Origin of the sequence: Proteus sp. G3927 (assembly GCF_963894685.1) — a bacterium.
GTDB lineage: Bacteria > Pseudomonadota > Gammaproteobacteria > Enterobacterales > Enterobacteriaceae > Proteus > Proteus mirabilis.
Genome location: NZ_CAWQGX010000030.1, coordinates 173,015 through 356,856 on the forward strand (window position 1 = coordinate 173,015; position 183,842 = coordinate 356,856).

At 38.1% G+C, this 183,842-nt stretch carries 143 protein-coding genes, 1 tRNA gene, 1 other RNA gene and 1 pseudogene (1 of these 146 cut by a window edge); 83 read left to right on the forward strand and 63 right to left on the reverse strand.

Features of this window, described 5'->3' with window-relative positions:
• The 4 genes from bcsB to bcsR all read right to left on the reverse strand — a co-directional run.
• Window positions 1–219 carry the start of a cellulose biosynthesis cyclic di-GMP-binding regulatory protein BcsB gene (bcsB, locus tag AACV00_RS13945; protein WP_161680381.1) on the reverse strand. 2,073 nt of this gene lie to the left of the window's left edge, so the window shows 219 of its 2,292 coding nt (coding positions 1–219); its start codon is at window positions 217–219; its stop codon lies beyond the left edge, outside the window.
• Window positions 220–285: 66 nt separating this feature from the next.
• Window positions 286–2,883 carry a UDP-forming cellulose synthase catalytic subunit gene (gene bcsA, locus AACV00_RS13950; RefSeq protein ID WP_049220940.1) on the reverse strand — a complete coding sequence of 866 codons (2,598 nt, stop codon included), beginning with the start codon at window positions 2,881–2,883 and terminating at the stop codon, window positions 286–288.
• A gap of 5 nt (window positions 2,884–2,888) precedes the next feature.
• Window positions 2,889–3,620, reverse strand: coding sequence for a cellulose synthase operon protein YhjQ/BcsQ (locus AACV00_RS13955; protein WP_161680382.1), 732 nt, complete (start codon window positions 3,618–3,620; stop codon window positions 2,889–2,891).
• 8 nt (window positions 3,621–3,628) lie between these two features.
• The gene (bcsR, locus tag AACV00_RS13960; RefSeq protein WP_049199718.1) at window positions 3,629–3,820 is read right to left on the reverse strand and encodes a BcsR/BcsP family cellulose biosynthesis protein; all 192 of its coding nucleotides are present in this window, start codon (window positions 3,818–3,820) and stop codon (window positions 3,629–3,631) included.
• 827 nt (window positions 3,821–4,647) lie between these two features.
• Here bcsR and bcsG point away from each other — a divergent pair.
• Entirely contained in the window at window positions 4,648–6,357 is a 1,710-nt protein-coding gene (bcsG, locus tag AACV00_RS13965) for a cellulose biosynthesis protein BcsG (RefSeq protein ID WP_126656517.1), read from the forward strand.
• A gap of 160 nt (window positions 6,358–6,517) precedes the next feature.
• On the opposite strand, the gene metK is transcribed toward bcsG, so the two are convergent.
• Window positions 6,518–7,672 carry a methionine adenosyltransferase gene (metK, locus tag AACV00_RS13970; protein WP_004244148.1) on the reverse strand — a complete coding sequence of 385 codons (1,155 nt, stop codon included), beginning with the start codon at window positions 7,670–7,672 and terminating at the stop codon, window positions 6,518–6,520.
• Window positions 7,673–8,363: 691 nt separating this feature from the next.
• Between metK and speA the strand changes: the two genes are divergently transcribed.
• The 5 genes from speA to AACV00_RS13995 all read left to right on the forward strand — a co-directional run bounded on the left by speA (window position 8,364) and on the right by AACV00_RS13995 (window position 13,256).
• Window positions 8,364–10,271 carry a biosynthetic arginine decarboxylase gene (gene speA / locus AACV00_RS13975; RefSeq protein ID WP_004244147.1) on the forward strand — a complete coding sequence of 636 codons (1,908 nt, stop codon included), beginning with the start codon at window positions 8,364–8,366 and terminating at the stop codon, window positions 10,269–10,271.
• 98 nt (window positions 10,272–10,369) lie between these two features.
• Window positions 10,370–11,290: an agmatinase gene (gene speB, locus AACV00_RS13980; protein ID WP_004248574.1), complete on the forward strand. Its 921-nt coding sequence runs from the start codon at window positions 10,370–10,372 to the stop codon at window positions 11,288–11,290.
• Between the two features lie 330 nt (window positions 11,291–11,620).
• Window positions 11,621–12,400 (forward strand): acetoin reductase, encoded by a 780-nt coding sequence (locus AACV00_RS13985; protein ID WP_004248573.1) that lies wholly within the window; start codon window positions 11,621–11,623, stop codon window positions 12,398–12,400.
• Window positions 12,401–12,580: 180 nt separating this feature from the next.
• Complete coding sequence (locus tag AACV00_RS13990) at window positions 12,581–12,922, forward strand: type II toxin-antitoxin system RelE/ParE family toxin (protein WP_004244144.1); 342 nt, start codon at window positions 12,581–12,583, stop codon at window positions 12,920–12,922.
• Window positions 12,912–13,256: a helix-turn-helix domain-containing transcriptional regulator gene (locus AACV00_RS13995; RefSeq protein ID WP_004244143.1), complete on the forward strand. Its 345-nt coding sequence runs from the start codon at window positions 12,912–12,914 to the stop codon at window positions 13,254–13,256. The genes AACV00_RS13990 and AACV00_RS13995 overlap by 11 nt, the downstream gene beginning before the upstream one ends.
• A 78-nt stretch (window positions 13,257–13,334) precedes the next feature.
• On the opposite strand, the gene mutH is transcribed toward AACV00_RS13995, so the two are convergent.
• The 6 genes from mutH to leuA all read right to left on the reverse strand — a co-directional run bounded on the left by mutH (window position 13,335) and on the right by leuA (window position 21,258).
• Window positions 13,335–14,012 (reverse strand): DNA mismatch repair endonuclease MutH, encoded by a 678-nt coding sequence (gene mutH, locus AACV00_RS14000; protein WP_004248572.1) that lies wholly within the window; start codon window positions 14,010–14,012, stop codon window positions 13,335–13,337.
• 602 nt (window positions 14,013–14,614) lie between these two features.
• On the reverse strand, window positions 14,615–16,294 hold the full coding sequence (gene sgrR, locus AACV00_RS14005) for an HTH-type transcriptional regulator SgrR (protein ID WP_004248571.1): 1,680 nt from the start codon (window positions 16,292–16,294) through the stop codon (window positions 14,615–14,617).
• Window positions 16,295–16,576: 282 nt separating this feature from the next.
• A complete protein-coding gene (gene leuD / locus AACV00_RS14010) occupies window positions 16,577–17,179 on the reverse strand; it encodes a 3-isopropylmalate dehydratase small subunit (protein ID WP_017827192.1) in 603 nt (200 codons plus the stop codon).
• A gap of 11 nt (window positions 17,180–17,190) precedes the next feature.
• Complete coding sequence (gene leuC, locus AACV00_RS14015) at window positions 17,191–18,600, reverse strand: 3-isopropylmalate dehydratase large subunit (protein WP_049203016.1); 1,410 nt, start codon at window positions 18,598–18,600, stop codon at window positions 17,191–17,193.
• A gap of 1 nt (window position 18,601) precedes the next feature.
• Complete coding sequence (gene leuB, locus AACV00_RS14020; protein ID WP_004244138.1) at window positions 18,602–19,693, reverse strand: 3-isopropylmalate dehydrogenase; 1,092 nt, start codon at window positions 19,691–19,693, stop codon at window positions 18,602–18,604.
• A 5-nt stretch (window positions 19,694–19,698) separates the two neighbouring features.
• Window positions 19,699–21,258: a 2-isopropylmalate synthase gene (gene leuA, locus AACV00_RS14025; protein WP_004244137.1), complete on the reverse strand. Its 1,560-nt coding sequence runs from the start codon at window positions 21,256–21,258 to the stop codon at window positions 19,699–19,701.
• 882 nt (window positions 21,259–22,140) lie between these two features.
• Between leuA and leuO the strand changes: the two genes are divergently transcribed.
• From leuO to lpxC, 19 genes are all read left to right on the forward strand, one after another.
• Entirely contained in the window at window positions 22,141–23,085 is a 945-nt protein-coding gene (leuO, locus tag AACV00_RS14030; RefSeq protein ID WP_036918822.1) for a transcriptional regulator LeuO, read from the forward strand.
• A 529-nt stretch (window positions 23,086–23,614) separates the two neighbouring features.
• On the forward strand, window positions 23,615–25,423 hold the full coding sequence (locus AACV00_RS14035; RefSeq protein ID WP_060555646.1) for an AMP-dependent synthetase/ligase: 1,809 nt from the start codon (window positions 23,615–23,617) through the stop codon (window positions 25,421–25,423).
• 221 nt (window positions 25,424–25,644) lie between these two features.
• Window positions 25,645–26,652: a catabolite repressor/activator gene (cra, locus tag AACV00_RS14040; RefSeq protein WP_004244128.1), complete on the forward strand. Its 1,008-nt coding sequence runs from the start codon at window positions 25,645–25,647 to the stop codon at window positions 26,650–26,652.
• Window positions 26,653–27,339: 687 nt separating this feature from the next.
• Complete coding sequence (gene mraZ, locus AACV00_RS14045) at window positions 27,340–27,798, forward strand: division/cell wall cluster transcriptional repressor MraZ (protein ID WP_004248567.1); 459 nt, start codon at window positions 27,340–27,342, stop codon at window positions 27,796–27,798.
• 3 nt (window positions 27,799–27,801) lie between these two features.
• On the forward strand, window positions 27,802–28,749 hold the full coding sequence (rsmH, locus tag AACV00_RS14050; RefSeq protein WP_004248566.1) for a 16S rRNA (cytosine(1402)-N(4))-methyltransferase RsmH: 948 nt from the start codon (window positions 27,802–27,804) through the stop codon (window positions 28,747–28,749).
• Window positions 28,750–29,067: a cell division protein FtsL gene (ftsL, locus tag AACV00_RS14055; protein WP_004244124.1), complete on the forward strand. Its 318-nt coding sequence runs from the start codon at window positions 28,750–28,752 to the stop codon at window positions 29,065–29,067.
• 11 nt (window positions 29,068–29,078) lie between these two features.
• A complete protein-coding gene (gene ftsI, locus AACV00_RS14060) occupies window positions 29,079–30,875 on the forward strand; it encodes a peptidoglycan glycosyltransferase FtsI (protein ID WP_004248565.1) in 1,797 nt (598 codons plus the stop codon).
• Window positions 30,862–32,349 carry a UDP-N-acetylmuramoyl-L-alanyl-D-glutamate--2,6-diaminopimelate ligase gene (gene murE / locus AACV00_RS14065; protein ID WP_004248564.1) on the forward strand — a complete coding sequence of 496 codons (1,488 nt, stop codon included), beginning with the start codon at window positions 30,862–30,864 and terminating at the stop codon, window positions 32,347–32,349. The genes ftsI and murE overlap by 14 nt, the downstream gene beginning before the upstream one ends.
• Window positions 32,346–33,728: a UDP-N-acetylmuramoyl-tripeptide--D-alanyl-D-alanine ligase gene (gene murF / locus AACV00_RS14070; RefSeq protein ID WP_004244120.1), complete on the forward strand. Its 1,383-nt coding sequence runs from the start codon at window positions 32,346–32,348 to the stop codon at window positions 33,726–33,728. Before murE ends, murF begins: the two co-directional genes overlap by 4 nt.
• A complete protein-coding gene (gene mraY, locus AACV00_RS14075; RefSeq protein ID WP_004248563.1) occupies window positions 33,722–34,804 on the forward strand; it encodes a phospho-N-acetylmuramoyl-pentapeptide-transferase in 1,083 nt (360 codons plus the stop codon). Before murF ends, mraY begins: the two co-directional genes overlap by 7 nt.
• Window position 34,805: 1 nt before the next feature.
• A complete protein-coding gene (gene murD / locus AACV00_RS14080; protein ID WP_161680384.1) occupies window positions 34,806–36,116 on the forward strand; it encodes a UDP-N-acetylmuramoyl-L-alanine--D-glutamate ligase in 1,311 nt (436 codons plus the stop codon).
• Window positions 36,116–37,309, forward strand: a complete 1,194-nt coding sequence (ftsW, locus tag AACV00_RS14085; RefSeq protein ID WP_004244117.1) for a cell division protein FtsW — start codon at window positions 36,116–36,118, stop codon at window positions 37,307–37,309. The genes murD and ftsW overlap by 1 nt, the downstream gene beginning before the upstream one ends.
• Complete coding sequence (gene murG, locus AACV00_RS14090) at window positions 37,306–38,388, forward strand: undecaprenyldiphospho-muramoylpentapeptide beta-N-acetylglucosaminyltransferase (protein WP_004244116.1); 1,083 nt, start codon at window positions 37,306–37,308, stop codon at window positions 38,386–38,388. Before ftsW ends, murG begins: the two co-directional genes overlap by 4 nt.
• Window positions 38,389–38,429: 41 nt before the next feature.
• Window positions 38,430–39,893 carry a UDP-N-acetylmuramate--L-alanine ligase gene (murC, locus tag AACV00_RS14095; protein ID WP_004244115.1) on the forward strand — a complete coding sequence of 488 codons (1,464 nt, stop codon included), beginning with the start codon at window positions 38,430–38,432 and terminating at the stop codon, window positions 39,891–39,893.
• Between the two features lie 5 nt (window positions 39,894–39,898).
• Window positions 39,899–40,246, forward strand: a complete 348-nt coding sequence (locus AACV00_RS14100) for a hypothetical protein (RefSeq protein ID WP_004244114.1) — start codon at window positions 39,899–39,901, stop codon at window positions 40,244–40,246.
• Between the two features lie 11 nt (window positions 40,247–40,257).
• A complete protein-coding gene (ftsQ, locus tag AACV00_RS14105) occupies window positions 40,258–41,046 on the forward strand; it encodes a cell division protein FtsQ (protein ID WP_012368234.1) in 789 nt (262 codons plus the stop codon).
• Window positions 41,047–41,091: 45 nt separating this feature from the next.
• Window positions 41,092–42,348 (forward strand): cell division protein FtsA, encoded by a 1,257-nt coding sequence (gene ftsA / locus AACV00_RS14110; RefSeq protein ID WP_004244110.1) that lies wholly within the window; start codon window positions 41,092–41,094, stop codon window positions 42,346–42,348.
• A gap of 69 nt (window positions 42,349–42,417) precedes the next feature.
• On the forward strand, window positions 42,418–43,584 hold the full coding sequence (gene ftsZ, locus AACV00_RS14115) for a cell division protein FtsZ (protein WP_004244108.1): 1,167 nt from the start codon (window positions 42,418–42,420) through the stop codon (window positions 43,582–43,584).
• Window positions 43,585–43,682: 98 nt separating this feature from the next.
• Window positions 43,683–44,600 (forward strand): UDP-3-O-acyl-N-acetylglucosamine deacetylase, encoded by a 918-nt coding sequence (gene lpxC, locus AACV00_RS14120; RefSeq protein WP_012368233.1) that lies wholly within the window; start codon window positions 43,683–43,685, stop codon window positions 44,598–44,600.
• Between the two features lie 30 nt (window positions 44,601–44,630).
• Here lpxC and AACV00_RS14125 read toward each other — a convergent pair whose 3' ends face one another.
• Window positions 44,631–45,149, reverse strand: a complete 519-nt coding sequence (locus tag AACV00_RS14125; protein ID WP_036895466.1) for a DUF721 domain-containing protein — start codon at window positions 45,147–45,149, stop codon at window positions 44,631–44,633.
• A gap of 43 nt (window positions 45,150–45,192) precedes the next feature.
• On the opposite strand from AACV00_RS14125, the gene secM reads away from it, so the two are divergent.
• Both secM and secA read left to right on the forward strand, forming a co-directional pair.
• A complete protein-coding gene (gene secM / locus AACV00_RS14130; RefSeq protein ID WP_004248559.1) occupies window positions 45,193–45,720 on the forward strand; it encodes a secA translation cis-regulator SecM in 528 nt (175 codons plus the stop codon).
• A gap of 107 nt (window positions 45,721–45,827) precedes the next feature.
• The gene (gene secA, locus AACV00_RS14135; protein WP_004244101.1) at window positions 45,828–48,536 is read left to right on the forward strand and encodes a preprotein translocase subunit SecA; all 2,709 of its coding nucleotides are present in this window, start codon (window positions 45,828–45,830) and stop codon (window positions 48,534–48,536) included.
• Window positions 48,537–48,682: 146 nt separating this feature from the next.
• Here secA and cueR read toward each other — a convergent pair whose 3' ends face one another.
• The 4 genes from cueR to hpmB all read right to left on the reverse strand — a co-directional run bounded on the left by cueR (window position 48,683) and on the right by hpmB (window position 58,409).
• Complete coding sequence (gene cueR, locus AACV00_RS14140; RefSeq protein ID WP_108716851.1) at window positions 48,683–49,090, reverse strand: Cu(I)-responsive transcriptional regulator; 408 nt, start codon at window positions 49,088–49,090, stop codon at window positions 48,683–48,685.
• A 108-nt stretch (window positions 49,091–49,198) separates the two neighbouring features.
• Entirely contained in the window at window positions 49,199–51,688 is a 2,490-nt protein-coding gene (locus AACV00_RS14145) for a heavy metal translocating P-type ATPase (RefSeq protein WP_161680386.1), read from the reverse strand.
• 268 nt (window positions 51,689–51,956) lie between these two features.
• Entirely contained in the window at window positions 51,957–56,690 is a 4,734-nt protein-coding gene (gene hpmA / locus AACV00_RS14150; RefSeq protein ID WP_161680388.1) for a calcium-independent hemolysin HpmA, read from the reverse strand.
• Window positions 56,691–56,723: 33 nt separating this feature from the next.
• Window positions 56,724–58,409 (reverse strand): hemolysin secretion/activation protein HpmB, encoded by a 1,686-nt coding sequence (gene hpmB / locus AACV00_RS14155; RefSeq protein WP_017827186.1) that lies wholly within the window; start codon window positions 58,407–58,409, stop codon window positions 56,724–56,726.
• Between the two features lie 696 nt (window positions 58,410–59,105).
• Between hpmB and mutT the strand changes: the two genes are divergently transcribed.
• Entirely contained in the window at window positions 59,106–59,501 is a 396-nt protein-coding gene (gene mutT, locus AACV00_RS14160; protein WP_017627934.1) for an 8-oxo-dGTP diphosphatase MutT, read from the forward strand.
• Window positions 59,502–59,553: 52 nt separating this feature from the next.
• Here the strand turns inward: mutT and yacG are convergent, their stop codons facing one another.
• The 6 genes from yacG to ppdD form a co-directional block, all read right to left on the reverse strand.
• Entirely contained in the window at window positions 59,554–59,769 is a 216-nt protein-coding gene (gene yacG / locus AACV00_RS14165; RefSeq protein ID WP_004244091.1) for a DNA gyrase inhibitor YacG, read from the reverse strand.
• A gap of 52 nt (window positions 59,770–59,821) precedes the next feature.
• Entirely contained in the window at window positions 59,822–60,574 is a 753-nt protein-coding gene (gene zapD / locus AACV00_RS14170; protein WP_004244089.1) for a cell division protein ZapD, read from the reverse strand.
• 2 nt (window positions 60,575–60,576) lie between these two features.
• Window positions 60,577–61,191, reverse strand: a complete 615-nt coding sequence (gene coaE, locus AACV00_RS14175) for a dephospho-CoA kinase (RefSeq protein WP_004244087.1) — start codon at window positions 61,189–61,191, stop codon at window positions 60,577–60,579.
• A 277-nt stretch (window positions 61,192–61,468) separates the two neighbouring features.
• A complete protein-coding gene (locus tag AACV00_RS14180) occupies window positions 61,469–62,668 on the reverse strand; it encodes a type II secretion system F family protein (RefSeq protein WP_161680390.1) in 1,200 nt (399 codons plus the stop codon).
• The gene (locus AACV00_RS14185) at window positions 62,665–63,768 is read right to left on the reverse strand and encodes an ATPase, T2SS/T4P/T4SS family (protein ID WP_161680392.1); all 1,104 of its coding nucleotides are present in this window, start codon (window positions 63,766–63,768) and stop codon (window positions 62,665–62,667) included. The genes AACV00_RS14180 and AACV00_RS14185 overlap by 4 nt, the downstream gene beginning before the upstream one ends.
• 98 nt (window positions 63,769–63,866) lie before the next feature.
• Complete coding sequence (gene ppdD, locus AACV00_RS14190; protein WP_004244084.1) at window positions 63,867–64,310, reverse strand: prepilin peptidase-dependent pilin; 444 nt, start codon at window positions 64,308–64,310, stop codon at window positions 63,867–63,869.
• 210 nt (window positions 64,311–64,520) lie between these two features.
• On the opposite strand from ppdD, the gene ampD reads away from it, so the two are divergent.
• The 5 genes from ampD (at window position 64,521) to lpdA (ending at window position 72,503) form a co-directional block, all read left to right on the forward strand.
• Window positions 64,521–65,063, forward strand: coding sequence for a 1,6-anhydro-N-acetylmuramyl-L-alanine amidase AmpD (gene ampD / locus AACV00_RS14195; RefSeq protein ID WP_161680395.1), 543 nt, complete (start codon window positions 64,521–64,523; stop codon window positions 65,061–65,063).
• A 326-nt stretch (window positions 65,064–65,389) separates the two neighbouring features.
• Window positions 65,390–66,160, forward strand: a complete 771-nt coding sequence (gene pdhR / locus AACV00_RS14200; protein ID WP_012368227.1) for a pyruvate dehydrogenase complex transcriptional repressor PdhR — start codon at window positions 65,390–65,392, stop codon at window positions 66,158–66,160.
• A gap of 163 nt (window positions 66,161–66,323) precedes the next feature.
• The gene (gene aceE / locus AACV00_RS14205) at window positions 66,324–68,990 is read left to right on the forward strand and encodes a pyruvate dehydrogenase (acetyl-transferring), homodimeric type (RefSeq protein ID WP_004244080.1); all 2,667 of its coding nucleotides are present in this window, start codon (window positions 66,324–66,326) and stop codon (window positions 68,988–68,990) included.
• Window positions 68,991–69,002: 12 nt separating this feature from the next.
• On the forward strand, window positions 69,003–70,874 hold the full coding sequence (aceF, locus tag AACV00_RS14210) for a pyruvate dehydrogenase complex dihydrolipoyllysine-residue acetyltransferase (protein WP_060558294.1): 1,872 nt from the start codon (window positions 69,003–69,005) through the stop codon (window positions 70,872–70,874).
• A gap of 201 nt (window positions 70,875–71,075) precedes the next feature.
• Complete coding sequence (gene lpdA, locus AACV00_RS14215) at window positions 71,076–72,503, forward strand: dihydrolipoyl dehydrogenase (RefSeq protein ID WP_004244077.1); 1,428 nt, start codon at window positions 71,076–71,078, stop codon at window positions 72,501–72,503.
• Window positions 72,504–72,715: 212 nt separating this feature from the next.
• Here lpdA and rtxA read toward each other — a convergent pair whose 3' ends face one another.
• From rtxA to AACV00_RS14230, 3 genes are all read right to left on the reverse strand, one after another.
• Window positions 72,716–86,575, reverse strand: a complete 13,860-nt coding sequence (gene rtxA, locus AACV00_RS14220; RefSeq protein WP_161737337.1) for an MARTX multifunctional-autoprocessing repeats-in-toxin holotoxin RtxA — start codon at window positions 86,573–86,575, stop codon at window positions 72,716–72,718.
• 208 nt (window positions 86,576–86,783) lie between these two features.
• A complete protein-coding gene (locus AACV00_RS14225; RefSeq protein WP_223302942.1) occupies window positions 86,784–86,978 on the reverse strand; it encodes a hypothetical protein in 195 nt (64 codons plus the stop codon).
• Window positions 86,979–87,011: 33 nt separating this feature from the next.
• Window positions 87,012–87,158: a hypothetical protein gene (locus tag AACV00_RS14230; RefSeq protein ID WP_004248541.1), complete on the reverse strand. Its 147-nt coding sequence runs from the start codon at window positions 87,156–87,158 to the stop codon at window positions 87,012–87,014.
• Window positions 87,159–87,831: 673 nt separating this feature from the next.
• Here AACV00_RS14230 and acnB point away from each other — a divergent pair.
• The 7 genes from acnB to AACV00_RS14265 all read left to right on the forward strand — a co-directional run bounded on the left by acnB (window position 87,832) and on the right by AACV00_RS14265 (window position 95,453).
• Window positions 87,832–90,429, forward strand: coding sequence for a bifunctional aconitate hydratase 2/2-methylisocitrate dehydratase (acnB, locus tag AACV00_RS14235; protein WP_104459309.1), 2,598 nt, complete (start codon window positions 87,832–87,834; stop codon window positions 90,427–90,429).
• Window positions 90,430–90,599: 170 nt separating this feature from the next.
• The gene (locus AACV00_RS14240) at window positions 90,600–90,971 is read left to right on the forward strand and encodes a YacL family protein (protein ID WP_004244066.1); all 372 of its coding nucleotides are present in this window, start codon (window positions 90,600–90,602) and stop codon (window positions 90,969–90,971) included.
• A 91-nt stretch (window positions 90,972–91,062) separates the two neighbouring features.
• Window positions 91,063–91,923, forward strand: a complete 861-nt coding sequence (mscS, locus tag AACV00_RS14245; RefSeq protein WP_012368224.1) for a small-conductance mechanosensitive channel MscS — start codon at window positions 91,063–91,065, stop codon at window positions 91,921–91,923.
• A gap of 167 nt (window positions 91,924–92,090) precedes the next feature.
• Entirely contained in the window at window positions 92,091–92,714 is a 624-nt protein-coding gene (gene argO / locus AACV00_RS14250; protein WP_161680397.1) for an arginine exporter ArgO, read from the forward strand.
• A 90-nt stretch (window positions 92,715–92,804) separates the two neighbouring features.
• Window positions 92,805–93,539: an oxidative stress defense protein gene (locus tag AACV00_RS14255; RefSeq protein ID WP_104459311.1), complete on the forward strand. Its 735-nt coding sequence runs from the start codon at window positions 92,805–92,807 to the stop codon at window positions 93,537–93,539.
• 223 nt (window positions 93,540–93,762) lie between these two features.
• Window positions 93,763–94,482, forward strand: a complete 720-nt coding sequence (locus AACV00_RS14260; RefSeq protein WP_104459312.1) for a DUF6088 family protein — start codon at window positions 93,763–93,765, stop codon at window positions 94,480–94,482.
• Window positions 94,479–95,453 (forward strand): nucleotidyl transferase AbiEii/AbiGii toxin family protein, encoded by a 975-nt coding sequence (locus AACV00_RS14265; protein WP_064506049.1) that lies wholly within the window; start codon window positions 94,479–94,481, stop codon window positions 95,451–95,453. The genes AACV00_RS14260 and AACV00_RS14265 overlap by 4 nt, the downstream gene beginning before the upstream one ends.
• A gap of 202 nt (window positions 95,454–95,655) precedes the next feature.
• Here the strand turns inward: AACV00_RS14265 and AACV00_RS14270 are convergent, their stop codons facing one another.
• The gene (locus AACV00_RS14270) at window positions 95,656–96,555 is read right to left on the reverse strand and encodes a LysR family transcriptional regulator ArgP (RefSeq protein ID WP_004244059.1); all 900 of its coding nucleotides are present in this window, start codon (window positions 96,553–96,555) and stop codon (window positions 95,656–95,658) included.
• 160 nt (window positions 96,556–96,715) lie between these two features.
• On the opposite strand from AACV00_RS14270, the gene rpiA reads away from it, so the two are divergent.
• Entirely contained in the window at window positions 96,716–97,372 is a 657-nt protein-coding gene (gene rpiA / locus AACV00_RS14275) for a ribose-5-phosphate isomerase RpiA (protein ID WP_004244058.1), read from the forward strand.
• 355 nt (window positions 97,373–97,727) lie between these two features.
• Window positions 97,728–98,978, forward strand: a complete 1,251-nt coding sequence (serA, locus tag AACV00_RS14280) for a phosphoglycerate dehydrogenase (RefSeq protein ID WP_004248535.1) — start codon at window positions 97,728–97,730, stop codon at window positions 98,976–98,978.
• A 76-nt stretch (window positions 98,979–99,054) separates the two neighbouring features.
• On the opposite strand, the pseudogene AACV00_RS17660 reads toward serA, so the two are convergent.
• The 6 genes and pseudogenes from AACV00_RS17660 to zapA all read right to left on the reverse strand — a co-directional run bounded on the left by AACV00_RS17660 (window position 99,055) and on the right by zapA (window position 106,133).
• Window positions 99,055–101,178 (reverse strand): annotated as a pseudogene (locus AACV00_RS17660) (type I secretion system permease/ATPase).
• 13 nt (window positions 101,179–101,191) lie between these two features.
• Complete coding sequence (locus tag AACV00_RS14295; RefSeq protein ID WP_236645519.1) at window positions 101,192–102,553, reverse strand: HlyD family type I secretion periplasmic adaptor subunit; 1,362 nt, start codon at window positions 102,551–102,553, stop codon at window positions 101,192–101,194.
• Window positions 102,554–102,558: 5 nt separating this feature from the next.
• On the reverse strand, window positions 102,559–104,631 hold the full coding sequence (locus AACV00_RS14300) for a peptidase domain-containing ABC transporter (protein WP_110706562.1): 2,073 nt from the start codon (window positions 104,629–104,631) through the stop codon (window positions 102,559–102,561).
• A gap of 89 nt (window positions 104,632–104,720) precedes the next feature.
• Entirely contained in the window at window positions 104,721–105,338 is a 618-nt protein-coding gene (locus tag AACV00_RS14305) for a 5-formyltetrahydrofolate cyclo-ligase (RefSeq protein ID WP_110706563.1), read from the reverse strand.
• A 170-nt stretch (window positions 105,339–105,508) separates the two neighbouring features.
• A non-coding RNA gene (ssrS, locus tag AACV00_RS14310) (6S RNA) lies at window positions 105,509–105,693 on the reverse strand.
• 110 nt (window positions 105,694–105,803) lie between these two features.
• Window positions 105,804–106,133 (reverse strand): cell division protein ZapA, encoded by a 330-nt coding sequence (zapA, locus tag AACV00_RS14315; protein WP_004244048.1) that lies wholly within the window; start codon window positions 106,131–106,133, stop codon window positions 105,804–105,806.
• A 176-nt stretch (window positions 106,134–106,309) separates the two neighbouring features.
• On the opposite strand from zapA, the gene AACV00_RS14320 reads away from it, so the two are divergent.
• The 7 genes from AACV00_RS14320 to gcvP all read left to right on the forward strand — a co-directional run bounded on the left by AACV00_RS14320 (window position 106,310) and on the right by gcvP (window position 115,628).
• Window positions 106,310–106,894 carry a YecA/YgfB family protein gene (locus AACV00_RS14320; RefSeq protein WP_004248530.1) on the forward strand — a complete coding sequence of 195 codons (585 nt, stop codon included), beginning with the start codon at window positions 106,310–106,312 and terminating at the stop codon, window positions 106,892–106,894.
• A 53-nt stretch (window positions 106,895–106,947) separates the two neighbouring features.
• A complete protein-coding gene (gene pepP / locus AACV00_RS14325; RefSeq protein WP_004244046.1) occupies window positions 106,948–108,258 on the forward strand; it encodes a Xaa-Pro aminopeptidase in 1,311 nt (436 codons plus the stop codon).
• A 13-nt stretch (window positions 108,259–108,271) separates the two neighbouring features.
• Window positions 108,272–109,444, forward strand: a complete 1,173-nt coding sequence (gene ubiH, locus AACV00_RS14330) for a 2-octaprenyl-6-methoxyphenyl hydroxylase (protein WP_004244045.1) — start codon at window positions 108,272–108,274, stop codon at window positions 109,442–109,444.
• 29 nt (window positions 109,445–109,473) lie between these two features.
• Window positions 109,474–110,709, forward strand: coding sequence for an FAD-dependent 2-octaprenylphenol hydroxylase (gene ubiI, locus AACV00_RS14335; RefSeq protein ID WP_004248529.1), 1,236 nt, complete (start codon window positions 109,474–109,476; stop codon window positions 110,707–110,709).
• A gap of 414 nt (window positions 110,710–111,123) precedes the next feature.
• Window positions 111,124–112,218 carry a glycine cleavage system aminomethyltransferase GcvT gene (gcvT, locus tag AACV00_RS14340; RefSeq protein ID WP_004244043.1) on the forward strand — a complete coding sequence of 365 codons (1,095 nt, stop codon included), beginning with the start codon at window positions 111,124–111,126 and terminating at the stop codon, window positions 112,216–112,218.
• 32 nt (window positions 112,219–112,250) lie between these two features.
• Window positions 112,251–112,643 carry a glycine cleavage system protein GcvH gene (gene gcvH / locus AACV00_RS14345; protein WP_004248528.1) on the forward strand — a complete coding sequence of 131 codons (393 nt, stop codon included), beginning with the start codon at window positions 112,251–112,253 and terminating at the stop codon, window positions 112,641–112,643.
• Window positions 112,644–112,751: 108 nt separating this feature from the next.
• The gene (gcvP, locus tag AACV00_RS14350) at window positions 112,752–115,628 is read left to right on the forward strand and encodes an aminomethyl-transferring glycine dehydrogenase (RefSeq protein WP_004248527.1); all 2,877 of its coding nucleotides are present in this window, start codon (window positions 112,752–112,754) and stop codon (window positions 115,626–115,628) included.
• Between the two features lie 97 nt (window positions 115,629–115,725).
• Here gcvP and AACV00_RS14355 read toward each other — a convergent pair whose 3' ends face one another.
• Both AACV00_RS14355 and ygfZ read right to left on the reverse strand, forming a co-directional pair.
• Entirely contained in the window at window positions 115,726–116,328 is a 603-nt protein-coding gene (locus AACV00_RS14355; protein ID WP_004248526.1) for an HD domain-containing protein, read from the reverse strand.
• Between the two features lie 26 nt (window positions 116,329–116,354).
• Entirely contained in the window at window positions 116,355–117,341 is a 987-nt protein-coding gene (gene ygfZ, locus AACV00_RS14360; RefSeq protein WP_004248524.1) for a tRNA-modifying protein YgfZ, read from the reverse strand.
• 260 nt (window positions 117,342–117,601) lie between these two features.
• Between ygfZ and sdhE the strand changes: the two genes are divergently transcribed.
• Together sdhE and AACV00_RS14370 are read left to right on the forward strand one after the other, a co-directional pair.
• Window positions 117,602–117,877: an FAD assembly factor SdhE gene (gene sdhE / locus AACV00_RS14365; RefSeq protein WP_026090407.1), complete on the forward strand. Its 276-nt coding sequence runs from the start codon at window positions 117,602–117,604 to the stop codon at window positions 117,875–117,877.
• 307 nt (window positions 117,878–118,184) lie between these two features.
• Window positions 118,185–118,592 carry a protein YgfX gene (locus AACV00_RS14370; RefSeq protein WP_004244035.1) on the forward strand — a complete coding sequence of 136 codons (408 nt, stop codon included), beginning with the start codon at window positions 118,185–118,187 and terminating at the stop codon, window positions 118,590–118,592.
• A 100-nt stretch (window positions 118,593–118,692) separates the two neighbouring features.
• On the opposite strand, the gene fldB is transcribed toward AACV00_RS14370, so the two are convergent.
• Window positions 118,693–119,211: a flavodoxin FldB gene (gene fldB, locus AACV00_RS14375; protein WP_004244033.1), complete on the reverse strand. Its 519-nt coding sequence runs from the start codon at window positions 119,209–119,211 to the stop codon at window positions 118,693–118,695.
• Between the two features lie 107 nt (window positions 119,212–119,318).
• On the opposite strand from fldB, the gene xerD reads away from it, so the two are divergent.
• From xerD to AACV00_RS14405, 6 genes are all read left to right on the forward strand, one after another.
• A complete protein-coding gene (gene xerD / locus AACV00_RS14380) occupies window positions 119,319–120,260 on the forward strand; it encodes a site-specific tyrosine recombinase XerD (RefSeq protein ID WP_004244032.1) in 942 nt (313 codons plus the stop codon).
• A 33-nt stretch (window positions 120,261–120,293) separates the two neighbouring features.
• A complete protein-coding gene (dsbC, locus tag AACV00_RS14385) occupies window positions 120,294–121,001 on the forward strand; it encodes a bifunctional protein-disulfide isomerase/oxidoreductase DsbC (protein ID WP_004244030.1) in 708 nt (235 codons plus the stop codon).
• Between the two features lie 9 nt (window positions 121,002–121,010).
• Window positions 121,011–122,744, forward strand: coding sequence for a single-stranded-DNA-specific exonuclease RecJ (gene recJ / locus AACV00_RS14390; protein ID WP_004244029.1), 1,734 nt, complete (start codon window positions 121,011–121,013; stop codon window positions 122,742–122,744).
• Window positions 122,745–122,915: 171 nt separating this feature from the next.
• Window positions 122,916–124,014, forward strand: a protein-coding gene (prfB, locus tag AACV00_RS14395) for a peptide chain release factor 2 (protein WP_096043105.1) whose coding sequence is annotated in 2 segments (ribosomal slippage) — window positions 122,916–122,990 and window positions 122,992–124,014 — 1,098 coding nt in all. Because the reading frame shifts where the segments join, the coding sequence is not laid out codon by codon here.
• An 8-nt stretch (window positions 124,015–124,022) separates the two neighbouring features.
• Window positions 124,023–125,537: a lysine--tRNA ligase gene (gene lysS, locus AACV00_RS14400; protein WP_004244024.1), complete on the forward strand. Its 1,515-nt coding sequence runs from the start codon at window positions 124,023–124,025 to the stop codon at window positions 125,535–125,537.
• Between the two features lie 164 nt (window positions 125,538–125,701).
• Window positions 125,702–125,775 (forward strand) — tRNA-Gly (locus AACV00_RS14405).
• A 71-nt stretch (window positions 125,776–125,846) separates the two neighbouring features.
• Here the strand turns inward: AACV00_RS14405 and AACV00_RS14410 are convergent.
• The 6 genes from AACV00_RS14410 to AACV00_RS14435 all read right to left on the reverse strand — a co-directional run bounded on the left by AACV00_RS14410 (window position 125,847) and on the right by AACV00_RS14435 (window position 129,767).
• Complete coding sequence (locus tag AACV00_RS14410; RefSeq protein WP_017827173.1) at window positions 125,847–126,206, reverse strand: DUF4156 domain-containing protein; 360 nt, start codon at window positions 126,204–126,206, stop codon at window positions 125,847–125,849.
• Between the two features lie 162 nt (window positions 126,207–126,368).
• Entirely contained in the window at window positions 126,369–126,917 is a 549-nt protein-coding gene (locus AACV00_RS14415) for an Ail/Lom family outer membrane beta-barrel protein (RefSeq protein WP_017827172.1), read from the reverse strand.
• A 209-nt stretch (window positions 126,918–127,126) separates the two neighbouring features.
• A complete protein-coding gene (locus AACV00_RS14420; protein ID WP_004244020.1) occupies window positions 127,127–127,609 on the reverse strand; it encodes a hypothetical protein in 483 nt (160 codons plus the stop codon).
• Window positions 127,582–128,322: a winged helix-turn-helix domain-containing protein gene (locus AACV00_RS14425; protein WP_017827171.1), complete on the reverse strand. Its 741-nt coding sequence runs from the start codon at window positions 128,320–128,322 to the stop codon at window positions 127,582–127,584. Before AACV00_RS14425 ends, AACV00_RS14420 begins: the two co-directional genes overlap by 28 nt.
• A 225-nt stretch (window positions 128,323–128,547) precedes the next feature.
• Window positions 128,548–129,048: a hypothetical protein gene (locus AACV00_RS14430; protein ID WP_004244018.1), complete on the reverse strand. Its 501-nt coding sequence runs from the start codon at window positions 129,046–129,048 to the stop codon at window positions 128,548–128,550.
• Window positions 129,021–129,767 carry a winged helix-turn-helix domain-containing protein gene (locus AACV00_RS14435; protein WP_161680400.1) on the reverse strand — a complete coding sequence of 249 codons (747 nt, stop codon included), beginning with the start codon at window positions 129,765–129,767 and terminating at the stop codon, window positions 129,021–129,023. The genes AACV00_RS14430 and AACV00_RS14435 overlap by 28 nt, the downstream gene beginning before the upstream one ends.
• Before the next feature lie 517 nt (window positions 129,768–130,284).
• Between AACV00_RS14435 and AACV00_RS14440 the strand changes: the two genes are divergently transcribed.
• Genes AACV00_RS14440 through AACV00_RS14460 form a run of 5 tightly spaced genes read left to right on the forward strand, consistent with a single transcriptional unit; the run spans window position 130,285 to window position 136,227 of the window.
• Entirely contained in the window at window positions 130,285–130,821 is a 537-nt protein-coding gene (locus tag AACV00_RS14440) for a fimbrial protein (RefSeq protein ID WP_004244016.1), read from the forward strand.
• Between the two features lie 58 nt (window positions 130,822–130,879).
• Complete coding sequence (locus AACV00_RS14445; RefSeq protein ID WP_017827170.1) at window positions 130,880–131,638, forward strand: fimbria/pilus periplasmic chaperone; 759 nt, start codon at window positions 130,880–130,882, stop codon at window positions 131,636–131,638.
• Window positions 131,622–134,186 (forward strand): fimbrial outer membrane usher protein, encoded by a 2,565-nt coding sequence (locus AACV00_RS14450; protein WP_113976738.1) that lies wholly within the window; start codon window positions 131,622–131,624, stop codon window positions 134,184–134,186. Before AACV00_RS14445 ends, AACV00_RS14450 begins: the two co-directional genes overlap by 17 nt.
• Window positions 134,187–134,189: 3 nt before the next feature.
• Window positions 134,190–135,533, forward strand: a complete 1,344-nt coding sequence (gene stbD / locus AACV00_RS14455; RefSeq protein ID WP_161680402.1) for a fimbrial usher protein StbD — start codon at window positions 134,190–134,192, stop codon at window positions 135,531–135,533.
• Complete coding sequence (locus AACV00_RS14460) at window positions 135,499–136,227, forward strand: fimbrial assembly chaperone (RefSeq protein WP_004244011.1); 729 nt, start codon at window positions 135,499–135,501, stop codon at window positions 136,225–136,227. Before stbD ends, AACV00_RS14460 begins: the two co-directional genes overlap by 35 nt.
• Window positions 136,228–136,495: 268 nt before the next feature.
• Here the strand turns inward: AACV00_RS14460 and AACV00_RS14465 are convergent, their stop codons facing one another.
• From AACV00_RS14465 to AACV00_RS14475, 3 genes are all read right to left on the reverse strand, one after another.
• Window positions 136,496–136,705 carry a sigma-S stabilization anti-adapter protein IraP gene (locus AACV00_RS14465; RefSeq protein WP_004244007.1) on the reverse strand — a complete coding sequence of 70 codons (210 nt, stop codon included), beginning with the start codon at window positions 136,703–136,705 and terminating at the stop codon, window positions 136,496–136,498.
• Between the two features lie 307 nt (window positions 136,706–137,012).
• Window positions 137,013–137,222 (reverse strand): hypothetical protein, encoded by a 210-nt coding sequence (locus AACV00_RS14470; RefSeq protein ID WP_004244005.1) that lies wholly within the window; start codon window positions 137,220–137,222, stop codon window positions 137,013–137,015.
• A 501-nt stretch (window positions 137,223–137,723) separates the two neighbouring features.
• Window positions 137,724–138,272: an NADPH-dependent FMN reductase gene (locus tag AACV00_RS14475; RefSeq protein ID WP_004244004.1), complete on the reverse strand. Its 549-nt coding sequence runs from the start codon at window positions 138,270–138,272 to the stop codon at window positions 137,724–137,726.
• A 462-nt stretch (window positions 138,273–138,734) separates the two neighbouring features.
• On the opposite strand from AACV00_RS14475, the gene AACV00_RS14480 reads away from it, so the two are divergent.
• Both AACV00_RS14480 and AACV00_RS14485 read left to right on the forward strand, forming a co-directional pair.
• A complete protein-coding gene (locus AACV00_RS14480) occupies window positions 138,735–139,187 on the forward strand; it encodes a hypothetical protein (RefSeq protein ID WP_004244003.1) in 453 nt (150 codons plus the stop codon).
• 5 nt (window positions 139,188–139,192) lie between these two features.
• Window positions 139,193–141,808 (forward strand): sugar transporter, encoded by a 2,616-nt coding sequence (locus AACV00_RS14485; RefSeq protein WP_104731737.1) that lies wholly within the window; start codon window positions 139,193–139,195, stop codon window positions 141,806–141,808.
• 57 nt (window positions 141,809–141,865) lie between these two features.
• On the opposite strand, the gene AACV00_RS14490 is transcribed toward AACV00_RS14485, so the two are convergent.
• Together AACV00_RS14490 and AACV00_RS14495 are read right to left on the reverse strand one after the other, a co-directional pair.
• On the reverse strand, window positions 141,866–142,726 hold the full coding sequence (locus AACV00_RS14490; protein ID WP_104731736.1) for a T3SS regulon anti-activator ExsD domain-containing protein: 861 nt from the start codon (window positions 142,724–142,726) through the stop codon (window positions 141,866–141,868).
• A gap of 66 nt (window positions 142,727–142,792) precedes the next feature.
• Complete coding sequence (locus tag AACV00_RS14495) at window positions 142,793–143,629, reverse strand: helix-turn-helix domain-containing protein (RefSeq protein WP_004244000.1); 837 nt, start codon at window positions 143,627–143,629, stop codon at window positions 142,793–142,795.
• 1,261 nt (window positions 143,630–144,890) lie between these two features.
• Between AACV00_RS14495 and AACV00_RS14500 the strand changes: the two genes are divergently transcribed.
• Complete coding sequence (locus tag AACV00_RS14500) at window positions 144,891–145,403, forward strand: bactofilin family protein (protein WP_004248516.1); 513 nt, start codon at window positions 144,891–144,893, stop codon at window positions 145,401–145,403.
• Window positions 145,404–145,477: 74 nt separating this feature from the next.
• Complete coding sequence (locus AACV00_RS14505) at window positions 145,478–146,038, forward strand: GNAT family N-acetyltransferase (RefSeq protein WP_012368174.1); 561 nt, start codon at window positions 145,478–145,480, stop codon at window positions 146,036–146,038.
• Here AACV00_RS14505 and AACV00_RS14510 read toward each other — a convergent pair.
• Window positions 146,016–146,363 (reverse strand): nitrous oxide-stimulated promoter family protein, encoded by a 348-nt coding sequence (locus tag AACV00_RS14510; protein WP_104731735.1) that lies wholly within the window; start codon window positions 146,361–146,363, stop codon window positions 146,016–146,018. The two genes, AACV00_RS14505 and AACV00_RS14510, sit on opposite strands and share 23 nt — an antisense overlap.
• 184 nt (window positions 146,364–146,547) lie before the next feature.
• On the opposite strand from AACV00_RS14510, the gene AACV00_RS14515 reads away from it, so the two are divergent.
• The gene (locus AACV00_RS14515; protein ID WP_012368173.1) at window positions 146,548–146,793 is read left to right on the forward strand and encodes a DinI-like family protein; all 246 of its coding nucleotides are present in this window, start codon (window positions 146,548–146,550) and stop codon (window positions 146,791–146,793) included.
• Window positions 146,794–146,905: 112 nt separating this feature from the next.
• Here the strand turns inward: AACV00_RS14515 and AACV00_RS14520 are convergent, their stop codons facing one another.
• Together AACV00_RS14520 and AACV00_RS14525 are read right to left on the reverse strand one after the other, a co-directional pair.
• Window positions 146,906–147,145: a YecH family metal-binding protein gene (locus tag AACV00_RS14520; RefSeq protein ID WP_004248513.1), complete on the reverse strand. Its 240-nt coding sequence runs from the start codon at window positions 147,143–147,145 to the stop codon at window positions 146,906–146,908.
• A 144-nt stretch (window positions 147,146–147,289) separates the two neighbouring features.
• The gene (locus AACV00_RS14525; RefSeq protein WP_004243991.1) at window positions 147,290–147,505 is read right to left on the reverse strand and encodes a DUF465 domain-containing protein; all 216 of its coding nucleotides are present in this window, start codon (window positions 147,503–147,505) and stop codon (window positions 147,290–147,292) included.
• Window positions 147,506–147,768: 263 nt separating this feature from the next.
• On the opposite strand from AACV00_RS14525, the gene eco reads away from it, so the two are divergent.
• Window positions 147,769–148,248, forward strand: coding sequence for a serine protease inhibitor ecotin (gene eco / locus AACV00_RS14530; RefSeq protein WP_004248511.1), 480 nt, complete (start codon window positions 147,769–147,771; stop codon window positions 148,246–148,248).
• Between the two features lie 62 nt (window positions 148,249–148,310).
• Here the strand turns inward: eco and AACV00_RS14535 are convergent, their stop codons facing one another.
• Window positions 148,311–148,748 carry a universal stress protein gene (locus AACV00_RS14535; protein ID WP_004248510.1) on the reverse strand — a complete coding sequence of 146 codons (438 nt, stop codon included), beginning with the start codon at window positions 148,746–148,748 and terminating at the stop codon, window positions 148,311–148,313.
• A 540-nt stretch (window positions 148,749–149,288) separates the two neighbouring features.
• Here AACV00_RS14535 and AACV00_RS14540 point away from each other — a divergent pair.
• A complete protein-coding gene (locus AACV00_RS14540) occupies window positions 149,289–150,206 on the forward strand; it encodes a cation diffusion facilitator family transporter (protein WP_036918766.1) in 918 nt (305 codons plus the stop codon).
• A 75-nt stretch (window positions 150,207–150,281) separates the two neighbouring features.
• On the opposite strand, the gene ghrB is transcribed toward AACV00_RS14540, so the two are convergent.
• Window positions 150,282–151,241: a glyoxylate/hydroxypyruvate reductase GhrB gene (gene ghrB / locus AACV00_RS14545; RefSeq protein ID WP_017827165.1), complete on the reverse strand. Its 960-nt coding sequence runs from the start codon at window positions 151,239–151,241 to the stop codon at window positions 150,282–150,284.
• Window positions 151,242–151,672: 431 nt separating this feature from the next.
• On the opposite strand from ghrB, the gene galE reads away from it, so the two are divergent.
• The 10 genes from galE to AACV00_RS14595 all read left to right on the forward strand — a co-directional run bounded on the left by galE (window position 151,673) and on the right by AACV00_RS14595 (window position 164,856).
• Window positions 151,673–152,689, forward strand: coding sequence for a UDP-glucose 4-epimerase GalE (galE, locus tag AACV00_RS14550; RefSeq protein ID WP_004248507.1), 1,017 nt, complete (start codon window positions 151,673–151,675; stop codon window positions 152,687–152,689).
• Between the two features lie 48 nt (window positions 152,690–152,737).
• A complete protein-coding gene (locus AACV00_RS14555; RefSeq protein ID WP_004243985.1) occupies window positions 152,738–153,796 on the forward strand; it encodes a UDP-glucose--hexose-1-phosphate uridylyltransferase in 1,059 nt (352 codons plus the stop codon).
• 111 nt (window positions 153,797–153,907) lie between these two features.
• Entirely contained in the window at window positions 153,908–155,080 is a 1,173-nt protein-coding gene (gene galK / locus AACV00_RS14560) for a galactokinase (RefSeq protein WP_036918763.1), read from the forward strand.
• Window positions 155,067–156,137, forward strand: coding sequence for a galactose-1-epimerase (gene galM, locus AACV00_RS14565; RefSeq protein WP_012368169.1), 1,071 nt, complete (start codon window positions 155,067–155,069; stop codon window positions 156,135–156,137). Before galK ends, galM begins: the two co-directional genes overlap by 14 nt.
• Window positions 156,138–156,316: 179 nt before the next feature.
• On the forward strand, window positions 156,317–157,327 hold the full coding sequence (locus tag AACV00_RS14570; RefSeq protein WP_004243980.1) for a substrate-binding domain-containing protein: 1,011 nt from the start codon (window positions 156,317–156,319) through the stop codon (window positions 157,325–157,327).
• Between the two features lie 376 nt (window positions 157,328–157,703).
• A complete protein-coding gene (locus AACV00_RS14575) occupies window positions 157,704–159,338 on the forward strand; it encodes a sodium/sugar symporter (protein ID WP_004243978.1) in 1,635 nt (544 codons plus the stop codon).
• A 237-nt stretch (window positions 159,339–159,575) separates the two neighbouring features.
• On the forward strand, window positions 159,576–161,615 hold the full coding sequence (locus AACV00_RS14580) for an IreA family TonB-dependent siderophore receptor (RefSeq protein WP_004243977.1): 2,040 nt from the start codon (window positions 159,576–159,578) through the stop codon (window positions 161,613–161,615).
• A 110-nt stretch (window positions 161,616–161,725) separates the two neighbouring features.
• The gene (locus tag AACV00_RS14585; RefSeq protein WP_237584951.1) at window positions 161,726–162,553 is read left to right on the forward strand and encodes an alpha/beta hydrolase; all 828 of its coding nucleotides are present in this window, start codon (window positions 161,726–161,728) and stop codon (window positions 162,551–162,553) included.
• Window positions 162,554–162,911: 358 nt separating this feature from the next.
• Window positions 162,912–164,078 carry an MFS transporter gene (locus tag AACV00_RS14590; RefSeq protein ID WP_004248501.1) on the forward strand — a complete coding sequence of 389 codons (1,167 nt, stop codon included), beginning with the start codon at window positions 162,912–162,914 and terminating at the stop codon, window positions 164,076–164,078.
• Window positions 164,079–164,202: 124 nt separating this feature from the next.
• Window positions 164,203–164,856, forward strand: a complete 654-nt coding sequence (locus AACV00_RS14595; RefSeq protein ID WP_017627947.1) for a DUF1287 domain-containing protein — start codon at window positions 164,203–164,205, stop codon at window positions 164,854–164,856.
• Between the two features lie 467 nt (window positions 164,857–165,323).
• Here AACV00_RS14595 and AACV00_RS14600 read toward each other — a convergent pair whose 3' ends face one another.
• A complete protein-coding gene (locus tag AACV00_RS14600; RefSeq protein WP_004243972.1) occupies window positions 165,324–165,707 on the reverse strand; it encodes a YkgJ family cysteine cluster protein in 384 nt (127 codons plus the stop codon).
• 387 nt (window positions 165,708–166,094) lie between these two features.
• Complete coding sequence (locus tag AACV00_RS14605; protein ID WP_004248496.1) at window positions 166,095–166,439, reverse strand: DMT family protein; 345 nt, start codon at window positions 166,437–166,439, stop codon at window positions 166,095–166,097.
• 456 nt (window positions 166,440–166,895) lie between these two features.
• Here AACV00_RS14605 and umoC point away from each other — a divergent pair, with 456 nt between their 5' ends.
• Window positions 166,896–167,309: a flagellar biogenesis regulator UmoC gene (umoC, locus tag AACV00_RS14610; RefSeq protein ID WP_012368164.1), complete on the forward strand. Its 414-nt coding sequence runs from the start codon at window positions 166,896–166,898 to the stop codon at window positions 167,307–167,309.
• Between the two features lie 106 nt (window positions 167,310–167,415).
• Here umoC and AACV00_RS14615 read toward each other — a convergent pair whose 3' ends face one another.
• From AACV00_RS14615 to AACV00_RS14635, 5 genes are all read right to left on the reverse strand, one after another.
• On the reverse strand, window positions 167,416–168,120 hold the full coding sequence (locus tag AACV00_RS14615; RefSeq protein WP_004250409.1) for a LutC/YkgG family protein: 705 nt from the start codon (window positions 168,118–168,120) through the stop codon (window positions 167,416–167,418).
• 1 nt (window position 168,121) lies between these two features.
• Complete coding sequence (locus tag AACV00_RS14620) at window positions 168,122–169,543, reverse strand: LutB/LldF family L-lactate oxidation iron-sulfur protein (protein ID WP_004243964.1); 1,422 nt, start codon at window positions 169,541–169,543, stop codon at window positions 168,122–168,124.
• Window positions 169,544–169,553: 10 nt separating this feature from the next.
• A complete protein-coding gene (locus AACV00_RS14625) occupies window positions 169,554–170,273 on the reverse strand; it encodes a (Fe-S)-binding protein (protein ID WP_110706565.1) in 720 nt (239 codons plus the stop codon).
• Between the two features lie 136 nt (window positions 170,274–170,409).
• Complete coding sequence (locus AACV00_RS14630; RefSeq protein ID WP_004243961.1) at window positions 170,410–171,936, reverse strand: L-lactate permease; 1,527 nt, start codon at window positions 171,934–171,936, stop codon at window positions 170,410–170,412.
• A 1,629-nt stretch (window positions 171,937–173,565) separates the two neighbouring features.
• Window positions 173,566–174,738, reverse strand: coding sequence for an MFS transporter (locus AACV00_RS14635; protein ID WP_110706566.1), 1,173 nt, complete (start codon window positions 174,736–174,738; stop codon window positions 173,566–173,568).
• Between the two features lie 318 nt (window positions 174,739–175,056).
• Between AACV00_RS14635 and AACV00_RS14640 the strand changes: the two genes are divergently transcribed.
• The 3 genes from AACV00_RS14640 (at window position 175,057) to AACV00_RS14650 (ending at window position 177,585) form a co-directional block, all read left to right on the forward strand.
• Complete coding sequence (locus AACV00_RS14640; protein WP_004243958.1) at window positions 175,057–175,635, forward strand: NAD(P)H-dependent oxidoreductase; 579 nt, start codon at window positions 175,057–175,059, stop codon at window positions 175,633–175,635.
• A 28-nt stretch (window positions 175,636–175,663) separates the two neighbouring features.
• Window positions 175,664–176,242 (forward strand): histidine phosphatase family protein, encoded by a 579-nt coding sequence (locus tag AACV00_RS14645; RefSeq protein ID WP_110706567.1) that lies wholly within the window; start codon window positions 175,664–175,666, stop codon window positions 176,240–176,242.
• A gap of 419 nt (window positions 176,243–176,661) precedes the next feature.
• Entirely contained in the window at window positions 176,662–177,585 is a 924-nt protein-coding gene (locus tag AACV00_RS14650) for an AEC family transporter (protein WP_004243956.1), read from the forward strand.
• Between the two features lie 111 nt (window positions 177,586–177,696).
• Here the strand turns inward: AACV00_RS14650 and mqo are convergent, their stop codons facing one another.
• The 5 genes from mqo to AACV00_RS14675 form a co-directional block, all read right to left on the reverse strand.
• A complete protein-coding gene (gene mqo, locus AACV00_RS14655; RefSeq protein WP_004250418.1) occupies window positions 177,697–179,193 on the reverse strand; it encodes a malate dehydrogenase (quinone) in 1,497 nt (498 codons plus the stop codon).
• Window positions 179,194–179,204: 11 nt separating this feature from the next.
• Window positions 179,205–179,600: a cupin domain-containing protein gene (locus tag AACV00_RS14660; RefSeq protein ID WP_004243954.1), complete on the reverse strand. Its 396-nt coding sequence runs from the start codon at window positions 179,598–179,600 to the stop codon at window positions 179,205–179,207.
• 591 nt (window positions 179,601–180,191) lie between these two features.
• A complete protein-coding gene (locus AACV00_RS14665; RefSeq protein WP_036969478.1) occupies window positions 180,192–180,878 on the reverse strand; it encodes a fimbrial protein in 687 nt (228 codons plus the stop codon).
• 833 nt (window positions 180,879–181,711) lie between these two features.
• Window positions 181,712–182,314 (reverse strand): hypothetical protein, encoded by a 603-nt coding sequence (locus tag AACV00_RS14670; protein WP_036895431.1) that lies wholly within the window; start codon window positions 182,312–182,314, stop codon window positions 181,712–181,714.
• A 2-nt stretch (window positions 182,315–182,316) separates the two neighbouring features.
• Window positions 182,317–183,842: VENN motif pre-toxin domain-containing protein (locus AACV00_RS14675; protein ID WP_237612838.1), on the reverse strand; the 1,526-nt coding region annotated here is incomplete at its 5' end.

Here is a 183,842-nt window from a genome sequence, read left to right on the forward strand (position 1 = left end):
TTGTAATTTTAGAGCACCATAAGTAGGTGCTGTTGTTGCAAATAGTCGTGTTTCTTGGCGAGATGGGGTTATCTGATCCGGTGATGTTAAAGTGACTTTCTCTTCTTCAACCGTTATGAAAGGTTGTTCCGTTATAACCGCTGGCACTTCTTTTTCGTCATCACTATAAGCTAAACCGGAAAGCATAAGTAAGGCGAATAGTAGAAAATATTTTTTCATTATTATTACCCATAGATCTTATTGTTCATTAATAAATTCCCAAAAAGCTGAGTTTTACCGTTAAGATTAATGAAATATTTGTGAAACATTGACACGTCGTGGAAGTAGCGATAATAGCCACAATAAACACTGCCCTAATAAACGAAATAAGAGGTAAACAAGATACGGGGCGCGTTTAAGTAAGGTGTTATAGCCCCGCATACTGATATAAATGATATTTCTTAAACTATTCAGTGGATTATCGGCAGGGAGAGCGTGTTGCCAATTAGCCCAAGTGTCGGCTCGTTCAAAAGTACAGGCGGTAAAATCAATGGATTTTTGTGTATCCATATTAAGCAGTTGTAAGCCAATAATGCGATTATCAATCCGTAAAATACGTGCTTCAAAAGCATATTCACGCTGATTTTGTTTGAGAATAACGGTGATCTCTTGGTGACAAGATAAGGGAACTGTAAAATTATCTGGTAATACAATGGCACAGCCATTATCAGAGAAGTCATTGAGCTGACAAGAATAAAGCGAACCGTCTTGGAGTAATAGCATTGCGGGTACTCTTAGACGTACCCGTGGAAACTGGCGCTCTTGCTTTGCTTCTACAGAAACAGCAATGGCAACACCTAGTAATACTAAGTTATAGCATACCCAAACTAAGCACATGAGTACGGCTAACCTTTCATCGGGATCGCCTGTTGCGATACGCCAGAAAGCAAATAGAATTCCTAACAAATTAAGATTAAGAAACAGAATATAGGGGCGATTAATTTGCCAATCGACAAAACTTTTCTTCATAATTGCCCCTTTCTCTGTGACATTAAATTTACCTTTATAAGGTGAGAATAGGGTGCTTAATACGGGGCGAGTGGTGTACCAAGCTAAAATCGTTTCATAAATTTCTCCCCAAAATGAGTGGCGATAAGGACCTTGTAATTTGGTCGCGGCTAACCAAATGTGTAATAAATAAGGCACGACATACAAAGCGATAGCGATGGCGGGTGCGTAAATAATATAGGCATGAAAGATAAGGAACGTTAGTGGTGCTAATAAGAAGATCATCCTTGGTATGCCTGATAAAAAGTGCAACATGGCATTGAGGTAACAAAAGCGCTGTGGCAGTGTCAGCCCTTTGCCAAAGAGTGGATTATCTAAACGAAATATTTGTATCATTCCTTTTGCCCAACGTATGCGCTGGCCAATATGTGCTGAAAGTGATCCTGTTGCTAATCCTGCGGCAAGAGGGATACGAATATAAGCAGAAGTCCAACCATGACGATGTAAGCGTAATGAGGTATGTGCGTCTTCGGTCACAGTTTCAACTGCCAGCCCGCCAATTTCATCTAAAGCACAACGACGTAATACAGCACAGGAGCCGCAGAAAAAAGCTGCATTCCAAGTATCATTACCATCTTGCACTAATCCATAAAAAAGCGTGCCTTCATTCGGTGTTTCGCGGAAATTGCCTAAATTACGTTCAAAGGGATCAGGGGAGAAAAAGTGGTGTGGTGTTTGTACCAATGCCATTTTTTCGTCTTTTAGAAACCAGCCCATAGTAAATTGTAAGAATGAGCGTGTCGGAATATGGTCACAGTCAAAAATAGCCACATATTCTCCGCAGGCTTTGCTCAATGCATGGTTGATATTACCGGCTTTGGCAAAATCATGTTTTTCACGAGTGATATACCGAATACCAATTTCTTTAGCAAAAGCCGCAAACTCAGGGCGAGAGCCATCATCTAATAAATAGATAGTTAATTTATCTTTAGGCCAATCAATGTTTAAACAGGCATAAAGTGTTGGTTTTACAACTTGTAGTGCTTCGTTATATGTGGGAATAAAAATATCGACAGTAGGCCATTGTGTTGTATCTTGAGGCATTGAAATAGGTTGTCGATGGAGTGGCCAAATACATTGCATAAAACTAAGAAATAACACAATCCATGCATAGGTTTCAGCCAGTAATAGTAAGATCCCAAAGAAAAGGCTCAGATTATCCACCCAGTAGAGTGTGTATTGATAGCGCCACCAAATATATCGGCAAGCAATAGTCAGCGATAAAATAATAATGGTAATAGAAGACAGTCGGCCAGGGATATCACGGATAGCTAAGGCTATCAGCCAAATCACGAGAACAAAAACGAATTGTAGTTTTAAATCAAAAGGTTGAGTAATACTTAATAAGATAATAAAAATGGCAAAAACAGCAACGAGCGATAATAGAGCGTATTGCCATAGTGGCGTGTTTGTTTTCTTATGATGGATCATATCTCGCGCAACAGGAGATAAGCGAGCAAAGAGATTTTGATAATACTGTCTAATATAGACAATAAATTGAATCGGTTTTTTCACCAAGGTGAGCATCAAGTAATGGCAAATAAGCCAAATACTTTGTAATAAGTATCGGATCGGATCGCATAATTTAGGGCGACGCGGATTAATATGAGGAAATAGTTGTTGTTGTTTTTGTGCTATTTTCTGCCAAAAAGGGGATTCCATACGCAAAAAGAGCCACATTAATACCCAGAAAAGCTCATTCACGATAGCCGCACTGAATGAAGCCCCATTATGACGATAAAATTTGTAATAACGGGTTAAGATATGCGACTGCATAGTAGCCTGTTGCCTTATCGAGCGGGACGCTTTTTTCTCTGGATAATCGATGGTTGACATTGTGGCTATCCTTTTTTGCTTAACAATAAAGGCAAACACCATTGTAGAAGTTGATTAATTTCTTCAACTAACATGCAATTAGCGCGGTAATCATATAAAGGTAAGCGTGAAGCACAGGCTTCTAATAATGCTTCATCGCGATGAAGTTTTATTGGGCAGAAAGGAAACTGACTGGTTTGCCAAAATTGATAAAAATCTTGATGGATTTGGCTAGTGGCACAAAATTGATTCACCAGAATATACTCATTGGCAGCAAAGGTATGTTGGTTAAGCCGAATATGACAGTTACTTTCAGGTGTGGTAACGGTTAATACGATATTGGCTTTCGCAACCCATGATTTAAAAAGGGTATTGTGCTCTGGTTGTAAATCGAGAAAAATTAAAGTGTCTGGGTATTGTTGAGTAAAAGCGGTAAAAAAATGCTGCAGATGTTGGTTGGCAGTGGCAGATGCTTGCAAATGCAATTTATCTTCTGAATTAACGACTCCAAAAGGTAAAATCTGATAACCGTTTTGATAATCACAAATCGCTTGTTCTATTGGGGTATGCGCGAGTAGTGCTTGTCCTAATGTGGTGACTTGTGATTTTTCTGGAAAATAGAAATGTAAGATATTATTCACACAGTTATCGATAACAATGACATTGTATTTATGGTGATGAAATTGGCGAGCCAGTGCAACGGTTATTGAGGTGGTTCCTACTCCACCTCTGAGCCCTTTTAATACAATTAGTGGCATAGTTTTTCTCATTTAGTTATTGAATTAAATGTGTTGAGTAATGGCCAACGATAAATAAGGCTATGTTGATTTTCTTCGTTATTAATATCTCTATAGTGATAGTTGTTTATTGAAAATAATTTCTTTAATTTATTTATATCTTGGTTTGTACTCTCTTTTTCTCTTTTTATCTCCGAGTGAATAAATTTTTTATTTTCCATTTTTTAACCCTCATATGAAAATAAATTCTTAATCTGTAATTTTATTTTTCTTAGCTAGAGAAGGGGTAAGTGTTAAATAAAATATTAATATTCTTTATTTAAGGATATGCCTTAAAAATAGTTATTTCAATTACGTATAAATACATAAATTAAATATACGAATTTAAACTCCATTGGGAATGAATAATAACCCTCTTTGACAATGATAATATTCTCAATAAATTCATTTAAATAATAACTAAACCATTGTTAGTCAAAAAAATGAAATATAAGATAATTGTAAATTACCTATTTATAACAAATTCTAAGGTAGTCTTTTTTAGATGATCAAAAAAGATTTGATTTTTATCAAGTAAAATACCATTAAATTAGTTAAATCATCTATTTATTCTTGTTTTCATTTTATTTTTTAGCTTTATGTTCTTGTGGTGTTTGTTTTGTAATGCTCATGTTAATTTAATTGATCTATTTGTGATTATTTTGTTTAGTTTCGGATATGGGAAAATAAGATAACTCTGTGTTGCTATTTATTTTTTAAAATAACAACACAAATATAAAATTTATGTCTATTATATAAATATAAAGTGGCGTTTTGTTTATTAATCAACTTAATTGTTTTTAAGTTGATTGCTTATATTTATTTGTCAGTAATTTATTTTTATGTACTCTTTCTTTTACATATAAGTAGTTTTACTAATTGATGGGGGAATATTCTATTAAGAATTAACTTTATAGTTATTTATAAAAATAAGAAGTATAAAAAGGCAAATATGAATATTCATATCAATGTCGGATATTATATAGATACGAATAAGTAGGTAATTAAAATGAACAAGACTAAAACAACCCGGTTAAGTTTTTTACATTACTGGCATGGGTTGGGTGCCTGGAATTTTTATTTTTTGCTAAAGTTTGTTTTGCTTTGGTATGGTTATTTAAAATTTGATGCATTTAGCAATTTACTCTTTCTAGCATTTTTATTATTTCCACTACCGAAAACATTTTGGCATAAATTACGTAATTGGATAGCGATCCCTATAGGGGTTATGCTTTTCTACCACGACACTTGGCTACCTAGTTTTTCAACGGTATTAGAACAAGGAGGGCAGTTAAAAAATTTTTCATTCTCTTACCTCATTGAATTAGCTGTTAATTTTATTAACTTAAAGATGATCGGGGTGGCATTTATTTTACTGGTAGGGTATCTCTTTATTGAACAGTGGGTAAGAGTGTCGGTGTTTATTATCGCGGGTGTAGTGTGGCTTAATATTAGTGGTTTTACCCATTTTTCAGGTGCTATGGCTTCTGCTGTTTCTGCCAATAGCTTTACTCAGCAAACCAACACATCTATCGATCAGCCACAACCGCAAAATACAGAAATATTATCGACAGCGCAGACTAGAGCGCCAAATAATAGCGTACTGAGTTCACCTTACCCACCACAAAAACAGCCGGCTAATAACAAAGTGTTAGATGAATGGCTTGCTCAGTTTTATCGTTACGAAAATAAACGCAGCACACCCGCTCCCGCCCAGCTCTCTTCTTATGCACAACCCTTTGATATTTTAATTATTAATATTTGTTCACTCTCTACCGCTGATGCGGCAGCCGTCGGATTACAGCAACATCCTATTTGGGGTAACTTTGATGTGTTATTTAATCGCTTTAATAGTGTTGCTTCTTATAGTGGCCCCGCTTCATTACGTTTATTAAGAGCCAGTTGTGGCCAAACACAACACGCTGATTTGTATGATCCTGCCGATATGCAATGCTTATTGATGGATAATCTGGCTGCTTTAGGTTTTGAGAAGAAATTGGTGCTCGATCATAATGGCGAGTTTGGTCATTATCTTCAAGAAATTAGAGAGTTAGGTAATCTTAATGTGCCGTTGCAAGATCAACGCGGACTCTCTCATCAAATTACCGCTTTTGATGGCTCTAAAATCTATAACGATAAAGAGACCTTAGAGCGTTGGTTAAAAGCACGAGAAAAATCAGATGAAAAACGGACGGTGACCTTTGTCAATTTAGTGTCACTTCATGATGGTAATAGGTTCGTTGGCGAAAATACAACGGCTGATTATGGTAAAAGAGCCTCAGCGCTACTTGATAACTTAAATGCTTTTATTAATACCCTTGATAAACGTGGCAGAAAAGTGATGGTGGTAATTGTTCCTGAACATGGAGCCGCATTACAAGGTGATATAACTCAGATGTCTGGTTTGCGAGATATTCCAAGCCGAAGTATTACTACGGTTCCTGTCGGTATTCGTTTTACTGGACTTAAAAATCAACGTTTACCTCATACGCCTATGATGATCGATAAACCAAGCAGTTATTTAGCGTTATCCGATTTTATTCTCCGTAATGTGAATGGCGATATCTTTAATCAACCCACCATTGATTGGAATGCTTTAACCCGTGAATTACCACAAACCGCGACGGTATCAGAAAATCAAAATACCATTGTGGTTGATTATCAAGGGAAATCTTATATCAAATTGAATGAAGGAGAGTGGATAGACTACCCTGATTGATTTGTTTATTTCATCATCACTCCCTGTTCTCTTACTGACTTTGAGTTCCCCGTTAATATTGCGGGGGTTTTTTTATGGTTAACAAAGAGATAAATTTCAGGAATAAAAAACCACACCTAAAAGATGTGGTTTAATGAGTTTGCTATGAAACAAGGGAAATTTATTTTAAACCCGCAGCTTCACGTAAAATCTCAGCTTTATCTGTTGCTTCCCAAGGGAATTCAGCACGACCAAAATGACCGTATGCTGCTGTTTTTTGGTAGATCGGATGCAGTAAATCCAGCATTTGAATTAAGCCATAAGGGCGTAAATCAAAGAACTCACGTACTAATAAGATCAGTTGTGAGGTAGGGATTTTTTCAGTACCAAATGTTTCGACCATAATAGATGTTGGTTCTGCAACACCAATAGCGTAAGACACTTGAATTTCACAGCGATCTGCTAAGCCCGCAGCAACAATATTTTTTGCAACATAACGTGCAGCATAAGCCGCAGAACGGTCAACTTTGGAAGGATCTTTACCAGAGAATGCCCCACCGCCGTGGCGTGCCATACCACCATAAGTATCAACAATGATCTTACGACCTGTTAATCCACAGTCGCCCATTGGGCCACCGATAACAAAACGACCTGTTGGGTTAATGAAATATTTGGTTTGTTCATTTAACCATTCTGTTGGCAGAATAGGTTTAATGATCTCTTCCATTACCGCTTCATGTAAGTCTTTTTGTGAAATATCTTCAGCATGCTGAGTTGATAAAACCACGGCATCAATACCAACAATGTTGTTATTGTCGTATTGGAAAGTGATCTGACTTTTGGCATCTGGACGTAACCATGGTAGTGTGCCATTTTTACGTACTTGAGCTTGGCGCTGGACTAAGCGGTGAGCATAAGTAATAGGTGCTGGCATCAGAACGTCAGTTTCATTAGTGGCATAACCAAACATTAAGCCTTGGTCACCGGCACCTTGTTCAAGGGGATCTGCGCGGTCAACACCTTGGTTGATATCTGGGGATTGTTTACCAATCGCACTGATAACGGCGCAGGAATTAGCATCAAAGCCCATATCTGAACTGGTATAACCGATTTCACGTACTGTTTTACGTGTGATCTCTTCGATATCAACCCAAGCTTTGGTGGTAATTTCTCCGCCTACCATCACCATGCCTGTTTTAACGTAAGTTTCACAGGCAACACGTGCTTTTGGATCTTGTTCTAAAATTGCATCCAATACGGCATCAGAAATTTGATCCGCAATTTTGTCTGGATGACCTTCTGATACTGATTCAGAAGTAAAAAGGTGTGTAGTCATTATATCTCGTTACCTTAATACAGATGGTCTAAGGATGGATGTTTTAACATCTAGACGTCCATTTTAGGACTGTTTTCTCTTTAATTCCAGCTTTTTTTAATCAAATATAGGGATAAACTCGCATCCAATAGTTGATATCATTTTTTGTGTGACACAATTTTTCAAGTGAGCAAAAAGAAAAATAATAAAAAAAAGCGATTTATCTATTTTGTTTTTGCATTTTGGTTCAACTACAGGTATAACCTCGCCGTTACTGTGAAAACTGAATCACAGTGTAAACCGCAGGATTGCTGATCCTGTTTCTCTGTTAGGGAAATGGCTTATAAGGTTAAGCCATGTGTGGAGTGAATGGGTAATGATCCATTGTCTACTGGTTATTCTTTTCAAAAACCAAAACAGTACTCGCCAATACTATACCCGTAGTATGTCTAGAGTGATTTCCTCTTTGAGCTCTTTTTCTTTAGAGCGAAGTTGTCTGTTACTTGCCAATAGGTGATTGTGTTAACTATTAGTCGGTTAACTTCATCGCTTTCTACTACTATATCCTGCATTAGGCTGGATAATCATACAAAAATATATAGTGAGTCATTACTTCTAACTGTTATTTATCGGTCATTTCAGCTAGCCATGAAATTATTGACTACTATAGTGACAGGCAAGGTATAAACTCATACTCCCTAAGGAGAATGTCATGAATGATAACATCGCTCGTAAGATGCAACAGACTTATAACATCACATATTGGGGGGGAGGATACTACTGCGCGAATAATCGCGGCAATATTAGTGTTTGCCCAAATCCTGATGTGCCTGAAGCAACGCTGGATTTAACAGAATTAGTTAAGCAAGTACAAGAAGAGCATTCACATTTACGCCTTCCTGCGCTGTTTTGTTTTCCACAAATTTTACAGCACCGTTTGCGCTCAATTAATGCCGCTTTTCATCGTGCACGTGAGTCTTATGGCTACAAAGGGGATTACTTTTTAGTTTATCCAATTAAAGTCAATCAACAGCGTCGTGTGATTGAATCGCTAATTAATGCTGGAGAGCCATTAGGATTAGAAGCTGGCTCTAAAGCTGAATTAATGGCAGTGCTTGCTCATGCCAATATGACCAGTTCGGTGATTGTTTGTAATGGTTACAAAGATCGCGAATATATTCGTTTAGCCCTTACAGGGGAAAAGCTCGGTCATAAAGTGTTCTTGGTCATTGAAAAAATGTCTGAGATAAAAATGGTACTTGAAGAAGCCGAACGTTTAGAAGTGATCCCCCGCTTAGGGGTTCGTGCTCGCCTTGCTTCTCAAGGCTCCGGTAAATGGCAAGCCAGTGGGGGGGAAAAATCTAAATTCGGCCTAGCTGCAACACAAGTACTACAACTTATTGATACGCTACGCCAAGCTGGTCGTTTAGATAGTTTGCAGTTATTGCATTTTCACCTTGGATCACAGATGGCTAATATCCGTGATATTGCGACAGGTGTGCGTGAATCAGCCCGTTTTTATGTTGAGCTACATAAGTTAGGGGTCAATATTCAATATTTTGATGTTGGTGGTGGCTTGGGCGTTGATTATGAAGGTACGCGCTCACAATCTGATTGCTCCGTTAACTATGGCCTGAATGAATACGCTAATAACGTGATTTGGGCGATTGGTGATGCTTGTGATGAAAATGAATTACCTCATCCAACCGTTATTACAGAATCAGGTCGAGCATTAACTGCGCATCATACGGTGCTTATTTCCAATGTTATTGGTGTTGAACGTAACGAATTTACTGCAATCACGCCGCCGGCCGAAGATGCTCCAAGACCTATCGCAAGCCTTTGGGAAACATGGGAAGAGATGCAAACCAAAGGGAATAGCCGTTCATTGCGTGAATGGCTGCATGATAGCCAATTAGATTTACATGATGTCCATACTCAATATGTACACGGTATGTTAAGTCTGACAGAGCGTGCATGGGCGGAAGAGTTATATCTGAATATCTGTCGTCATATTCAATATGATTTAGATCCAAGTAATCGAGCCCATCGCCCGATTATTGATGAACTGCAAGAGCGTATGTCAGATAAGTTCTATGTCAACTTTTCACTGTTCCAGTCATTGCCTGATGCTTGGGGAATTGATCAATTATTCCCTGTATTGCCAATTGAAGGTTTAGATAAACCGCTCGATCGGCGTGCTGTATTGCTAGATATCACTTGTGATTCAGATGGTATTATCGATCATTATGTCGATGGTGATGGGGTCGAAACCACGATGCCAATGCCAGCTTATGATCCTGAATATCCACCAATGATTGGCTTCTTTATGGTGGGGGCGTATCAGGAAATCCTTGGTAATATGCATAACTTATTTGGTGATACAGCAGCCGTTGATGTTTATCTTGATGAGAAAGGCAATCTTACTTATCAGTTGAGTGAAGAGGGTGATACCGTTGCGGATATGCTTCAATATGTAAAACTTAATCCTGCGGTATTGTTGGAGCGCTTCCGTACTCAAGTGAAAAATGCACAGTTAGATAAAGCACTCCAAGAGCAGTTCCTAACTGAATTTGAAAGTGGCTTATACGGTTATACCTATCTGGAAGAAGAGGAGTAATGCTTACTTCCTAATGCAGAGTGGTGTTGATACATCACTCTTTATCTATCATATTGATTTATATGTTGCTTGTTAAAATAAGTAACAGAGGTAATGGCATGAAAAATTGTACGTTAGGTAATGAGACTGATAATTCTTTGATCTCAAATGCATTTGGTTTTTTACGTTTTCCACTGAATTTTCAACCTTATAGCAGTGATGCTGATTGGGTGATCACTGGGGTGCCTTTTGATATGGCAACTTCAGGTCGTGCAGGTACTCGCCATGGGCCCGGCGCTATTCGCCAGATTTCGACTAACTTAGCGTGGGAAGGACATCGCTGGCCTTGGCACTTCGATATGCGTGAACGCCTCAAAGTTGTTGATTGTGGTGATTTAGTATTTAACTTCGGTGATGCACAAGATATGAGTGATAAGCTACAAGCTCATACGGAAAAATTGCTAGCAGCAGGTAAAAGATGTTTAACCTTTGGTGGTGATCACTTTGTGACATTACCTCTATTACGTGCTCACGCTAAACACTTTGGCAAAATGGCCTTGGTGCATTTTGATGCTCATACCGATACTTATGCTAATGGCAGTAAGTTTGATCACGGTACGATGTTCTATCATGCTCCTAATGAAGGTTTGATTGATCCACAGCATTCAGTGCAAATTGGTATTCGTACTGAGCATGACACTAATAACGGCTTTACTGTCTTGGATGCTGCACAAGTTAATGATCGTGGGGTTGATGATTTAGTCGCGCAAATTAAAGAGATTGTGGGTTCACTTCCTGTTTATTTGACTTTTGATATTGATTGCCTTGATCCCGCATTTGCACCGGGTACAGGAACACCGGTTGTGGGTGGATTAACCACGGATAAGGCGCTGAAAATGCTGCGTGCTTTACAGCCGTTAAATATTGTAGGCATGGACTTAGTTGAAGTATCGCCAGCGTATGATCAATCAGATATTACTGCCCTTGCCGGAGCAACCATTGCACTTGATATGCTATATCTGCAAGCGGCTAAAAAATAATTACTTTTTTTGTCATAAATAATGTCAAGGCAATATCTATTTAGATATTGCCTTATTTTTATCCATTAAATGAATGAGTTAAGCATTTTTTGCTAACTATAAAGTTAATGAGTAAAAAAGATCATCTGCTCTTTTGCAACAGATGATGGCCTTTTGGTAACTTGTTATTCTAAATGATAATTATTTTCACTACATTCTATTCTACTTATTGTGTTTACTAGTGAATGATCATTTCTTTGTCACATCGCACTTTAATTGCTACTGTTAAATTATTAATAAAGTTCTTTTTTGGAAGAGCTTTTTCATCTGTAAATATTCAGGAGAAAGACAATGGCTTTGAATGGTAAAGTAATTTTAGTTACAGGTGCTGCTCAGGGAATTGGTCGTGGTATCGCATTACGTCTTGCTAAAGAGGGTGCCGATATTGCTCTGGTTGACTTAAAAGCAGATAAATTATCCGATGTAGCAAAAGAAATTAAAGCGTTAGGGCGTAAAGTAACGACCTTTGCTGCAGATATTAGCAACCGTGATGAAGTCTTTGCGGCTGTTGAACATGCTGAAAAAACCTTAGGCGGTTTTGATGTTATGATCAATAACGCAGGTATTGCACAGGTGAAACCTCTTGCAGATGTGACTCCGGAAGATATGGATCGGATCTTCAAAATTAACGTTAATGGTGTGATGTGGGGTATTCAGGCCGCTTCTGAGAAATTTAAAGCATTAGGCCATAAAGGGAAGATTATTAATGCATCTTCTATTGCTGGGCACGATGGTTTTGCCATGTTAGGGGTTTATTCTGCCACTAAATTTGCAGTACGTGCATTAACACAAGCGGCAGCTAAAGAGTATGCGAGCGCAGGCATCACTGTTAATGCTTATTGCCCGGGCATTGTCGGCACCGATATGTGGGTTGAGATTGACGAGCGTTTCGCTGAAATTACTGGAGCACCAAAAGGTGAGACCTATAAAAAATATGTGGACGGTATTGCTCTAGGACGTGCTCAAACTCCTGATGACGTAGCTGCGTTAGTTTCCTTCTTGGCAAGTGATGATTCCGACTATATTACGGGCCAAGCTATCTTAACCGATGGCGGTATTGTCTATCGTTAATTATTGATTACTTAATCATAATTGTTATTTGTGCCCCGAGTTATTCACTAAGATAACTCGGGGCATTTTTTTATGATATGTGTACGAAAAATATTTCCTATTTGATTTTTGTCTGTTATAAGTTACATTTTTAGTGTGATTTATAAGCAACAATTAGGACTTTGGCAATAAGGAAAGCAAATGCCATATAAAATAGTGCGTTATCAGGACAGAAACCAAAAAGTACCCTATCGAGAGTGGATACAAAAGCTTAGGAAACGAGATCCTCAAGCGGCTGCTAAAATTGAAGTACAAGTAACTCGAGCATGTTATGGTAACTTCGCCGATCATAAATTTGTTCGTGATGGAGTCTGGGCTTTACGAATAAACTTCGGGCAGGGATATCGGGTTTATTATTCAATAGAAAATGAATTTATTATTCTTTTACTTGTTGGAGGGAATAAAAGTACTCAACAAGCAGATATTGATAAAGCAGTGAACTATCTTGAAGATTATCATGTAAGGATGAAAAATGACCAATAAAATAGATGTAGTAAAAAGAAAAACTGTTCCTGCATATCTTGACCATGATTTAGAGATGATAAATGAACTACGAGAAGATCCTGATTATGCTGAGGTGTATTTGCAAACGGCGTTAGAAGGTATTTATGAGCCTGGGGGAATAGGTGCATTTTTAATTGCATTACGGCAAATTATTGAGGCTCATGGTGGAGTGGGCGTGATTGCGAAAAAATCAGGATTATCTCGACAACATATTTATCGAGCATTATCTGAAAATGGTAATCCAACACTGACAACATTGACAGAAATCACCAGAGCAGTAGGCGTTCGATTAGCATCAACTCACTGTGTTTAATAATTTACCAGCAAAAAATACGATGTGCCCCGAGTTATTCACTAAGATAACTCGGGGCATTTTGTTTACTGTAACGCATTAAAGTTGGAAATAACGAGCAATCAGTGGCGCAGTAAAGTTCTTTTTTAAATAAAAACCACGGGGAAGTGTCATGATGCGTTGTCCATTTTCACCAATGGCTTCGGTTAATGCCTTACTGTTAGCAGCCTTAGGGCGAATTTGTAATACTTGTCCGTGACGCGCAGTAATGCTTTCTACTTTTCCTAAGACAATCATATCCATTAACTCTTCCCAATCGTGACGCAGTAGCTCTTCTTCAAGATGATTGGGGCTCCAAAGTAGCGGGGAAGCGACTCTACGCTGTGCTAATGGGATCTCCCGTTCTCCCTCTACAGGCACCCATAATACTTTTGACAGCTTACGTTTTACATGGCTATTCTCCCATGTGATCCCACTGTTTCCTGTAAGTGCGGCTACACAAACAAAGGTCGTTTCTAATGGCATACCAAAACGGTCGATAGGGATGGTTTTTAGCTCAACTCCGATATGAGAAAAATCTTGTTCAGGTTTACTGCCGGCACTGGCACCTAAATAGTATTCCAATAGCATACCGACCCAACCTTTATCACGCTTTAAATTTTCAGGAATAGGAAGCTGTGCAAAAGCGGCGAGTTCACCGAAGGTATAACCAGCCAGCGCTTGTGCTCGTGCGAGTAAAACGGATTCATTTTCAGGTGCTGCTGGTGGCGTAAACATAAATAACTGTCTTCCTGTACAATAAATAAACAGAAAAAAAGGATGATGGAAAATGTTTTTTCACTGATTTAAGTTAAAACATAATAGCATGATATATCATCATTTTTTTATGTGAATCGAGGTTTTAATAATAAATGATATAAGTTGTTCAGGGTTATCCTTAGATCATAAACAGGCTTTTGCACTAGGTTATCCACAGCTTTGTGGGATAACTCCGCAAAAGTGAGATCACTGTTCTGATTTACAGCCTTGACTTTTGCCGATATTCCCCAAAATCTGCCTATTTCGATTAACTAATCGGCACAACCTGTGGATAAAACCGACTATGGTTGTTTTTCGTACAATTTAACCATTGGACTTTATTCATTGGTTTATCCAATCGTTGAAATAGGGATAAAAACTTATCTACTAATTTGAATTATAAGTGATATTTTAAAAAATGTTTCAACAGCCTGTACGCTAATATAAAAACTATACCCTGATTATCTCACTCTTTTTCACATAGATATCCACAGAAAAAGTGAATAAATCCCCTAGGCCTTACTGTTGGTGTTTATAACTTTGCGGGTTTCTGTGAATTAACATAGTTATAAGTGAAAACGCTATTTTAATGGGGGCGTTTCTAAATCAGGTATAAACCATGCCGATTTAAAATCAAACCAACCAAAGGTATTCATTTTTACACCGCGTATCGTACGTTGCCCTTGTAATTCAAGTAAATGGTGAAATAACGGGAAAAGCCAATTATTTTGTGTTAATTGGCGACACCACTCTTCAAGCGGTAATACTTTTTGACGCCATAAGGCTAGGGCATCTTTATAACGTTCACCCATGCACTGGTGAAATAGGGGCAGTTCATAAAGTGCTGCAAAAATAGAAAACTCGAGCGGTTTATAGAAATTGACGGTAGCTAACCAGATATCACTCTTTGCATCACCATAATACCACTGTTCATAATCAAGCACTTGAATGGATAATTCGATATCATAGTTAGATAAGATTTTTTTGATCAGTTCAGCAATAGTGCTGTATTCGTGGTGCTCTTTATACAGTGTAATGGTCAGTTTTGTGAGTGAAGCGGGTTTAGTATGCGGTGGGATCAGTTTGCTATGGTGCCAGTGTAACAATAAACCATAAGCAGGTGACCAATGGCGTTGATAAGAGGGCGCACAATGGGCCAACATATTCACCGGTGTTAATACACTACTAAGCCATTCGCGGATCTCAGGTTGTTGGCATTGTGTTGAGCGGCTATCGTAAAGTAAAAAATAACAGCCTTCCTCTTTGCGGCTTTCCAGTGAGTTGTTATGAGTATCATCATCGGTTAAATGAAGGGTAGAGCAAACCATTTTGTCTTTTAATTCAGGAACCACCCAAATATCGATGTTATCTAATAATGCGCGCAAACCAAAATAGCGATCAAACGCTTTGATTTGCAGTTTATGTTGATCATTGCTCATCACTTGGTATGCCCCTGTGCCAATGGGGTGCTGAGAAAAATTAGCGAGAGTTCGCCATTCTTGGGGTAAGATCGCTGCTTGTGGACTACCTAATAGGGTGGCAAATTGTTTATCCGGTACGGTTAAATAAATATCAATAACATAAGGTTGCGGTGAGGTTATTTTCTCAATATGTGCATAAAGTGGATTGCAGACTTTCATTCTCATTAAAGAGGTGCTGATATCCTCTATGGTTAATTCTCGTCCATGGTGAAAATAGATAGCAGGGCGTAAATAAAAGCGCCAATGTTGCTCGCTGAGCATCTGCCAGTGATGGGCTAATTCCGCTTCGACTTCCCCATTTTCCTCTTTTAAGTGAAGTAATGAATTAAATATTTGGCTCATTAAATGTAATTCAGAGCGCCGAAGCGGCGTACCGGGTAATAAATTACGAAAAGGGCGATAGTAAATTATTCGTAGACGTTGTTGGCTAGGGTGAAAGCTTTTTTCAATCTGTGAAAGCACCATTTGCCGTAACGAGTCTTTATCGCCCATCAGTGCAACGAGCTTTTCTATATCATTTTCTTCCAGTAATCGCTCTGCTCGGCTTTGTTGGATGTCAAAGGCGTTAGAATGAAAAGTCAGGGTGGATTTTTTTCCTCTTCCTACTTCTGCTTGCCAATCTATCCAACCAGTTTGATGCATTTTGTTTAGTAACGAACGCACATGGCGACGAGTGCAATGTAATGTTTCAGCAAGCTCTTGTAATGTGGTTTCAGTCTCTTTTCCCTCAAAAGCTTGCCATAAGCGAATAAATTGCAACTCTAAGCGGGGTGATGTCATAAAAGAGGAAATCCCTTATTAAAGTGATCAATTTTAATTTCCTTATATTAGACCGATAATGCTTGTGTTTAAAGTTAGCTCTTATGTTAGTTATCACAAATTATGAATACTAACAGACTCCCCCTTTGAGCATGCGGTGATTACCGGCCAGTGATAATAGGTCACTGGCTTTTTTTGTTCGTTTTACTGAAAAAAAATGCCGCGAGGTAAATAGCGGCGAGAATGACAAAGTTTAAATTTTTACAGATAACAAACAGTGAAATAAGGTAATTGAGTCAGTGATTAACGCATAAAAGCTGGTTGTTTAGCTTCATAAGCACTTATCTCTGCTTGGTGTTGTAACGTTAATCCGATACTGTCTAATCCTTCAATCATGCAATGACGGCGAAATGCATCGATTTCAAATGAGAAGCATAATTCACCGGCGATCACTTGTTGGGCAACTAAATCAACGGTAATAGGCGTACCAGCATGCTCTGTTACCCAATCAAATAACTGGGTAACTTGCTCATCACTTAATTTGATTGGCAATAACTGGTTATTAAAGGAATTGCCGTAAAAAATATCAGCAAAACTCGGCGCGATCACCGCATGAAAGCCATAATCTGTGAGCGCCCAAGGCGCATGTTCGCGAGAAGATCCACAACCAAAATTCTCGCGCGCCAATAAAATAGAAGCATCTTGATAGATGGGCTGATTTAAAATAAATGATGGGTTAGGCTGGGTGCCTTCATCATCTAAAAATCGCCAATCATGAAATAAGTGTTTACCAAATCCTGTGCGAGTGACTTTTTGTAAAAATTGTTTGGGAATAATCGCATCAGTATCCACGTTGGCAGCATCTAAAGGTACTGGAATTCCAGTGTGTTGTGTGAATTTATTCATTAGGCTCTCCTTTATGATACTGTTGCAAAAGTGCGAATATCAGCAAAATGTCCATGAATGGCGGCGGCAGCGGCCATTGCCGGACTGACTAAATGAGTTCTGCCACCACGACCTTGGCGACCTTCAAAATTACGATTGCTGGTCGATGCGCAACGCTCTCCGGGATTTAATCGGTCATTGTTCATTGCCAAGCACATTGAGCAGCCGGGTAAACGCCATTCAAAACCGGCTTCAATAAAAATTTTATCTAAACCTTCTGCTTCTGCTTGGGCTTTAACAGGGCCTGAGCCGGGAACAACAATTGCCTGTACATGGGAGGCGACTTTATGCCCTTTAGCTATCTTTGCGGCTGCGCGTAAATCTTCAATACGAGAGTTAGTGCAAGAGCCTATAAAAACTTTATCTATTGTAATATCAGTTAAGTTAACACCTTCAGTTAATCCCATATAAGCTAAGGCTTTTTCGGCGCTAGCTCGTTCAACAGGATCGTTAAAACTGTTCAATCGCGGAACAATTTGGTCAATAGCAATCACTTGTCCCGGATTCGTCCCCCAAGTCACTTGTGGTGCAATCTCTGCGGCATTAATCGTCACAGTAGCATCAAAAATAGCATCTTCGTCCGACTTTAACGTTTTCCAATAGGCGACAGCTTCATCCCACAATGGGGCTTGAGGGGCAAATTGACGTCCTTTTAAGTAAGCAAATGTAGTCTCATCAGGAGCAACTAAGCCTGCTTTTGCCCCCATCTCTATCGCCATATTGCATAACGTCATTCGCCCTTCCATACTCAAAGCTTCAATAGCTTCTCCCGTAAATTCAATGATATACCCCGTACCTCCCGCACTACCCAATTTTCCGATAATCGCCAATACGATATCTTTTGCCGTGATGCCATTGGCTGTTTTGCCTTGTACTTCGATTTTTAAGGTTTTAGCACGTGATTGTTTTAAGGTTTGTGTTGCTAATACGTGCTCAACCTCAGAAGTGCCAATACCGAAAGCTAATGCGCCAAAGGCACCATGTGTTGCTGTATGTGAGTCGCCACAAACAATTGTCATGCCTGGTAAAGTTAAGCCTTGTTCAGGCCCCATAACATGAACAATTCCTTGATATGGGTGATTTAAGTCATACAAGGTCACACCAAATTCTTGACAGTTTTTCATTAACTCTTGCATTTGAATACGCGCCATATCACCACAGGCGTTGATATCTTTGGTTTGAGTTGAAACGTTGTGATCCATTGTGGCAAAGGTTTTGTTGGGTTGACGAACGGGACGACCTTTGGTTCTTAAACCATCAAAAGCTTGAGGTGAAGTCACTTCATGCACTAAATGTCTATCGATATATATAATAGGTGTTTCATTCGCTACTTCTCTGACAACATGTGCATCGTAAATTTTTTGATATAATGTTTTACCCATGTTATGCCCCTTCTTGAATAAACTGAGCGATATGATCACCCATTTCTGCGGTTGTTATTGCGTTTCCTTCTCCCGCTAAATCTGCGGTGCGATAGCCTGTTGCTAGTACTCTTGTAATTGCTTCTTCAATGGCTTGGGCTGCTTTATCTTCATTAAAGCTATAACGCAGTAATAGGGCGGTTGATAAAATTTGTGCTATTGGATTGGCGATATTTTTACCGGCAATATCTGGTGCGGAGCCACCTGCGGGTTCATATAAACCAAAATGTGCTTCATTTACGCTTGCAGAGGGCAACATGCCCATTGAACCGGTGATCATGGCGCATTCGTCTGATAAAATATCGCCAAAGATATTGGAGCACAGCAATACATCAAATTGCGCTGGATCTTTAATTAATTGCATTGTCGCATTATCGATATACATATGTTGCAAGGTCACATCAGGGTATTGCTTAGCGACTTCAGTGACGACTTCACGCCATAAAATAGAGCTTTGTAAAACGTTGGCTTTATCAATCGACGTGACTTTATAACGACGTTTTTGCGCTGATTTGAAAGCAAAATGAGCAATACGTTCGATTTCATAGCGATGGTAAACCTCGGTATCAAAAGCACGCTCTTCGCGACCTTCACCATCACGGCCTTTAGGTTGACCGAAATAGATCCCCCCAGTTAATTCACGGACACATAAAATATCAAAACCGCGTTGTGCAATATCAGCACGCAATGGACAATAAGCTTCTAAACCTTTATATAAACGAGCTGGGCGCAGATTGCAGAATAATTTAAAGTGTTTACGTAAAGGTAATAATGCGCCACGTTCCGGTTGTTGATCTGCCGGTAAATGCTCCCATTTAGGCCCCCCCACAGAGCCGAATAAAATCGCATCAGCTTGCTCACATCCAGCTAAGGTGGTTGCCGGTAATGGTGTGCCATGATTATCGATAGCAATACCACCAATATCGTACTCTTTGGTCGTGATATTCAGTGAAAATCGTTTATTTACCGCATCGATCACTTTTTGTGCTTGCGCCATAACTTCAGGGCCAATGCCATCTCCGGGCAATACTGCAATATGATAATGTTTAGACATAATGATTAAACCGCTTCTTGTGTTGTATGGTGTTTGCGTTTTTCTATTTCGACTTGCTCTGAACGCCAAATACTGTTGATAACATGCATCATGGCGTTGGCGGATGAACCGACGATATCAGTTTCTAATCCCATGCCATGAAATTTACGTCCTTGGTACTCAACCACGATATCAACTTGTCCTAATGCATCTCGTCCTTCACCTTTGGCTGTTAATTGATAAGTCACCAGTTTTAAGGGATAACCTGTAGCACGAGAAATAGCTTGATAGACAGCATCAACGGGACCATTTCCTGTTGCTGCTTCAGTGATTTCTTCATTTTTACGACTAATGCTGACACTGGCCGTGGCAACTGTTGAGGAGCCGGATTGAGTATTAAAATAGTTCATTACAAACTCATCAGGCTCTTGTTGTTGTTGCCCCATAAAAGCCAATGCTTCTAAGTCATAGTCAAAAACTTGGCCTTTTTTATCAGCTAAACGTAAGAAAGCGGCATATAAAGAATCTAAGTTATAATCGGTTTCGCGATAGCCCATCTCTTCCATACGGTGTTTTACCGCAGCTCGACCAGAGCGAGACGTTAAGTTCAATTGCACCTCTTTTAAACCAATTGATTCAGGTGTCATAATTTCGTAAGTTTCACGATTTTTCAGTACGCCATCTTGGTGAATACCAGAGGAGTGCGCAAAGGCATTTGAACCAACGATGGATTTATTGGCATGAATAGGGGTATTACATAATTGACTGACTAACTGGCTGGTACGGTAGATCTCTTTGTGATTAATACGCGTTTGTACATTCATCATTTGTTCACGTACTTTTATCGCCATAATCACTTCTTCTAAAGCGCAGTTACCGGCTCGTTCACCTAAACCGTTGATAGTTCCTTCAACTTGTCTTGCACCTGCTTGTACTGCGGTAATAGAGTTTGCAACAGCCATACCTAAATCATCATGGCAATGAACGGAGATCACCGCTTTATCAATATTAGGTACACGTTCAAATAAATTAGTGATAATGCCACCGAATTGATAAGGCGTGGTATAACCTACGGTGTCTGGAATATTAATGGTTGTTGCGCCCGCGTTGATGGCACTTTCCACAATGCGACATAAATTATCAATATGGGTACGCCCCGCATCTTCGCAAGAAAACTCAACATCATCAGTATAGCGTCGGGCGCGTTTAATTGAGCGTGTTCCCATTTCAATAATGTCATCAAAGGATTTTTTTAACTTATGTTCAGCATGCAAAGCGGAGGTGGCTAAAAAAACATGAATACGAAATGCCTCGGCAATGTTTAATGACTCTGCGGCAACGTCAATATCATTATCAACACAGCGAGCTAACGCACAAATGCGACTATTTTTAATTTCTCGAGCGATGGTTTGTACAGATTCAAAATCCCCTGGGGAAGAGACAGGAAAACCCGCTTCAATGATATCTACACCTAAACGTTCTAAGGCATAAGCAATTTGTAACTTCTCTTTTACGCTTAAGCTAGCTTGTAATGCTTGTTCGCCATCTCTTAATGTGGTGTCAAAAATAATCACATTGTTGCTCATAATCTGTTCCTTATACTTTTTTATTTCGTTTTTTGCGCTCTCCCAGGTATAAAAAAACCCGCGATTAGCGCGGGTTTTTCTCTAAGGGTAGGTATGTTTCATTTTTTACCCATCAGCCGACCGCGCATCAATGTTGCGAATAGTAGTAGGCTTGATAGTAAAATTGCGTTTAACATGAAACATCCTTACATTTGTTCTTAATAATGTTTATTTATTGATACCGGATACCAATCATCATGTCAAGCATTGGAATTTTTTAATTTGTTTTGATGTGTGAATTATATTTTATTCTTAGTAATTCTGACTAATATCTAAATTTTTAGTAATGATTATATCTATCAAACAATCATTGATTAGGTTAATGTTTCACATAATCGCTCTCGGGGAGTGAAATAAAAAATTAAACAATTGTTTGCTTTTTTTTTGAACAACTAACTATCAGGGGGATGAGCGGTTGTAGTTAACAACAATATCAATAAATTTGAGCAACATTTTGAATATAAGAATAAAAATTATTACCGTGGTGACTGTAATAGTTCTGAAAGTGTCCTGTAAGGTGATAGATTTTATTATTTTATTATGATTTTTATCATATTTTGTTTTATTATTTGCAAGGCATAAGGTAAAACAGGTTGTAATATATATCGGTATAATCATTTCATTAATATGTAATTTAAATGTCAATTTATTCTCTTTAATATAAAGATGAATTATTTTTTGGTGTTTGTGTTATACATTTTGTGATGTACATGGATGATGAATAATAAGTAGTAATATTTTTATAAAAGTTACAGTCATGGTTAGATATATAATTTATTAATATGCTTTTATATTATTAATAAGTTTTAATTCGCCAATTATAATAACATAGTGGAGTAAAAAATGACGGATTACACATCAGCAACAACGACCAATAAAGAGTCAGCAGATATGCATTTACGTAATGTTGATCTTAATTTATTAACGGTGTTTGATGCTGTTATGCAAATGCAAAATGTCACACGAGCAGCACAGGTGTTAGGTATGTCTCAACCGGCAGTCAGTAATGCAGTTTCTCGTCTTAAGATCATGTTTAATGACGAGTTATTTGTTCGGTATGGCCGAGGTATTCAACCAACATTAAGAGCCAAACAATTATTTGGCCCTGTTCGACAAGCATTACAATTAGTCCATAATGAATTGCCAGGGGCGGGATTTGAACCGGAACACAGTGATCGTGTGTTTAGCTTATCTATTTGCAGTCCATTAGATATCAAGTTAGCGCCAAAAATTGTAGAGAGAATAAAAAATAAAACCCCTAATATTAATGTAAATATTAAGTCTTATTTGAATAGTAATATTGAACACCAATTAAAATATCAGGAAGTTGAGTTCTTTATTAATTATAAACAATTTGATAAACCAGAGTTTCATTCACACCCTTTATTCAATGATGAAGTGGTTTTGGCTGTCTCTAACCAACACCCACGAATTAAAGAGAGCGTTACTGAAGAGATGTTATTAAATGAGCATCATTCTATTGTTTCTTTAGAAGATGTGGGGTCTTTTAGTGCGGCTTATTATAAGAATACAGAGTTAGAAGATTTAATTACTTATGAAGGTACTGATTTAAATAGTGTATTAAATCTAGTCTCAAAAACTTATTCGGTCGCTATTGCGCCTAGATGGTTAGTTGAAAGCTATTCAGAACAATTGAACATTAAGGCGATATCATTACCTTGGGAGAAGGTAGAACGTCCATGCTATTTAATTTGGCATGAGTCAACGGCACGAGATAAAGGCCATTTATGGATGAAAAATTTACTTAGTGAGGTTTGTCAAAACTAAGAGTGATTCACTCATAATTAGCACTCTATGCTAATTATGCAGAAATAGTGGCAGATAACGTTAGCTTACTGCTAATAACCAATAAAAGATATTCTTTAATAGTAAATAGTAAAGATAAGTCTCTTGGGTAGCTGTCACTATTTTTGCCCTAATTGTTATCCTATCCCTATCAGTTGCAACTATTGTCATCTAATCGATTTTTTTCTTTATTTTCTCTGTTATTAATCTTGTAAATGAATAAAATTATATAATTACTTTTTGATTTTATTATATTTTTCTTATTAATGCTTTGTTTGTTCACAAAGTGTTCAGGCTCATTTTTACATTTTCATTAGTATGATGAAATTGACAAAACTTTTCATGACTCACAATTTTACAAATTTATGTAAAATTAGATTCCTTTATTTTTGCGGATCACTTAGACTTTCAGATAAGTCAGCGAACAGGTGTAAGCTGAAATTAGAAGATGACATTATTCTTTATTTCAACTTAATTATTCCTACGCTTTTCCATAAATAACAGGAAAATCATGATAAATAATAATAATCTATATGATTATCATATAATTAGAAGATTGCAGATGCAATTTTCATCTTCTGGGGAAAAAACGGCTTATCGTCAGTGGGATGCTAAGTCTGAAATCGCCATGTCATGGGCGTCAGTAGCAAAGAAAACACGTGCACTCTCAAATGCATTACTCGATATGGGCGTGGCTGTTCAAGAAAATGTGGGGATTTTTTCCCAAAACAGCATTGATTGGTCTATTGCCGATATTGCTACTTTGCAGTTGCGTGCTGTCACAGTTCCTCTTTATGCAACAAGTAGTGTGGAACAAGCCGCTTATATCATCAATGATGCGGATATTCGTATTCTTTTTGTTGGTGACCAAAAGGAATATGACGTTGTTTCTGAGTTAGCGCTATTATGCCCGCAACTTAAACATATTATTGTGTTTAATTCTCAGGTCGTTTTAAATCCAACAATACCTTCTTATCATCTGACAAACTTAATCAGTGACTGTCAATCTCGATATGACTCTCTGCTACAACAACGTATTGATGAATGTTGTTTAGATGATTTGTTTACGCTGATTTATACCTCGGGTACAACAGGTGAGCCTAAAGGTGTTATGCTGGATTACACCAATCTGGCTTCTCAACTTTATCTGCATGATCAGCGCCTTTCATTATCGGATAAAGATGTTTCATTATGCTTTTTACCGTTATCACATGTATTTGAACGGGCATGGAGCTTCTATGTTATGCATACTGGGGCTATTAATGTTTATCTCACAGATACCCATGCTGTAAGGGAAGCGATGGCTGCAGTAAAACCAACGGTTATGTGTGCTGTGCCACGCTTTTACGAAAAAGTATATAGCGCCATTCAAGAGAAAGTTTCTCAAGCACCCCGACTACGCCAATGGATGTTTAAATGGGCTCTTAAACAGGGTGAAAAACAACGTCAGGCACACTTAGCTGGACGTTCATTAGGCATGCTATCTCAATGGAGTTATCGCTTTGCGGATAAAAAAGTTCTTCAACCACTACGTCAAATTTTAGGTGGGCGAGTTCGTTTTTTACCTGCCGCAGGCGCTCGTTTAGATGATGCGGTGATCGGCTTTTTCTTAGCCGCGGGTATTAATATTAAATATGGTTATGGCATGACAGAGACTTGTGCCACGGTATCTTGTTGGGAAGAGAACCATTATAAACTAGGCTCTATTGGTACTCCGTTACCGGGGGTTGAGGTACGTATAGGCGAAGAAAACGAGATCCAAGTGCGTGGTAGTATCGTGATGAAAGGTTATTTTAATAAGCCTGAAGAGACGGTTGCCGCGTTTACTGAAGATGGTTGGTTACGTACCGGTGATGCGGGTGCATTAGATGAAGATGGGATGTTATATATTACCGAACGTTTGAAAGATCTTATGAAAACCTCAAATGGAAAATATATTGCACCGCAAATGATTGAAGGTACATTAGGGCAAGATCGCTTTATTGAGCATATCGCTGTGATTGCAGATACCCGTAAATTTGTTTCTGCACTGATCGTACCTTGCTTTGATGCATTAGAAGAACATGCTCGAGCATTAAATTTAAAATATCACGATCGGATAGAGTTATTACGCCATACTAAGATCAAAGAATTATTTGATGAACGCTTGCGTGAAATGCAACGTAATTTTGCTAGTTTCCATCAAGTTAAACGATTTACCCTATTAGCGGAAGGGTTTACGATGGAGTCTGGAGAATTGACACCTACCTTAAAATTAAGACGTAAAATAATTTCTGAACGCTATCGAAATGAAATTGAGCAGATGTATCAAGAGTCGTGATCACCAGACAAAAAAGCACCGTAAAGGTGCTTTTTTATTGCACTTTAGGTAAGTCATAGGCAGTAACAATGCAAGTAATTGGTAAAAGGTATAAACGGAAACGTTGACGCATACGGTTTTATCAGTAAATTGTGTTAAAATGCAGATTCAGATCAGCATGATGACTGAAAACCATAGCAATAATGTAATAAATACCCTATTAATAATTAGAAGAGGCTAAAGTGAAACTGGATGAAATCGCCCGCTTGGCTGGTGTTTCACGAACAACAGCGAGTTATGTCATTAATGGTAAAGCTAAACAGTACCGTGTAAGTGACAAGACTGTTGAAAAAGTGATGGCGGTGGTCAGAGAGCACAATTACCACCCGAACGCTGTTGCCGCGGGATTACGTGCTGGTCGTACGCGTTCTATAGGTTTGGTTATTCCTGATTTGGAAAATACCAGTTATACCAGAATTGCCAATTATCTTGAACGACAAGCGCGTCAACGTGGTTATCAATTGCTGATTGCCTGCTCAGAAGATCAACCTGACAACGAAATTCGTTGTGTAGAACATCTACTACAACGCCAAGTTGATGCCATTATTGTATCAACGGCATTACCCCCAGAGCACCCATTTTATCAGCGTTGGGCTAATCGTTCGTTGCCTATCATTGCCTTAGATAGGGCGTTAGAGAGTGAACATTTTATTAGCGTCGTCGGTGATGATTTAGAAGACGCAAAAATGTTAGCGAGTGAGCTTAAAGCTTTTCCTTCTCAATCGGTTCTCTATCTAGGCGCATTGCCCGAACTATCAGTCAGTTTTTTACGTGAACAGGGCTTTCGTAGTGTGTGGCAAGATGATCCACGACAAGTGACTTATCTTTATGCGAATAGTTATGAACGAGAAGCGGCGGCGGAGGTATTTTCGGAATGGTTAAATAATAACCCGATGCCTGATGCACTCTTTACGACCTCTTTTGCGCTATTACAAGGTGTGATGGATGTAACGTTGCAAAGAAGTGGACGCTTACCTACGCAGTTAGTGATTGCTACATTTGGTGATCATGAATTATTAGATTTCCTCGAATGTCCAGTATTATCGGTGGCTCAGCGACATCGTGATATTGCACAACGTGTATTAGAGCTGGTTTTAGCAAGTCTTGAAGAAGAGCAAAAACCACAAGCGGGTATTACACGTATTCGACGTGATTTATGTCGCCGAGGTAGTTTAGGACGTACTCGTTAATTAGCGTTCACTTTCTGACTCAGCATTTTTTATAATGACTATCCCTGCTTTATTAAATTAAAGCAGGGATAGTTTATTTGGTTAAATAATGTCGGGTGACTTAAATAAAATAAAATTTGAGATTAATCTTAAACGTTTTTTTACAATTTATCCTGTTTTGTTTAATTCGCGGGTGAAATTTTGATATTTCTATAAGTGATATTACTTAAATAAAATAATTTATTTATTAACTTTGCAGAAAGAAAACTCGACAGTAAAAAATTATCTACATGATATCACATTATTTTTTCAGTAGATTAAGCCAGTTTTTTAATTTAAAGAGGGCTTTGTATTGTTATGTTGGTTAAAGGCAAATGAACGACAATAAATAGGCATTATCTCATTAAATAGGTCATTTTCTTTTTATGACTTCTTTATCTTATTTTTCCCTTTTTCATCTCTATAAATAATCACTATTTGAGAACAAATAAGAAAAATAAAAAATAACCGATAGGAATCATAGTGTTAATATTCTGCTTTTTTAGCCTGCTGATAATTTGTTCATTTCGATGAGATTATAAAATTACTGTAAATATCAATAAAGCGTCCTACAACTGGCTTGACAACGTTTTCATACCATCCGTAAACTCTATTTGTGGGGATTTGTGGGATAATGTGGTGTAAATTATAACGCTGAGGGAAATGAGGATGTTTCGTGGTGCAACACTCGTTAATCTCGACAGCAAAGGGCGAATAACAGTTCCTTCCCGTTATCGAACAACGCTGAACGAGGCTTCTGAAGGTCAAATGGTCTGTACCATTGATCTCAATCAGCCATGTTTATTGCTGTACACCCTTCCTGAATGGGAAAAAATTGAGTTAAAACTGGCGGCGCTTTCTTCCATGAATCCCGCCGAACGAAGAGTGCAGCGTTTATTACTTGGGCATGCCAGTGAATGCCAAATGGATAGCGCAGGACGTCTTTTGTTAGCTAGCACGCTAAGACAGCACGCGGGGCTAACCAAAGAGGTCATGTTAGTCGGTCAATTCAATAAATTTGAATTGTGGGATGAACAGGTCTGGTATCAACAGATCAAAGAAGACATTTTGGCAGAGCAAACCTCACAGGAACCGTTATCGACACGACTATTGGATTTATCACTTTAAATAATGACAACGAATAATTTTAGCCATACCAGTGTATTACTGGATGAAGCAGTAAACGGCCTGAATATTAAACCTTCAGGTATTTATATTGACGGTACTTTTGGCCGTGGCGGGCACTCTCGTCTGATTTTATCGCAACTAGGTGAACAAGGCCGTCTCATTGCGATTGATAGAGATCCACAAGCTATCGCAGTGGCAAATGAAATTGATGATCCACGATTCTCTATTATTCATGGGCCTTTTTCAAATATTGAACACTATATCAATGAGTTAGGTTTAAGTGGTAAAGTTGATGGCGTATTATTAGATTTAGGCGTTTCTTCACCGCAATTAGATGATCCTGAACGAGGATTCTCTTTTATGCGTGATGGGCCACTCGATATGCGTATGGACCCAACCACAGGACAATCAGCTGCACAGTGGTTAATGAATGCCGAAGAAGATGATATTACTTGGGTGCTAAAAACCTTCGGTGAAGAGCGTTTCGCGAAACGCATTGCCCGTGCCATTGTGGCGCGTAATAAAACTGAAGAGCCATTAACACGTACTAAACAGTTAGCGGATTTGATTAGTGAAGCAAGTCCAGTAAAAGAGCGACATAAGCACCCTGCAACACGTAGCTTTCAAGCGATCCGTATCTATATCAATAGTGAGTTAGATGAGGTTGAAAAAGCATTAAAAGGCGCCGTGTCTATTTTAGCGCCAGCAGGACGTTTATCGGTGATTAGTTTCCACTCTTTAGAAGACCGATTAGTTAAACGCTTTATAAGAGATGAAAGTAAAGGGCCTGTTGTTCCAGCGGGGATCCCATTAACAGAAGAACAAATTAAAGCACTAGGAAGTGCTCGCCTGAGTAGTATTCATAAAATGAAACCTACCGGTGTTGAAGTTGAGGAGAATCCACGAGCGCGAAGTTCTGTTTTACGTGTCGCACAGCGTATTGAGGAATAAATGTCTACTGAACGCCATTCATTACCGGGAGTGATAGGACAAGATTTACTGCGTCACGGCAAATTGCCACTTATTCTTTTTTTCGCCGTTATTATCTCCGCGATCTATGTGGTAACGACAGCACATAAAACACGCTTACTGACAGCAGAAAAAGAGCGCTTAGTGTTAGAAAAAAATGTATTGGATATTGAATGGCGCAACTTGATCCTTGAGGAAAATGCATTGGCGGACCATAGCCGAGTTGAACGTTTTGCAAGTGAACAGTTAGGCATGGTTCATGTTGATCCAACTAAAGAGAATATTGTGGTTACTAAATAATTAAGGCAAGTATGAAATTTTCACGTTCGGCAAAAGCGAAGACAAAGACAAAGTCAAATGCCAAACTCCGTAAACCTGAAGAAAAAACAGGATTTGTGAGTTGGCGTTTTGCGTTGCTTTGCGGTGGTATTGGTATTGCTTTAGCGGCGTTATTAATACGAGTTGCCTATTTACAGATTATTAACCCAGATCCCCTGATCCGCGAAGGGGATCTGCGCTCTTTACGTGTGCAAAAAGTCCCCACAGCTCGTGGCATGATAAGCGATCGTATGGGAAGACCATTGGCGGTGAGTGTCCCTGTATATGCTATTTGGGCTGATCCTAAAGTTGTGTTAGAAGCTAACCCTGATATGACCGATTCACGTTGGTTAGCACTTGCTGACGCATTAAAACTTCCCGTTAATCAAATTTCTCAAAAAATTTCTGCAACACCTTCCGCTCGTTTTATCTATCTTGCGCGCCAAGTTAATCCTGAAATTAGTGATTACATAAGTAAGCTGAAAATCAAAGGGATAAACATGCGCCAAGAGTCCAAACGCTATTATCCTTCAGGAGAAGTGACCGCTCACATCATTGGTGTTACAAACATTGATGGCGATGGTATTGAAGGGGTTGAAAAAAGCTTTAACCAATGGCTTACCGGTGCCCCCGGAGAGCGAGTTGTACGCAAAGATGGCTTTAACCGTGTGATTGAAAATATTGCTCAAACAGATAGCCAAGCTGCTCACAACTTAATGTTAAGCATTGATGAGCGTTTACAATCTGTTGTGTATAGAGAGTTAACCAATGCAGTCATTGAAAATAAAGCCGAATCAGGTACGGCGGTTTTGGTTGATGTCAATACAGGCGAAGTGTTAGCGATGGCAAATAGCCCGTCCTATAACCCGAATAATTTAGCGGGAACGCCGAAAGATGCGATGCGTAATCGAGCTATCACCGATATTTTTGAGCCAGGCTCTACGGTAAAGCCGATGGTGGTTATGAGTGCGCTAAACAATAATATTATTAAAGAAAATACCGTTATTAATACTGTTCCTTATCGAATTAGTGGTCATCAGATAAAAGATGTTGCGCTTTATCGTGAGCTTTCGATAACTGGAATTTTACAGAAATCGAGTAACGTAGGGGTATCTCGCCTTGCGTTAGCGATGCCGGCGTCTGAACTGGTAGATGTTTATTCCCGTTTTGGCCTCGGAAAACCAACTAACTTGGGGCTAGTTGGTGAAAGTAGTGGCATATTTCCAATAAAAAAACAACGGTGGTCCGATCTTGAAAGGGCCACCTTCTCATTCGGATATGGGCTAATGGTAACGCCATTACAGTTAGCGCGTGTCTATGCAACTATCGGTAGTTTTGGTATTTATCGACCGCTTTCTATTACTAAAGTTGACCCTCCTGTACCGGGTACTCGCGTTTTTCCTGAAAAAGTCATGAGAACAGTGGTTCATATGATGGAAAGTGTCGCCTTACCGGGCGGTGGTGGCGTTCGTGCTGCGATCAAAGGGTATCGTGTTGCGATTAAGACCGGGACCGCGAAAAAAGTCGGCCCAGATGGAAAGTATATTAATGCCTACATTTCTTATGCAGCCGGTGTTGCACCGGCAAGCCGTCCACGCTTTGCCTTAGTTGTGATCATTAACGAGCCAAAAGCGGGCAAATATTATGGGGGTGCAGTTTCTGCACCAGTGTTTGGCACAATTATGGGCGCGGTTCTACGTACGATGAATGTAGAGCCTGATGCATTAACGCCAGACGATAAAAGTGAAATAGTGATTAATAAAAAAGAGGATACAAGTGGCAGATCCTAATTTAAGTGACCTATTAGGGGCACTCGGGATACAAGCACCGTCTTTAACGCTTAAAGACATGACACTCGACAGCCGAAAAGCCGCGAGTGGTGATCTGTTTGTGGCAATTAAAGGCCATGAAACGGATGGTAGACGCTATATTCCTCAGGCAATTGCACAAGGTGTTTGCGCTGTTTTAGCGGAAGCTGAAGGTATTGCTACTCATGGCGAAATTCGTGAAAGTCATGGTATACCCGTTATTTATATTGAAAACCTAAATTGTCAATTATCAAAACTTGCAGGAATTTTTTATCATCAGCCAGCGGATAAATTAAAGCTGATTGGTGTCACTGGTACTAACGGAAAAACGACAACAACACAATTGTTAGCACAGTGGGCGCAAGGTTTAGGTGAAGTCAGTGCCGTTATGGGAACGGTAGGCAATGGGTTATTAGATCATATTGTTCCGGCAATGAATACAACCGGTTCAGCGGTTGATATCCAATTAGAATTACAGCAATTAGTTAATCAAGGCGCTACCTTTACTGCAATGGAGGTTTCGTCACACGGTTTAGTTCAAGGGCGCGTTAGTGCGCTACCTTTTGTCGCCAGCGTATTTACCAACTTAAGTCGCGATCACCTTGATTATCATGGTGATATGGCCAATTACGAACAGGCTAAATGGTTGTTATTTTCGACCCACCATAGTGGCGAAAAAATCATTAATGCTGATGATGCGGTAGGGCATAAATGGTTGACGCATCTACCCGATGCAGTGGCGGTGACTATGGCGGATAAATTGCCGGCAAATTGGCAAGGACGCTATGTGCAAGCGACACAAATCAATTACCATGATGCGGGTGCCACTATCCATTTTAATTCAAGTTGGGGAGAAGGTGAAATTGAAAGCCCATTAATGGGGGCTTTTAATGTCAGTAACTTACTCTGTGCTTTAGCTACACTTTTGGCACTTGAATACCCTCTTGATGCAGTGATTAAAGCTTCCAGTGCATTAACGCCCGTTTGTGGTCGTATGGAAGTATTTAGTGCGGATAATCGTCCTACGGTGATCGTTGATTATGCCCACACGCCAGATGCCTTAGAAAAAGCGTTACAAGCGGCACGCTTACACTGTACTGGCAAACTGTGGTGTATCTTTGGTTGTGGTGGTGATAGAGATAAAGGTAAGCGCCCACTAATGGGAGCTGTAGCAGAGCAGTTTGCCGATAAAGTGGTTATCACCGATGACAATCCACGTAGTGAAGAGCCACAAGCCATTATTCAAGATATCCTTTCTGGGTTAATGGAACCTGGTCGTGCATTAGCGATTGAAGGTCGAGCAGAAGCCGTGACGAATGTAGTAATGCAAGCCTCTCCCGCTGATATGATCTTAGTGGCAGGAAAAGGGCACGAAGATTATCAAATCGTTGGCACTCGCCGTCTTGATTATTCTGACCGATTAACTGTTGCACGGTTATTGGGGGTGATCGCATGATAGCGCTTTCTCTCGAAACTATTGCACAAGTCACTCAAGGCACGTTGAGTACTATTACTCAAAGCCAAGCCAATCAATTAATGATCAAATCAATTTCTACCGATAGCCGTAAAATTGATGATGCATGTCTGTTTATTGCTTTAGCAGGTGATCGTTTTGATGCTCATGACTTTATTGCTGATGTCAAACAAAAGGGTGCCGTTGCGGTTTTAGTTAATCGGAAAATCGATGTTGAATGTCCACAAATCATCGTAAAAGATACCCGTTTAGCAATGGGGCATATTGCCGCTTATATCCGTTCGCTTAGCAATGCTAAAATTGTGGCGTTAACGGGCTCTTCGGGTAAAACGTCCGTTAAAGAGATGACGGCTTCGATACTGCGTCACTGTGGTGAAACCTTATATACACATGGCAATTTAAATAATGATATTGGTGTTCCCCTGACACTCTTTCGTCTAACCCCTGAACATCGTTTTGCCGTGATTGAACTTGGTGCTAACCATATTGGTGAAATAGCCTATACCGTGGATATGGTTAAACCAGATAGTGCATTGGTCAATAATCTTTTTTCTGCACATATTGAAGGTTTTGGTTCCTTACAAGGGATTGCTCAAGCTAAAGGTGAAATATTCACTGGCTTAAAAGAGCAAGGCACAGCCATTATTAATCAGCAAAGTAATGATGTTGCGCTATGGCAACAGCATTTTAACTCACGTCAAACTCAGTGGTCTTTCTCTTTATCTGCAGACACTCAGGCCGATTTCTACCCAACGGATATCGTTGTTAATCAACTCACCACCGATTTTACATTGCATACGCCAGAAGGGTGTGTAGCAATCACCCTACCTTTACCTGGTCGCCATAATATTGCCAATGCGTTAGCCGCAAGTGCGTTAGCCTTGTCGGTAGGGGCGACATTAACGGATATTCAGCAAGGTTTAGCGGTACTGAAAGCCGTACCTGGCAGACTCTATCCTGTTGAGTTAACAACAGGAAAAATAGTGTTAGATGATACCTATAATGCTAATGATGGGTCGATGATGGCAGGGCTGCAAGTTTTATCTCAATTACCAGGATATAAAATCTTTGTTGCTGGAGATATGGCTGAACTAGGCGAGGATTCAGAAAAATGTCACCGTGATGTGGGACGTTTTGCTCATCAAGTCGGTATCGATCGGGTATTAACCGTGGGTCATTACAGCCAGTTTATTAGTCAAGAAAATGAAGGCGGTGAGCATTTTTCATTTAAAGCTGATTTGCTTACCCAATTAATTCCATTATTACAGCAGCATGATGTTGTTTCAGTTTTAGTAAAAGGTTCACGAAGCTCAGCAATGGAGGATATCGTGAACGCATTAAAGGAGTGCTTTGAATGTTAGTTTGGCTAGCCGAATATTTGGTTAAATATCATACATTTTTTAATGTGTTTTCTTATCTGACATTCAGAGCGATTGTTGGTTTATTGACGGCATTAATTATTGCGTTATGGATGGGACCCCATTTAATTGCATGGTTACAAAAAATGCAAATCGGGCAAGTGGTGCGTAACGAAGGCCCTGAGTCACACTTTAGCAAACGTGGTACGCCGACCATGGGTGGGATCATGATCCTATTTTCTATCGCTGTATCAACCTTATTGTGGGCGCGATTAGATAATCCTTATGTATGGTGTGTACTCTTGGTGCTAATTGGTTATGGCATCATCGGTTTTATCGATGATTATCGCAAAGTAGTGCGTAAAGATACTCGAGGCTTAATAGCGCGTTGGAAATATTTCTGGCAATCGGTATTAGCTTTAGCGGTTGCATTTAGTATGTACGCGATTGGTAAAGATACCCCAGCAACGCAACTTGTCGTGCCTTTCTTTAAAGATGTCATGCCACAACTTGGCATGTTGTATATCTTACTGGCTTATTTTGTCATTGTTGGCACCAGTAACGCGGTAAATTTAACCGATGGTTTAGATGGCTTAGCCATTATGCCTACGGTGTTTGTAGCGGCTGGATTTGCATTAGTTGCATGGGCTACAGGTAATGTCAATTTTGCCAGCTACCTAAAAATTCCTTATTTAATGCATGCCGGCGAATTGGTGATTGTTTGTACCGCCATTGTCGGTGCGGGATTAGGCTTCCTTTGGTTTAATACTTATCCTGCCCAAGTCTTTATGGGTGATGTTGGCTCTTTAGCATTAGGTGGCGCATTAGGTACTATCGCCGTGTTATTACGCCAAGAATTTTTATTAGTGATTATGGGGGGCGTGTTCGTTGTTGAAACGCTCTCGGTTATTTTACAAGTAGGTTCATTTAAACTGCGCGGCCAACGTATTTTCCGTATGGCGCCAATCCATCATCACTATGAATTAAAAGGTTGGCCAGAGCCTCGTGTGATTGTCCGCTTTTGGATCATCTCTCTTATGTTAGTCCTTATTGGTTTAGCGACATTAAAGGTACGTTAACATGGCAAATTATCAGGGGAAAAAAGTTGTTATCGTGGGACTAGGCATTACTGGTCTATCCTGCGTTGACTTTTTTATCCGCCAAGGTGTAACACCTAAAGTGATAGATACTCGCCAGCATCCCGCGGGTTTAGATAAGCTACCTGCTGATGTTGAGTATCATACGGGGAGTTTTCATCAAGTATGGCTTAATGATGCTGATTTAATTGTCTCAAGTCCGGGTATTGCGTTATCAACGCCTGAGTTAGTTGAAGCGCGAGATCATGGAGTGGAAATTGTCGGTGATATTGAGCTATTTTGCCGTGAGGCAAAAGCACCTATTGTTGCGATAACAGGCTCTAATGGCAAAAGTACCGTAACGACGTTGGTGGGGGAAATGGCTAAAGCTGACGGGATCGCTGTCGGTGTCGGTGGCAATATTGGTGTACCTGCTTTAACGTTATTAACACAGCCTTATGACTTATATGTCTTAGAGCTATCGAGCTTTCAATTAGAGACAACCTATAGCTTAACAGCGGCGGCTGCCACGGTATTAAATATTAGCGAAGATCATATGAATCGCTATCCGTTAGGATTAGAACAATACCGTGAAGCTAAATTACGTATTTATGATAATGCTAAAACCTGTGTCTATAACGCAGATGATGTTCTGACATTGCCTTTAGCTGGCAAAGATGCACGTTGTGTGAGTTTTGGTATCGGACAAGGGGATTATCAACTTGATAATACCAATCGTTACTTGAACGTAAATGGTGAAAATATTCTTGCCACTTCACAGATGTTCCTTTCTGGTCAACACAATTACACCAATGCATTAGCCGCATTAGCGTTAGCTGATGCGGTGGGAATTTCTCGTAAAGCATCACTGGCTGTTTTAAACACCTATCATGGCCTTGCTCATCGTTTCCAATTAGTTTACTCCCATAATGGGGTACGTTGGATCAATGATTCTAAAGCGACTAATGTAGGTAGCACAGAAGCAGCTTTAAGAGGGCTTGAAGTAGAAGGGACTTTGCACCTGTTGTTAGGTGGGGACGGTAAGTCTGCTGATTTTAGCGCGCTATTACCTTATCTCAGTGGCGATAATATTCGCTTATATTGCTTCGGACAAGATGGTCAAGCATTGGCAAATTTACGACCACAAGTCTCACAATTAACCACGACTATGGAAGAGGCGATGCGATTACTTGCACCAACAGTGCAAACTGGCGATATGGTGCTACTTTCACCCGCTTGTGCAAGTCTAGATCAGTTTAAAAGTTTCGAACAACGTGGTGATGAGTTTGCCCGTTTAGCGCAGGAGCTTGGCTGATGAGTGTATACGCAATGCGAAGATTAAAACAGTGGCTGGTGGGAAGTTATCAAACAGATAACAGCGCGTTCGTGCCTTATGATCGCACTTTGCTCTGGTTTACATTCGGATTAGCGGTTGTCGGGTTTGTGATGGTAACCTCGGCGTCAATGCCTGTTGGACAACGTTTAGCAGAAGATCCTTTTCTATTTGCTAAACGTGACGGCATTTATATGATTGTTGCCCTTTGCCTTGCATTAGTGACAATGCGAGTGCCAATGGCGGTATGGCAACGCTACAGTAGCTTAATGCTGTTTGGTTCTATCTTGCTATTACTCGTGGTATTGGCAGTGGGCAGTTCAGTAAATGGCGCATCACGTTGGATTGCATTTGGGCCTTTACGTATTCAGCCGGCAGAACTTTCTAAATTGGCACTGTTTTGTTATCTCTCCAGTTATTTGGTGAGAAAAGTAGAAGAAGTGAGAAACAATTTTTGGGGATTCTGTAAACCTATGGGGGTGATGTTAATATTAGCCGTGTTACTGCTATTACAACCCGACTTAGGTACGGTGGTCGTGTTGTTTGTGACCACATTAGCGTTGCTTTTTTTAGCCGGTGCAAAAATTTGGCAATTCCTCGCCATTATTGGTACAGGTATTGCCGCTGTTGTGATGTTAATTATTGTTGAGCCTTACCGTGTACGACGTATCACTTCGTTCTTAGAACCTTGGGAAGATCCTTTTGGTAGTGGTTATCAGTTAACACAATCCTTGATGGCTTTTGGACGAGGTGATCTACTGGGGCAAGGGTTAGGAAATTCAGTACAAAAGTTGGAGTATCTACCTGAAGCTCATACTGACTTTATTTTCTCCATTTTAGCAGAAGAACTTGGTTATATCGGTGTGGTTTTAGTGCTTTTAATGGTATTCTTCATCGCTTTTCGTGCGATGCAAATTGGACGCCGTGCTTTGCTGCTCGATCAACGTTTTTCAGGCTTTTTAGCCTGTTCGATTGGGATCTGGTTTACCTTCCAGACTTTGGTCAACGTCGGTGCGGCAGCAGGTATGTTGCCAACAAAAGGGTTAACGTTACCTCTTATTAGTTACGGTGGTTCGAGTTTGATTATTATGTCAACGGCTATCGTGATGTTGTTACGAATTGATTATGAATCACGCCTAGCACAGGCTCAGGCGTTTGTAAGGAGTCCTAAATGAGCGAACGTAAACGCCGATTAATGGTGATGGCCGGCGGAACAGGAGGGCACGTCTTTCCTGGATTAGCAGTTGCTCATTATCTGCAATCCCAAGGCTGGGATATTCGTTGGTTAGGAACCGCGGATAGAATGGAAGCACAATTAGTGCCTAAGCATGGCATTGAAATCGAGTATATCCGTATTTCGGGTCTGCGAGGTAAAGGGGTAAAAGCGTTAATTGCGGCACCTATTCGTATTATAAAAGCGATTTTTCAAGCCCGTCGGATTATGAAGCGCTATCAGCCTGATGCCGTATTAGGCATGGGAGGCTATGTTTCTGGACCAGGCGGTGTTGCAGCATGGAGCTGTGGTATTCCCGTTGTTTTACATGAACAAAATGGTATTGCAGGCTTAACTAACCGTTGGTTGTCAAAAATAGCCAAACGTGTGTTACAAGCATTCCCCGGTGCGTTTGCTAATGCGCCTGTTGTTGGTAATCCGGTTCGTGACGATGTCTTAGCACTTGAAGCGCCAGCAGAGAGATTAAAAGGCAGAGAAGGTGCTGTCCGAGTGCTGGTTATTGGTGGTAGCCAAGGTGCGCGTATCTTAAATCATACAATGCCCGTGGTGGCTGGATTATTAGGAGAGCGGGTTACAATTTGGCATCAGGCCGGCAAAGGGAGCGAAAGTGATACCAAATTACGCTATCAAAATGAACTTTCTAAAAATTCAGTTAAATCTGAGTATAAAGTTACTGAATTTATTGATGATATAGCGCAAGCTTATCAATGGGCTGATGTTGTTGTATGTCGTTCAGGTGCATTAACAGTTAGCGAGATTGCCGCTGCGGGGTTACCCGCTATTTTTGTTCCTTTTCAACATAAAGATAGACAGCAATATTGGAATGCATTGCCATTAGAAAATGCCGGTGCGGCGCGTATTATTGAACAGAATGATTTAACGCCAGAAGCGATAGCTGACACCCTAGAAAATTGGGATAGACATCAGCTAATGCTAATGGCAGAAAAAGCACAAAGTGTTGCGATTACGGATGCTACTGAGCGAGTCGCTAATGTAATTATCGAAGTGGCTAAAAAATAAACGTAACTTGTAACCATTAACTTAGAGTGAAGAAGTAAATAGTGAATACACAACAGCTGGCGAAATTAAGATCTTTTGTGCCTGAGATGAGAAAAGTTAGGCATATCCACTTTGTTGGCATTGGTGGTGCCGGCATGGGCGGGATCGCCGAAGTGTTGGCTAATGAAGGTTATGCAATCAGTGGTTCTGATTTAGCGCCTAATGTAGTCACACAACAACTCGTTGCATTAGGGGCGACAATCTATTTTAATCATCGCCCTGAAAATATTCGTGATGCTAGTGTTGTGGTGGTTTCTACCGCAATTAGTGCAGATAATCCGGAAATTATTGCAGCAAGAGAAGCGCGTATTCCTGTGATACGTCGTGCAGAAATGTTAGCGGAGTTAATGCGTTATCGTCACGGGGTTGCGATTGCAGGAACCCACGGTAAAACAACAACAACGGCGATGATTTCTAATATTTATGCACAAGCAGGATTAGATCCAACCTTTGTTAATGGCGGTTTAGTGAAATCAGCAGGTACCCATGCTCGTTTAGGTTGTAGCCGCTATTTAATTGCAGAAGCGGATGAGAGTGATGCTTCTTTCTTACATCTTCAACCTATGGTTGCGGTGGTAACGAATATTGAAGCTGACCATATGGACACTTATCACGGTAATTTTGATAATTTAAAAGAGACTTTTATTACTTTTTTACACAACTTACCGTTTTATGGTCGCGCAGTGATGTGTATTGATGACGATGTTATTCGGTCAATTATTCCTAAAGTAGGGCGTTATATTACTACCTATGGTTTTAGTGAAGATGCTGATGTACGCATTACTCATTACGAACAAAAAGGTGCGCAAGGATTTTTCACTATTTCTCGTGAAGATATGCCTGATTTAGATGTGGTATTAAATGCGCCGGGACGTCATAACGCCTTAAATGCAACCGCAGCTGTGGCTGTTGCTACAGAAGAAGGGATTGCGGATGAGCATATTTTAGCCGCACTACTTAATTTCCAAGGCACTGGGCGTCGTTTCGATTTCTTGGGAAATTTCAGTCTTGAGCATGTGAATGGCCAAGAAGGGGAAGTCATGCTGGTGGATGACTATGGACATCACCCAACAGAAGTTGATGCAACGATAAAAGCGGCACGAGCAGGTTGGCCTGATAAACGTTTAGTGATGTTATTTCAACCACATCGTTATACACGTACTCGTGATTTATATGAAGATTTTGCAACGGTGCTTAATCAAGTTGATATTTTATTATTAACCGATGTTTATGCAGCAGGAGAGGCGCCTATTCCCGGTGCAGATAGTCGTTCACTGTGTCGTACTATTCGTCAACGTGGCAAACTAGATCCGATTTGGGTTTCTGATGTTGAGAACATCTCCTCAATATTAGCGGGTGTATTAACAGATAATGATCTTGTTTTAGTTCAAGGTGCTGGAAATATTGGTAAAATAGCGCGTCGCTTAGCAGAAACAAAATTACAACCATCTTTAAGCGAGGATTAAGACGGATGTTTGAGCAAGTGAACATCATTTATGGTGAAATGGTTAAGAAAATGACTGTAATGGTGGGAGATTTTAGTCAAAAAGAGATCTTATTTGCGAAAAATACGATCGGTAATTTGCTTGCTCAAAGAGATGTGGGAAAAATTTATCAGTTAAAAGTAGCGAAATTTAAAGAAAAACTCGCTATTTTGACTTTTAAGGTAAATAATTCTCAACAGATTGAACAATTTAGTGATTTAATTATCAAAGCTAAAGGTATTTATAGAGTATATATATCTAGTGGAAGTATTAATCGTAGGAATATCGTACAAAAGAATAGCCGATTCTCTTATTTGAATGTTGCGCAGGGGTGAATGAATTTACTATGTCACAAGCAGCGCTAAATAATAAAGAGATAAAAGAGAAACGTCATTCTGATAGACCGAGTAATGGTAGCTATTTATCAGGATTAATCTTCTTCTTATGTGTGATTGCCACCATTATTTGGGGCGGAATACAAGTTGTGAATTGGATGAAAGATGCTAATCGTCTGCCGATATCAAAGCTTGTACTTACTGGTGAGCGGCATTACACAACGAATGATGATGTGCGTCAGGCCATTTTATCTTTAGGCCAACCAGGCACTTTTATGACACAGGATGTCAATATCATTCAGCAACAAATTGAACGTATGCCATGGATCAGGCAAGTGACCGTACGTAAACAATGGCCAGACGAATTAAAAATCCATCTGGTGGAGTATGTGCCATTTACCCGTTGGAATGACACACATTTTCTTGATAGAGAAGGCCGAATTTTCAGTCTGCCAACGCGATTGGAAACACAAGGAAATTACCCACTATTATATGGGCCGCAAGGAAGTGAGAAAATGGTATTAGCAGGTTATTTAGCAATGAGAGATCAGCTTCTTGCCAGTAATCTGAAATTAAAAGCAGCATCAATGTCAGCTCGTCAAGGATGGCAATTAGTCTTAGACAATGATGTCCGATTGGAGTTAGGGCGTAAGGATACCGAAAAACGGATTGCTCGCTTTATTGAGCTGTATCCTATCTTGCAACAACAGACTGACAAACGGGTTGATTATGTCGATTTACGTTATGACAGTGGTGGTGCAGTTGGATGGGCTCCTTTATTACTTGATGTGAATGAATAAACAAGACGTGGCAGATGACACGATGAAGGCGAAGGCAGAACAATAATGATCAAAGCGACGGACAGAAAATTAGTAGTTGGTCTTGAGATTGGTACGGCCAAAGTAGCCACCCTTGTCGGTGAGATCCTGCCTGATGGCGTAGTGAATATTATCGGGGTGGGAAGTTGCCCATCTCGGGGTATGGACAAAGGTGGCGTGAACGATCTCGAATCCGTCGTAAAATGTGTACAACGGGCTGTAGATCAGGCTGAATTGATGGCAGATTGCCAAATATCGTCAGTATATTTGGCGTTATCAGGCAAACATATTAGCTGCCAAAATGAAATTGGTATGGTGCCAATTTCAGAAGAAGAAGTAACACAAGATGATGTTGATAGCGTGGTGCATACTGCGAAATCCGTCAAAGTAAAAGATGAACACCGTGTTTTACACGTAATACCGCAAGAGTACGCCATTGATTACCAAGAAGGGATCAAAAACCCTGTTGGGTTATCCGGTGTACGTATGCAGGCTAAAGTGCATCTGATTACCTGCCATAACGATATGGCGAAGAATATAGTAAAAGCAGTTGAGCGCTGTGGTTTAAAAGTGGATCAACTGATTTTTGCAGGACTGGCTTCAAGTTTTGCTGTGCTAACAGAAGATGAGCGCGAATTAGGTGTTTGTGTCGTTGATATGGGTGGCGGAACCATGGATATCGCCATATATACCGGTGGTGCATTAAGACATACTCGTGTCATTCCTTATGCAGGCAACGTTGTGACTAGCGATATTGCTTACGCTTTTGGTACACCACCAAATGATGCCGAAGCAATAAAAGTGCGTCATGGCTGTGCATTAGGCTCTTTAGTTGGCAAAGATGAAAATGTCGAAGTTCCAAGTGTCGGAGGTAGACCACCAAGAAGTCTACAACGGCAAACACTTGCTGAGGTGATTGAACCGCGTTATACCGAGCTTCTAAATCTTGTTAATGAAGAGATTTTGAGTGTTCAGGAACAATTACGTCAGCAAGGAATAAAGCACCATTTAGCGGCAGGTATTGTTTTAACAGGTGGTGCTGCACAGATAGATGGACTTGTTGAATGTGCTCAACGTGTTTTCCACACGCAAGTACGGATCGGTAAACCGTTAAATATTACCGGGCTAACAGATTATGCGCAGGATCCCTTCTATTCTACGGCAGTCGGGCTTTTGCATTACGGTAAAGAATCTCACTTTGGTGAGGAAACTGAAACCGAAAAACGCTCTGCAGTTAGTGGTTGGCTAAAAAAACTCACTGGCTGGTTAAAAAGAGAGTTTTAATCATCAGACAAATTTAAAAAGAGGTCGTTTGAGCAAGCGACCCTAAAAGGCACAAAACGGAGAGAAATTATGTTTGAACCTATGGAATTAACCAACGATGCGGTGATCAAAGTCATCGGCGTTGGTGGCGGCGGCGGTAATGCGGTTGAGCACATGGTTCGTGAACGTATTGAAGGCGTTGATTTCTTCGCGGTCAATACTGATGCTCAAGCATTACGTAAAACAGCAGTTGGACAAACTATCCAAATCGGTAATGCCATTACGAAAGGCTTAGGTGCAGGTGCAAACCCTGAGGTAGGCCGTAATGCTGCCGAAGAAGATCGTGAAGCGTTACGCGCTGCACTAGAAGGTGCGGATATGGTATTTATCGCTGCGGGTATGGGCGGTGGTACTGGTACAGGTGCTGCGCCAGTCGTTGCTGAAGTTGCGAAAGAGTTAGGTATTTTAACGGTTGCTGTTGTGACTAAGCCTTTTAATTTTGAAGGCAAAAAGCGTATGGCATTTGCTGAGCAGGGAATTACTGAGTTATCTAAGCATGTTGACTCATTAATCACTATTCCAAATGACAAGCTGCTAAAAGTACTCGGTCGTGGTATTTCGTTACTTGACGCATTTGGTGCGGCAAATGATGTATTAAAAGGTGCTGTTCAAGGTATCGCAGAACTGATCACTCGCCCAGGTTTGATGAACGTCGACTTTGCTGACGTGAGAACGGTGATGTCAGAGATGGGTTATGCCATGATGGGATCTGGTGCAGCTAAAGGCGAAGATCGTGCTGAAGAAGCCGCTGAAATGGCGATTTCAAGTCCATTACTGGAAGATATCGACCTGTCTGGCGCACGTGGTGTGTTAGTTAATATTACAGCAGGCTTTGATTTACGTCTTGATGAGTTTGAAACCGTCGGTAACACCATTCGTGCATTTGCATCAGATAACGCCACAGTGGTGATTGGTACTTCTCTTGACCCTGAAATGAACGATGAACTGCGTGTTACTGTGGTTGCTACAGGTATCGGCATGGATAAACGTCCAGAAATTACGCTGGTAACTAATAAGCAAAATCAACAAAACGCTATGGAAAATCGTTATCAGCAAATGCAAAATAGCATGTCCTCTTTCTCTACAGTAGAAGAGAGCAAGCCTGCAGCTAAAGCGGTTAATGAACAATCTACTCAAGCTAACAAAGAGCCAGATTATTTAGATATCCCTGCTTTCTTAAGAAAACAGGCTGATTAATCGTCAAAAAGATTGGCATCTCCGCTTTTTGTGCTAAACTGTCCTGCCAATTATAAGTATAATAATTGGTAGGACGGATAATATTGCGAGATAAAATGATGATCAAACAACGGACATTAAAACGAATTGTACAAGCAACTGGTGTGGGGCTCCACACGGGTAAAAAAGTTACGCTTACAATGCGTCCGGCGCCAGCTAATACTGGGGTCATCTACCGTCGTACTGACTTAAATCCACCGGTGGATTTTCCAGCAGACGCAAAATCAGTTCGTGACACTATGTTATGTACTTGCTTAGTGAATGAAGATGATGTGCGTATATCAACCGTTGAGCATTTAAATGCAGCACTGGCTGGTTTAGGCATTGATAATATCGTAATTGAAGTGGATGCACCTGAAATTCCTATTATGGATGGCAGTGCAGCACCTTTTGTTTTCTTATTGCTTGATGCAGGTATTGAAGAACTTCGCACTGCGAAAAAATTCATCCGTATCAAGGAAACAGTACGTGTTGAAGATGGCGATAAATGGGCGGAAATGCGTCCTTATAATGGTTTTAAATTAGATTTTACTATCGATTTTAACCATCCTGCTATCGATGCAAGTACTCAGCGTTATAAATTAGATTTCTCTGCTGAATCCTTTATGAGTCAAATAAGTCGTGCTCGTACATTTGGATTTATGCGTGATATTGAATATTTACAATCGAAAGGATTGTGTTTAGGCGGTAGCTTTGATTGCGCTATCGTGGTTGATGACTATCGTGTCCTCAACGATGATGGTTTACGTTTTGAAGACGAATTTGTTCGTCATAAAATGTTAGATGCAATCGGTGATTTATTTATGTGTGGCTATAACATTATCGGTGAATTTACCGCGTTTAAATCAGGTCATGCACTAAATAATAAATTGCTTCAAGCTGTTTTAGCAAAAGAGTCTGCTTGGGAATTCGTCACCTTTGAAGACGAAGCGAAAATGCCAGTGGCATTTAAAGCGCCATCGACAGTTTTTGCTTAATCGCTCAATTGTAAAGCACGTTAATTATCTCTAATTAGCGTCATCTTTGGCTGTACTTGTACTCTCTCCGGCAAGTGCAGCCAACCGTTCTAATCTTTCTCTTAATTTCTTCGGGCTTTTCTCTGCCAAATATTTCAATGATTGTGCACTCTCTACACTTAAATGGCGTTTTTTTACGGGTGTTGGATCTTTTAATGATGAAGTGACACTCTTTTTTCCCGCTTTTATGCTTAAAGAAGGATTTATTTTGATGTCTATTGAGGATAACGATGGTAAAATTTCCTTTCTTAATGCAGAAAGTAATGATGGAATTTCATAACGTAATCGGGTCATCCAACTTGCGTTTGTGACTTCAATAATTAAAATAGCATTGCGATAATTGGCGACACGGCATTTATCTTGTAACGGTGCTGGTAAAAGTGCCATGACGGTACGATTTAATTTGAGTAAAATTGTTGCACGCTGTTGTATAAGCTGTAATGTGCTTTTATTGGAACCTTCAAGCTCTTTTAGGATGTTTTCCAATGATTGTGGGTAGCTATCCCGCATAGATTTTGACTCCACAAATTATAAAATTAAATAACGAAGGTTAATGAGCATTATAAATTTTTGGCGACAATTTGGCAGACGATATTTTTGGTCGCATCTGCTATTAGGGATGGTAGCAGCAGGTATTGGTATGCCTTCGCTGGTGTCTGCCCATGCTGAAAATCCATCACAAACGGATACACCTTCCTCACAAAATCGTCAAAGCCAAGCATTAATCGCTTTTGATAATTTATTCTTACGCCAGAGTGTACAGAATCCTGCTTCATCCTTCACCTTTAATTACTGGCAACAGCATGCTGTTAAAAATGTGATTAAGCAGCTCTCTTTTGCTTTTACCATTCATTCACCTGAATTGATGGTAAAAGCAAAAGATGAGCCATCACCTGTTGCGAATGTTGCTGAGGTCATGCTTGATACGCTTTATGCGTTACTGACTCAAGCGCCATCTTCTACCCTGGTTAATTTACCGATTTCCCGTAGCGTGTTAACGGAAAATCGTATTTCCTATCATACCGGATTATGGCTTGCTCAGATCCGCGGTATCCGTGCTGGACCTTACCTAACAGCTTAATTGAGTTTGTTAATCTTTGTTAGATTATGCTTATCTCTATGATTTATCGTCGATAAACATAGAGGCTGTATTCGGCGTATTTACGCCATAAATGAGAATAAAGAGTTATGTTAGGTAAAATTGTAACCAAAATTTTTGGTAGTCGTAATGAACGCGCTATTCGTCGTATGCGTAAAGTGGTTGCTCAAATCAATCAACTAGAGCCAGAATTTGAAAAATTAACCGACGATGAATTGAAAGCCAAAACAGATGAATTTCGTGAGCGTTTAAAAAAAGGTGAAAAAGAAGAGGATATTTTACCTGAAGCTTTTGCCACTGTACGTGAAGCGAGTAAACGTGTTTTTGGTATGCGTCACTTTGACGTACAGCTTATTGGCGGTATGGTATTAAATGATCGCTGTATCGCAGAGATGCGTACAGGGGAAGGTAAAACCTTAACTGCAACACTGCCTGCTTATTTAAATGCGCTATCAGGTAAAGGGGTGCACGTTGTTACCGTCAATGACTATTTGGCGCAACGGGATGCGGAAAATAACCGCCCACTATTTGAATTCTTAGGGTTAAGTGTTGGTATCAACCTCCCTAATATGGCACCACCAGCAAAACGTGAAGCTTATAACGCAGATATCACTTACGGTACAAATAACGAATTTGGTTTCGACTATTTGCGTGACAATATGGCGTTTAGCCCTGAAGAGCGTGTCCAACGTAAATTACACTATGCATTAGTGGATGAGGTTGACTCCATTTTAATTGATGAAGCTCGTACTCCACTGATTATTTCAGGGCCTGCTGAGGATAGCTCTGAACTTTATATTAAAATGAATAAAGTTATTCCTCATTTAGTGCCTCAAGAAAAAGAAGATTCAGATACCTTCCAAGGGGAAGGGGATTACTCTGTCGACGAAAAAACGCGTCAAGTGAATATTACTGAGCGTGGCTTAGTTAAAATTGAAGGGTTATTAGCCGAAGCAGGTATGATGAAAGAGGGCGAGTCACTTTACTCACCTGCTAACATCATGCTTATGCACCATGTAACGGCAGCCTTACGTGCCCATGCGTTATTTACAAAAGATGTTGATTACATTGTTAAAGATGGCGAAGTTATCATTGTTGACGAACATACCGGTCGTACCATGCAAGGTCGTCGTTGGTCGGATGGTCTACACCAAGCGGTAGAAGCAAAAGAAGGTGTGAAGATCCAAAATGAGAACCAAACATTAGCGTCCATTACATTCCAGAACTATTTCCGTTTATATGAGAAATTAGCGGGGATGACCGGTACTGCAGATACCGAAGCTTTTGAATTTAACTCTATCTACCGTTTAGAAACTATCGTTATTCCAACTAACCGCCCAATGGTACGTAAAGATTTACCTGATTTAGTTTATATGAATGAAAAAGGTAAATTTGCCGCGATTATTGAAGATATTCGTGAACGTACTAAAAATGGACAACCGGTACTGGTGGGGACCATCTCGATTGAAAAATCTGAAGAGATCTCCCAAGCACTTACAAAAGCGAATATTCATCATAATGTCCTGAATGCCAAATTCCATGCTATGGAAGCAGATATCATTGCTAATGCGGGGTTACCATCAGCGGTGACTATCGCAACTAATATGGCTGGTCGTGGTACCGATATCGTATTAGGGGGAAGTTGGCAAACTGAAGTTGCGAAGCTGGAAAATCCAACAGAAGAGCAAATTGAAGAGATCAAAGCACAATGGCAAAAACGCCATGATGCGGTATTAGCTTCTGGTGGTTTACATATTATTGGTACTGAACGCCATGAATCACGTCGTATCGATAACCAGTTACGTGGTCGTGCGGGGCGTCAAGGGGATGAGGGTTCTTCTCGTTTCTATCTGTCAATGGAAGACTCCTTAATGCGTATTTTTGCCTCTGATAAAGTATCAGGCATGATGCGTAAACTGGGAATGAACGAAACAGAAGCTATTGAGCATCCATGGGTAACTAAAGCGATTGCTAATGCACAACGTAAAGTAGAAAACCGTAACTTCGATATTCGTAAACAATTACTTGAGTATGATGATGTAGCCAATGATCAGCGTCGAGCTATTTATACTCAACGTAATGAGTTGTTAGATGTTGCTGATGTCAGTGAAACTATCGACAGTATTCGCCAAGATGTGTTTACTTCGATGATTGATAACTATATTCCACCTCAATCACTAGAAGAAATGTGGGATATTGAAGGTTTAACGGCCTGTCTGCAAAATGACTTTGATTTAAATTTACCTATCAAAGAGTGGTTAGATAAAGAGCCTGAACTACACGAAGAAACACTGCGCGAACGCATTTTAGAAAAATCAATCGAAGTCTATAAAGCAAAAGAAGAGATTGTCAGTGCTGAAATGATGCGTAACTTTGAAAAAGGTGTCATGTTACAAACACTGGATTCACTGTGGAAAGAGCACTTAGCGGCGATGGATTATCTGCGTCAAGGTATCCATTTACGTGGTTATGCACAAAAAGATCCAAAACAAGAGTACAAACGTGAATCTTTTGCTATGTTCGCTAATATGTTGGAATCACTGAAATATGAAGTGATCAGCACATTAAGTAAAGTACAAGTTCGTTTACCTGAAGAAGTTGAAGAGTTAGAGCGTCGTCGTCGTGAAGAGGCGGAGCGTTTAGCTAAACAGCAACAACTTAGCCATGAAGTGACAAAAGAATCACAAATGTCAGCCGTTGATGGCCAAGTGGCATCAGGCAAAAAAGTGGGTCGTAACGAACCTTGCCCTTGTGGTTCAGGTAAAAAATATAAGCATTGTCACGGTAAATTAGGTTAATTACTTATTGCTTATTATATGGGTAAGAATGTAACACCATTTTAAAAATAGAAAGCCCACCTTCGAATAAAGGTGGGCTTTTTTTATCATGGATAAAAAAACATAAAATAGGAGAGTGGAGGTAATAAAGGTTGTTTTTTTGTTGTTTAATGTTCTGTCCCTGTTTGGGGGTCGACTAGCTTAGCAATAATTGGGCAATCAGGATTATTATCACCTTGGCACTCTTGTGCTAAATGCGATAATGTTTGCGTCATTCGTTGCAATTGCGCTATTTTACGGTTTAATTCATCGATATGAGAAAGGGCAATAGCTTTTACATCAGCACTTGTCCGTTCTCTGTTATTCCATAAAACTAATAATGTTGATATTTGCTCTGTTGAAAAACCAAGAGCACGTGAATGGCGGATAAAGCGAAAACAATCTACATCGCTATCATTGTAATCGCGATAACCTCCGTCAGTACGAATTGCCTTAGGTATTAAACCAATTTGCTCATAATATCGGATCATTTTACTTGAAATACCGGATTTTTTTGCAGCTTGACCAATATTCATCTTATTCTCCTTATCTGATAATAAAGCGCTTTTCTTCTAAGTAGAGATAATTGCTTTATCAGCATAAGCCAGATCTTTTTCGGATCTGGCAATAAAGATAATTTATGTTTAATGTGTTTTCATGGGCGCTTGAAAACGTTTTAGTCGTAGTGCATTTCCTAAAACAAATACACTAGAAAGCGCCATTGCTGCGGCAGCGAATATAGGCGAAAGTAACATGCCATTGATAGGATAAAGCATACCCGCAGCGACAGGGATTAATAATGCGTTATAAGCAAATGCCCAGAATAAGTTTTGTTTGATATTACGAATGGTTGCTTGGCTAAGTGCAATCGCATCAACAACACCGCGTAAATCACCTGACATTAGTACTACGTCAGCAGCTTCAATGGCAACGTCAGTTCCTGTACCAATTGCCAATCCTACATCAGCTTGTGCAAGCGCTGGGGCATCATTGATACCATCTCCGACAAATGCAACTTTATCTCCTTTCTGACTAAGTTGTTTTAATGCCGCAACTTTTCCATCAGGAAGGACTTCTGCAACTATTTCATCAATACCAAGTTGTTTTGCTATTGCTTTTGCTGTTGCTTTGTTATCACCTGTGATCATTGCTACTTTTAAACCTAATGCATGTAATGCTTTAATAGCTTCAGGTGTTGTTTCTTTTATTGGATCTGCAACGGCAATAATCGCAGCAAGACGGCCATCAATGGCGGTATACAGTGGTGTTTTACCTTGCTCACCTAATTTTTGAGCGGATGAAGCGAACTGACTGACATCTAACCCAAGCTGTTTCATAAAGCGGTCGGCACCCACAGAGACAGATCTTCCATCAACTGTTGCACTAACACCAAAACCAGGAATAGCTTCAAAATTATCCACACTAGCAAGCGTTAATTTTGCCTCGTTTGCTGCATTAACAATTGCTTGTGCAATAGGGTGTTCTGAATAAGTTTCAATTGAAGCGACAAGACTTAATATCTCGTTATATTCAAATTTTTCTGCTGGGATCAGATCAGTTAGCTCAGGGCGGCCTTTTGTCAATGTACCAGTTTTGTCGAGTGCGACCACACTAACATCACGTAAGGCTTGCAAAGCTTCACCTTTACGGAAAAGTATTCCTAATTCAGCAGCTCGTCCTGTGCCAACCATAATTGATGTTGGTGTTGCTAATCCCATTGCACACGGACAAGCAATAATGAGTACCGCAACAGCATTGATGAGCGCAAAGGTTAGTGCAGGCTCAGGACCAAATGCGAGCCAAATAAAGAATGTGATCGTTGCACCTATCATTACTGCGGGCACAAACCACATGGTAACTTTATCAACAAGCGCTTGGATTGGTAATTTTGAACCTTGAGCTTCCTCAACTAAGCGAATAATTTGTGCGAGTATCGTATTGGCACCCACTTTGGTCACTTTAAAACTAAAAGCGCCTGTTTTATTGATGGTGCCACCGACAACCTCAGCCCCTATCTCTTTTGCTACAGGAACGGGTTCACCGGTTATCATGCTCTCATCAACATAAGAATGGCCTTCTACAACCTCACCATCAACAGGGATTTTTTCACCAGGACGAACAACAACGATATCGCCCATCATAACTTGATCTAATGGAATTTCTAGTATTTCACCATGACGTGAAACACGTGCTGTTTTGGCTTGAAGACCCACTAAACGCTTAATCGCTTGTGAGGTATTTCCTTTGGCTTTTGCCTCAAGATTTCGCCCTAATAAGATCAAGGTAACAATCACGACAGCAGCCTCAAAATAGATATTTGCCGTACCTGCAGGTAAGACTTGGGGTATAAAGGTTGAAACGATAGAATACCCGTAAGCGGCTACTGTACCGACTGATACTAATGAGTTCATATCAGGAGCACCGCGTAATAATGCGGGTATTCCTTTTTTGAAAAAGCGTAAGCCAGGGCCAAACATCACTATGGTGGCAAGAACAAATTGAATATACCAGTTGAGCTGTTGCCCTAATGTTTGCGTTACCCAATGATGGACTCCGGGGATAAAATGTGAGCCCATCTCAATAACGAACACTGGTAATGTGAAGATAGTGGCAATAAGTAATGCTCGGCGTAACGAGCGGGCTTCTTTTTCACGACGCTCTTCACTTAAATCACGAGTATTGGCTGGATTATCTGATAGCCGCCGTGGTTTATAACCGGCATGGACAACCGCCACTTCTAAATCAGTAATAGATACTACGCCGGATAAATGACGCACACGAGCACGCTCAGTGGCAAGATTCACGGTGGCTTCTAATACACCAGGAATTTGAGCTAATGCTTTCTCAACACGCCCGACACAGGAAGCGCAGGTCATTTCTTCAATAGCTAATTCAGTGATCTCTTCAGGAACTTTATAGCCAGAGCTTTCAATCGCGCTTACAGCAAGTACAGGATTGGGGGTACTGCTAAATGTAATATCAGCACGTTCTGTTGCAAGATTCACGACAGCATCTTTTATTTCAGGTACTGCCTTTAATGCTCGTTCAACACGTCCGACACATGAAGCACATGTCATACCTTCTACAGGTAAGCTCAGCCTATTTGCTGAGGATAATGTTGTAGGTGTATTCATCAAACTTTCCCTCTTAAATATGGTATGGGACAAAGCTTAAGCTTTACCATTAGGGGAAGGTCAAGGATTATATAATTATTTTGTTTGCTTTTATTTTGTTTATATTCAATGGGTTATATTTTCTTGGTTTATTTTAAATATTAAAGAATTGTAAGTTTATCGGGAGCAGATGCCATAAGTACGATAATAAAAAGCCCACTTGTAATAATGACAATCAAGTGGGCTTAGCTTACAAAAAATAGGCAGTTACTCTTTTATGAAGTATCGACTATTTTTCAGAAATAGATGCTTTTGTATTGACGGTTTCATTCGTTTTAACGGGGGATTTAAAAGAAATATCTCCACCTACCAGTTGTTTTGCTAAATCCACCACAGAGGATTTCAGATCAAGATCGGCGCCGGCTTCATAATGATGACCTTCAATATTTTCTAATTTAACGCTACTTCCCCCTAAATCAACTTGGCCTTGTTTACTCGCAATTTCTGCTCCGGTGAGTTTTGTCGAGCCATTCACATTTAATGATAGGTCGTTGTTGCTAGTTAAGGAGGTGGTTTTAGTGACAGCATCATTATCTACATGAGTGACTTTGATATCTGCATTAGCAGTATGACCCTCAGCACCTGTTACGATATTCTTAATACCATTACCGACTTTACCAAAACCTTGATCAATTTTGGCTTTAGTTTCATCACTGATACCTGTTTTATCTGCAATAGTTGAAGAGAGGGAGTTATATTTATCAGAGATAGCATCGGTTGATGATTTAATTCCTGAATCAATCGTATCTTTGATAGTTTTCTCTAATAATGATCCTCCGGCTTTAGCCGTTTTATTCACTTGGCTTGATTTAGGATCATTGGTGTGGTTGTAGCCAACATTGACGCCAACAGTGACATGGCGATCACTCTCTTTTTGGCTAGTAATATTGAGTGAACCACCGACATTACCTGTAATGCTATCAGCAGCCACATTAGCACCAGATAGTGTCAGATCTTTATTACTATTAATCGTTAATGTACCTGTTTCTAAGGTTGCATTTTGGTGGCTCGTTTTTTGTTGATCTTCCACGTTAACCAGTAATTTACCCCCTATGTTATGAATAGAGGTAGCAGGTTTCTCCTCTGTAACTTCTTTTGGGGTGGTATTGGTTTTTTTGCCATTAAAGCCAATATCTGTTCCCCAATTGTTTTTATAATCAGTAGACTGTGCGGATGTGATCTCGATATCACCGGATTGTGATGTTAGCTGAGTATCTTTACTATTAACTTGTGCTCCTTGAAGATGGACGCTATTGCCATTAATTGTTAAGTTTCCTGAGTTATTAATCGTTCCTCCTTCCCGAGATACGCTTTTCTCATCTTGTTTACCAATAGCAAATTGGGCACTGCCTAAACCATTCACAGATGAAGCATCATCGGTCATTTTTTTACCAAAACCTGCTTGTACTCCTCCAGATAAATTATTGCCTTTTTCAGTACGTTCAGAGCTCGCTGATTGTAGGTCGACTTTATTAGTTGCATTTAATGCAATATCTTGTTCGCTACTTAAATGAGTACCTTGTAAAGTCAGGTTATGCCCAGCGTTTAATTCAATACCTTGAGAGCCAGTGATAGCGCCCACTTTTGCGGTAGTCTGCTCTTTGCTGTGATGAGTTGTCCCTGCATTGAAACCTCCACCATAGTCTTTACTCTCTGGCGTGGTGCCTACTTTCAGATTTGCACTACCATTAACATTAGATTGACTTTCGCTATGAGTATCAGTCGCCTGTGCAAGAGTGAGATCACCCCCCGCATTGATAACTATTTTGCCCTTTTGTGCATCAAATTGAGCACCTTCATAATGGGCATTTTCACCTACATTAATTGAAATATCGCCATTTGAGGTAAATTGGCTACCTTTAGCCTTTGTTTCCATTAAGGCGTTATCAGTTGTTTGGCCTTCACCTTTAATAGCAACGGTAATATCACTGCCCGTTTTGGTACTGACACCAACTTGTCCACCGCCTTTTGTTTCATGGAATGTCGTTTGATGTTTATCTTGCGCGACCTCACTTGTGTGGGTGTTTGCTGTGAGAGAAATACCTTCTTGGGTTGATTGATAGTGAGTACCTTGATCATGTAACTTATTATTACTATCAATGTTGATTTTTCCTGCATTGATAGAGGTTGAAACGGCTTGGCTATCGGTTTGTGATTGCTGACTACCACCACCTTTAATACCCACTTCAACACCGACATTGGGGGTCTCTAAATTGCTAAGGTTAGCTAAATTAGCAATTGCATCTCTTGCTGTAACTTTTTTAGTTAAATCGGTATTGTTACCCGGTTTGGTTGTGTTAACACCATCTTCGATTGCTTTCTTAACTGGCTTCGTTACACCGCTATAATCAAGATTAACGCCAACATTGATACCAACATTTAAGCTGTCAGTTTTAGATGTTTCACTATCATTGACGGCAAGATGCTGAATATTTTCACCAGACTCTTGATAACGCCCCTCAACATGGTGAGAAGCTCCTTCGTGAAGCAAATCTTTGTTCGCGGTAATAGTCAAATCACCTGCAACCTCTGTTTGGCTGCCTCTATTTTTTGTTACCTCTGTTTGTGTATGTTGTTTGTCATATTGAAAATCGGCTTTAGAACCGACTTTATCTACACCTCCTGTGTAGCTAAAACCCCCTGAAATAGTGGTATCTGTGTTGTCCGCTTGTTTTTTATTTTCCGTGCTAACAAAGGCAACATTATCACCCGTAATAGAGGCATTCCCTGCGGTAGTCTTTAGATCAGATCCCGCAAAAGTCACATTTTTATTCGCTTGCAGATCAACATTGGCGCCACTAATGGTTGAGTTAGCTTGCTCTGTTTCAGTACTAGTATTTTTATTGGTGGTATGAGTGATATGAAAGCCCGCACTATATTGCTTGTCTTCAACTTCTTTGGCGTGCCCAGTAATGGCTAATGATGTTTTTTCATCATCAATCTTAGTGACTTGTTGTGCTGATTTAACGTTGATATCACCTAAAGAATGAATACCTAATTTATCAGCGCTTTTGATCAAACTACCAATGACATTAACATCATTGCCACTGACAACGGTCAATTGTGCATCGGAAATGAGTTCACTACCTGTAGATGTTTGTTTATTAGTTTCATTTTTATGTGAACTTTTAGTGATATTAAACGCGGTTCCTGTGCGTTCATCGATTTTACTGATGGTTTCACTCAGCGCATTATCAATGACGACATCACCTTGTGTGGTTTTAACAAAAGCACCTTGGTTGCCTTTTACTTGGCTACCGGTAATGTTGACATTGTTATCTGCAGCAAGGAGCAATTGACCATCAGCGGTTAATTGTGTTGCATGACTAACTTGTTGTTGATTATTATTATTTTTATTCTGACCACCACCAATACCTCCCCACATAACATGATTATCGGTGACTGTTTTATCATTATTGGTTTTTTGGACGTTTAAATTAATATTATCTTTGGCATTGACCAGCACATTTTCATTCGCATGCAGTTTAGCACCTTGCGCCGTTATTGAGCCTTGAGCATCTAAACCAAGATCTTTACCTGCCGTTAATTCACTGGCTTTTAACGTCTCAGTTTGGTGGCTATTACTCCAACTACCACTTTCTAAGCGAGAAGTATGATTACGTTTATTGCCATTTTCACTACGACTTTCTTTCTCAACTAATCCATTGATATGGATATCTTTATTGGCATTAATTGCAAGGTTATTCCCCGCATTAATTTTAGCCGCGTCTAAGGTAACATCTCCTTTAGTTGCGGTTAATGTCGCATTATTTTTAGCATCAATTTGGCTACCAATTTGCTGTATTTGTTCTTTCTCTTTAGTCACATCGTATTTCCACGAGTAGAACCAGCGATTATCAATATCGGTCTCTTTTTGCTGTAGCTGTTTACCATCGATAGTTAAATCAGCGCCTTGTAACGTGATATCATCCCCCATTAAATCAGAGGCTTTGATTTGATTATGGCTACTCGCTACTAATGTGATGTTTTTACCTTTTAATTCGGTTTTAGTGAGTGTTTGACTAGAGCCACTATTATTAACCGTGATCCCGCCACGATAGTTTTGGTAATTTTCACTGCCATCTTTATCGTAACTGTCATAACGGACTTGACTATCTGTTTGAATATTATCGGCTTTAACACTTAGGTCGTTATCTGCGGTAAATTTACCTGCTAATTTAACTCCACTACCTTCAGCCGTATTAATAATGCGGATACGACCCGATTGCATACTACCAAAGAAATAGCTATCTAATGCTGAAACGGGTTTTTGTGAAGAGAGAATATCAAAATGTTGTGAGAAGGTGTTTTGTCCAGTAAAGGCTGAAATTTCAGCGGCAGTGATTTTCCCTCTACTATCAATACGAGGAGCAATTAAGTCTAACAACCCTGTTGTATTTAAGCCATTTTTACCAAGCGATAGTAAATTGGTGTTGTTGAGGGTGCTATAGCCTTTTAGCTGACCATTTTCAAAGAGCGGATTACCAACAACTAATGAAGAGCGGCTGGTATTTATAAAACCACAACCATCACATGTGATACCATTTGGGTTAGAAAGCACATATTCAGCAGCGATACCAAAGACCTCTTGCTGACCTAATAAGAATGATGGGTTGCGGCTAACAACTTCATTCAAAATTAAAGAGGCAGCTTGACCATTTAAATTGCTGTTAGCGTTTAAATGACCCGCAAGTTGAGATTGTCCCGCTTCTAATGCGTTATTAAATACAGCCCCAGGCTTGCCAACATTGAAGTCTTGGTATTGGTTATGAGAAATCCCTTCGTTATTTGGCGTGACTATATTAATCACTTGCGTACCACCATTAACAGCAGAGACATCCGGCCCTTGATGGCCTGTATCGGGCACGATGCCATTACCATAAGCATTAAGAGAGACAAAAATTATTGCTAAAGACGCAGCAAGTCGCCCAGAGGGTGAAAGTTTAAAGTTTTTTGATTTCATAGAGTTATCTCCATTTGTTGCTATGAATGTAGATCAAAATAAGTATGAAAATTTAACCAGTAGTTGAGTAGGATCTTTGGTTTTATTGGAATTTGTTTGGTGATACAGTAACTCGCCTTTTGCAACTTCAAGGTCGAGTTGTGCTTGTTGATATTGAATATTTAAGCCGGAGCTTAGGCCGTAACCACCTTGCCATCCTTTGTAGTTGCCATGTTGTTTTACTTGACCGATATCTACCCCTATACGAGGTGTGATAGAGAAGTGGTTAAGTCGATAGGGATAGGAGAGGGTATTGCGTAAATAGCCACCGTTATCACCAGAAAGTGTGCTTTGATCAAAACCACGAATAGCGTTTTTGTCTGTTAAACTTAGCCATTCAACGCCGGGGAGTGTGTCGTGGCTGTATTGGCCTAAAAAAGTACTATTGAATAAAAATGTAGAATGCCATAGAGAAAAGCGTTGATACCAATTGGCAAATAGCTTAACTTTTGTAAAGCGATAGTCGTTACCATTACCGTTAGCGATATAGGGTGTTTCCTCTGCGCCAAACCAGCCGACCGCTTTTTCAACACTTAAATTAGTGCTCAATACGCCATTTGGAATAATCTGCAAATGATTAATCCCTAATTCAATCGTGGTTAATTTAGGGCTACTGAGATCTAAACGAATTTGGCTAAAGTAGTTGCGTATACGTTTATGAGTGACTTGAATATTTAAGGTATCAATTTGTTTTTGGCTACGACTAAAAGCATAATCGCCTCTAATACCTACTTGAGTGGTATCGCCATATAAGCTGACAGTACGTGTTTGTAATTTTTGGTGAAATTGGTACTCCGAATAACTACCAAAAGAGCTAAAAGTAAAACCACCATAAGGAATTGAATAGAGCAAAGTATAAGCGCGATTAAAACGGGTATTCGGGTTATCTGTTGTTATGTTGGCATTTAAGCTTACAAAATCAGATAAACCTAATGGGCTATCTAAACTAGCATTCGTTCGTATTAACCAGCGGCCTGAATTTTTCTGTCCATAATTGTCACTAGCGATATTGAGATGCCAAGGTGATTTTCGTTGATTAGACAACTTAATGACAGATCCTCCCAATTCGGTACCGGGAAGAATATCCACTGTGACTTTATTTGATTGCAAACGGTTAGCTTGATCTAAGCCTTGATCGAGTGTAGCGAGTTTTAATGGTTGCCCTTTGATTCGAGGAAATAGTAGTGTGGTGTTAACACCTCGATCACCTCCTTCAATACGTTCAACAAACCCTTCAATAGCATACAGACCTAATTCGCCATGTTGGTTAGGACGTAAGAATTGGATACGTGCAGTAATATAACCATGTTGAAGATAACGCTGAGTGAGTTCTTTTACGAGGCGATTAATATCAGCACTCTTAATACATTGATCTGGTAATGGAGATAATGAATTGAGATCCTTCTCAGTAAGTAAAGTAATACCTTGAATATAAACGCCTTTTATAGGCAAACAGTGTTCTGACTCAGTAATTAAAGTTGGGGTAGGTGAAATATTTACCGCTTTTTCTTGCAGTTGCTGATAGCGATTTTGTTCTATTAATTGATTAATTTCACGTTGGCTATCTTGCAATGCACGCCTTGATTCACTGATTGAGCCTAAATTTCCTGTTTCATTTGCGCTTAATCCACTGGTAGAAAAACAGCTTAATAGTGTTAATAAAACAACTTTTTTTTTCATTTTACCTCGAGATAAAGGTATTAATTCAAATATAATAATAGGGCTTTAATATATATAGATAATAAATAATGTTTTATTATTATATTGAAATTAAAAATAATAAATACCAGTTACTCTTTAATTGAATATATTTTTAAAATTGATGGATTTAAGTAAAACTTTCCCTTTTTTTAGTATTAACTATCAATAAACGTAAAATAATCAGTATGATTTTGTTAGAGAGAATAAGCGTTATCTACAAATAAAATCATTTGTTTAATTTTTATTGTTATTGTATTTGTTGTGATTTTTGCTATGTAAATTACCAGTTAGAAAAAATCAATTAACCAAAAAATAGGTTTTTTAGAGAAAAAAGAAGAATACTGAGAGCGGTTTTGAAAAAATTTAATTAAGTTAAAAGTGACTTTTCATTTGTTGGCAGTGATTTATTTATTTCATTATATAAAATATTCATTCTGTGAATAATTATTTCATTTTAATAAATAAAATATAAAAGCATTTATACTTTTACTATTTATTTATCTTAATAAATAGTGATGATTGAGTTTAAACGAAAAGAGTCCAACTTTTGCGGGGGCGTTCATCAGGGGGGAGCAGATGCCGAATAGTGAAGAAAGAAAATCAACCTCATACTATTGGATCTACGGTATAATGGTGAAGTTTGTCAGTGAAACGTATGATCTAATAAGGCTGTTTATGATAGATAAAAAAAAACTACATATTGCTGCAGGTGTGATTTGTGATAAGCAAAATAATGTATTTATTACCCAACGTCCTTTGACATCTCATATGGGAGGATATTGGGAGTTTCCTGGTGGAAAACTAGAAGATAAAGAGACGCCAGAGCAGGCATTATACCGTGAGTTGCAAGAAGAAATAGGTATTAATGTGACACAATGCCAGTTGCTTGAAACGGTAGAGCATGATTTTATTGATAGGCATATTACATTATCATTCTTTTTAGTCACAGAGTGGGAAAATAAACCTTACGGTAAAGAGGGGCAACTTTCCCGCTGGGTACCTATTATGTCCTTAAATGCCGAAGATTTTCCGCCAGCTAATCGCTCTATTGTTGCCTTATTGCAAAAATAATCAATACAGCCACTTCATGATTGTTGTGGCTGTATGAGTATGCTGTGGGCGTTTAATTAAACGGCTTAGGATCTTGCTCTGGCATTTCACTCCATTCATCGCTGTCATTGCTTTCGCTTTGACTTGGAATTCGCTTCTCTTCAGCCGCCCATTCGCCTAAATCGATTAACTGGCAACGCTTACAACAAAAAGGACGATAAGGGCTACTTTCATCCCATATTACCTCGGTTCGGCATGTTGGGCATTTCACTATTAATTTTTCGCTCATTATCTCTCCTGAATTTAATTGAGATGATTTCTGTTGTTGATATTAAGCTATATTAACAACATGAAATCTCAAAAGGTAGTTCAGAAGGGATTGTGCCATGCTCACTATCAAGAGGCAAAAAGCGAATAGCATAACGGTTTTTGTGTCCTGAGACTTGAGGGTAAATTTGTTGGCTGGCAAGTAGCTTGATCCGTAATAATTCACCTTCTTCCGTACTGTCTTGATAAAAACCATTATGGCTTAATACCGGTTTAAATGTATCTGATTGACGAATAAGTGTTAATAGGGCATTTAATGCATTTTGTAGAGGATATAACCCTTCCTGCCAACAAGTTAACTTTTCAGTACGCACCGTTTGAGGAAGATTTAACCACAAATGCAAAGTAGGGACATCAAAGCTACAACATCCTCCCGGAATGCTGAGGCGTTGTTTTACTAAGCTGATGATTTTATCTTGTTTTAAATGTTGTCCAATACGTGGTGCTTTACTTAATGCGCAAGCACTTTCTGATAACTCATTAATAATATGACTGACAATCTCTTTATCGACATTAGGAAAGGATAACCACTGTTGCAGTTTTTTTTGTCTTTTTTCTAACTCTTTAAGTAGCTCTGCGCGGATCTCTCCGCGATCTAAAACTTCAATAAATTCTGAAACGGCACGAAAAAAAGATAATGCAGAAGATAATGAATTAATAGATTGAAAACTATTTAATTGAATTAATGAGTTTTCAATTCTAAGCCATGAACGCATTTTCTCATTAAGCGGGTGTTCAAAAATAATTGTTGAGGTTTCTTCACTCATGGCTATTGTCCTGTATTGCTTTTTTGAGCTAATTCTAAGTAATGCTGATGAAGTTGTTTTATTTGTTCATCTTGATTTAAGCTATTATCGTGATTTTCAATAATATCATCAGCAACGGCTAATCGTTGTTCTCTTTTAGCTTGGGCTTGTAAAATTTTGAGTACATGATCTCGGCTTACACCATCACGTTGCATAGTTCTGGTAATTTGTTCTTCTTCAGTCACATCAACCACAAGAATACGATCGGCTAAATGTGTTAGTTTATTTTCAACTAATAAAGGAACAACCCAAATAAAATAAGGGGCGCGAATTTGTTGAATTTGTTTTTGCGTCTCTTGTTGTATAAGTGGATGGAGTAACTGGTTTACCCACGCTTTTTCTTGTTGATTTTGAAAAATAATATGACGTAATTGCGCTCTATTTAACTTGCCATCAGGCAATAAAATTGTGTCACCGAAGTGTTGCTGTAAGGCTTTTAATCCCGGCGAATCTGGCTCTACCACTAATCGTGCAATGACATCCGCATCCACAAGAGGGACGCCGAGTGAGGCAAAACCATTAGCGATGGTCGTTTTACCACTACCAATACCACCTGTAAGAGCAACTGTATAAGTCATTGCGTTCGTCTATTTTTAATTAATCAAAATTTACTGTTGATTGCGATATTCTAAAGCTTAAACTGATTTTTATCACAAGATAATAACCGCAATATTTGGGTTTTATTCAGTTATTATGATAAGCGATTTTCTGCTACCCTGACAGCCTAGCTTACAGTAAGTGGATAAATCTTCGCTTAATCGGCTATTAATATATCAAAATGTAATGATGATGCATTGTATCACTGATGTTTTGATTATTAGATGCATTGTTAATGACTTTAGGATATTGCTAGCATCAATGTATGGTATCACCTAGTTGTAACACCGGAAGATACATCGCAATAATAAGCGTGCCAGTAATCAATGCGATCAGTGTCATTAAAATAGGCTCAAGCCATGTTTTTACACTATCAAGACGTTCTTCTAATTGATGATAAAACCAGTGGGTAAGTTGCTGGCAAAAAAATTGTAGTTGTTCAGAATTTTCTGCTGAAGAGATAAATTGATAACAGATTGGCGGGAATAGAGGATTATGTCGCATAAATGAGCTAAGTGATTTGCCTTGAGTAATATGCGCTACCATATCAGTGAGTGCTCGTTGATACAGTGAATGCGTTAATTGCTCTGTAATAATTTTTAATCCCTGTAATAGTGGTAATCCAGCTTGTTGTGTAATCGTCATTATCTGAAAAATAATATGTAGCTGGTGATATCTTAATAAGATGCCCAAGTAAGGAAGATTAAGCCAACATCGTTGTTCAATGTCGCGAAATTTAGCACTATGGTGTTTAATAGTGTAATAGCTATAAGAAATTATTAATATAAACAGCAGGATAATTAAACTATATTGAGAAAACCATTGAGAACATCTAATTAAGGTTAATGTTAGTGTCGGTAGCTCAGTATTAAATGCACTGTATAAAGATTGATATTCAGGTAAAACATAGATCAACATAGATATTGTAATAACGATTAATGTTAATAATAAGAATAGAGGATACTGAAAAGCTTTTATTATTTTTTTTATTAAATCCCGCTGGTTTTTTAATTGTGTTGTTTGTAATAAGAGAACTTCATCAAGCTTACCACTCTCTTCACCAATATAAATAAAATGGGTTAAATTAGCAGGAAAATAGAGTGGATAACGACTTAACTGTTTAGACAGCGCGCCTCCTTGATTTAGGTGAAAAATAATATCATTTAAAACACATTGCCAATGTAAATAACGACATTCTTCTTTAAGCAGTGTTAATGCGGGCAAAAGTGCTAAGCCTGAATGAAGTAATAACGCTAACTGTTCAAGAAGTTGAATGCGGTATTGTTTATCACTATTTTGAAAGATTATTACCCTATATAGGCGAATTTTTACTGGTAATTTTTGTTGTTGAATAAGTTGATCAATAACTTCATGTTTAGATTGAGCGACAACGTTGCCACTTAGCCATTTTCCTTGATAAGTTAATGCATTATAGCGATAGATAAAATGTAATTTCATTCAATATCTCCGACTACTTGATAAACTTCATCTAAAGACGTGATCCCCTTCTTTATCAGTTCAATACCTGAGTTAAATAGTGCGTAAGGTGAGGGGAGTGATTGCTTGGCAAGTTCAAAACAATCATAAATAGCTGTTCTGCCTTTGTAGCCGGAATAACAAAATTGACAACCTGTTGCTTGCCAATTGGGTAATATAATTTGTTGATTATTAATAATGAAATTTTTCTGCTCAGGTGATGGGTATTTACAGTCGCTACATAAGCAACGAACTAAACGTTGAGAAATAATTAATTTTACACAAGAGTCGATTAAATCTTTTGCGATGCCTAAATTAGCCAAACGGGCGAGTGTTGCTTGGGTAGAGTTAGTATGCAGTGTTGATAAAACTAGGTGGCCTGTTTGTGCTGCTTTTATTGCTATTTCTGCTGTTTGTTGATCACGTATTTCACCTATCATAATAACATCGGGATCTTGGCGTAATAGTGCCCGTAATATTGTTGCAAAAGTAATACCAGCTTTTTCTGTTATTTGTGTTTGATTAATGCCATGGAGAGGTAACTCAATAGGATCTTCAATACTATTAATATTACGATTATCTTTATTTAAATATTGTAAACAACTATAGAGTGTTAAAGTTTTACCACTCCCTGTGGGGCCGGTGACTAAAATCATTCCCTGAGGTTGAGTAAGATATTTTTTTAATAGTGTTAGGTGAATTGTTTGAAAACCTAACTGTGCTAATTGTGGCTGTTGCAGATTATTCATGAGCCGTAAAACTATTTTTTCTCCATATAAAGTAGGAAGTGTCGCAACACGTATTGAATAATTGTTTTTCTGGTAAGACCAATTAAATTGACCATCTTGTGGTAGGCGTTTTTCGGCAATATTAATATTCGCGAGGATTTTTAAACGTGTCAGGATCTCGTTAGCTAATTGATTGTCAGGGGGAGAAAATAACACTAGATGATTATCAATTCTCGCGCGAATTCTCAGGCTATTTTGTTGTGGCTCTAAATGAAGATCAGAAACACGTTGAGCAAGGCTGTGACATAATAATTGCTCAATAAACTCTGTTGCTGTATGGATAGTATTATTCATGAAAGCTCTTTTTTACGATAAATGATTTATGGATGGTAAGGGCTAGAAACAGAGCCTATTGGCTTTTCCACCTTGGTTGAGGTTGTCGTTAGATTGGTTTAATGAGATTTAAAAACCTTATGGCATAGCGTTTGTAACGCGGTGTTAGTTGATGTGCAGTTAATTTGCCAATGGGGAAGTGTCTCTTTACTGTTTGTTGCAGGAGTCATTACGATGGTTAGCCCTTCTAGTTGAGCCTTACCTTTTGCACTAATAACGCCATTGGCAACATGAATATCAGTAAGGTATCGACTACGAAATTGTTGAGGCATAAAACTGGCATCAGCATGGCATTGGTTATATTGATGTTCATAGTGACAAAGTTCCACTGCAGAACGATAAGGCGACAGGGTTTGTAATACATCAGTTAAGGCGGCCTTTTGGATATAACCATGATAAGCAGGGATCGCCACTGAGCTTAAAATTGAGATAATGGCAATCACAATCATCAATTCCATTAGCGTGAATCCATTCTCTGTTGAGTGATAATTTAATGTATTCATTTTTCTCTCCTTGATAAATAACCTGTTGAAGTATGAGAAAAAAGCGTTTTATTGGCGAATAGAGAAGCTAAGAATTGAGTAAAATATCGAAAAGAAAAAGGCATGATACAAAATTAACCACTATTATTGAGAGCAAGTTCGCATTAATTGGCGGATATTATTAATAAAAATAGCTAATATGATTTTAAATGTAGAAAAAAGAGGGGTGTTGTGGAGATTAAACAAGGCTGGCTAACGGGAGTAAAGCTCGTTCCATCGCCAAATTATGACAATAGACCTGAAGGTGAAATCCCTTCATTGTTGATTATCCACAATATCAGTCTTCCTCCTGGGCAATTCGGTGGACCTTATATTGATCAACTGTTTACCAATACGCTTGCTGTTGATGATCATTCTTTTTTTAATGAGATTGCACATCTGCGTGTTTCTGCGCACTGTTTAATTCGCCGTGATGGTGAAATTGTGCAATATGTGCCTTTTACGGCACGAGCGTGGCATGCCGGGGTTTCCTTCTATAAAGGGCGAGAGAAATGCAATGATTTCTCGATTGGTATTGAGCTAGAAGGAACCGATGAGTGTGACTTTACGCCGCAGCAATATCAGCAATTATCGACACTCACTCAGCAACTTATTGAACACTATCCGGGCATTAAAGAAAATATTACCGGACATAGTGATGTCGCACCTGGTCGGAAAACAGATCCAGGACCTCATTTTAATTGGTCATATTACCGAGCACTATTAGCAAAATAACACAACAAAATGCATTAATAATTGATATTTTTGCATTGATAATCAATATATGAATGCTGTCACGCTTCAGTGTGACTGTTTATGTGTTTAATCAATGTTAAAAAATAGTGTTTTTAATCTTTTCTAATAATGCGATCTAGTTATCAAATTTGATGAATTTATCAAATAATTTGTTAAAATTTGCAGGTTTTTATGATTTCGCTCAACAACTGTATGGACAGTTAGTAAATACTTTGTTACTTTATTATCCATTACATTAAATTGGTATTACCAATTGACATTTCAATAACCAAGGTAATAGTTATCCAATAATGGCTTCTAGCAATATGGCTTACACAAAGATCCGCCAACCAAAGCTTTCTGATGTGATAGAACAACAACTTGAGCATCTTATTTTAGAAGGCACCCTACGTCCGGGGGAAAAACTCCTGCCTGAACGTGAGCTGGCAAAGCAATTTGATGTATCGCGTCCTTCATTGCGTGAAGCAATCCAAAAATTGGAAGCAAAAGGTTTTTTATTACGCCGCCAAGGTGGTGGAACCTTTGTGCAAGATAACCTTTGGCAAAGCTTTAGCGATCCTCTCGCTCAACTCCTCAGTGGGCATCCAGAATCTCAATTTGATTTGTTAGAAACACGCCATGCCCTTGAAGGTATTGCGGCTTATTATGCTGCATTACGCGGTACTGATGATGATCTTGAGCGTATTAAAGCCAGTCATGCTCGCATTATTGATGCTCATGATAAAGGGGATATCGCGGCGGAGTCGGATGCGGTATTGCAATACCAATTAATCGTTACGGAAGCTGCTCATAATGTCGTTTTGCTACACTTATTAAGGTGTATGGTGCCAATGCTTGAGCAGAATATCCGACAAAATTTTGAGTTTCTTTATACACGTAAAGAGATGTTAACTGCTGTAAGTGAGCATCGCACACAGATTTATCAGGCGATTATTAATAGAGAGCCAGAAGCCGCCCGTGAAGCTTCACACCGCCATCTGGCCTTTATTGAAGATGTTTTGTTGGATATGAGTCGTGAACATACTCGTCGTGAGCGTTCTTTACGCCGGCTCCAACAACATCCTGATTTATTTTAGTAGCACAGATCCTGACCGCTGAGTCTGTACTACCTATCTCCCTGCAATATTCAGGGGTAGCGGTAATAACAGCAGGGCCTATCTTCCCGTCATATCCCCGTGGTATCACGGGAAGATAGGCTCCTATAACCATTAGAAACAGATAACAGATAAGGAATACACCATGTCAGATATGCTGAAAAATGACGTGGATCCGATCGAAACTCGCGATTGGTTACAAGCGATCGACTCGGTCATCCGTGAAGAAGGTGTTGAGCGTGCACAGTTCCTGATTGATCAGGTATTAAAACAAGCCCGTAATGGCGGTCTTGATATTGCTTTAGGTGGCTCTGTACACAGTGATTATATCAATACTATTCCTGTTGAAGATGAACCCGCTTACCCTGGCAATCTGGAATTGGAACGTCGTATCCGTTCTGCTATTCGCTGGAACGCAGTAATGATGGTTCTGCGCGCGTCCAAAAAAGATTTGGAACTCGGCGGACACATGGCGTCATACCAGTCTTCTGCAACTTTATATGAAGTTTGCTTTAACCACTTCTTCCGTGCTCATAATGACAATGATGGCGGTGACTTAGTTTACTTCCAAGGTCATATCTCTCCGGGGATCTACGCACGAGCATTCTTAGAAGGGCGTCTGACTGAAGAGCAATTAAATAACTTCCGTCAAGAAATTGGTGGTAAAGGTTTATCCTCTTATCCACACCCTAAATTAATGCCTGAATTCTGGCAGTTCCCAACCGTTTCAATGGGCTTGGGGCCACTATCTGCGATTTATCAAGCAAAATTCTTGAAATACTTAGATCACCGTGGCTTAAAAGATACCACTAAGCAACGTGTTTATGCGTTCTTAGGTGATGGTGAAATGGACGAGCCAGAATCTAAAGGTGCTATCACTATCGCTGTACGCGAAAAATTAGATAACCTGTGCTTCGTGGTTAACTGTAACTTACAGCGTCTTGATGGCCCAGTTACAGGTAACGGCAAAATTGTTAACGAATTAGAAGGTATCTTCGCCGGTGCTGGCTGGAACGTGATCAAAGTGATGTGGGGCGACCGTTGGGATGCACTACTACGTAAAGACACTTCCGGTAAACTGATCCAGTTAATGAATGAAACACTGGATGGTGACTACCAGACTTTCAAATCTCGCGACGGTGCTTATGTTCGTGAGCATTTCTTCAATCGTTACCCAGAAACTGCCGCATTAGTTAAAGATATGACTGATGACGAAATTTGGGCGTTAAACCGTGGTGGTCACGATCCGAAGAAAGTTTTTGCGGCATTCCAAAAAGCCAAAGAAACCAAAGATAAACCAACCGTTATTTTAGCTCAGACCATCAAAGGTTATGGTATGGGTGAAACGGCAGAAGGTAAAAACATCGCTCACCAAGTGAAAAAAATGAACATGGACGGTGTGAAACATTTCCGTGATCGTTTCAATATCCCTGTTAGCGATGAGAAAGTAGCAGAACTGCCTTATATCACTTTTGATAAAGATTCAGAAGAGTACAAATATCTGCATGCTCGCCGTCAGGAACTAGAAGGTTACTTACCTGCTCGTCGTACTCGTTTTGATGAAAAATTAGAAATTCCTACACTGGAAGATTTCAGCCAGTTATTAGAAGAGCAATCTAAAGAGATTTCTACTACTATCGCATTCGTTCGTGCGTTGAACGTAATGTTGAAAAACAAATCTATTAAAGATCGTTTAGTCCCTATTATTGCTGATGAAGCACGTACTTTCGGTATGGAAGGTCTGTTCCGTCAAATCGGTATCTACAGTCCGAATGGCCAGCAATATACGCCTCAAGATCGTGAGCAAGTTGCTTACTATAAAGAAGACGTTAAAGGTCAGATCCTGCAAGAAGGTATTAACGAACTGGGTGCGGGTGCATCTTGGTTAGCGGCTGCAACATCTTACAGCACTAACAACTTGCCAATGATCCCATTCTATATCTACTACTCAATGTTTGGTTTCCAACGTATTGGTGACCTATGTTGGGCTGCGGGTGACCAACAAGCACGCGGTTTCTTAATTGGTGGTACTTCAGGTCGTACAACGCTAAACGGTGAAGGTTTACAACACGAAGATGGTCATAGCCATATTCAATCACTGACTATTCCTAACTGTATCTCTTACGATCCGGCCTTCGCGTATGAAGTTGCTGTCATTATGCAAGATGGTTTAGAACGTATGTATGGTGATAAACAAGAAAACGTTTATTACTACATCACAACGTTAAACGAAAACTATCATATGCCAGCAATGCCAGCTGGAGCAGAAGAGGGTATCCGTAAAGGTATCTATAAACTGGAATCTCTGGAAGGCGCGAAAGGTAAAGTTCAGTTACTGGGTTCTGGCTCTATTTTACGTCACGTACGTGAAGCGGCACAAATTCTGTCAACTGAATATGGTATTGGTTCCGATGTGTACAGTGTAACATCATTCACTGAATTGGCTCGTGATGGTCAAGATTGTGAACGTTGGAACATGCTACATCCATCAGAAGAGCCTCGTGTACCATACATTGCTCAAATCATGAATGATGCACCAGCTGTTGCTTCAACAGACTATATGAAACTGTTTGCAGAACAAGTTCGCACTTATGTGCCAGCTGACGACTATCGTGTCTTAGGTACAGATGGTTTCGGTCGTTCAGATAGCCGTGAAAATCTGCGTCACCACTTTGAAGTTGATACTTCTTATGTGATTGTTGCTGCATTAGGCGAATTAGCTAAACGTGGTGAGATTGATGTGAAGGTTGTTGAAGAAGCAATCAAAAAATACAACATCAACCCTGAAAAAGTAAACCCACGTCTGGCGTAAGAGGTAAAGTGAATGTCTATTGAAATTAAAGTCCCTGATATCGGTGCAGATGAAGTTGAAGTCACCGAAGTGATGGTGAAAGTCGGTGATCGTATTGAGGAAGAACAATCCTTGATCACCGTAGAAGGCGATAAAGCGTCTATGGAAGTGCCATCACCACAAGCGGGTATTGTTAAAGAGATCAAAATTGCCGTGGGCGACAAAGTCGAAACTGGCTCTCTTATCATGATCTTTGATACTGAAGAGGGTGCTCAGGCACCCGCTCAAGAAGCCGCTCCTGCGCCTTCTGCTGCCGCACCTGCTGCGAGCGAACTGAAAGAAGTTCATGTACCAGATATCGGTGGTGATGAAGTTGAAGTCACCGAGGTGATGGTCAATGTAGGTGATACCATTTCAGAAGAGCAATCTCTGATCACGGTTGAAGGTGACAAGGCTTCAATGGAAGTCCCAGCACCTTTTGCTGGCGTAGTAAAAGAGATCAAAATTGCTGTCGGTGATAAAGTGAGCACAGGCTCTCTTATCATGGTATTTGAAGTAGCAGGTAGCGCGCCAGCACCTTCTGCATCAGCTCCGGCTCCTGCAGCATCAGCACCAGCAGCCTCTGCTATTAAAGATGTTAATGTGCCAGATATCGGTGGTGATGAAGTTGAAGTCACCGAAGTGATGGTGAAAGTGGGTGATACCATTGCTGAAGAGCAATCTCTGATCACGGTTGAAGGTGATAAAGCTTCTATGGAAGTTCCAGCACCTTTTGCCGGTGTAGTAAAAGAGATCAAAATTGCTGTCGGTGATAAAGTGAAAACAGGCTCACTGATCATGACCTTTGAAGTTGCCGGTGCCGCACCAGCAGCACAAGCGCCAGCAGCGCCTGCAGCCTCTACATCAGCAGCACCAGCACCTTCTGCTCCAGCAAAAGCGCCTGCTTCTGCACCAGCAGCAAAAGAAGAATTTGTTGAAAACGAAGCTTATGTCCATGCAACACCTGTTATCCGCCGTTTAGCACGTGAATTCGGTGTGAACTTAGCGAAAGTTAAAGGAACGGGTCGTAAAGGACGTATCTTACGTGAAGACGTTCAGTCTTATGTGAAAGAGTTAATTAAACGTGCTGAATCTGCACCTGCTAATGCCGGTGGTGGATTACCAGGTATGTTGCCTTGGCCGAAAGTTGACTTCAGTAAATTTGGTGAAATTGAAGAAGTTGAATTAGGCCGTATCCAGAAAATCTCTGGCGCTAACTTAAGCCGTAACTGGGTGGTGATCCCTCATGTTAATCTGTTTGATGAAGCAGATATCACTGAGGTTGAAGAATTCCGTAAACAGCAAAATAAAGAAGCTGAGAAGAAAAAACTGGATGTTAAGATCACGCCATTAGTCTTCGTGATGAAAGCTGCGGCTAAAGCACTGGCTGATATGCCTCGCTTTAACAGCTCAATTTCAGAAGATGGACAGAAACTGATCCTGAAAAAATACATTAACATCGGTATCGCAGTAGATACACCTAATGGTTTAGTTGTACCTGTGTTTAAAGATGTAAACAAAAAAGGCATCTTAGAACTCTCTTATGAATTAGCAGAAGTTTCTAAGAAAGCACGTGCAGGTAAACTGACTGCATCTGATATGCAAGGTGGATGCTTCACTATTTCTAGCCTTGGTGGTATCGGTACTACCGGTTTTGCACCAATCGTTAATGCGCCAGAAGTTGCGATTATGGGACTGTCTCGTTCTTCGATGAAACCAGTCTGGAACGGTAAAGAGTTCGTACCACGCTTAATGTTACCAATGTCATTATCTTTCGATCACCGTGTGATTGATGGTGCTGACGGTGCTCGATTCATCACTCTGATTAATCAGTACATGAGCGATTTACGTCGTTTGGTAATGTAATCATCTAAACCGGTGCTAAGCACCGGTTTCTCTGATTGCCGTGACAGATTTTGCAGTCATACATTCTAGGTTGTGAGATCTGTCATGTTAGAGCGCTTTTCAGTTTATTAACATTTCTGTAAACTGCATGCGGTATGTAAGTCTCGGTGTTAAATATGGATTATCGTCTGACTCGCCGGACAAATAAATAATGAGGTCACGATGAGTACTGAAATTAAAGCACAGGTAGTGGTTCTCGGTGCAGGCCCTGCGGGTTATTCCGCGGCGTTTCGTTGCGCTGACTTAGGTTTAGATACAGTTTTAGTTGAACGTCACTCTACATTAGGTGGTGTTTGTCTGAACGTGGGGTGTATCCCTTCTAAAGCGTTACTCCACGTTGCTAAAGTAATCGAAGAAGCGAAAGCATTATCTGAACACGGTGTCGTTTTTGATGCACCGAAAACAGATATCGACAAAATTCGCATCTGGAAAGACAAAGTTATTTCTCAGTTAACCGGTGGCTTAGCTGGCATGGCTAAAGGCCGTAAAGTAAATGTTGTTAACGGCGAAGCTCGATTCACAGGCTCACATACATTGTCTGTTGAAGGTAGTGAAGGTACAACAACAATCACTTTCGAAAATGCTATCGTTGCCGCAGGCTCTCGTCCAATCGAATTACCTTTTATTCCACATGAAGATCCACGTGTGTGGGATTCAACAGATGCACTACAACTGAAAACAGTACCAGAGCGTTTACTGGTCATGGGTGGTGGGATCATCGGTTTGGAAATGGGTACTGTTTATCATGCGTTGGGTTCACAAATTGACGTGGTTGAAATGTTCGATCAAGTTATCCCAGCGGCAGATAAAGACGTAGTTAAAGTCTTTACTAAACGTATCAGCAAAAAATTCAATCTGATGCTAGAAACCAAAGTGACCGCCGTTGAAGCAAAAGAAGATGGTATCTATGTCACAATGGAAGGCAAAAAAGCACCAGCTGAGCCTCAACGTTATGATGCTGTATTAGTTGCTATCGGTCGTGTACCAAATGGTAAATTATTAGACGCAGGTAAAGCCGGTATTGAAGTTGATGATCGTGGCTTTATCCATGTTGATAAACAAATGCGTACTAATGTACCTCACATCTTTGCTATTGGTGATATTGTTGGTCAACCAATGCTGGCACACAAAGGTGTTCATGAAGGTCACGTTGCTGCTGAAGTTATCTCTGGTAAGAAACATTACTTTGATCCTAAAGTTATTCCATCAATCGCTTATACTGAGCCAGAAGTTGCATGGGTTGGTATGACTGAAAAAGAAGCGAAAGAGAAAGGTGTTAGCTATGAAGTAGCAACTTTCCCTTGGGCAGCATCTGGTCGTGCAATTGCATCAGACTGTGCAGATGGTATGACTAAACTAATTTTTGACAAAGAAACCAACCGTGTTATCGGTGGGGCAATTGTCGGCTCTAACGGTGGTGAACTGTTAGGTGAAATTGGTTTAGCTATTGAAATGGGTTGTGATGCTGAAGATATCGCATTAACCATCCACGCTCACCCAACGCTATACGAATCAATCGGTATGGCTGCGGAAGTATTTGAAGGTAGCATCACTGACCTGCCAAATCCAAAAGCGAAAAAGAAAAAATAAGTTGATTTTATAATCAAGACAAAGTGTAAATGTTAAGAGCCAAGTTCATTATGAGCTTGGCTCTTTTTTCATTATGATGGATTAAACAACATAGGAATTTAATTTGATACGATATTATTTTTCCATTGAGAGTACTCTTAAGATAAAAACCTCTCGCGTCACAGTTCATATCCAACGGAGAGGATTTATTATAGTTATAGAGTATGGTTAAACTACACTAATATGCCTTTTCCTGAAATTGTATCTGTCCAAGCTACGGCTATCATTTGTTTAGCCTCATCACTTATATTATCGAAAAATCCGGATGCGCCTGCCTTCATAGGAAATGTACTCATGGCCTGAATTTGAATAGCGAGTGCATTGCTTGATAAAGCCGTATATTCGCGCTGATCAGAGTGATCTTTATCAGTCATTGCGATAACGATTTTTGCCTGATTACCATTGAAATAATCAGTAAAAGTAGTTGAGCCAATGTGCTCAAATGTGGCTTGTTCCCCTGTATTTTGTGGGAAGCGAATATGTGAGATCTTTAAATCATAGCCACTGCGTTCAAACCATAATTTATTCCAATCAATACCTCCAAGTACAATATTATCTTCTTGGCTAATATCGTCTATATAACAATCAATCACATTATTATTAATCAGGAAGCTATCGATACCGTTTCCACCTTTGAAGTGGTTCTGATATCCACCTAATATGATAATATCATTACCTGTATTACCATTAAGAAGGCTAAATTTCGAGAATGAAGCTGCAATTAGTTGATCATTTCCATCGCCTCCATCAACTACGGCGTGATAACCCATTAGTTGAATTTCGTCATCACCGCCCCCTCCATTCAACCTATTGTAGTTACCAAAAATTTTGGCAAAATCATTGCCTTCTTCTAAGGATATTTGGTTGTGGTTACCAATTGTGACAACAAAATCTTGTTCACTACCACTGAAAATGCGATTGTAGTTACCGGTAGTGACAGCATAGTCATTACCTGCATTAGTGTGAATTTCACCGCCTTCCCCAAAGATAAATGCTTTATCGAGTCCGTCACCTAAATAGACATTATTGATCCGACCGGCGATAATAGCAGTGTCATCTCCATCGCCTCCAAACATCATGTTTGAGCGCCCCATCAAGACGCCGAGATCATTTCCGTAACCCCCAGTAAAAATATTTGAGATCCCCGTTGCATAGAAAGTATCTGAACCACGCCCACCCCAAAAATTATTATTATCTCCTAGGTAAGCGCCGAGATCATTACCATCTCCCCCCCAGTTGAAATTATAGTTGCCAAGAGAGACATGTATGTCACCATCGCCTTTTAAATGACCACTATTACGCAAGAAATCGAGCGTTTTCTTCTCCATGTTCAGTACATCAGCTGCTAAATTTTCTTTGAGGTTTTCTGCGAGATCACGCATATCTGTTTGTTTATCTTTATTAAAGATTGTGGCAAATAGATTGGGGATATTTAGCGAATTGAAGCCGAAAGGGCGATCATTTTCCTCTGTGATCTTGCTATTTTCAGTTTGACTCGTTGTTATTGGTGTTTGGGCATTAATTGAAACTTCAGATTCATTTTGTTGATCTTCTGTCGCTTTTTCTTTTAAACCATGGCTTTCAGCAAATGAAATAATACCATCCTTGCCCAGATTAATAGATGATTGGAGGTTGTCTAATAATTTAGTCGGATCAGTAAATGCGGACAGTTTTTCACCTCCAAACTCAGTCACTACAGCGAGCATATCTTTCAAAATAGCGACAACATCAATGGGCTCACCATTACGAGAGATTATTTTTCCATCTGTGGTAGAGTCTACTCCAAAAATATCCCCCAGAGTCGTGTCTGAACTCACGCTGGCTAACCGACCTAGCAATTTATTTTTTAACTTAGTTGGTAAGTTTTGGGGGGTATAAGTAAAGGTGGTTTCCACCATACCAGTTGCTGTAAATTGCTGCGTCATTAAGCCAAATAATGAGCCAAGATTAGTGTCTATAATAGACTGGATATTATCACCAAACATCAAGTTCCAATTCCCGGCAGTAACTTGAATATCAGCACCTTGACCACCAATGGCGAAATTAAAAGCGATTTTACTATCTAGTTGACGAAGTTGCTCAGCTCGGCTGATTTTTCCCATCTCGTTGTTATTGCCACTACCACCTAACCACTGGTTATATTTTTTGTTTAGTGTGGCTTCTAGATCACTCTTTAATCCACGGCTACTACGCTTATTCTGTGAATTCAGATCAGTCAGTGTTTTATAGTCAACATTGCTCGTTTGGTCTATTCCTGACATATCTATGGCAAATTTTTTAGCGCCAGCGAGTGTCCACTGATCGTTTTGTGCCGACAACCAATCATTATCATTATTTTCACCTGAGCATGCGATTGACTCTAGAACTTTGGTGATTCTAGCAGCACCATCAAAAGGGTTGATCAGTGGAGGGGTTGGAATTGATTTTTCTAACATCACAATAAGATCATTACTACGCCCCAGATTAAAGCTGACGTTACGTGTACCAACAAATAATTGCATACCTTCGAAAGCTTGATAGCCAGCAATATCAACACTATGTTTACTATCACCATTACCAACGTGTACCATCACATTGTTATCACCGAAAACCAGTGATTTAAATCCGCCAGTACCTACTTTGATCCCAAGATTAGAGGTTCCCCAATTAACCGTTGTAAACTCGCCGTCACCCACACTGACTTGGATATTGCCAGAATAGCTTAGTGATGAATTATCACTTCCTGATGAGCTTTGTTTGGTTGATTTTTTACCTTTTTTGGGGGCGGTAAAGACTTCATTATTATCTGCAATTGCGCCACGTACTTTGTTGTCAGCTGAAGCACCTATTTTAGTCAAATCAATATCACCTTCAGCAACACCATTATGTATTTGCTCAAATTCAGTCGTGATTTTGCCTTCTTTATTCCAATCTAACACTACCTTGTTTTGGGTTTGTTTGGCTACCCACTCTCCGTTGTTATCTTTGGTGTATTTGTGACCATTGCTATCAACGGCGACCTCTGTTACTCGAGCAGAAACGCTACTACGAATGCCTTGTTGATCTAATGCATTGATAAACTGGTGGGCAAATCCTGCCTGCTTGTCATTACTTATTAATGAACAACCGACAATACTGATATGTTCAGGAGTTGTATTGATATTATTTTCTTTGCTGAATACGGTATTGAATTTAACCAATTGATTGGAAAGCTCATCAGCATTGTAGTTGCTAAGGCGTAAATGATTATTTTCGGTTGTTTCACGACCATGGCCAACAAGCTGCCAACGTATTTTACCTGAAAGTTGTGCTGGGTCGCCATAAGCTACGCGGTAATGACCATCGGCATCCAATTGTACCACGATACTATTTTTGGCATGTTTAGCGGCAAGTGCCGAAGCTGCTTGAGCGACTATCGGATCATCCTCTGTTTGGATAATAATCTGGCTATCAAAACGACTATCACCCCCATTATCATTGGGTTTTACATATACCATCCCCCAATCAGTCACCTTATTCTTTTTTATCGGGTTTTGTATTGAATCTAACGCATTTCTGTGATTGGTGTTATTTACATACTCTGGGGATAGTAAACTTGATATTATTTGTTTACCGTATTGATTCATCAACTTAAGGCTCTCTAAATGAGAAACATCGGTTCTTTCTCCTTTAACTAGATATCCTTTATCAAGTAATTTAGTGCGCATTTTTTCACCACCAATGCCCAGCTCGCCACAGTCAGTGAGCAATATAATGGGGATATCTTTTGAGAAACCCTGTAGATTTTTTTCTACGGAGAATTGGCCATTGATTTTTTTTGCGAGTTGTCCAGTCAATTTCTTAAGGCTATATTCATCATAAGATTCAATTGCTTTTGACATACTTGGCATTGGTCTATCTAAGAATAGCCCAGCTATATGCTGACCGTTAGCTGAAATATCGCTGGCTAATTTAGCCGCAATTGGTGCCCCCATGGAATAACCATGAATAATAATATTTTTAGGATCGATACCTTTATCATTAACGAGATAACGGAACATGGTTTGTGCATCAGCATACATTCCTTGCTCTGTTGGCGAGCCATCGCTTTCGCCAAACCCTCGCATGTTAATCGCTAACATATCGATGCCTTGTTGGTTATAATAATGATAAAAACTAGAGGATTGTTTTTCGGTAGGGGAATTTGAACCATGTAAAAATAGTACTACTTTCTTATCGGTAGCTTCTGGAATATTGTCGTTTCCTCTGTAATATGATCCTGTAAGACGGCCTGCATCCCCTTTTAATGTTATTTTTTCTTCATTTTTTATTCTCATCACCGTTGTCATGTCTCTACAACGTTCATAGCTGCCGAAAAAATGATCATTAAAAAAACGTGTTAATGGGCTAAGATTTTTTCTCTCGTTTGGTGATGTACCGTCATTATCAATAGCCACTTTATTGTGGTCTGATAATGCTTGTAAATTAGAATGTATAGGTTTGCCTTGTTGTACCGCAATTTGGGCTAAGCGTGCTTCCTGTATCTTTTGAGAAAATTTATACAACTCATTTGGTGTCCATATGCCAAATCGAGGTTTCCAATGATGACCAATCAGTTGATCTGCTCCGCCTGCTTTTAATATTCTAGCAACAATACTAGAACAGTTCTTGGTTAATAATTGGTAACGAGGATCAGACTGGCTATTAATGCGCTTCCACTCTTTTTGCATGGCGGCGGCATCAAGTCCCTCTAGATTAATGCGAAACACCACGCCATCATTTGTATCATCAGCGACACTTGTTTTGAAATTTTCTGTTTTTCGGTCTTCAATTTCTTTAATTTTCTTGATTTCCAATGCAAAGGTTTGGTTAATCATCGCTGTTGGAAAGGCGACTTTTAGCCAGTTTTTCACTGCGATTGAAAAGTTTGTTGATACTTCAAGTAGATTACTATTTGGGCTATTCCACTGTTTAATAAAGGGGTGTGAAATTTCAGGTGGGATATGTGTTTCTGATATCCAATGAGGAACCTTCAACAGTAAGCCTGCGATTTTAGGTGTAATATTTTCGAGACCTCGGGTAAGATTCGTTTTATCTCTAAATTCTTTTAACTGTCTGTCATTTTTCCCTTCATTTTTATTTAATTTGAAATTCGTCTTTTCCTCTTCTTGAATATCAATTTGTAACGTCATGAAATTTGTTGAGCGACTCACTGGTTGGCTTAAATCATACCAGCGTAATTTTAAATCAGGATTTTCTTCTGTTGTAATATTCAGTGGGTTTACGAGCGATTTGCTCCCGGCAGGCCACCAACTGACATAATTATCATCATGGTTATCCTGCACACTATCGCTATCTAATTGTAAGCGCCCAGAACCTATTTGTAGCGCAGCATGCCCCAAGCGACTATGTTTGCTGGGCTTCCAGATATATAGTGTAGAACTGATTGGTGAAACTTGTTGTTCAATTGCTTGGTGAATTTTTTTCAATCCTGACAGGTCAATACCATGGCCATTTTGGGCAAATTCATTTTCTGTAAATTGATTAAATACCTGATTGGTAATTTCACTGCCATACTCTTTTTCGACCAATCTTTTAATGCTTGTGATTGCATTTTTACCACTGATAAGTTTGTCTTGGTTTTGTAAATTATTTTTCCCTTTTGTAACAAAGTTGCCGTTTTCATCAAGATAAATATGTTTGTTGATTTTTAAGTTAGCATTTGAAAAAATCTCATATAAATAACTAAAAGTATTATTTGAATCAACTTGCTGGCTATTACTTAATAAGATAGAAGCATGTTTATAACGTATATCAACTTGGTCGCGTAATTGTTGCAATGCTTCGTTACGTTTTGAATCAGGGTGTTTAAGCAGATAACTATTAATTTGTATACGTAATGTGGATAGTTGCTGAAATATATCTATTGGTGTGTTGTTTGTATTTGTACTTTGTAATTCATAATCTCTAAGCGATTGAATGATCGCTTTATAATTTTCACCGCGTGCTTTTCCTGTCACCTCTGCAGCGGAGGTTAATTCATCAGCAGTCATTAGATTCGAATAGGCAACAGGTTGCCAATTTTCACCGACTTTTTCTGATAATATTCGTGAATGGTTTTTATCGAGTGACACGATTGTATTATCTAAGAAATAAAGTTGCTCAGGGATAGAGTCAAAATCACGATAATGAGTGAGTATAAAATTACTCATTATTTTTTGTTGTTCTTGATTATCTCCATTTTTTATATAAATAAATTTTTCATTCGTTTCATCTGATGCTTGTGTCAGTAGAAAACCCGTTTCCTGTTCACTAAAAACAATATTGAGCTTTTGTTCAGCAGAAATAAGAGGGGAGGTGTTTTCTAGCTCTTGACGGATATTTTCAGAACCTGACAACGCGTGTAAGTTAGGTGGAATCATTCTACTTTGTTGTCGTGCCATTTGCGCTTCTTGTAACTCTTGAGCAAATGCGAACATTTGATTTGGTGTCCAAATATTATATTTAGGTTGCCAGTTATAGCCAATCAGTTCATCTGCGCCACCCGCTTTTAAAACTTTCGCTACGATACTCGAACAATTTTGGGTTAATAAATGATAACGACCATTAGGTGAATTTTTAATTCGTTGCCATTCAGCTTGCATAGCAGCAACGTCTAACCCCTCTAAATTAATACGGAATACTCGTCCTTCATCAGGTAAGCTGGTTTTAAATCTGTCAATACTTTTTTGTTTTTGCTCAGCAAATTCGTTTTCTACTAAAGCAATTCGTTTTTTCGTTAACGTTGGATCCTTACCTTCTTGTATCCAAGTCTTCATCGCTTTTAATAATTGAATAGATATATCTTCTTGTTGTGTTTTTATATTATCCCATTGTTCAATAAAAGGCTGTGCAACAGAAAGTGGGATTTTTCTTTTTGATAGTAACGTGGGCTCTGTCAATAGTATCATGGCACCATTTATAGTTATGGTATTGCCACTAAATTTACCTTGTACAGCTTCTAGAAAATTTGTGGCGATGTTGTTGAGTTTTTTCTGAGTTATTACCCATTCATCAATAAAAGGTTGTCCAATTGTTCGAGGTATATTTGAATTTTCTATATAATTAGGGATCATCAATATATTTTTTGCGTCTGCAAGAGATAAATCATCTGCAGTGCTGACCGTTTCACCTTTCGCAATATTCATGAGTCGGTCATATCTGTTTAGTTGTTTATATTTGTAATTTAAACCAAAGCCATCATTTTCTTCTGCTGCAACATCCGATGCTAACGACTCTTTTAGTTGTGAGGGGACTCCCATCACATCAAAATATGACTTTGCCTTGTTAGGCCACCAACTGATGTAGTTTTCTTTATGATTATTTTGTGCGTCTTCTGTGTTTAACAGTAAGCGACCTTGACCTATTTGTAGTGTGGCGTGTTCCAAATTACTATGATTGCTTGGTTTCCAGATATATAAGGTTGCACTATGAGGAGATAGTTCCCGCTCAATAGCTCTGTGAATTTTTTTTAACCCTGAAACATCAATACCCTCGCCGTTTTCAGCGAATTCATTATTTGCAAATTGACTGAAGACTTTATTGGCAATCGGTGCGCCATATTCTTTTTCTACGGCATTTTTTACTCGCTCAATCACTTCTTTTCCGCTGGTTAGTCTATTTTTCCCTTGCAGATTGTTTTTTCCTTCAGTGACAAAGTGTCCGTTAATATCAATATAAATGTGTTTACTTCTTTTTAAATTGGCATTTGAAAGTGAATCGTATAAGCGACTAAAGCTGCTATCAGCGTTGATGGTGTGACTATCTTGTATTAAAGCCGATGCGTGTTTATAACGTGTATTGACTTGAGTTTGTAACTGTTTCAATCCATCATTGCGTTCAGAGTCGGGGTGTCCTAATAGGTAACTATCAATTTGGTTTCGCAACTGAGCTAGCACTCTCAATTTCTCTATTGGTAAGCAGTTTGTATTCGATTCTTTTTCATGGTATTCCGAGAGAGTTGTAATGATTGATTTATAACTTTCGCCTTGTATTTTGCCTTTAACACTTGCAACTTTATGTAGTTCATCAACTGACATGACTTTTGAATCAGTTAGCATTTGCCATTTATGTTCTACGTATTCTGCAAGTATCCTATCTTTGTTGTTATGACTTGATTTAATTTTGTCATTTTCTAAATGAAGTTCATTAGGCATTGCTTCAAAATTTGAATAATTAGCTAAAATAAAGTGTTCTATTATTTTTTGCTGAGTGGGATCATTGATGTTATCCAAATAAATATTTTTTTGGATACGACCACTATTTTTTTCCAAAATAAAAGTAAAGTAAGTATTTCTATTCTTAATTTTTACATTGAATTTTTGTTTTAGCGTTTCAAAAATGGGGCTTTCGCCTAATCCAGAAAGATTGACCGCGATAGCTCCTATTTTGTGATATTGAAGATTGCCTGAACGAAGAGAAGGTTGTTGATAGGTTGCTACGTCATCTCCATTAAGGTCTGATGTAAAAGAGGGAAGAACGTTTGCCGATTTTTGTCGGATCCCAGCATTGATGCTTAAACGATTAATGGCTTGCTGAGCATCATCAAGTAATTCCTGATTAAATGTTGTCAGTTTATTATTGAAACGACCATCATTTTTTTTAGTTGATATTGGTTTGATATAACTGGATGGATTATTATCAGCCCCCTCTACATAGGCCGCTTCTCCGGATAAACCGCTACCATGCGCCCTGTGACGATTAGGTTTATCACTTTCTTTCAGTTGAACAGATTTAGCTTCTTTTTGTGCTTTATCCGATATGCTAGTCGCTGTTTTTTGCTCCGTATCTCCTCGTGATCTCGCATCTTCCACCATGGTTGATGCTTTTTTCTCTGCCATTTGAGCACTATTTTTTTTATCTATCGCGTCTGAGTATCTTTTATCTGCATCGTTTTTTGCTTTGGAAGTATCGAGTTGCACTTCTTGACAATGTTCTTCACTTTGAATAACGCCATATTCCGATTTTTTTATCGATTTTTTCACCTTTGTAAGGTTTGCAACATACTGAGTTTTAATATTATTAACAGGCACTGAAACAATTTTTTTAGTATTAATTAAGCTCTTCTGTACATCATTTAAAATTCCTTCCGCGAATGGCTCACTCCATTGTTGATCTGAGGGGGGGGCATCTTGTGAATATTCGCTGAGTACTTCCAGTGTTTGACCAACTGTGGTCAAATTGTGTGTTACTGAATTAGCTTCTTCAAGAATGGCATCGCGTTCTCTATGGCCGTTTTTCTCCAGTGCAAGGTGATCGGTCGATTCAAGTTCAGTCTGTGTGGTAGAGATGTGGTCTAATAGGCGTTGTTTTTCATCAGTTAGTTTTTGACGATTGGCATCTGCCTTCTTTTTGTCAGCGAGGGCATTTTTTGTCGCATCAGAATCTGAGATATGCTTGTTTATATTTGCTACAGCTGATTTAGCGACAATATTTCTTAGTCTGTAATTATTTCCTTGCAAGCCATCAGAGCCTGGAATGGTAAAAATAAGACGATTATTTTCTGCATTTGCGGTTAATTTAATTTGTTGTTGTTGCCATGCTATTGACTTATCATCACTTGATGAAGTGAAGACAACCTCACCATTCCAGATAACACTTAATTTATTCTCTGTTGGCGTATTATCTTGTCGTTCATACTCAAAACTTAATTCAATCACCTCATTTTGCATTAAACCACTAATATCTTGATATATAGCGATATTTGGTTCATATTCTTCCTTGTATTCTGCTATAAGTCCACCATCCCAATAATCTTTATTATTAGTATTAGTTGGTGTATCAATAGAGGCTCTATGTCCATATTGGCTAATTGCTGTAATTTTATCCTGAGTATATGCAATATTCCAACTTTCTGTTACAGGGTTAAATCCATGTTTAAAGTCACCATTTATGATCAAATTCGGACTGTTATTGGTTAAGTTGGATTCATCTGTATTAACATCACTTAAACTAGGGGTTTCTACCTCTGTGATATGACCTTTTAAATTTATATCAATGTTACTCTTCACTTCGTCGATTTTGTTCATTTTGAAACCGTCGATTGAAGATTTTTCAATTAAATGAATAGCGCCTTTGCCTTTGCGGGAGCCGGAAGTGGTTACATCATCACCTTGTACTAAATAGTTAATAGCCTGACTCCCGACCACACCAAGTACACTCTGTTTTATATTGCCGAAGAATGTAGCGAGTTTATTACTTTGAGTATTACTAGAAGCAACCGATAAGCTGTAGATATCACCATTGCCAATTTTAACGATGACATTGTTTTTTGCGTAAGAGGCGTTAATACCTAAACCGTTACCAACATGGATATTTGCATTAGCGGTACCTTTCATGACCGAAACATTTAAGCCGTCACCCACTTTGGTACTTACGTTATATTTCCCCCAAGCAACGTTTACAGATACACCATTCCCCACTTTAGTATTGATATTTGCGTTGCCGTATGTAACGGTAACACCTAGGCCATCACCTACGGTTGTTGTAATATTTGCTTGGCCTTTTGCTATGGTGACTTGCGTGCCATTACCTACTTTTGTCGAAATATTGGCTTTACCCCAAACTATGCCATAGTTGTCACCTTTTCCGAGCATAGTGACAATATTTGCATGACCTTTTGCTAAGGTGACCTGACGACCATCACCAATTTGTGTTACAACATTCCCATTGCCCCATGCACCAGTATAATTATTTCCACTACCTACGTGTGTAATAATATTGATATTACCTTTAACAACAGAGGTTTCTTGTCCATTACCTACTTTGGTAATGATGTTGGCATTTCCTTTGGCGAAGTTATATCGTTCACCATCGCCGATATGAGTGAAAATATTGGCTTTACCCCATGCCGCATTAATGCCTAAACCATAGCCTACTTTTGTGATGATATTGGCGTTGCCTTTGGCAAAACCAATCGTGGTGCTATTACCAATATGGGTCATAATATTTCCCACCTTTGAAATCAGCAGACCCACGGTGAGCCCATCACCCACTTTTGTTAAAATATTCGCTTTTCCGCCGAGGATCGCAGCGGTTATTCCATCACCTACATGAGTAACGATATTTCCTTTCGCACCAGCAATGATTCCCGCAATGCCATCACCCACTTTTGTTATGATATTGGCTTGGCCTAATGCAAGTATGCCAGTTATCCCATCACCGATATGGGTCATAATATTGGCTTTGCCAAACATCGCTGATAATGTGGTTCCATTACCCACTTTGGTCATGATATTTGCTTTACCAGAAAACAGCCCAATACCAATGCCATCACCGACATGGGTATAAATATTAGCCACACCTAGCATTAATCCCAACGTTAATCCATTGCCAACTTTGGTAAGGACATTACCTTTACCCACCATTGCAGCAAAGGTTTCTTCATGCCCAATGTGAGTAAAAATATTAGCACTGCCAATCATTGCAGCTAATGTCATGCCATCGCCCACTTTTGTGGCTATATTGCCTATCGCTAACATTAGAGCAACCGACATTCCATCACCCACATGAGTGAACACATTCCCTTTGGCGATCATTAGTGCCAAAGTATTCCCATTGCCTATTTTGGTATAGACGTTGCCTAAACCTCCCATTAGCGCCCAAGCTTCACCATTACCTATATGGGTGAATATATTGCCACCACCGACCATGGCACCTATACTGGTTCCATTACCGACTTTAGTGAAAATATTCCCCACAGCGCCCATTATACCTAGGGTTTGCCCATCGCCAACATGTGTTAGTACATTACCAATACCTAGCATAATGCCTGAAAGATCACCATTACCTACTTTAGTTAAGATATTGGCACCTCCAAGCATAACGCCATGTATGTTACCGTTTCCGATATGTGTTAGGACATTGCCACCTCCCCCCATTATGGCTAAAATATCACCTTGACCTTTTTTTGTTAAAATATTTAATCCACCTAGGGTGATGGTGTAAGTGTTTGATTTTGCTTTGTTATTGCTGATATGTGTAATGATATTAGCACCACCTAACATGATGCTACTTAGGTCGCCTTCACCCATTTTAGTCAGGACATTTCCACCGCCGCCGAGTAAAGATGTAATAGTACCAGCACCGACTTGTGTCATGACATTAAGTCCGCCTAATGCTCGCCATAAAGCCTTATCACGCTGATGACTATCAATCTGGGTATGGGTATTTAATCCTCCTAACATTGTGATATGACTATCACCTTGTCCTTTGTGAATAGAAACATTCCCTAATGCCGTAAGATGTGCTTTATATTCACCGTCACCAATTCGGATTAATACATTCGTGGCACCAGTAGCATTAATGTTCATTCTTCCTTCTTTACTTTGATGTAGTAAGACATTTGCTAATCCTCCTCCATCAAATGTTAGGTCTCCTCTTTGACCTTTTTTTACAATGATGTTGGCTGCGCCTCCACCAGTAAAGTTGGTATTACCATAATTAGAGTTATGTTTTATTACATTTGCTATGCCGCCACCTGTAAAATTGATATCACCTTGTGTAACATCAGATTTAATGACATTACCAGCGCCACCACCTGTGAAATTGATATCACCAGAGCATTCAGCAGAATTATCGTCTTTAAAAAGTTCTTGTGCTACGCCCAACTTGATTGTTTCTAGAGACTTTCTTTGGATTTGTTCTGTATTAATGTGTTGAAATACTTTTAAATTAGATAATTGATAGTGGCTATCAGCATTTATTTTTGTGAAACGTGGTGATTCGATAATTTCTTGTTTTTCTAATGTATTCCAACAATTATTGACCACACTAAGATTATAGGTATCCTCAAAATTTTTTTTATCAAAACGTATGTTCCTAATGTCCCCACTATCAGGCGTTATACGCCAAAGTTCGGAATCGTATTGAAGTTTTCCCGTTTCAGGATCATTGTAAATTTTGACTTTATTAAAGGTATAATCTCGACGACCATAGTCTGATATGAATAAATTGGTATCCCTTGGGCCCGGTGTTTTAAACAAATAAGTATTTGGTTCTCGCAATGATTTAATCGCTTTTACTTCAACAGATTTACCGAATTCGAAATTTTGCTTATTATCACTTGTTAGAAAATTAATACTTTTATCTAAGTCTAGATTTAACATATAAGCACTTGTTAGAAAAATATTTTCAGCTTTCGTATATTCAACTAATAAATCATTATGAGGATGAACTTGAGTTGTACGAATGATCTCATTGTAAGCCCCAGCTCCATAAAATGTGATATTGCCTTGTGCTATATTGGAATAGATATGATTATAACCTCCCCCCCCCGAAAAATAGATATTGCCACTTGTTTCTTTATAGGTATCAGTATTTCGGCTGATACGTGTAAGCCTATTATTGGCTCCTGCTCCATACATAAAGATATCGCCTGATTTACCTTCGCGTATTAAGACGTTTTCTAAGCCACCTCCGGTAAATTTAATATCACCTGTTTCAACGCGAGAGATGATTCCGTTGCCTCCGCCTAATCCTTCAAAATTAATATTTCCTTTTGAATTTTGATAGCTATTAAACCAAGTACGAACCAATTTATTATAGCCTCCCCCCCCTTTAAACGTCATATTGCCAGTATTGGTTTCATGCCAAATTTGATTGTAACCGCCAGCACCTTGGTAGTTGATATTACTAATTGCGCCTTTACGGGTGATGATATTTGCAATAGCAGCTCCTGAATAATTGATATTTCCATATTCATATCCAGTATGATTAATCTTAATCGCGGCAGAAGCACCAACATATTTCAGATCGCCATGACCGGACTTTTCAATTTCTCCCCATGCATTTAATCCTCTGACATCTAAATCACCGTTCTCATCAATAATCTTAAGATAAGCACTTCCCCCTCTGACAAAATCGTGCCCGTCTCCGGTGTAAGCGGTAACTGCTAATGTTCCGACTGTGATTGTATCGTGTCCCTTTCCTGCATAAATGATCCCTCCAAAACCTATGGCATCAATATCGTCATTTCCATCTGTACCATAACGTTTTCCTGTAAAAGTAAACTCTAAATCTTTTAAAATTTTTGACATCATTTTCCCTCAAACTTATTTTTAATAAAAAGTACAGTAATTTTTAAATACAGTAGTTCTAGCATCTCTATATACCCTTCTAGCGTCTGACTTGACTGAATTGTCTTTTTTAAGACAAAAAAACTGAAGAGAGAAGATTATTGTAAATAATCGTTTCCTCTCTTTAATTAGTTGTATTTATTTCAGTTATTAATAAACAGGGTAAGAGTTAATTTATGATGAATAAGTTCTTATATAAAATTATTCTTCTATTATTTGTTTTTTTTATTAAATGAAGGGCAGTAAAATTTTCAGTCATATTAGTTTCATTTTGAAGAATAGGAAGTAGATCTGCTGCAATTAGCTTTTCAAACTCTTTGTTTATGCATGGATTTTCCAGCATGCTTTTAATTATTGAAGCCATATAAATAAAACCAGAAGCAGGAATGTGGATCACTTACTTTAGGGCTAATTCTTCATCTTTTTCTGGCATGATACCTTGTGCTATTTTATGAGGATCTTGACCGACAAAATAGAGTGAAAATATACTATTATTATAATTAATGCTTGATATTTCTTGGACAAATTTTTCGTTAATTGCCATAAAGACTTTCTCCATATAATTAATCATTTTAATGAATAAATCGATAATTTTCTTTTTTTAAATGTAAAGGTTGAACGTAATTGCTAAGTGCTATTTGTAAATGAACTTAATGAAATTATTGTTTAAATAATTAGCATGGTAAAGCTATTTCATATTAATATGTTAGATTTTAAAACTCTATCAAAAAATAATTATTATATGGGGTTTATAGTAGTTTATTGATTAAGTTTTTATTTGTTGGTGATGTTGGGTTTATTTTTATAAGCATTCTATTTAAAATAATTCTAAAGGATGTATGTGTAAGGTTTATTGTTCTAGTTATTTATTACTTAAATCAAATGACTTTAATTTACAAGATAAGTTACGTTTACCGAGTAGCACTGATATCTATTTATTAACTGAGTTTATTGGTAAAAACGAGGCTGGTGAAAAATGCCTATTAGATTGAGTGTCATAATATGAATAAGGTGAGATTTACGTTTGTTGTATGTTGCTTTTATGTGAACGAATTAACATAGTGTTGAAAATTTGCTATGCTGATAGCCCTTAGCTGGGCATAATTTCACAACCATAGATGTTTTATGCGAGCAAAAGATCCTCTGACCTGGCATCCAACTAGATAGGGTGCAGACAGCCGGGTTATACAAAATGACAAAGAAGCGAGGAGAAAGTCGTGCTAGAAGAATACCGTAAGCACGTAGCAGAGCGTGCAGCTGAAGGTGTCGTTCCAAAACCTCTCGATGCCACACAAACAGCCGCACTTGTTGAGCTATTAAAGTCCCCCCCAAAAGGCGAAGAAGAATTCCTTCTTGATTTAATTGTTAACCGTGTTCCACCCGGCGTTGATGAAGCCGCTTATGTTAAAGCCGGTTTTTTAACGGCTCTCGCAAAAGGTGAAACAACATCACCGCTTATCACGCCAGAAAAAGCCGTAGAATTATTAGGTACTATGCAAGGTGGCTATAATATCCATGCATTAATTGAAGCGCTAGATAACGACAAACTGGCTCCTATTGCGGCAAAAGCACTTTCTCATACCTTATTGATGTTTGATAGCTTTTATGACGTTGAAGAAAAAGCGAAAGCTGGCAACGTTTACGCTAAACAAATTATGCAATCTTGGGCTGATGGAGAATGGTTTACTGAACGTCCAGAACTTGCTGAAAAAATCACGGTAACCGTGTTTAAAGTGACGGGTGAAACCAATACAGATGATTTATCACCAGCTCCAGATGCTTGGTCTCGTCCTGATATCCCATTACACGCTCTAGCTATGCTAAAAAATGCCCGCGAAGGCATTGAACCCGACCAACCGGGGAGCGTTGGTCCGATTAAACAAATCGAAGCACTGAGTCAAAAAGGTTTCCCACTGGCTTATGTGGGGGATGTTGTCGGAACAGGCTCTTCACGTAAATCTGCAACCAACTCGGTACTTTGGTTTATGGGGGATGATATCCCTTATGTACCAAATAAACGCGGTGGTGGAGTTGTATTGGGTGGCAAAATTGCCCCTATCTTTTTCAACACGATGGAAGATGCCGGTGCATTACCTATTGAGGTTGATGTTTCTAAATTAAATATGGGTGATGTTATTGATATTTACCCATACAAAGGTGAAATCCGTAACCATGAAACCAATGAGTTATTGGAAACCTTTGCACTAAAAACAGAAGTACTGATTGATGAAGTGCGTGCGGGTGGCCGTATTCCTTTGATCATCGGTCGTGGATTGACCTCAAAAGCTCGTAGCGCCTTAGGTTTACCACCTAGCACTTTATTCCGTCATGCCAAAGCAGTGGAACAGAGCGATCGTGGTTTCTCACTTGCACAAAAAATGGTGGGACGCGCTTGTGGTCGTGATGGTATTCGCCCTGGTGAATATTGCGAACCCAAAATGACCTCCGTTGGCTCTCAAGATACTACAGGGCCAATGACACGTGATGAACTGAAAGATTTAGCATGCTTAGGTTTCTCCGCTGATTTGGTTATGCAATCATTCTGTCATACCGCCGCTTATCCAAAACCTGTTGATGTAACCACCCATCACACGTTACCTGATTTTATTATGAATCGTGGAGGGGTTTCACTGCGTCCGGGTGATGGCATTATTCACTCATGGTTAAACCGCATGTTATTGCCAGATACTGTTGGTACTGGTGGTGACTCACATACACGTTTCCCTATTGGTATTTCATTCCCAGCAGGTTCAGGCTTAGTCGCTTTTGCAGCGGCTACAGGGGTAATGCCATTAGACATGCCAGAATCGGTGTTAGTACGCTTTAAAGGTAAAATGCAACCGGGGGTAACGCTACGTGATCTGGTTCATGCCATCCCACTTTATGCCATTAAAGAAGGGTTATTGACCGTTGAGAAAAAAGGTAAAAAGAATATTTTCTCTGGTCGTATCTTAGAAATTGAAGGTTTACCTGAACTTAAAGTTGAGCAAGCCTTTGAGCTAGCTGATGCATCGGCTGAGCGTTCTGCTGCGGGTTGTACGATTAAATTAGATAAAGCACCGATTATCGAATATCTACAATCTAACATTGTCTTATTAAAATGGATGATAGCAGAAGGTTATGGTGATCGTCGTACACTTGAGCGTCGTATTACGGCAATGGAAAATTGGTTAGCTGATCCGCAATTACTTGAAGCAGATGCGGATGCTGAATATGCGGCTGTAATTGAGATCGACTTAAACGAAATCAAAGAGCCTATTCTTTGCGCGCCAAACGATCCTGATGATGCTCGTCTATTATCAGAAGTTGCAAACAGCAAAATTGATGAAGTCTTTATTGGCTCTTGCATGACCAATATTGGGCATTTCCGTGCAGCGGGTAAATTACTCGATCAACATAAAGGTCAATTACCGACACGCTTGTGGGTTGCACCACCAACAAAAATGGATGCAGCACAACTGACTGAAGAAGGTTATTACAGCGTCTTTGGTAAGAGTGGCGCTCGTATCGAAGTGCCGGGATGTTCATTATGTATGGGTAACCAAGCGCGAGTGGCGGATGGGGCAACGGTTGTTTCAACATCAACACGTAACTTCCCGAATCGTTTAGGTACGGGGGCGAATGTCTACCTTGCATCCGCAGAGCTTGCGGCAGTGGCTTCACTGTTAGGACGTCTACCAGAGCCACAAGAGTATCTTGATTTCATCAATAAAGTCGATGAAACGGCGGAAGATACTTACCGTTATCTCAATTTTGACCAACTAGAGCAATATACAGATAAAGCAACACAAGTGATTTTCCAAACCACGGTATAACTGAGTTTGATTTTTCACTAAAAATTGATTACAACTGCGTTCCAACATATAACGTTGTTCAGCAGTCTGAAACAGGAGGCAATGCCTCCTGTTTTTTTGTTATTTTTGCCATAATAACAATAGATATTTTATATAGAAAAAGGCGACAGCTAATTTAAGGGGCATACACCATGGACTATGAATTTCAGCGTGATCTTACTGGCGGTATATTGGCCCGTTTTTCAATGGATCATGAGGCGATTGGTTATTGGTTAAATGATGAGATCCAAGGTGATATCAGCTTAATCGATCAAATTTTGACTGAGATGGACGAAGTTAAAGGCAGTGAGAAACAGTGGCAATTGATTGGTAAAGAATACAGCTTATCTATTGATGATGAGGAAATTATGGTAAGGGCGAATACTCTCCATTTTGAAACCGATGATTTAGAAGAAGGGATGAGCTACTACGATAATGAAAGCATCGCATTTTGTGGATTAGATGATTTTGCTACTATGCTACAAAAATATCGGTTATTTATTCTGGAAAATAGAAGAAGTTAACAAATCCCATATATTTATTAAATAAATCTGCCACAATATACTATTGGTTGCTATTCTTTTTATTAGGATTATAAGTTTAAAAGGTGGTCTAATGAATGAATTACCTGCGAGTTTAGATGAAGCAACAGGTTGGTTTGTTGCTAATCAAGAACTCTTTATTCAATATGCTGTGAATATCGTTGCTGCATTCTTGATCCTATTTATTGGTCTTTTTGTCGCTAAAATGGTCAGTAAAGGGGTTGCACGAATTTTAACGTTACGCCATATCGACGCAACTGTTGTGACATTCTTGTCTGTCTTGGTGCGTTATACCGTTATTGCATTCACTTTGATTGCAGTATTAGGTCGATTAGGGGTTCAAACAGCTTCTGTTATCGCAGTACTTGGTGCGGCAGGTTTAGCGGTTGGTTTAGCATTACAAGGCTCACTCTCTAACTTTGCAGCGGGTGTTTTAATTGTTATCTTCCGTCCTATTCGTGCTGGTGAATACGTGATGATTGGTGCTGTCGAAGGTACGGTGCGAGATGTACAAATATTCTCGACCACATTACGTTCAGCGGATGACCGGATCATTGTTATTCCAAATAGCAAAATTATCAGTAGTGAGGTTATTAACCTTAGCCGTGAGCCAAATCGTCGTACACAAATTATTGTCGGCGTTGCTTATGATGCTGATATTGATAAAGTCAAACAAGTGCTCGGTGATGTTGTTGCGCAAGATAAACGTATTCAACATAACCAAGGCGTGACAATACGTTTACATGAAATGGCGCCTTCTTCATTAAACTTTGTGGTACGTGTTTGGACCACCAATGATGATGCATGGCCAGTTTATTGGGATCTTATGGAAAACTTTAAACGCGCGCTAGATGCAAATAATATTGGTATTCCATTCCCACAAATGGATGTCTATATGCATCAAGCACAAAATACCGTGATGAAAGCAGAATAAGCACTATTGTTATAAAAACATCTCAAGAGCCACCGATTAAGCGTGGCTCTTTTATTTTTACCGCTATTAGTTTTTCTTATTATCAATAAGAATGATTCATTTCCTCTAATAACAAAATCCTTTTATTATTTTTCTTAATTTAATGAATAATTATTAGGATATTTTGCATGTTAACAACATTTTTTCAGGGGTTTTTATTAAGCGCAGCAATGATATTGCCCATTGGTGCGCAAAATGCCTTTGTTTTGCAACAAGGTAGTAAAAAACAATACCATTTAATGAGTGCATTTTTATGCGCTTTAAGTGACGTGATATTAATTAGCGGGGGAGTCTTTGGTGGAAGTGCATTACTGAGCCAATCAGAACATCTTTTATTACTGATAACTTGGGGCGGTGTGGCTTTTTTATTGTGGTATGGCTGGAATGCGTTTAAAACCGCTTTTACAAAAGAGATTGAATTATCACGGCATAAAAATCAAGTGAAAAGTCGTTGGCGGGTGATTGTAACTTTAGTTGCCGTCACTTGGCTAAATCCCCATGTTTATCTTGATACCTTTGTAGTGCTTGGCAGTATCGGAGGGCAATTATCAGCAGAATTACGTCCTTGGTTTACTTTTGGCGCGGTATTCGCATCGATAAGTTGGTTTTTTGCTTTATCACTACTAGCGGCTTGGTTTTCACCTATTTTAAGCCAAGTGACCGCTCAACGTATCATCAACTTGTTTGTGGGGTGTGTGATGTGGTTTATTGCTCTGCAATTGGCCGCTCAGGGATGGAAAAACCTCTTTTAATCTGAAAGAACTTTACAACAGATATGCTAATGTTGTTATAACCGTAATTTAGTGACAATACCCATACATGATTTTTGTCAGGAGGTTTTTGTGAAAGTAAAAGAAATGGTATTAGCATCCATGTTAGCCCTTGGAGCACCCTCAATCGCTTTAGCCGGGGCGGTACCTGAAGGACCCCATATAACTACATCAGGTAATGCAACAATTAAAGCGACTCCTGATATGGCGACACTTAATATTCAGGTTAGTGAAAAAGCAAAAGATGCAGCTCAAGCTAAAAAACAAGTGGATGAGCGTGTTGCAAAATATTTTGCCTTTTTAAAAGAAAACGGTGTGACGAAAGAAGATATTGATGCTGCCAACATTCGTACACAGCCTAATTATGAGTATGATAAAAAAGCAGAACGTTCGGTGATTAATGGCTATACAGCAACACGAACCGTAGATGTAAAAATCAAAAAACTTGATCAGCTTAATACCTTACTGGATGGGGCATTAGCAGCAGGGCTAAATGAAATTAATAACGTTGAGTTTGGCGTTAATGATCCAGAACAGTACAAAGCCAAAGCACGAGAAGTTGCAATTAAAAATGCCATACAACAGGCAAGTTCAGTGGCAAAAGGGTTTGGTGCTGATTTAGGGGCTGTTTATAGTGTAAGTTATCGCGCACCAGAAGCAACACCTTATCCAATAGCACGAATGAAAATGGATGCTATGGCATTAAGTGCCCCGTCACCGGAAGCAGTAAAAGAGACCTATCAACAACAAAGCATTGAGTTTAAAGATTACGTTGACGTGGTATTTGAATTAAAAACAGCTAAATAATCTTTACCATCAAAGGATAAGATGTATTGGCTCAGCAGTGAGCTGATACATCTATATCAGCGTTGTAGTCTGCTAATAACAGGTTTATTGAAAAAAGAAATATTCTAATTCACTGTAATCACTTGTCAGTGTTATATTCTTATCTAAAAATGTCATGTTTTTCTGCAGAAAAACTTTACCATTTGCTAAGTAGATGTAGAATACTTAACGGGAGGCCAAAAATATGAAGATTAAACCTTTAGTTGAGAAGGAAATAAACCGGTTTGAATTTGGTAAAATTTTCACCTATAGAGATTTAACACCATATCTTTCAAATCCTGAAACAACAGTAAAAGCTGTCAGTCGCCTAGTGAAGAATGGCGATATTAAAAGGTTTGCTAAAGGGCAATTTTACCGCCCGAAAAAAGGGATATTTGGTGAAATGCAATTGAGTGATGCCGAGAAGTTAAAAACATTCATGTATCAGAATGGAAAGCGAAAAGGTTATATTACGGGAATGGGGCTTTATAATCGACTGGGGCTGACTACCCAGATCCCGAAAACAATTACCATTGCTAGTGACAAATCACCACAGCGTAAGGATTTTGGTACCGTCGAGGTAAAATTAGTGAAAGCTAAAGTGCCTGTTTCAGAATCTAACAGGGAGTATCTTGAGATCCTTGATGTTCTTTCCAATATTAAGAAAATACCAGATAGTAACCCATCTGAAGTCATGAAAGTCATAGCAAAAAAACTAAAAAATATCAAAAAAGATGGCCTTTATGAGCTTATTAATTTGGCTAGTTTTTATTCGCCTGTAACGAGGGCTTTGTTAGGATTATTGATAGAGAATATTAATATAAATCTCGCTTTGGAACTTAAAAAACAGCTAAACCCTACTACTCATTATCGGATAGGGTTGGATAGTTATTGGGATAATGCAGAAGAATGGAATATTGAATGAATCTTCACAACAATCCAGATGTATTTCTGGAATTGATTAACCGGACAGCAGAGTATTTTAAGATCCCTGAAGTTTATGTTGAGAAGGATTATTGGGTTACACACGTCCTTCTCCAATTAAGTCTGTCTGAATTCAGGAACGATTTTATTTTCAAAGGTGGCACGGCGCTATCCAAGGTCTTTGGTCTAATCAAAAGATTTTCAGAAGATGTTGATCTTGCTATGTTTAATAACCGAGGACTGAGCAGTAATCAGATTAAAAAGTGCATGAAAGTAGCAGAGGAAACAATTGCTACTGGATTGACATATATTCAAAAACCTGACGAGTCTAAAGGAAGCCAATTCCGAAAAGTCTATTATAAATTCCCGCGAATTGTTAGCGGAGAATTTGGTCACGCTTCTGATGTTATTTTGCTGGAAACAAATAGTTTTACTTCACCAGAACCTTTTTCATTTATGCCTACTGAATCATTGATTGCTGAATTCATCAAGAAAGCACAGATTGAGGGTGGAAATGAAATCATAACACACTATGGACTAGAAAAATTTGAAGTCAACGTTCTTGACATCAAACGAACAGTAGCAGAAAAAATATTAGGATTAGTTAGAGCGTCGAGTGAAGCAGATCCAAAACAGGCTCTAGCTGATAAAATCCGTCATATTTATGATCTTTGCATGATCAAGCGTAATAAGCATTATAGCCAATTTTTTGATTCTGATAGCCTTTGGAAGATGATGGACATTGTTATTCAGGCTGACAGAGATCAGTTCAGAGAAGCAGGACAATGGCTTGACCAACCTCTACATAAGAGTGTGCTTTTCTCCAAGTCTAGTGAAATATGGGAAAGTATCAGGGGGATTTTTCACGGCGAATTTTCTGAATTGGTTTATGACAGTGATCTTCCCTCTGATGATGAAGTTTTCAGCTTACTTTCCTCAGTGGCCAGTCTTTTGCAAAAATGGTCTGATTAATAAAGCTGTGGTGATATATTTTTTGTATGAGTTATACCGTTAAGATGCAGTTTAGAGCCAACTGCCAGTCACTGTCTGAGTGAATATAGATAACAGACTAAAGTAAGGAAAATCAATTCGCCATTTTCCTTACTTATCGTTAAATCCCTTTCTAAGAATAGCGATAATATTGATCAAGAAACAACATCATCAACGTTACTTTTTACTCTTCATCTTGCTTAAGCACTTTACGACCATAATCAAGTAACGCATCCGTTACCTTTCTCATCGTTCTGCTTTCTGGGGCAAAACGGTGCCAATACAACATGCGGCGTTGGCATAATCCTGGCGTTAAATCAATCAATTCACCACTTTTTAGCTCATCGGCAATTTGTAGATGAGGGATCATACAACATGTTGAGCCTTGTTTAGCTAACTGAACAAAGGCTTCAGAAGAATTAACAATATGGCAAGGCACACTACCGGGAGATAAGCCGAAGTTTTGCTGTAAGAAGGCCTGATGCATATCATCAAGATGGTCAAATGCGACGGCGGGGGCTTTTAACAGAGATGATTTAGTGACCCCATTAGCAAAATAACGTTGGGCAAAATCAGGGGATGCCACAAAAAGATAGTCTAATGCGCCTAATTGGTCGACTAGACAGCTAGGCAATGCTTGAGGCTGAATACTGATAGCGCCAACCACTTCACCACGTCTTAATCGCTCTTGGGTACGAGTTTCATCTTCTACTTGAATATTAAGCCGGATAGGAAGTTGTGTTAATACCGGGTGCAAAGCAGGCAATAACCAAGTAGCTAAACTATCCGCGTTGACAGCTAAAGAGAGTAAAAGAGGCGTCGAGCCACTATTTTCATCACCTAACCACTGCTCTTCTAACATTTCGACCTGATGCAGTAATGCGAGTAGCTTTTGCCCTTGCTCTGTGGGTTGGGGCGGAACCGTACGTACTAATAAAGGTTGTCCAAATAGATTCTCAAGTTGTTTTATTCTTTGTGAAACGGCAGATTGCGTAATACATAGTTTTTGTGCGGCTCGTTCAAAACCACGCTCTCGAATAACGGCATCAAGGGCTTGCAGGGCCCGATAATCAGGACGTTTCATTGACAGATTCTCTTTGATTTTATGTTCTACTGTGTACTATGCCATATTTTTAGTTTTTATGAGTTAAAATGTTGTGTCTCAAATTTTGATACACCTTGTGCGGATTTTATGGGCACTATGCTATTCTTATTCGATAAATGTGAAAAATAAGGTTTTGTAAATGACTCAAGATGAATTAAAAAAAGCAGTAGGTTGGGCCGCCCTTGAATATGTAAAACCGGGTACTATCGTGGGCGTTGGAACAGGCTCTACGGCTTCTCATTTTATTGATGCTCTTGCAACAATGAAAGGTCAAATTGAAGGGGCAGTTTCTAGCTCAGAGGCTTCAACGGCAAAACTAAAAAGCTATGGCATTCCCGTTTTTGACTGTAATGAAGTTGATTCGCTCGATATCTACGTAGACGGTGCTGATGAAATTAACCATCAAATGCAGATGATCAAAGGTGGTGGTGCGGCATTAACCCGTGAAAAAATCATTGCAGCGGTGGCAAAAACCTTTGTGTGTATTGTCGATGAATCAAAACAAGTGGATGTTTTGGGTAAATTCCCTCTGCCTGTTGAAGTTATCCCAATGGCTCGCTCTTATGTGGCTCGCGAGCTGGTTAAATTAGGTGGGTTACCTGAATATCGTGAAAACGTCGTGACGGATAATGGTAACGTGATCTTAGACGTTTATAATCTCACTATTTTGAACCCTATCGAGCTAGAAAATAAAATTAATAGTATTGCAGGGGTGGTCACTGTCGGGCTTTTCGCTAATCGCGGAGCAGACATTGTATTAATGGGGACTTCTGAAGGTGTGAAAACCATTAAATAACACGATTAAATTGTATCTCTAGTCAGAGATAACAACATCCTCTTAAAGAGAGTGGGAGAACTATATTGTTTTCCCACTCTCTTTTATCTTTCCCCTTAGATAATCAGAATGATGACTTTTTGCAAATTATTTTGAAAACCATAAATTCAGTGATATATATCACACGATAGAGATATCTCTCTTTAAAATGCTGCCATTTTTATTGTCAAAATCATTTTGCTCGGTAGAAAATCACTTTATCTATCGCTTATTCTGTCAACAGTGCAATCGGTTGTATTGCCTCAAAATCTATTTTTGTTATGTTGGTGAAACAGGATTTCGTTTTTATTCATGTAACACAAATAGGGCAGGGTAAATGGTCAAGGTATCTTTGGAAAAAGAAAAGATAAAGTTCCTACTATTGGAAGGTGTACACCAAAGTGCGGTAGAGAATTTAAGAGCAGCAGGTTATACCAACATCGAATATCATAAAGGTGCATTATCGGGAGAAGAATTAAAACAAGCTATCCGTGATGCACGCTTTGTGGGGATCCGTTCCCGCACTCACTTAACAGAAGAAATTTTTGCAGCCGCTGAAAAATTAGTTGCTGTAGGCTGCTTCTGCATTGGTACTAACCAAGTTGACTTAGATGCGGCTGCCCGTCGTGGGATCCCTGTTTTTAATGCACCTTTTTCAAACACTCGTTCCGTGGCTGAAATGGTGTTAGGGGAATTACTGTTATTACTGCGTCGTATTCCAGAAGCTAATGCTAAAGCCCATCGTGGTATTTGGGATAAACAAGCTAAAGGCTGTTTTGAAGCGCGAGGTAAAAAACTGGGGATTATTGGCTATGGTCATATAGGCACCCAGTTAGGGATTTTGGCGGAAAGTGTTGGTTTAGATGTCTATTTTTATGATATTGAAAACAAACTTCCTTTGGGAAATGCAACCCAAGTTCGCCACTTATCCGAACTGCTGAATATGTGTGACATTGTTAGCTTACACGTGCCAGAAACGCCATCAACAAAAAATATGATTGGTCACGAAGAGCTATTACGAATGAAGCCAGGCGCTATTCTTATTAATGCCTCTCGTGGAACTGTGGTTGATATTCCGGCATTAGCACAAGCGCTAGAGAGTAAACATTTATCAGGTGCAGCGGTGGACGTTTTCCCAACGGAGCCGGGGGCAAATAACGATCCGAACGATCCTTTTGTATCAGAATTAATTAAATTTGATAATGTGATCTTAACCCCACATATTGGTGGTTCAACCCAAGAAGCCCAAGAAAATATTGGTTATGAAGTTGCTGGTAAGTTAGCTAAATATTCTGATAATGGTTCTACATTATCTGCGGTTAATTTCCCTGAAGTATCATTGCCTAGTCATGGTGATGATGTAAACCGTTTACTGCATATTCATGAAAACCGTCCGGGTATTATGAATAGTATCAATAACGTATTTACAGAAGAAAATATTAACGTTGCTGCACAATATCTACGTACAGCTGGTAATGTGGGTTATGTAGTGATTGACGTTACTACACAAACGAAAGCACAAGCTGAGTTAGTATTGCAGAAACTAAAAGGACTACCGGGTACCATTCGTGCTCGTATGTTGTACTAATATCGCTATTTTTATATTAAGTATAAAGGCTCAATAATTAGAGCCTTTATTTTTATGGTTCATTAGTTATCACGGTTTATTGCTGTGTCTGTTGTTGCCACAATTGCTGATAAAGTGTTTTCTTATTTAATAAATCGCTATGTGTACCTTCTTCTAATATACGACCTTTATCAATAACATAAATATAATCTGAAATAGAAATAGCATTAAGTCGGTGAGCAATACAAATTACCGTTCTATTTTTACAAATAGCCGGAAGATTGGCTAAAATTTCCGCTTCTGAGGCATAATCTAACGCCGATGTTGCCTCATCTAAAATAAGAATTCGTGGATCAGGTAAAAGTGCTCTTGCTAGCGCAATACGCTGACGCTGTCCTCCTGACAAATTACTACCTCTTTCACCTACTTGTGTATTAAATCCCTCAGGGAGTTGAGTAATAAAATGAAAAGCGCCGGCTAATTTACTCGCTTCAATAATATCTTCTTCACTACAATCGGGTTTTGATAACCGAATATTTTCCATAATAGTGCCACTAAATAAAAAATTATCTTGTAAAACAACACTAATTGATTGGCGTAAAGTAAGGGGATTGGCAATGGCGAGATCCATACCATCAATATAAATCTGGCCTTGTTGAGGAGTATAAAAACGTTGAATTAAACGTGTGATAGTACTTTTTCCTGAACCAGAGGGGCCTGTAATACCAATAAATTTGCCCGCGGGGATCGAAAAAGAGAGTTGCTCAATCACATCTGGAGTATTGGCTGTATAACGAAAGCGTACATGAGAAAATACTATACTTCCTGCAATATTAGGTACAGTAGCAAGTCCTTGATGTTGATGCTCTGTGGGAGTATTAACGATCTCGCCAATACGACGTATAGAGATGCCTGTTTGTTGAACATCTTGCCAAAGTTGGGCTAAACGTAAAATAGGTTGTGTAATATGGGTGGCAAACATATTAAAAGCCACTAATTCTCCCACACTTAATTGCGCTTTCATAATCAGATTAACACCATGCCACAAGATAATTGCCATAGTAATTTTATGAATAGCCCCAATTAATTGCTGAGCAAATAACGCTTTTTTGGCCGCTGAAAAACGCTTAAGGATATAATTAGTGAGTTTATATTGCCACTTTTCAATAAATTGATGTTCTGTTGCTGTTATTTTTATGGTTTCTATACCATTAATAGCCTCTGTTAATAAGCTCGTATTATCAGCATTTGCTTGATACTCTTGTTCAACCTAATAACGGATCATGGGGCCAAGTATCAGCCAAAATAAAAAGTAAACGACTAATGCTGCTATGGTTATCCAAGTTAATAATACGGAATAAGCAAACATTACTGAAAGAAATACGATAATAAAAATAAAATCCAGTACCATCATCAACGCAGAGCCAGTAATAAACTGGCGAATATGAGCAAGCTCTTGAATACGAGCAATAATTTGGCCAGATTGACGTTGATTAAAAAACTGACTGGGTAGCCGAATGAGGTGTTGATAAATTTTCCCTGAGAATTCGGCACCTAGGGTACAAGAAACAAAAGCATAAAGTTTATCTCGTAATAAAAGATAGATAGGCTCTATAATAGCAAGCAGCACGAGGAGTACCCCTAAAACTTGCAAATTAGAGAGGCTTCTCCCTGTTAATACTTTATCAATAATTTTTTCAAAAATAATTGGATTAACTAAAGCAAATAATTGAATAAAACAAGATAAAATAAAAATTAAATATAATGATTTTTTTTGTTTTAATAGTGATGGAATGCACCACATTAAGCTAAACTTGCTCTGTTTAGGGGTAAATATCTTATTAATAATTAGCAGTGTGGTATAAGTAATTTTTTTATCAATATGATAATGACTCTCTGTGTTAGTGCTTGGGTCAATAATAATTAATTTATCACTTGTTCTATTTTTTAGAATATACCAATAACCATTAATTTCGATAAGTGTATCAATAATTATTTTATCTTTATACTCACTTTCACTATTAAAAAATGAAAATTCGCATTTTAAATTGAGTTGTTGAGCGGCTTCTATGATATTTAATTCAGAGAGATTGTCGTCATTACCTAAAAAATGAATAAGCTGCTCTTTTTTTAATGTTCCTTTATTTTTTTTTGAAAAATAAATAAGCCCATCAATAATTGAAGGATGAAGAGATGGCGTATTTTTAGTTATATAGTTCATAGATATCTCGCTATTATTTTTCTCTTAATGCTTCATGTTGATAAACTTCTATTGGACTGAGTAAATAATCAATCACTCGACGTTTTTCAATTTTTATATCGGCAACTAAAGACATACCTGTAGCCAGTTTATATTGTGCTTCATCTTCACCCATCACTTGCTTATCAAGTTCAATCAGGACGGGATAAACTAAGCCTAATTGTTCATGTTGTATGGAATCTTTTGCTATATTGACAATGGTGCCTTCAATGGTGCCATAACGGGTATAAGGAAAAGCATCAATTTTAATCACCGCTTTTTGACCTGGGTAGATAAAACCAATATCTTTATTGAGAATATTCACCTCAGCAACATTATGCTGAGTATTGGGTACTATCACCATCACCGCTTGTGAAGGTTGCAATACGGCTCCTAGGGTATGAACAGCGAGTTGTTGTACTGTACCTGTAACAGGAGAACGAACAACTTTTAATTGTTGACGTTTCTGAGCATGAAAAAGATTTTGTTGATAAATAAAAACTTCGCTTTCATATTGTTTAAATTTGTCATGCCACTCTAGGTGTTTTTGTTTTTCTAATCTATCGCGATTTTTTATATATTGTTGCTCTTGACTGGATAAAATAATCAGTTCTGATGATTTTCTTTTAATGATTTGATTAATTTCTAATAACTCCTTTTTATTTTCTAAAAACTCCATGGTACTAATGATTTTTTTATCATAGAGTTTTTTCTTTATATTAAAACGTTTTTCAATATTGTTTTTTAATTCATTTAATGAATTGATTTCTTGGTGAGTAAGAAGCTTGTTTTTATTGTTGGTTTCTATTTCAGAATTAATATGATTAATACTAGCATCAATTTCATCCTTTTCTTTTTGATAACTTAGTAGAACCGCTTCTTTTTTTTCTTTATTTAGTAAATTAAAATCATCAATTGTATCAGGTCGGGTGTTTTGACTTAATGCTTGATAACGAATTTTTAGTAATAATAGATTTTCTATCTTATTTTTTAGATTATTAATCTCTTCATCAACACCTAAAATATCAAGTGTTAATAACGCTTCTCCTTTGGTAACTTGTTGGCCATTTTTTACATGAATGGCGCTTAAGCGACTATGTTCATAAATTTGAATTTGTTGCGAATAACCTGAAACCACTAATTTTCCTATAGCTGAAGAAAGCACATCTAATTTACCTATATATGCCCAGAGTAAAAATATAATCACACTTAATGAAATTATTATTGCAATAATACGACTATAAGGTGTCGGCGGTTTCTCAAGTACGGCGATATGATTAGGGTAAAAATCATAGTTTTTAGGCTCTTTTTTAGTTTTAAAGTAGTGAGCAATCATTTGTTTTATTTTTGATTTCATCATTGTTATCCTTGTTGATGTTGCCAAAGTTTCTTATAAGCGCCATCTTTTCTAATCAATTCATTATGTTTGCCTTCTTCAATTATCTGGCCTTTTTCTAATACAATAATGCGGTCACAGTTTTTTATTGTGGAAAGGCGATGAGCAATCATAATGACGGTCTTATCTTGGGTAATAAGGGGAAGATTTTTTTCGATGATGGCTTGAGACTCACCATCCAATGCGCTGGTAGCTTCATCAAAAATTAAAATTTTAGGGGATGAGAGTAAGGCTCTAGCAATTGCAATACGTTGGCATTGTCCCCCAGATAAAGATCTGCCATTTTCAGCAATGAGTGTGTCGTACCCTAAAGGAAGTTTTAAAATAAACTCATGAGCACCTGCTAATTTAGCGACATGAATAACCTCATCTAATGAGGCTGATGGTTGCGTTAAACGGATATTGTCGAGCACGGTTAAATGAAATAAAAAATTCTCTTGTAAGACAAACCCTATTTGTTGACGTAATACTGCGGGGGGAATTTCACAAACCGGAATGCCATCAAGCTTAACTTGACCTAATTGTGGGATATAAAGCCCTGCGATGATGCGCGCTAATGTACTTTTCCCTGATCCAGACGTCCCGACGATACCAATAGTTTCATATTTATTTATTCTAAATGAAATTTGCCTTACAACAGGGGGGGCATCATGTTGATAACTAAAACTGACATTCTCAAAACTCACTTCACCTTGTAAGGTCATTTTCTTATTGGCTTTTTCTTGCTCTATTGGGAGATTAAGAATGTCTTGTAAATTATAAATAGCCGTTTTGGCTCGGATATACTTTCCCCAAACTTCTATTGCAGAACTTAAAGGTTGTAGACAGTGGTTTAATAGCATATTAAAAGCAATGAGTTGACCTATTGTCATTGCAAGTGAAATGACTTCAAAAGCACCTAGACATAAAAGTATCGCTGTCGTTATTTTTTGTAAAAATGAAACAATGTATTGCGATAAGTTATCAATATTTTGTAATTTTAAATTTTCATTAGTCAGTTGATGAATTTGCGTATGCCACTGTTGTGTAAAACGTGGTTCTAATGAAAGGCTTTTTATTGTTTCTATACCTCCTAGGGTTTCTGTTAAAAAAGCACTATTTGTTGCTGAATATTGATAAAGCTGTTGTACGGTTTTTTCTATTTTAGGGGCAATTAATTTAGCTAAGATAAAATAGAGTGGGATGGTGGCAAGAAAGATTAATGTTAACTTTAATGACAAATAAGCCATAACAAATAGGAAAATAAAGATAAATGAGAAATCAACCAATAACATTAATAAGGTTTTTGTTATAAACTCTCGAATGATATCAAGCTCTTTTACTCGTGTAACAATAATACCTGTTTGGCGAGATTTAAAATAACTGATAGGAAGTTTGAATAAATGATTAGTTAATTTCAAACTTAGCAACATATCAATTTTATTTGCTGTATGATGATAAATATACTCTCTTATCCCCTTTAATACAGATTCTGAAACGGCGACAAAAATAAGACCTATTATTAACACATCAAGCGTGGATAGGGCTTGATGGATAATTACCTTATCCATAATTATTTGCGTAATAATCGGGGAGGCAAGTGCTAGCAGTTGAAGAATTAACGAGTAAAATAATACACTTTGAAATAATATACGATATTTCATAAAGGTTGGGACAAACCAAGTGATATCAAAAAAATGCTTTTCTGCAAAGTCCAGATAGTAATAGTGATTTATACTGTTGTTTATTAACCTCTCTTTATTCCATGTCTCCATCTTATCAGTTTGTAGATTATAAATTAGAAATTCAGTGTTGTTATATTTTAAAAGAATAAATATATTTTTAGAACGATCTAAAAAAATTATTGGGTAGTGTAATTGTTTTTTAAAAATATAATTAATATTTTTTTTCTTTAGTTTAAAAGTATGTTTTTTTTCTAATGATGCGATAGTATCATCGCATTTATTAATGTTTGTATTTGTATTATCTGATTGTTTTCCTGAAAGATTAAGAATGATATTAATACTTTTTATAAATTTCGTACTTTCTCTATTTTTCATATTAAACACAATGTAGTTAAAAATAGAGATTTAATCTTATAAAATAAGATAATAATATAAAAAAACAAAGATAGCGTTAAAAGCTCGTCTTAATTTCTCTGTATCAGTTGTTCATCAAAACGCCATACTTTATCAGGTGTAATAATTTCAGGTAACGGTATATCCCAATCTGCGCTCGGTAACGAATGAACTTGTTGGCATGTATGAGCAAGTCCCATAGGATAAAATGACTGCCGTTGCCAATTTTCTAATGTTCTATCATAAAAACCCCCGCCCATACCGAGTCGCTGACCGCTTTTATCGAAGGCAACCAGTGGCGTAAAGATAATATCAATATCAGATATTGGAATAATGTTATTTACATTGAGTGGCGGTTCAAAAATATTAAAACGATTTTTCACTAACTGTGTGGTGGGAGCGTAACGTAAAAAAAGTAAATGATGGCGATGGAAAGGGTGTAATACAGGCAGACAAACCTGTTTATTTAAATCCCATAAATGAGTGATTAGAGGAGCGGTATCAATCTCGCCGTCAAAAGAGAGAAATAAGGCAACTGTTTTAGCTTGCTTGACTTTGGGATGATGGAGTACCCGTTCAGAGAGTTTATGTGCAGCATCTTGTTGCTGTGCCACAGTCAGTTGACGGCGTTTTTGGCGGATAGCTTTACGTATTTGCTCTCTTTGCTGGAAAACAGGGGGTTGTGTCATGATTAATCCATCAGCAAGGAATTAGTGTGAATAAAAATATATCACTTCTATGAATTTATTACACTTTAGAGGTAAAAAAGAGAAAAGCCAAGAAAGATAGAGACAAAAGAAATAAAAAAAGCTCTAAACATTAAATACTTAATCAGTACTCAGTGTTTAGAACTTGAATTGGGGTCTCCAAGATGCCGTTGTAGGCTGTAACCCTTGAACCCGTGGTTCAAGGTGAACATAGTGCTATCACCATTAGGCTGCCTGAACGAATCAGGTATGCTCACAAGTAATAGATCACCACATTCTATTTTTTTTGAAATATCGGCTCAGGGGACTTACCCACTGACGAACATCTCAGAGAAATTAGGTGGGTGCTGTTAAGCACCTTATCTATGAACTATTGTATTATTTTAATTGTAGAAAGCAACCTATTATCTGTTAATTTCGTGGTGTGCGCATGCTTTCTGAACAAATCTACTTTGATGTTGAAAAAGTGCGATCATGGTGCTTGCCTTGATCGTGTAAAGCTTGTTCAATAGATTGTTGTAGCATTTTTATTTTCTCTTCCATATTGTAGGCATAGTCTCTCGTTTTTAACTTTTCTTCTGCCAACTCATGACTCATATTTAATGCCACGATAAAAATTAAGTGCTCAGTATTGGAAACACCACTGCGTTCTTTGAGATCTTGTAATCGTTGTTCAAGTTCAGCAGCAGAAGCCAGTAAAGCATCTTTTTGTTCTGGTGGGCAATTGACACGTAATGAGCGCCCAAAAATTTGAAGATCAACGGGTTGTGCGGACATGATTCCTTCCTGACATAAAATCTGTGCTACGTGTTTAGTAGTGTATACGGTTATAAGGCAGTATTAAACGCTATTACTGCAAAAATTCCAATGTTTAACATAGCTTAACTGGTACAGTGCGTTCTATTGATGGTAGCATATCTTGAACTATTCCCCTAAATGCGACGTTTATTCTTATGTCAATACAAAACACATTACCAGATTACTCAGCAATTGATTCATTATTACAACAACATGCCGTGCCTTTAACTGCCGCAGAGATGCATGGCCTAATTACTGGGTTTATTTGTGGAGCAGTACATGACAATAGTTGGAAAACTTTGTTACATGAACTGACTAATGAGGGCTTAGCGTTCCCTAAATCGTTATCAGAACCCCTTGAATCACTTTATCACGTCACTCATGAGCAACTTGATGACAGCGTATTTAATTTTTCTATGCTGTTACCTGACGATACAGAATCTGTTTTTCCTCGAGCTGATGCCCTTGCAGGGTGGGTTAATCATTTTCTATTAGGATTAGGTGTTGCACAACCTAAGTTATCTGAGCATAAAGAGTTGACGGAAGTTATCACTGATTTGCGTAATATTGGTGCATTAGGCTATGAAGAAGATGAAAATCAACAAGAGCTTGAAGATGCACTCGAAGAAGTTACAGAATATGTCAAAGTCTCTGTTCAGCTGTGCTATATCACTTTTGTCGCCTCAAAAGAGACAACAACAGAAAATGATAAACAAGATGAACAACGGACATTACATTAATAATTGCCTTATTAATTAGATAACCAAAAGATCAATAAAGGATAGGAGTGGGTATGAATAAGCAAGAATTTTTATCCCGTCGTCAGGCATTATTAGCTCAGATGAAACCAGCAAGTGCAGCTATCTTTTTTGCTGCGCCAGAAGCACAACGCAATGCTGATAGTGAATATCCCTATCGCCAACATAGTGACTTCTTGTATCTCACCGGATTTAGTGAGCCAGAAGCTATCCTTGTGTTGATTAAAAGTGATGAAACACATAATCATAGCGTACTGTTTAATCGGGTTAGAGATTTAACCGCGGAAATCTGGTTTGGTCGTCGTCTTGGGCAAGAAGCTGCCCCTGAAAAATTAGGTGTTGATAAAGCGCTACCTTACGAAGATGTAGGTGAGCAACTTTATCAATTACTCAATGGATTGGATATTGTTTATCATGCCCAAGGTGAATATGCGTTTGCCGATGAAATCGTCTTTAATGCTCTGGATACCTTAAGAAAAGGCTCTCGCCGTAATTTAAAAGCGCCACAAACGCTTATTGATTGGCGCCCAATAGTGCACGAACTGCGGTTATTTAAATCTGATGCTGAAATTGAATTACTGCGCAAAGCCGGAAAAATTTCTGCGTTAGCCCATACTCGTGCAATGCAAAAATGTCAGCCAGGTATGTATGAGTATCAATTACAAGGGGAAATTGAACATGAGTTTATCTCTCATGGTGCGCGTTTCCCTTCCTATAACAGTATTGTCGGTAGTGGTGAGAACGGTTGTATCTTACATTATACTGAAAATGAAACTAAAATGCGTGATGGGGATTTAGTCCTTATTGATGCAGGCTGTGAATATGAAGGTTATGCGGGTGATATTACGCGAACTTTCCCTGTTAATGGTAAATTTAGCCGTCAACAACGTGAAATTTACGAAATTGTTTTAAAATCACTCAATGTATCCCTCGAATTGTATAAACCGGGTACAAGCATCAAAGAAGTCACTAAACATGTCGTGTATATCATGGTGGAAGGCTTAGTTAAGCTCGGCATTATGCACGGTGATATCGAACACCTCATTGAGACAAAAGCCTATCAGCGCTTCTTTATGCATAGCTTAAGTCACTGGTTAGGTCTTGATGTTCATGATGTTGGACACTATGGCACCGATCGTGATCGTATCTTAGAGCCGGGTATGGTGTTGACTATTGAACCAGGACTTTACATTGCGCCAGATGCAGATGTACCACAAGAGTATCGTGGTATTGGTATTCGCATTGAAGATGACATTGTTATTACTGAAACAGGTAATGAAAATTTAACGGCTATGGTTGTTAAAGATCCTGATGAAATTGAAGCTCTGATGGCAGGAAAAATTTAAGGCTAAAATCAGCATGAATGTGATTATTGTGGGTGGCGGAATGGCGGGTGCAACGTTAGCACTAGCACTTTCTGCATTAAATAAGGGTAATATTTCCATTTCGCTTATTGAAGCGCGAGAGCCAGATAATGGGCATCCCGGATTCGATGCTAGAGCGATCGCTTTAGCGCATGGCACAGCAAAGCGATTAGCACAAATCGGATTATGGTCGGTCTTAAAACCCTTTGTGACACCTATTAATCACGTTCATGTTTCTGATAGAGGCCATTGCGGTTTTGTGAACATAAATGCGCAGGACTACGATATTGACGCTCTCGGTTATGTTATTGAATTACATGATGCGGGGCGTCAACTGTTTGCACAGTTGAAAAAACAACCCAATATTACGCTATATTGTCCCGCTAAAGTGGAGCATGTTCAGCGCCATCTCGATAACGTTGAAGTGACACTTGATGATGGTACGCAACTTAGCGGTGATTTACTGGTTGCCGCAGATGGTACACATTCACCCATTGGTCATCAATGTCATATTCAATGGCAGAAAACGCCTTATCATCAAGTTGCGGTGATCGCCAATGTAAAAACAGAGATTGATCCCAAAGGTTGTGCATTTGAGCGATTTACACAATTTGGTCCATTAGCAATGTTACCCATGAGTGAAGGGCGTAGTTCATTGGTGTGGTGCCATCCTATTGAAAAATTAGAACAAGTTTCACAATGGGATGATCAAACAACCATTGCACAGTTACAACGGGATTTTGGCTGGCGTTTGGGTAAGATTGAACAAGTAGGGCAGCGTCATTGCTATCCATTAGTTTTGCAAAAAGCACAGCAAATGATCAGCCATCGTTTAGCATTGATAGGTAATGCATCTCAAACCTTGCACCCTATTGCAGGGCAAGGTTTTAATCTTGGTTTACGCGATGTAATGACATTAGCCAATACATTAACCTCGGCCATACAATCAGGTCTTGATATCGGCAGTTATCGCGTATTATCACAATATCAACAGCTTCGCGAACAGGATAGAGAAAGTACTATCACGATCACTGATGGCTTAGTGAAAGTGTTTGCGAATCGTTGTATGCCGTTAATTATCTCCCGTAATCTAGGCTTAATGACGATGGAATTAGTGCCTGCACTTCGTAACAAATTAGCACACCAAACATTAGGTTGGACAAACTGAGCATAATTGCTTTTTAGGATACTTTTATTATGAAATCATTTGATGTTGTTATTGCTGGTGGTGGAATGGTCGGGCTTGCATTAGCCTGCGGATTACATGGCTGTGGATTACGTATAGCGATAATAGAAAATCACCCAGTAACCACGCATTTCCATCCGCAAGATGATTTTGCATTACGGGTATCTGCGATTAATACTGCCAGTGAGTTATTACTCAAGAAATTGGGGGTATGGGAAAACTTAACGGCATTACGTACAGCTCCTTATCAAGGTATGGAAGTATGGGATCAAGATAGTTTTGGACGTATTGCGTTTTCAGCGCAACAAGAAGGGTTATCTCATCTTGGCACTATTATTGAAAATCATCTTATTCGTGAAGTGCTGTGGCAAAAGGTCACCAGTCATAGTGATATTACCTGTTATTCCCCTGCTCAAATTGAACGCATTGTGTGGGGAGAAAATGAAGCCTTTATCAGTTTAAATGACGGCGAAATGTTAACCGCTAGGCTGGTTGTTGGCGCCGATGGTGCGAATTCTTGGTTGCGTAAAAATGCTGATATTCCACTGACTTTTTGGGATTATGAACATCACGCTTTAGTCGCAACCATACGCACAGAACAGCCCCACGATAATGTGGCGCGCCAAGTGTTTCATGGTGAGGGGATTTTAGCCTTTTTACCTCTTGCAGATCCTCATACTTGTTCTATTGTGTGGTCGCTACCTAGCTCATTGGCTGAAGATTATAAGAGTGCAGATAAAACGCGATTTGAACGTACGCTAGGTGTTACTTTTGATATGTGCTTAGGCCAGTGTGAATTAGTCAGTGAACGTATGACAATTCCATTAACGGGTCGCTATGCACGTCAATTTGCCGCTCCACGGTTAGCGCTATTAGGTGATGCCGCGCATACCATCCACCCTTTAGCTGGACAAGGGGTTAACCTTGGCTTTATGGATGTTGCTGAATTAATTGGTGAAATCCGTCGTTTAAAAGCAGAAGGTAAAGATTTTGGTGAGTATCTCTATTTAAGACGTTTTGAGCGCCGCCGTAAACATGCCGCTGCGGTCATGTTAGCGACTATGCAAGGGTTCCGCGAATTATTTGAAGGTAATAACCCTATTAAAAAGTGGGTGCGTGATATCGGTCTTTCGTTAGCAGATAGTTTACCAGGAGTAAAACCAAAGTTACTTGAACAGGCGATGGGACTTTCTGATTTACCAGAATGGCTAAAGCATAAAAATTCTGTTTCAGCTGAAAAAATCTAATTCAACAGCCATTTCACATTACTTTTCTTTATAACAGACTGGAAAAATAACACTAAAAATAGCTATTTTTTCAGTCTATTCTTTGTATTGCTCCCCTTTTTTTAGTCATTATTCACTAAAAATGAGGGCTGATACGCATAATTACAATCATTCATTCTGCATACTTATTTCTCTACATTATGATTGGTAGAGGTAATACCCTATTTTAACTTATGGTTTATTTTTTCTCTTAGTGATAAGTTCAAAGTAAAGGTATCGTTTGCGTTGTACGTTAATTGCTCACATTTGTTAAAATAATGTTTAAAAATAAACTTAAGCTTGTAATTAACACGCTGATTTTTAATCAAGTTTAATTTTATATTTAACAAATTGCGTTCTCTGGATCATCTAAACTAAAAATAGAAAGAGGGAAGAATGGCAAAACAGACTCCGTTATATGATGAGCACGTCGCCTGTGGTGCTCGTATGGTTGATTTTCATGGTTGGATGATGCCACTGCATTATGGCTCTCAAATTGATGAACACCATAATGTGCGTCAAGATGCAGGTATGTTTGATGTATCTCACATGACGATTGTTGATTTACATGGCCCGCAAGTTAAAGACTTTCTACGTTATCTATTAGCGAATGATGTCGCTAAACTCACCGAAAAAGGCAAAGCACTTTATACTGGTATGCTAAATGCGTCTGGTGGTGTGATTGACGATCTGATTGTTTACTACTTTGATGAGACTTTCTATCGTCTGGTGGTTAACTCCGCAACCCGCGAAAAAGATTTAGCGTGGATCACTGAGCATGCCAAAGATTATGTCGTCGATATTCAAGTACGTGATGATTTAGCATTAATTGCAGTACAAGGCCCTCACGCACAAGAAAAAGTACAGCGTTTATTAAGTGAATCGCATCGCCAAATAGTGGCAGCGATGAAGCCTTTCTATGGCGTACAACTTGATGATCTCTTCGTCGCGACGACAGGTTATACCGGTGAAGCAGGTTATGAAATCGCCATGCCAAAAGAGCAAGCCGTTGATTATTGGCAAAAGTTATTAGCAGTGGGGGTTAAGCCCGCAGGGTTAGGTGCTCGAGACACTTTACGTTTAGAAGCGGGTATGGATCTTTATGGTCAAGAGATGGATGAAACTATTAATCCTCTTGAGGCTAATATGGGATGGACGATTGCCTGGTTACCCGAAGATCGTCAATTTATTGGTAGAGAAGCATTAGAAAAATTACGCGCAACAGGCACAGATAAACTGGTTGGTCTGGTGATGCGAGAAAAAGGGGTGTTACGTGCAGGTAGTGCCGTGCACTTTACCGATGATTTAGGTGAATTAAGAGAAGGCGTTATTACTAGTGGCACATTTTCACCGACATTGGGCTTTAGTATTGCATTAGCCAGAGTACCCGCAGGTATTAAAGATAGCGCAATTGTTTTATTGCGTAATCGTGAAATACCGGTAGAGGTGGTAAAACCTGGTTTTGTTCGTTCAGGTAAAGCATTGGTATAAAGCATTATTATTTTAAATGGAGAGTACGGTCAATGAGTCAAATACCTAGTGAATTAAAATATGCGCAATCTCATGAGTGGATCCGTTCTGAAGGCAATGGCGAATACACTATCGGCATCACTGAACATGCTCAAGAGTTGTTAGGTGATATGGTGTTTGTTGATCTTCCTGATGTAGGCAGTGAAGTTGATCTTGGGGATGATTGTGCTGTGGCTGAATCAGTAAAAGCTGCATCAGATATTTATGCCCCATTATCTGGCGAAATTATTGCAGTAAATGAGGAGTTGGATGGTTCACCAGAGCTGGTTAATAGTGATCCTTATGGGGATGGATGGTTATTTCGCATAAAAGCAAAAGATGAAAGCGAATTAAACGATCTCCTTGATGCGGCTGGCTACCAAGAGTTAGTTGAAAACGAAGAGTAAAAATAAACGCCTCGTCATTAAAAAGTCGAGGCGTTTTTATTTATCAGCCTATTTTCAAATCAGTAAAAACAGCTTATCCATTTATTGTGAATTCAGGAATTACCCGCAATGACACAAACTTTAACTCAATTAGAATATCGTGATGAATTTATTCGTCGCCATATTGGCTCATCGCCAGAACAGATTAAAGAGATGCTTGATGTTGTTGGCATCTCCTCATTAAATGAATTAACACAAAAGATTGTTCCCGATAATATCCAATTAGCAACGCCGCCTAATGTCGGAGGGGGGGCTACTGAACAAGAAGCATTAGCAGAACTAAAAGCGATAGCCCGTAAAAATAAACGTTTTACCTCTTATATCGGTATGGGATATGCGCCTTCTGTATTGCCTCCTGTTATTTTACGTAATTTGCTAGAAAATCCAGGTTGGTATACTGCTTATACTCCTTATCAGCCAGAAGTTTCTCAAGGGCGTCTTGAATCATTACTTAACTTTCAACAAGTAACCATTGATTATACTGGCATGGATTTAGCCTCTGCTTCGCTATTAGATGAAGCCACTGCTGCCGCTGAAGCTATGGCAATGGCAAAACGTGTTAGTAAACTAAAAAATGCGGAGCGTTTTTTTGTCGCTGATGATATTCATCCCCAAACACTAGACGTAGTAAAAACCCGAGCTAACACCTTTGGTTTTGAAGTGATTGTCGATAAAGCTGAAAAAGTGTTAGAGCTAGAAGGTGTCTTTGGTGTGCTATTACAGCAAGTCGGCACAACCGGTGAAATTCATGATTATAGTCAGCTCATTAGTGAACTAAAAACGCGAAAAATTATTACCAGTGTAGCGGCTGATCTAATGGCACTGGTGTTATTAACGGCTCCAGGGCAACAAGGAGCGGATATTGTATTAGGCTCAGCCCAACGCTTTGGGGTGCCAATGGGATATGGTGGTCCACATGCTGCTTTCTTTGCCTGTCGAGATGAATATAAACGAGCCATGCCAGGACGTATTATCGGTGTCTCGCGTGATGCTGCAGGTAACAGAGCGTTACGTATGGCAATGCAAACTCGTGAACAGCATATTCGCCGTGAAAAAGCTAACTCGAATATTTGTACTTCACAGGTATTACTGGCCAATATTGCTGCCATGTATGCGGTATATCATGGGCCTGAAGGTCTAAAAAATATTGCTCAGCGTATTCATCGCTTAACGGATATTTTAGCCGCGGGTTTAATTCAAAATGGCATGACATTACGCCATCAGACATGGTTTGATACTTTAACCGTTGAAACAGCGGATAAAGCGGGTGTATTACAACGTGCTAAAGATGCTGAAATTAATTTACGAACCGATATTGTTGGCGCAGTAGGTGTCACTTTAAGTGAAGTGACGACTCGCGAAGATGTTGTCAGATTGATTGAGATTATCAGTGGTAAAGCTTTCTCTGATGACATTGATACATTAGATGCACTGGTAGCTTCTTCATCGACCTCAATTCCAACGGCAATGTTGCGTAAAGATGCGGTGTTAACCCATGAAAACTTCCATCTTTATCACAGTGAAACTGAAATGATGCGCTATATGCATCGTTTAGAAAATAAAGATTTAGCGCTTAACCAAGCAATGATCCCGTTAGGCTCATGTACTATGAAGCTTAATGCTGCGGCTGAAATGCTGCCGATCACATGGCCTGAATTTACCGAAATGCACCCATTCTGCCCACCTTATCAAGCGCAAGGCTACCAGATAATGATTGAGCAGCTATCTAATTGGTTGGCTGCCATAACGGGTTATGATGCGATGTGTATGCAACCTAACTCAGGGGCGCAAGGGGAGTATGCTGGATTGTTAGCTATTCGTCGTTACCATCAAAGCCGAGGAGAAGGAAATCGCCATATCTGTTTAATTCCAAGCTCAGCCCATGGTACAAACCCTGCATCAGCCCATATGGCGGGTATGACGGTGGTTGTTGTGGGGTGTGATGAAAATGGTAATATCGACATTGCAGACTTAAAAGCGAAAGCAGAGAAGCACCAAGCTGAGCTTTCTTGTGTGATGGTGACTTATCCTTCAACTCACGGTGTTTATGAAGAGGGTATACGTGAAGTTTGTGAGATCATTCATCAATATGGCGGACAGGTTTATCTTGATGGCGCCAATATGAATGCGCAAGTGGGGATCACGACGCCAGGCTTTATCGGCTCTGATGTATCACACTTAAACTTACATAAAACTTTCTGTATCCCCCATGGCGGTGGTGGCCCAGGTATGGGACCTATTGGCGTAAAAGCACATTTAGCGCCATTTGTACCTGGACATAGTGTCGTGGAAATGGACGGTGTTACGACTCAAGGAGCCGTGTCAGCAGCACAATTTGGTAGTGCCTCAATATTACCTATTAGCTGGATGTACATCCGTATGATGGGCTCAGAAGGGCTTAAACAAGCGAGCCAAGTAGCGATTTTAAATGCTAACTATATTGCTCAACGCTTAAAAGATGACTATGACATCCTCTATTCTGGGGCGGAAGGTTATGTTGCCCATGAATGTATTATTGATATTCGTCCACTCAAAGCTAACTATGGTATCAGTGAAATGGATGTGGCGAAGCGTCTAATTGATTACGGCTTCCATGCGCCAACCATGTCATTCCCTGTTGCGGGGACATTAATGATTGAGCCAACAGAATCTGAAAGCAAAGTTGAAATTGACCGTTTTATTGATGCGTTACTCTCGATTCGTGCTGAAATTGCACAAGTCGATGACGGGGTATGGCCGATTGATGATAATCCGCTAGTGAATGCACCACATACACAGTATGAATTAGTGCAAGAATGGTCACATAGCTATAGCCGTGAATGTGCGGTATTCCCAAGTGAAGCAACGAAACGCAATAAATATTGGCCGGCAGTAAAACGCCTTGATGATGTTTATGGTGATCGTCATTTGCATTGTTCTTGTGCGCCAATAAGTGATTATGAATAAAGGTTAATTTAGCGCTATTACTAAATAAAATACCGAGGGTAAATTCAAAATCTACCTTCGGTATTTTTTTGGTCAGCATCAAATGAACAGCAAAAAATTATTTTAACCAGCCTTTTTTCTGTGCCTCTAGTAATTGAGGATAGAGGTATTGCCAAAATTCTGGCCACTGTTTTTCGATAAATAGATTTCGTGCAATCACTTGTTCTAAACGGATATTATTTTCAACCCAGCTTTGCCCTTCGTTATGTAGATTCATTAACATTGGCATTGCGCGATCTAAAATATTGGCAAATTGTGACTCAGGGGTTTGTGCTGCATCATATTCAAGCCAGAGATTAAGAAAATATTCACTTTGTGGTGCAGGTAACAACGAAAAAATACGTCTGGCTGCTTTTTGCTCTTGCTCTTTAATCGCTTCACGAGCGGCAACATCATAAACCATCACATCACCAGCATCGATTTCGACAATATCATGCACTAAAGCTAGCTGGATCGCTCTACCTATATCAATATCACCGGCATAAGGTTGAAAACTCATTGCTGCAACAGCAAAGTGCCAACTATGCTCAGCGGTATTTTCAGCACGGCTATTGTCTAATACATTATTTTTGCGGTAAACGCGTTTGAGTTTATCGAGTTCAATAATAAAATTGATGGTATCTGAAAAGGGGCCAAAAGCCCCATTAGTTTGTTGTGTCATAAAAATCCGTTCATATGGAAGTGCTATCACTCATCTTCTAAAGAGTAAGGCAAAGGTTTAATCGTTAAGCGGCTGGTGGTATCACCTTGGACACGAAATACGCTGTCAGCATCCATATCATTATTCATCACCACTTCGGCGATAATCGTGTTATCGGCCATACGAACCGCACTTAATACCGTGCCCGTTTTGCGCCATTTATCTTCACCTAATTGCCACTCAACGCTACCGCCAATGTCCGGCAATTGTGCTGCGCCACCTGATAACAGATACATAGCACGTTTATTTGCGCCTCTGAATTTGGCACGAGACACCATTTCTTGACCTGTATAGCAACCTTTTTTAAAGCAAATACTTAATGGTAATGCTTGTAAGTTAGTCGCTTGTGGTAAGAATTGTTCGATATTAGGGGTATCAATAATGGGATAACCCGCCTCGATATCAAGGGCTAACCACTGGTCACTATCACTGGTTTCTGCGGGCAATGTCGTGGCTAGTTTTTTGGCAGTCTCTTCATCTGTAACAATTAAAAAGCGCTCTGTAGGTAACGGGAGTTGCAGTAAGTAGCTATTTTGGTGATTAACCACTTCATTGGCTTTACGGGGGATCTCAGGGAAGAATTCCGCTAAGGCTTGTGCCGCGCCTTGCCCCGCAAGTCCTAATAACACCGCATCTGTATTTTCAGTAAAAGTCACTTTTGAAAATACGGCGTATTTTTTAAGCTCAGTAAGTTGTTTTTCAGCAACATTTTTCCGCAATATATAAGCAAATCCTGCTTGTTGATGGAAAATGCGCAATGTACTCCACATTTTCCCTTTAGCTTCACAATGAGCGGCTAAAGTGTGCTCTGTAGTCGGTAATGCGGCAATATCCGCTGTTAGTTGGCCTTGTAAGTATTTTTCACTATCAGCCCCTGTTGCAGTTATCAATGACCAATCATCTAAAGAGATCAAGGTGAGTGGTAAATTGATTGCGGCATGAGGGCGTTTTGTCTGAGTAGAATTTTGAGTCATGACATCACCCGCTATGTAGTTAATCCGATACACTGTTTATGGTAAAAGAGTCACAAGACAATGCAAGTCATTATTATTTTCAGCGCACAGAAAGAATTTTGTGCATAACAATTTATTGATGCTTCAAAGCGTTGCTATTGGACGAAAGCGACAAATTGTGATCATTTTGATGTTAAAAAGAGTGCGATAAGACTATCATCAAGGCAGGAAGAAATAGTGGTATTTCTTGAAGTGAACATATTAAAGAGCAGAATATGACTATCGATATAGAAAATAAAGCACGAATAAATTGGGCATGTCGCCGTGGAATGCGTGAACTAGATATTTCTATCATGCCTTTTTTCGAAAACGAGTACGACACACTCTCTGATGACGACAAAAGGCTCTTTGTTCGTTTACTTGAATGTGCTGATCCTGATTTATTTAATTGGTTGATGAACCACGGCCGCCCTGATGATGAAGATCTTTATTACATGGTAAAGTTAATTCAAGAGCGTAATAGAATTCGTATGGCTGAAATTGTTAATAAGTATTAGTACTAATAAAAATAGAATATAAAACCAAGTGCATTAAATAAAGCCTGAAGTACTAAGTATCACGCCCTTATTCATTAAATGAATAAGGGCGTTTTAGTAAGTAAAAAACGAAGAATAGAAAATTTTAATGAGGTAATATTAAATCTTAGTGACAATAATTTTGCGTAGCATTTCAAAGAAAAAATAGAGGATCGTCATTTTATTTTTTATATTCTCCTTTTTTTACAAAAATCAGTTATGCTATTAAAAAACGACGACGATATCTTGTTGTAATAATAAGATATTAAAGCAGGAGCTAATATCACTCGTGACTTTATGGAAATCACATTTAACAGTTTCTTGGTTTACACAGTTATTTTCAACTAGTGTTTACGTTATTTTTGAAATAGCATTGCTGTTATATCCTTGGCCACCTGGCTTTATTTATATCTGGGTTCCTTTGTTACTTTTACTTATATTAGGTTGGTATTTTAGCCAAAAAAATATCAATAAAAGGAAAGGGGATTTAGTGCTGCTTAATGGCAATCGTATTCAATGGAAATATCATGAATGGCAGATTGCAAAACAACCGTGGATCAGCCGATTTGGTGCAAAAATAACGTTAGATTCTATCTTAAATAATAAGCAAATTACGCTATGGGTTGCTTTTGATAGTATGCCGGAAAATGAGTGGCGAAATTTTTCACAACTGCTGATGCAATACCCAGATATTTAATTCTGGGTATGTATATAAACCGTTAGAATGCTTACTGATTGACTAAGGTTAAAAGTGTTACCTTGCGGTAGATAACCTGAAGCAATAGATTGATTGCGATTTACAAGTTTTCTTCTATTTCTCGTAAAATTTGCATACACCACTGTGATAAACGTTCATCACTTTCTTCAAATTGATTCACCTCATCTAATGCGAGCCCGACAAAATGTTTACCATCATCAGTAAGTGGTTTAGGACTGGTAAATTCATACCCTTCAATAGGCCAAAAACCGATAAATTTAACACCACTTGGCAGTAAATGGTGGTAGAGCATACCTAATGCATCTAAAAACCATTCACCATAATCAATTTGATCACCCATTCCATACATAGCAACGAGTTTATCTTTGAGATCTAATGTTGGTAGCGTTTCCCAAATTGCGAGCCAATCTTCTTGGATCTCACCAAAGTCCCAGGTTGGAATACCTAAAATAAGAATGTCATACTCTTGCATCAGAGTAATATCGCACTCTTGAACATTATGAAGATCAATAAACTCTTCACCGAGAATGTCACGAATTTTTTCTGCCGCCATTTCGGTATAACAGGTGCTGGAACCGTAAAATAGACCAATTTTCATAAAGATTTTTAGGATATTTTTGCTAATAAAGGTCACTATTGTACCAGAAAACTTTTTCTATGAGGCATAATGTACAAGTAACAACGTAAAGAAGAGAGAGTAAACCCGTGACCCAGACCAAGTTATCGACACAAACGACAACAGATAATAACCAAGAAGATAATGACGTTATCATAGAACAATTTCTCGATAGTATTTGGCTAGAGCAAGGGTTATCTGCGAATACACTCAGCGCTTATCGTTTAGATTTGCAGGCGTTAAGCCAGTGGCTGGTCACACAAAAACTCAATTGGTTATCGGTGACGACGTTAGATTTACACGCTTTTCTTGCCACTCGTTTGGATGAGGGCTATAAAGCAACCAGTGCGGCACGACTGTTAAGTACCTTACGTCGGTTTTTCCAATATCTTTATCGTGAGAAATTACGCCAAGATGATCCCAGCGCTTTGCTTTCTACACCTAAATTACCCAAACGTTTACCCAAAGACTTAAGTGAACAGCAAGTAGAAAATTTACTTAGCGCTCCTTGTATTGATGAGCCAATAGAATTACGCGACAAAGCGATGCTTGAGGTTCTTTATGCCTGTGGATTACGGGTTTCTGAGCTAGTAGGATTGTCTTTATCTGATATTAGCTTACGGCAAGGGGTGTTACGTGTGATAGGTAAGGGCGATAAAGAACGATTAGTTCCTTTAGGTGAAGAAGCTATTTACTGGTTAGAACAATATCTGCAATATGGTAGACCAGCCCTTATGCAAGGGAAAACCGATGATATTGTGTTTCCAAGCTTAAGAGGCCAAAAAATGACGCGACAAACATTTTGGCATCGTATAAAACATTACGCGGTGATCGCCGGAATTGATTCAGAGAAATTATCACCCCATGTGTTGCGGCATGCCTTTGCAACACATCTATTAAATCATGGAGCAGACTTGCGTGTTGTACAGATGTTATTGGGGCACAGTGACCTCTCTACAACACAGATTTATACCCATGTTGCTACAGAGCGCTTAAAAGTGCTTCATCAGCAACATCACCCAAGGGGATAACCGCCGAATGGCTGGTGTTAAATAGGAATTCAAATGAAAAAGAAATTACTCTGGTTACCCATTTTATTCAGTATGGTGTCAATGCCAGTGTTTGCAGATAACGCTGCTATTAAAGCGCAACTGGCAAAAATGCAGATAAAAGCAGAGAGCATTCAACCGACACCGATAGTGGGTTTAAATGCAGTGCTTTCTGATAAAGGCATTTTTTATATTACTGATGATGGGAAATACCTTACAGCAGGGCCGATTTATAATATTAATGGTGAGGAGCCTGTCAGTATCGCTAATCAAGTGATCATGAAAAAAATTGATTCACTGAAAAATGAAATGATTGTTTATAAGGCTGCTAATGAAAAATATGTGATCACGGTTTTTACCGATATTAGTTGCCCTTATTGCCAAAAATTGCATCAAGAAGTACCAGAGCTAAATAAACAAGGTGTCACGGTACGTTATTTGGCTTTTCCTCGTAACGGGGTGAAAAATAATGTGGTCAGTCAACAGATGAATGCCGTATGGTGTAGCGGTTTTCCTAAAAAATCACTCGATAGTGCGTTTAAAGGTGACAAAATTATTGCGATTGATGACTGTAAAAAAATTAATATCAATGAGCACTTTAAACTTGGCACTATGATGGGCATTCAAGGTACGCCTGCGATTGTATTACCTGATGCGAGTATTTATGGCGGATATATATCGGCGACTAATCTACTTGAATTATTAAATAAAAAAGAGAAGTGATAGCGTTTTATGGTTACTATTGAACCGACATTACGTCGGCGTGTGGCGAAAGCAACAGCATTGCCAGAAAGCCTCGATCCCTTATTACGGCAAATTTATGCCAATCGAGGTATTACCTCTGAAACTCAGCTCGAGCGCTCGTTAAAGGGCTTATTGCATTATCAAGATTTAAACGGTATTGATGTTGCTATCTCTTTATTAGTTGAGGCATTAAAGCTGCAATCGCGGATCGTTATTGTAGGGGATTTTGATGCCGACGGGGCAACCAGTACAGCTCTTGCTATTAAAGCGTTACGGCAAATGGGATTTCAGCAAGTAAGTTACCATATTCCTAATCGTTTTGATGATGGTTATGGACTTAGCCCTCAAGTGGTTCATGATGTGGCAAAGAAAGGCGTAGATCTGATTATTACGGTTGATAATGGGATCTCCTCTTTTGAAGGTGTTGATGTTGCTCATGAATATGGTATCCGTGTATTGGTTACTGATCACCATTTGCCGGGTCACTCCCTTCCTCAAGCTGATGCAATTATCAATCCTAATTTAGCGGATTGTGCCTTTTTGTCGAAATCATTAGCGGGTGTCGGTGTCACTTTCTATTTAATGACCGCATTAAGAGCTGAATTAGAAAAACAAGGTTGGTTTACAGCACAGGGATTAGCTCGCCCCAATATGGCCGATTACCTTGATTTAGTCGCATTAGGCACGGTTGCTGATGTGGTTCCTCTTGATGAAAATAATCGTATTTTTGTTTATGAGGGATTACGCCGTATTCGTGCAGGACGTTGCTGTGCAGGGATCAAAGCCTTGACGGAAGTTTCACGTAAAACGTTGTCACAATTAGTCAGCAGTGACTTAGGTTTTGCATTAGGGCCAAGACTTAATGCGGCAGGGCGTCTTGATGATATGTCTGTTGGCGTTGCTTTACTGTTAACTAATGATATTGGTGTCGCCCGTGAAATTGCCAATGAACTGGATGGATTAAATCAGACTCGTCGTGAAATAGAAGCAGGAATGCAAGAAGAAGCGTCGACAATCTTTCGCCAATTTATTACTACCCAAGATGACTTACCGAATGGATTAGCTATTTATCATCCTCAGTGGCATCAAGGTGTGGTTGGCATTCTCGCCTCACGAATTAAAGAGAAACTGCATCGCCCAGTGATTGCTTTTGCCCCAAGCGGTGATGGTTTACTAAAAGGCTCTGGACGCTCTATTCATGGTGTACATTTGCGAGATGCATTAGAACGTTTGAATACGTTAAATCCGGGATTAATGGTGAAGTTTGGTGGCCATGCGATGGCGGCAGGACTATCACTGGAAGAAGATAAATTTCCACTTTTTCAGCGTCACTTTTCGGCACTTATGGCGGAATTAGTTTCTGCTGAACAATTACAAGGCGTGATTTTAACAGACGGCGAGTTAAGCGACAGTCAGTTATCTTTACCTATTGCGGAAATGTTAAGAGAAGCAGGGCCTTGGGGACAAGCCTTTCCTGAGCCACTTTTCGATGGCAAATTCACCTTACTACAGCAACGTATTGTGGGAAGCAAACATTTAAAAATGATGCTTCAACCGATAAATAGCCATGTAATGATTGATGCTATTGCATTTAATGTTGATGTTAATATATGGCCGGATAACAGTATTAAAACGGTTGAGCTTGCTTACCGATTAGACGTCAATGAATTTAGAGGACAGCGCAATGCACAACTGCTGGTGGAGCATATTTGGCCTTGTTAATCGCGATAGATAAGTCATTTTATGGTTGTATTGAGTAGCGCGCTGTTATGAGCACAATAATCCGATAGACAATTGTATATAAATGCTATAAACCCGCGCTGAGATCCGTTACAATATGCGGTTCAAAATTTATTCCAATTGTTTTTAAAAACAACGTTAAGACGAAAAAGTATGTTTGAAATCAATCCAGTAAAACACCAAATAGAAGAAGTCGCTGAGCGGACTCAAGTCCTCAGGGGGTATCTTTGACTATGATGCCAAGAAAGAGCGTTTAGAAGAAGTCAACGCAGAATTAGAGCAACCTGACGTGTGGAATGAGCCTGAAAAGGCGCAGGCGTTAGGAAAAGAACGCTCATCTCTTGAAGCTATTGTAGAAACAATCGACCAACTCGAACAAGGACTAGAAGATGTTTCTGGTTTACTTGACCTTGCTGTTGAAGCCGATGATGAAGAAACATTTAACGAAGCAGTTGCTGAGTTAGAAGGATTAAACAAAAAGCTTGAGCAATTAGAGTTCCGTCGTATGTTCTCTGGTGAATATGACAGTGCTGATTGCTATCTTGATTTACAAGCAGGCTCTGGCGGTACAGAAGCACAAGATTGGGCAAGTATGCTAATGCGTATGTACTTACGTTGGGCTGAATCTAGAGGCTTTAAAACAGAAATTATTGAAGAGTCTGACGGTGATGTTGCAGGTTTAAAATCAGCAACAATCAAAATCATAGGAGAATATGCCTATGGTTGGCTACGTACAGAAACCGGGGTTCACCGTTTAGTGCGTAAAAGCCCATTTGACTCCGGCGGACGTCGCCATACTTCATTTAGCTCTGCTTTTGTTTACCCTGAAGTTGATGACAATATTGATATTGAAATCAACCCAGCCGATCTGCGTATCGACGTTTACCGCGCATCAGGCGCTGGTGGTCAGCACGTTAATAAAACAGAATCTGCGGTACGTATTACCCACGTTCCTACAGGGCTTGTCACACAATGCCAAAATGATCGCTCTCAACATAAGAACAAAGATCAGGCAATGAAACAGATGAAAGCGAAGTTGTATGAACTGGAAATGCAAAAGAAAAATGCAGATAAGCAAGTGATGGAAGATAATAAGTCAGATATTGGCTGGGGTAGCCAAATCCGCTCTTATGTTCTAGATGATTCACGAATTAAAGATTTACGCACTGGTGTGGAAACGCGTAATACACAAGCAGTGTTAGATGGTGATCTCGATAAATTTATTGAAGCTAGCTTAAAAGCGGGCCTGTGAGGAAAAACATGTCGCAACAGCAACAAGGTGCGGAGCAGGCACCTGATTTAAATAACGAACTGCAAACTCGCCGCGAAAAATTATCAGCTTTACGTGATAATGGTAACGCATTCCCAAATGATTTCCGCAGAGATGCCATGTCTGACGAATTACATCAAAAATATGATGCAATGAGTGCAGAAGAGTTAGACGCTGCTAATGTGGAAGTTGCTATTGCAGGTCGTATGATGACTCGCCGTATTATGGGGAAAGCATCTTTCGCTACATTGCAAGACATGGGCGGCCGTATCCAGCTTTATGTCTCTCGTGATGATCTGCCTGAAGGCGTTTATAACGAGCAGTTTAAAAAATGGGATCTCGGTGATATTTTAGGTGGCCGTGGCCGTGTATTTAAAACCAAAACAGGCGAACTGAGTATTCATTGTACTGAGTTACGTTTACTGACTAAAGCACTACGTCCGTTACCTGATAAATTCCACGGTCTAGCTGACCAAGAGACACGTTATCGTCAGCGTTATTTAGACCTGATCTCTAATGAAAATTCACGTAATACTTTTAAGATCCGCTCGAAAATCATGTCTGCTATTCGCCAATTTATGGTGAATAAAGGCTTTATGGAAGTAGAAACACCGATGATGCAAACTATCCCAGGTGGAGCAAGTGCACGTCCGTTTATCACTCACCATAACGCGCTAGATATTGATATGTATCTACGTATTGCACCTGAATTATATTTAAAACGTTTAGTTGTTGGTGGGTTTGATCGCGTTTTTGAAATCAACCGTAACTTCCGTAATGAAGGTGTATCACCACGTCATAACCCTGAGTTCACAATGATGGAACTCTATATGGCTTATGCTGATTATCGTGATCTTATCGAATTGACAGAAGAGTTATTCCGTACATTAACTCAAGATGTATTAGGTTCGACTATCGTCAAATATGGTGATGAAGAGTTTGATTTCGGTAAACCGTTTGAAAAACTGACCATGAAAGAAGCTATTTGCAAATATCGTCCAGAAACCAATATGGCTGATCTAGATGATATGGATAAAGCCGTTGCTATTGCTCAATCTATTGGTATTAAGATTGAAAAGAGTTGGGGGTTAGGCCGTGTTCAATGTGAAATTTTTGAAGAAGTAGCTGAAAGCCATTTGATCCAGCCAACTTTTATCATTGAATATCCAGCAGAAGTTTCACCACTGGCTCGTCGTAATGATGATAATCCATTTATTACCGATCGCTTTGAGTTCTTTATTGGTGGTCGTGAAATCGGTAATGGTTTCTCTGAGCTTAATGATGCGCAAGATCAAGCGGAGCGTTTTGAAGAGCAAGTTCGTCAAAAAGAAGCGGGTGACGATGAAGCCATGTTCTTTGATCATGACTATATCACTGCATTAGAGCATGGGTTACCACCTACAGCAGGTTTAGGTATTGGTATTGACCGTATGGTAATGCTATTTACCAATAGTCATACTATTCGTGATGTTATTTTATTCCCAGCGATGCGTCCGGGAAAATAATTATCGAATCACGATAAATACGCTATATGAAAAAAGCCATCGCAAGATGGCTTTTTTATGTCTAAATTTCAAGGGATTACACTCTATATTGTCTATTTGATAACCATTTAAATAGGCAGGGGATTGCCGTTAAAATTTGCTGGAGTATAATCAGAAAATCTACTGCGGGCGTAGTTCAATGGTAGAACGAGAGCTTCCCAAGCTCTATACGAGGGTTCGATTCCCTTCGCCCGCTCCATCTATTTACTCAACTCTATCAATCCTGATCAATGAGTTTGATCATGTATCTAAAGCTACATAAGACGACTATTATTGTGGACAGTGATATACAGCACCACTTAATGTAACGTTGGTTTGTTGACTTGAGCCACTTCCACGGTAAGCGCTTCCCGTTTGTCCTGCCCGTTGAGTTAATAATACAACCACATTTCCCCCCATTTTCCATGCTTTATTTTTTAGATCATTGCGGGCGCCTGTTTCTAGGTTGCTATTTGATGTCCAGCCACCAGTGAAGAAGTTTCCCTGACTTCCTGTGACATCACCTAAATATCGGCAAGATGCATTTGGCTCATTGTGTGTAATACGTACCATTTGTGCACCTGAGTGAAGTGAGTTGGCACTGCATGCGGTTAATAGTAATGTGGTAATAAAAATAAAGATCTTGTTCATATGATTTTCCTGAAAATCAAAAAATACAAGGCTAGTCCTTTCTATATTTGAAAGACTCATATATTGTTAATGTGTTAATAAAAGAGCTCGTTATTTATAGGGTATAGCCAGTAATATCATTGTGATAATCATCGTTGACTCAATTTATCGAGATAATCGGGCTTAAAAACGATAGCCAATACCCATGCCAAAAGTATTTGTATTTGCAAAATCGAACTTACTTGCTTCCCAAGAAAAATCGAGTGAAAGGTTAGTAAATGGCTCCATAATAAAACCTGCACCATAGGCAAATGAAGTTTCTGATTCACTAGCTCGCTCTTTATGTTTTATTTTCATCGCCGCTCCACCAATATTGCCATATAAGCTCAGAAAATTATTAACACGATAAGTGGGACCCATCATAAAGGATCCATATCTTACGGTATCATTATTCTCTTTATGTAATTTTCCATCTTCCCAGCGATAGTTGGTTATATCGCGGGTTGTTACTGTATAAGAGGCCAATAATCCCCAATTGGCATTAGATACTGCGCTAGACTCATAACGGAGCCTTACACTTAATCCCCGAAGGTCGTTACTGGCAGAGTTTTTTAATGCTCCCATATGGGTTTGAGCATAGCCGAGTGATACCGTGGTATTTTTTGTCGCAAACGCAAATGGCGTGGCGAATAATAGTGCTGACAGCATGAATAACGACAATATACGCTGCATTTAAAAACCCCTTGTTAGTAGAAAAATGACTATATCTATGGCAAATCGTAATAAGACATAATTGCGCCAACTATATAACCAGAAATGGTGAGTGAAAGTTATGAAATTAGTCTTACAGATTTTTTACTAACATTTTCAGAAAATTTAATATGCAGTTATTAAGATTGTAAGTGGTATATCAATCTTTATTTTTCAAATAATTAATAGAACTATTGTGCAGTACAAACATTATAAATTTGCTTATTTAATGAATATAAATAAGTATTATTCCCTACTTTTGTGATCCGTATTTCATTCGCTGCACCTGAGTGTAGTAGCCTAAAATGAGATAAAAAATCGCCCGCTGTATCAGTGGCAAAAATTTTCACTGAGTCAACATCGAAAGTATAAACACCCGGTTGTGGAGTATGTAGGTTATTAATGTAGATATCTCGATAGAGTACTTTTTTCACCTGTTCATTTGTGATGATGTCATACTGCAAAGTGATTCTTTTCTTTTTAAAATCAAGAACGATACTACCACTTACATTAAAATTCTTAGGTTGAATATTCGTTACTGTTTTGGCTGTGCATAAAAAGGAATCAGGATTAGGTTGGCGTTGGCGTTGTATTAATAAAATCAGTAACACAATAGCCACCGCTAAAATAAGCAATGTGCTTCCTCTCAGTATATTTCTTTTATAGTTATGCATTTGGGCTCCTCAACATTCAGCTGATTAAGACACTGAACAAAAATATTCGTATTAGGAACACGAATATAATAAATAAAATTACCATTTTGCTTATACACTTGGCTACTGAGTTCCGTATAAGCTTCTACGGCATTTTCTAAAGTACGATTATCTTTGGTGACACCATAAAATTGATAACCATTGTAGGTTCCAAGTGGAGAAAAATAGTCGGTATTCTGCTTGTTAAATAGAAATAGTAAGCTCACAAGGAACAGGGTAGCACAAACTAAAAAAAACCATTCTTTACGCAGAGAAACTCGCCGAGGTATGAGTTTTGTTACCACAGGTAGTTCTATAATTGGTTCATGTGTATCATTCAACGGAGCTTCTGTTGAATAAGGGGGTTCAATTTCATCAGGAAGTTTTTCAATAGTGACAGAAAGCGTCACACCTACTTTAGGGCGAGTTAAAATAGCGGATGCCGAAAGACCTATTTTTTCAAATGAACCTCGTAATTGATTAAGTAATTTATAATAACTGGCATTAGAAACAATGACACCTTTACGTCCCCATACCCAATCAATTAAATCCTCTTTTTTAAAGAGTCCCTCATGAAAAGCACATAACAAATTACACTCAGATTCAGAAATTTTAATACTTTCATGATCGTGTGATAGTGTCATTCTATCGATATCAAGAATGACCTTATTATCAATTAAATACTTATTACTCATTACTTATACGGCCTTCTGTTAAGATATCATCATCGGACTCAGCCATAATAATCGCTGTGTTGAATATGGCTATATTAAAAGATCACAATATAACTATCATTATTTTTAATCAGTCATATTTGAAGCGAAAAATAAACAAGAGCATCATAATTCTCCTAGCATCTCATTAATCTTCCAAAGGGGATATGGTTGCCATCAAAATCACCTTATATCGTTTTATAAAAACTACAATTTTTCTCTTCCTCCTGTTGTACAGAAATTATATATCTGCCTATTAAGTGAAAAAAGATAGGTGTTTTGACCTATTTTATTTATCGTCAGCTCGTTAATGGTTGTTGGTTGTAAAAGGCGTAACCAAGCAAACATTTCTCCTGTAGTATCTGAATCAAATTTATGCACTGACTTAACGGCGAAAGTATAATTTTGCACTCCTGTACGGCTAAGAGGACTGATAATGATATCTTGAAAAAATAGCTGTTGCTCCTGTTGGTTATGTTGAACGGTATAGTGGATAGCGATTCGATTCGATTGTAAATCAAGAACCAATGTCCCTTTCATTATAAGATGTTTAGGTTTTATATAGATAGTTGATTTTGCTGTACAAATAAGATTTTGTATTTCCAGCGTATCACGTTTATAGCTGCCTAATACCCAAATTACTAGCGCGATACATCCACATAACAAAAGACATAGGATGATTAATAACGTTCTTTTATTGTCATGCATTTAGGTACCGCCGATTCAACAGGATTCAAACATTGTAAAAAAAGATCCATATTTGGCTCTCGGATATAATAAAGATAGTGCCCATTTGCGCGACATATTGGTAGTGTCAGACTATCGTATGCTGCAACCACTTCTTCAAATGCCACTTTATCTGTAGCCATTTTATAAAAATGATAACTATCATAGTGACCAAGGAGCTGGAAGTGACTATGGTATCTATGTGATTCATGACCATGCACTATCAGTAACGCTATCGTAGACAGTAGAATTAGGATACTCCCCAAAATAATCAATAATTTTTTTCTGGGGATTATGCTATTGCTAGAAATTATTTTTGGTTGTTGATCCCTTGTATTCTCTAACTCTTTACTGCTTTCGTATGGTGTAGTTTTTTCCGTTACTATTGGCTCTAGTGTTACCGTTAGTGAGATACCAATTCTTGGACGAGTCACTATGTCATCTGCATTTAAACCTATAAGGGTAAAATTATTACGTATCTGATTAATAAGTTTGTAATAACTCGATTCAGAAACACAACCTGCACGGTTTTTCCAAACAAAATTAATAATATCTTCTTTCTTATATATCCCCTGATAGAAAGCAAGTAATAAATTAGATTCTGATTCCGAGATCTTAATAATTTTATTATTGTTAGCTAATATCATTTTATTGCTGTCAAATATTACTTTTTCATCAATTAAGAATTTTTTCTCATCCATAGTAAGCCTGAATTTAAATTCATCTAATACTACTATCTAGTTTTGTGCGTAGAACACTATATTAACATGGATAAAAGCAATATATTCACATTATTAACATCTCTCATATTAGGATAAAGGGCATGGATATGATTTTATAAGGTGTATTAAGATATTTATTTATTAATTATCAATGCATTATTCTTGTTTTGGGCTATTTTTTTACCTTTATTCTAACTTCTGAAATTTAACTTAATTAGTGAGTAAGAAAAAATTAAGAGTTATTCAGATGTGTTGTAAGCACTTTTATAAAGTTGTTTCTTAATCTTAGCTTAAGATTAATGTAACAAATTAATTTATTTATAGGGAAAGTTGCGATTAATGTATCAACATATAAACATTAAGGCACCCTCTGTATATAAATATAACGAGAAAATAATGTCATATAAAATGAATAAATATATCTACTTTATCTGTTTTCTTATAGAGAGAAGTAATATTAATTAAAAATAAATATCAATAAAGGAAATATACGAATATGTTAAAAAAAACAACACTAGCTTTATTTGTTGCAACGTTCTTTCTTTCTACTAATGCATTGGCGTTATCTGATAATACTATTACTTTTCAGGGGGAAGTTTCTGATGAAACTTGTTCTGTCTCAATTAATGGTAATCAGGCAAAACCTGTGGTTATTTTACCGACTGTTAGTGCCAAGGAGCTAAAAGATAGTGGAGATACCGCAGGACAGGTAACATTTGATATTGGTCTTTCTGGTTGTACAGGTAATACAGATAAACCCACTAAAATATCGACGGTTTTTGTCGGCAATCAAGTTACCAGCAATGGCAACCTTGGCAATACGGGAAACGCTACCAATGTGGAAATTCAACTTCTGGATACTGCTCAGAAAGTTATCAATTTAACTGGTGGTTTTAAAGGTGAGGGAGATCTGCAATTAAAGCCAGGAGAAACGCAAGCCAGCGCAACTTACACTGCACAATACTATGCTACAGGTGCCGCATCAGCGGGTACTGTTGAAGCAACTCTACAATATGCGGTTTCTTATCTGTAACACCGTTATTCGGCCCGATATCACTTGTCGGGCTTTTAATCATCATGGAGTTATTAAGATGAAAAAGGATGCTACTTGCGTTGCAATTCGTTATCTCGTTACGCTAATGCTATTTATTTTTCCCATGACTATATCATGGGCCAGTGTGACTATTATTGGTAGTCGTATTATTTATCCATCAACCGCTCCTTCAGTTGATGTGCAACTAAAAAATAACGATGCATTCCCTTATATTGTGCAAACTTGGTTTGATGATGGCGATATTGATCTTAAACCAGAAAACGCGAGTACTATTCCTTTTATCTCCACCCCACCAGTGTTTCGTATTTTACCGAAATCAGGGCAGATAGTACGCATTGTTTATGGAGCTAATAAATCTTTACCACAAGATCGTGAGTCTTTATTTTGGTTTAATGCGTTACAAGTTCCTCCAGCCAATATAGGCGGGGAAAAACAAAATAAAGTCCTGGTGATGTTACGCACTCGTATTAAACTCTTTTACCGACCAGAACAGATCGGCTCACCAGATAATCTAGTCAAAAAACTCCATGTAACTATGTTTCGTGATACTAAAAAAGGGATTGGCATCACCGTTGATAACCCTAATCCATGGTTTGCATCAATGAGTAACTTAAGCGTTACATTAAATGGTACGACGCATCAACTTGATATTGAAATGATATCCCCTTTTTCTCACCATACTTTTTGGTTACCTCGCAAGCTTAATCTCAAATCACTACGAGGTACTGTTACCGTGACACTCATTAATGATCAAGGTGCAAGGATAAGTGAGCATTATCATGTTAACGAAGGTTAAATTTCACTATAAAAATATGGCCTTTATGATAGCGATTTGCTTTACCTGTCAGGCGGCGGAGGAAGAGTACTATTTTGATCCCACTCTTTTACAAGGTTCTGCTTATAGCAAAAGCATTGCCAGTATTAATGGAGGTGAAATATTGGCAGGTGAGTACATTGTGGATGTTTTTGTGAATGATACTCTCATAAAATCAAGCCTGAAAATTATTTTCAAATCCATTAATAATGGAAAACAAGTGGAACCGTGTTTACCTTTATCTTTAATGCAAGAAGCACAAGTTAAATCGCTATCAGATAAGGCGGTAGATCATGGTAAAAGTTGTCGTTCTCTTAGGCAATGGGTATCACAAGGGGAATGGCATTTTGATCGAGCTACTTTACAATTACGACTTAGCATCCCAATGAATGAATTAATTCATCGGCCACGGGGCTATATATCTCCCTCACAATGGGATAGTGGTGTACTAGCTCTTTTTTTACGTCACAATACCAATTGGACTTATACTGAAAATACAGACCAGCACTTGCACTCACAATATTTATGGAGTGGCATCAATGTTGGTAGCAATTTTGGATTATGGCAGGTGCGGCATCAAGGAAATCTACGCCATACCGATAGTCATAATCAGGGTAGCGACTGGTATTACACGAGTGTTCGTACATGGTTGCAACGGCCAATTTCTGCGATTAACAGTATCATGACACTAGGAGATAATTACACAGATCCTAGTCTATTTGGTAGCTTATTGTTTAGTGGCATAAAGTTCGCAACTGATGAACGTATGTGGCCACAAGGTAAACGTGGCTATGCACCAGAGGTGCATGGTGTAGCGGCTAGCAGTGCTCAAGTCGTGATTAAGCAGTTGGGAAAAGTAATTTATGAAACTCACGTTCCACCAGGTCCATTCTATATTGATGATCTTTATAACACAAAGAATCAAGGGGATTTACAGGTTGAGGTAATTGAAGCTAACGGAAAAATTTCACATTTTATTGTTCCTTATTCATCGGTTCCTGATTCGGTACGTCCTGGTAATTGGCACTACTCTTTTTCTTTGGGGAAGGTGAGGCAATATAAGCATGTTGATAACCGTTTTTTTGAAGGTACTGCTCAGTTTGGTATTAATAACAACCTCACCATTAATCTTGGATCGCGATTAGCCAAAGATTATTACGCCTGGTTGGGGGGCGCAGTATGGGCAACTCGCCTTGGCGCTATTGGCATGAATGCAACTTTGTCTCATGCGCGTATACAGCATGATGATCGCAAACAAGGTTGGCGTGCAGAGTTAAGTTATAGTAAAACGTTTTCTTCAGGTACTAACTTAGTTTTAGCCGCTTACCGCTATTCAACGGATGGTTTTCGTGATTTACAAGATGTACTTGGTGTACGTCGCCAACTGAAAACGGGTATTGATTACTATTCCGATATTCTTCACCAAAAAAATCGTCTTTCTGCAACAATCAGCCAGCCATTAGGCCAGTTCGGTACTGTTAATCTTAGTGCCAGTACCGCTGATTATTACCATAATCAATCGCGGATCACTCAGTTACAAATAGGTTATAGCAACCAGTGGCGAAAGTTAAGCTACGGTCTTAACCTTGCAAGACAGCGTACTACTCAGGATTATGGTGATCATTTTTATCACCATATTGATGAATTGCAAGATCAAAGCCAAAAGCAAAAATATACTGAAACAATACTGTCATTGACTCTTTCTATTCCATTTGATTGGAAAGACAACCGTACTTCGGTAGCAATAAATTATAGCCAATCACGAAACAGTCAATCTTCAACGCTATCTATTACTGGCTCTAGTGGAGATCAAAGTGATTTTTCTTGGTCATTATATGGTAGTTATGATCACCATCGTTATGGTAAGGAACATTTATCGACAAACTTTGGTGCTGGCTTTCAACAAAATACTCGCTTGGGAACACTGAGAGCAGGTTTTGATCAGGGTAAAAATTATCGTCAATTATCCCTAGGTACGTCAGGAACCTTAGTTTTGCATTCTGGTGGGATAACTTTAGGCCCTTACACTAGTGATACCTTTGCCTTAATTCATGCTGATGGGGCGCAAGGTGCTGTTGTACAAAATGGGCAAGGAGCCGTCATCGATCATTTTGGTTATGCCATTTTGCCCACTTTATCACCATACCGTCGCAATAATATCTCCCTTGATACCCGCCATATGAACCGTGATACCGAATTGTCAGGGGGAAGCCAGCAAGTTGTTCCATATTCAGGTGCAGTGGCTAAAGTCAATTTTGCAACAATTACAGGTAAGGCGGTACTAATAGACGTGAAAAAGAAAGATGGCAGTATACCACCAATGGGCGCTGAAGTGCTCAGTGATGAAGGGGCGGTAATAGGAATGGTCGGACAAGGAGGGCAAGTTTATGCCCGAATTAATCATAATTCAGGAAGACTACTTATTCGTTGGGGAAAAAGTGTTAATCAATATTGTCGAGTTCCTTACCAGATTGATTTACATTCATCTAAAAAGGTGATTTATCTAACGACAATTTGTGAGGATAAATAAACCATGTTGTATTTTCACCGAATGTTACTATTAGTTATTTGTTTCATTAGTCTGATCTTTAGCGTTGTAAGCAAAGCGGTATGTATTAAGGTAACAGATAATAGTTTTCTATCCGATAGTGCAATTAAGGCAGGCTATACTGCTCGTAACTGGTATGGTGCCTTTGATGATAATATTGGGCATTTAGGCTTACCATCTGTAATTAGTGTGAGTACCAGTAATAAATTTCAACCTGCTGGTACTGTACTAGCGAGCTCTATTGCTAATTTTCTTACATCAGCAACTCGAACACCATATAGTGCGAAACAGATCCTTTTTCGTTGTGAGCTAAAGGATGCAGGGCAACTTTATGAATTGTATTCCACCAATGGTGATAACATATTTGTGGGAGGGCGTCCGGCGAAAGAATTGGAAGGAGCCTATTATGATGTAGAACGTAATGTCGCTGTACGTATGACTAATCTTAGTACAGGAGAGTATTATAGTCGTTATTGGAAACAGCGCCAACTTACGGCAGATAGTTGGTTTCAAGATGATCACGCTATTTATATTCCTGCTAGCGCATTTAGCAATATATTGTATGAGATGATAAAAATCTCAGCCTCAGATCAGTTTATTTATGCGGGTAGAATTAATAAAGATACTTATAACCAACCTCGAGGTTATATTGCTTTTAAAGGGCCTGGCTTAGATACTTTTGCTATCCAAGAAGGAGATGATCATGCCAATAAATATTTGGGATGGCCATATGTATGGCCGGGCGCATGGGGAACTTATAATCAAGTTACTTATATTCGAGGTGCAACTTGTACAATAGAGGATTATCCCTCAATAGTTATCCTGCCTCAAATTACTGTTAGGGCACTCTCTTCAGGGCAAAGCAGTCAAGCAACATTTAGTCTTACACTTAATTGCGAATTAGGAGCAATGTCTTCAACTCACCCTACAACTAATATTGCGAATGTAGCAATGGGCTTTTTAGTTAATCAACCTACGGCGGTTGCGGCCGCCCGTCGTTTAGGTCTAACAACATCTGGTGGTGGATTAACATGGCTATTGGATACACATTATGGTGAAAAAGGCGTTGCTTCTGGGGTTGGGATCAAAATCTATGATAAACAAGGTGCTGCAATTAATTTGCTACCGGACAGGATGGTGACGGCAAGTGGAAGTACTCGAGGGTGGTATGCGTATAAAGATCTTACTACGTTTTCTGGTACAAAAGAAAATGGTTCTATAGAAACTTGGCATGGTGATTTTACTGCTTCTTTAGAAGCTCTTAGTGGACAAACCGTAACCGTGGGGAGTGTTAATGCACAATTACAAGCCGTGGTTAGTTTTCAATAAGCTAGTTATATTACTATTTCTATCAATTGGTATTGTCATATCATCATTTGCTGCGATTAATGTTGATCGAACTCGGATAGTTTTTGCAGCAAATGATATAAACCAATCACTAACACTTGCAAATGATAGTGCGATACCTATGTTGGTACAGGTTTGGTCCGATATTGGTGATATTCACTCTTCACCAGATACGAACAGAACACCACTTATTATATTACCACCTATCTTTAAAATGGCTCCTGGTGAGTTGAGGTCACTTCGTTTAGTGCTTAGTTCTCGTGATAATTTACCCACCGATAGAGAAAGTGTATTTTGGCTTAACCTTTATCAGATACCACCAGAAAACCTCGCAACACAAGATGTGTCACGAAAATTAATTTTACCACTACGTTTGCGATTAAAAGTTTTTATTCGCCCCGCAGGATTAAAAGTACCGACAGAAAAGGATGAACAGCGTCTACATTTTAGTGCTACCTCACATGGTGTGATGATAACAAACCCCACACCGTGGTATATGAGTCTAGTGATCATGACTAGCATTGATAAGCGTAGACAGCATAATATTATGCTGGCGCCCTATGAAAAAAACTATCTTGATTTACCACAATCCGTTGTTGAAGGAACTAAGATAGATTATGCCGTGATCAATGATTCAGGAAATTGGCGAGTGTATTCAACAACTTTAACAAACTGATCAATGGGAGAGAATGGGTAGAGAATATCTAAAAAAATAATATACTATATTTAATATTTTAACTGTATGTAATTTATTAATAAATTTAATAATTCTTTGTGTTGTTGTTTTTTTTATAACATGGCAAATAATAGCCATATATTATAACTCAATCAATCATTGATGATGTCATATTAAAATAACTCAGCATTTATAGATATAAAGCTAAAAATAATGAATAACAATATAAATAGTTATAGCTATTTACTGATAGTGATGTAAATCACAACTATTTTTGGAGTATCTTTTTTATGTATTGTTCGGTTTTTTCTATTATATCTTGGTATTGTGGATGTTCAGCATAAGCATTTCTAATGGTTTTGTTTATATCATATATAACAGATTCCTTTTGTTTATTTGTTAATGTAAGTAATAGTGATTTTAAAATCACTTTTAATGCCGCAACTTCATGTTCTATGTTAACTAATTTTTTTTCCATATATTCTTCCGAGGAATTATTACGATAGCAATGGGATAATTTTGCATATTAATTAATTATTTAAGTAAATCCAAGTAAAAAATGTATTAGTACAGAAAGAACGCTTTTACAGATGCGCTTTATCTAAAGTGATCTATTTTATTAACTTAATCACTGGAGGATAAAGATAGAGTGTAAGAGGTTATATTTGACTTAAGTAATAGAAAAGAGTGAACGTTATTTTAGTAAAAAGAAGAGCATAGGATGCAATATTGTGCATCCTATGATGTTAAATTGGTGGGGAAACCATTAAAATCATATAATGAGTCTATGCTTGGATAAGTTTTTTCACATATTGCTCAGTAAGATTTATAACTTCATTGTGATGTGGATATCTGCTTGAAGTATCTTCAATAACTAAAGATATATTGCCTAACATATCGCGTCGTTGCTTATCATTTAATGCACAAAGTAGAGATTTAGTGACTATTTTTAAAGCAGCGAGCTCGCATTCGATTTCTCTTAAGTTGTTATCCATGATTTACCTGTCAGTATCTAATGGATTATTAATATAAGTAATTTTTTTATATATCACAATTATAGAAAGAGATTATTGAGAGATATAACGCACAATATGTTTAATAGGAGCAAGATGTGTGAAATGAGTGATAATAATTATTTCCCCTTGTTTTGGTAACTAAAGTAATATCTAATTTATTAGTTTTTATGAGCTAGATAGAAAGAATAACAATAATGATTTTATTGATTGGTTTTTAAATTGTGCTAACTAATAGACTAAAAATACCATACCACTTACTATTTTAAATAGATTATTAAATGTCATTTTTATACATGAGCTACTTGCTATAATAAAGTTGGTTATTATTAGGAGGTACTATTTAAATATTGATAATTAATAGTTAATTATATTTTTATTGATTGGTTAGCAAGTTAGTTTTACTTTCCCTCTCTTTAAAATAAGACAGAGTGTAATTATTATAAACCACACTCTGTGAAATCTATTTAGGACTATTTTAAGCTATTTTTGATTATGCTTTACAAAGTTAATATAGCTATTAACCCAGTTTTGCATAAAACCTGCTGTTTTTTCAGAAAACTGACCGTTTTCTACCATTCCATCATACCATTTTAAAAAACATTCTGGTTGATTTAAGGTTGGCATATTTAAAAATGCTAATGAATTACGCAGGTGCTGTTGTGCAATAGCAGTACTAATATTACCGATTGAAACACCGATGATCCCAGCAGGAATACTATCCCATGCATTAGTACCATAAGGGCGAGAGGCTTGATCTAACGCATTTTTTAGCACACCAGGGATTGAGCGGTTATATTCAGGTGTTACGAAGATAATGCCTTGGCATTGCTTAATTTGTTGCTTAAACTCGACAACGGCTTCAGGTGTTTTGTCGTCATCATCTTGGTTGTAGAGAGGAAGAGTACCGATATCAAGGAACTGAAAAGTAAATTCTTGAGGAAATAGCGAGGTTAATGCTTTTGCTGTTTGTTTATTATAGGAATCTTTTCTTAAGCTTCCGACTACAACACCAATGTTAAAATGACTCATCTTAACTCTCCTATATTGAAGGATAACAATGAATATCAATTACTATTTTGATATTCATATTTTGATTTTATCCTGATAATAGAAAACAGCAACAAAATAAAAGTAATTATAACACATTAAAAGAGTATTGTTTTACACCTTATAAAGGTAATTAAATGATAAAATTAGATGTTATTATTTTTCTGATTATCTGCTATTATCTTCATTGTGTAGAAATAACTGCTTCTAACACGACAACATTTTTCCAATTAAAAATACCGATACTCATTTAATGATGATTTTAATGTGACGGATGCAATGTTGTAAGAAAAAATAATGAAATGAAAGGATAGGAGCCGTTATTGTCATTTATGCGCTAGGTTATTGACTTAGTACGCAATAGACAATAGAAAATTATAATAAGATAGCTTAAAATGCGATACTACATACGCTCTTATTTAGACTGATCGGAATTAAGGAAAAATGATGTCCTTATTGAAAAATAAAAACAATGTTTTAGCTCTGTCTATGGCAGTTACTGTTCTCACACTATCGGGATGTAGCATTTTATCTGGTGATAGCCAACCTGTGGAGGTGGTGCCAACACAGGTGCAATCCACGGTAACTTCACCTGCTGATAATAATTATCAACAGATGAACGTAGGGGAGCAAAAACTGGCATCACAAACAGCATGTATCAAGCAACTTGATTCTTTAAAAACATTTTCACCAGCAGAGTATAAATCTATGGTGGATGAATTTAAGGAAATCAGTGAAATTAATGCGTTATACCGTAGTGTTGAAAATACCGCCAGTAAAGATAGCTTAGCATTATTAAAAATGAGTATCGAATCTAAGACCGAAGTACTATGTGCTAAAGTGCGCTATCTTTCGGTTATGTCTGTGAATTCGACACTGAAGAAATTAGGTGAATAATTACTATGAAATTAAAGCAGAGTGCTTGTCTCGCTTTTATGATGTTTCCGGCGCTGTCTTTTGCTAATAATGAGTTTAATTTTGTCATTGAAGATTTTGACCGTTATTTAGAAGCACAACAGCCCGTTGATATTAAGCCTGAACCCTCTGCAACAATTTCATCTTCATCTACTCCCGATCAGCGTAGTGGAACGGTGCGTTCCACTGTGACATTAAAGGAAAAGCCACCACAAAAACCACAACAAAAAATTCAGCCTAAACAGCCTGTTGTACGGAATGAACATCAAACCGTGGTACGCAATGAGCATCGGCCAGTAGTGGCGACTCCCTCTGTACCTCAGGTGACTTTGTCTGAACAATGCTCTGTGGTATCTACAAATACCAACAAAATAAACAGTGATTACACTCATTATTTAACACCACTGCTTTCGTTTGTACCGATTAAACCGCAATTTACCCCTGAGGACTTGAATCGGTATTATCAAAGTAAATCCGTGGTCTATAATCCTCTAATGCTTTATACGCGTAAGCGTTATCCAGGGCAGCCATATCAGTCTACTGATAATACTTTATTAGATTTCATTCCAAATACAGTGTATTCAGTGACTGAAATACCTTTTCATTTTTTATATCAATTTAAACGTTCTTTGCTTGACCATAAGCAACCTCTCTTTAATAAAGAGCTATTAAATCGTTTAGCAAATACTCGCGAAAAATATCAACGTCTGTATCAGAAATTTACTGAACAAACCGCGTTATTAACTGAAAGTTTAACTAAACTGCAAACCGCAGAAGAAAAAGTTCAACAATTAACAGCGGAATTGGCAAAAACGCAAGATAAACTGGCTGTAGCGAATAATTTACTTAATGATGATAGCCTAAAACAGTCTGTGGCTAAGTTACAAAATGAATTAGCACAGTCTAAAAAAGAGCAGGATACGTTGCTTGCACAATTAGCTGAAAAAGATCAGTTGCTGTTTGATGCGACAGAAAAAAATAAAGTATTAACTAAACAGCAAGAAGATTTTGATATTCAGGCACAAAAATTAAATCAATTGACTACCCATGTTGCTCAACTTGAGCAACAAAAACAGCAGCTACAATCACAATATGGGCAGGCTCAACGGTTATTAACAAATAACAGTGCTAAAAAAGAGATTGAGGTACTACAAAATTCTTTAACTAATTTATCAGCAGTGCGCCAATCTTTAGAAAATCAATTAGCTAAAAACAAAGCCTCTTTTGAAGCTACTCTAGCTAAGAATAATCAGTTAATTGATACCCAACGCCAACAGATAGCTCAACTTAACGATCACATAAAAAAAATAAACCAAGAGCAACAACAGTTAAATCATTCGTTAGTGACTCTTCAACAACAAAAAGCACAAGCAGATGATCAATTAACACAGATCCCAGCGTTGAAGCTTGAGTTACAAAATAAGGTTAATGAATTAGCTGAGCTGAAAAAAAGTTTATCTACGGGCGAGAAAGCTTTTGATGCTTTGATTTCAGAAAAAAATGGTGTAATCGCTAAATTAGAGAAAGCTCAGGCAGATCTCGCCAATAAGTATCAAGCATTGGATACCCAATTTAAAGAGAACAATACCACCATTGGGCAACTTAAAGAGAGCAAAATAGCGAACGATAACGCTTATGCTCAATTAGAGAAACAACTAGCAGAAAAACAATCGCTTACTGATAAATTAACGACACAATTAACACAAGCTAAAGATCAGTTAGCAAAACAAAATTCTGAAAGTAACCAACTAATTGCTTCATTAAAACAGCAGCAAGTAGAATCGACGGCTCAATTTAAGCAACAAGAAAGTGTTTTAGCGAATTCTCAAAAAGAGTTTAATGAAGTCTCTAAGCAGCTTGAAGCTCAGCGTGCGCTAACGAAAACACTTGAAGAAAAAGAATTAAAATTAAGTGAGCAACTAAAAGAAAAAGAGAGTGAAATTAAAAAAATAAATAGCGAAAATGCGAATTCTCAAAAAGAGTTTAATGAAGTCTCTAAGCAGCTTGAAGCTCAGCGTACGCTAACGAAAACACTTGAAGAAAAAGAATTAAAATTAAGTGAGCAATTAAAAGAAAAAGAGAGTGAAATTAAAAAAATAAATAGCGAAAGTGCGAGTGTTCAAAAAGAGAATAAAACATTAAAACAGCAATTGGATAAAGCTATGGGAGAAGGGCAGATTATCGCAAGTCAGCTTGCATATGCCTATTCAATTATCGGTAAAGATAATGCCCAACGAAATAAATCAATTCTGTCGGAAATACAAAAACAGAACTATGTGCAATACGATGATAACACTTACTTTAAAATCCTAAAACAAGGGAAACCTGTGGATTCAATTGCAGGTAAAACAGTTGTTTTCGCTATGCATGAACAATTAACCGATGGTACAGTAACACTTAATTATGACAAAGCTAAGCCGTTAATTTTACCATACCGTCAACTTCCACTGCCTCTTAATACTTTTGTTGCTAAAGCAGGCTTAAATGGCAAAGCTAAAATTTATATTAAACCTGATGGCGGGTATGGGAAAGATGGTATCCCAGGGCAAGTACCTCCAGAATCGATGTCTATAGTGACAATTGAAATTTTAGCTATCAAATAGCACCCTTTAATAAATTACCGTTGTCAGTTCTTCTATAAATAATGAAGAGCTGATATTTTATACATGCCACATAAATTCATCATTAATTAAACATAAAGAGTGTTCTACTAGCCAGTGTTTTAGTTTTTTACAATTTTCAGGGTGTTGTGGAATAGTGATTAAAATATTCCATAATGGTTGTAATAACTCAGAATGCGGTTGTGTATTTTGTAAGTACTCTAATGTATTATTTATTTTTTTATTGAATACCGGCTCTTTTTCCCAAGCTTCTATAACTAATTTAATATCCTTTTTCAGCAAATCATCTATCACAACGATCCGTGCTTTATCAGCTTCTAATTTTGTTTTTATATCTTCTAAAGATAAAAAAGAAGAGGCTATATTTGATGGTTCCTTTTCTTCAAATAATTTAATGTTTTCACATTGATTAATTTGATATTCGAGATCTTTTTTTATCTCATAAAGTGTAAATATATGCGGTGTTATATGCTCAACCCACCAAATAAAAATGGGTTTTATGATAGCTTGAATTAAACGTGCATGATCAGCAATGTTGATTTTTGCATTTAAAGCGTTCCAATTAATATCTGATATATTAGATTGGTATTTATCAGCCAAATTTACTACGGCATTAATATTTTCTTTAGTTAATGGCACTGAGCAATGTTTTTTGCGTAAAAACCATGTGGATTGCAATAAACTGTCTACAGCTTCACGGCATAATAAGCGAGATAATATTTTAATTTGTTTCTCATTTATATCATTATTTGTAATAAGTAAAGAAAACTGAAGATTAAATAAATTATCAACAGTTTTCTTATTTTCATCTGCCATCATTTTTTTTAGCAAATTAAAATAACGATAATATTGGTATTTGCTAGTATTAGTTTGTCGCTTTATCACAATAGTTTCACTCATCAGAACAAATTTTGCATATTCTAGCGATGAATTGAATGATGATATTATGATAATAGGTCGGATTTTTTATAATTTTAATTTAAGATGTCTCGCTTTACTCGGTGTCATATTAAAACGTCGATGATAGCTTTGTGTAAAGTAAGATTGGCTAGAGAATCCTGACTCCATAGAAATATCGACAATACTCATTTCTGTTGTTAATAATAATTGATGTGCGTAAATAATTCTTCTTTCGCATATCCATGTTCTTGGCGATGTTCCATAAACATGATTAAATAACTCTTTAAATGTGGTGAGACCCATACCAAACTCGCGAGCAAACTGTTTTAGCTTCCAATTTTTTAGATGGTTTTTTTCCATAAATATTTTCAAGCGATCAACTTGCCTATGACTTAATTGGCGTAGTAACGCCATAAGATTGGCACCTTGCTCGGAAGAAAGTAATAGAATGAGCATTTCTTCAATACGTAATTGAGTAAAAGTATCTGGACAATTTTGTGAAGAAAGATAATCAAAACCATTACTACAAAAATGGATCAGAGGTGAATCTTCAAAACAGATAAAAGCCGATGAGAAATTTTCCTCTCTATCGATATTACTGAGAATATCACTATTTTTTGACATGAAATTTCTTAAGAAATCATCAGAAAGAGGAATATAAATTGTTTCACAAGGCTCATTGCCTAGCGTTTTTATGGTATAATTTCCTTGTTGTAAGAAAATAATCTGATCTTTGTTAATAGTTATTGTATTTGTGCAGTTTTGTAATACCAGCGCATTATTTCTGATTATGTATAAAGCTTTTTGGTTATTTTCTAATATTTGATATTGCGGATAAAAATAAGAGAGTTTTTGAATAACGCAATCTTGTTTAGTGTTTTCACCACATTGTATTGTATTCATTTTTCGCCCAAAATTATTATATAAGTATCACTGTATTTAATACCAATAAATAAAAAGAATATAAAGTAGTAGCTTCTTTATTATTTAAAGAGTATTAAAAATAAAAAATAGAATGTTTTCTTTATTATGATGTGGTTTTTTTTTAGATATTAGACATTGAAGTTGCCATTTCTAATTTAAGATAAATCATTTGTTTAATTTAATGTCATTTTTTATAGATTGCAAAAACAATTTAATTAAGCTAGTCATTTAATGAAAAGAATGCGACAAAATTTAGTAGAATTTTGTAATAATATATTGACAGATAATGAAATAGAGTTATTTATTCTATAAATAACAATTAGTTATATTTCATTTTAAAATTTACACTGTAAAGCATAATAAGGGTGTTTTTTAAACACTATAAAGTTGTTTAATATGAGTTGTTAATAAATTTTTGTGTATATGTTTTTGTTTTGTATATTAAATGAGTGTTTTTTGCAATGAATTTATTTGATAAAAAAAATAAAATGTAATTTTTATAGGTTATTTTCACTATATATTATTATCTTTTTTAGTATGGCAAAGAAGCAAATAAACTTGCTATAAATTTTTCCCAAGTATATTTTTTCGTCTTTATATGGTTTTAACATTATGAAAACATAAAAATTAACGTCTATCATAAAAATGGCCAGTAATGTATCAAGAAATTAGTCTTAAAAATAGACGGTAGTTTATTTTTGTGACTAATGTCTCATATTTTATCTGTGATGGTTTTATTGTTGTTTTGTTAGCTCTCCTCCATTTGTTGAAGATTTTTGAATAATCAAGTTGTTATCAATAGATGCGATTAGCTATATGTTAATTCGTGTTATAAATTATCATCATTATAGGATGGGAAAGTGTGCATCTTATTCATAAATTAGCAAAAAATTAATTGTTATCTCTTTTTTATCTACTTATAAATCGGCCTTTTCCCTAAAAAGTAAAGCCCATAATTGGGGTTGATATATGGCGTTATTATCGCCATCGACTTGAATAATTATTTATTAAAATAATAAGTAGAGCTGGTGTATTTATTATCAGGGAGGTTCAGATATAGCTAATTATGGATAATAAGCGAACACAGCGAGATATTATATTTAGCATAATATGGATTATTTGGTCATGTGCATTAATGGCTTTTTGGCGATATCAAATAGCTGGTGAGCTTTTGATCACCCTTATCCTAATTTTTAGCATTATTATTTACTCTATAACTTTGAGGTTAAAAAAAACGGCAATGTTTAGTCGAAAAACAGAAACACCAAAAGCCGCGGAGCCTATTGCTCCAGTTATGGCAGAAGAAAAAAAGCCTATGCCGGAGCAAAAATTGTATACCATTATTGCTAAAGGCACTGTATTTCAAGGTGATATTAACGTTGATGGTGATATTCAAATTTGGGGTAAAATTTCAGGGAATATCAATGTAAAAGATGGCGTGATCCGTGTTATGCATGCGGGCCAAGTTGAAGGGGAATTAACGGCGCCAGACATCATTATTGATGGTTTTGTTAAAGGTATTTGTGCCGCAAACAATCTTGATATTCTAGAGCATGGTGAACTACGTGGCACTAGTCGTTGTGGCAGTATGTCAATTAAACGTGGCGGTGTCTTTACTGGACAATCTGAACAGGTTGAACACCAAGCTAAAGCCGTTGCACAGCAACGTGTTGTATCTATTAAAGAAGGTACAGTTAATACCAATAAAGAGTCTGTAACTGCAGAAAGTAAACTAAAAGAAAATAAAAAATAAAAGCGATTCTCTTTTTATTACTTATGATCTGTTTTATTTTATCATTATTATCCTAACTAATTAGAATGAGAATAATGATGGAATTGGCTACTCCTCGATTACGTTTACGAGAATGGCGTGAAAGTGATAAAGCGCCATTTTTTTTACATATTAACGCCTCAGCATCGGTGATGCGTTATTTCCCTTCACCACTTACCCGCGCAGAAAGCGATGCAATGGTTGATACATTGCGTGATAAATTTATTCAGCAAAATGGTTGGGGACTTTGGGCCGTTGAATTAAAAGAGACTCAAGAGCTTATTGGCTTTGTTGGATTAAATATTCCTAATGCCCCTTTGCCTTTTAATCCGTGTGTTGAAATAGGTTGGCGTATTGCACAATCTCATTGGCGTAAAGGGTACACTTATGAGGCGGCCTTAACAGTATTAAAATATGCTTTTGAACAGTTGAAACTGGAAGAAGTGGTGGCATTTACCGCCGTGACCAATTTACCCTCAGAAGGGGTGATGAAAAAACTCGGTATGAAGAAGTCTGAATATTTTATGCATCCATCTCTAGATAAAACACACCCTTTAGCACAACATGTATTATACCGATTAAAAAAAGCAGACTTTATTTTCCCGATAAACGTTTAGATTTTTTAGCCGGTAATGCAGGAACGGGTTTCTTATCATCAATAAGATGCCTAATTGCTAAATAGGGATGATAAATTAGCATTCGAGGCCCCGCCCAACGCATGACTTGTTTCATTGCTGCTCTTTTTACTGGCTGATAGCAGTGAATTGGGCATTGTTTGCAGGCGGGTTTTTCCTCACCATAGCGACATTTATCTAGTCTTTTATAAGCATATGTCACTAATTGCTGATAATACTCGGGGTCGGTATTAGGATGCGCTCGTTCATACAGAGCAACCATTTTTTGGATGGTTTTCTTCTCTCGATTAATTCTTTTACCTGACATGGTACTCTCACTTCTTATTGTTGCATTTAAAATGCATTTTATCATAACGCATGACTGGGATGATAAATTAATTGGCTATTTTTAAGGCAAAAAAAGAAAAAATTTTGCAAAAATACTTTTCTTTTTTTTGATTATATAATACTGTATTTATATACAGTTTATTTGCCTTGGTATGGTGAAAATAATGCGTGTGGAAATTTTATTTAACAAACAATCTAATGTCACTGACTCACTATTTCCGCTGTTAGAACATGAACTAAGAAAAAAAATTATTCCTATTTATCCTGATATGCAGTTTCGTATCGCTTTTAGTAGCATGAATACGATCCAAGTCACGGGCGTAAAAGATGAAGCTAAGCATGAGCATATTATGGAGTTAATTCAAAGTGTTTGGGAAGATGATAGTTGGCTCCAAACGAATGATGATTAACGACCAATTAAGTTAAACAGAGATTGCCAGAGCATCTTACTTTTATTGATCAGATAGATAGTTAACAACATGCCAAACATGTTGCTTACTGGCAATCTACTTATTGATATTACTAATGGCGACAAATTTTGTTTTCACTGGTAGTAAAACCGCCATCAGCAGCAATAAATTTTCCTTTTTTTTCTAAAAATGCCACTAATTCGGCCGCTGTCATATTCTCAGCAGAACAGGTATGAAAGCGCGCTTCTTCCCCAAAACGTTGATGAATTGCCTCGATAAGTGATCTTTGCGTAAACGCCACTTTTGATGAAAGGATCATATGTAATACTTCATGACCATGTATAGATGCCATTTGTTAGCCCTTAATTATATAAGATGTATTTATTATGCATCTTTTTAGGAGGGAAACTTTGTTTTTAATCATAAAAAAGCGATGACAAAAGGTCATCGCTTCAGGTCGCTGATAAATAATATTTGCGCCGTAGTAAAGAACGGTTTATTTCTCAGCTTGTTGAAGTATTTTTTGCATTTCATCTTTTAGATAGAGTTTTTCTTTTTTTAGTTTTGCAACTTCATCATTGTAGCCTGCGCCATTAGGTCCTTCTAATTTAGCAATTTCTTGATCAAGTCGATGGTGTTTATCATAGAGAGCTTGGAAACGAGGATGGGTATTTTTTAACTGAGAAACCAGTGATTGTCTTTCTGAGAACATATAACCTCCTAATGAAAGAAATTGCGATCTCTATTTCAGTATAATCATAGATAGCTGATCTGCACGTTAGTGCATCACAAATTTACATTTCATCAATAAAAGAATGAGTTCTTTAAAAATTATCAGAATAATCCTCTCAGAGAGAGATCTGCTAAAGTGTTAGCATCTATATTATAAAATGCTAGTATTAAGATGATTACTAATAAAAATATCTAAGCAAAATTTGTTAACAGCGATTTGGCGCTGTGAATATGGAGAAAATGATGAATAAAGTAATTTTATCTTTGGTTGCAGCGATGTCTTTGTCTGCTTGCGCACAAGCGGTTGATAGTTTGGAAAAAGTCGCTCCTTATCCTAAAGCAAAGGAAAATCAAATTCGTCATGTTATTGAGTTAGAACAAAAAGAAAACGAAGGCAATTACCAAGTTGAGTTGATCGTGGGTAAAGAGATGATGGTTGATTGTAATCGTCAATGGTTTGGTGCTGAGTTAGATAAAAAAGATCTCGAAGGTTGGGGTTATGATTACTATATCGTAAGCGACTTAAATGGCCCAATGTCTACGATGATGGGTTGTCTTGATAACACTAAAAAACCCGCCTTTGTTCAAGCTAATATGGGGCAAGCGGCATTTATCCGCTATAACAGCAAATTACCTATTGTTGTCTATGCACCAAAAGATGTAGATGTGAAATATCGTGTGTGGTCTACTTCTGACGAGGTTAAAGATTCAACAAAGAAATAATGATTGATCTTTAATGATTATTGAGTGGAAAGCCCTTTGTTTTCAAAGGGCTTTTTTTACAACTAACGGATCACCAATACCGACATTTTTGCATGGCGAACAATAGATGATGCTGTTGAGCCTAATAAGTAGGAAGAAACATTAGGACGATGTGAAGCAATAGCAATTAAATCTGCATCGATTTGACGTGCATACTCTAAAATTTCATCTTTTGCATTACCAACACCGACATTGCAAACAATTTGCTCATCGGGAATTTTCGCATCTTTGATCATATCTTGCAGAGCAATAAAAGCGAGGCGAGTGCGCTCTGAAGAGTCTTTAAATTTTTCAGGAATAGCGGCAAACTCAATACCAAAGAAAAGTTCTGCATTTGGAATAACGGTGAGGAAGTGGATCTCGGGTTTGCCAACTTGAGCAATTTGTTCAATGTGAGTGATCAGTTCCTGAGAAAGCTCGTCTTCTAGAATATCGATAGGAACTAGAATTTTTTTGTACATTACAAACCTCACTTAACGTTAGTTTTAAAATATAACTCTATTATCACTGAATATAAAAAATATAGCTGTGATCTACGTTCTAAATAAGAGTGAGAATGATTATTCTATCACTTAATTATTTATATTATAGTAATAATTAGTGCTTTTAAAATAAAAAGCTAAAAAGGCAGAATAAAACTATATCAATCTTAACTTATTGACAGGTATGAGTTAAATAAGATGATATTTAAAATAAAAGTTTTTTAATTAGCCATCTAGAGGAAAATGCACAAAAGAATGATTATCAATTATATTATTGTTCTGTATCTATAGGATTTTATTGGTAATTTTTTAGAGACTTAATCAATAAAGTATGGCATATTAACCGTTAATAGCATCTCAATATGATGTTTGGACAGCAATCTTAGTCCCTAAACAGGATTGTTATTCAGAGTCGTCCTTTATCCTCACCAATGAGTTATGGAACCTGAAATAACCTATGGAACTCTATTCGTTATAAACAAATAGGGTAGGCTATTTATACAGAATAAGATTATTATTATGACACATAATCACATTGATGATATTGAGTTGAATATGGCTGAGAAAACACAATCTGACAAATTCAAAGCGGCCAAGAAAAGCACATTGGTCAGTGTTTTTGTTAATATCTTTTTATCCATATTTCAAATCACAATTGGTTTATTCTCACATTCCCAAGGCTTAATTGCTGATGGTATTCATTCACTGTCTGATTTAATTGCTGACTTCGTGGTGTTAATTGCGAATAAAGGCAGTCAAAAGCAACCCGATGCCGATCATCCTTATGGACATTTTCGCTATGAGAATGCCGCTTCATTAGTGTTAGGGACGATTTTATTGATTGTTGGTTTGGGAATGATATTTTCTGCTATCCATAAAATGTTAGATCCTTCAATCATTCCTGATGTTCATAGCATCGCGCTTTATGTGGCTTTATTGGCATTAGCGGCTAAAGAAGGGTTATTTCGTTATATGTTAGCTGTAGCCAAAAAAGTCGATTCTAGTATGTTAGTGGCAAATGCTTGGCATGCGCGCTCAGATGCCGCCTCTTCTTTAGTGGTTGCAATAGGGATCATTGGTAGCCTTGCTGGATTTAAATTCTTTGACCCACTAGCAGCACTTATTGTCGGGCTATTTGTTGGCCGTATGGGATGGCGTTTTACCTATCAAGCTTTGCAAGATCTCATGGATAGAGGCGCTGATGAAGAAACACTTGAACAGATCACCAATACATTAATCACCACACCAGGAGTACAAGGGGTACATGATTTAAAAACCCGTCGTGCAGGTGATTATTTATTAGTTGATGTCCATTTAGAAATTAAAGGCGAATTAACGGTCAATCAAAGTCATGATATTGTGGTCAATGCCCATGATAGAGTACTTAAACAGCATGCACAGATTTTAAGTGTGATGATACACGTCGATCCTGCTTAATTTAGCGTTAACTATTTGATAGTTTAAAGGTAATAAATTGTATTTATTACCTTTTTGTTTTTATTCTTTGCTTAATTAAAAATTAACACAGTTTTCTTTTACATTATCGGTTAATGCAGCAATCAGATTGTCAACGGCACATTCAGCCATTGCATAGCGAGTCTCTTTAGTCGCAGAGCCAATATGGGGTAAGGCGACAACATTTTTCATGGTTAAAAGTGGTGAAGAGGTTGGCAGTGGCTCTTGCTCAAACACATCTAATCCGGCTCCAGCTATTTGTCGCTGCTCTAATGCGTTAATTAATGCTTTTTCATCAACCACGGCACCGCGTCCGGCATTAATTAAATAGGCGTCAGCTTTCATTAATGCAAACTGTTTTGCGCTTAACAGATGATGAGTTTCTGGCGTTAGCGGTAAAGTAATGCAGACAAAATCGGCTTGTTGTAAAAGCATCTCTAGGGAACAAAATTTAGCATTAAAATGCTGGTTAACATCGTTATATTCAGTACGAGAATGGTAAATAATATCCATATCAAAACCGAAGTGGGCGCGTTGTGCTAATGCTTTACCGATACGCCCCATACCAATAATCCCCATGGTTTTATGGTGAACATCAGTACCATACCAATCCGGCGTAATACTTTTTACCCATAAACCTTGTTTTATATTATCGGCTAGTTCAGGAATACGACGAGAGACGGCAAGAACAAGCGCCATCATTGTATCAGCGACAGTATCAGTTAATACCGTAGGTGTATGCATCAATTTGATATGACGTTCAGTGAGCGCGGCAACATCCACATTATCATAACCGACAGAAATCGTTGATACGGCTTTTAGTTTTGGCGCTTTTTCAATAAAGTGTTTATCGATATTACCGCCGGCGCCTAACAATCCTTCAGCATGAGCGAGGGTGGCTTTAAAATCGGCACAATCGAGAGAGAGCGCGTTAAACTGTTTTACCTCAGCAACGGCAGATAATTTTTGTTGCAGTTTTTCTGGAAGCGGTTGATAAAGTATTACAACGGGTTTCATAGCGTTCTCCTAATTGGTATTAACTAATAGATATAAATCACACTCTCTTCTCTTCAATTCATCTATTGAGGCTACTCTTAATTTCACTGTAAAGCATATTAGCGTGGATGTTAATAAGGTATGATAAAAACCAATTAATATCAGTTTTATCATATAATTAAAGTATTCAGTATAATGTAATCGTTTACTTTTATGGTGAAGAGGGCAGTTCTCTCTAAAATAACTATATAACGATTATTAACAATAATTTGCTGTAATACGGTTATATTAGGTCGTTTTTATTAAATAATTAAGGAATAAGAAAAGCGTGTAAACGTTTACACTAAATGTCGGTTTGATCACGAAATTAGTTTGTTGAACTTGTTAAACTCTGAGGCAATCAACAAAACCGCTTGACGCTTTTCATTTGAAATAAATCAAAAGAGGTGAATGTGGAAATTTTAGTTACGGGTGGAATGGGATATATCGGTAGTCATACATGCGTGCAAATGTTAGAAGCAGGCATGACGCCTATTATTTTGGATAACCTCAGTAATGCAAATGAAGAGGTACTTAACCGAATTGAAGCATTAACAGGAAAACGCCCACTGTTTTATCAGGGGGATATTCGTGACGAAAAACGACTGGCCACAATTTTTACTCAGCACTCTATTCAATCAGTGATCCATTTCGCTGGATTAAAAGCGGTAGGTGAATCTGTTGAAAAGCCCATCGAATACTATGACAACAATGTTAACGGTACTTTGGTGTTAGTTCGTTGTATGCGTGATGCGGGCGTAAAAAGTATTATTTTCAGCTCATCAGCCACGGTTTATGGTGATCCTCAAACTGTGCCTATTACTGAAGAGTCACCTGTTGGTGGCACTACCAATCCTTATGGCACCAGTAAATATATGGTCGAGCGTATTTTGTCTGATCTCTATATTGCAGATGAGAGTTGGTCTATCAGTTTACTGCGCTACTTCAATCCAGTAGGTGCTCATCCATCTGGCACTATGGGGGAAGATCCTAAGGGTATTCCTAATAATTTAACGCCTTATATCTCGCAAGTTGCGATAGGTCGTCGTGAAAAAGTCGCGGTATTTGGTGATGATTACCCAACAAAAGACGGTACTGGTGTACGTGACTATATCCATGTTATGGATTTAGCTGATGGTCATATTGCCGCCTTAAATGCGTTAGGAGAAAAAGCAGGGTTACATATCTATAACCTAGGCACAGGGAATGGCACCAGTGTGATTGAAATGATTGAAGCATTTCGTAAAGCCAGTGGTAAAGCAATCCCTTATGAAATTCAGCCACGTCGCCCGGGAGATATCGCACAATGTTGGTCAAGTCCTGCCAAAGCAGAAAAAGACTTACACTGGAAAGCCATTCGCTCTATTGATGATATGGCAGCCGATGCTTGGCGTTGGCAATCACAAAATCCTAACGGTTATCTGAAATAGATCATAAAAACGCTATCAGATAATCTTTAATAAATAAGAGAGAAGATTATGTCAAAACTGATTTTTGATCCCGTTGAGCATCCTCATCGTCGTTATAACCCTTTGACTGGGCAGTGGATATTAGTTTCACCCCATAGAGCAAAACGACCATGGAATGGCAAAGATGAAAAACCTCAGATAGCGACACTTCCCTCTTATGATCCACATTGTTATCTGTGCCCAGGGAATACCCGAGTTTCGGGTGATAAAAATCCTGATTACACAGGCACTTATGTTTTTAATAACGATCACTCTGCATTATTGACAGACCAATATAGTGTTGAGGTATCCGATAATCCACTCTTCCAGACTCAAGCGGTGAGAGGGATCAGTCGTGTTGTTTGTTTTTCCCCCGATCATAGTAAAACTATTCCCGAATTACCTATTAGTAGCCTACGTAAAATCATTGATACTTGGGATAACCAAATAGAAGCGCTAAGCAAAGAGTATCTATGGGTACAAGTATTTGAAAATAAAGGTGAAACAATGGGGTGCTCTCAACCTCATCCTCATGGGCAAATATGGGCGAGTGATTTTTTACCTAATGAATTAGCACGCAAAGATAGCCAATTAAAAGACTATTTTAATCAATATGGCCGTAATCTATTAATGGATTATGTTAAAGCTGAATCTGAAGACGGTAGTCGAACCGTGGTTGAAACTAAATACTGGTTAGCTGTCGTGCCTTATTGGGCATCATGGCCTTATGAAACCATGCTATTACCAAAAAGCCATATTCGCAGAATGAGTGAATTAACGGCTGAACAACGTGATGATTTAGCCTTGGCAATAAAAAAATTAACCAGTCGTTACGATAATCTATTTCATTGTTCATTTCCTTATTCAATGGGATGGCATTTTGCACCTTCTTTTAAAGAGGGCGAAAGCATTGAGCATTGGCAATTACATGCCCTGTATTATCCGCCGTTATTACGCTCTGCGACAGTACGTAAATTTATGGTGGGTTATGAAATGTTGGCTGAATCGCAACGCGACTTAACGCCAGAGCAAGCTGCTTATAATTTACGCCAAGTAAGCGATATCCATTATAAAGAGCAAGAAAATTAGCTTAACGGGTTGATGGCGGACGCTTTTTAAATCACTACCTAGCCTAGGATGCATCACTATTATATTGATGTAACAGGTTGTTATTACTTAATTTTAAGTTAAGGATTTATTATGCAGGCACTGATTAATAATGTGACTCATTCTTTTACCTCTATTTTTGGTTATGCCCCAACACATTTTATTCAAGCTCCAGGCAGAGTTAATCTGATTGGTGAGCATACTGATTATAACGATGGTTTTGTTCTTCCTTGTGCCATTGATTATCAAATGGTAGTTGCTGCCGCCAAACGAGATGATAATCTTATTCGTGTGATTGCGGTTGATTATCAGAATGCGCAAGATCAATTCTCTCTCGAACATCCCATTGAGTTTTTACCTAATAAAATGTGGGCTAACTATATTCGTGGCGTTATTCATTTTTTACAACAAGCCAAATATGTATTTCAGGGTATGGATATTGCCATTACAGGTAATGTGCCTCAAGGGGCTGGCTTAAGCTCTTCAGCTGCATTAGAAGTGGCTATAGGACAAACAGTAAAAACACTTTATCAACTTCCTATTAGTCAAAAAGAAATTGCCCTTAACGGTCAAAGAGCAGAAAACCAATTTGTTGGATGCAATTGCGGTATTATGGATCAGCTTATTTCTGCATGTGGTGAAGAGAGCCATGCACTATTAATTGATTGTCGTTCATTAGCCACTACGGCGGTAAAAATGCCAGAAAGTGCGGTAGTGATGATCATTAACTCAAATAAAAAAAGAGGGTTAGTCGATAGCGAATATAATACGCGTCGTCAACAGTGTGAGGAAGCGGCAAAAATATTAAATGTTACTGCATTACGAGATGCGACCTTAGCGCAATTGCAAGCGAAAAAAACGCTGATGGATGATAAAGTGTATCGACGTGCTCGTCATGTGATCACCGAAAATGAGCGTACTTTACAAGCGGCTGAGGCGTTAAAACAAGGCGATCTTACTAAACTTAGTGAATTGATGGCACAATCACATATCTCTATGCGTGATGACTTTGAAATAACCGTTAACGAAGTGGATACACTGGTAGAAATTGTTAAATCAGTGATTGGTTCGCAAGGTGGCGTTAGAATGACTGGCGGAGGTTTTGGGGGCTGTGTGGTGGCGCTGGTGACTCCTGATTTAGTCGCAAAAGTGACACAAGCAGTTGAAGCCCAATATAAAAACCAAACAGGTTTAAAAGAAACTATTTATGTCTGCTCTGCAAGCCAAGGGGCGGGCTATCTGGAGATAACTAATGGCATTAAATGAAAACCGTTTTTTTAAGCCTGAACAGATGACCACACAAGCCGCTTTTGATGGTTTGCCTGCTCAAGTCGTGATTTTGACAAACCGTTTTGGTATGTCTATCTCCATTATGGATATTGGTGCGACATGGCTAAGTTGTATTGTCCCTGTGAATGGCTATCGTCGCGATGTGCTTTTAGGATCTGCAGATATGAAAGCCCATCAACAGCAAACGGCCTATTTTGGCGCAACGGTAGGGCGTTTTGCTAATCGTATTGCAGGGGCTAAATTCACCATCGCCGGAACTGAGTATCGCCTTGTTGCTAATGAAGGCAACAATACGCTACATGGTGGTAAACAAAATTTTAGCCATCGTCGCTGGACTATTGTGGCGCAATCCACACAGTCGGTCACTTTAAGCTTGCTATCTGCAGATGGCGAACAAGGATTTCCCGGTACCGTCGAAGCCAGTGTGACATATACATTAACGGATGATAATGAAGTTCATATTAATTATCAGGCTATTAGTGATAAAACGACAGCGCTGAGTTTAACTAATCATGCCTATTTTAATTTAGCTGGGGAGCATACTCAGCGAACGGCTCTTGAACATGATTTAGTTATCCACGCTTCTCACTACTTAAAAAATGGCGCGGGTAATATTCCTACAGGGGAAATTGTCGATGTGACTGGGACGGGGTTCGATTTTCGTCAATTAAAACGTATTGGCATCGATTTTATGCGAGATGAATGTCAAAAAGCCGCTAATGGCTATGATCATGCGTTTATTTTAGACAAACAAAAAATAGCAGATAAAGCATCGATTGCCACAGTTATTGCCCCTGAAGGTGAGCTTAAAATGGATGTTTTTACTACCATGCCTTCTATACAGTTTTATACAGGAAATTTTTTGGCACAGAGTAAAGGAAAAACTCGTCGTTATGGTAATTATTCGGGGCTGGCTTTAGAGACACAATATTTTCCTGATGGGCCGAATCATCCTGAATGGGGTGAGAACCAAGGTATTTTAGCTGCAAATACTCCGTGGCATAGCCAAACAATATATAAATTTTATCAGTAATAGATAAAGGAAAGTGTAAACGCTTTCCTTTTTTACTGTTTATTTGATCATTTTACTTTTTAAATTTCTTATCTTCACTGATAATCATGCCACTTGTTTTATAACTTACTCTTTTTCTTAGCCATCGATTAATGACACAAGGTTTTTAATGCAGAATAAGAGTTATTTATGAGGTGGATATGGCAACTATCAAGGATGTGGCAAAAGAAGCGGGTGTTTCTGTTGCTACGGTATCTCGGGTCATTAATAACTCACCAAAAGCGAGCCGAGCATCGATAGAGATTGTCAATTCGGCAATGCAAAAATTAGGTTATCGCCCCAATGCTGCTGCGCGAGCGCTGGTCAGTCAAAGTACCCAAACATTAGGTGTTTTGGTGCATGACGTATCCGATCCCTTTTTTGGGACCTTGGTCAAAGCGGTCGATAATATCGCCAGAAAAGCGGGAAAACATATTCTGGTGTGTAATGGTTACCATGATGCGCAAGATGAACGCCAATCTATTGAACTCTTGATCAACAGCCGCTGTGATGGTTTAGTGATCCACTCTAAGGCACTTTCTGATGAAGAGTTGTTAGCTTATGCCAATGAAGTTAATAGCATGGTATTAATTAACCGTTTTATCCCAGAAATTGCGGAACGTTGTGTCGCCTTAGATAACTATAAAGGGGCATGGATTGCTACCGAACACCTTATTCGCCAAGGCCATACTCAAATCGCCTATATCTCATCCACTCACCATATTGAAGATACCAGCCAAAGGCTTGCGGGATATAAAGCTGCTTTAGCGGCTTATAATATTAGTTTGCCTGAAAGCTATGTTGAATATGGCGAGCCAGAAGGCGAAGGGGGAGAGCAAGCGATGATGCGTCTATTAACCAAGTCGATAGATTTTACAGCAGTGGTCACCTATAACGACTTTATGGCTGCTGGGGCATTATCGGTGCTTGATGAAAATGAGATCCCTGTTCCTGAAAAAATTTCAGTGATTGGCTTTGATGATGTACTTATCGCTCGTTATATTCATCCTCGACTAACCACGGTACGTTATCCGATACATATGATGGCAGAGCAAGCAGCAACATTAGCGTTAAAGCTTTCTCAAGGGGAAGTCCTAACCCAAAAGCAGCGTATTTACTCACCCACTCTGGTTCAGCGCAACTCCGTTTATAATTTAAGCCATCTTTCTTAATCATCCATTATACTTTAAACATGTTACAAACTTCTGATGCTAGGCTCAGAAGTTTATAACAGTTTGTTTAAGCGCCTTTTTTATCTGTTTTATCGCTTAAAAATATTCTTATTATTACCTGGTTATTTCTTGTAATCGTTATCAAACTCTCTCTGTTTTGTTTATTTTTAGCGATGACTTTTTTCTCAATTAAAAGAGCATAAAGTGAAATCAGCGAATTTTGTTGATTTATTAGTTAAGGTAATCGTTTGTTATGTGCTTTATCGATCCGATTTTTAACATAGGCGATAAAATTGTGAACGGAGTAACGGAAAAAGCAAGTGGAAACGTTTACATTAATATTCTCTTCTCTCTATGGGTCTGAAAGGAAAATATTATGCATACAGAAGGTGTTGGATTAAGCACAATAGATTATGCAATCTTTGCCCTCTATGTCATCATTATTATTAGCCTTGGATTATGGGTTTCTCGTTCAAAAGATGGAGCTAAAAAAGGAACAAAGGATTACTTCCTCGCGGGTAAAACACTGCCTTGGTGGGCGATTGGTTCTTCTCTTATTGCTGCTAATATCTCAGCTGAGCAATTCATTGGTATGTCTGGCTCAGGATTTTCGATAGGTCTTGCTATTGCATCTTATGAATGGATGGCAGCATTGACGTTAATCATTGTTGCTAAATACTTTTTACCTATTTTTATTGAAAAAGGCATTTATACCATTCCTGAATTTGTTGAGAATCGTTTTAAAAGTCGTAATTTAAAGACGATCCTCGCCGTATTCTGGTTAGCACTCTTTATTTTCGTTAACTTAACATCTGTATTGTATTTAGGATCATTGGCGTTAGAAACCATTCTTGGTGTGCCGATGATGTATGCCATTATTGGTCTGGCACTATTTGCGGTTATCTACTCGCTTTACGGTGGACTTTCAGCGGTTGCATGGACGGATGTTGTACAAGTTTTCTTCCTGATCCTCGGTGGACTTTTCACCACCGTACTTGCTGTTAGCTATATCGGTGGTGATGGCGGAATAATGGAAGGCTTAAGTAAGATGACAGCCGCCGCGCCAGATCACTTTAAAATGATCTTAGCAAAAGAAAACCCACAATTTATGAATTTGCCAGGAATTGCTGTGCTAATCGGTGGGCTATGGGTTGCTAACCTCTATTACTGGGGCTTTAACCAATACATTATTCAGCGTGCTTTAGCTGCTAAATCTATTAATGAAGCGCAAAAAGGTTTAGTGTTTGCCGCTTTCTTAAAACTGATTGTGCCTATTTTAGTTGTTGTGCCGGGGATCGCAGCTTTTGTTATCACAACCGATCCTACGCTGATGGCAGGATTAGGAACAATGGCACAGGAGCATATCCCAACCTTAGCGCAAGCGGATAAAGCCTATCCTTGGTTAACACAATTCTTACCTATTGGGGCTAAAGGGGTTGTGTTTGCAGCACTGGCAGCAGCTATCGTTTCTTCTTTAGCTTCCATGCTTAACTCTATCGCGACTATTTTCACGATGGATATTTATAAAGAATATATTGGGCCAAAATCCTCAGAAACCCGCTTAGTTAATGTGGGACGTATTAGTGCGGTGATTGCATTGATTATTGCTTGCTTTATTGCGCCACTGTTAGGGGGCATTGATCAGGCATTCCAATATATCCAAGAGTACACAGGTTTAGTGAGTCCTGGTATCTTAGCTGTATTCTTGTTAGGACTATTTTGGAAGAAAACTAATGCCAAAGGGGCAATTATAGGGGTTGTACTCTCAATTCCTTTTGCTTTATTCCTAAAATTAATGCCACTAGGAATGCCATTCCTTGACCAAATGATGTATACCTTTATTTTCACCGCGGTTGTTATTGGTTTGGTCAGCTTAACCTCAACGAAAAGTGATGATAGCGTAGGGGCGATTGTATTAACTGATGCAACATTTAAAACCCAAAGTGGGTTCAATATTGCTTCTTATATCATTATGATCATCCTCTGTGTGCTTTATGCTGTATTTTGGTAATTAGTAATTAATTTTATTTATCAATGTATTACAAAAAAAAGCAGAGCCAATAGCTCTGCTTTTTTTGTCACTTCAATGCCTATTCAAATCTTCTTATCTTTGTTGCTCTAAATTGCTTTGATGCAGATTAAAAAATATCACTAAATTGCAAAAGAAAATTATTCTCACAGTCAATTGATTAAGATAATATTAATCATTCTCATTACTATAACCATTATTTGACTTCAGGGATTTGTTATGAAATTTAAAATAAGTGCTTTAACAGCCTGTATTTTAATGACTTCTTATTCACTACATGCACAAGAAGATAAAGTAGAACGATTAGTTGTATCAGCCTCAGGGTTTGCACAGCAACAAACAGATGCACCCGCTAGCATTACGGTAATCAACAAAGAACAATTAGAGAAAAAACCGATACACGATCTTGCTGATGCCGTAAAAGGGGTTGAAGGCGTCAGTGTGAATGGTAATGCAAATAAACAAGAAATTACTATTCGTGGCTTACCCGGAGAATACACACTGATTTTGGTTGATGGCAGACGTCAAAATAGTCGTGAATCACGCCCTAATGGGAGTGGTGGATATGAAGGTGGATTTATTCCTCCTGCGGATGCCATTGAACGGATCGAGGTAATACGTGGGCCAATGTCATCACTCTATGGCTCAGATGCGATGGGCGGTGTGATTAATATTATTACTAAGCCTGTTACTAAAGAGTGGCATGGTGCAGTTTCCATGGGGGGAACATTGCAACATAACCGTGACGCGGGAGATTCTATCAATGGTGATTTTTATCTTTCAGGCCCATTAATTGAAGATAAATTAGGTTTACAACTTTATGGTAGTAGCTACTTACGTGCAGAAGATAAAATTACGTATGGGCAAGGGCGTAACGATAATAAAAATATTACGGCCAAATTAGCTTTTACTCCTACAGATAACCAAACCATTTTATTAGAAGCTGGACGCAATTCGCTACAACGCACGACAACACCGGGTAAATCGATGAGCGAATTTACCAATCGTGGTGGACGTCTTGATAAAAACAAAATGCTAGAAACGAATAATGACCGTAACCATTGGGCATTAACTTATAAAAATCAGTTTGATATTTTGCACTCTGAGTTAAGTGTTTATCAAGAGCAAACCAAGCGTGTTCAAAAGACGGAAGGTGTAGATAAAGCGACAGGAAATAGCTACAAATATTATGAAGATCGCCGCCCTGAAATCACTAATACTGTTTTCGATGCTAAATTTACCGCATTCCTTCCTGATAATGTGATGACTTTTGGTGGTCAATACCAATATGCACGTTTAAAAGACGAATCTTCAGTCGGCGGTAAAGAGGTCAAACAATCTACGATCACCGCTGATCAAAAAGCGTTATTTTTAGAAGATGAATTTAGTGTCACTGATAATTTAGCCCTAACTGGGGGAATACGTCTTGATGATCATGAATACTATGGTAAGCACTGGAACCCAAGAGCATATGCGGTTTACCATTTAACCGACGAATTTACCATAAAAGGGGGGATTGCTAAGGCCTTTAAAGCCCCGAGTTTACGAGAAATTAGCCCTCAATATGGTACATCAACGGAAAAAGGGCGAGCGATTATGTATGGTAATCGTGACTTAAAACCTGAAACTTCGGTTAGCCAAGAAATTGGTGTTGGTTATGATAATGGTGATGGTTTTACCGCCAATGTGACCTTCTTTAATACAGAATTTAAAGATAAGCTTACCAACTACGATACGGGTGAAATCGATCCTATTACCGGATTAAAACTGTACCAATATGATAATGTGGGTAAAGCTAATATTAAAGGGATTGAAACCGCGGTTGCATTCCCTGTCGCTGATAACTGGCGAGTAAGTGCTAATTACACTTATATCAACTCTAAGCGTAAAAGTGATGACGAAAAATTAGGCTCTGGTGAATCATTAAAAGGTTATCCATTGGATATGACACCAAAACATAGCGCCAATGCGCGTGTTGATTGGCAATACGATGAAGCTACCAGTTTCTATGCCAATACTGCCTATACTGGTAAGCAAATTTGGGCGGCTCAACGAAATGGTTATACTGGCGCTCGTTATCGTAGTGGTTATACAACCTTTGATTTAGGAATGACCTATAACTTTAATAAAAATACCATGCTAAATTTAGCCGTATTGAATATTACCGATGAAACAGGTCCTGCGGTCAACGATAAAGGGGGAAACTGGGTCGTTGATGAAGGCCGTCGTTATTGGGCAAATATCAAATATAGTTTTTAATCTATCCCAGTAAAGGTAAGCCTCATTTATTATGGGGCTTACTGCCATCATTTGATAATAACTTACAGAGTATCTGATTGATGAGAATACTAATGTTATGTGGAATGATAATGTTATCTTCTATTGTGCAAGCAAGACCTAATCAACAAGTTCCTCAACTCACACCACAAGTATCAACCTATTATCACATTATGGAAAAAGAGGTTGAGCATCAAGGAAAGCAGTATCGCTTTTTTCTTGCGATCCCCAAAAATACGCCTAAGACAACAGTGCTGTATAGTGTTGATGCAAATGCACAATTTCCACTTATTGTGAATGAAGCACTAGCGCAAGCGAAAAAGCCATTGCCTGTTATTGCAAGCCTAGGCTATGTAGGTGAAAAGGCCTATTTTATAGCGGAAAGAACTCACGACTATACCCCAAGAGTACATGGCGAAGCCTTTGCCAAAGGCGGTAATGTTGAACAGTTTTATCAGTTTATGGTAAGCCAATTAAAACCCTATGTACTAGCACAGATGGCGCAAGAAAACATCACTATTACTGAGCAATCACTATTTGGACACTCCTTTGGTGGCGTGTTTACGCTATATGTATTATTTAACCATCCAGACGCTTTTCAACGTTATATTGCCGCTAGCCCATCTCTTTGGTGGGGAAAAGGTGAGTGGGTCACTCAAGATAAATGGCAACAGATCCCCAATAATGTTGCGGTGACCATTACATTAGGTGAATTAGAAGAAATCCCTGATTTTTCTCAAATGAGCGAAGAGCAACGCTTGCGCTATCAAACGCGTAGTAGCTGGCTTACTCCTCGACAACTCTGTGATTATCTTACTGATGCCGGCAAAACATGCCAATTTTACCTCTTTACGGGTAAAGGACATGGCAGTTCAATCCCTGATGCAATCAAAACCGCTTTAGAACAAAGTACAGAATAAGCGTTGTTATTAACGGCTGTTTTATTTAATAAAATAGCCGCTATTCTGCTCTGTGCGCTGTTATTACAAAGACTATAGATTATTCTCAATTTTAAAAAATAATTTGCGCCAAGGACTACTTTTTTACCGTGAAAGGACGATAATAACGGATAGGATAAATAAAATTACTCGCTAGCATTAGATTTTATAATTTTATTTATTTTTAGTAACGAGCTATATTCACGCACCCCTAACTTAGGGACGCCACCCACTGTTTTCATCACTATTGCTTTCATCTTTTCTAGATGAAAGGAGTGCCAATGTCTGGCTTCGAGAAAACAGCGCATGATTAACCGTTTTGATTGTGGAGACGAGGGTAGTGAAACAGAACACTACTTTGGTACGCAAAGGTGACAGTACATTAGTACCTGTCGCGGGTTTAACGGTATTTGCTATCGCATCAGGCTATTTAATGAGTTTAATTCCACTATCTATGGATAGTTTTGGTATTGATACTTTTTATGCTAGCTGGTTAGCAAGCATTTACTTTATTGGATTACTTATAGGTTCAGTGATGATCGAACCTATTATTGCAAAAATAGGGCATAGGCTCTCTTTTGTGCTGTTTTTATTGTTGTTAGCATTCACCGTGAGTATTTTGCCACTGTTACCTTATTTATCGGTATGGCTAGTATCTCGCTTTTTCGGTGGTATGGCGGTTGCGGGTATCTTTGTTGTAGTCGAATCATGGTTATTAATTGGTGATAATCCTAAAGAGCGAGCTAAACGCTTGGGCTTTTATATGACATCACTTTATGGTGGCACAACATTAGGTCAGCTTGCTATTGGTGCCATTGGTACGCAAGGGGCAATTCCTTTTATCGCGGTATTGGCATTGCTATTAATTGCAGTGTTACCTCCTTTGTTTTTTAAACAAGGACAACCCCAATGCCACGAGCATAAAAGTTTGTCACTTAAACAGATTAGCCGGCTGAATAAAGCTTCTTTAGTAGGCTGTATGGTTTCTGGCGTTGTGATGGGGAGTATTTATGGCATGATGCCATTGGCTTTAAATCAAGGACAATTTAACACCGACCAAATTGGGGTGTTGATGGCAGCAATTATTTTAGGTGGTATGGTTGTTCAGCCTATTATTAGCAAATTGTCGGTGATGATGAGTAAAACCCTATTATTAGCCATGATGTGCTTAGTTGGGGTATTTGCGATGGGCATGACTTATCTGTCTAATGACTATGTGGTGTTAATTATTGCATTAGCTTTATTAGGAATGTCATCTTTTGCACTTTATCCTATTGCTATCACATTAGCTTGTGATCATGTTAATGCGAGCTATATTGTGGCAATTACTCAGGTGATGTTATTAAGTTACAGCGTGGGTTCAGCAATGGGGCCATTAGGCGCAGGTATGTTTATGTCACAAGCAAGTAACGGCATTATGAACTTTTTCTTTGTCGTGTTATTAGCGACAGCTGTATATATGTTATTTGCCAGTTTACGACGCAAAAGCCATATTGTGCTTAACTAATTGCGTTAAACACTTTCATTCTTTGATATCAACCGAGTTGCTTTTAAGAGTAACTCGGTTTTTTTTATTGATGCGTCATGGTTAATTAAGATCCTTCTCATATTTTTACCCCACTATTTAGCAAATGATAAAGTCATTAAATAAAGATGATTTTAATTATCATCGATTGATACAACATGGAAATAATTCTTTGAAAATATTCATATTTAGCTTTCTCTCTCTGATTATCTTACCCATTTCTGTTTCCCAAGCGATAACACCGACACAAAATAAACAGCTGGTGGCTTATGCAACGGATCTACCTAGAGCCGTTATTTATGATCCAGCCTACCGTAAAATTAATTATCCTAATGGTGATGTGCCTGCTCATTATGGGGTGTGTAGTGATGTGATTATTCGTAGTTACCGAGGAATTGGCATTGATTTACAAAAATTGTTACATGAAGATATCAAAGCCAATTTTGCACTTTACCCTAGTAAGCGTATCTGGGGACTTAGTCGACCTGATACTAATATTGATCACCGCAGAGTACCCAATTTGGAAGTTTTTTTCTCGCGTAAGGGAAAGGTGAAACCTATTAGCAAAGAGGCGTCAGACTACTTGCCTGGTGATATTGTTAGCTGGCGCTTAGATAATGGGCGTCCTCATATTGGTCTCGTCATAGACAAGAAAAGCAGTGATAATCAGCGCTATTTAGTGATGCATAATATTGGTTTTGGACAAGTCGCTGAAGATGTTTTATTTTCGTGGAAAATAACCGGTCATTACAGTTATTAAAATTAGATTTAAATAGAATATAAAAATATTTACTAATAACGAGTAATAGCAAAATAAAAAGAAAGTTAATTAATATAATATTAATAGACGCCCATACTAAAAATAATTATTTTGGTATGGGCGTCTATTTCTGGGGGAGAATATTTTCATCAGAAATATTCATAATTAGTCCTCTAAGCCACCGAGTAACATACTGACAACGGCAACGGAACAAATAAGGGAAAGGAAAAGAATGAAAAATGAGCTACTGATCATAGTGACCTCCTAATTTATTGCTATTTTTAAATAAAAAACCTCACTAAATACACATTATTAATTGATTACTCTCTATACTAGATGATTTATAAATAAAGTCAAACTAACCTATTATTTTATAATGCTATTTTTGGTGAAAATTCTTTATTTTATGCAAAGAAGTGCAAAATTGTGATCAAAGAGACTCAGGAGGGGCTAGCCCCTCTGATGTTCTACGCAGAATGCGGTAGAGAAATATTAGGAAGAGGAGGAAGCCCAAAAGCGGCTCTTGCCCGATCGCAAGCTTCATTTTTTACGCCATTAGCCCAAGATTGTTCAAACTCACGGCAAGGGGATGGTCTCTGTTCATAAATTGCACAACTCACGCATTCACCAACTTCACCAATCAATTTTTCACAGCGTGGTTGTTTCTCATTAGTTCCTTTCATACATGATAGAAAAGGGGTTAAGGGTTCGGTAAATTCGTCAGGAACAACACCACCACCACTTTTCATTTCAGCCCAATAGAAAGAGACTCTAAAATAGGCGCAACATGCACCACAATGCATACAGGGATTATCCTGCATATAAATAAAATCGTTAGAATGTTTGCTCATACCAGATACCGTTTTATCTGACCTTAAAGTAATATAAGAAGTTTTTGAAAATCGTTTTCACTTAAGAGAAGCAACAAAGAAAGAAAGAGAAACAATGCCTCTCTTAGCTAGCTATTATGCGCTGAATGAAAATATTTTTTCAAGAGCAATATTTGCTTTTTGTAGTCAAATTTCTACTAATGCAGTGCATAATATGGGATGTGGTAATTTATTGAATGATATAACTTAATCTTGCTATGAATTACTGGTTAGTACTTAATAATTGCAATCAATTATTTTGATTGTTTTTTGTTCGACTGATGCGGGACTCTACAAAACAAAAAACCTCATTTCGAAATGAGGTTTTGAAAATTTTCATTTATTTTATCAGCAACTATTTTTTATTCTTTAAAATGGCCCCTTAAAAATAAATAACGCACCCGCACCAATTAAAATAAAACCGATAAAGTGGTTAAGTGTGAAACTTTCACCTAAATAAGTCACCGAAAAAACAGCAAAAATGGTTAGTGTGATGACTTCTTGAATGGTTTTTAATTCGGCTGCGCTGTAATAGTTGTGGCCGATACGGTTTGCAGGAACTGCAAAACAGTATTCAACAAAAGCGATTAACCAACTGAGTAAGATCACTATAATTAACGGCTTGTTACCGTATTTTAAATGGCCATACCAAGCAAAAGTCATAAAGATATTGGAAATTATCAGCAGAATAATGGGGGTAAATTTATACAACATATTTGTCATACCACCAGAGGTTTTAAAGGGAGAAAGTAGCAAAAAATCAGCGATGAGATTACTGCAAAACGCTTTGTTTTGCTATTGACATCAAGTAAAAAAAGTCTATTTTTTTGCTTCTATTGCTAAAAATAGAACTTCGGAGGATCAAAAAAAATTGACTTAAATCGAGAAAAAACACTAAACCTGATTTTTTGTATATTATCCTCTCAATAGATAAATATAACGCTTACTAAGATTATTATTAAAACACCTTTTTTTATAAAAAATACTAATAAAATAGATAGATTTAAAGACTTATTAATTATAGTTTTACTTCTTATTAAGATTTATTTTCTACACTTAATGCGACATATCCTAAATTTGTGTTTTCGCACTAATAGATGTGGTGTTAATTCTTTAATACCTTATATTTGACAGTCAAATTTAGTAAAAAATTTATTATTGGGAGCCAACGTGAAGATAGGTACGCTTTTAATTTCTTACAGTTTACTCACAATGAGTTTGATCTCTTTTTCCTCCTTTGCTCAAGTAAATCACGATCCCCTGACCAAATGTTATGAGTTGTCAACAGATGCAAGCCAAACAACCATTAAAGCTTGTCTATTAGATGAACTGAGATTATCTGAAGAGCAGTTGAATGTTATCTATAATAAAAGCAAAGGCGACCTTGAAGATAGTGACTCTATCGCGGCTAAAAGTGCTATTGATGCATTAGTCAGTTCACAAGAGCAGTTTATTCTTTTTAGAAGTAGTGAATGCCAACGTCAATCTGCTTTAATGATGGGGGGCAATGGTGCTGATGAAGTATTGCTGGCTTGTGAAATAAAATTAAATCAATGGCGAGCTAAATTATTACTCACTAATTAAGCCATAAATACAAAACACCTGTATAAAAGGTGTTTTGTATTTGGGTCAATCCGTTGACCATGACGTTAAGTTATTTGGTTATCGTTTTTATATTGTTTCGTTTAAACTAACAATCTTCAATAATAAGATAAGCGGCATGAACTGGGCCATGAACTCCCCATACTTTGATTAATTCAATATCAGCCGTTGAGCTTGCACCACCAATTAAATTGATACATGAAGGCATTCTGATCCCATCTTGTGCCATTTTGTGTAAACGCTCTGCAAGTTGAGCCACTCGCGGTAAAATGTCACTTTTGCGTAAAATAACAATCGAGGTTTCAGGTAACAGGCTGACAGAACGCCCTTTTTCCGGAGAAGAAAACAGCACAATCCCGCCAGATTCTGTTAATCCCGCTTCCGCAAAGACAATCCCTATTTGAGAGCGCTCAGCATGAATAATATTTTCATGACCGAGTTTAGGATCCCAAATATAAGTTTCATATTTTTCACTAATAGCTTGTGTTACACCAAGTGCATTTAAGCGCTCATCACCACTTATTATCACTGAACCTTGACAATCATAGCTTTCACAAAGCGCTATTAAGCTATTTATCACTTGTTCTGGTTTAGTGATAACGCATCTTACTTGCTGGGTTTGTGCAAAATCAGTAAATTCTTTGCATAATTCATCTTGGGTTAAATTTGTTAAGCGTGTTTTAGCTAAATTATTAATAGGGGGATCTTGTGGTTTTGGCGTATGCGTCACTTCACGTCCTAATTTTTGAGCAATAGTTTGCAGAAACTCAGCACGATTTTGTTCGTTTAACATATTATTTTTTTCCTTCTGCTTTGTGGCGCTTAAACCAACTACGGAAACTATAACCATCGGGTTTTGGGAGATCACGTGATGCCATCCAATCATTGAGTACACTTATCTTGATTGGAGTTGAGCCATTTTTGATCATCAAGCCCGCCATCTTAGCCCCTACATTCATGCCAACTTTCCAAAGCGTGGGGTGCGCATTAATGTAATTAAACATACCGGTTACACGACGCTCAGCTTTTGGTGTTAAACCACTTTCCGCCATGACTCGACGATGTTTAAGGATCAATTGTGCTAAAGGGATTTTGACCGGACAGACCACATTACATGCATTGCATAATGAGCAGGCATAAGGTAAGTCATGAAAATCTTTATAGCCTCCTAAGAGTGGCGAAATAACTGCACCGATAGGGCCGGGATAAATAGAGCCATAAGCATGACCACCGATATTACGATAAGCAGGACAGGTGTTTAGACAGGCTCCACAACGGATACAGCGTAGAATATCTTTAAATTGTGAGCCTAAAATTTCAGAGCGACCATTATCGACAATCACTAAATGAAACTCTTCAGGGCCATCAACATTACCCGCTTCACGAGGTCCAGTTACCCAAGTGTTATAACTGGTTAGGCGTGAGCCAACCGCACTACGACATAACATCGTGATCAGCGGATCGACTTCTTCAAAAGTAGGCGCAACACGTTCCATTCCCATAACGGCAATATGGGTTTTAGGTAATGTGGTCGTCATCCGTGCATTACCTTCGTTAGTCACTAAACAGACTGAGCCTGTTTCTGCAACCGCAAAGTTACAACCTGTGACTCCAATATCAGCAGAAAGAAAATCTTGTCGAATACGTTGCCTGATAAAAAGGGTCATATCTTCAGGGGTTTCACTACCTTGATAACCTAGTTTTTCATTTAGTACTTTACGTATTTGGTAGCGATCTTTATGGATCGCCGGCACAACAATATGAGAAGGGGGATCGTTATCCAGTTGCAGAATATATTCACCAAGGTCGGTTTCGATAATCTCAATACCTTCATTTTGTAAGGCTTTGTTCATACCGATTTCTTCGGTTACCATCGATTTTGATTTAACGATTTTCTTGGCATTTTTCTGTTTGGCAACGTTACAAATATAGCGTGTCGCATCTTCTGCCGTTTTGGCAAAATAGACATGACCGCCGTTTTCAGTCACTTTTTCTGATAATTGATAAAGATAAGCGTCTAAGTTTTCAAGAACATGGTTACGGATTTGTTCTGCGCGATCACGCCATGCTTCCCAATCACCTAACTCTTTTACCATTATTTGGCGATTGGCTCCAATGCGCTCTTGTGCCATAACAACGGCGTTACGCATAATGGTATCATTCATTTCATGCGCTAAGCGTGGTCTAAAATCGATATTACTGGTTTTAATAGACATTGCAGCCCCCTTATTGACTCATTAAAACTTGTGCAATATGTAGCACTTTGACAGGACGCTTTTCACGACTTAAACGGCCTTGAATATTAATTAAACAACTGGTGTCTGCACCAATGACGTAATCAGGGCTGACTTCCATGATATGTTTTACTTTTTCAGTGACCATTTCACCGGAAATTTCTGACATTTTTACTGAGAAGGTGCCGCCAAAACCACAACAAGTTTCTGAATTGGCGAAAGGTAACATTTCGAGTCCTTCAACATGTTTTAATAAGGTTAAAGGTTCACTAACAACCCCTAACTTTCGCGTTAAACTACAAGAGGGATGATAAACCGCTTTACCCACAAGGCGGGCGCCAACATCAACCACACCTAAGGTGTTGACGATAAAGCTGGTAAGATCAATTAAACGATCGGCCACACCTTGGGCTCGCAGCGCCCATTGAGGCTCATCGGCAAGATAGCTGGGATAGCCTTTAATCGCATAAGTGCAAGAGCCTGCAGGGGAAATAATCGGATAATCATTAACTTCTAATGTCTCAATTAATGATTTCATTGCGGGTTTTGCATCATTAACATAACCGCTATTAAGTGCTGGCTGACCACAGCAACCCTGGCGCTCTTGAAATAATACTTCGCAACCTAATTTTTCGAGCAATAATACGGTATCTCGTGCCGAATCTGCTTTTAGCACATCACCAAGACAGGTTGCATAAAAATTAACTTTCATTCACCGAACTCCAAAACATCGCTCAGATGTTGTCATTTTTATTTAAGATAAAATTCTTATTGGTTATTTTTCTTTATTTTCGTTATGTCAAAGCGATAGGTGATAGCCAAGATAAGCCATCACTTATCTTGTATAGTTAATTCATTAAGTGATAAATAATGCCGATTTTGGCACCTAGGATGATGATATAGGCAATACAATATTTTAATGTTTCTCGCATAATGGCACTGCTTTGCCCATCCATTTTGGTCGCCGAAACGGCGATCGCGATGCTTTGTGGTGAAATCATCTTACCGCCAGTCGCCCCAGAGGTATTAGCCGCTGCGAGAATAAAGGGATCAACATGGAGTTTTGCCGCTGCACTGGTTTGAAGCTTGCCAAATAGTACGTTAGAGTTTGTATCGCTTCCGGTTACAAACGTTCCTAGTGCACCAATGACTGGGGCAATAAAGATAAATCCAGCGCCAGTAAAGTTAACTAATGTTTCCGCAATGCTACCAATCATGCCACTGAAATCCATTACCGTTGCCATCGCAACAATAGCCATAATGGCAATAATGGAGTTCTTTAATTGAATTGTGGTTTTTACTAATACAGAAAAGAGCGTTGAAAGGCTTGCACCTTGAATAGTGCCACCAACAAAACTCGCTAAAATAATCAATACCCCAGGCGTACTTAACCAAGCAATAGTTTGATATTCAGTTTGAGTATCACTTAATACAAAAGGAATTTTAGTTGCAATAGTTCCTACTGCGGTTTGGATTGTAGGGAATAGCGGAGAGCAGGCTAAGATAAAAATAAAAGTAAACAGATAGATAGAGCTAGCGACTAATAGCTCTTTAGCTGAGTGTTTTGTTGGCTGTTTACTTTTATCATGGCCTGTTTTCATGCGTTTAGCCAAGAAAATAACCACAATCAGACTGACTAGGCTTCCTGCAAAGGCAGGTAATTCCGCACCTAAATTAGCTGCGACAATATATTGAGGGATTAAGGTGCTGATCCCACACATTAAAGTAATAAAGCCGACACCTTTAATGGCTTTAATACCACCACCAGCAATAGCAACAATGACAAAAGGTAATAGAATATTGAATAAACCAAGTTGGATAATAATGGTTTTACTTAACACCAATACATCAAGGCCGGTATTTTGTGCCAAAATAGACACTGGAATACCAACGGCACCAAATGCGGTAGGTACCGTATTTGCGACTAGTGAAGCGACAGCTGCTTTAAAGGGATCAAAACCTAGTGCGATTAAAATACCGATAGGAATAGCAACTGCTGTACCATAACCTGCAACTGCTTCTAAAAAACCGCCAAAACACCAAGAGATAAGTAAAACTTGTACGCGTTTATCATCGCTGATCCCCGCTAATACGTCTTTTAATACCTCCATTCCCCCTGTTTTTAGCATTAGGTTATAGCTGTAAATAGCCGCCAGAATAACGATGATAATCGGCCATAACCCCTTTACCGCACCATAAAGTACAGATACAGAGGCAAATTGAAGGGTGTTATTCCAATGAAAAATAGCGAGAGCCACAGTGATAATTAGCGAAACGAGGACAGCGTGATGAACGGCCGATTTCATTTTTAAAATCATAAAAATCAGAACGGCTAAAGGAACAATTCCCAGTAAAAATGATAGATAGTCTGACATAATTATTTTTATCCTTAAGTTTGCAATTTTTTATCGTTTATCACTGCACCGGCAAACCTATTCATTCGTCATTTATGTTTTGTGTAGGGCACTTAGTTTGATGGTTTTCTATTTTGCTGAAACGATAAATCATAAAGAAAAAAAGATAGTTACCTAAAGAAATAATATAAGCATTCGTTACTTAAACTATTGTCAGGTTAGGTTGTGGGCTATTGTAGGAAAAATTTAGAAAGATGTAATAGAATAAAATCAATTGTGTGACAAATATAAAAAAAATCTATTTTTGTTACTAACTAGTTATTATTTGTCTTGTTTTTTGACTTTTATCAATGTAATTAATTTATTGTTATTGTTATCAAGATGATTTTTGATAGTAAAAATAGAGTTTTTTATTACTTATACTGGTAACTTGTTCGATACATTAAAGCCTAAATTAGCTTTTTTTATTGGTATCCGGCTCATTCGACACCTATAAAATATAAATTTTTCTAATGTTTTTTGTCTGTGTTATAAAAATCAGTTTTATAAACCAAAGTACGTTACCATTTAATATATTCATTATTGATATTAATTATTTTTTATATTTTATCTTTCATTATAATTAATAAATAATAATATTTTATTTTTAAATTTATATAGAGATTAATTCTTTTTATTTTTAATTTTAAAAGTTTTTTTATTTTAAGATTTTTTATTTATTTTTTTGTGGAAAATAAAGATGATAAAAAATAAACGCTAATTTATTTTATATTGCTTTGTTCCAATAAATAAGAATATGATTAATGTTAGATATATTAGTCATTCAGAATTCATAAAGAAAAGATAATATTATACAAATTGTTTAGTTGACACTTTACTATCAGTGATGAAGTTCTTTTTTATGTTACATTATGATATTACTAGTATAATAGGTAAATTATTTGTATTACAAATCAGTGTGATAATTAATATTTAAACAAGTGATTAGATAAGAATGCTGTAAATATTGAATGGCTAGTAAATATAGCTAAAGTTAAAATAGTGATCGAGATCTGCTTTTTTCTTAATAAAAAATCGTCATATATACCAAAAAAGAGGATGTCTTATTATTACTCTCTATTTTTAATGGTGACTAAAACGACTATTGTTAGGGTATTAACAAAGGGGAAATAATACATAAACTAGAAAATTGTCAGCATATCATTTTCACTCACTTATCTGTTTTTCCGCTTATTATTATTTCTTTGTTATCGGGTGCAAGTAGCGAAAATTTCTGCCACTTAACAATCAGGTTTATTCTGTTTTTGCTGCTTGTTTTTTCTACAGACTTTGACGCTTGTTTATTTGAAATCGCGTTAAGTACGATCGCTTATAAAGTCTGAGAGTTTGAAAATAACGCCCATAAAAAGCAAGATCAGCTGATAAAAATCTTTATCGTTGATAAATAATCTCATAAGTTATGTTAGCAATGTTTTAGGATTTAACATTTGAGGTTATTTTATGCTCAGAGTGAAAAATAGCCATGTTGTTCATAAAAAGCATCTGTATGGTGATTGTGATTAGCAGTGTTGAACAGCGATTAAATCAAAAAGCAATCAAACTGCGACTCATTATGAATCGCAGTTTGAGATTATATTGAGCTATTTACGCTTATAAAGAATTAACGCAACATTCTGAGGAGAACGATTTTTTTATTTTGATTTGTGAATAGACGAGAAGCAGGCCAATAACGCCTACCAGTGCCGCGGTTAAAGGCACAATGTTATAACTGTATTTTAATGCGATACCGCCGATGATGGCTCCGATAGCATTACCTAAATTAAACGCACCTATATTTACCGATGAAACTAAGGCGGGTGCATCATGGGCGATTTGCATTGTTTTAATTTGTAACGCGGGAACAAGTGCAAAGCTTGAGATACTCCAAATAAAAATAGTCGCCACTGCCAGATACACATTATTGGAAACTAACGGCAAAACTGACATAGAGCCGATAAGTTGGATGAAGAAAAGGATTAATGTTTTTTCGATACCGTAAGAAGATAGTTTTCCTCCTAAGTAATTCCCGATAGTAAATCCTAGACCAATAATAACTAATACCACAGCGACATGGCTTTCAGATATATGAACGGTATTGGTTAAAAAAGGAGCAATGTAGGTATACAAGGCAAAAAGTGCAGAGGCACCAAATACGGTTGTTAATAGTGCTAATACAACGGGTAAGCGAGTAAGAACACCCAGTTCATATTTAATATTAGGCTTATTTCCTTTAGGCATAACAGGTAAAAACATTAATAATCCGATTAGGGTAATAAAACCCAGACCTGAAATTAATATAAAGGCTAATCTCCAGCCATATTGTTGTCCAATCCAAGTGACTAAGGGTACACCGACTAAATTAGCGATAGTCAATCCCATAAACATAGCAGCGACGGCAGAGGCTTGTTTATGTTTTTCAACTAAACTGGCAGCAACGACAGAGCCGATACCAAAAAAAGCACCATGATTTAGGCTAGTGATCAACCGAGCTATCATTAAGCTCCAATAACTATCTGCTTGTGCGGCTAATAGATTTCCTGCAATAAATAATAATAACAATAATCCCAATGCATGACGTTTGGTTAATTTGCCAAGACTTAATGTCATAATAGGTGCACCAATCATCACCCCAACAGCATAACCAGTAATTAATCCACCTGCGGTTGCTATGGAAATACTCAGTCCATTAGCAATATTAGGTAGCAATCCCATAGGTGTAAATTCGGTGGCTCCTATGGCAAATGCTCCTGTAGCGAGGGTAAATAAAGGAAAAAATGCTTTCATTATTGTTCCTAGTAAAATAGCGTATAAAGGTAATGTTAAATTGGTAAAAAGTTTAATTAGCGCTAGATAGGCAATAAAGTAGACAATAAACAATAGACTTTTGCGATAAAAGCAATAATCCACTTTATTGAAATACACAGTGATTAATGGCTACTTTTTTAGCATTTTTAACTTATTGTTGGTTTATTTTGTTTCGATAAAAGTGATTAATACTGCAGTGTCTCTTTTGGGTGATTTTTTGCCCTGAAGTGCATCCGTTTATTTTCTGTTAAAATAGCTCATATTAAATATTTAGTAGTAAGAAAATTAGGAGTAAATATGAATATTCTACTTATTAACGGTGGACAAAAATTTGGGCATTCTGCAGGACAATTAAACCGTACATTACATGATATCGCTCTGGCACATTTGGCGACATTAGGGCATCAGGTAAAAGAAACACAAATTGAAGAAGGCTATGATATCAACGAAGAGATAGAGAAATTTATCTGGGCTGATACTATTATTTATCAGATGCCGGGCTGGTGGATGATGATGCCATGGAAAGTGAAAAAGTATATGGATGAAGTTTATACTTATGGTCACGGCAAACTATATGAAAACGATGGACGTACTCGTCATGATCCAAGCAAACAATATGGTAGCGGGGGATTGTTGCAAGGTAAGCAATATATGATCTCCGTGACTTGGAATGCCCCTATTGAAGCTTTCAATGAATTTGGTAATTTCTTTGATGGGCGAGGGGTTGATGGTGTCTATTTTGCTTTTCATAAATCACAACAATTTCTTGGTTTATCTCAGCTGCCTACTTTTATGACCAACAACGTCATTAAAGAGCCTAATATTGAGAAAGATATTGTAGAATATAAAGCACATCTAACCAAAGTCTTTGGCTAAAAATTAAACGGCTCAAAAGGAGTGTTATATGCGCTATATCATTATCTTTTTGAGCCTCATTTTATATGGATTTAATCTTATGGCTTATTCAGAACAAACGCTGGTATTTATCCGTCATGGTGAAAAGCCTGATAATGATAGCGGGCAATTAAGTTGTCAGGGATTAAATCGTGCGTTAGCGTTACCTAATCGATTGATAACACAATTTGGTCAGCCTGATGCGTTATTTGCTGCAGCACCAAAACAAAATAAACTTGGAAATTCATTACGCTCTCTTCAAACTTTAACACCTCTTGCGGTGAAAACATCACTGCCAATCCATTTAAATTACCATGCCAAAGAGATAGACCCATTACGTAATAAACTGCTGAGCGAAGAATATCAGAATTCAGTCATTTTTATTGCTTGGGAGCATGATAATTTAGTTAAAGTAGTAAGAGATATTGTGGCGCAATTTGGTGGTGATCCAAAAGCTATTCCTAAATGGGAAAGTGGTGATTTTGATAGTATCTATATATTAAAAATAATCCAAGAAGCAGATAAGAAAAAAGTGCTCTTTGAGCAACAGCATCAACAGCTAAATGATGTGCCTAAACAGTGTCCTTAGGCTGAAAAACGCAATATATCATTGTCATATATATTAAAATAAGCTCGATTAATCATTTCCATATGGTTTAATTTATTGCTACCTATTTTATTTTTTATTCAAAAACTATTCTTTTATTATCTGTTTATTACCATTGTTAGGTTTATTTTAAGTAAAAATACTTAAAATCCTAATTGCCGTGTTGGTTTACTTCCCTGTTTAGTTTACTCGATAAAGTATCCTGTTGATCATTGTGAAGTAATATTGTTATTTATCATTTGAATGATTTTAAATATATCCGATAATTAAAATGTTCTAATTTTTATTACTAGGTAATAATACGAATATTTTTACTTTATTCATATAATAGATAACTATTTTGTTATCAGTTATAGACATTGAATAAAGTGGGGACACTATATTAAGCAACCAGAGGTAATATGTTACTACAAACCATTTTAGCAGCGCTGGGCCCCATTATCTTAGGGCTTTTAGTTGGCTGGCTTTCCGGTAAATATGGATTTATTAAAAGAGAGTATTCACAAGCCTTTGCTGATTTTGTCGTTAAAATTGCTCTGCCTTTTTCACTCTTTTTAGCGGCAACCCAAGCTTCTCCGTCGGTTTTCTTTAATATCGACTATCTATTAGCTCTCGCGGTAGGATTAATTGTTTCTTATCTTATTGGTTTTTTAGGCGGCAAGTTCTTTTTTAAACATGATAAAAAGAACTCAGCAATGCAGGCATTATCGGTTTCATTTCCTGATATGGCTTATTGTGGACCACCAGTATTACTGGCAACAGTCGGCTCATCTGGTTTGATTGCTATGGTGGTGGGAAATTTGATCTACACGGTAATTATTTTACCTTTTACTATCATGATCATTAGTGGTGCCAAACAAGGAAAAAGCATTTTACAGTCATTGCTTAATGCTATCTCTCAGCCATTAGTTTTCCTGCCTATTTTGGGGGCTATGCTAGCTATTTTCGGCGTTAAGCTACCAGAGATTTTACAAAACTCAGTGAATGAAATAGGGAAAACATCTGGTGGTGTAGCATTATTTTTCTTAGGACTATTAATTTCAGGGCTCAAACTCAAAGTTAATACTGAAATTGTTTTTAATGTGATAATAAAGAATGTTGTACAAGGGGCATTAATTTTAGGAACGGGATTTGCACTTGGATTAGAAACTGAATTATTAAAAGCCGTCTTTCTAATTGGTGTATTGCCTACTGCAACAGCGGTGCCTGCTTTAGCTATTACAAATAAGGCCTATGCTGATATGGCAACGGGCACTGTATTATTAAGTACGCTATGTTCATTACTTTCTATTATTGGTGGTATCACTATTGTAGAAATGATGTAATTTTTCTAAGTATATTTACTTGGAAAAGGGTAATTAATAATAACGATGCAAATAAAAAATAAAACAGACCTTTAATTTCCGGTCTGTTTTATTTTTATCGGTAAGATATAACTAAGGTGTTTCTAATTTTAATATCTTAGCCGTTGATGCACGAATATTACGACAAGCATCGGCATCTATTTTGAGATCAATACCATAAGTTGGAATAATCGTTTTAAGACGATCTTCCCAACCCTCATTTTCAAGTTGCTGTTTAAAGCAAGATTTAATGATATTGATGGCAATAAATGCTGCTGTAGAAGCGCCAGGTGATGCCCCCAATAACACTGAAAATGATTTATCTGCGCTACTAATTAGCTCAGTACCAAACTCTAATACGCCATGATGTTTAGCTGCGGGTTTAATAATCTGCACTCGTTGACCTGCAACAGCTTCTTGCCAATCCTCATGTTGAGCCTGAGGATAGAACTGTTTAAGCATTTCAAATTGATGTGCTGACGTTTGTAATACTTGACCAATTAAATATTCAGTTAATGACCAGTTATCTTTCGCGACATCTAGCATAGGTTCAATATTGCTGGGGCGAATTGACTCAAATAAATCTAAATAGGAGCCGTGTTTTAAAAATTTACTTGAAAAACCAGCATAAGGGCCAAAGAGTAGGGAGCGTTTACCTGCAATAATACGAGTATCAAGATGGGGGACAGACATCGGTGGTGAGCCTACATCTGCTTTTCCATAAACTTTGGCATGATGGCGAGAGCTGATTTTATCTTCATCACAACGTAGCCAAATACCACTAACAGGGAAACCACCGTAGCCTTTACCTTCTGGAATACCTGATTTTTGGAGTAAATCGATAGCACGTCCACCGGCACCAACAAATACATATTTAGCTGTAATTAGGTATTTATCATGGGTGGTGAGATCTTTAACTTCGATATTCCAACCACCAGTCTCATTTCTTTTGATATCAATAACATCATGTTTATAGTGCAACTCAAAATTATCTTGTTGAGAAAGTTGCTTAACTAATAGATGTGTTAATGCGCCATAATCGACATCAGTACCAGTAGCTACTCGGGTGACAGCAAGCTGTTGATTCGGATCACGCCCTTCCATAATTAATGGCGCCCAATCTTCAATTTGCTGTTTGTCTTCACTGTATTGCATATTTTCATAACAGTGATTGGCAGACATTTGGCGATAGCGTTGATGAAGGAATTTAACGTTATCTGCACCCCAAACAAAACTCATATGAGGGCAAGCATGAATAAAATCACGCGGATCGGCAATTTTTCCTTTTGTTACTAAATAAGACCATAATTGGCGCGATAAATCGAACTCGGTGTTCACTTCTAACGCTTTACTGATATTAACGGTGCCGTCAGGATTTGGTGGCGTATAATTTAGCTCACAGTTAGCAGCATGTCCTGTTCCCGCGTTATTCCATGAGTTAGAGCTTTCTTGACCACAATCATTAAGTCTTTCAAACATCGCGACTTTTAAATTAGGCTCTAGTTCTTTAAGAAGTGTGCCAAGTGTTGCACTCATAATGCCAGCACCAATGAGCGCGACATCTACATGTTCACTAATAGTTTTATTCATACAGACCCCAATTACTTAGTTGTTTTGGTAGGTTTAAAACATAATCCTGCATCTTCTTTGTAAACAACATAAGCTCGTCGCCAAGGTTCATCATCCATAAGACGCCATTTATGACCAGTGCCACTGTTATCTTGCGCTAACAACACATCACCGGGTTTAATGATAAAAGTTGAGCCATCTTTTGTTTCAAACTCTAATGTTCCTGATAACGTAATAACATAACGAGGAACGGGATCTTGATGCCAATCATATGAACCACCTGAAGTTGTTTCTCTAAACGATAACTCTGAAACAGCAATTGGCAAACTTTCACTATCGCCTCGTGAACTATCCTTAAATTCGATGATACCTTCTTCAAATAAAGAGTTACCATCTTCTCCGGTCCATAAGCGAACACATCGTATCATTTCGTCAAACTCCTTTAATATTTTGATACTTAAAATTTGATATTAGTTTAGTATAGATAACTTTCTTATTATTTCTTCCAATCACTATCACAATTAGGCGTTTTTATTACTAAAATAATCGTAGCAGTAATTAAATAATATAGTTGATTATTATAGCTATTTAGTCTCTAACTTTAAGGGGAAGGTTTATTTTTATTGATGTGATATATAGATATGTTTGTGTTTTGTTTTTATTGAAAATAATTCGCTAAAAGATATTTTTTAAAGTTAATTATTTTTAGTTGTTGTGTCATATTTTAAGTATTAATACTGATAATTTATATTAATAAAAATAGTTAGAGTGCAGAGTTTGGATTAACGAAAATAGAGATATTTCCTCACGCTTTTGACGAAAGAGGGGGATTCTTTTTTTGTTATCGTTATAGTAATTACTCTCTTATTGGCATGTGATTAAGTTTAGCTGAAGGGTTGATTGGCGGTTTTTAGGTATCAGCACGATCAGTACACAGCATTATAGATAAGTTGATAACACAAGATAATCACAATAAAAATTAACATATATTATATTGTGATTATCAATGATTTTGAAATTTAGACACCAAAGTTAAAAGTAAAAACAGCTTCACCTATATAATCAATTCTATCAGTTAAATCGATATTGTTTTGTGCCAATTTTTTTCTTGATAAAATATACGCATACCTACTTTCGTTATAAGCTCCTATTTGTATTTTTGCATTAAACACTTTTCCAGCTATAAGTTTTAAATTGTTTTTATCAACCTGGGCTTGAGGTTCACTAGTTAACGCTGTTAAGGTATCTTTAAAAATAGTTGCAGACGATCCAGTCCAAATCTTATCTGCCACTCTTCCTAAATAAGCTCGTTTATTATCAACTTTGATATCAATGACATCAATTATATATCCACCAATCTCTTGTTCTGTATTTTTTGCATTAACTAATCCAAAAACGCTAATTTTCGCTGAATCTGTTGAACTTGTTTTATAAGTATCTGATACCTTAAGTGTTAAATAATTGCTTGCGTCACAGGATATTTTGATATTGGCACTCTTAGCTCCTAGTGCGTAATTTTCCTCAGCAGGAATAAAAGAGGGGGATATTACACCATAATCAATAATAATATCATTATCACCAGCATTAACGGTGCAAGTAGGGGGAGTAATATCACCGTTTATTTTTAAGTTAGCGCCTGGTGGAGTAGCTAATGCTGGTGTTGACATTACAATCAGCGTAGCAAGACTAAATAGCAATTTTTTCATATAGCCATTCCTTTTTATAAATTTAAAAATATAAATAATACTCTATAATACACAATCTATAATTTTATTTAATTACAAATTGATATATTTTTAATTTATCTAATTAAGATATTCTTAAAGTGATTGTTATTTTATATTTATTCTATTTTTAAACTGTAGCTATCCAATTATCATAGATATTACTAAAGATAAAAATAATTTTTATCTTTTTTAGAGTAAGTGTAGAGTAATTTTAAAAATTAAATTGTTATTTTTTTGATGATGGTAAGTTAATTATTTATTAATATTTGTTCTTTATAGATAACTCTATTTATATTTGTAGACGAACCATGATTAAGGACTATTCGAGTATCGCTTTCAACCATAAAAGTAGATATTTTATCTTTATTTGCAGCTACACCATTTCTATTACTCAGTCTGCGGTCTTCATATCGGTAAATAAGGTACTGCCTTGCGACTGGTGGCTGTCGGTGTGGGTTTCGCTTTTCGACGGTTGGCATTAGTGCGCAGTTGTAAGGCAAAACAACAACTTATTCCATTTATATTCAGCTAGATAAAACTCATTTTTTAGTATTTTCAGTTTGTTATAAACTAATCTCCCCAGGGAATACTCGCCGAACACAAGTGCCTAGACGTGCATTTTTGAGCATAGAAAGAGATAAAGCGGAATTAAAACCAGACGCTATATAGATAGAGGGCTACTTTCCCAATCGAGGTAAACTGAACCCCCGCCCCAAAAGTCATCTTAAGTGGTAATTAGTTGAAGGATAATAACATATAAAAATGTAAGGAGATTTTAGTATTACGCTAAAATCTCCTTAATTATATTATTACTAGCGGTACATTTTTGGGAAGTATTCGTTGATTTTATCGTTATCCAACACTCTATCGATAGTAAAATCTACTGTATCCGAAACAGCTATTCCATGACGTAATTCTTCTGGAAAATCATTGATTGAGGCGTATATTGTTGGTACTAAATACCTAAAATAGTCTCCCATTTTAGTTTTTCCAGTAAAACCAACAGGATAGTCTTCTCCTTCCTTACTGCCTTCAACTCCATGATAAACAAAAAAACCTTTATTAGCGGATAGATTAGCCTCACTATAATGACCTGATTTTATCAAGTCAGCTTGAAGAACACAGATAATATTATTCCTATCTAAATCAGAGCGTTGTCGCCAAGCAGAGTATAAATCAAGTTCAAAATTGCCATTCTTGTTTTTCGGATAATGGTTAAATACTTGAGATTCTTCCCACATATATTCACAAAGATGATCAAGCAATGATTCTACATTTTTAATACTTAACAAATTTATTGGTAGATCACCAAAACAGTTATTTACCATAACCGCAATTTTTCCATGTTTATCCATTGCAAACCAAGTATAAATTGCTCCAAAACCGGGCTCCCAATTTTCATTTAAAACACTCATTATTACTTTCCTTTTGGCCATGTAACACTGCAGTTGTCGCAAGATGGAATTATTGCATCTGCTGGGATATCATCTTTTCGCCAAACATCTCTAGGTCTTAATGCTTCAGTAAACTTAATCTTTGAGGGATTGGAACCCTGCCTAATAAGCTGATCCGCTGCTGATACCTCTGCGCATGCTCCAGCCTTGTTTTTACAAAAACTTGTAAACTCTCCTATCTTAACGCCCAGCTGCTTTTCTATGTAGCTGACTGTCGTCGGATGTAATGAATCTGCTGTAATATTTGCATTACTATTACCTACGGCTGTTTTACCTGTAGAAGAATCATAAGCTCCGATCATTGTTGCATTTTTAGAAGCCTGACTTTTAGAAGAAAACATATTTATTTCATTAATAAGCTCTTTCTGAGCTTTATTAGCAAATACCTGTTCTTCTTTAGTCAAGTAATCCGCAAACTTCGAAGATTCATTTCCTTTCTGATTTGCTTCTAAATTCTTTCTAATCGTATCTTCTACTACATTAGGTGAAGGTTTACCAGTTAATGAGCTTTCATTTGGTTTAACATTTGGCTTAGCAACATCTTTTCCAAACTGTTTTACTAATGCGCCTGAGTTTGCAACTGCAGACGTACCACCAAGCAAATAAATCGAACCAACATACATTCCCGCACGTGAGCGAGCTTCTTCATCTGTATACCCAAAGTTTTTAAACGCTTTAGTATAAGATTCCAATAGATTATATGCTTGCTGTGCTTCCGGTGAAGTCGAATTCAATAGCCTTTCAATTTCTTGATAACCAGCCTGCGCTGTTTTTGGATTTTGATACGTCAAACTGACGTAGGTATCTATCGTTTTGAATGCATCTTTTCTAGCAGCGGTACATTCAGGTGAAACACCGCCTGCACAGGCATCAAGTAATCTTTGTGTTGTTTCTGTATCTTTAATTCGCAGCTCAGCGAGTTTCTGTTGCTCGACCTCAGTGATCTTACCTTGCTTCTCTTTTAGCTCCAGTGACGTCTTCTGGCGGTGCTCTGAGTCGCTAAGATAGTTATTCTCAACCGCATTTTTCCCAGCTTGCGAGCCAGTAATTGCACCGGCCATATCACCGGTAGTCAGTCCACCAGCAAGACCTGCTGCCAATTGGCTTAGTGCACTGACTTGCTGTTTCTCACTCTCGGTTAAGTCTGAAACCTTCTTGCCTGGGAAGAGGGTGTTTAAGATAACATGAGCGGACAGTTCACCGCTACCAGCACCTAATCCACCTGCAACGGCAGATTGGTTATTTAGCTCAGCGACCACGGCACCTAATACTGCATGTGCCATGGCATTCGCGGCTTTATTATCTTCGCCAACCTGCTGTTTTATCAATGTTGCTAAGTACGGTGACGAGGCATTCGCCAATGCACCGGCTAAATTATCACCTGCCAGCCCTTGCAGTAATCCTGTCACCGCTTGGGCGGCTTTTTGGAAGTCGCTGCCCGTGCCGTATTGTGCCATGGCATTGTTGTAGGCTTGGTCTTTAATGGCTT

Coding starts and splice junctions, on each gene's coding strand:
- bcsA (WP_049220940.1), bottom strand. CDS start 2,883: ATGTCAACCATCGATTATCCAGAGAAAAAAGCGTCCCGCTCGATAAGG.
- AACV00_RS13955 (WP_161680382.1), bottom strand. CDS start 3,620: ATGCCACTAATTGTATTAAAAGGGCTCAGAGGTGGAGTAGGAACCACC.
- bcsR (WP_049199718.1), bottom strand. CDS start 3,820: ATGGAAAATAAAAAATTTATTCACTCGGAGATAAAAAGAGAAAAAGAG.
- bcsG (WP_126656517.1), top strand. CDS start 4,648: ATGAACAAGACTAAAACAACCCGGTTAAGTTTTTTACATTACTGGCAT.
- metK (WP_004244148.1), bottom strand. CDS start 7,672: ATGACTACACACCTTTTTACTTCTGAATCAGTATCAGAAGGTCATCCA.
- speA (WP_004244147.1), top strand. CDS start 8,364: ATGAATGATAACATCGCTCGTAAGATGCAACAGACTTATAACATCACA.
- speB (WP_004248574.1), top strand. CDS start 10,370: ATGAAAAATTGTACGTTAGGTAATGAGACTGATAATTCTTTGATCTCA.
- AACV00_RS13985 (WP_004248573.1), top strand. CDS start 11,621: ATGGCTTTGAATGGTAAAGTAATTTTAGTTACAGGTGCTGCTCAGGGA.
- AACV00_RS13990 (WP_004244144.1), top strand. CDS start 12,581: ATGCCATATAAAATAGTGCGTTATCAGGACAGAAACCAAAAAGTACCC.
- AACV00_RS13995 (WP_004244143.1), top strand. CDS start 12,912: ATGACCAATAAAATAGATGTAGTAAAAAGAAAAACTGTTCCTGCATAT.
- mutH (WP_004248572.1), bottom strand. CDS start 14,012: ATGTTTACGCCACCAGCAGCACCTGAAAATGAATCCGTTTTACTCGCA.
- sgrR (WP_004248571.1), bottom strand. CDS start 16,294: ATGACATCACCCCGCTTAGAGTTGCAATTTATTCGCTTATGGCAAGCT.
- leuD (WP_017827192.1), bottom strand. CDS start 17,179: ATGAATAAATTCACACAACACACTGGAATTCCAGTACCTTTAGATGCT.
- leuC (WP_049203016.1), bottom strand. CDS start 18,600: ATGGGTAAAACATTATATCAAAAAATTTACGATGCACATGTTGTCAGA.
- leuB (WP_004244138.1), bottom strand. CDS start 19,693: ATGTCTAAACATTATCATATTGCAGTATTGCCCGGAGATGGCATTGGC.
- leuA (WP_004244137.1), bottom strand. CDS start 21,258: ATGAGCAACAATGTGATTATTTTTGACACCACATTAAGAGATGGCGAA.
- leuO (WP_036918822.1), top strand. CDS start 22,141: ATGACGGATTACACATCAGCAACAACGACCAATAAAGAGTCAGCAGAT.
- AACV00_RS14035 (WP_060555646.1), top strand. CDS start 23,615: ATGATAAATAATAATAATCTATATGATTATCATATAATTAGAAGATTG.
- mraZ (WP_004248567.1), top strand. CDS start 27,340: ATGTTTCGTGGTGCAACACTCGTTAATCTCGACAGCAAAGGGCGAATA.
- rsmH (WP_004248566.1), top strand. CDS start 27,802: ATGACAACGAATAATTTTAGCCATACCAGTGTATTACTGGATGAAGCA.
- ftsL (WP_004244124.1), top strand. CDS start 28,750: ATGTCTACTGAACGCCATTCATTACCGGGAGTGATAGGACAAGATTTA.
- ftsI (WP_004248565.1), top strand. CDS start 29,079: ATGAAATTTTCACGTTCGGCAAAAGCGAAGACAAAGACAAAGTCAAAT.
- murF (WP_004244120.1), top strand. CDS start 32,346: ATGATAGCGCTTTCTCTCGAAACTATTGCACAAGTCACTCAAGGCACG.
- mraY (WP_004248563.1), top strand. CDS start 33,722: ATGTTAGTTTGGCTAGCCGAATATTTGGTTAAATATCATACATTTTTT.
- murD (WP_161680384.1), top strand. CDS start 34,806: ATGGCAAATTATCAGGGGAAAAAAGTTGTTATCGTGGGACTAGGCATT.
- ftsW (WP_004244117.1), top strand. CDS start 36,116: ATGAGTGTATACGCAATGCGAAGATTAAAACAGTGGCTGGTGGGAAGT.
- murG (WP_004244116.1), top strand. CDS start 37,306: ATGAGCGAACGTAAACGCCGATTAATGGTGATGGCCGGCGGAACAGGA.
- AACV00_RS14100 (WP_004244114.1), top strand. CDS start 39,899: ATGTTTGAGCAAGTGAACATCATTTATGGTGAAATGGTTAAGAAAATG.
- ftsQ (WP_012368234.1), top strand. CDS start 40,258: ATGTCACAAGCAGCGCTAAATAATAAAGAGATAAAAGAGAAACGTCAT.
- ftsA (WP_004244110.1), top strand. CDS start 41,092: ATGATCAAAGCGACGGACAGAAAATTAGTAGTTGGTCTTGAGATTGGT.
- ftsZ (WP_004244108.1), top strand. CDS start 42,418: ATGTTTGAACCTATGGAATTAACCAACGATGCGGTGATCAAAGTCATC.
- lpxC (WP_012368233.1), top strand. CDS start 43,683: ATGATCAAACAACGGACATTAAAACGAATTGTACAAGCAACTGGTGTG.
- AACV00_RS14125 (WP_036895466.1), bottom strand. CDS start 45,149: ATGCGGGATAGCTACCCACAATCATTGGAAAACATCCTAAAAGAGCTT.
- secM (WP_004248559.1), top strand. CDS start 45,193: ATGAGCATTATAAATTTTTGGCGACAATTTGGCAGACGATATTTTTGG.
- secA (WP_004244101.1), top strand. CDS start 45,828: ATGTTAGGTAAAATTGTAACCAAAATTTTTGGTAGTCGTAATGAACGC.
- cueR (WP_108716851.1), bottom strand. CDS start 49,090: ATGAATATTGGTCAAGCTGCAAAAAAATCCGGTATTTCAAGTAAAATG.
- AACV00_RS14145 (WP_161680386.1), bottom strand. CDS start 51,688: ATGAATACACCTACAACATTATCCTCAGCAAATAGGCTGAGCTTACCT.
- hpmA (WP_161680388.1), bottom strand. CDS start 56,690: ATGAAATCAAAAAACTTTAAACTTTCACCCTCTGGGCGACTTGCTGCG.
- hpmB (WP_017827186.1), bottom strand. CDS start 58,409: ATGAAAAAAAAAGTTGTTTTATTAACACTATTAAGCTGTTTTTCTACC.
- mutT (WP_017627934.1), top strand. CDS start 59,106: ATGATAGATAAAAAAAAACTACATATTGCTGCAGGTGTGATTTGTGAT.
- yacG (WP_004244091.1), bottom strand. CDS start 59,769: ATGAGCGAAAAATTAATAGTGAAATGCCCAACATGCCGAACCGAGGTA.
- zapD (WP_004244089.1), bottom strand. CDS start 60,574: ATGAGTGAAGAAACCTCAACAATTATTTTTGAACACCCGCTTAATGAG.
- coaE (WP_004244087.1), bottom strand. CDS start 61,191: ATGACTTATACAGTTGCTCTTACAGGTGGTATTGGTAGTGGTAAAACG.
- AACV00_RS14180 (WP_161680390.1), bottom strand. CDS start 62,668: ATGAAATTACATTTTATCTATCGCTATAATGCATTAACTTATCAAGGA.
- AACV00_RS14185 (WP_161680392.1), bottom strand. CDS start 63,768: ATGAATAATACTATCCATACAGCAACAGAGTTTATTGAGCAATTATTA.
- ppdD (WP_004244084.1), bottom strand. CDS start 64,310: ATGAATACATTAAATTATCACTCAACAGAGAATGGATTCACGCTAATG.
- pdhR (WP_012368227.1), top strand. CDS start 65,390: ATGGCTTACACAAAGATCCGCCAACCAAAGCTTTCTGATGTGATAGAA.
- aceE (WP_004244080.1), top strand. CDS start 66,324: ATGTCAGATATGCTGAAAAATGACGTGGATCCGATCGAAACTCGCGAT.
- aceF (WP_060558294.1), top strand. CDS start 69,003: ATGTCTATTGAAATTAAAGTCCCTGATATCGGTGCAGATGAAGTTGAA.
- lpdA (WP_004244077.1), top strand. CDS start 71,076: ATGAGTACTGAAATTAAAGCACAGGTAGTGGTTCTCGGTGCAGGCCCT.
- rtxA (WP_161737337.1), bottom strand. CDS start 86,575: ATGTCAAAAATTTTAAAAGATTTAGAGTTTACTTTTACAGGAAAACGT.
- AACV00_RS14225 (WP_223302942.1), bottom strand. CDS start 86,978: ATGGCTTCAATAATTAAAAGCATGCTGGAAAATCCATGCATAAACAAA.
- AACV00_RS14230 (WP_004248541.1), bottom strand. CDS start 87,158: ATGGCAATTAACGAAAAATTTGTCCAAGAAATATCAAGCATTAATTAT.
- AACV00_RS14240 (WP_004244066.1), top strand. CDS start 90,600: ATGGACTATGAATTTCAGCGTGATCTTACTGGCGGTATATTGGCCCGT.
- mscS (WP_012368224.1), top strand. CDS start 91,063: ATGAATGAATTACCTGCGAGTTTAGATGAAGCAACAGGTTGGTTTGTT.
- argO (WP_161680397.1), top strand. CDS start 92,091: ATGTTAACAACATTTTTTCAGGGGTTTTTATTAAGCGCAGCAATGATA.
- AACV00_RS14260 (WP_104459312.1), top strand. CDS start 93,763: ATGAAGATTAAACCTTTAGTTGAGAAGGAAATAAACCGGTTTGAATTT.
- AACV00_RS14265 (WP_064506049.1), top strand. CDS start 94,479: ATGAATCTTCACAACAATCCAGATGTATTTCTGGAATTGATTAACCGG.
- AACV00_RS14270 (WP_004244059.1), bottom strand. CDS start 96,555: ATGAAACGTCCTGATTATCGGGCCCTGCAAGCCCTTGATGCCGTTATT.
- rpiA (WP_004244058.1), top strand. CDS start 96,716: ATGACTCAAGATGAATTAAAAAAAGCAGTAGGTTGGGCCGCCCTTGAA.
- serA (WP_004248535.1), top strand. CDS start 97,728: ATGGTCAAGGTATCTTTGGAAAAAGAAAAGATAAAGTTCCTACTATTG.
- AACV00_RS14295 (WP_236645519.1), bottom strand. CDS start 102,553: ATGAAATCAAAAATAAAACAAATGATTGCTCACTACTTTAAAACTAAA.
- AACV00_RS14300 (WP_110706562.1), bottom strand. CDS start 104,631: ATGAAAAATAGAGAAAGTACGAAATTTATAAAAAGTATTAATATCATT.
- AACV00_RS14305 (WP_110706563.1), bottom strand. CDS start 105,338: ATGACACAACCCCCTGTTTTCCAGCAAAGAGAGCAAATACGTAAAGCT.
- zapA (WP_004244048.1), bottom strand. CDS start 106,133: ATGTCCGCACAACCCGTTGATCTTCAAATTTTTGGGCGCTCATTACGT.
- AACV00_RS14320 (WP_004248530.1), top strand. CDS start 106,310: ATGTCAATACAAAACACATTACCAGATTACTCAGCAATTGATTCATTA.
- pepP (WP_004244046.1), top strand. CDS start 106,948: ATGAATAAGCAAGAATTTTTATCCCGTCGTCAGGCATTATTAGCTCAG.
- ubiH (WP_004244045.1), top strand. CDS start 108,272: ATGAATGTGATTATTGTGGGTGGCGGAATGGCGGGTGCAACGTTAGCA.
- ubiI (WP_004248529.1), top strand. CDS start 109,474: ATGAAATCATTTGATGTTGTTATTGCTGGTGGTGGAATGGTCGGGCTT.
- gcvT (WP_004244043.1), top strand. CDS start 111,124: ATGGCAAAACAGACTCCGTTATATGATGAGCACGTCGCCTGTGGTGCT.
- gcvH (WP_004248528.1), top strand. CDS start 112,251: ATGAGTCAAATACCTAGTGAATTAAAATATGCGCAATCTCATGAGTGG.
- gcvP (WP_004248527.1), top strand. CDS start 112,752: ATGACACAAACTTTAACTCAATTAGAATATCGTGATGAATTTATTCGT.
- AACV00_RS14355 (WP_004248526.1), bottom strand. CDS start 116,328: ATGACACAACAAACTAATGGGGCTTTTGGCCCCTTTTCAGATACCATC.
- ygfZ (WP_004248524.1), bottom strand. CDS start 117,341: ATGACTCAAAATTCTACTCAGACAAAACGCCCTCATGCCGCAATCAAT.
- fldB (WP_004244033.1), bottom strand. CDS start 119,211: ATGAAAATTGGTCTATTTTACGGTTCCAGCACCTGTTATACCGAAATG.
- dsbC (WP_004244030.1), top strand. CDS start 120,294: ATGAAAAAGAAATTACTCTGGTTACCCATTTTATTCAGTATGGTGTCA.
- recJ (WP_004244029.1), top strand. CDS start 121,011: ATGGTTACTATTGAACCGACATTACGTCGGCGTGTGGCGAAAGCAACA.
- lysS (WP_004244024.1), top strand. CDS start 124,023: ATGTCGCAACAGCAACAAGGTGCGGAGCAGGCACCTGATTTAAATAAC.
- AACV00_RS14410 (WP_017827173.1), bottom strand. CDS start 126,206: ATGAACAAGATCTTTATTTTTATTACCACATTACTATTAACCGCATGC.
- AACV00_RS14415 (WP_017827172.1), bottom strand. CDS start 126,917: ATGCAGCGTATATTGTCGTTATTCATGCTGTCAGCACTATTATTCGCC.
- AACV00_RS14420 (WP_004244020.1), bottom strand. CDS start 127,609: ATGCATAACTATAAAAGAAATATACTGAGAGGAAGCACATTGCTTATT.
- AACV00_RS14425 (WP_017827171.1), bottom strand. CDS start 128,322: ATGAGTAATAAGTATTTAATTGATAATAAGGTCATTCTTGATATCGAT.
- AACV00_RS14430 (WP_004244018.1), bottom strand. CDS start 129,048: ATGCATGACAATAAAAGAACGTTATTAATCATCCTATGTCTTTTGTTA.
- AACV00_RS14435 (WP_161680400.1), bottom strand. CDS start 129,767: ATGGATGAGAAAAAATTCTTAATTGATGAAAAAGTAATATTTGACAGC.
- AACV00_RS14440 (WP_004244016.1), top strand. CDS start 130,285: ATGTTAAAAAAAACAACACTAGCTTTATTTGTTGCAACGTTCTTTCTT.
- AACV00_RS14445 (WP_017827170.1), top strand. CDS start 130,880: ATGAAAAAGGATGCTACTTGCGTTGCAATTCGTTATCTCGTTACGCTA.
- AACV00_RS14450 (WP_113976738.1), top strand. CDS start 131,622: ATGTTAACGAAGGTTAAATTTCACTATAAAAATATGGCCTTTATGATA.
- stbD (WP_161680402.1), top strand. CDS start 134,190: ATGTTGTATTTTCACCGAATGTTACTATTAGTTATTTGTTTCATTAGT.
- AACV00_RS14460 (WP_004244011.1), top strand. CDS start 135,499: ATGCACAATTACAAGCCGTGGTTAGTTTTCAATAAGCTAGTTATATTA.
- AACV00_RS14465 (WP_004244007.1), bottom strand. CDS start 136,705: ATGGAAAAAAAATTAGTTAACATAGAACATGAAGTTGCGGCATTAAAA.
- AACV00_RS14470 (WP_004244005.1), bottom strand. CDS start 137,222: ATGGATAACAACTTAAGAGAAATCGAATGCGAGCTCGCTGCTTTAAAA.
- AACV00_RS14475 (WP_004244004.1), bottom strand. CDS start 138,272: ATGAGTCATTTTAACATTGGTGTTGTAGTCGGAAGCTTAAGAAAAGAT.
- AACV00_RS14480 (WP_004244003.1), top strand. CDS start 138,735: ATGATGTCCTTATTGAAAAATAAAAACAATGTTTTAGCTCTGTCTATG.
- AACV00_RS14485 (WP_104731737.1), top strand. CDS start 139,193: ATGAAATTAAAGCAGAGTGCTTGTCTCGCTTTTATGATGTTTCCGGCG.
- AACV00_RS14490 (WP_104731736.1), bottom strand. CDS start 142,726: ATGAGTGAAACTATTGTGATAAAGCGACAAACTAATACTAGCAAATAC.
- AACV00_RS14495 (WP_004244000.1), bottom strand. CDS start 143,629: ATGAATACAATACAATGTGGTGAAAACACTAAACAAGATTGCGTTATT.
- AACV00_RS14500 (WP_004248516.1), top strand. CDS start 144,891: ATGTTTAGTCGAAAAACAGAAACACCAAAAGCCGCGGAGCCTATTGCT.
- AACV00_RS14505 (WP_012368174.1), top strand. CDS start 145,478: ATGATGGAATTGGCTACTCCTCGATTACGTTTACGAGAATGGCGTGAA.
- AACV00_RS14510 (WP_104731735.1), bottom strand. CDS start 146,363: ATGTCAGGTAAAAGAATTAATCGAGAGAAGAAAACCATCCAAAAAATG.
- AACV00_RS14515 (WP_012368173.1), top strand. CDS start 146,548: ATGCGTGTGGAAATTTTATTTAACAAACAATCTAATGTCACTGACTCA.
- AACV00_RS14520 (WP_004248513.1), bottom strand. CDS start 147,145: ATGGCATCTATACATGGTCATGAAGTATTACATATGATCCTTTCATCA.
- AACV00_RS14525 (WP_004243991.1), bottom strand. CDS start 147,505: ATGTTCTCAGAAAGACAATCACTGGTTTCTCAGTTAAAAAATACCCAT.
- eco (WP_004248511.1), top strand. CDS start 147,769: ATGAATAAAGTAATTTTATCTTTGGTTGCAGCGATGTCTTTGTCTGCT.
- AACV00_RS14535 (WP_004248510.1), bottom strand. CDS start 148,748: ATGTACAAAAAAATTCTAGTTCCTATCGATATTCTAGAAGACGAGCTT.
- AACV00_RS14540 (WP_036918766.1), top strand. CDS start 149,289: ATGACACATAATCACATTGATGATATTGAGTTGAATATGGCTGAGAAA.
- ghrB (WP_017827165.1), bottom strand. CDS start 151,241: ATGAAACCCGTTGTAATACTTTATCAACCGCTTCCAGAAAAACTGCAA.
- AACV00_RS14555 (WP_004243985.1), top strand. CDS start 152,738: ATGTCAAAACTGATTTTTGATCCCGTTGAGCATCCTCATCGTCGTTAT.
- galK (WP_036918763.1), top strand. CDS start 153,908: ATGCAGGCACTGATTAATAATGTGACTCATTCTTTTACCTCTATTTTT.
- galM (WP_012368169.1), top strand. CDS start 155,067: ATGGCATTAAATGAAAACCGTTTTTTTAAGCCTGAACAGATGACCACA.
- AACV00_RS14570 (WP_004243980.1), top strand. CDS start 156,317: ATGGCAACTATCAAGGATGTGGCAAAAGAAGCGGGTGTTTCTGTTGCT.
- AACV00_RS14575 (WP_004243978.1), top strand. CDS start 157,704: ATGCATACAGAAGGTGTTGGATTAAGCACAATAGATTATGCAATCTTT.
- AACV00_RS14580 (WP_004243977.1), top strand. CDS start 159,576: ATGAAATTTAAAATAAGTGCTTTAACAGCCTGTATTTTAATGACTTCT.
- AACV00_RS14585 (WP_237584951.1), top strand. CDS start 161,726: ATGTTATCTTCTATTGTGCAAGCAAGACCTAATCAACAAGTTCCTCAA.
- AACV00_RS14595 (WP_017627947.1), top strand. CDS start 164,203: ATGATAAAGTCATTAAATAAAGATGATTTTAATTATCATCGATTGATA.
- AACV00_RS14600 (WP_004243972.1), bottom strand. CDS start 165,707: ATGAGCAAACATTCTAACGATTTTATTTATATGCAGGATAATCCCTGT.
- AACV00_RS14605 (WP_004248496.1), bottom strand. CDS start 166,439: ATGTTGTATAAATTTACCCCCATTATTCTGCTGATAATTTCCAATATC.
- AACV00_RS14615 (WP_004250409.1), bottom strand. CDS start 168,120: ATGTTAAACGAACAAAATCGTGCTGAGTTTCTGCAAACTATTGCTCAA.
- AACV00_RS14620 (WP_004243964.1), bottom strand. CDS start 169,543: ATGTCTATTAAAACCAGTAATATCGATTTTAGACCACGCTTAGCGCAT.
- AACV00_RS14625 (WP_110706565.1), bottom strand. CDS start 170,273: ATGAAAGTTAATTTTTATGCAACCTGTCTTGGTGATGTGCTAAAAGCA.
- AACV00_RS14630 (WP_004243961.1), bottom strand. CDS start 171,936: ATGTCAGACTATCTATCATTTTTACTGGGAATTGTTCCTTTAGCCGTT.
- AACV00_RS14635 (WP_110706566.1), bottom strand. CDS start 174,738: ATGAAAGCATTTTTTCCTTTATTTACCCTCGCTACAGGAGCATTTGCC.
- AACV00_RS14640 (WP_004243958.1), top strand. CDS start 175,057: ATGAATATTCTACTTATTAACGGTGGACAAAAATTTGGGCATTCTGCA.
- AACV00_RS14645 (WP_110706567.1), top strand. CDS start 175,664: ATGCGCTATATCATTATCTTTTTGAGCCTCATTTTATATGGATTTAAT.
- AACV00_RS14650 (WP_004243956.1), top strand. CDS start 176,662: ATGTTACTACAAACCATTTTAGCAGCGCTGGGCCCCATTATCTTAGGG.
- mqo (WP_004250418.1), bottom strand. CDS start 179,193: ATGAATAAAACTATTAGTGAACATGTAGATGTCGCGCTCATTGGTGCT.
- AACV00_RS14660 (WP_004243954.1), bottom strand. CDS start 179,600: ATGATACGATGTGTTCGCTTATGGACCGGAGAAGATGGTAACTCTTTA.
- AACV00_RS14665 (WP_036969478.1), bottom strand. CDS start 180,878: ATGAAAAAATTGCTATTTAGTCTTGCTACGCTGATTGTAATGTCAACA.
- AACV00_RS14670 (WP_036895431.1), bottom strand. CDS start 182,314: ATGAGTGTTTTAAATGAAAATTGGGAGCCCGGTTTTGGAGCAATTTAT.